This window comes from Gordonia oleivorans (assembly GCF_040044975.1).
In the GTDB taxonomy this organism is placed as follows: Bacteria; Actinomycetota; Actinomycetes; order Mycobacteriales; family Mycobacteriaceae; genus Gordonia; species Gordonia oleivorans.
Genome location: NZ_JBDZDI010000003.1, coordinates 1 through 230686, shown reverse-complemented (window position 1 = coordinate 230686; position 230686 = coordinate 1). Strand labels below are relative to the sequence as shown.

Genomic DNA, 230686 nt, shown 5'->3' with positions numbered 1-230686 from the left:
GCGGCCCACCCGCGGGCTGGGGCGAGCAGCCCTCGTAACACCCGCGCACACGCACCCTGCGGTCCGTGCTTCGGCCTTGCTCCGGGTGGGGTTTACCGAGCCGACGCGGTCACCCGCATCGCTGGTGCGCTCTTACCGCACCGTTTCACCCTTACCGACCTCGCGGTCGGCGGTCTGTTCTCTGTGGCACTGTCCCGCGGGTCACCCCGGGTTGCCGTTGACAACCACCCTGCTCTGTGGAGTCCGGACTTTCCTCGGCGCCTGGCGTTTCCAGTGACTGGTCGTCCCATGCGCCGCGGCCGCCCGGCCGACTCGTTCGCCCGTACAGGATACGCCGGGCGCAATCGGGGACTGATAGGTGCTGTCGCCGAACACGAGAGCGCCGGCAACGAGGGAGGCAGCGTCGTCAACGAGATGGCGTACGCCGGATTCCGTGGAACCGGCGCGGCGCCGCGGTTAGGGTCGGGGAGTGCAACGCAGATTCTCCGCGCCGGATATCGATTTCGACGCGATCCGCGGCGAACTGGGTGTCTCCGAGGATTACGGCGAGGCCGCACTCGACGAGGCGGAGAACGCGGTCGACCGGCACGCCGACGAACGCACCGACGACACGCATATCCCCTTCGTCACGATCGATCCTCCCGGCTCGATGGATCTCGATCAGGCGGTCCACATCGAGGCCGTCGGTGACGGCTTCGTCGTCCGCTACGCGATCGCCGACGTCGCGGCCCTGATCGAGCCGGAGGGGGCGCTCGATCAGGAAAGCCGCCGCCGCGGCTCCACGATCTACTTTCCGGACCGATCGGTGCCGCTGCACCCACGGGTGTTGTCGGAGGGCAGTGGTTCGCTGCTGCCGGAGGTGACGCGGCCGGCAGTGCTGTGGACCATCGCGGTGGCCGGAGCGGGTGAGGTCACCGATGTCGACGTCCGACGCGCGACCGTGCGGTCGGTGGCCCGACTCGACTACGAGCAGGTCACCGCCGACGCCGCCGCAGGGGCGCTGCATCCCTCCATCGTCGACCTGCCGCGATTCGGCGAGCTGCGCCGTCGGGTTGCGTTGTCGCGCGGTGCGATCGAACTCGACCTGCCCGATCAGGAAGTGGTGCGCGACGCCGCCGGGTGGAGTCTGCGGCTCGCTCCGCACACCGCGGCGGACATGTGGAACTCACAGGTCTCACTGTTGACGGGGATGAGCGCCGGACAGATCATGGCCGCCCACGGCGTGGGATTGCTGCGCACCCTGCCGCCCGCACCGGCCGAATCGGTCACCGACCTTCGTGCCACCGCCGCGGCCCTGCGTGTTCCGTGGCCGTCGGAGGCGACTCCGGGCGAATTCCTGGCGTCGCTGCCGCCCGACGAGCCGACGACCCTCGCGCTCATGTCCCACGCGGGCGGACTCATGCGCGGGTCGGGATACCTCGCCCTGACCGGATCCGAAACGACCGACGCGGCCCCGGAGTCCATGGTGCACGCGGCGATCGGCGGGGTCTACGCACACGTCACCGCTCCGCTCCGCCGCCTCGGGGACCGGTTTGCGACCGAGGTGTGCCTGGCGGTCACCGCCGGAAAACCGGTGCCCGACTGGGTGATCCGCGCGCTCCCCGCCCTGCCCAAGGTGCTGCGGTCGGCCGACGCCCTCGGCTCGGCCGCCGACCGGGAGAGCATCGACCTGGCCGAGGCGATGGTGCTCGCCGACCGCGTCGGTGACCGATTCGATGCGGTCGTGCTGTCCGCCGCGGAAGCGAAGAAGCCTGCGCGCATCTTCATCGACGACCCGGCCGTGATGGCGCGCTGCGACGGTACGCCGCCGCAGGCCACGCGCATCACGGTGCGGCTCACCACCGCCGATCCGACGCGCCGCACCGTCGGGTTCGCGCCGGTCGTCTGACGCGGAGTCGTTGCGCTACAGCGCTTTCGCGGCCGTGCGATACGCGGCCAGGGCACGTTCGCCCGCGGCCTCCTGGAGCGTGTCGATCCGGCCCAGGAGGAACATGTCCCGCCCGCTGAGCGTGGTGGTGGTGTCGACGATCTCGCTCAGCCGGGCGCGGTTGATGCGGGTGTCGTTGTAATCGCCGAGTGCCGACTGGATCTTCTTCGCGACAGCGGCAACCTTTTGATACTTCTTGATCTGCAGCGGTTCTCCGGCATCGGTGGCATAGCGCAGCTTCTTGGCCCGCTTGCGGATCACGTGCAGTTGCTCCTGCCATTCGTGCGAACCCTCGGTGAGCGAGGCCAACTCGGCCTGCGCCTTCCGAATCTTCTTGCGGTTCTTGGTAATCGCGGCACCGACTGCCGACGATGCGGGTATGTCGGCGTCCGGGCCGGCCGGCGGGTCGGTGATCAGGGCGTCGATGTCGTCGAGGAGTGTGAAGTACCGCTGGGAGTTCATCGCGGCGTGGGCGGCCCGGATCGCCCGATCGTGGATGGCCGATTCGGTGTCGGTGAGTGCGGCCGCCAGGGTTTCGGACGGTTCGAGCCCACGCAGCAGGTTCGTGTCGATCTCCAGTTGGACCTCGGAATCCCGGGCCTCGCCCAGAATCCGTGCGAGCAGCTGCAATTCGTCGTTGAGGTGGGCGGTGCGGTCCGGGTCGAGCACGGTGGGGAATCCGCTGAGGATGCTGCGGATGCGGCGGGTGGCCACCCGCATCTGGTGGACCGCGTCGTAGGCGTCGACGCGCACCTCGGGATCGTAGGCGATCAACGCGTTGCGATGAATCGCGAGGTCGGTGACGACCAGTTCCAGTGCGGTGGGGCGCTTTCCGAGCCGCGGCTCGGAGTGGACCGGGGTGGAGCCGATCGCCCGCGCGAGTTTCGACGCACTCGACGGCTCGTGTGCGCCCGCCGCGCGGAGGTGCTTGTGGGCGGCCTTCAACAGTCGTGGGGTGCCGCCGGCGAGGAGTTCGAACTCCCACTCCGACCACTGCTGGATGTCGCCGCCGGGGAGCAGTGACCGGGCGGTGACGTGATCCTCGGCGAACTCCGCGAGTTCGACGTCGTCGACGCCGAGCAGCGTGGTGATGGTGCGGGTGGTCGAGATGACCGCGACCGGGATGAGGCTGCGGTGGCGGGTGAGGGCGAGCACCGGGAGCATCAGTGCGTCGGGGATGTCACCGTCGGCGGGGGCCTCGTCGAATCCGATCCGCAGTTCCTTGCGGGCACCGGGAATGTTTGTGGGCCGCTTGAGATGCCACCCACTGTCGTGCCCGCCGGTGCGGCGGCGCATGGTGATCCGGTTGCCCGCCAGATCGAGGTTGTCGGTGTCGAAGTAGGTGGCGTCGAGGGTGAAGGTCTCGGGTGTGCGTGCACTGACCACTCCCGGCAGAGCCCGCAGATCGGGGGCGACGATGCCGGCCTCGACGTCGAACTTCAGCTCTACTTCGACCTGCTCAGCGGCCACGGGTCCTCCTGTCGAGAAAACGGATATATCCGAAGTCTATGCGGTGGATCGTGGTCGCCGTCGCAGGCTCAGCGATCGGCGAAGTCGTCCGTCGCCTCGATCAGATGATGGCGAATCCCCGGTTCAAAAGAGGCATGTCCGGCGTCGTCGACGATGTGCAGCGTCGCCGACGGCCACGCCCGGTGCAGATCCCACGCACTGCGCATGGGGCACACCACGTCGTAGCGACCCTGCACGATCACGGCCGGGATGTCGGCGATGCGACCGATGTCGCGCAGCAGTTGTCCGTCGTCGAGGAAACCGTGGTGCACGAAGTAGTGGTTCTCGATGGCGGCGAAGGCGATGTCGAACCGCGGGCCGGCGTCCTCCTTGGCCGCGGCCGCCTCCGCCGGCTTGGGTACCAGGTAACTCGTCGCCTGTTCCCATCCGGTCCAGGCCCGCGCGGCGGTCGCCGCAACGCTCCGATCCTCGGAGGTGAGCAGTCGGTGATATGCGGCGACGAGATCACCGTCGCGTTCGGCCTCCGGGATCGGGGCGAGGTAGGACTCCCACTCGTCGGGGTAGATGTGGGCGGCGCCGCCGTTGTAGTACCAGTCGATCTCGCTGCGGCGCAGCAGGAAGATGCCGCGCAGGACGAGTTCGGTGACGCGATCGGGATGGGTTTGGGCGTAGGCCAGGCCCAGTGTGGAGCCCCACGAGCCGCCGAAGATCTGCCAGCGGTCGATGCCCAGGTGCCCGCGCAACGCCTCCATGTCGGCGATGAGTCCGGGGGTGGTGTTGACGGCGAGGTCGGCACCGTCGGCGATGTGGGGTCGCGACTTTCCGCATCCACGCTGATCGAACAGCACGATCCGGTACCTGGCCGGGTCGAAGAACCGGCGTTGATCCGGCGCGGTCCCGCCACCCGGACCACCGTGGACGAACACCACCGGCTTGCCGTCCGGGTTACCGGAGGTCTCCCAATAGATTTGCTGACCGTCCGTGGTGCCCAGATGTCCCGACGCATAGGGCTCGATCTCCGGATAGAACTCGCGCATGTCTCGACCCTAGGGCATCGATGTGCGACTCATCGCGCGCCGACCGACGTCCTGGTCGTACGTCCGGTGCGGCGTGAGTTCGTCCGACCGGATGAAACCGGTCGGACGAACCGGGTGTGGGCGCCGGACTGCCGTAACGTGCGATGCGCTAACGGAAACGAGGCGCGGAAGGGATCACCAGTCGCCGATGATCGAACACATCCATCTGGCCGGACCGGCAGCGGTCGACGTCCTGGCCCGCCGCCGCGGCGGCGGTATCTCCATCTCCGGAAGCATCGGCTACATAGTCGCGATCATCGTCCTGATCGTGGCGATCGCGGCCGGGAAGTGGCTGTGGCAGAACCGGGAAATGGTGGCGCGCCAACTTCGGGCGCTGCAAGGACCCGGAAACCAGAACTCGATGCCGCCCAACGGGCTGCCCCCGAACGGGATGTCACCGAACGGGATGCCCCCGAACGGGATGTCACCGAACGGGATGCCCCCGAATGCGATGCCGCCCGGCTCGATGCAGCCGGGGATGATGCCGCCGGTGTCTCCGTACGGTCAGATGCCGCCCGCCCCGGCGCCGTCGGCGGGGCCGCCCATCGGAGCCGCGCCGCCACCGCCGCCGCCCCCGCCTCCCGCGTCGTCAGGTGCACCGGGCCCGGCTCCTGCTCCGGTCCCGCATGCGACGCCGGCACCGTCGGCTCCGGCCGCGTTGCCGGGCGATGTCCGGATGGCACGTGACCCGCAGACCCCTCGACACGTGCTGGTCCACATGGCCAACAACGCGCCGCAATTGCATCCGCATCTGCTGGAGAATCCTGCGCTCGAACCCGGCCTGCGTCAGTGGTTGTCCACCCGCTGAGTAATCCCCGAAGATCGCCCAACGCGACATGACGATGCCCGCCGATCACGGCGGGCATCGTCATGGTGGTATCGGGGAACTCAGTAGCTGTGCTCGGGGCCGGGGAAGACTCCGCGGCGCACCTCATCGGCGTATTCGGCTGCGGCCGAACGGAGTTCACCGCCGACGTCGGCGAAGCGCTTGACGAACCTGGCGGTGCGGCCGTGGGTGAACCCGGCCATGTCCTGCCAGACGAGGACCTGTGCGTCGGTCTCGTTGCCCGCGCCGATACCCACGGTGGGGATGGTGAGCTTGCGGGTGATCTGGCCGGCGAGGTCGGCCGGGACCATCTCCATGACGACGGCGAAGGCTCCGGCCTCCTGTACTGCGATGGCGTCGGCGATGGTCTGATCGGCGGCGTCGCCGCGGCCCTGGACGCGGAAACCGCCGAGTCCGTTGACGCTCTGCGGGGTGAACCCGATGTGGGCCATCACCGGGATGACGGCGGCGGTCAGGGTGGCGATCTGATCGGCGACGCGTTCGCCGCCCTCGAGTTTGACTGCGTGGCAGCCGGTCTCCTTGAAGAAGCGCACCGCGGTCTCGAGGGCCTGCTGCGGGCCGGCCTCGTAGCTGCCGAAGGGGAGGTCGGCGACGACGAGGGCATGCGGTGCGCCGCGGACCACGGCGCGGGCCAGCGGGATGAGTTCGTCGGTGCTGACCGGGATCGTGGTGTCGTAACCGAGGACGACGTTGGCCGCCGAGTCGCCGACGAGCAGGACCGGGATCTCGGCGTCGTCGAAGATGCGTGCGGTGGAGTAGTCGTAGGCGGTGAGCATCGACCATTTCTCACCCTCGGCCTTCATCTGGGCGAGGTGATGAACGCGGGTGACTCGACGGCGCGCGGGTGCGGCGCCGGAATCTGCGGGAGTGGCCGGTGCGGACGCACCGTAGATGGAAACGTCGGACATCGTTGTCTCTTTTCTTCCTCGAGTCCTGCGTCGGCAGGTACCCGGGCGGGTGGGACACCCCATTGTCCCATCGGATGTTCACCCACAGGGCGCCGTCGACTATGGGTTTGGTCACATCGGCGCGTCGGCGACCGACGCGAATCACGAGCTGATCGGCCGGGCGGATCGCCCCCCCGGCCGTGGTCCACGACGGCCAGGGCGGTGGTCCACGACCGCCAGGCCGTGTGTCCACGATGGGAGAGCAGTTGTCCGAATCGTGAGACGAGATGTCGAAAGTTGCAGGATGTTGCGTTCGACTTGTGAACGTAACACGGATTTAACAGGGGATCCCTAATGTCGGCGGTCATGGATCGCCAAAAGGAATTCGTGCTCCGGACCCTCGAAGAGCGCGACATCCGATTCGTGAGGCTATGGTTCACCGACGTTCTGGGATATCTCAAGTCCGTCGCCATTGCGCCGGCAGAGCTCGAGGGAGCGTTCTCCGAGGGAATCGGGTTCGACGGCTCGGCCATCGAAGGGTTCTCGCGGGTGTCGGAGGCCGACACCATCGCCAAGCCGGATCCGTCGACCTTCCAGATCCTGCCCTGGACCACCTCGGCCGGCCGGCATCACTCCGCACGCATGTTCTGTGACATCGCGATGCCCGACGGCACCCCGAGCTGGGCGGATTCCCGGCACGTGCTGCGCCGGCAGTTGAACAAGGCCGCCGATCTCGGATTCAGTTGCTACGTCCATCCCGAGATCGAGTTCTTCCTCCTCAAGGACGCGCCGCTGGACGGCAGCGTGCCCACCCCGGCGGATTCGGGCGGTTACTTCGATCAGGCCGTTCACGACGCGGCGCCCAACTTCCGTCGACATGCCATCGAGGCGCTCGAATCGATGGGCATCTCGGTGGAGTTCTCCCACCACGAGGGCGCACCCGGCCAACAGGAGATCGATCTGCGCTACGCCGACGCGCTCTCGATGGCCGATAACGTGATGACCTTCCGCTACGTCATCAAAGAGGTCGCCATCGATGAGGGCACCTGGGCGACGTTCATGCCCAAGCCGTTCAGCGATCACCCGGGCTCGGCGATGCACACCCACATGAGCCTGTTCGAGGGCGAGACCAACGCGTTCCACAACCCCGACGACCCGATGCAGCTCTCCGACACCGGCAAGAAGTTCATCGCCGGCATCCTGCATCACGCCGCCGAGATCAGCGCGGTCACCAATCAGTGGGTGAACAGCTACAAGCGCCTCATCCACGGCGGTGAGGCCCCCACCGCGGCCACCTGGGGCGGCGCCAACCGGTCAGCGCTGATCCGCCTGCCGCTCTACACCCCCAACAAGGCGTCGTCGCGGCGCGTCGAGGTGCGCAGCCCCGACTCGGCCTGCAACCCCTACCTCACCTTCGCGGTCCTGCTCGCCGCCGGACTCAAGGGCATCGCCGAGGATTACGAACTCCCCGACGAGGCCGAGGACGACGTCTGGGCGCTGACCCCGGCAGAGCGTCGCGCCATGGGATACAAGGAACTGCCCGGCAGCCTCGCCGACGCACTGCAGGCGATGGAATCCTCCGAACTGGTCGCCGAAGCCCTCGGCGAGCACGTCTTCGAGTACTTCCTGCGCAACAAGTGGACCGAATGGACCAACTACCGCAGCCTGGTCACCCCGTTCGAGCTGAAGAACTACCTGCCGCTGTAACTCCGGCGCACCCGACACATCGGGCATCCCGGCACGCGGTCCGGCAGACACGCTGAAGGGGGACCGGCGTCGGAGTCCGGCGTGCGGGGCGTTACTTTCGTGGGGTGACATCGCTCCACGGTCGAGGTGCCGTCCCCAGCGCCGGGCGGTTGGGTCTGCTCAACTCGTCCGCGCCCGCCGACCTGGCCGAGCTGGGATGGGATTCGGAGACGTCGATCGATCTGCTCTGGGCGCTGTCCCGCGCGCCCGACGCCGATCTGGCCCTGCGTGCGCTGACCCGGCTCCGTGCCGCCGCCGCGCCGGGCGACTGGGATGAGATCGACGCCTTGCTGCGGGCGGACAAGGGGTTTCGAGGGCGGCTCTTCGGGATTCTCGGTTCCTCCGACGCCCTCGGCGATCACCTCGTCGCCGAGCCGTCGTCGTGGCGCACACTCATCTCCGACACGCTGCCGAGCCTCGACGAGATCTACTCCTCGATGCTGGCGTCGGTCGACGCGGTGGCCGAACAGGGTGAGCTCGAGAAGGGCAACAAGGTCTTTCGGGCCGGGTTCAGTGGGCCCAAGGCGGTCGTGGCGATGCGGCTGGCCTACCGTGACCTGATCCTGCAGCTCGCCGCGCACGACGTCGCCTCCACCGTCGAGGACGAGCAGGTCATGTGGTTCCCCGAGGTCGGAGCGTTCCTGGCCGATCTCGCCGACGCGGCATTGACCACCGCACTGGCCGTGGCCATCCGGGAGGTGTGCGGTGACGCACCGTTGACCGTTCGGCTCGGGGTCATCGCGATGGGCAAATGCGGTGCGCGCGAACTGAATTACGTCAGCGACGTCGACGTGGTGTTCGTCAGCGAACCCGCCGACGGCCGCTCGGCCCGCATCGCCGGTGAGCTGATGCGGGTCGGATCGCTCGCGTTCTTCGAGGTCGACGCGGCACTGCGTCCCGAGGGCAAGGCCGGCGCACTGACCCGCACGCTCGAATCACACATCGCCTACTACGACCGGTGGGCCAAGACGTGGGAGTTCCAGGCCCAGCTCAAGGCCCGTCCGATGACCGGCGACATGGAACTGGCCAACGCGTACTTCGAGGCGATCAACCCCCTCGTCTGGCAGGCGGCCGAGCGTGACGACTTCGTCCACGAGGTGCAGGCAATGCGCCGGCGCGTCGAGGAACTCGTGCCCGAAGACGAACGCGAACGCAACCTGAAGCTCGGCAGCGGCAGCCTGCGCGACGTCGAGTTCGCCGTGCAGCTGCTGCAGATGGTGCACGGCCGGGTCAACGAGAAGCTCCGCGTCCGCGCCACCGTCGACGCTCTGGAGGCGCTGACCGCCGGTGGCTACGTGGGACGCGACGACGGGGCCAACCTCATCGCGTCGTACCAGTTCCTGCGGCTCCTCGAGCATCGGCTGCAGCTGCAGAAGATGACGCGGACCCATCTGCTGCCCGAGTTCGACGACGACGAGGGCATGCGGTGGCTCGCGCGAGCCGCCCACATCCGCCGCGAAGGTGACCTGGACGCCACGGCGGTGTTACGTCGCCAGATCAAACACCAGGCGCTGCGGGTGCGTCGCCTCCACCAGAAACTCTTCTACCGGCCGCTGTTGGAGGCCGCGACCCGCTTCAACCCCGAGGAACTGACGCTCAGCGACAAATCCGCCGAGCGGCGTCTGGCCGCGCTGGGATACGCCCAGCCCGAGCGGGCGCTCAGCCACATCCGGGCCCTCGCGTCGGCGCCGGGGCGACGCGGTCAGGTGCAGTTGCTGATCCTGCCGCAACTCCTCGAGCACATCGGCGACACCCCGGACCCCGACGCCGGACTGCTCAACTACCGCCGCCTCTGCGAGGAGATGGACAACGACTGGTTCCTGCGGTTGCTCCGCGACGACGGTGTGGTCGCCGAACGCCTGATGAAGGTGTTGGGGACCTCCGAGTTCATCGCGAATCTGCTGATGCGCTCGCCGGAGGTCATCCACCTCTACTCCGACGGGGCCAACGGGCCCAAACTCTGCGAGACCCGCCCCGAGGATGTGGCCAAGGGCCTCGTCGCCTCCGCGGTGCGGCAGACCGATCTGCAACGTGCGGTCGCCGCGGCGCGGTCGCACCGCCGCGCCGAACTCGCCCGCATCGCCTCGGCCGACGTCCTCGGGATGATGGATGTGCCGCAGGTCTGCCATGCCCTCTCGAGCATCTGGGCGGCGGTCCTCAACGCGGCGCTGACCGTGGCCACCAACGCCTCCGAGGCGGAGCGCGGCGAGGAGGCGCCGGCACTCATCGCCGTCATCGGGATGGGACGCCTGGGCGGGCTGGAGCTCGGCTACGGCTCCGATGCCGACGTGCTGTTCGTCTGCCAGCCCAAACCCGGCGCCGACGAGCAGGTCGCGGTGCGGTGGGCGCAGGGCATCGCCGAACGGGTCCGGTCGATGCTGGGTTCGCCCAGCCAGGATCCGCCTCTGGTGGTCGACACCGGTCTGCGTCCCGAGGGACGCAACGGGCCGGTGGTGCGCACCCTGACGGCGTACGAGGCGTACTACGAGCAGTGGGCCCAGCCGTGGGAGATCCAGGCATTGCTGCGGGCCCACCAGGTGGCCGGCGACAATCAACTCGGCATCGACTTTCTGCACATGGCCGACCGGATCCGGTACCCGGCCGGCGGGGTGTCGTCGGCGGCGGTGCGTGAGATCCGACGGATCAAGGCCCGCGTCGACTCCGAGCGGCTGCCGCGCGGCGCCGACCCGGCCACCCACACCAAACTCGGACGCGGGGGACTGGCCGACGTCGAGTGGACCGTGCAGCTCATGCAGCTGCGTTACGCCCACCGATACGCGTCGCTGCACAACACCTCGACGCTGCAGACCCTCGACGCGATCGGATCGGCGGAACTGTTGGGGGAGAACGACGTCGCGACGCTCAAACAGGCGTGGCTGACCGCGACCAAGGCCCGCAACGCACTGGTCCTGGTGCGTGGTAAACCGGTCGATCAACTGCCGGCCCCCGGAAAGCAGTTGCGGCAGATCGCCTTTGCGGCCGGCTGGCCGGAGGACCAGGCGGCGGAGTTCCTGGAGAACTACCTGCGGGTGACCCGCCGGGCAAAGAACGTGGTGCGCAAGGTCTTCGGGGCCTGAGGGTGCGCAGACTGCTCGCCTTCGTCGCGATCATTATCGGATGGGTGCTGCTCGCGGTCACCGCCGTCGGCGCATTCCTGCACTTCTTCACCTCGCGGGGCACCTACGCGATCTACGCCACCGCCCTGGTGCCGCTGACGATCGTGACCGGCGTGGCGGCGTTCGTGCTCTTCCTCGTGCTGCGACGGTGGATGGCGCTGGCGCTGACGGTCGTCGCGATCACGGTGCTGTGCTTCACCCAGGGGCCGCTCTGGGTGTCCCAGACCGCCCCGGCCGGTGACCGCTTCACCGTGGTCACCGCCAATCTCCAGTTCGGCGGTGGCAACGTCGACGATGTCGCCGCGGCGGCCGCCGACGCCGACCTCGTCTCCTTGCAGGAGGTCACCCCGGAGGCACTCGACCGGGTCCGCGCAAGTGCGCTGGCGGGGCGACTCCGGTATGAGTACGCGATCCCAGGACCGCAGGCCGCCGGCACCGTGCTGCTCAGCAGTCGGCCGCTCACCGACGAGGAGCGCATCCCCAACATGGTGCTCAACAATCTGTCTGTGCGTACGCCGGTCCCGGGGGCGGCGTCGACGAGGGTGCTGGCGGTGCACACGCCGGCGCCGTTGAGCGGGCATGCCGGCGACTGGGTGCAGGACATGGGTCTGCTCAAGGATCAGTTGCAGGCGTTGCCCGACGGCCCGGTGATCGTGGCCGGCGATGTCAACGCGACCTGGGATCACGTGCAGTATCGGGACCTGTTGACCGACGGGTTCGCCGACACCACCTCCCAGGCCGGGGCCGGATGGCGACCGACCTTCCCGACCGATCGATTCGGTGACCGCCCCCTCGCGGCGATCGATCACGTGATCGTGCGCGGGTTCATCGCGACCTCGGTGCGGACGTTCTCGGTGTCGGGGTCGGATCATCGAGGAGTGGTGGTCACTCTGGTGGCCTCCTGACCGCCCGCGCGGGGCTGGTGGGTGTGATCAGGTTTGCCACACCTTCCCTCCGTCGTGCCCAGGGTGGTATCAAAGGTGCATCATGACGTCGATTTCCGATCCCCCCGCCACGGTTCCCCCGGCCACGGTGTCCGCGCGGCTGCGTGCGGCCACCGCAGTGGCACATGAGCAGGCCGAGAGTTCCCCGTTCATCGACGACCTGATGTCGGGCCGCCTCGATGTCGATGCGTACGCCGGGCTGGCGCAGCAACTGCTGTTCGTCTATCGCGCTCTGGAGGACGTCGGGGATCGGCTGGCGGGTGACGCGGTGGCCGACGCGGTCCGCGACGAGAAACTCCGACGTGTGCCCCGGCTGACGGCCGACCTCACCGCCCTGGGCGTCGATGTCGACGCGATCACACCGACTCCCGCGGTGGCGGCCTACGTGTCGGCGATCGAGGCCACCGCGGCCGACCCGGCTCGCTACGTCGCCCACCACTACACGCGGTACCTCGGCGACCTCAGCGGGGGACAGGTCGTCGCGCACCGGATGCGTCAGCACTACGGCGTCGACGACGCCGCGCTGACCTTCTACGCCTTCGACATCGACAAGCTCAAGCGCTACAAGGATTCCTACCGGGACAGCCTTGACGCGCTGCCCCTCGATGCCGACGGCGTCGACCGTCTCGTCGACGAGGCGATCGGGGCGTTCGGCCACAATCAGGCGCTCTTCGCCGATCTGGCGGCCGATCGCGGCTGACCGTTTGGTGGATGGCTCACGCGCGCTCGATCGTGCGTGCCAGTCCGTCCAGAATGACCTCGAGCCCGAATTCGAGTTGCTCGGTCACGAAGTCGTCGTTGTCGTCGGTCAGTCGGGCGTCGCTCACCGCACCGAGCAGCGCGGGATAGTGGGTGCCGTCGATGAGGTGGATGACCATCTCCTCATAGCTCATCGCCGACGTGGACTCCGGACGGGCGCTGCCGAGCAGGCCCATCTGTGTCGCCTGCCGGAGGGTCTGACGTACGAAACCGTCGACGACCAGGAGCGCGTTCATCTTGTGCTGACCCGAGAGCGCTGTGCCGTCGAAGCAGCGGATGCCGGCCTCGGTCCAGGACAGGACGTTGGGGCCCACCGGTGGCCGCGACATCGGGATCTCGGTGAGCCAGGGCCGTCGTCGTAGGTCCGCCGCAGCCGTCATGGCCCACTCGCCGATGCGCTCGCGCCAGGTTCCGCGAGTGCCCAGGGCGTCGTCGGCGGGGCCGTATGCCTCGTCGACGAGCAGGTCGATGATGTCGGCCTTGCTGTCGACGTAGCGATACAACGCCATGGTGCTCAGCCCGACGGCGTCGGCGATGGCCTTCATCGACACCGCCTCCCATCCCCGATCGTCGGCGACCGACACCGCGGCGCGGGCGATGTCGCGGACGGTCAGCGCCGGTCTGGGGCCGCGTTTGGTCGTCGAAACCGAACGACCCCACAACGCTGCGATCGATCTCGGGAGGGATGCGGCGACGTCCGCGTCGTCGGGTGAGGGCATACGCCCATCGTACTAATTGCTTGTGCTGTACGCAGATAGCTCCTATCATCTGGATATGACATAAACAGTATGTGTCATACGCAGAAAGGAGTTGTTCTCATGTCCTCTCGTTCCCCGTGGCTGTCGGTGGTGATCCTCTGCCTGCCGATGCTGATCGTCTCGATGGATGTCTCGGTGCTGTTCTTCGCCGTGCCCTACATCGCGGCCGACCTCAATCCGTCTCCCGTGCAGCAACTCTGGATCTTCGATGTCTACGGCTTCGTTCTCGCCGGGCTTCTGCTGACCATGGGGTCGGTGGCCGATCGGATCGGGCACCGACGGCTGTTGATGTGGGGCGCAGCGGGATTCGGCGCCGCCTCCGTCCTCGCGGCGACAGCCTCCTCGCCGGCGATGCTCATCGGTGCGCGCGCCGTCCTGGCGGTGTCGGGTGCCACGCTCATGCCCACCACGCTGGCCCTCATCAAGTACGTCTTCGACGGCGACGACGCGCGCCGGGCCAAGGCCATCGCGACCTGGAATGCCGTGCTGGCGGGCGGAGTGGCGGTCGGACCCATCATCTCCGGACTGCTCCTCGAGCACTTCTGGTGGGGATCGGTGTTCCTGATCAACCTGCCGGTGATGGCGCTGCTGCTGATCGTGGCGCCGTTCGTGCTGCCCGGGGTGACGGCGGTGGCCGGGCGGCACGTCGACCTGCCCAGCGCGGTGCTGGCGCTGGCCGGTGTGCTGCCGACGGTGTACGCGCTCAAGGAGTTCGCCGCGAAAGGCTGGTCACCACAGCGTGGCCTGATGCTGGTCGTCGGTGTGATGGCATTGTGTGCCTTCGTTGTTCGCCAGCAGCGTCTGAGGGTACCGATGCTCGATCTCGGGCTTCTGGCGCAACGACGGTTCGCGGTGTCGGTCACGACGAATCTGGTGTGCATGTTCGCACTGCTCGGCAACTCGGTGATCGTCACCCAGTATCTGCAGTCGGTGCTCGGCTACAGTCCGCTGCGCGCCGCGATGTGGAGTGTGCTGCCGACGGTGGCGGTTGCCGTCGCCGCGCCGGTCGCGGTGAGCGCCGCCGCACGCACGGGAAGGCCCGTGGTGATGATCAGCGGATTACTCGTGGGGACTGGGGGATATGTGGTGCTCGCATTCTCCGGCACCCACACCTTGATCACGGCGCTCGTCGGATCGGCGTTGCTCGCCTCGGGGATCGTCGCAACGACGTCGGTGGTGGCCGATCACGTCGTCGGTCTCGCCCCGAAGGAACGCGCAGGTGCCACGGCCGGGCTCTTGGAGACCACCAGCGAACTCGGCGGCGCGCTCGGTATCGCGGTGCTCGGTAGTGTCGTCAGCGCGGTGTATCGGTCGGCGTTCCCCTCCGCGGACGGATCGGGGGCGGCGGCGGACAGTCTCGCCGGTGCCGTCGCCCAGTCTCATTCGCTGCTGCCCGGCGACGCCGCAACAGTGCTGGACGCGGCACGTGCCGCGTATGTGAGCGGGATGTCGGCGGCGGCGTGGACCGGCGCCGCGGTGCTGCTCGCCTGCGCGGCACTGGTCGCATGGGCAACCTGGATGCCCCGTCGACGGCTTCGGCGCGTCGAACCACTGGGGATCGTTGCGCCGATCGGAGGCCGCGGGTGAGTGGTGGTCAGTTCTTGGCGTCGGCCGCGTTCTCGCGGGCTTCGCGGATGCCGGCCTTCGCGAGCAGGAAGGGAACGAAGAGCGTCGCGAGCGCGGTCACCAGCCACACGATGACGGTGGCGGCGATCCAGGTGGGGATGCCGGTGATCGAGATGCCGTCACTGACGGGAAGCAACTGCGTCAACAGCAGCGCGACGAAGGTGGATACCAGCCCGACCCCACCGAGCAATGCCTCGGCGTTCTTGGCGACGAACTTGGTGATGAACGGTCCCAGAATCAGTTGTGCCGCAGCAAAAATAACCAGGGCGAGCAGAAATCCGGCCCAGTGGATCGTCATATCGTCGAGCACCGCGGTGGCGACCAACAATCCGATGGCCGCCGAGATCAGATACACGAGGGTGCGGATGAGTATGCGGATCATGGCCTCATCCTAAGACGGTCTCGTCATGTTCTGTGGGAGAACTCGGCGTGTGCGAAATGCCGGCGAATTCGTCAGAGAACTTCGACTTTCGAGCCGGTCTTGAGAACGAATTGCTCGCGATCATCGGAGCTGTGGACGAGTTCGACGAGGCGCTCGTCGGTTCCATGCGGGACCTGCTTGCGCACGACGGCGGTAACGCCGTCCACGCTGATGCGATCACCGGGAGCCAAGTCTTCAACAAAAAGCATACGGGACATGTGGGAAAGGTTACGGCCTGCGCTGTGATTGCGTGAGAGGAAAAGGTCCCGCGTGGGATCCTTCACACACAATTGACGTAACGGTCTGGATTTTGACGATTTTCTCGCACCCGGATGCCGAATGGCCCACCGGCAATGCCGGTGGGCCATTCGATTCCGTGCGTGCGGTCGGGGTCACCGACCAGCCGTGTCAGCAGTCGTAGTAGAGCGCGAACTCATACGGATGCGGACGGATCTGCACCGGCTCGATCTCGTTCTCGCGCTTGAGCGCGATCCAGGTCTCGATGAGGTCCTCGGTGAATACGCCACCGGCGGTGAGGTATTCGTGATCCTCTTCGAGCTTGTCGATGACCGCCGACAGCGAGGTCGGGGCCTGCGGGATGCCCTTGGCCTCCTCCGGCGGAAGCTCGTAGAGGTCCTTGTCGACGGGCTCGTGCGGCTCGATCTTGTTCTTGATGCCGTCGAGACCGGCCATCATCATCGCCGCGAAGGCCAGGTACGGGTTACCCGAGCTGTCCGGGCAACGGAACTCGAGGCGCTTGGCCTTCGGGTTGTTGCCGGTGATCGGGATACGCACGCAGGCGCTGCGGTTGCGCTGGCTGTAGACCAGGTTGATCGGGGCCTCGTAGCCGGGCACCAGACGCTTGTAGGAGTTCACCGTCGGGTTGGTGAAGGCCAGCAGCGACGGGGCGTGGTGCAGGATGCCGCCGATGTAGTACCGCGCCAGGTCCGACAGGCCCGCGTAGCCGGCCTCGTCGTGGAACAGCGGCTTGCCGTCCTTCCACAGCGACTGGTGGGCGTGCATGCCCGAGCCGTTGTCACCGAAGAGCGGCTTCGGCATGAAGGTGACCGTCTTGCCGTTGGCGTACGCGGTGTTCTTGATGATGTACTTGAACAGCAGCACATCGTCGGCCGCGTGCAGCAGCGTGTTGAACTTGTAGTTGATCTCGGCCTGGCCGCCGGTGCCGACCTCGTGGTGACCGCGCTCGAGCTCGAAGCCCGCGTTGGTCAGGTTGGTCGACATCTCGTCGCGCAGATCGACGTAATGGTCGTAGGGGGCCACCGGGAAGTACCCGCCCTTGGGGCGGACCTTGTAGCCGAGGTTCGGGCTGCCGTCCGGGTCGGTCGGCGAACCGGAGTTCCACCAGCCCGACTCGGACTCGACCTCGTAGAAGGTGCCGTTCATCTGCGAGTCGAAGGCCACCGAGTCGAAGATGTAGAACTCGGCCTCGGCACCGAAGAAGCAGGTGTCGGCGATGCCGGTGGAGGCGAGGTAGTCCTCGGCCTTGCGGGCGACGTTACGCGGGTCGCGGCTGTAGGCCTCGCGGGTGAACGGGTCGTGGACGAAGAAGCTGACGTTCATCGTCTTGGCCTTGCGGAACGGATCGATCCGCGCGGTGGCCGGGTCGGGCAGCAGCATCATGTCCGACTCGTCGATCGACTGGAAGCCGCGGACCGACGATCCGTCGAACGCCAGACCGTCCTCGAACACCGACTCGTCGAACGCCGAGGCGGGAATCGAGAAGTGCTGCATCACACCGGGCAGGTCGCAGAAGCGGATGTCGACGTACTCGACACCCGACGACTTGATGCCCTCGAGAAGTTCTTCGTTGCTGCTGTACACCGTGCGGTGACTCCTTCATGTTGTCGGGGTCAGGCCGCGTGAGCGTGACCTGACACGCCTGGTCCGCTTTCGAGAGGCGACAGCGGATCTCAGCCTGAACCGTATGGACGTGACGTTGCCCGTACGTCAAAGCCATGTTTCTCGTGTGTTACGCGGATCTGGCGGTCGGGGCGTCGTACCCAGTGCAACTATTCCGTATCGACCACACGGGGCGAAAGGGATCCCCCTCATTGCCCTCGCGGACCAACCCCGGGCGGGATCGGGCGCGGCGGCCGGGCCCACAATCAGGCCTCTACCATGGGACTCATGCACGACCCGGAGTTCTGTTCCCGCCCCATCACCTCGTCGACGCCACCGGCGGAGGTGATCTGCTGATGGGACGCGCCACCGGATCGTGGTTGTCGGGTCCTCAGTCCAGCCGGCCCGTCGATCTCGAGTACCGCGGTGCCGATCTCGGGCTGCCCGAGGCCGGGCCGGGTTCCCTGGTCGGGGGCTGGCCGCGCACCCTCGCACTGCTCATCGACTGGCTGATCGGCGGTGGACTGGCCCTGCTGTTCGTGAGTTTCGGCTCACCCAACCTCGGCCTGGCGGTCCTCGCGGTCTGGTTCGTCATCGGCGTGGTCTCGGTGACGCTCTTCGGATTCACCCCCGGCCAGTTCGCCGTGGGGATCCGGGTGGCCCGCGTCGATCACGGACCCGACCGGATGGCCGACGAGGTGGCCGGCACCGTGCCGGTCGCGTCGGTCGGGCCGATCCGGGCCCTGGCGCGTCAGGTGCTGATCGTGTTCCTGGTGCCCGCGCTCATGAACGACTACAACGGCCGCGCCCTGCACGACCGCGCCACCGGCACCGCGATGGTGCACACGCGTTGACGCGGGAGGTGCCGGATCGGTGCGCCGATCCGGTCATCTCTCACTGCGGGGCCCGCCGAGGGGTGGGTGAACGCTCAGGCGCCCCGGCGACGCGCGGTGCGCTGCATGCTGCGCACCTTGGCGTTGCCCGGGATCGGCCCCTTGGGCATACCCGGACCCGGCTGGCGGCTGCCGAGCGCCGACAGCCGGCCCTCGAGGGTTTCCATCCGCTTGCGATCGATGTTGCCGGGCAGCTTGTTCAGGTGACGTTCGAGCTTGGACAGCGGCACCTGACCGTCGTCGTTGCCGACCATGATCTCGTAGATCGGGGTGTCACCGACGACGCGGGCCACCTTCTTCTTCTCTTGTCCGAGAAGGGTCTTCACGCGGGCGGGGGAGCCCTCGCCGACCAGGATCACACCCGGCTTGCCGATCACCCGGTGCACGGCGTCGAGGTGTGAGGTGCCGGTGACGGCCTGCTGGACTCGCCACTGGCCGCGCATGTTGGACAGTGCCCATCCGGCCGCGCCGGGCTGGCCCTCGGCCTTGGTGTACACGGTCTTCTGGACGCGTCGTCCGAAGAGCAGGAAGGCGGCGAGGATGCCGAGCACGACGCCCAGCGGGATCAACAACCACGGTGACCCGATCAGCAGGCCGATGACCACGAAGATCGCCACGATCGCCACGAAGAGGCCGACCATGTACGGGATCAGCCGTTTGTCTTCCTTGCGCTGCATCTGGAAGGCCTGCCAGAGCTGCGTGATGCGCTCCTTGCTTGCCTGCCTACGGGCCTTCCTCGCGGCCTTCTTGTCCTCTTTGCTCGCCGCCTGCGCCTTTGCCATGCCCTCCAGGATACGTCCGAACCCGGCGTCACCGACACGTGGTCACGACTCGGGGTGAACAGTCGTCAGCGGGCCAGGCGGGTCATCAGCGACGAGGCCTCCTGGCTGGCCGAACCCTCGGCGGCGAGGTGCGTGAGCGAATCGGAGAGTTCCCGGCCGTGGTGGGCCATCGCCTGCGCGTAGAGCCGTCCGGCCCGGTAGGACGAGCGGACCAGCGGACCGGCCATCACCCCGGCGAACCCGACCTCCTCGGCGAACTCCGAGTGATCGACGAACTCCTCCGGCTTGACCCACCGCTCGACCGGATGATGCCGCGGCGAGGGACGCAGGTACTGGGTGATCGTCAGGATGTCGCAGCCCGCCTCGTGCAGGTCGACGATCGCCGACTGCACCTCCTCGGGGGTCTCGCCCATGCCGAGGATCAGATTGGACTTGGTGACCAGACCGAAGTCACGCGCCTGGGTGAGGACGTCGAGTGACCGCTCGTAGCGGAATGCCGGCCGGATCCGCTTGAAGATCCGCGGCACGGTCTCCAGGTTGTGTGCGAGCACCTCGGGACGGGCGTCGAAGACCTCGGCGAGCAGATCGGGCTTCGCATGGAAATCGGGGATCAGATTCTCCACGCCGGTACCCGGGTTCAGCCGGTGGATCGCTCGGACCGTCTCGGCGTAGAGCCACGCACCCTCGTCCGGCAGGTCGTCGCGCGCGACACCGGTGATCGTCGAATACCGCAGACCCATCGCCTGCACGCTCTCCGCGACGCGGCGCGGTTCGTCACGATCGAGTTCGGCGGGTTTACCCGTGTCGATCTGGCAGAAGTCGCAACGCCGGGTGCACTGCTCGCCGCCGATGAGGAAGGTGGCCTCGCGGTCCTCCCAGCATTCGAAGATGTTGGGGCAGCCCGCTTCCTCGCAGACCGTGTGCAGCCCTTCGCGTTTCACCAGCCCCTTGAGCTCGGTGTACTCCGGGCCCATCGTGGCCCGCGTCTTGATCCAGCTCGGCTTGCGTTCGATCGGGGTCTGCGCGTTGCGGACCTCGAGGCGCAACAGTTTGCGGCCTTCGGGCGGCGCGCCGGGGGAGGTGGACTGGGGGGTATCGGGTGCCACGGTCACTGCTCCGATCCTACGCGCGGCGTACGAGCGTCACCGGCTGCGGCCGATGGCGTGGGCCGGTCGATCGCGTCGATGACCGCGCTGATCACCTCGTCGGTGATCGCGGCGACGGTGACCGGGTGAGGAGATTCACGCGACAGCGAGGTGACCCCGGCGTCGGCGATGCCGCACGGGACGATCGCGTCGAAGGCGCTCAGATCGGGGTCGACGTTGAGGGCGAATCCGTGCAACGCGACACCGCGTGCGACGCGGATGCCGATCTGACCCAGTTTGCGTTCGGGGCTGCGGCCCGGCACCGGCGCGACGTCGGGACCGTCGATCACCCAGACGCCGGAACGTCCCTCGACCCGGGTGGTGGTGACGCCGCGGTCGGCGCAGACCGTCATCAACGCGGCCTCCAGCCGACGCACATACTCGACGACGTCGAGGGGTTCGGCGAGCTTCACGATCGGGTATCCGACGAGTTGTCCGGGACCGTGCCAGGTGATCCGGCCGCCGCGGTCGACGTCGATCACCTCGGCGCCGTTCGTCGGGCGATCGGAGTCCTCCGTGCGCTTGCCCGCGGTGTAGATCGAGGGGTGCTCCAGGACCAGCAGCAGATCGTGATCGAGGGTGCCCGCGGCGCGCTCGGCGGCCAGCCGGTGCTGCAGGTCGTAGGCCTCGCGGTAGCCGAGCACACCCAGGTGACGGACCTCGATCGGCGTCGACGCCGACCGCACCGACGCCCGCCGCGATGCCGGTGTGGGGGAGGTGGTCTGCGCGTGCACATCGGTGCCCAGCGACGTCGCGCGTGCGGCGGTGTCGGTCGGGTGGGTCAAGTCAGTGGCCATTGGCGTAGTCCAGGGCCGCGGCGATCGTCGGATGGGTGAATTCGAAGTCGTGATCGGTCAGCACAGCGGGTGCAACGCGTTGGGAGGCCAGAACCATTTCCTCGATCATCTCGCCACCGACCGCCCGCGCCGCGAACGCCGGGACCGCGAACAGGGTGGGACGGTGTACGGAGGAGCCCAGCGCGTCGACGAAGGTGGCGAAATGCACCGCCGACGGCGCGCACAGGTTGACCGGGCCGCTGATCTGCGACTCGAGCACGAAGGTGATGGCACGCACCTCGTCGAGCAGCGAGATCCACGAAAAGTACTGCCGCCCATTGCCTATCGTGCCGCCCAGCCCCAGCTTGAACAGCGGCCGCAGGCGCGACAGGATGCCGCCGTTGCGGGCGAGGACCGGCGCCGTACGCAACAGCGCCAGCCGGGTGTCGTCGCCGACGTTGTCGACGGCGGCCTTCTCCCAGTCCGTGGTCAACTCGGCGAGGAATCCGGAGCCGGCGCCGTCGGCCTCGGTGACCACCCGATCGCCGGTGTCACCGTAGAAACCGGTGGCGCTGGCGGAGATCAGGGTCGGCACGCCGGCGTCGCGGACGGCCTCGGCGATCACCTGGGTCGGGGTGATCCGGGAGTCGCGGAGCTCCTGTTTGAACCGCCCGCTCCACCGGCCGTTGCCGATCCCGACACCGCCGAGGCTGATCACCGCATCGACGCCGTCGAGGGCTTCGTCCGGCACCCCGAACGACTCCGGGTCCCAGCTGAACTCGCCGGGTTCGGACGCCTCGCGCCGGACCAGTCGCCGGACGGTGTGGCCGGCGGATTCCAGCGCCGGAGCCAGGGCCGAACCGATCAGGCCCGAGGCTCCGGCGAGGGCAATCCGCATCGTGGCCCTAGAGCCCGAGGTCGGCGGCGAACTCGCCGGCCTCGAGTCGCTTCTTGATGGTCGTCAGGAAGCGACCGGCGTCGGCACCGTCGATGAGGCGGTGATCGTAGGTCAGCGGCAGATACGACATCGACCGCACGGCGATCGACTCCGAGCCGTCGGTGGTGATGACGACCGGACGCTTGACGATCGCACCGGTGCCGAGCATCGCCGCCTGCGGCGGGACCAGGATCGGGGTGTCGAACAAGGCGCCCTGGCTGCCGATGTTGGTGATGGTGAACGTGCCGCCGGCCAACTCGTCGGGCTTGAGACCGTTACTGCGGGCACGCGAGGCGATGTCGGCGATGGCGCGGGCCAGCCCGGCGATCGAGAGATCGTCGGCGTTGTGGATCACCGGCGACAGGAGTCCCTGCGGGGTGTCCACGGCGATACCGAGATGCACCTTGTCGTAGTAGGTGATCTCCTTCTTGTCCTCGTCGATGGAGGCGTTGACGTTCGGATGCAGCTTGAGCGACTCGACGACGGCCTTCGCGATGAACGGCAGGAAGGTGAGGTTGACCCCCTCGGACGCCTTGAACGAATCCTTCGCGGCCTTGCGCAGCGTCACGATCTTGGTCATGTCGACCTCGAAGACCTGGGTGAGCTGCGCGCTCGTCTGCAGCGACTCGCGGGTCTTCTTCGCGGTGATCTGCCGAATCCGGTTGATCTTCTGCGTGGTGCCGCGCAGCGCCGCGAGGTCGGGGTTGACCTCCGGGGACGCCTTCGGCGCGGCGGCGGCGGGAGCGGCTGCCGGTGCCGGAGCGGCAGGCGCCTCGGGTTCGGGGGCCGGCGCCTTCTTGGCCTCGGCCGCGGCGAGCACATCCTGCTTGCGGATGCGACCACCGACACCAGTGCCCTTGAGGCTCGACAGGTCGATGTCGTTCTCGGCGGCCAGCTTGCGCACCAGCGGCGTCACATACGGCGTCGACTGCAGATCATTGGAATCATCTGCGGGAGGAGCAGATTCGACCTTGACCGGTTCGGCCTCCGTCTTGGCCGGGGCCGGCGCGGCCTCTTCCTTCGCGGGTTCCGGCTCGGGCTCGGGTTCCGGTTCGGGTTCCGGCTCGGGAGCGGAGGTGGCCGCGGAGGCATCGCCGATCACCGCGAGCTTGCCGCCGACCTCGACGACGTCATCCTCCTGCGCGAAGATCTCCAGCAGCGTGCCGGCCACCGGTGACGGGATCTCGGTGTCGACCTTGTCGGTCGAGACCTCCAGCAGCGGTTCGTCTTCGGCGACCTCGTCGCCGACGGCCTTGAGCCAGTTGGTCACGGTGCCCTCGGTGACCGACTCGCCCAGGGCGGGCATCACCACATCGGTTCCGGAGGCGCCGCTGCCGCCGGTGGCGGCGGGCTTCTCGGCGGGGGCGTCGGCCTCGGTCGACGGTGCTTCGGCAGCTTCTTCGGGTTCGCCGGCGTCGGTGGGCTCGTCGCCCCCGGCCGAATCCTCGGAGCCCGAATCGTCGGAGCCCGAGTCGTCGGAATCGCCCGCGGACTCGCCGGCCTCACCGATCAGCGCCAGTTCGCCGCCGATCTCGACGACGTCGTCCTCCTGGGCGATGATCTTGGTCAGCACGCCCGATGCGGGGGCGGGGATCTCCGTGTCGACCTTGTCGGTGGAGACCTCCAGCAAGGGCTCGTCGGCCTCGACCGTGTCGCCTTCCTCCTTCAGCCACCGGGTGACTGTCCCCTCGGTGACACTCTCACCAAGGGCGGGCATTTGGACGGAGAAGGCCATTGCTGTTGACTCCTGAACTCGACGCGGTGGGTCCGATGATCCGGTGGGCCGACGGTGTGTGCGCCATCGGTCCCGGGCGGCGTCTGGGTGGTCGGCCGCCCTCCGGCTAAACCCTACCCGGCGAGGGTCGGCCAGTCCTGACGTGTCCGAACATTCGGTGCCCGTGTGTTGACCGCCGCCACGGCCGGCCTGTTGTCGCCGCGCCCCGCGGCGACCCCGCCTCAGCCGTTCTCGGCGATGTCCTCGAGGACCCGTGCGATCGTCCGAACCGGTACGCCCGTACCACCCTTGGGGGTGTATCCCCAGGGGCCGCCGGTGTTGAAAGCGGGTCCGGCGATGTCGATGTGGGCCCACTGCACTCCCTCGGGCACGAACTCCTTGAGGAAGAGTCCGGCCGCGAGCATGCCGCCCCAGCGGGCCGGGGTGACGTTGGCGATGTCGGCGACACGGGACTTGAGATCGGCGCGCAGTTCCGCCGGAAGCGGCATCGGCCAGGCGTTCTCGCCGACCTCCTGGGACAGGGTCGCCACGCGATCGCGGAACTCGTCGGTCCCCATCACGCCGGGGGTGCGGGTGCCCAGGGCCACCATCTGCGCCCCGGTCAGGGTGGCGGTGTCGATCAGATAATCGGGGTCGTCCTCGCCGGCGCGGACCATCGCGTCGGCCAGCACCAGCCGGCCCTCGGCGTCGGTGTTGAGGACCTCCACGGTCATGCCGCCGTACTGGGTGAGCACGTCTCCGGGGCGCTGCGCGGTTCCCGACGGCATGTTCTCGGCCATCGGCACCGTCGCGGTCACCGACACCGGCAACTCCAGGCGCGCGGCCAGGATGGTCGCGGCGATCACCGCGGCCGCACCTCCCATGTCGGAGGTCATCTGATCCATGTTGGCGGCCGGTTTGATGGAGATGCCGCCGGTGTCGAAGGTGATGCCCTTGCCGACGAGGGCGACCTTCTTGGCCGACTTCTTGCCGGTGTGGCTGAGACGGACCAGGCGCGGCAGGCGCGACGAGCCCTTGCCGACACCCACGATGCCGCCGTAGCCGCCCTTCTCCAGGGAGTCGAAGTCGAGGATCTCCACCTTGAGGCCGGCCTTCGATCCGAGGGCGCGGGCGCGTTCGGCGAACTCCTCCGGATACAGGTGACTCGGCGGGGTGTTGACGAAGTCGCGGGCGATCGCCACCGAATCGGCCACCGCGAGCGCGTGCGCGAGATCGGCCTTCGCGGTCTTGGACGCGGAATCGACGAGCAGGTCGATGGTGGTGGGCGGCAGCTTCTTCGGTGCCGACTTCTCCGAGCGGAACTCGTCGAAGCGGTACGCGCCGAGGAACAGGCCCTCGGTCGCGGCCTGCAGGTCGGCGGCGGCCAAGGTGGTGGCGACCTGATCGAAACCGTCGAGGGCGCGGGCCACCACGCCGGCGGCCTGACGCACCTTCTCGGGATCGTCGGCCGACGCCTCGTCGCCGAGGCCGACGGCCACGACGACGGAGACCCCGAGTGATTCCGGCGCGGCGATCCGGGTGACCTCGCCGTGCGATCCGGTCGCGCCGAGCGCCGCGAGCCCGGCGCTGATCTGGGCGGCCTGCGCGTCGTCGAGGACGTCGGCGGCCAGCAGCAATGTGGGGGAGTCGTCGGTATCGCCGGCGGCCGACAACAGGCCCACGACGAGTGCCTCGTCCTTCTTGTCGAGCGACGTGGTCAGGGTGATCTGGGGGCCGCGCGTGCGGTCGACGTTCTCGTTCTTGCTCACCCGGTCCACATTGCCACAGCGACGTCGCCCGGGTGGCCCGTCATTCGCGCGTCGGAGGGTTGCGGCCGGGGTCACCGCGTCCTTCTATTCTCGGCACGGTGAGATCTGCGGTGAACTCGCCACGGTCGCGGACGCGATGGGCCCTCGGTATCGGCGTGCTGCTCGTCGTCGCCTGCGTGGCCGCGGTGATCGGGGTGCGGGCGGTGGGCGGTGACGGCGATCCGTTGTCGCGGGCGGTCGGGGGGCTGGTGCCGTCGGCCCGGCCCGCCTTCCCCGCCGTCGACACCGCCGCGCTCGACCCGCGGCGGCGCGCGATCATCGAGGCCGTTCACCGCGAATACGACGCGAACGCGCCCGCGACCACCTTCTCCGAGGGCGTCGACGAACCGTGGTGCGCCGACTTCGTCAGTGCCGTGATGCGCGAATCCGGTGTGCCGCTGCGCAATCCGAACTCCGGTTCCTGGCGTATCCCGGGTGTGGCGACGCTGACGGACTATCTGCGCGATTCCGGCCGCTGGCGTGGCGTGCAGTACCGTCCGCAACCCGGCGACATCGTCGTCTACGACCACCCGAGCCCGTGGGGGCAGCACACCAACATCGTCGTCGCGGTCGACGGCGATCGGGTGAGCACCGTCGGTGGCAATCAGCCGCCGGACGGCATCACCTTGCACACCGCCGATCTGGGCGACGACGAGGGAGTGCAGGGTTTCGGTGTGCCGGCCGCCGGATGAGGGACTCCCGCGCTGACGGACGCTGCGGCGGGTCCGGGTGGACGCGGTAGGTTCTAGGCCATGACTGAGCTTCTGGCCGGACCGATCGCAGACCGTCATCAGGCCCTCGGCGCCTCCTTCGCCGAGTTCGGTGGGTGGGACATGCCGGTGTCGTATTCGGGCACCGTCGCCGAGCACACCGCGGTGCGCGAGGCGGTCGGCATCTTCGATGTCAGTCACCTCGGCAAGGCGCTCGTGGCCGGGCCCGGAGCCGCCGACTTCGTCAACGCCACGCTCACCAACGACCTCGGCAAGATCGGCGTGGGCAAGGCTCAATATACGTTGTGCTGCAACGATTCCGGTGGCGTCGTCGACGATCTGATCGCCTATCTCGTCGGGCCCGACGAGGTTTTCCTGGTGCCGAATGCCGCCAACACCGCGTCGGTGGTGGCGGCGCTGACGGCCGTCGCCCCCGATGGGGTGACGGTGACCGACCAGCACCGCGACTTCGCGGTGTTCGCGGTGCAGGGACCGAAGAGTCCCGAGGTGCTCGCCGCCGTCGGTCTGCCCACCGACATGGAGTACATGGCCTTCGCCGATGCCGGCCTGTCCGCCGGCGACGCCACCTACCCGGTGCGGGTGTGCCGGACCGGGTACACCGGCGAACGCGGCTACGAGATCCTGCCGCGGTGGGACGACGCCGGCGCGGTGTTCGACGCCCTGCTGAGTCAGGTCAGCGCGGCCGGTGGCCTGCCCGCCGGCCTCGGCGCCCGCGACACGTTGCGCACCGAGATGGGGTATGCGCTGCACGGTCACGAACTGTCCGTGGACATCACCCCGATCCAGGCGCGGTGTAGTTGGGCGGTGGGCTGGGACAAACCCGAATTCTTCGGTCGCGCAGCACTATTGGCGGAGAAGGAAGCCGGACCGAAACGCCGGCTCTACGGTCTGCGCGCCACCGGTCGCGGCGTGCCCCGGGCCGGATGTGCGGTGCTCGGCGGACCCGGCGGCGAGGTGATCGGAGAATGCACGTCCGGCACCTTCTCCCCGACCCTGAAACAGGGCATCGCGCTCGCGCTGATCGACACCGCGTCCGGTGTCGGCAAGGGTGCGCAGATCGTCGTCGACGTGCGCGGGCGAGAGCTCCCCGTCGAGGTGCTCATCCCGCCGTTCGTGCCGTCGCACGTGTAGCGTCCGCTCACCGCACGCGACGGGCGGGGGAGAAACACGTTGCCCGGCGGCGGTACCATTGGCCAATGACCTTGCAGTTCACCCGTACCGAGCATCCCCATCCGGTGTCGGAGTCGCAGCGCGCGGACATTCTCGCCGCGCCCGGTTTCGGCAAGTACTTCACCGACAACATGGTGATGGTGGATTACGACGTGGACCGCGGGTGGCACAACGCGAAGGTGACGCCCTACGGTCCGATCGCGCTCGACCCGTCGGCGATGGTGCTGCATTACGGGCAGGAGGTCTTCGAGGGCCTCAAGGCCTACCGGCAGCCCGACGGCTCGATCGCCGCGTTCCGGCCGGAGGCCAACGGCCTGCGTCTGCAGCGGTCGGGAGAACGGCTGGCGATGCCGCCGCTGTCGGTCGAGGACTTCCTCGGCTCACTGCGCGCACTTCTCGACGCCGACAACGAGTGGGTGCCCGCCGCCGGCGGCGAAGAGGCGCTCTACCTCCGCCCGTTCATGTTCGCCTCGCAGGCCGGACTCGGCGTCAACGCGCCGTCGTCGGAATACCGGTACTGCGTCATCGCCTCACCGGCCGGCGCCTACTTCTCCGGCGGCATCCGGCCCGTCAGCGTGTGGCTGTCCACCGAGTACGTCCGCGCGGTGCCCGGCGGCACCGGCTTCGCCAAGTGCGGCGGAAACTACGCCGCGAGCTTCCTCGCCCAGCAGCAGGCCACCGCCAAGGGATGCGATCAGGTCGTGTGGCTCGACGCCATCGAGCGCCGCTTCATCGAGGAGATGGGCGGCATGAACCTGTTCTTCGTGTTCGGTTCCGGTGCCGATGCGCGCCTGGTCACCCCGGAGCTCACCGGATCGCTGCTGCCCGGTATCACCCGGGAATCGCTGCTGACCCTGGCGATCGATGCCGGATTCGCCGTCGAGGAACGCAAGATCTCAACCGAGGAACTGCGCAAGGGCGTGGCCTCCGGAGACATCACCGAGGTGTTCGCCTGCGGCACCGCCGCCGTGATCACCCCCGTCGGCCACGTCAAGAGCGAGACCGACGATTACGCCATCGGCGACGGTCAACCGGGTGAGGTGACCCTCGCACTGCGCGACACCCTCACCGGCATCCAGCGTGGAAAGTTCGCCGACACCCACGGCTGGATGACGGAGCTCTACCGGCGCTGAGCGCAGGGCCCCACCGGCACTGAGCCGGACGTTTCACCCCGGATTTCTCCCTCGCGCGCATTGCGGACGCACATTGTCCGCAATGCGCGCGATGCTGGTGGCAGCATCGCCCCGATCAGAGGAGAACATCATGGGTTTTCTCGCCCCGCCCGTCACCGACGAGCACGACGCCATCGCCCGGTTCCTGGTTCAGCAGATGGGTCAACTGCGGACCAGCGCTCACGGGCTCACCGACGAGCAGTCGCGACGGACACCGGTGCCCAGCGCGCTGTCGATCCTCGGGTTGCTCACCCACATCGCCCAGGGCGTCGAACAATGGATCAACGCCGTCGAGATCGCACCGCAACCACGGACCCGGGACGTGATCGTCTCGGTGTCCGAGCGGATGGGATTGGGTGACGGGTTCTTCGGCGGCGCCGAACTTCCCGAACTGACCCTGGACGAGGTCCTGACGATCTACGACCGGGTTCTCGACTCGGTGCCCGCGCGGGTCGCGGGGATCGACCTGGACACGCGGGTTCCGGTACCCGAGGCGCCGTGGTTCCCCGACGATCTCGACTCATGGAATGCCCGTTGGGTTTTCGACCATCTGATGACCGAGGTCGCGCGGCATGCCGGGCATGCCGACATCATCCGTGAGGCGCTCGACGGTGCGAACTCGTACGAACTGAACGCCCGCGCCGACGCCTGAGGTCGCCGACGGCCGAGGGGCGGGGTGCGGTCAGAGGAGTATGCCGACGAGCGTGACCGCGGTGCCGATCTCGATGACCGCACCGAGCACGTCGCCGGTGATGCCACCCATCCGCCGCGCACAGTGGGCGGAGAACACCCAGGTCACGGCGAGTGCGACGAGCGTGATGACGCCGAGTTGGGTGGCTCCCGTCATCGAAAATCCAGACAGGGAGAATCCCGACATCGAGAATCCCGACGCCTCGGTCGTGCACCCGCCGAGTATCACGCCTGCCCCGACGGCGATGATCGACCAGAGAGCGACTGACACTCGCTGAGTGCCCGCCACCATCGATCCGAAACCGTTCTCATGGGCCGGCGGCAACGACCGGCGGGTGGCGATCACCGCGGCGACCCGCCCCAGGGTGATCGCGAAAGCCAGCTCCCACCAACGGCCTTCGGCGGTGAGTGTGGCGAATCCGACGATCTCGGCGGCGATCACCACGATGAGCGTCACCACCCCGAACGGTCCCACCGAACCCGAGCGCATGACCTCGGCGACCCGCTCCGGCGGTCCGTAGCAGCCGAGGCCGTCGGCGGTGTCGGCCAGACCGTCGACGTGCATCCCTCGGGTCAGCAGGGCCAGTGCGGCCACCACGAGGATTCCGATGAGTGCGGGTGGTGCGTCGGTGTGCGACAGACCCCACGCGAGTGCGCTGACGAGCGCGCCGAGGGCCATGCCGACCACGGGTACTGCGGCCATCACCGCCCGCCCGGTCGCGCGGTCCGGATCGGAGGGTGTCCAACGATGCGGCACCGGCAGCACGGTCAGCCACGAGAAGGCGACGACGACGCCGCGCACGGTGAGCATCGGCGAGTCGCTCAGCTGGTCGGTATCGGCTGCGGCGCAGTCGAATCCGGGCTGGCGTCGCCGGCGTCGGTATCCGGACCCGCGGCGTCGGCGCCGGATACCCCGGCCTCGCCGAACGTCGACATGGAGCGCATGACGTCGACCGCCGAGATCACCGTGGGCAGTGCGGTCAACGCGCCGGTACCCTCGCCGAGTCGCATCGACAACTCCATCAGCGGTTCGAGGTCGAGGTACTCCAACGCGATCGAATGCGCCGGTTCGGCCGACCGGTGTCCGGCCAGCCACCACCGGGTGGCGCCCGGCGCCATCTCGATCGCGATCAGCGCCGCGGCGGTGACCACCACGCCGTCGAGGATCACCGGGGTGCGCCGTTTGGCGGCCTGCGCGAGGAAGCCGGCCATCGCGGCGATGTCGGCACCGCCGACCGCCGCGACCAGAGCCAGGGGATCGCTGCGGTGCCTGCGCCCGCGGCGCATCCCGTCGCGGATCGCGGCCGTCTTGCGCATCCAGCCCTCATCGTCGATGCCGGTGCCGCGGCCGACCACCTCGACCGGCTCGTGCCGGGTCAGCGTGCCGATGATGACCGCCGACGGCGTCGTGTTGCCGATACCCATGTCGCCGGCGATGAGCAGATCCGTGCCGGAGTCGACGAGGTCGTCGGCGATGGCGCGTCCGGCGGCGATCGCGGTCCGCGCCTCGGTGACCGTCAGGGCATCGGTGATACGGAGATCGTTGCTCGAACGGCGCACCTTGTAGGTCGAGACCTCGGGTGCGGTGTCGGCGTCCACCGCCATGTCGACCACGCGCACGTGGGCACCGCATCGGCGGGCGAGGACGTTGACGGCGGCGCCCCCGCCGGCGATGTTGGCGACCATCTGCGCGGTGACCTCCGGCGGGTAGGCCGACACCCCACCGGACCGGGCGACGCCGTGGTCGCCGGCGAACACGACCACCGACGGTGCCTCGATCGCCCGTGGCGGGCACACCCCCTGGCACGCCGAGATCCACACCCCGAGTTCCTCCATGCGGCCCAGCGATCCGACCGGTTTGGTGAGGTCCCGCTGACGGGCCCGGGCCGCCTCGGCGACATCCTCATCGGGCGGGGCGATCGCCGAGAAGACCTCGGCGTCGGTCGGATCGAGCGCTGTCAGTGGAATCGCGGGCGCTGTCAACGGGGTTTCGGGCGCTGTCAACGACGTTTCGGGCGCTGTCAACGACGATTCGGGCGCTGTCGGTGGGGTGGCTGTCGCCGGCACCGGGGCGGGAGCGGACACCGTCGGCGGAACGGCGAGCTCGACGACGCGGCCCGCGACCACCAGCACCACGCGGTCGCAGACCCGGGCCACCGCCTCGTTGAGAGCACCCAACTCGTCCTGGAACAGGCGCCCGGCCGGCGTCGGGGCCACCGGGGACATGCCGACCTCGGAGCTGATGAGCACCAGATCGCCACGATGCGCGGCGATCCCGGCGCACAGGTAGGCGGTCTCGGCCGCCCGGTCCGGGGCAACCGGTGCCGACCAGGCCTGCGTCGCATCCAGCCGAGCGGCGAGCCAGTTGCCGAGGTCGTCGACGAGGGTGGCGCCGTCGGGATTCGCGTGCAGGTGCTCGGCGAGCGAGGTGGTCTCGACGGTGGTGTAGCGCGCGTCGCGGCGGGCGCGGTGCCGTTCGACCCGAGCCGTCCACTCGGCGTCCGAGGTCAGGGTCGGACCCGTGGCGATGTAGCTGACCCGGTCGGCTGCGCGGAGCAGTGACTCGCCAAAGGTCGACTTGCCCGACCGCACGCCGCCCAGGACGAGGGTGCGTGTCCCCGATGTGGCCATCTGAGACCGTCAGACCTCGTCGCCGACGGACACCTGCGGCTTGGGTGCCCGCATCTGACGCAGCTGCATCGCGCGGGTGAACGCATACCAGCCGAGCTTGAGGCCGCCGTCGGTGCTGTCGGGGTAGCGTTCGCGCACCCGCTTGCTGACCAGCCGGCCCAGGATCACGCCGTCGATCGCCATCAGCACGACGAAGGCGACCAGCAGGAAGGTCGAGTACACCGCGATCGACGGCACGAACATGACGACGATCAGCACGATCGCGAAGGGCATGAACAACCCGGCGAAATTGCGCCGGGAATCGACGATGTTGCGGGTGTAGCGGCGCACGTCACCCTTGTCGCGCGGCATCAGATACCGCTCGTCGCCGGCCATCATCTTCTCGCGCTGCTCGAGACGCTGCGCCCGACGGTCGGCGGCCACCGCCTTCTTCTCTTCCTTGCTCATCGAGCTCTTGAGCTCTTTCTTGCGGGCGCGGGCCTCGGCGCGGGTCGTCGGCGGGGGCGCCACCGGTCCGCGTCGACGTCCCTGCGCCTGCTTGCGTGAGGGCGTCGGCCGCCCCTTACCCGGTGTGTACGCGCTGCCCCGCTCGGACTTGGCGAGATCCACCGAACCCGTCGCATCATCGACATCCGACGCCTCGTCGGCACCGGACGCCGGCGCGGAATCGTCCTTCTTCCATGGCAGCTTCACACTTCGAGCGTAGGTGATCCGCGCTGCCGCGATGCGCAGACCTCCCTATACTTGCCGCGCATGGCGGCATGGGCATTCCACATCGGCGGGCGGGGGGCGCGATGCGCATCCTGATCGCACCGGACTCCTTCGGAAACACCCTCACCGCGGTGGCCGCGGCCGACGCCATCGCCCGGGGATGGTCGGCGTCGCGCCCCGACGACGACCTCGTCCACGCACCCCAATCCGACGGTGGCCCCGGCTTCGTCGCGGTGCTCGCCGATCGCTTCGGAACCGTGCACACCGAGACCGTCCCCGGCCCGCTGGGTGCGGCGGTGAGCGCGCAGTGGCTGCTCGATGATCGTGACCCGCAGCGGCCGGTCGCCTACATCGAATGCGCCCAGGCATGCGGCCTGCATCAACTCGGTGGTGCGCCGACCCCCCGCACCGCATTGGCCGCCGACACCGTCGGGGTCGGACAACTCGTCGATGCCGCCTTGACCGCCGGTGCCACCTCGATCGTCGTCGGACTCGGCGGCAGCGCGAGCAGTGACGGCGGACGCGGACTCATCGACGCCCTCGGCGGTCCGGCGCAGGCGAAGGCCCGATGTGCCGACGTCGACATCGTCGCGGCCTCCGACGTGGAGAATCCCTTGCTCGGTCCGAGCGGTGCGGTCGCGGTGTTCGGCCCGCAGAAGGGCGCCGACGCCGACGCCCTGTCGCGACTCGAGGAACGCATGACCCAGTGGAACCGGGTGCTGGCGACCATGGCGGGTCGCGACATCAGCGCGCAGGAGGGTGCCGGCGCCGCCGGTGGGTTGGGTGCCGCGCTCCTGGCGCTGGGCGGTCGGCGGATCTCGGGTGCGTCGGTGGTCGCCGAGGCCACCGACCGTGATGGGGACATGGCGCGAGCCGATCTCCTGATCACCGGGGAAGGGAAGTTCGATTCGCAGACGCTGAAGGGCAAGGTCGTCTCGGCGCTGACCTCCTCGGCACAGGCCGCGGGGGTCCCGACCGTCGTCGTCGCGGGACAGGTGGCGCTGAGCGCCGAGGAGATCGCGGGTGCCGGGATCGCGGCCGCGTACGCCATCGTCGATCATGCCGGTTCGGTGCAGCTCGCGATGGACGATGCCGATCATCAACTCGAGTCGATGGTCACCACGATCGCCGAGGCATGGGATTGAGCTCAGGGCCGCGGTGTTGCCGGTGAACCACTCGCCTCCGGCGGGAATACCGGGCGACAAGGTACCGTTGATGGCGTAAGCGTGTAAACGTGCGTCCCGCGTACGTGCGCGGGGGTGTTCGGACGGACCAGCCCCGAAGGAACCGGCGACCGTGGTGGCCGGCCTCGAGAAATACATGAGAGCAAGTACTTCAGACGGGTACTGACAAGCACTGAGGAGCATCGATGACCGTGCAGAACGAATCCGGCGCCGTGACCGACACGGGGGTCATCCTGACCGACGCCGCCGCCTCGAAGGCCAAGGCACTGCTCGATCAGGAGGGTCGCGACGATCTGTCGCTGCGGATCGCCGTCCAGCCCGGCGGTTGCGCCGGCCTGCGGTACCAACTGTTCTTCGACGACCGCAGCCTCGACGGTGACCTCACCGCCGACTTCGCCGGCGTCACCCTCGCCGTCGACCGGATGAGCGCCCCCTACGTCCAGGGAGCGACCATCGACTTCGTCGACACCATCGAGAAGCAGGGTTTCACCATCGACAACCCGAACGCGACCGGCAGCTGCGCCTGCGGCGACTCCTTCAACTGAGTCCCGCCGACACGAGCGATCACGACCGCATCCCCACCCGACCGGATCGGGTGGGGATGCGGTCGTTTGCGTCGACGGTCCGGTCGGTAGCGTGAAGGGTCGTTGAACGTGGACCGAATGAAGGGCTGATCTGACCCGTGAGCATCTTTGTGTGTGGCTCGATCGCGACCGACCATCTGATGAAGTTTCCCGGCAAGTTCTCCGAGCAACTGCTCGGCGATCACCTCGATCACATCTCGTTGAGCTTCCTCGCCGAGGATCTCGTGGTTCGTCGCGGCGGTGTGGCGGGCAACATCTGCTATGCGATGGGAGAACTCGGTGGCGCACCGGTCCTCATCGGTGCGGTCGGCGCCGACTTCGCCGACTACCGCGAATGGCTCGAGAAGCGCGGCGTCGACTGCCAGGCCGTGCGCGTGTCCGATCAGCATCAGACGGCCCGATTCACCTGCACCACCGATGAGGCCATGGCGCAGCTCGCCTTCTTCTATGCGGGGGCGATGAGTGAGGCCCGCGAGATCGCGCTGGCCGACGTGATCGCGCAGACCGCGACACCCGACCTCGTCCTGATCGGCGCCGACGACCCCGAGGCGATGGTCGCCCACACCGCCGAATGCCGCGACCTGGGCATCCCGTTCGCCGCCGATCCGTCGCAGCAGCTCGCGCGTCTCGACGGCGAGGCCGCCCGCACCCTCATCGACGGCGCGACGTACCTGTTCACCAACGAGTACGAGTGGGGACTGCTGCGCGAGAAGACCGGACTCACCGAGGATCGGGTCGCGGAGATGGTCGGCACCCGCATCACCACCCTCGGCGCCGGCGGCGTCGAGATCATCGAGCGCGACGGCAGTCGCATTCACGTCCCCGTGGTCCCGGAGACCGCCAAGGTCGATCCGACCGGCGTCGGCGACGGCTTCCGCGCGGGCTTCCTCACCGCGGTGAGCAAGGGACTCGGCTTCGAACGCGCCGCGCAACTCGGTTCGATGGTCGCGGTGCTCGTCCTGGAGACGGTGTCCACGCAGGACTGGAACTGGGATCACGACGCGGCCATCGCGCGCATCGAAGGCGCCTACGGGGCTGAGGCGGCCAAAGAAATCGCTGCTGTTTTCTAGAGTCCGCGCCGCCAACACGCCAGGCTTTGGCGTCGGGTCTTCCTCCTCAGCGCATCATTTCGACGGAGCTCAACGCGGCGGCTTCGCCCGCTCTTCGTCGTGCAGACCCGACGCGACTGGCTCGTTGCCGGCGCGGACTCGCGAGGTGGGCCGATTGTGCGTGTCGCTCAAAGGTTTTCGTCGTGGTGAGTCCTCGCAAACCCGCTCACCACGCCCGCGGCGGGTGCCGAACTAGCCAGCGCCCACCCGGCACTCATCTGGACGACCACGCCCGGCGGGCGCGCCACGTCTGCACGACGAAGAGCGAGGAGCGAAGCGACGATGCGATGAGGAGGAAGACGTGGTGCTTTGGCCCGCCGGGCACGCGCCGGCGGAGCCGGCGCCAAATTACAATCTCACCGGGTACGTCCGATCGGTGATGTCGGGGACGAGGGTCTTTTCGACGAAGATCGCGTGCCACACCATGAACATCAGCAGGGTCCAGAGGCGTCGGCTGTTGTCGACGACGCCGTCGCGGTGCTCGTCGAGCATCGCCAGGATGGCGGGCTTGTTGAGCAGGTGCTCGGTCTGTGAGGTGGTGATGGTGTCGCGGGCCCAGTCGTACATCTGGCCACCGGCCAGCCAGTGGCGGATGGGCACGGGGAAGCCGAGTTTCTTGCGGTGCAGCACATGCGGCGGGACGATCTGTTCGAGCGCCTTGCGCAGTGCGTATTTGGTGGTGCCGTGGGAGATCTTCTCGTCGAAGGGCAGTGCCTCGGCGATCTTGAACACCTCGGGGTCGAGGAATGGTACGCGCAGTTCGAGCGAGTTGGCCATGGTCATCTTGTCGGCCTTGACCAGGATGTCGCCGCGCAGCCAGGTGAACAGGTCGATGTGCTGCATCCGGGCGACGGGGTCCCACCCCTGGCTGCGGGCGTAGATGGGTGCCGTGACGTCGGTGTGGGTCCATTCGGGACGGTACTCCTTGAGCACGGCACGCAGGCGCGCGTCGTCGAAGCTGCGGGCGTTGCCGTAGTAGCGGTCCTCGAGGGTCAGTGAACCGCGGTGCAGCAGACTCTTGCCGCGGGTGCCCTCGGGGATCCGGTCGGAGACCCGTCCGGCGAGTCGGCGCAGAGAGCCCGGGAGTTTGTCGAATGTCGCCAGCGACAGTGGTTCCTTGTAGATGGTGTAGCCGCCGAAGAGTTCGTCGGCGCCTTCGCCGGAGAGCACCACCTTGACGTGTTTGCGCGCCTCGGCGGCGACAAAGTACAGGGGCACCAGGGCGGGGTCGGCGACGGGATCGTCGAGGTACCAGACGATCTTGGGGAGGGCGGCGATGAATTCGTTCTCGTCGACGACCTTGACGATGTGGCGTGCGCCGATCGCCTCGGCCGATTCGACGGCGACGTCGACCTCGGAGTAGCCGTCGCGCTCGAATCCGGTGGTGAAGGTGATCAGGTCGGGATTGTGGCGGATCGCTAGGGCCGCGATGGCGGTGGAGTCGATGCCGCCGGACAGGAACGAGCCGACGGTGACGTCGGCGCGCATGTGCTTGGCCACCGAGTCGGCGAGGACGTCGGCGATCTCGTCGTAGCGCTTCTGGCGGTCGGCGTCGGTGAACGGGCGCAAGGTGAACTGCGGTGCGAAGTAGCGGGTGACCGAGGGTGGCTGCCCTGGCCGGAGGGTCGCATGACAGCCGGACTCGAGCCGGCGGATGCCGGCGTGCAGGGTTTCCGGTTCGGGAACGTATTGCAGCACGGTGTAGTGCTCGAGCGCGCGGGGGTCGAGATCGTGGGGGAGGGCGAGCCGGTCGAGGAGTTCGAGGACGCTCTTCTTCTCGCTGCCGAAGGCGGTGCCGCCGGGCCCGGTCGCGAGGAACATGGGTTTGATGCCGAACGGGTCGCGTGCGAGAAACAGGGTGCGGGTCTCGGTGTCCCAGATCGCGAACGCGAACATGCCGCGTAGGCGCCGGACGGCGTCGGGTCCCCAGTAATGGAATGCGGCGACGATGGCCTCGCCGTCACCTTCGGTGTGGAAGACGGCGTGCTCGTCGGCGGCCAGTTCGGCGCGGATCTCGAGGTAGTTGTAGATCTCCCCGTTGAACACGAGGGCGTAGCGCTCGGGATTCTCCGGCGGCCCCCACCGCAGCGGTTGATGGGAGTGCTCGATGTCGATGATCGACAGTCGATTGAACCCGAGGACGAGATCGTCGTCGTGCCAGGTGCCCGGCTCGTCGGGGCCGCGGTGGCGCATGCAGTGCGAGGCCGTTGCGATGAGGTCGACGGCGGTGGCCGCCGAACCGTCGGAGGTCAGCAGACCAAGCAAGCCACACACCAGATACGTCACCCTTTGTCACTCGATAGAACGGTTCCGGGCGCACGGCGTCCCGGCCGCGTCCGAGTATGCCGTATCGCTGCCGGAGGGGCCGGATCGCATGGCCCGGCCGGTGCGCAGAATCCCACGCGAACAGGCCTTCGGAGGTCGGGGTTGCGGAATTCGACGCGCTGATCCACCCCAACCGAAAAAGTTCCCGGGAGTTGGTCTACGCTGCGTAGTACATGGGCGCGGCCACGGTGGAAACCGTGGTGTCCGTGGGCGTTCGGCCGATCGGGCCGAGGGTCGGCGGATGTGGCGCGTCCAGGCAGGTCATGTGGCATGCGACTCGTCCGGCGTCTCGTCGCGACGAGCGAGCAGGAAGGCGTGAAATTGGCACACGGTGGACGGCCCCCGGCCCGACGTGTTTCGTCCGCGTCGCGGACGGTGAAGCGGCTCGGGATCGTCGCGATCCTCGCCGTCGGCGCGCTGTTGATGACGGGATGCAGCGGCGAGGAGATCGTGCGGTTTGGCTGGCCGGTCGGTGTGACCCCCGAGGCCGAGGTGATGCGCAAGCTGTGGACGTGGTCGGTCATCGCCGCGTTGCTGATGGGCATCCTGGTGTGGGCCCTGATCTTCTGGACCATCACCTTCCATCGCCACAAGGACGGTAAGGACGAGTTCCCGCGGCAGACGGCCTACAACGTGCCGCTGGAACTGACCTACACCGCCATTCCCTTCGTCATCATCGCGGTCCTGTTCTACTTCACCGTGATCGTGCAGAACCAGGTCGAGAAGAAGACCGACGATCCGAAGGTCGTCGTCGATGTAACCGCCTTCCAGTGGAATTGGAAGTTCGGTTACCGCGAAGCCGAGTTGGGTGGCCAACGCACCGAGTTCCCCAGTGCGCTGGGCAGTCCGTTTGATCTGCAGCTGCAGGAGAACACCCATCACGGCGAGCCCCTTCCGGGTCCGGCCGGCGGACGTGACGACGACATCCGTAACTACCTGCGGTTCGACAAGATCGAGACGCTCGGTACCTCGACCACGATCCCGGTGCTGGTGCTGCCGACCGATCAGCGTATCCAGTTCGAACTGGCCGCCGCGGACGTCGTGCACTCGTTCTGGGTCCCCGAGTTCCTGTTCAAGCGCGACGTGATGCCCTTCCCCGAGCAGAACCACACCGACAACGTCTTCCAGATCGAGAAGATCGAACGTGAGGGCGCCTTCGTCGGGCGTTGTGCGGAAATGTGCGGCACCTACCACTCGATGATGAACTTCGAGGTCCGCGCGGTCTCGCCGGCCGATTTCGAGCGGTACCTGCGCTACCGCGACACGAATCCGGACGCCACCAACGGTGAAGCGCTGCAGGCGATCTGCCAGCAGCCCGAGTCCGTGGTGACCGTCCCGTTCGACACCCGTCGCAAGAGTAATGGCACCGCCACCGCCACCGGCGACCCGAACAACACCCGTATCCCCGGCTGCACCCCTCAAGGAGCGTGACGTCCAATGAAGGTTGAAGCGAGGCTCTTCGAGCTGCTCACGGCGTTCTTCTTCCTCGCCGCCATCATCTACACGCTGTGCACAGTGTTCACCTCGCGTGGCGTCGAGTGGGTCGGTGTGGTCGCCATGTTCTTCAGTGGTGGTTTGACGCTGATCGCGGGCACGTACTTCCGGTTCGTCGCCCGTCGCGTCGAGATCCGTCCGGAAGACTACGAGGATGCCGAGATCGAGGACGGCGCAGGCGAACTCGGTTTCTTCAGTCCGCACTCGTGGTGGCCGATCCTCATCGCCGGTTCGGCCGCGATGTTTGCGATCGCCTTCGCCACCGGCAACATCTGGCTGGCCATTTTCGCGGCCGCCTGCATCATCGGCAGCGCCTGTGGCCTGGTGTTCGAGTACCACGTCGGCCCGGAAAAGCACTGACCGAGAAGCACTGAAAGCTGCTACATACAGCCGCATTCCCCGCGTGGGGATGCGGCTGTTGTGTTGTCTGGTGCACCCGCCATGAACGTTGAGCGCGTTCCACATCAACGGCGCTCTCACCTGACTTCCAAGACGGCGCTGTCAACGCATTCGAGAGCGCTGTCAACGTCGGACAGAGCGCTGTCAACGTCGGACAGAGCGCTGTCAGTGTCGGGGGTGGGCACTGTCAGCGCGGGGTGATGCTCGATCCGTAGATCTGCAGTGCGCGGTAGAAGACGGTGATCGTGGCCTCGTCGTACGACTCGCCGATTTCGCCGTCGTGCGCGATCACCACGGGCTCATCGGCGGTGAAGGTGAACTCGGGAACCTGCATCTCCCGGTAGGCCTGTGATCGCTGCAGACGTCCGGTCAGTAGACCGTAGACGACGCGCAGGAAGGCGAAGCGGGGCCCGGCGACGAGGAACCGGACATCGAGGAGACCGTCGTCGAGGCGTTCACGGCGGGCCGGTGCGAATCCCGACGACCCGTACATCGAGCTGCCCAGCAGGAAGAGGGTGACGTCGAGGTCCTCGTTGTTGACGCGGATACGTTGTGGGCGGGAATGCCGGAGCACGTGCACGGCGGCGATGACCGAGCCCATCGCCTTGCCGGTGCGGCTCTCGACGCGCTGGCGGGTGCGGACGAAATGCGGATAGGCCCCGATCGACGCGGTGTTGAGAATGACCCGGTCGTCGTTGAGGCGGGCGGCGTCCACGCGGCAGATGCGCCCGTCGCGCATCGCGGCGAGGGTGTCGTCGGCGGTGGGAGTGCCGATGTCGCGGGCGAAGTGGTTGAAGGTTCCCGCGGCGAACACCGCAAGCGGGATGTCGGCTGTCAGCGCCGCGGACGCGGCGGTGGCGACGGTACCGTCGCCACCCACGACAGCCAGGACCTGCGCGGACTCCGCCGCGCGATGGGCGGCCGCGGCGTAATCGTCGACCGTGGAGAGATCGACGATGGTGGCCCTCGGGAGTTCGTCGAGGATGCGGCGGCAGATCTGTTCGCCGGAACCCTGCCCGGAAGATGGGTTCACCAGCACGGTGACGCCGGTGCCGTCGCCGATCGAAGGTCCGTCGACGGTGGTCGGCGCCGGAATCGAGATGCGCCGGCGCACGATCGGTGGGGCGACCTGCGCTCCGGCGGTCGCCACCGCCGCGCCGATGCCGAGTCCGATCGCGACATCACCGGGGTAGTGCGCGCCGGTGGCCACCCGCGACAGTCCGACGAGCCCGGCCAACGCAGACAGGGCCAGACCCGCAACGGGGCTCTCGATGGCGACCCCGGTGGCGAAGGCCGCGGCACTCGCCGAGTGTCCCGAGGGCAGCGAATTCGACCGGGGTATCGACCGTCCTCGTCGTGGGACCGGAACCAGCGACGACGAGGGACGTGGGCGTCGCCGAACACGTTTGGCGAACTGGTTGGTCAACACGCTGGTCACCGCCAGCGAACCCACTCCGCGGACCGCGCCGCGTTGCAGGTTCGGTCGGCCGCTGAGACCCATGGCCACCGCGATCGCGAACCAGAGCTTGCTGTGGTCGGCGGCGTGGGTCAGCGGTGGCATCGTCGCATCGAGCAGCGGACTCGGCGATCCGGCGATCGAGTCGTAGATCGCGGAGTCGAGTGAACCCATGCCGCGGGTGACCTTGCGGATCTGGCGGCTCACCGCGCGGCTCTGCCGGCGACCGAGTGGAATGCGGGGCATGGGTTCACCGTATCGGCAGGTGTGCCGTCGTGGAGGTAGTGGGTGGGGGAGGGGAGGGGCGTGGCGAACGCCGACGAGAAGGTCCCCGCTCAGACGCCCGGATGTACCTGTAGCAGGTGGGCGTCCCAGCGGGGACCTCGGTATTCGATTGTGCGGGCGCGATTCTCGCCCTGGACTAGTCCTCGAGCGGATTGCCGCCCTTGGCCTGGAGTTCGCGCAGGGCCTTGGTCTCGGCGATTTCCTGCTCGTGCTCGTGGGCGATGTTGCGGCTCTGCTGCTCCGGCGGATCGGCCGTCAGGATCGAACCCGTGCCCGGTGCACCGGCGGAACCGAGCTTGTTCATCCGCTTCGGGACCGCGGCGCCCTCGTACGGCAACGGGATCGGGTGACCATGGCTGTCGACCGGGCCGAGCGGCTGATGCAGTTCGATGTACTCGCCCTGCGGCAGGCGCTTGATGATGCCGGTCTCGATGCCGTGGGCCAGCACCGCACGGTCGCTGCGTTGCAACGCCAGTGCCCACCGGTAGGCGATGAAGTAGGCGAGTGGCGGAATGACGATCATGCCGATACGCCCGAACCAGGTGACCGCGTTGACGGAGACATGGAACTTCAACGCGATGATGTCGTTCATACACATCAGCGTGAGCAGGATGTAGAAGGAGAACGCCATCGCTCCGATACCGGTGCGGACCGGGGTGTCACGCGGACGCTGCAACAGATTGTGGTGCGCATCGTCGCCGGTCAGGCGCTTCTCGATCCACGGGTAGGCGAACATCCCGACGAACATGAGCGTGATGACCACGACCGTCCAGAACACCGACGGAATTGTGTAGTGGCCCAGATAGAGTTCCCACGCGGGTATCAGACGTACCAGACCGTCGGTCCACATCATGTAGATGTCGGGCTGTGAACCTGCCGAGACCTGCGCCGGGTTGTACGGGCCGAGAACCCACACCGGATTGATCTGGAAGATACCGGCCATGATCGCCAGGATGCCGGTGACCATCGCGAACATCGCGCCACCCTTGGCGGCGAACACCGGCATGATGCGCACGCCGACGACGTTCTTCTCGGTGCGGCCGGGGCCGGGGAACTGAGTGTGCTTCTGGTACCAGACCAGCGCCAGGTGAGCACCGATCAGCGCCAGGATGATGCCCGGGAACAGCAGGATGTGCAGCACGTACAGGCGCGGGATGATGATCTCGCCGGGGAACTGACCACCGAACAACGCCCAGTGAATCCAGGTGCCCACCAACGGAAGACCGAGCACGATGCCACTCATGGCGGCGCGGACGCCGGTGCCGGAGAGCAGGTCGTCGGGCAGTGAGTAGCCGAAGAATCCCTCGAACATCGCCAGGATCAGCAGCAGGCAGCCGATGATCCAGTTGGCCTCACGGGGCCGACGGAACGCACCGGTGAAGAAGATGCGCGCCATGTGGATGATGATCGACGCGGCGAACAGCAGGGCCGCCCAGTGATGGATCTGCCGGACGAACAGGCCGCCACGCACCTCGAACGAGATGTTCAGCGTCGTCTCGTAGGCGCGCGTCATCATCACGCCCTTGAGGGGTTCGTAGTCGCCCTGGTAGATGACCTCACTCATCGACGGGTCGAAGAACAGGGTCAGGTACACACCCGACAGCAGCAGGATGATGAAGCTGTAGAGCGCGACCTCACCGAGCAGGAACGACCAGTGCGTCGGGAAGACCTTGTTGATCTGGCGACGCATGCCCGCGGCGAGGTGATACCGCGAGTCGACCTCTTCGGCCTGCGTTGCCATGCGGTCGGCGATGGTCATGAGTCACGCTCCCAGAATGCCGGTCCGACGGGTTCGATGTAGTTGCCGCGGTTGATGGCGGCGTTGGCGACCATATAGCCCTGATCATTCACCGTGATCGGCAGCTGCGCCAGCGCCCGGGCCGCGGGTCCGAAGACCGGCTTGGCGGAGTCGAGGGCATTGAACTGCGACTGGTGGCAGGGGCAGAGGATGCGGTTGGTGCGCTGCTCGTAGAGCGACGTCGGGCATCCGAGGTGGCTGCAGACCTTCGTATAGGCGAAGTAATCGCCGTAGTTGAAGCTCTCCTGCCCCTTGCGCTTGATCACGCTGACGGCGTCGGCGGGACGCAGACGGATCAACATGACCGGGTTGCTGACGTAACGCAGACCCCAGATCAGCTTGTGGCGGGACTCTTCGGTCTCACCGAGACCGTCGGACACGCGCCACGGGAAGACGGTCTCCATCGCGCCCGAGTCCAGATCCTCGGGACGCACCAGGGCGACCCGCAGCGGATCACCGACGTCGCGGCGCAGGAACACCGTCTCGTTCGGGTCGGTCTTGGAGTTGTAGATCGGCGACCAGCCGGAGTTCCACAGCGGTGCGTCGTCACGCTTGGCCCACGGATTCTTGATGAACCCGCCGAGCGCGGCGACGGTGCCGGTGAGTGCCAGAGCACCGAAGGCGAAGATGCCGCTGCCGATGATCATCTTGCGACGACCCAGGGTGGAGGTGGTCCCGGTGTCCTTGAGCTCGGCGACGATGGTCGCCTTGTCGACGTCACTGGAACCCGGACCGTCGTGACGGTCCTGCACCGAGATCTCCGACGGCAGGAACTTCTTGGTGATCAGCACCAGGGCGACGCCGATCGCGAGGATCGACAGGCCGAAGGTGATGCCCAGCAACGGCGTGTTGAGGGTGTACCACCAGTAATTCGGCTCGTTGGGCATGACGAACTGCCAGTGGTTGAAGCAGAAGATCACGAAGCAGGCCACGGCCGAGATCCCGGCGATGGTCAGCCAGATGGCGACCTGCCGCTCGGCGCGCTTCTCGACGCCGGTGCCCGGCTCGGGATAGCGCTCGCCGCGGTGGATGATCTCCACCCCGTCGAGGTTGGTGCCGAGCTTGACGAGATCGTCATTGCTCATCTGATCGAGTTCGTCCTTGGTGGGGACGTCCTTGCCGCTGGCGCTCATGCTCGAGATCCCATCCACATCGCGGCGGCGACAATTGCCACGACACCGACAAACCACATCACCATGCCCTCGCTGACCGGGCCGAATCCGCCGATGCCGAAGCCACCCTGCGGCTTGGACTCGGTGACGTACTTGATGAAGCCGATGATGTTCTCCTTCTCCTCCGTCGAGAGTTGGCGGTTGGAGAACTTCGGCATGTTCTGCGGGCCGGTCAGCATGGCCGTGTAGATCTGCTGTTCCTTCACGCCGTCGAGCGGGGGAGCGAACTTACCGCCGGACAACGCACCACCACGACCGGTGAAGTTGTGGCAGGAGGCGCAGTTGAGACGGAACAATTCGCCACCCTGGCCGAGGTTGTCACCACGCAGCGATTCCTGTGCGATGACGCGCACGCCGTTCTCGGTCTTGATCGAACCGTCCGGGTTGTGCTCGTACATCACGGTCGGGCCACCGCCCTGCGACTGCACGAATGCGCCGAGCTGGTCGATCTGCGCGGTGGTGAACTTCGGCGGCTTGCGCAGCGCCTGGGCCTCACCGCGAGCGGCGGGCATACGACCGGAGGACACCTGGAAGTACACGGCGGCGTCACCGACACCGAGCAGCGACGGACCGCGGTCGGGCACGCCCTGCAGGTTCGCGCCGTGGCAGGTCACACACGAGGTCTCGTACAGCTGCTTGCCGGCCGTGATCAGCGCGGCGTTGTCGACGTCGGCGGTGGCAACCTGCGGCTTCGGTGTCAGCAGCGACGCGATCATGCCGGCCATGAACAGGCCGGCGAGCAGCAGGAGCGTGCCGCTGGCACGCCGACGCAGCTTGCGTCGCGATTTCGCCTTGCGTGCCGCGGTCGGCGACGGAGTCGACGACGCGACCGTGTCGACGGCGTCTGCTGCGTCGCTATCCGACGATCGCGGTGGAGATGAACTCATCTTGGTCTCTCTACTAGCGGACGGACTCTGGGCTGTGCGGGGGTCATCCCGCGTGAAGATCGGAGTCTTCTCGACGACCGTCGACTCGGCGGATCATCGGATGAAGTAGATCGTGACGAACAGGGCGATCCACACGATGTCGACGAAGTGCCAGTAATACGACACGACGATCGCCGCGGTTGCCTGCGCGGGGGTGAACTTCGACAACTTGGTGCGGATCAGCAGGAAGATAAAGGCCACCAGACCGCCGATCACGTGGAGTCCGTGGAAGCCGGTCGCCATATAGAAGACGGAGCCGTACGCGCTCGAGGAGAGCGTCGTTCCCTCGTGCACCAGGTGGTAGTACTCGTAGCCCTGGCCGCAGACGAAGAAGGCGCCCATCAGGAAGGTGAGGACATACCAGCGCCGCAGGCCGAAGACGTCGCCACGCTCGGCGGCGAACACGCCCATCTGGCAGGTCACCGACGACAGGATCAGGACGGTGGTCACCGGGATCGCGAGCGCGAGGTTCAACTCGGTCGGTTCCGGCGGCCAGCCCTGCTCCGGATTGGCATTGGCTCGCGCGACGAAATACATCGCGAAGAGGCCAGCGAAGAACATCAGCTCACTGGACAGCCACACGATCGTGCCGACACTCACCATGTTGGGGCGGTTGAGTGAGTGCACGCGCGCGGTGATGGCCGTTCCCGAGGTACCTACAGCGCTAGTCACAGAGTGAAGTATGACGGTTCGTAGTACGCGGTGACCACTTGGGTCCGAGATTGGTCGGAACTTTTTCTCTTCTCGCTGGTCGGGGCATGTCGTCACCGACCCGTCGGCGTGTCCTTGGGGGTGCCCGGGACGTGGTTTGCTCGAGGGATGACCCCCTCATTCGACGACGACGCCGCGAGCGGCCCGCGAGACGTCAACGGGCGTCCGATCGAGCCGACCCGATTGCAGCGCATGGCAACACGATTCGGCCGCCGCGGCCCGGCGCCGGGCCTGCGGATCGACGACGCCGATCTGGTGGTGGTGGCCGTCTCGGTCGACGACGCCGCGTCGAGCTCGGCGGTGCTCGAGGCCTCGGCGTGGCGGCCGGAGGAACAGGCGGTGGTGCGACACCTCGTCGTGCTGCCCCATGACCGCGTGACGCAGGCCGTGGCGCTGGCCGCACAGGACGGCTACGCCCGAACCCGGCCGGACGCAGCCGATCTGGCGACGGTCACCGCCTCCGTCGTCATGCGGTCCGGGTCGGAGATCGTGGTCCTCGCGCGTGCGCAGTTGCTCGACGCGCTGCACCTGTCCCAGGAGCGATCCCGAATGGCGAGTCTCGGTGCGCGACACGGCGGCACGGTGGTCGGTTGGCAGGTGCTGCAACGGCAGTAGGCAATTCGGCAGTAGGTGATTCGGTCGACGGGGTAGGTCGGTCGGTGGGTGTGGTCCGATGGGGATCACCGGTCCGTCGCCGGAGACGCATTCGGGTTGCCGAGCGAGATGCGCTCACCCGCCGCGACCGGCTGAGGGCGTCCGAGCACATGCCATAGAGTGCTTGACGTGAAAAGCGCGCAAACCCACACGTGGCCGCAGATTCTCGGCCGGGTCACCGACGGCATCGATCTGAGCGCCGACGAGGCGGCATGGGCGATGAACGAGATCATGACCGACGGCGCGACCGGAGCACAGATCGCGGCGTTCGGTGTGGGCGTCAAGATGAAAGGCGCCGCGCCCGCGGAGTTGCGGGGGCTGGCCGCGGCGATGCTCGAGCACGCCGTGCCCGTGCACGTGACGCGACCGGCCATCGACGTGGTCGGCACGGGCGGCGATCGCTCCCACACCGTGAACATCTCGACGATGACCGCCATCGTCATCGCCGCAGCCGGGGTCGCGGTGGTCAAACACGGCAACCGCGCGGCGTCGTCGAAGAGTGGTGGTGCCGACGTCCTCGAGGCGCTCGGGGTGACCATCGGACTCGGAGCGGATCAGGTGGCCCGGTGTGTCGACGAGATCGGCATCGGGTTCTGTTTTGCGCCGGTGTTCCATCCGGCCTTCCGATTCACCGGTCCGCCGCGGCGCGAGATCGGCATCCCCACTGTCTTCAATGTGCTCGGGCCGCTCACCAACCCGGCCCGGCCGAGCCGCGGACTCATCGGATGCGCGTTCGCCGATCTCGCCGGTGTCCTCGCGCAGGCGTTCGCCGAACGCGATGCGACGGTGCTCGTGGTGCGTGGCGACGACGGGCTCGACGAACTGACCACGACCACCACGTCCACGGTGTGGCAGGTCGTCGGCGGACGCGTGATCCAACTGACCCTCGATCCGCGGGAGTGGGGAATCGACCTCGTCGAACTGTCGGCACTGCAGGGCGGCGACGCCACCGTCAACGCCGGCATCGCCCGCGAATTGTTCGCCGGTGAGCACGGACCGGTCCGCGACGCCGTCCTGCTGAACGCGGCGGGCGCGATCGTGTCGGCGGAGATGACCGAACCCTTCGACGATGCCGGGCTGCGGGCCGCGATGGCGCAGGCGATCGCGCGGGCGGCCCAGACGATCGATTCGGGTGCGGCGGCCGCGCTGCTGGATCGCTGGGCCACGCTGTCCGGCGAACTCGCGGAGAAGTAGTAGGGCGAGCCGGGGTCGGTGGGCTCACGCGCACCCGGAGACGTTCACTCCTCGCCGATGGAGAACCCGCCCTCGACCTCGGAACTGGAGTAACTGCGGAACGCGATGTGGGTGGCGGTGTGGGTGACCCCCGGCAGCCGATTGATCCGTCCCGTCACCACGTCGGCGATCTCGGCGTGGTCGCGCACCTTGATCTTGGCGATCAGATCCACATCGCCCGCGCACGAGTACACTTCGGCGACTCCGGCGATGTCCGCGACGGCCTGCGCCGTCTCCGGGATCTGATGGACATCGGCGTGGATCAGGACGATGGCGGTGATCATGGGATCAGCCTAGTGTTCCGGCCGGTCACTGTTTCCGCCCATCAGCATTTCTGGGGACCCGTCAGTGCTCCGGGGTCCATCGGTGTTCGGGTCCATCGGTGTTCGGGAGCGCCGGGCCGGTGGTGCCGGGATGGCGCCGGACGTCGGGGACGCCGTCCGGCGTACCGGCGGGGCCGGTACCGGGGTCCGGGCGGGCACGGGACGCGACCGCCGACGGCCACCGGATTCCGCGGCATGCCGGGCACACGCCGCCCACCTCGTGCGGCCCTGGGCGGAACCGGCGGGTAGCCACAGCGGCTCACTGGTGGTGACGATGCGCGCCCCCGGTTCGCTGATCCACCGGTAGAGCAGGGCGGCCTCCTCGGGCGAGGCCCCCGTCAGCGGACCGTCGGCGGGGATGACCGTCTCCGCCGACGCGGTCAGCACGTCGATCACCGGCATCGGGGCCACCCCGCGTCGGGCGATGCCGGCCGACGCGAGTCGACCGTGCCGGATCACCGCCAGCTCCCACCCGCGGGCATCGTCGGGTCGGGCGACGACGATCTCGGCGACGCGACACAGCGACGCCAGGCGTTGGGTGCGCGCCAGCACCTCGATGGTCGCGGCGACCCGATCACGGTGCCGCGCGGCGGTCTCGAACATCTGGGCGTCGGTGAGCCGGTCGAGTTCGGCCACCATCGAATCCAGCAAGGCCACGGTGCGGCCGGTCATCAGGTCGTGTGTGGCCTGCACCCGGGGCAGGTAGTCCGGCAGGGTCAGGGGGCCCTCGGATGCCGCCGCACACCCGCCGATGAGGTCGCCACCGTCGGCGGCGGTTCGGCACCAGTGATGGCCGGCGGACGCGGGCAGCCGCGTCCGACAGGTGCGCAGGCCCGATGCCCGGGACATCAGATCGGCGATCTCGGATGCGCGGGTGCGGTTGGGGATCGGACCGACCGCATCGTCGGTGGCGGTGCGGCTGATCTGTAACCGCGGAAAGCGCTCCGCCGTCAGCGTGATCCACCAGCCGCGGTGCGGCTGCGTCGAGCGCCGGTTGTAGGCCGGCGTGTGGGCGGCGATGAGCCGCAACTCTCGCACCCCCGCCTCGAGCGCGTGGGCGCACTCGACGTGATCGACCCGGGTGGCCAACGAGACCATCTCGCCGATCCGGGCCCGCGGGTCCGAACCGGTGAAGTACGACATCACCCGCCGGCGCAGATCGGTCGCGGTCCCGACATAGAGGACCTCGTCAGAGGGTCCGCGAAACAGGTACACCCCGGGTCGGGCGGGGAGGGCGTCGGCCAGATGCCGTTTGGCCCGCAGCCGGGGGTTCCCGCGCGGCAGGTAGGCCGTCAGGTCGCCGTAGGTTCGCACGCCCTGATTCCCGATTCGCTCGAGGAGGTGATGGAGCACCTCCACGGTGGCGCGCGCGTCGTCGAGTGCCCGGTGTGTGGGCCGGACCGACACGTCGAACAACTCCGCCAGCGCACCCAGCCCCACCGTCGGTGCCTCGTCGCGGGTGAGGACGCGACGTGCCAGTCGGACGGTGCACAGGCTGGTGACGAACGGCCACTCCCGCCCGAGGCGGGTGGCGTTGTGCCGGAGGAAGCCGGTGTCGAAGCGCGCGTTGTGCGCGACCAGGAGGCACCCGCGGGCGAATTCGATGAAGGACGACAGCACCTCGGGGATACGCGGGGCGTCGTAGACCATCGCCTCGGTGATCCCGGTCAGCGCGACGATCTTGGGTGGGATCGACCGCTCGGGATCGACCAGGGTGGCGAACTCCCCGATCACCTCACCGCCGCGGACCTTGACCGCGCCGATCTCGGTGATCGCGTCGCGGGCGGGATCACCGCCGGTCGTCTCGAGGTCCACGACCACGAACGTCGTGTCGAACAAGGACTCCTCGCCGAAGGTCGGGTCGGCGGCCACATCATCACCACCGCGGCCGGCCGCGGTCATCAGGTCGGCGAAGGACAACTGAACGGGATCTCCCACCACGGCGCGAACACTAGTTCGCACCACCGACAAGGACTCCTCTCCACGGGCCGACGTCGTCGTCGATCGCGGCATCGGCGAAAACTGTCGGTGGTCATCTCTAGCGTGTGTTCCCGATGGCGGATCGCACGGCGCAACGGCGTCACGCGAGACGTGGCCCCCGAGACATGACCCCCGAGGCATGACTCGGGGTGTCCGCGTGGGGAATCCGGCGTCGACACGGCCAGAGACCGCAAATGAGATGGAGATCACAGATGTACATCGACTGCAGTAGTTGTCCAGGTCGCCGCACCGCGTGTGACGGCTGCATGATGAACGTCCTCATCACCCCTGCGACCAGCGACGACGGGTCGGTTCTGGTGGCGGTGAACGGGGGCGGCGGGCACGCGATCGCCGACGCCGAGATCGGTTCGGCCATCGATGTGTTCATGGCTGCTTCGATGGCGAGCACCGAGGCTGCACGATCGGCAAGGGCGGGCATCGGCCCAGCGTGTGGGCCTGATTCGCGGCCGGGGTTGACGATTCTGCGCGCGGGGTGAATTTCCGGGCGGCAAGGGCACTTTGTCCCCTAGTGGACAGACACGCATCCGATTTCGTAACCTTTCCGAGACCTTCGCGGAGCGTCCTACTTCAACAGAAGTGGTCTGCGGAGATCACCGCTCAATCGCCCGACGGGCGAACCGGGGAACCACACGTTTTCGGAGCAATCCGGATTGGGGTGAATCGCGCCCTGGGCACGGCTGTGCCCGGGTGTGTAGGGCCATTCTCTCGGCCCGAACCCGACAGCTAACTCGGTAGGCGGTCAGGGGAGAACAAAAGGAGAACCTCTTTCGTGGCCAAACATCGTTTGGAACAGCCGAATCGCGGAGGCGTCGCCAAGAAGGCGATGATCGCGGGCTCGTTGACCGTCGGCTCGCTTGCTGTCGCCGCCGGTCCGGCCCTGGCCGCACCGGCTCCGGCGCCCAGCGCCACCATCGAGATCCCGAACCTGGGGAAGTTCACGCTGCCCGGCGTCGACCAGAACCAGGTTCCCAGCCAGTTCCGGCCCGGCGGCGGCGGAATCATCACCCCGCAGCTGACCGCGGGACAGAAGGCTGTCCAGGCCGCGGAAACCAAGATCGGTGCCCCGTACAGCTACGGCGCAGCCGGACCCAACGCCTTTGACTGCTCGGGTCTCGTCTACTGGTCCTACCAGCAGGCCGGGAAGACCCTCCCGCGTGACAGCTACGGCCAGCTCGGCGGTGGCCGTGCGGTGAACTACGCCGACGCCCAGCCCGGTGACGTCCTCATCTTCAACGGTGGCGGACACGCGGGTCTCTACATCGGCAACGGCCAGTTCATCCACGCCTCGACCTACGGCGTGCCGGTGCAGAAGGCATCGGTCAAGGAGTGGTCGCTGGTGGGAGTTCGGCGGTACTGAGTCCACGTACCGGTTGGACGTGTGAACATGTATCGGGCGGATCGCGCACAGCGCGATTCGCCCGAGCCTGTCGTCGGCGGGGGATGACGTCCACCTATCGGGATGTGGCCGAGCGACGGGGTAGCAAGGGAGTGTGGTGACAACCGTGAGAGCGGGATCGACGAGCGGCGTGATGGGATCGGCCCGATGGGTCCTCACGACCGTCCTCGCGGCGGTCGTGATCGCCATGGCGCAGCTCGGTGGGTTGGTCGGTGTGCCGGAGGCCGCCGCGCAACCGCAGACCGCCGATCAGTTGCTGACCCGGTACCGGGCGCTGAGCCAGGAGGCCGAGAAGTCGGCCGAGGCCATGCACAACGCACAGATCGAGTACGACAAGCAGCGACGCATCGTCGTGCAGTCCCGCCAGGCCGCCGCAGCAGCCCAGACGACCTTGGATCGGTCCGAGGCGACGTTGTCGTCGGTGCAGCAGCGCTTCGACTCGCTGATCCGGGTCAGTTATATGGGTGGCCGCTCCAATCGCCTCTACGCGGTGCTGACCAGCGATTCGCCGCAGTCCCTGCTCGATCAGATGTCGGGGCTGGAAATGGTCTCCAGGCAGACCGCGGCCCAACTCGCGACTCTGAAGAAGACCCGGGCGCAGACGGTGTCGGCCCGCGACGAGGCCAACGCCACCGCGGCGACGGCCACCCAGGCCGTCACCGAGGCCGAGCGGGTCCGTGGTGACCTGCAGAAGCGTCAGGCCGAACTGCAGTTGCAGGCGGCGCAGATCCGGGTCATCTATCAGTCGATGACCGGCAAGCAACTCGCCGCGTTGGCCGGCCCCCGATTCGACTTCGACCCGGCCGCGATCCCGCGGGGCACCTCCCCGGCGCTGGTGGCCGTACAGGCCGCGCTGACGCGTATCGGTGATCCGTATGTGTGGGGTGCGACCGGTCCCAACTCGTTCGACTGTTCGGGACTGATGGTCTGGGCGTACAAGCAGGCCGGCAAGACGCTGCCGCGTTCCAGTGAGGCGCAGATGGCCTCGGGGACGGCGGTGGCGCGGCAGGATCTGCAGCCCGGCGACCTCATCATCTATTACTCCGATGCCCACCACGTCGGGATGTACGTGGGCGACGGTTACGTGATTCACGCCTCGACCTTCGGGGTTCCGGTGAAGGTCGTGCCGATCGACGACGCCGGGCCGTTCAACGCCGGTCGTCGGTACTGAGCAGTTCCGAGGTGACCCGTCGCCGCGCCGATCGTCGTCGCGGAACGATCCGCCATCCCGCGTTGCCGTGCGTGATCGTCATCATCGTTGTCGCACTGGGGTTGTCGGCGTGCGGGGGCGAATCGTCGACCACGTCGCCGTCGAGTCCGGGAGCATCGCCGACGACGTCGGAGACCACGACGAACATCTATCTGGAACAGCGAACCGCCGGCGTGCGGGACATGCTCACCTCGCTGTCACGCGTCCTGACCGACGGCACCCCCGCCGATCTCGATGCGCTCGTCGACCCCTCGGCGACGGCCGCGTTCCGCGCCGGCCTGCACACCGTGCAGGCCAACCTCTCGGCGGCGGTGTTCCGCGCCGACCCGGCTCGTGTACCCCGCGGAACCCGGTTGGTGCTCAGGGACTTTCGATACGAGCCGGCACCCACCGAGGAAGCCGAGACGCAGGTGGGCGCCGATGTCCGGCAACGGCTCGACGAGCAGGGGAGTTCCGACGACTGGGTGGCCCCGGTGGAGATCCACAGTGCGCTCGGCGGTGCGGCGAATCCCGGGATCGACGAGGAGCCGGTGGTCGTCACCACCCAGCTCGTCGTCGCGCGCTACGGCGATGACTGGAAGGTGGTCGGCGACGCCACTCTGGTCGGCGAGCCCGCACCAACGGCCCAGCTGTGGAACGTGCCGGGGCTGGCGGCGTCCGACGTTCCCACACTCGGCGGCACCTCGGTGATCGGCTCCTACCCGGACACCGGCACCCTCATCGAGCGGATCGGCCGGTCGCTGCCGGGTGCGGTGCGCGCGGTGACCGCCTGGTGGGGACCGCGCTGGCCACGCCGCGCGGTGGTCGTCGCCACCGCCACCGACGACGAGTTCCGGACGTTGGCCGGTACCGCCTCGGACACCGGTGCCGCAGCGGCCACCATCTATGCACATCTCGATCTGTCCGCGGCCAGTGCCACCGGACAGCGGATCGTCCTCACCCCCGAGGTTGCCGACCTCCCCGATCCGGCGCTGGAGGTGGTGCTGCGCCACGAACTCACCCACGTCGCGACGCGGGCGCAGACCGCCCCCACCGCCCCGATGTGGATCACCGAAGGCGTCCCGGAGTACGTGGGGCGCAAGGGAACCTACACGCGCCTCGAAGACGCCGCCCCCGACCTCGCGGCCGCGGTACGGTCCGGCCGGACACCGGCCGGTCTGCCCGCCGATGAGCAGTTCGCGGTGGACAGCGACGCCTCACGCCTCGCGTATCAAACCGCGTGGTCGATGGCGGCGTTTGTCGCCGGCCGCTTCGGCGAGGAGAAACTCAGGTCGCTCTACGTCGGCGTCGCCGCGAGCGGGGAACAGGCCCGCCAGGATGCGGCGATCGCGGCGACACTGGGGATTCCGCGCGACACACTGGTCGGGCAGTGGCGCGCGTGGCTGACCCGTGAACTCCGGTGACCATCGTGATCTGATCACCGTATGGTGAGGTGGTGACGCACCGAACCCTGTTGGTGACCAATGACTTCCCGCCCCGTCAGGGGGGTATCCAGTCGTATCTGCAGAATCTCGTGGATCGGCTCGATCCGGAGAACGTGGTGGTGTATGCACCGCGGTGGCGGGGGAACAGTCACGTCGACTTCGACGCGTCGGTGCCGTATCGGGTGTACCGGCATCCCACCACCCTGATGTTGCCGACGCCGTTCGTGGCCCGTCGGGCGGCGAAGATCATTCGGGAGGAAGGGATCTCGACGGTGTGGTTCGGGGCCGCCGCGCCGCTCGCGATGCTCGCCGGACATCTTCGCAAGGCCGGGGCGAGCCGGGTGATCGCCTGCACACACGGCCACGAGGTCGGCTGGTCGATGCTGCCCGGAGCGCGAAGTGTATTGCGGTACATCGGGACTCACACCGACACCGTCACCTTCGTCAGTCGCTACACGCGTGGACGTTTCGCGTCGGCGTTCGGTCCGCAGGCCTGCCTGGAGTACCTCCCACCCGGTGTGGACATCGAGCGGTTCGCGCCGGATGCGGCGGCGCGGCAACGGATTCGGAGCGAGCTGGGTCTCGGTGACCGTCGCACCGTGCTCTGCCTGTCGCGTCTGGTACCCCGCAAGGGGCAGGACGTGCTGATCCGGGCGTTACCGCTGATCCGGTCGGAGATCGACGACGCGGTCCTCGTCATCGTCGGTGGTGGACCCTACGCCGATCGACTGCACGAGATCGCCCGCGAGGAGGGGGTGGCCGAGCATGTGATCTTCACCGGGTCGGTTCCCGCCGCCGATCTCGCCGCCTACCACACGATCGCCGACGTCTTCGCGATGCCGTCGAGGACCCGCGCCGGCGGACTCGACGTGGAGGGGTTGGGCATCGTCTACCTCGAGGCGTCGGCCACCGGAGTGCCCGTGGTCGCGGGGCTCTCCGGCGGCGCACCGGAAACCGTCCGGGAAGGCGTCACCGGCACCGTCGTCGACGGCACCGATGTGGCCGGTGTGGCGCTCGCGCTCATCGGTATCCTCTCCGATCCGGTTGCCGCTGCCGAGATGGGCAGGCAGGGAAGGATTTTCGTCGAAGAGAATTGGCAGTGGTCACAGCTGGCGGCGCGGTTGCGTCAACTCCTGTGACCTCGCCGGTGCACCACCGGGGTGCTACCGCTTGGTGTACAACGACTCGATGTCGTCGGAGAACTTGTCGACGACGACGTTGCGCTTGACCTTCAGCGTCGGCGTCATCTCGCCGGTCTCCTCGCTGAAGTCCTCGGGCAGAATCCGGAACTTCTTGATGGCCTCGGCGTGACTGACGGTCTTGTTGGCCTCGTCGATGGCGGCCTGGATGGCGGCACGCAGATCCGGGTCGTCGGACAGGTCGGACACACTCGCGTCGGCGGGCTTGTTGTTGCGTTCCTTCCATCCGGGGAAGGCCTCCGGATCGATGGTGATCAGGGCGGCGATGAACGGCTTGGCGTCCCCGACGACGACGGCCTGGGAGATCAGTGCGTCGGCGCGCATCACGTCCTCGAGCCCGGCCGGTGACACGTTCTTGCCGCCGGCGGTGACGATGAGTTCCTTCTTGCGGCCGGTGATCCGGAGGAATCCGTGTTCATCGAGCGAGCCGAGGTCGCCGGTGTGGAACCAGCCGTCCTCGACGGCGGCGGCGGTGGCCTCGGGATTACGCCAGTACTCGGCGAAGACGACGTCGCCGCGGAGCATGATCTCGCCGTCCTCGGCGATCCGGACGGAGTTGCCCGCCAACGGTTTCCCGACGGTGCCCACCTTGACCGCCCCGGGCGTGTTGACGGTGACCGCGGCGGTCGTCTCGGTCAGGCCGTAGCCCTCGTACACCGGGATGCCCACGCCACTGAAGAAGTAGCCGAGTCGCGCGCCGAGCGGTCCGCCGCCGGAGATGGCGAGCTCACACTGGCCGCCGAGGGCGGCGCGCAGCTTGGCGTAGACGAGTTTGTCGAAGACGGCATGCTTGGCGCGCAACAGGATTCCGACGTTCCCGCGTTCGGAGGCGGCGGCGAAGGCGACGGCGGTGTCGGCGGCGAGATCGAAGATCTTGCCCTTGCCGCCGTCGTGGGCGCCCTGACGGGCGGAGTTGTAGACCTTCTCGAAGACGCGGGGCACCGACAGGATCAGCGAGGGGCGGAAGGCCGCGAACTCCGGGACCAGCGCGGAGACGTCGTGGGTGAAACCGACCTCGACGCCGGCCTCCAGGGCGACCAGGGTGATGGCGTGCGCGAGCACGTGCGCCAGGGGCAGGAACATCAGCAGGCGCTTGCCGTCGCCGAGCAGCGTCGACAGGTCCCCTTCGAGGACCCCGCGGACCTCGGAGAGCATGTTCGCGTGGGTGAGTTCGCATCCCTTGGGGCGGCCGGTGGTGCCGGAGGTGTAGATCAGCGTCGCCGGGGTGGTGGCACCGACCGAGGCCCGTCGTTTGACGATCTCCTCGTCGTCGATGTCGGCGCCGGCGGTTCGGAGGTACTCGATGGCACCGGTCCCGTCGGCGACGTCGATCTGGAGTGCCCGGACCTGCTGCGGGACCCCGGTGACCTGATCGAACTGCACGCGATGCTCGGCGTCCTCGAGGATGATCGTGGTCGCCCCGGAATCCTGCAGGATCCACTCGATCTGACCGGCCGACGACGAGTCGTAGATCGGCACGGTGATCGCGCCGGCCGACCAGATGGCGAAGTCGAGGAGGATCCAGTCCAGGCGGGTCCGGCACAGCAGCGCGACCCGATCACCGGGATTGACGCCGACGGCGGCGAGACCCTTGGCCAGTTCGGTGATGCGCCGGGCCACGTCGTCGGCCCGCACCGGCTCCCACTGCCCGCCGCGCTTCTCGCGGAACACCGTCTTGGCCGGATTGCGCTCGGCGATACCGAAAATGATCGAGGTGGCGTTCTCGTCAGTCCCGATGGTGAATGAGGCGGGAACGCTGTACTCGCTCATGTGTGGACCCTTTCCGCATCGAAATCATGGGTTACTCCATGTTAACCAACGCGCTCACCGCGTTCGCCGGGCACGTCCCGGGGACCGGTGCCCTACCGATGCCGAGGCCGAGTATGTGAAGCTAAGACCGTGACGAGCATTCAGGTGGCGGACGACACCTTTGTCGCCGCGGCGCCGGAGCTGGTGGCCGGGGTGGTCGGGGATCGGGGCAGATGGCGGCGCTGGTGGCCGGATCTGCGTCTGGAGGTCGTCGAGGACCGTGGGCCCGCCGGCGTGCGGTGGCGGGTGTCCGGGCCGTTGTCGGGGACGATGGAGATCTGGTGTGAGCCGGTGCTCGACGGATTCGTGCTGCATTACTTTCTGCACGCCGAACCGACCGCCGCGCTGCCCACCGACGACCCGGCACGGATGCGCGCGGTGGCCGAGCTCAATCGGCGACGCCGGGTCGCGGGCAAGGTGATGGCGTTCGAGGTCAAGGCCGACCTCGAGGGGCTCCGCGGCGCGGGTGAACCGGCCGTCGACGCCGTGCAGGCTGGTCACTGATGGCCGACCACACCGAGCGGTCGGTGATCGTCAACGCCGATGCCGCCGACGTCATGGCGGTGATCGCGGATTTCGAGAACTATCCGCGATGGGTGAGTGCGGCCCGTGAGGTCGAGGTGACCGAACGTGATGGCGCCGGCCGTCCGCGGCAGGTGCGGTTCGTCCTCGATGCCGGTGTACTGCAGGACACCTACGAATTGCGCTACGAGTGGGACGACGACAACTCCGGGGTGTCGTGGAGACTGGTGTCCAGTGACCTCCAGCGTGATCAGCGGGGCCGCTACGAGGTCACCCAGCAGGTGCCTGGGTCGACGAAGGTGACCTACACCCTGATGGTCGACCTGGTGGTGCCGATGATCGGCCAGCTCAAACGGCGTGCGGAGAAGGCCATCACCGACACCGCGCTCAACGACCTGAAGAAGAGGGTCGAAGGCTGATCGATCTCACCCCCATCCACCTGGTGCTGGGTCCGGGCGGCTCCGGGATCTCGGTCGTCGCGGCAGCCGGAGCCATGCGTCGTGACCGCGGCACCCGACGCCGGTCTCCGACGCCGCTGACCCCACCGGACCGGCACACACTGCTGATCACGGTCGATCGATTGTCGGCGACGCCGGATCTTCTCGGCGTCTTCCGGGTGTCCGGTGAACCGGTCGCGGTCGCGTCCGGACTGCATCTGCTGACGCTGGACCGGCTGGATCTGCTGGAACACACATGGACGGCCTTCGGGTCGCTGCTGGGTATGAGCGTGCGCGAATCCAAGGTGGCACTGCCCATCGTGAGCACCATCGCCGGTATCGACGCGGCCGAGCTCGCATCGCTTCCCGGCGTCGAGGAGTTCTTGTTGCTCAAGCGGATTCGCGATGAGGCGACGAGCGGCGACTGGCAGCGTGTGGTGGTGGACCTGTCGGGTACGGGTGATCCGTTCGCGGTGCTGCGCGCGCCCGCGGTGCTCGGTCAGGCGCTCGAACGCCTCTGGCCCCGGCACCGGCGGCTGGCCGCGGCCGCGGAGAAGCCGCTCTGGGCGCAACTGACCGCGGCGATCGACGCGATCGCCCGCGACTGTGACGACATCACCGAGCTGCTGGCCGACGCCGACGTGGTGGCCGCCCACCTCGTCGTCTCGGCCGATCATCGCGGCGGACGGGTGCTGTCCCGCCACCTCGCCGTCGCCGACGTGATGGGGTTGCCGGTGCGTTCGGTCGTCGTCAACGAGGGCGTGTGCGCGGGGCCGGCGGCGGTGGTGACCCCCGAGGATCCGCAGCTGTCGCTGGTGACGGTGGCCGCGGCGGACGCGCCGGTGGACCGGCCGGCACGACTGCGCAGACTTGCTGTGGCACTGGCGAAACCGACAGGCCAGGCACGCGGGAGCGCGGACCCGACGGTCGTCACGATCTCGGGTGCCGGGGTGGATTCGGTGTTCGAGATGGCCTGGTCGCAACGGCTGCCGGACCCGCAGCGCTTCGACCTCGGGCGCAGCGGCGACGACCTGTTGGTCACCGTCGACGGGTTCCGGTACGGCGTTCGTCTGCCGTCGGTCCTGCGGCGCTGCGTCGTCCGAACCGCCCGGTGGGACGGGACGCACGTGCGGGTGCAGTTCACTCCCGACCCCGCCGTCTGGCCCCGCGATCGCGGGTCCTGAGCGGTCCCTTCGCTTCAGCGCCCCGCTGATGCAGGGGGGTGGGTTCACCGGGTACCGTGCCATTGCACGATCCGCCACCACCGGACACGATCCGCCACTGCACGAACATTGACGGCCGAGGCTGCCACCCCTTTGCCTCGCCGAGATGGAGCACACATGGGAACCGACGACAGCGGGCACACCGGCAACGGTGCGCCCGGGTCCCCCTCGGGTTCGCATCAGTCGGGTTCGTATCAGTCGGGTTCGCGCCGCCACGAGACGGTGGGCGATCCGCTGCGCGATCTGCTGTTGGCGCTGGCCGCCCAGATCGACACCGTGGCGTCGTGGTTCGGCACGGGCAACGCCGGTGCGCGCACCGCCGCGGCAGGTTCGGGGTCGGCAGGTTCGGTCCCCGGCATGGATTCTTTTGTGCGCGAAGGCTTCGGTGCCGACGCCATCGGCGAGATCGGTTCGCTGATCCGGGAGATCAGTGATCTGTTGGCCCGGCTGATCGCGGCCCTCATCACGGTGCTCGAGGCCGTCGTGGAGGCGCTGCGCAGCGTTCCGCCCGAGAACGCGCCGCCGCCGCGTCACTACCAGCCGATCACCGTGCAACTCGATGTTCCGCCGTCGCGCCCGGGTCCGGGTTCGCGTCCCGGTCCGGGTGCGGCCGACAGTTCTCGCGTCGATCCGTGGCCGCGGCCGGCCCCGGGGACGCCGGAAGGTGAGATGTGATGAGTGAGCTCACGATCGGAATCGACATCGGCGGCACCAGTGTTCGCGCCGCGGTCGTCGACGACGCCGGGGTCATGCTCGACACGCTGCGCGCGGCGACACCGCCGACGGCCCTCGCCCTCGAACACTGCCTGGACCGGCTGGTCGGTGAACTCACCTCGCGGTGGTCGGCCGGTGCCGTGGGGATGGCGATCGCCGGATTCCTCACGCCCGACCGGCAGATCGTGCGTTTCGCCCCGCACCTGCCGTGGCGGGAGGCGGCGGTGGCGCAGGAGATGACCGCCCGGATCGGGATTGCGGTGTTCACCGAACACGATGCGAACTCCGCCGCGGTCGCCGAACAACGATTCGGCGCCGCCGCACGCGGCCACAATGCCCTGGTGCTCGCGATCGGCACCGGCATCGGTGCCGGTCTGCTCATCGACGGGCGGATCTACCGCGGCAGTTTCGGTGTCGCTCCCGAACTCGGTCATCTCACGGTCGTCCCGGACGGCAGGCAATGCTCGTGCGGCAAGCGGGGTTGCTGGGAAAGGTATTGCAGCGGAACGGGTCTGGTGGACACCGTGGTGGAGCTGCTGGCCGACGGTGATTGGGGACGCAGTCAGCTGGCCGCCGATGTGGCCGCCGATCCGGGCTCGTTGACCGGACGCCGGGTGGCCGGTGCGGCCGCCGACGGCGACGCCGTGGCGGTGGCCGCGTTCGCCGCGTTCGCGGCCTCGCTGGGTCAGGGCCTGGCGATGATCGCCGACGTCTTCGACCCCGATCTGATCGTGATCGCCGGTGGTGTGGGGTCGGCGTCGGGGCTGTACCTGGACGAGGCGCGCGAACACTACGCGCGTCTGGTCACCGGGGCCGGGCACCGTCAACTCGCCCGTATCCGGGGCACGCAATTGGGGGAGAATGCCGGTGTCCTCGGCGCGGCCGAGGTGGCCCGTCAAGGTCTGGCGGCACTTCGGGGACAGACGGCCGATGCCGCACCGGCGGCAGCGGTGAATGAGTAATGTTCCAACCGGGCCGAGGCGCGCTCACGGCGTGATGGAAGGTACTGAAAAGACCGATGTGGTACTACGCGTTCAAGTATGTGTTCCTGGGGCCGATCCTGCGGGTGCTGGGGCGTCCGACGGTGGAGGGTCTGGAGAACATCCCGGCCCGCGGACCCGCCATCCTGGCGAGCAATCACCTTGCGGTGATGGACAGTTTCTTCCTTCCGCTGATGTGCCCGCGCCGGATCTACTTCCTCGCCAAGGCGGAGTACTTCACCGGCCGCGGCCTCAAGGGCGCGTTCCAGCGGTGGTTCTACACCGCCGTCGGCCAGATCCCCATCGACCGGTCCGGGGCCGAGGCCGCGGCCGGCGCGCTGACCGCGGCGAGCCGGCAGTTGGAGAAGGGTGAGCTGATGGGGATGTATCCGGAGGGCACCCGGTCACCGGACGGCCGTCTCTACAAGGGCAAGACGGGGCTGGCGCGTATCGCGCTGGAGACCGGTGTGCCGGTGATCCCGATCGCGATGATCGGCACCGACAAGTTCAATCCGCCGGGGACGGTGCTGCCGCGACCGACCCGGGTCATCGTGAAGGTCGGCAAGCCGCTGAACTTCGACCGCTACGAGGGCATGCAGGGCAATCGGTTCATCGAGCGTGCGGTCACCGACGAGATCATGTACGAGCTCATGCGTTTGACGGGTCAGCAGTACGTCGACGTGTACGCGGCGTCGCTGAAGGAACGCAAGCAGCCCGAACACCCGAAGGAGACCACGGCGGCCTGATCACCTCCTGTCCGGGCGGGGTGGCTGCCCGGACGGGGTGGCGTTCACCGAGGCTCGGTGAGCGCTTGTACGCCTCAGCGCGTGTGGCTGTCGGCCAGGGTGCGATCGGCCCCCGCGCGTCCGGCGGTGTCGGCCGAGGCGGTGGTGTACGGCAGGCGCCAGATCAGCACGAGCGCGGCGATACCCCAGATCGAGTACGAACTTCCGACGATGTGGCCCCATACCGACCACGTCGAGGAGTCCTGCGCCAGGAACTGGAACGGGCCCAGCGAGAACAGGATCAGCCCGGTCACTGCCAATGTCAGGTAGCCGATCCGGCCGGCCCGTGAGGTCGTGCGCGCCGCGACGGTCACCGCTGTGAGGATCAGCGGGATCGCCCACACCCAGTGATGCGCCCACGACGTGGGAGAGACGAGCAGTCCCCAGAGCGCGACCACGCAGGTCGCCAGGACCGCGTTGATGCGGGCGGTGGTGCCGGCCCGGGCGCGGAAGGACTCCACCGGGTGGCAGGCGTGCACGGCGCACACCGCCAACGCGGTGATGACCAGCGCGCTGATCACCCACGCGATCTGACCGTCGAGTCCGGGCAGGATGCGAATCCACGCGGCGTTGAGGTTCTGATTGATCCGGCCGGCCGGATCACCGATGCGGGTGGTGTGGAACAGCGTGTGCGTCCAGTACCCGTAGGAGTCGTGCGGCAACCACACCCACGCGAAGGCTCCGGCGAGCACGAAGGTGGCCGCGGCGGTCGCCACCGCACGCCACCGTCGGGCGACGATGAACACCCCGATGAACACCAGGGGCGTCAGTTTGATGGCCGACGCCAACCCGATGAGAATTCCCTGCCCGCGGGTCCACGGGCGGCGCAGCCGGGTGATCACGAAGATGTCGACGATGATCATCGCCATCAGGATCACGTTGACCTGGCCGAAACCGAGGGTCATCCACACCGGATTGAGCCACAAGGTCCCGGTGGCGATGAGAAGGGCCAACCACCAGCGGTTCCCGCGGTTACCGATCGACAGCAGTGTCGCCACGATGTGCAGGATCACCACCACCAGGGCGGTGGTCACCACCGACATGATCACCCCGGCCACCGGCAGCGGCATGGCACCCAGCGGCACGAATCCGAGGGCCGCGAACGGCGGATAGGTGAACGGCAACCAGATGCCATCGCTGGTGAAGGGCATCGATCCGTCGGCGTAGAGGCTCTGACCGTCCTGCCAGATCTGTGCGCCGATCCGGTAGACGTCGAGGTCGATGCGGGTGCGGGTACCGAAGTTGGAGGTGAACGGCACCCCGAACATCTGCATCCCCGCCGACACTGCGAAAGCCACGCCGATGAGCACGCGCACCGCACGCGAGGGCGACCAGCGGCGCAGTCGCTCGTCGAGTGCGGTCAGCGGAGCGTTCATGGCCTTCGTTTCTTCCGGTGATGTCCACTCGGATGGCGGGTGCGCATACTTACCAGTATGCGGTTCTTCTACGATTCGGAGTTTATCGAGGACGGCACCACGATCGAGCTCATCTCGATGGGTGTCGTCGCGGAGGACGGACGAGAATTCTACGCGGTGTCCACCGAGTTCGATCCGGCGCGTGCCGGTGGTTGGGTGCGGGCCAACGTCCTGCCCAAACTCCCGTCCCCGTCGGCGTCGGTGTGGCGGTCGCGCCGGCAGATCCGTGACGAACTCTTCGCCTTCCTCACCGAGACCGGCGACGACATCGAGTTGTGGGCCTGGGTCGGCGCCTACGACCACGTCGCGCTCTGCCAGTTGTGGGGTCCGATGACGGCGCTGCCACGTCAGATCCCCCGCTACACCCGCGAGTTGCGTCAGCACTGGGACGCGGCCGGCCGGCCGGCGCTGCCGTCGGCGCCTGCCGATGCCCACGATGCGCTGGCCGATGCCCGGCACAACTTTCGCAAGTGGCAGGCGATCGAACGGTCCCGGACCTCCATGCGCTGAACCGGCGCGCTGAACCGGCGTCCCGTCACCGGTCACGGCGTCGCGGACATCGTCGACGTCCGATATGACGGTCCCGGGATGATCGTCTCCGGCCGGTCGCTACGCTGGACGGGTGGTGAACTGGACCGTAGACGTTCCGATCGACGAATTGCCCGAACTCCCGCCGTTGCCGGGTGACCTGCAGGCGCGCTTTGCCGACGCCCTCGGCCGGCCCGCCCTGCAGCAGCCGAGCTGGCCCGCCGACGAGGCCCGCCGGATGCGTACGGTGCTGGAAAGCGTTCCGCCGATCTGCATGCCCGCCGAGGTGCGCACGCTCGGCGAGCAGCTCGCCGAGGTCGCGCAGGGCCGCGCCTTCCTGCTGCAGGGCGGTGACTGTGCCGAGACGTTCGCCGACAACACCGAGCCGCACATCAAGGGCAATATCCGCACGCTGCTGCAGATGGCGGTGGTGCTCACCTACGGCGCCAGCATGCCGGTGGTCAAGCTCGCCCGCATCGCCGGGCAGTACGCCAAGCCGCGCTCGTCGGACACCGACGCCCTCGGCCTGCCGTCCTATCGCGGTGACATGGTCAACGGGTTCCCGGCGGAACCGGGGGTGCGCATCCACGATCCCTCGCGCCTGGTCCGCGCCTACGCCAACGCCTCCGCGGCGATGAATCTCGTTCGGGCACTGACTCATTCGGAGGCGGACCTGCGCCGGGTGCACGACTGGAACCGCGAGTTCGTGCGCACCTCACCGGCCGGTGCGCGGTATGAGGCACTCGCCGCCGAGATCGATCGCGGGCTGCGATTCATGGACGCCTGTGGCGTCGACGACGCGTCGCTGGGCGCCGCCGACATCTTCGCCTCGCACGAGGCGCTGGTCATCGACTACGAGCGCGCGTTGCTGCGCCTGGCCGACGCACCCGAGGATCCGAGTGCCGGCCCGGATGGAAAGGTGCTCTACGACCTGTCCGCGCACTTCCTCTGGATCGGGGAACGCACCCGGCAACTCGACGGCGCCCACATCGCCTTCGCCGAGCTGATCCGCAATCCGATCGGCGTCAAGATCGGGCCGTCGACCACCCCGGAGCAGGCGGTCGAGTACGTCGAGCGCCTCGATCCGTACAACGAGCCCGGTCGGCTGACGCTGGTGGCGCGGATGGGCAACGGCAAGGTGCGTGATGTGCTGCCGGCCATCGTGACCGCCGTCGAGGCCAGCGGCCACAAGGTGATCTGGCAGAGCGATCCGATGCACGGCAACACCCACGAGTCGTCGACCGGCTACAAGACCCGGCACTTCGACCGGGTGGTCGACGAGGTGCAGGGCTTCTTCGAGGTCCATCACGCTCTCGGCACCCACCCGGGCGGCATCCACATCGAGTTGACCGGCGAGGATGTGACCGAGTGCCTCGGCGGGGCCCAGGACATCTCCGATCTCGACCTCGCCGGCCGGTACGAGACGGCCTGCGATCCGCGCCTGAACACCCAGCAGTCGCTGGAGTTGGCCTTCCTGGTCGCGGAGATGCTGCGCGGCTGAGGAACGCCCGGGCGTGGGCCGGGCGTTCCGGCGACGGTTCAGGTGACCGGCAGCATCGAGCCCACCCACCACCCGACGCCACCGGCGACGGCCGCGAGCATCAGCACCACGACGATCCAGATCAGCGCGCGGAGACGACCCGACGCGGTATCGGCCATCTCCTCGGCGAGGGGATGGGGAGGTGTCTCGACGCGTGGCGTGGCCGCACGTGACGGGCGCCGGGATGCCTCGCGTGCCTCGTCGTCGCCGGCCTCGGAGTCGGGGGCGGCCGGCTGTGGACGGGAGGCCACCCGGGTGTGATGGGCGGCGCCCGCTCGAGCGCGCAGACGTGCGACCGTGTCGCGTTCGGCCGAGCGGCGCGGGGCGGGCACGGTGAACGGCGGCAGGTCGAGGTCGTCGGCGACGTCGAGAAGCGCCTCCCGCATCGCGAAGCCGTCGGCGTAGCGGTCGGCGGGTCGTCGTTCGGTGGCCCGCAGCACGATCTCGTCGAGTTCGGTGGGCACGCCGGCGATCACGTCACCGGGTGCCGGCACATCGTAGGTGAGTCGCTGGTACGCCAGTGCCAGAGGTGTGTCACCGCGGAAAGGTGTTCGGCCGGTGAGCAGTTCGAACATCATCACGCCCATGGAGTACACGTCGCTGCGGGCGTCGGCGTGCGCCGCCTCCACCTGCTCGGGGGAGAGATAGGCGGCGGTGCCCAGGATGACGCTCGCCGAGGTGACCCCGGATTCGGCGACGGCGCGCACCAGCCCGAAGTCGGCGACCTTGACCTCCCCGGCATCGGAGATCAGGACGTTCTCCGGTTTGACGTCGCGGTGCACCAGTCCGGCGCGGTGGGCGGTGCCCAGGCCGCCCAGGACCGGGTCGGCGACCGCCACGACGGCATGCGGTGGCATCGGTCCACGTTCGCGCAGCAACTCGCGCAGGCTCCCGCCTTCGACGAGTTCCATCACCAGGAACGCCACCCCGTCGTCGATGCCCTGGTCGTAGACCGCCACCAGTCCGGGATGCTTCAGCCCGGCCACCGCGCGCGCCTCGAACTCGAAGCGGCGCAAGAACTGTGGATCGGCGGCGTACCGGGTGTCCATCACCTTGACCGCGACGTCGCGGCCGAGTCGCAGATCCACCCCGAGATACACCGCCGACATCCCGCCACGGGCGATCGGCGCATCGATGCGGTAGCGGTCCTCGAGGACCGATCCGATCACCTCGTCGACGCCAGCCTTCACGTCAATGCAATCTACCCGTGTCCCACCGCGCGAGTCGTGCACAACCGTGCGCCACGGCGCGCGGTGAGACGGTAGGCTCTGGGCGGTGAGTTCACTTCCGCTCTCGCCGGACACCATTCCCGCCGACGTCGAGACCTACTCCGTCGATCAGGTGGCAGCCCGACTCCGGGTGTCATCGACCAAGGTGCGCACCCTCATCCGGGACCATCGCCTGCTCGCCATCTCGCGAGACCGACAGCCGGCGATCCCGTGCCTGTTCTTCGACGACCTCGGGATCGCCAAGCATTTCACCGGTCTCGTCGACGTCCTCCTCGACGGTGGGTTCACCCGCGACGACGCGATGGCGTGGTTGTTCACCGTGCAGGACGATCTCGGCATGTGTCCGGCCGCGGCCCTGCACACGCATTCGGCGCGCGAGGTCATCCGCCGCGCGCAGGCCGAGGCCTTCTGAGGACACGCCCCAAAGGCCCGGTCACGCACCCCAGGCGCGCCGGGCGAGCGCCCGCAGCCGCAACGGATCCGGGCGGATCAGCGAGATCGCCGCGAGCGCGGACAGCGCGACGGCCAGCACCACCTCGGGGAGCTTGTAGAACACGATCGAGTCGTCGGGCTGGAACACGATCAGCATGAAGGCGGAGACGGCGACGACGAGGGCGCGGGTCCACTCGGGGAGCGTGAACGCGGCGGCGATCACCAGAACCCACGTGTAGTACCACGGCAGGGTGGACGGTTCGAGCACCAGCACCGCCAGCATCGCCCACGCCAGCGCTGTCATGGCGGAGCGTTCGTCGCGCCGACCGCGCCACCACAGGGCGACCAGGATGGGCGCCAGGCAGACGGCCCCGATCGCCCGGGTCACCGTCAGCACCGGCCACAGGCTCAACGAGGTGAAGGGTGCGGCCACCAGCGTGACCAGGTGGGCGGCCGCGGTGGGCAGGGTGAACCAGTTGATGATCCGATCGGCCCACCCCAGTCCGGTCAGCCAGCCCAGACCGAGTCCCAGCGCCGCTGTCCACGCGGCGAATACGGCCACCGGGACCGCCACCACCGCGGCGAGCGTCGACGTCACGTCCCGGGCGGTGAGTGTGCGCTGCGAGCGTATGTGCGCCAGCCAGATCCACAGCATGAACGGAATCGCCACGCCCGCGGTGATCTTGACCGAGACCGCGAGCCCCAGCACGGTGAGCCCCGCGACGTGGCGGCCGTCGACGACGAGGGCGACACCCGCGGCGAGCAGGCCCATCATCAGCAACTCCACGTGAGGTCCGCCGACGAGGTGGATCAGCACCATCGGGTTGAGCAGGGCCAGCCACAGCCCGGCCTGCGCGCCGGCGCCGAAGTGATCGGCCAGACGCCCGACCGCCCACAACGACAGGGCCAACCCGGGCAGCAACACCACGCGCGTCGCGATGACGCCGAGATACACGTGCTCACCGGTGATCTCGACGACGCCACGGGCGATGGCCATGAACATCGGGCCGTACGGCGCGGTGGTCGACGCCCAGACCTGCGCCATGCTGTCGACCAGCGGGCCGGGGTGATGTGCCGGGCCGTCGGCATACGGATCGAACCCGGCACCGAACACCGACGCCTGGCCGAGATAGGCGTAGACATCCCGGCTGAACAGCGGGACGGACACCAGAAGTGGTGCAGCCCAGCCGATCACGGCCCAGCGGATGGTCGTCGCCGACGGACGATCGGCGGGCGCGACCCGCGGGCCGACGCGGCGGCCGATCCGTACCCACGAGAAGATCATCAGCGCCACACCCAGCCAGAAGATGGTGCCGACCAACGTCTTACCGTGTCCGTAGGTCACCGCGTCGAGACCCAGACCGGCGAGTCCCGGATGATTGCGCGGGATGTCGGCGACCGCGAACCCGCCGAGACAGACGAGGATCGACCCGACGAGGCCGCGCCAGATGTCGGCACGAGTACCGTCACGGTGGGTGGTGAGCTCACCGTCGCCGGCGGCGATCACGCTGTGGCGCATCGACGATCAGGCCTCACGGTGCGCTATCGACTCGGCCAGGCCGCACAGTTCGGTCCGGACGCCGGCGGCGATGTCTGCCGCGTCCAGGCGTGCGATCGCCGACCCGAGCAGTCCGTCGACGCGGTCCTCGACCTCCGCACGGGCGCCGACGTCGACGAGGATCGAACGGGCACCGGCGAGTTCGTCGGAGTCCAGCGTCCGGCCGAGGTATCCGCGCAGACGGTCGGCCAGTGCCGGGTCGCGGTCGGTGGCCCGGCGCAACCCGGAGGCGAGGAGCACCGTGCGCTTGCCCTCGACGAGGTCGTCGCCGGACGGTTTGCCGGTGCGGTCGGGGTCGCCGAACACCCCGAGGATGTCGTCACGCAACTGGAAGGCGATGCCGAGGTCGTGGCCGACGGCGGCCAGGTCGTCGAGCAGTTGTGGTGGCGCCCCGGCCATCCGGGCGCCGAGTTCGAGAGGCCGGGCCACGGTGTAGGCGGCGGTCTTGTATCGCATCACCCGATAGGCCGCCTCGACGCTGTCGTCGCCGCTGGCCTCGTTGACGATGTCGAGATACTGGCCACCGAGGACCTCGGTGCGCATCGCCGCCCACGTCGAACCGACGCCGGCGGGCAGGGGGGTCGGTGCGGCGTCGGTGGGATCCGCGCCGGCGGGGGAGTGCCCGGCAACCATGTCGTCGGCCCAGGCCAGGGCGAAGTCACCGGCCAGGATCGCCGCCGCCACACCGTGATCGGCGGCATCGCCGGACCACCCTGACTCCCGGTGGTGCTGTTCGAAGAGTCGGTGCACGGTCGGGCGGCCGCGACGCGTGTCGGAGTGGTCGATGATGTCGTCGTGGATCAGGGCGCATGCCTGCACGAGTTCCAGTGCGGCACAGACGCGTAACGCATCCGTCGCGGTCTGCTCCGGTTGCGGTGGACGACGATCGGGGTGGCCGATCCCGCAGAGCCAGCCCGCGTAGCCGAAGGTGGGCCGGACCCGTTTGCCGCCGTACCGCACGAAGTCGGCGACGATCTCGGCGGCGTGGCCGACCACCGGCGAGATCTCGCCGGCCACCGGCACTGCGCGGGCGAAGAACTCCTCGAGCACGACGCCGGAGGCGGCGGGCACCTCCGACAACGAGGTCGGTGGGACTACGGTCGGCGTCACCCACTCAGGCTAGGGCATGGCGCGTGACGCTCCGGGGCTGCCGTCGCGCCCACGGAATCGGCGTCCGAGTCCGGGGCGGAGTGAGGGAAGGGCGCCCTACATCGGCGGCGTGCGCCGCGCGGAGGAGATCGCCCGTCATACGTACAATGGCGCGGTGACCACCTCCTCCCCGGCGACGTCCGTCGTCGAGCGCCTCGCCACGCCGCCGGCCAACGGCGTGGTGCATTTCTCGGTCGAGTTCTTCCCCCCACGCGACGCCGACGCCGAGGCCCGTCTGTGGCGGGCGGTGCGGGTCTTCGAGCGCCTCGATCCGGCCTTCGTGTCACTGACCTACGGTGCCGGTGGCTCGACCCGGGACCGCACCGTGCGCATCGCCGGTGAGCTCGCCGCCCAGACCACGCTGCTGCCCGTCGCCCACCTGACCGCGGTCAACCACAGCATCGCCGAACTGCGCGGACTCGTCGGCGCCTACGCCGATCAGGGCATCACCAACCTGCTCGCCCTGCGCGGCGACCCGCCCGGTGATCCCCTCGGCGAGTGGGTCCGCCACCCGCAGGGTCTGTCGTATGCGCAGGAACTCGTCGAACTGATCGAGAGTCTCGGCGACTTCCACGTGGGCGTCGCCTCCTTCCCCGAGGGCCACCATCGGGCCCGTGACCTCGCCCAGGACACCGAGGTGCTGGTCAACAAGCTGCGAGCGGGTGCGGAATACTCGGTGTCGCAGATGTTCTTCGATGTCGAGGACTTCCTGCGGCTGCGTGACCGGGTGGCCGCCGCCGATCCGGAACAGGCGCACAAGCCACTGATCCCGGGCCTCATGCCGATCACCTCGCTGGCCAGCGCGCGGCGGATGACCCAGCTGTCGGGGTCGGTGATCCCGCCGGCCGTGGAGCAGCGATTCGCCGCGGCCGCCGGCGACGGTCCCGAGGAGGACCGCGCCGCGGTGCGTCAGGTGGGCATCGATTTCGCCACCGAGACCGCCCAGCGGCTGATCGCCGAGGGCGTCGTGTGCCTGCACTTCTGCAGTCTCAACTTCGCCAAGGCCACCTGCGAGGTCCTCGAACGGCTCGGCGTCGACACCCGGGAGGCGTTGCCGAGCGCCGTCGGCTGATTCCCGGTCACCCGTTCGCCGGGCCGGCCGCCTGGGCAATCCCACCGGCAATCCCACCGGCAATCGCCCGGCGAGGCAGGCGATTACTCGCTCTCCGAGCGGGGTATCTCGTGTCGGCCCGCCGTCGGCGTCGATCCGACCGCCGCCGCATCCCGCGCGGGTTCGTCGCCGCGGGGACCCGACGGTCCGGGGGAAGCGGCATCGGCGCTCGTGTTCTTGCTTGTCGATCGCTTGCCGGTCTTCGTCTTCGAGGTCTTCGCCGTCTCGGCGGGCCGGCCCGGGCGCGGGCTGCGATCACGGGAGACGTAGGCCAGCCGGGCGACCACCAGGACCACCGCGAGGCAGATCAGCACCATCAGGATCGTCCACCCGCCGAACGCCGCGGTGGCCGGATCGGCATAGGTGGCCTCGGCGGTGAAGTCGGCGGGTTTGCCGGGTTCGGGAGTCCACGAGACCGACGTGTCGCTGCTCTGATCGCCGTTGGTCGCGGTCACCGGACCCGCGAAGGACATGGTGAGTTTCACGTAGTCGCGGTTGGCCACCAGGCCGGTGAGGTCGGCGGTGCCGCGGAACCGCACCACGTCGCCGCTGCGTTTGGCACTGAGCTCCATCGTCATCGTCGTGTCGCCGAAGCTGTCGGCCACGATGTCGCCGAGTTGGCCGAGTTGTCCGGCGGTGAGATTGCTGAATGTGGCCCGACTACCGACCCGGGTCGCGGTGTCGTCCCCCTCCGCGGTGCCACCGCCGGGTTGCGGTTGCGCCGAGGCGCTGGTCGACGGTCCTTCGCGATAGTCGGTGATCGCGATGTCGCGGCGCATCGATTCGGGGATGTCGAACTGCGGTGCGCCGCGCGGATTGTCCGGGCTCGTCGCGACGATCACGCTGCCCGCGAAGCGATCGCCGACCGTCGTCGAGCGTTCCAGACATCCCGACATCAGTGGCGCGGCCAGCATGAGCAGCACCGCGAGCAGGAAGGCGGGGCGGCGATGGTTGCGGGGACGCGGCATCGGTCGTGGAGTCGGCGGGCGCACGGTGCTCATCGTGCCAGAGACCCGTCGCCGCGGGGTGGGCGACACGTCCGTGGCGGCATCGGTGACCGACGTGGCGGGTCAGCGACGGCGACGACGGGTCCGCGCGACCGCGGCGAGTCCGGCGATGCGGCCGCTGGCCCCGGTGACGCCGCCGCCGGGATGGGTCGATGCGCCGGCGAGCAACACCCCGTCGGCGCCGGGCACCGTGTGGCCGGAGAGGTCCGGATGCGGCCGGAACATGAACATCTGATCGATCGACATCTCGACGTGCATGATGTTGCCGCCGACGAGACCCAACTCGGACTCGAGGAACTCCGGGGTCTGCCCGAAGCGGTGCTCGACGCTGTCGGTGATGCCGGGGGCGTGACGTTCGAGTTCGGCGATGATCGCGTCGGTGGCGAAGTGTTCGGCGGCCGACCAGGAGGTTCCGTCGGCGAGCCGGCGCGGATGCCACTGCGCCCACAGGGTGATCAGATGCCGGTCGGCCGGGGCGAGGGAGGGATCGATCGCCGAGTAGCTCATCGCCACACAGGCCGGTCGCGCCGGGAGTTCTCCGACGGCGGCCGCGGCCTCGGCGCGTCGCAGGTGCGCGCGATCCGACACCAGCAGTCCGAGCCCGGAGTGCACGCCATGGGCGGGCAGATCGCCGGGCAGATCCCGGTAGGTGGGCAGATCGCGCGTGCCCAGCCGCACCGCCATGCCGATCCCGGTGCCGACGACGATCTGCGAACGCCATCGGGTGAGGAGATCGGCGTCGAATCCGCCGGCCAGCAGCAACTCGAGGGTGGTCATGATGTGGCAGGCACTGATGACGGTTCGGCCGCAATGACCCTCACCGTCGGCGGTCCGCACCCGCCAGTGGTCGCCGCATCGGCCGATCTCGGTGGCGGTGGATGCCGTGCGCACCTCGCCGCCGTCGGAATCGATGCGGCGTAACAACGCCTCGGTGAGCGCGCCGCTGCCGCCGACCGCACGTCCCGGCGGTATCCGGTGCATGAGCGCGGCGAAACCGATCATCGGGGCGGTCGCCGGAGCGTTCATCGGCGGACCGGACTGCGCTCCGAACCAGGCCAGGGCCGCCTTGAGCTGTTCGGAGCGGAACCAGCGATCCAGCAGGGCATCACCGGAGGACATCAGCTCCTGGGTGAGCGAGAGCATCCGGCCCGAACGCGCGCCGATCGGCCCGCGACGCGCGGTGGTGGCGGTGGTTCCGAGGGTGCCGAACGCCTGCGCGAACCGGCCGGGGGTGGCCGGTTGGTAGAACGACCGCATGAGTGCCTCGGCGCGCGGGGTCCAGGTGGCCACGAAGTCGCGATAGGCCGCGGCGTCCTCGGGGCCGCATGCGCGTTCGATGGAAGCGCACGTCGCGTCGAGGTCGGTGCGGAACACGATCGGGCCGGTGGTGTCGGTGGCGGGGCAGAACGCCCACGGATCGCAGTCGAGGTAGGTCAGACCCACCGCGCTCAGCGACAGCTCGTCGGGCACCGGGGAATGCCGGATCATCAGGTGCGCCGACGATCCGCGGTCGACCCGATAACCGGGGAAGCGCTCGATGGTCGACACGGCGCCGCCCGGCACGGTATCGCGTTCCAGGACGCGCACCGACCGCCCGGCCCGGCCCAGGTAGGCGGCGGCGACCAGCCCGTTGTGACCACCGCCCACCACGACGGCGTCGGTGAGGCGATGGGGTGAGGTCATCGGTGGTGAGGTCATCGCGCGATCGTCGGCGGCAGGCGATGCGACCGGTCACGGGCAGGCATGGCGACCTGCCGGCATCGCGGGGGGATCGACGAGGGGCAGTCCGCGGCCGAGGAACGCGAAGGGACGCGGATCGCCGGTGAAGGTGAAGTTGCGCAGCACGTCGCAGAATCCCATCCGGCGGTAGAGCGACCATGCGCGGTTGCGTTCGTCGGGTATCTCGGGAGTCGAGAGCAACACGTGTCGTTCGGGCCGGTCGGCCAGGAGCTGACACAGCAACCACTGCCCGATCCCGTGTCCCTGGGCGGTCGGGTGGACGTGCAGTTCGGTCAGTTCGAAGTAGCTGTCGGTGAGGTCGTCGATGACGTGCGGATCGCGTCCGGACACGCGCAGACCGGCCCGCAGCTGCTGATTCCACCATTGGTCCCGGGCGCCGCGGTATCCGTAGGCGATGCCGACGAGGACCTCGTCGGCGTCCGGTGAGATCGGCAATCCGATGCGGCGCCGGGCGACGTCCATCGACGCGGTCGTCGCGGGGGGCAGCCGCTGCAGGGCGCCGAACGCGGTCCACCCGGTGCGTGCGATGTGTTCGCGCCAGAGTCCGGCCCGATGCAGTTCGGTACCGCGCGGATAGTTCATCGCCGTGACGTAGATGTCGAGCGCGGGCTCGAGCCAGACAGCGGAATCCTGTCCCTGCAGCCTGACGAGCCGGATCGTCACGAGGAGCCTCTCTGGTCGGATTGTCGGTGGCATCGGGCATCTTGATCTCTGGAGCGGATCTAGCTATATTGAATATGTCGAACGGGTGTTCGATGAATGTGCCTCCGCAAGCTGTTCGCCGATGCCCGACGACGACACGATCCGGTGGTGGACGAGGGAAGCGTCTGCCACCGGGCCGTGTTGAACGGTACGCGAACACACACTTGCCGATCGCGCTGCCGGGCTCGGGCGCTGCTGGGTTCGGGCGCTGCTGGGTTCGGGCGCGGAACGGGTGAGACGGGCACCACGAGGAAAGGGGATCACGATGGCACGTCGCGCACAGTCCGCAACGGTGGTGGACCCGATCGTCGTGGGTCGGGCACGTGACCTGCTGTCACGCGCGGATCTGCTCCTCGACAACGCCATCGCGGTCATCGATGACGCCGAACGCTTCCGGCAGCTCTACCTCGCCGCCCTGCGCGCCGCCGGAGCGGCGATCGCGATCGGGGAGTCCTCGCGCCGATCCACCCGCGGACTGCCGACGAACGCCTGGAGCAGGCTGGCGATCGTGATGCCGGAATTGGATTTCTACGCCGACTTCTTCGCCGCCCGATCCTCTCTTCGGATGAATATCGAGGCGGGGATCGAGCGCTCGGTGGATCCCGGCGTCGGCGCCGAGACCCATCGCCGGGTGCTGGAGTTTCTCGACGCCGTCGAGACGCTGGTCATGGCCTATGAACGCGGTGGACGCCCCTCCGCCGAGCCCTCCTTGGCGCATCCGGCCTGAGCGGATCGGTCGATCGATGGGGTCGGAAGACATGAATTCGATCCAACGGGGGCGGTTATGGTGGTCGCCGCCCGAATCACCTCGTATCATGAAAGAAACGCCGCGAGACACGTCATCGTCGAAGATCGCGGCAACGCACTCATCGATGACTCGTCGGTAACAGGTAAGGAGGGTCGGTGCCACTCTCAGAGCACGAGCAGCGGATGCTCGAAGAGATCGAAAGCGCTCTGTACGCGGAGGACCCGAAGTTCGCGTCCAGCGTCACACGTCGCCGTCTCGGGCGGTCGTCAGGTCGTCGTCGCATTCAAGCGGCGGTCGTTTTCGTCCTCGGACTGGTCCTGCTGGTGCTGGGACCGATCACCGGTCTCACGGTTGGTGGGTTCCCGATCCTGTCCCTCGTCGGATTCCTCGTGATGTTCGGCGCCGCACTCCTGGCGTTGTGGGGCGGCGGCAAGCCGGGCAAGTCGTCCGGCGGTTCGGACTCGGCCGGCCGCGGTGGCAAGCAGTCCGCGCCCAAGCGTAAGTTCACCGAGCGCATGGAGGAACGGTTCAACCGCCGCTTCGAGCACGGCGAGTGACACTCTGACCTGATCTCGGACCAGACGGTCCGCAGCTCTACCAGTCGACGGCGGCGCACACAATGTGCGCCGCCGTCGTCGTGTGTGCCATCGGCACGCCGCTACGGGTACACCGCCACCGGTACGCCAATGCCGGGTCCGCCCGTGATTCTCGACCGGTGGCCGCGCGGTTGCTCACCAGGATGTCCTTCGCAACGGTCCTGCCGTGACTGTGCGTCCCCAATCGGGCCCCATCACGCCCCGCCGGGTCCCCAGTTGGTTCCCCACCGCGCCCCACCGGGTTCTCCACCACGCCCCACCGCATTCCCCACCACGCCCCACCCGGTTCCCCACCACGCCCCACCGCGGGCCCGGGCCCGCCTCAACAGGCACTTTCTGTACCTCTGTTCACACGATCCGGGTGCTGGGCACTCGCGTGAACGACGCGCCGCGCCGCGTGTCGGTGTTCTCTGAATGGTGATTGACCTGCGGATATGGGGATCGGTGGGGAAGTGGTGGGGGCTATGGGGTGGAAAGTGGTGGAAAGTGGGGTACTGTGGGCGTCACTGGGTGAGGCGAACCGGAACGTCGGACCCGGTGGGCGGGAGGTGCCGACATGTCCGTGCGATTTGTCGGTACCTACACGCCCAAATTGGATGACAAGGGGCGACTCACGTTGCCCGCGAAGTTTCGCGACGCACTGGCAGGAGGGGTGATGGTCACACGAGGCCAGGACCACAGCCTGTCGGTGTATCGAGCCGAAGAGTTCGATGCGATCGCGGAGAGGACGATGGAGGCGTCGCGCAACGATCCCGAAGCGCGCGCCTTCCAGCGGTACTTCTTCGCCAGCACCGACGAGCAACGCCCCGACGGCCAGGGCCGGATCACCCTGGCGGCCGAGCATCGGCAGTACGCGGGACTGTCCAAGGAATGCGTGGTGATCGGCAGTTTCGATCATCTGGAGATCTGGGACGCGCAGGCATGGCGTGACTACCAGAACCAACACGAGGAGAACTTCTCGGCGGCGAACTCCTCATCGCTGAGCGCGGTGCTGTAGCCGAGAACATGGGTGCCGGACAGATGCACCGGGCTTCGGATGGTTCGAGGCCTCGCCCCGGTCCGACCCTGGCGTACTTCCCCAACGCCAGGTGCGCGACCGGGGCGAGACCCCGCACCATCGGTGGCCGCCGTAGCCGAGGAAACGATTCCGACCACATCGCCCTGCGCGGGTGGCGTGGCCGGCGCACGCGAAGGGGCACGACGGTGACATCGCAGGATGACGACGAGAGCGGCGCAACCGCCACGAATCGTCGCTCCGGCGAGCATGGTCACATCCCGGTGATGGCCCGGCGCATCATCGAACTGACGGCGCCGGCGCTCTCCGATGCCGCTGTGGCACAACCGATCTTCGTCGATGCCACACTCGGCGCCGGGGGTCACAGCGAACTCGTTCTCACCGAATTCCCCGATGCCCGGGTGATCGGCATCGATCGTGATTCCTCGGCGCTGGCCATCGCGGGCGATCGGCTGTCCGCATTCGGCGACCGGATCTCGTTGCATCAGGCCCGTTTCGACGAGATCCTCGCGGTCCTGTCCGCGGCGGGCGTCGACCGGATCGACGCCGCGTTGTTCGATCTCGGGGTGTCGTCGATGCAACTCGACCAGGCCGAACGGGGATTCGCCTACGCCGTCGACGCCCCGCTGGACATGCGGATGACCCTCGCCGACGGGCCCACCGCCGCCGACGTCCTCAACACCTATTCACATGGCGAACTCGCCAGGGTGCTCTCGGAATACGGTGAGGAACGCTTCGCCGGCAAGATCGCCTCGGCGGTGCTGCGCGAACGTGACCGCGAGCCGTTCACCACCAGCGGACGACTCGTCGAGTTGCTCTACGCCACCATCCCGGCCGCCACCCGGCGAACCGGTGGGCACCCGGCCAAACGCACCTTTCAGGCGTTGCGGATCGAGGTCAACCACGAACTCGACGCACTGCGCCACGCGCTGCCGGCGGCACTGGCCGCACTCCGGGTCGGTGGACGCGTGGTGGTGATGAGTTATCAGTCGCTCGAGGACAAGATCGTCAAGCGGGAGTTCGCACTTCGCACCACGTCCACCTCACCGCGCGGACTCCCGGTCGAATTGCCCGGAACCGCACCACGTTTCCGGCTCGTCACGCGCGGAGCAGAACGCGCCGACGATGCGGAACTCGAGAGCAATCCGCGTTCGGCCCCGGTACGGGTTCGAGCGATCGAGCGAATCGCCGAGGAGGTGACGTCATGACCCTGATCGACGACGTCGACGTCGACGCAGTGCGCGAGAGGTCGTCCGGCAACTCACGGCGGCGCCGGAGCGGTGCGGACGCGGACCGCCCGACGCGGTCACGGGCCGCCCAACGCGCGATCGATCGTCGCAGCAAACGACGCGCCGCCGACGACGCCGACGTGGCACGTGCGGCACGGCTGCGGGCCGCCGCAGGTGGCGTCAGGAATCGGCGAATCACGCTCTCGCAGCGGCTGTCCCGGGTTCCCTTCGTCGTTCCGGTGCTGCTGCTGCTCGCGCTGGGTCTGGGTACCAGCCTGTGGCTGTCGACGATGGCGGCGCAGGACTCCTACGAAATCGGCTTGGCGCGCAACGAGAATCAGGCGTTGGCCGACCACGCCGACGCGCTCAAGCGCACCTTCGAATCGGGCAACTCGGCACCGGAGTTGTCCGACAAGGCATCTGCGCTCGGTCTGGTACCCGCACAGAACCCGGCGCGCATGGTGCTCGGTCCGGACGGCAAGGTGCGGATCATCGGTGATCCGACCCCGGCCACCGGCACCCGCATGGGCACCATCAACCCGGATCCGCGACCGAACCCGACCGCACAGATCGATCCCAACAAGGTCGACGACTCGGTCGGTCTGTCCGGTTCGGCGGCGACCACCACGACCACGAGCGCCCCGGCGACCCCGACCGCATCCACCCCGACGACGTCCGCCCCGGCAACTCCGACACCGGCGCCGAACACCACACCCGTCCCGTCGTCGACGCCGAGTGGTTCGGTCGAATCGGGCCAAACGCCCACCACGCCTGCGCCGAACGTGCTGCCCACCTCCGCGCCGGCCTCCGCGGCGCCGTCGACCGGCAACCCGCCGGGCGGAAATTCCGGGGAGAACCGTTAGCGCGGTGGACAATTGACAACCATGACGACACGTGCGACCACGACCGCCGCACCCGGACGACCTGCCTCCGGCAGGGGCGGTACCGGCGTCACCCCACCGAAGCCGCCCCGCGGTTCCAAGCGTCCGGGTAAGCGTCCCGAGACGTTCGTGCTCCGCAGCCGGATCGCCGGCGTGGTGGTGCTGCTCGCGGTGATCGCCGTCGCGATCCGGATGGTGGTGGTGCACACCATCGAAGCGCCGGAACTGTCCGCGCAGGCCGCGCAGCAACGTGAGTACACCCAGGTGCTCACCGCCAAGCGAGGCGCGATCCTCGACCGCAACGGGCGGCCGCTGGCCTACACCGACGAGGCACGGTCACTGACGTTCCTGCCCAAGGCCGTTCGCGCGGCCATCAGCGCGGCCCATCACGACAACCCCGACCTGCCCGACGTCGACACGCGACTGAACGAGATCGCCACCGGCGTCTCCGAGGCGCTCGGCGGATCGATCAGCGTCGACGACCTGCGCAAGAAACTCACCGGCGACGAGACCTTCGTCTACCTCGCCCGCTCGGTGAGCCCCGAGGTCGCCTCCCGCATCATCGCCGACTATCCCGAGGTCGGTGCCGACCCGCAGAGCATCCGTCTCTATCCCGGTGGATCGTTGGCGGCCAACGTGATCGGCGACGTCAACTACGACGGCAACGGCCTCATCGGGCTGGAGGCCTCACTCGACTCCGTCCTCGCCGGCACCGACGGTTCACGAACCTATGACCGCGGTTCGGACGGGGCGATCATCCCCGGGTCCACCCGCAACGTGCACCCGGCGATCAACGGTGCGACGGTGCGACTGACGCTGGACTCCGACATCCAGTGGTTCGTACAGAGTGAGGTGTCCAAGGCCAAGCAACTCTCCGGCGCCAAGTCCGCGTCGGCGGTCGTGCTCGACTCCCGCACCGGCGAGGTGCTCGCGATGGCCAACGACGGGACGTTCAACGCCTCGACGCCGCTGTCCGAACAGCCCGACGCCGATCTCGGCAATCCGGCCGTCACCTCGCCGTTCGAGCCCGGCTCGGTGAACAAGATCATCACGGCGTCCGCGGCCCTCGAGTACGGTCTCACCACTCCCGATCAGGTCCATCAGGTTCCCGGCAGCATCCGGATGTCCGGGGTCACCGTCAACGATGCCTGGACCCATGGCGTGGCCCCCTACACGACCACCGGGATCTTCGGGAAGTCGTCCAACGTCGGCACCCTGATGCTCGCCCAGCAGGTCGGTGAGGAACGTTTCGCCGACATGGTCAACCGGTTCGGTCTCGGCAAGCTCACCGGGGTCGGACTGCCGGCCGAGAGCGGTGGCGAGGTGCCCGCCCTGAGCCAGTGGTCGGGTGGCTCGTTCGCCAACCTGCCGATCGGTCAGGGCCTGTCGATGACGCTGCTGCAGATGACCGGGATGTATCAGGCCATCGCCAACAACGGCTTGCGCATCCCGCCGCGGATACTGATGTCGGAGCAGCGGGAAGGGCAGGGCGCCCAGACCGAGCCGACGCCCGCGGGTGTGCAGGTGGTCCGGCCGGACACCGCGCGGACCGTGCGCGACATGTTCCGGGCCGTCTTCCAGGACGACCCGATGGGCGTGCAGAGCGGCACCGGGGCCAAGGGTGCCGTCGCCGGCTATCAGCTGTCCGGCAAGACCGGTACCGCCCAGCAGGTCGACCCGTCGTGCGGCTGCTACTCGAACTCCAGTTACAACATCACCTTCGCCGGCATCGCCCCGGCCGACAATCCGCGCTTCGTCGTCGGGATCATGCTGGACAACCCGCGGCGCAGTTCCGACGGCAGCGGGGGCCAGTCGGCGGCGCCGCTGTTCGGCACCATCGCCTCGTGGATCCTGCAGCACGACCGCGTTCCGCAGTCCGCGCAGCCCACCCCGAGGTTGGTTCTGCAGGCATCCTGACCGGCCGGGCGCGTCGTCGGCGGTTCACGCAAACAGTTCGAACGACGCCGCGCGACCCGCCCGGGACGCGGGGATGCCTGACGGTATCGTGAGTGCGTTCATCTCCCGCCGCGGCCGTCATCGGTCGGCCGGAGACATCCGCAGGGGGAGAGGAGAGGATCTATCGCCATGGCATCTCGTCGCGAGTCCGCCTCCCGTCGCCGGTCGGGTACCCGGGGCGCGGCCGATCTGAGTCGTCCACGGCACGTGGAACCCACCGAGGTGAGTGTGTTGTCGGCGTCCACCGGCGCCCGCCTGGACCTGGTGGGCGCGGCCACCGGATCGACCACCGTCACCGGGGTCTGTCTGCGCGCCCAGGACGTCGAGCCCGGCGATCTGTTCGCGGCGCTCCCCGGCGCGCGGGCGCACGGTGCGCAATTCGTCGCCGAGGCGATCGAGCGTGGCGCCACCGCGGTGCTCACCGACGCCGCCGGACGGGCCGAGATCGCCCGCTCGGCGCCCGCCGAGGCCACCTACGCGGTCCTGGTCGCCCACGATCCGCGCAGCGTGCTCGGCGCGGTGAGCTCACGGGTCTACGGGAACCCCTCGCAGCGGCTGAAGCTCATCGGCATCACCGGCACCTCGGGTAAGACGACCACCTCCTACATGGTCGAGGCGGCGTTGCTCGCCGCCGGACACTCCGTCGGGCTGATCGGCACCGTCGAGACGCGGGTCGACGGTGTCGCCGTTCCCAGCTCACTGACCACCCCCGAGGCGCCGAATCTGCAGGGTCTGCTGGCGGCGATGGTCGAACGTGGCGTCGACGCCGTCGTGATGGAGGTCTCGAGCCACGCCCTGGCACTCGGGCGCGTCGACGGGGCGCACTTCGCGGTCGGTGCCTTCACCAACCTCTCGCAGGACCACCTCGACTTCCATCCGACGATGCGCGCCTACTTCGAGGCGAAGGCACGACTGTTCTCCTCCGGTTCGTCGGTGCGCGCGGTGCGGTCGGTGATCTGCGTCGACGACGACTGGGGACGGCGGATGGCCGAGGTCGCCGCGGCCGGTGCGCCGAGCGCCCCGATCACCGTGGCCACCACCGACGTCCCGGCATCCTGGCATGCCGGTCCGTCGACGGTGGACGCCGACGGTTCCCAGCGCGTCGAACTACGCGGTCCCGGGCGGATCGCCACCGAGGTCACCGTGCCGCTGCCGGGTCGCTACAACGTCGCCAACGCCACCCTCGCGGTCGCGGTGGCCGTGGCCGCCGGGGTCAGCGCCTCGCAGGCCGCGAAGGCGATGCAGTCGGTGTCGGTGCCGGGGCGCCTCGAACGTGTCGACACCGGTCAGCCCTTCCTCGCGATCGTCGACTACGCCCACAAGCCCGGCGCCCTCGAGGCGGTGCTGTCGACGCTGCGTGGGCAGGCCACCGGCCGTATCGCGGTGGTCGTCGGCGCGGGCGGCGACCGCGATCACGGCAAACGCCCGGTGATGGGTGCCGTCGCCGCGCGTGGCGCCGATCTGGTGATCATCACCGACGACAATCCCCGGACCGAGGATCCGGCGACGATCCGGTCGGCGATGCTCGCGGGCCTGGCCGAGGTGCCCTCCGACGAGCGGCCCGCGGGGGCGCAGGAGCGGGAGATCGGCGACCGCCGGGCCGCGATCGAGGCGGCGATCGGCTGGGCCCGGCCCGGTGACATCGTGCTGGTGGCCGGCAAGGGCCACGAGGTGGGCCAGGAGATCAACGGGGTCAAGCACCCCTTCGATGACCGTGTGGTCGTCGCCGAGGTCCTGGCCGCCGCGGCGGCCGCAGCACCGGGGGTGCCCGGTGAGTGAGGCGATCACCATTCTCGCCGCGCCGACATCGGCGCGGACCCGCGACGTCGCCAGGTTGTTGCGTACCCTCGTCGAGTCGGCCGACGGTGCCCGACGCGTGTCGCGCGGTGCCCCGCCCGGGGTGCAACCGGATCGGGCCGACGCCGAACGCACGTGGGCGATCCTCGGCGAGCTGCGCACCGACGAGGCCGACGGTCCGGTGCGCTCGGCGAACGAGCACGTCGTCGAGCATGACCTGCTCGGGCGACTGGCCGTCCGGCTGGCGGTCGACAAGGTGCTGTGTGTCGGTGCCTCGTCCCGGGCGGTGCGGGGGATGCATCAGGGTGCGGTGATGGAAGGCTCGTGGGGTGACGAGGCGCGGTTGGCCGAGGACGTCGAGGATGCCCTCGACCTCGTCGTCGCCGAACAGGCGTGGACGCCACACGCCGGTGACACCGTGCTGCTGGCCGTCCCCGAGCTGTCCCCCGAGACCGTGGCGCAGCGCTGGCGAGATCTCGGCCACGAGGTCACCATCCTTGCGGCACAAGATGATTCGGACGAGTCCGATGAACGGTAACGATCAACGAATGAAGGCGAGGACCGTCAGGTGACCCAGATCCTCATCGCGGGTGCGATCGCGGTGGCGGTGTCGATCATGCTCACCCCGTTGCTGATCCGGCTCTTCTCGCGCCAGGGCTTCGGACAGGAGATCCGCGTCGAGGGCCCCAAGAGCCACCAGACCAAACGCGGCACCCCGTCGATGGGCGGTGTCGCGATCCTGATCGCGCTGTGGGCCGGCTACTTCGGCGCCCACCTCGCCGGGGTCTTCATGGACTCCGACGCCGGGCCCAGTGCCTCCGGTCTGCTCGTCCTGGGCTTGGCGACCGCCCTGGGCATCGTCGGATTCCTCGACGACTTCATCAAGATCCACAAGCACCGCAATCTCGGTCTCAACAAGACCGCCAAGTCGATCGGGCAGTTCATCGCGGCGATCCTGTTCGGCGTCCTCGTCCTGCAGTTCCGCAACGACGCCGGTCTGACGCCGGCGGGACCGTACCTGTCGTATGTGCGGGACATCGACGTCATCTCGATGGTCTCGGTGGCCTTCGTGATCTTCGTGTGGCTGGTGGTGGCCGCGTGGTCGAATGCGGTGAACTTCACCGACGGACTCGACGGGCTGGCCGCCGGATCGATGGCCATGGTGCTCGGCTCGTATGTGCTCGTCGCCTTCTTCCAGTTCGTCAACGCCTGCTCCGGCGGCGCCAAGCCGGCCAACGACATCCCCAAGGGCTGCTACAACGTGCGTGATCCGCTGGATCTGGCGTTGATCGCGGTCGCCGGGGGCGGCGCCTGCCTGGGATTCCTCTGGTGGAATGCCGCGCCCGCCAAGATCTTCATGGGTGACACCGGATCGCTGGCGCTCGGTGGCATGCTGGCCGGCCTGTCGATCACCACCCGCACCGAACTCCTCGCGGTGGTCATCGGAGCACTGTTCGTCGCCGAGATCGTCTCGGTCGTCATCCAGATCGCGTTCTTCCGCACCACCGGACGGCGGGTGTTCCGGATGGCGCCGTTCCACCATCATTTCGAACTCGGGGGGTGGGCCGAGACCACGGTCATCATCCGGTTCTGGCTGCTGACCGCGATCGCCTGCGCGTTGGGACTGTCGCTGTTCTACGGCGAGTTCCTCACGGTCAGTGGCTGAGGCGCACGCGATGAGTGCGGACGCGATGAGTGACCACGCAGACGCCGACGCGCCGCGCGCGGATGGCCTCGACGATCCGGCGACGTGGTTGCCGGGACGATCGGTGGTCGTCGCCGGTGGCGGAACCGCCGGGATGTCGGCGGCCGATCACCTTCTCGCCCTCGGCGCACGGGTGCGCATCGCCGACGACCGGGTACACGACGGTGTGGACACCCCGACCGCCGACACCCCGATTGCCGGGGCCGCGGCGATCGTCGAACGTGGCGCCACACTGATCTCGATCACCGCTCTGCTCGCCGACGCCGACTGGCCCGCACGAACCGATCTGGTCGTGGTCTCGCCCGGGTTCGCACCCACCCATGCGGTGCCCGCCGCCGCGCTGGCCGCCGGTGTTCCCGTGTGGGGTGAGGTCGAACTCGCGTGGCGTCTGGACGTCGCGCAGATCTACGGACCGTCGCGGACCTGGCTCGTGGTGACCGGCACCAACGGCAAGACCACCACCACCTCGATGCTCACCGAGATCGTGACCGCCGCGGGTCGTGGCGCGGCCGCCTGCGGCAACATCGGGCTGCCGGTGCTCGACGCCATGCGCGCCGAACCCCGCGTGGAGGTACTCTGCGCCGAGTTGTCGTCGTTTCAGCTGCACTGGGCGCCGTCGATCGCACCGGCGGCCGGGGTGGTGCTCAACGTCGCCGACGATCATCTCGATTGGCACGGATCGTTCGACGCCTACGCGCAGGCCAAGCAGATCGCCTTGCACGGAACGGTCGGCGTGGTCGGCCTCGACAACGCGGTCGCCGCGGGCATGCCGGTGTCCGGCCGACGGGTCGGATTCACGCTCGCCGAGCCGGGTCCCGGTGAGCTGGGCATCCGGGACGGGCACCTGATCGACCGGGCCTTCGCGCTCGAGGGGGATGTCCCCGGCGATGACGGGGTCGTGCTCGCCGACGTCGCGACCATCGCGCCGCCCGGGCCGTCCGGACAGTCCGATGCGTTGGCGGCGGCGGCGCTGGCGCGGGCCATCGGAGTCGACGCGGCGTCCATCGGCGCTGCTCTGGGCGCTTTCCGGCCCGCCGCGCATCGCGGCGAGGTCGTGGCGACCCGCGCGGGCATCGACTTCGTCGACGACTCCAAGGCGACCAATCCGCATGCCGCGCATGCCGCGGTCGCCGCGCACCGGCGCGTGGTCCTGATCGCCGGGGGACTGCTGAAGGGGGCCTCCCTGGCGGAGATGCTCACCGCGGTCGCCTCCCGCCTCGCCGGGGTCGTCGTGATCGGACAGGATCGGGATCTGATCGTCGAGGCTATCGCGCGACACGCCCCAGAAGTCCCAACAGTCACAGTGTTCACAGGGGACGATGGCTGCGTGACGGTACAGCGCGAGTTCTCCCTTCCCGCGGGATTCGATCTGCCCACAGGATCCGACCTTCCCGGGGCCCCGACCTCTCGACCGGCGACCTCCTCCGACGCCGCCGTCGCGGTGATGGACCGGGCCGTCGAGGTCGCCTGGGTCCTGGCCGATGGGCCGCGGGTCACCGCCGATGGGCCCCGGGACGCCGGTGAGCGACCCGACGCGATCCTGCTCGCCCCGGCCGCGGCATCGCTGGACATGTTCGCCGGCTACGGGCGGCGCGGTGACGCGTTCGCCGCGGCGGCCCGGTCGTTGGCCGGATCGTCACCGACAGCCGGTACCGACGAGCCGACGCGCCCATGACCCCGCGGACCGACACCGGCACAGATGCCGGCGCCGCGTCGAAGGCAGGACCCGCCGAGAAGTCGAAGGCAGGGCGCACCGAGAAGTCGAAGGCAGGGCGCACCGAGAAGTCGAAGGCAGGGCGCACCGAGAAGTCGAAGGCAGGACGCACCGAGAAGTCGAAGGCAGGACGCACCGAGAAGTCGAAGGCAGGACGCACCGAGAAGTCGAAGGCGCCGACATCGTCTCCGGGCGACACGGTGCCGGCGGACCCCGCGGCCGACGAGTCCACGCCGGGTACGCGTGACGGGGCCGACCGGGACACGACCGATCAGAAGCGGGATGCGCGGGCGGGTTCGGCGGGGGGCGCGGCGAAGAAGTCCGGCCGATCCGCGCGTGCCCGGAACGCGGAATCCGCGACGACGGTGACCGGGTCGCTGAGCTCGGTCGTCGGCACCATCGGCGAGGGTGTGCGGAGCCTGCTCGGTCGGCCGTTGGCGTCGTATCACCTGGTTCTCACGCTGGCGTTGCTGCTGACCGTGTTCGGCCTGGTGATGGTGCTCTCGGCGTCGTCGGTCGAGGGATACTCGCAGGACGGCTCGGCCTACGGGCTGTTCGCGACCCAGGTGGTGTTCGCGCTGCTGGGCCTGGTCGTCTTCTACTTCACGTTGCGCCTGCCGGTGCGGTTGCTGCGTCGTGTCGCGGCGCCGTTGATGATCGTCACGACCATCCTGCTGGCGCTCGTGCTGATCCCCGGGATCGGCACGCTGAGCCAGGGTGCTCGGCGTTGGTTCGTGATCTCGGGGTTGTCGGTTCAGCCGTCGGAGCTGGTCAAGGTGGCGCTGTGCGTGTGGGGGGCCCATCTGTTGGCTTCGCGCCGCCGGGAACATGCACCGCTGCGCGAACTGCTGATCCCGCTGTTGCCGGTCGGTGTGCTGATCTGTCTGCTGATCATCCTCGAACCCAACCTGTCGACCACCATCACGATCGCCATCATCGTCGGCACCCTGCTGTGGTTCGCCGGCCTGCCGATCAAGGTGTTCAGTGCCTTCGCGGTCACCGGTATCGCCATCGCCATCCTGCTGGCCCTGGTCGAGGGTTACCGATCGCAGCGCGTGATGAGCTTCCTCGGCGGCATCGACGATCCTCAGGGTGCCGGTTACCAGGCGCGCCAGGCCACCTATGCCCTGGCCAACGGCGGCGTCTTCGGGGTCGGTCTCGGTCAGAGCCGGGCCAAGTGGAACTACCTGCCGAACGCCCACAACGACTTCATCTTCGCGATCATCGGTGAGGAACTCGGCCTGATCGGCGGGCTGCTGGTGGTGATGCTGTTCGTGATCCTGGCGTTCGTCGGTTTCCGGATCGCGCATCGCTGCACCGACCCGTTCCTGCGTCTGATGACCGCCACCATCACCGTGCTGATCACCGCTCAGGCGTTGATCAACATCGGCTACGTCATCGGGCTGCTGCCGGTGACCGGTATCCAGTTGCCGCTGCTGTCGGCCGGTGGCACGTCGACGCTGACGGTGCTCGCGATGCTCGGGTTGTTGGCGAATGCGGCCCGCCACGAACCCGAGGCGGTCGTGGCGCTGTCCTCGCCGCCCACCCGTCGCTTCGGCCGGTTGTTCCGTCTGCCCACGCCGGTGGCCTACCAGCCGTCCCGGGCGGAGGTGCTGCGTGACCGCCTCGACGGCCGGCGATCCGGGGCCGCGCCGGCGCGCCGACAGCGACCGACGGCCGCCGGACCGGCCGAACCGGCCCGATCGGGCTGGCGACGTGTGTGGCCCGGCGGGCGCGGTGACGCGTCAGCGATGGTGCCGTCACCGGCTGCGCCGCCGGCGTCGCCCGGCAGGTATTCTCCTGCTCGGTATCGTGGCGCACCGACGCCCGGCGCCACCCGCGCCGGTGGTGGCCCGTCGAGAACTCGATATGCGGGTGCGCCGATGAGGTCGGAGCCGCGGGCGCACACCGGTCGCCCGGCCCGACGGTGACCGGACCCGATGACCGGGGCGAGGCCCGGGCCGGGTGTGCCCCGGCTTAAATCGGGCCGGGGTGAACCGTCCTCGGTGACCGGTGCCGCGGCGAACCCGTGGTGGGGCGAACCGTGGTGGGGCGCGGCCCGCATGACGCGCAGTGATGCACTCGGACGACGAGCCGGACCTCGGCTCACACGGAGAGGAAGCGATGGACTCGCCTGATCAGGCGGATGGCAGCGGTCGCCCGCTGTCGGTGGTGGTGGCCGGTGGCGGCACCGCCGGACACATCGAGCCGGCGCTGGCCGTGGCCGATGCCGTCCGGCGGCTCGACCCGCGGGCCCGGATCACCGCGCTCGGTACCCGCCGGGGCCTGGAGACCACCCTGGTTCCCGACCGCGGGTACGAGCTGGCCCTGATCCCGCCGGTGCCGTTGCCCCGCAAGCCCGGCCTGGAGTTGGCCAAGACGCCGGCGCGGCTGGCCCGGTCGGTGGCCGCGGCACGCAAGGTGCTCGCCTCGGTGCAGGCCGACGTCGTCGTCGGATTCGGTGGGTATGTGTCGATCCCGGCGTACCTCGCGGCGCAGACCCATCTCCGCGCCAAGAAGAGACTGCCGATCGTCATCCACGAGGCCAACGCGTCGGCCGGTATCGCGAACAAGGTCGGCGCCCGCTTCGCCGATGTGGTGCTCGCCGCGGTCGACGGGTCCGGGCTGGAGAATGCCCGCGTCGTCGGAATCCCGGTGCGGGGCCAGATCGCCGAACTCGACCGGTCCGCGTTGCGGGCCAAGGCCCGGCACTACTTCGGCCTCGACGAGGAGGCGCCGACACTTCTGGTGTTCGGTGGGTCGCAGGGGGCCCAACAGCTCAACAAGGCGGTCGAGGGTGCTGCCGGGGCGTTGGGCCGTGCCGGCATCGGCGTGCTGCACGCCTACGGGCCAAAGAATTCGATCGATCCGGCGACCCCGGCGGGCGCACCGCCGTATCAGGGTGTCGGCTATCTCAAGCGGATGGATCTGGCGTATGCCGCCGCCGACCTGGCGATCTGCCGGTCGGGGGCGATGACGGTGGCCGAGGTGTCGGCCACCGGGCTGCCCGCGGTGTATGTGCCGCTCCCGCACGGCAACGGCGAGCAGCGACTCAACGCTCTCCCGGTGGTCGAGGCCGGCGGGGGGATCCTGGTCGACAACGACGATCTCACCACCGAGTGGGTGGAACGGGAGATCCCGGCGTTGCTCGGTGATCGGGCGCGGTTGGCGTCGATGTCGGCGGCGGCCGCGGGCACCGGCCATCGGGATGCGGCGGTCGAGGTGGCGCGGGCGGCGCTGGAGTTGGCGGCGCAGTTCCGGGCCGGAGATCACCGCGGACACCTGGCACACGCGTTTCGCTCGCCGGGTTCGGCTCCGGAGCAGTGAACAATATGCATCGGAACGAGTGGGTGGAGGTGAGTCGATGACCGGCGAGACGACGCGATCGGGTGCCGGAACGCTGCCGGCCCACCTGCGGCGGGTGCACATGGTCGGTATCGGCGGTGCCGGCATGTCCGGGCTGGCGCGGATCCTGCTCGCGCGGGGTGCGGCGGTGTCCGGCTCGGACGCGAAGAGCAGTCGGGGTGTGCTCGCCCTGCGTGCGCGCGGCGCCCACATCCAGGTGGGACACGACCCGTCGGCGCTCGATCTGATCCCGGGCGGGCCGTCGGTGGTGGTGACCACCCATGCGGCCATCCCGAAGACCAATCTCGAACTCGTCGCGGCCCGGTCCCGGGGTATCCCGATCCTGCTGCGCCCGCATGTGCTGGCCGAGTTGATGGTCGGGTATCGCACGGTCCTCGTCGCGGGCACGCACGGGAAGACGTCGACGACGTCGATGGCCGTGGTGGCCCTGCAGCATTGCGGTGTCGATCCGTCCTTCGCGATCGGTGGTGAGCTGAACGAGTCGGGCACCAACGCCCATCACGGCAGTGGTGCGGTGTTCGTGGCTGAGGCCGACGAGAGCGATGGTTCGCTGCTCGAGTACACGCCCGACATCGTCGTGATCACCAACATCGAGTCCGATCACCTCGACTACTTCGGTACCGTCGAGCGCTACGTCGCGGTGTTCGACGCCTTCGTGGCCCGGATCGTCGACGGCGGCGTCCTGGTGGTGTGCCTCGACGATCCCGGCGCGCGGGCGCTGGCGCAGCGGTGCGCGGCGACGTTGGCCGCCCGGGGTGTGTCGGTGCTGGGATACGGCACCGACGGTGTGGCGGTGCCCGACGGTGTGTCGATGGTGGCGAGCGTGCGGTCGTGGACGCCGACGACCGCGGGCAGCGATGTCGAGGTCCGGTTCGCGCCGCCGGTCAACGACGTCGCCGAATCCCGCCGGATGTCGTTGACGCTGCCCGGTATTCACATGGCGCGGAACGCCATCGGGGCGACGATCGGTGCGGTGTGCGCCGGCGCCGATCTATCCGGGGTGATCGACGGCATCGAGGCCTTCTCCGGGGTGCGTCGGCGGTTCGAGTTCAAGGGCCGCGCCCGCGGGGTCGAGGTCTTCGACGACTACGCACACCATCCCACCGAGGTGGCCGCGGTGCTCACCGCCGCGCGCGCGATCGTCGACGCCGATCCCGGCGTCGAGCGACGCGTCATCGCCGTCTTCCAGCCTCATCTGTATTCGCGCACCGAGGAATTCGCCGATCAGTTCGCCGCGGCACTCGATCTGGCCGACGTGGTCGTCGTCGCCGACGTCTATGGGGCGCGCGAGGACCCGATCCCCGGTGTGAGCGGGCGGATGATCGTGGAGCGGATGTCGCGTCCGGCGACGTTCGTGGCGGACCTGTCCTCGCTGGCGCAGACGGTGGCCGCGGCGGTGGTGCCCGGGGACATCGTGCTGACGCTGGGTGCCGGGGACATCACCATGCAGGGCCCGGAAATCCTTGCCGTGCTGGCCGATCCGCATCCGGCGGGCCCAGAACAGGCGGGCCCAGAACAGGCAGGCCCAGCACCGGCGGGCCCAGCACCGGCGAGCCCCGAACCGGCGGAACCGTGAGGCCGCGGCTGCCACGGCGTCGCCGATCCCGGCTCCTGCTGGGCGGTGTGGTGGCGGCCGTCGTGATCGTCGGGTCGGTGCTCGTCGCGTATCTGACACCGCTGATGTCGGTGCGCGGCACCGAGATCAGCGGTACCCGGACGGTGCCGGGGGCTCAGGTGCTCGCCGCGGCCGCGGTGCCGTCGGGAACCCCGTTGCTGCAGGTCGACACCGGTGCCGCGGCACGGCGGATCGCCGCGATCCCGTCGGTGGAATCGGCACGCGTGCAACGCAGTTACCCGTCGACCCTGGAGATCACCATCACCGAGCGGGTCCCGGTCGCGGTGGTCACCGAGGGGGACAAGCTCCACGTCCTCGATCGGTCCGGGGTCGGCTACCTCACCTATCCCGCGGCCTCGGCGCCGCCGGACATCAAGAAGCTGCCCGTCTTCCACACCGCGACACCGGGTCCTGCCGATCCCACCACGCGGGCCGCGCTGGCGGTGGTGGCCGGGTTGCCGCCGTCGTTGTCCAAGCAGGTGGTCAGTGTCACGGCCTCCTCGCCGGTGGACATCCACCTGGAGCTGACCGGGAATCGGAATGTGGTGTGGGGTGACGATTCCCAGGGTGCGGAGAAGGCGCGCACGCTCAGTTATCTGTTGACCCGCGACGCCACGCAGTTCAACGTCTCCGCCCCCGCCTTTCCGACATACCGGTAGCGGCACGCCATCTCGGTAGGGGCGCACCATCTCAGGTGGAGGCGCGACAGCGCGCGGCGATTCGGGCGTCCGCGCCCCGCTTTCCGACATATCGGCGGGGATTTGGCGACACGCCGAGGCGCCTCCCGGGTCTGGGGCGCACCGGTGCCTAGCGTCGTCACCAACACCACTACTTGACATAACTCTAGATCTATGGTTGAGGTTTAGGGTTTTGACCCGAGAAGGAAGGCGAGCGTCATGACGCCACCGCACAACTACCTGGCCGTGATCAAGGTCGTCGGCATCGGCGGCGGCGGCGTCAACGCCGTCAACCGGATGATCGAGCAGGGCCTCAAGGGCGTTGAGTTCATCGCCATCAACACCGACGCGCAGGCGCTGTTGATGTCCGACGCCGACGTCAAGCTCGACGTCGGACGTGATTCCACGCGTGGTCTCGGCGCCGGTGCCGATCCCGAGGTGGGTCGTCGTGCGGCCGAGGATGCCCGCGACGAGATCGAGGAGCTCCTCAAGGGTGCCGACATGGTGTTCGTGACCGCGGGTGAGGGCGGCGGCACCGGAACCGGCGGCGCGCCGGTGGTGGCCGCGATCGCACGCAAGCTGGGCGCGCTGACCGTCGGCGTGGTGACCCGCCCGTTCGGCTTCGAGGGCAAGCGGCGTGGCAATCAGGCCGAGGCCGGCATCACCGCACTGCGCGAATCCTGCGACACCCTGATCGTCATCCCGAACGATCGTCTGCTGCAGCTCGGCGACGCCCAGGTCAGCCTGATGGACGCCTTCCGCAGCGCCGACGAGGTACTGCTCAACGGTGTGCAGGGCATCACCGACCTGATCACCACGCCCGGTCTGATCAACGTCGACTTCGCCGACGTCAAGGGCGTGATGAGTGACGCGGGCAGCGCGCTGATGGGTATCGGTTCGTCCCGCGGTGAGGATCGTGCCAAGAAGGCCGCGGAGTCGGCGATCAACTCGCCGCTGCTCGAGGCCTCGATGGAAGGCGCACGCGGCGTGCTCATCTCGATCGCCGGCGGCAGCGACCTGGGCCTGTTCGAGATCCACAACGCGGCGACCCAGGTGCAGGAGGCGGCCCACGAGGACGCCAACATCATCTTCGGCACCGTGATCGACGACAACCTCGGTGACGAGGTCCGGGTGACGGTGATCGCGGCCGGATTCGACGGCGGCGCACCGCGCAAGCGGACCGACGCACCCACGGCCGCCGCCGGGAAGTCGGCGGTCGGATCGGCCACCGCCGGTACCGTCTCGACGCCCACCAAGAGCGATCCGCTCTTCGGTGACCTCCCGGCCGGGCAGGGCGATCCCTTCGCCTCCAACGCCGCCCCCGAGCGGCCCCGCCGCAACAACGTGACCCTCGACGACGACGACGTCGATGTTCCGTCCTTCATGAAGCGGTGAGATGAACTCACCGGTTTCCGGTGGTGCGCGGGTCCGGCGCGTGGTGACCACCCGCGCCGGCGGCGTCTCGCGTGCGCCGTATGACAGCTTCAATCTCGGTGATCATGTCGGCGACGACCCCGCGGCCGTGGCGGTCAACCGGCGACGCCTCGCCGAGCAGATCGGTGTCGAGGAGTCGTCGGTGGTCTGGATGGAGCAGATCCACAGTCGCAACGTCACGGTCATCGACGAGCAGACGCTCGGATCCGCCGAGGGCGAGCGGGTCGGACCGTCGATCCGGGTGCCGGCGACCGACGCCCTCGTCACCACGGTCCCCGGCGTCGCGTTGGCGGTCCTGAGCGCCGACTGCGTGCCGGTCCTGCTCAGCGACGACGAGGCCGGTGTGATCGCCGGTGTGCACGCCGGGCGGGTGGGTGCGCGGATCGGGATCATCCCGGCGACGCTGCGCACGATGATCCGGCTCGGCGCGCGTCCCGAACGCATCGGGGCGTTCCTCGGGCCGGCCGCGAGCGGTGAGCGCTACGAGGTCCCCGCAGCGATGCAGCGCGACGTCGAGGAACACCTCCCGGGCAGTGCCTGCCGAACCCGTCAGGGAACCGCGGGCCTCGACCTGCGCGCCGGGATCCGTCGGCAACTCCTCGCCGTCGGGGTCGGTGCGGTGGCGCAGGATCCGCGCTGCACCATCTCCGACACCGAGTTGTTCAGCCATCGACGTGGCGCCCCCACCGGCCGGTTGGCGTCGGTGATCTGGATCGATCCCGACGGCGATCCCGACGAGGACGCTGCCGGCCCGGTGGCCGGGTCGTGAGCGATCCGCGCTCGGATGAACTCGCCGGGCGACTCGCGGCCGTGCGTGAGCGGCTCGACGCCGCGGTCGCCGCGGCCGGTCGCCCGGTGGGCGACGTCGAACTGCTGGTGGTCACCAAGTTCTTCCCGGCATCCGACGTGATGCGGCTGATCGAGCTGGGGGAGCGGGCCTTCGGCGAGTCGCGGGAGCCGGAGGCGAGCCGCAAGCTCGCCGAACTCGGCGACGCCGTACCGACCCATCGGGTGGTGTTCGACATGATCGGCAGTGTGCAGACCAAGAAGGCGAAAACCGTTGCGCGGTGGGCGCGTTCGGTGCATTCGGTCGACCGCGACAAGCTCGTCGGGCATCTGGGCCGGGCAGCCGAACAGGCACTCGACGAGCACGTGCGCGACGCGCCGCTGGGCGTGTTCGCCCAGGTGAGTCTCGACGGTGACCCGACGCGCGGTGGTGTCGAGATCGCGGACCTGCCGGCCCTGGCCGAGACCATCGCCGCGGAGTCGTCCCTGAGGCTGCGTGGGCTCATGGTGATCACTCCCGTCGACGGTTCTCACCGGCAGTGGATGGAGCGGATGTCCGAGGTCCGGGAGGGTTTTCTCGCCGATCACCCGCAGGCCGGTGAGTTGTCCGCCGGGATGAGCGGGGACATGGAGATCGCGATCGAATACGGCTCGACATGCGTGCGTGTCGGTACCGCGATCATGGGTTCTCGGCCGATACTCTCTCAGTAATCACATTGGTCACACGAGAACCAACGAGAACAACAACACCCACCGGCACCACCTGCAACACCGCTCTAAGCGTCGGACGACAGAGAGGCCCCCGCACATGACCACGATGCAGAAGTTCAAGGCATATTTCGGCATGGTGCCTCCGAGTGAGTACGAGGACGATTACCTCGACGAGCCGGGCCCCGGACCGGTGCGGGCGGTGCCGCGGGAGCGGTCCTACCGCGACGAGTACTACGGCGACGTCTCCTACCGTGACGAGGTCGCCGGAGAAGGCTACGGGGAGTTCCGCGAGGTCGGCTTCCGGGAGCGTGACGGGTATGGCGAGGAACGCCGCTACGCCGCGGCCGGATACGAATTCGAGGCCGGCTACGCCGCGGCACCGGAATACGCCTACGCGGGCAGTGTCCGGGCGGCCGTCGAACACGGTCCGGAGCGTGTGCGTCCGGCCCGGCTCGAGCCGCTGCAGCGGTCGAGCAGCGCGACGTTGCGCGCCGCGAGCGGTCCCCGCGGCGTGGAATCGCGTGGAGAACTCGAGCGGGTGTTCGCCGACGGACCCCTGCACAAGATCACCACGCTGCGCCCGTCCGACTATGGCGAGGCCCGCACCATCGGTGAGCGCTTCCGCGACGGCAACCCGGTGATCATGGATCTGGTCAACATGAGCAACGACGACGCAAAGCGACTCGTCGACTTCGCCGCCGGACTCGCGTTCGCGTTGCGCGGTTCGTTCGACAAGGTCGCCACCAAGGTGTTCTTGCTCTCGCCCGCCGACATCGACGTCTCGGCCGAGGATCGGCGCAAGATCGCCGAAACCGGCTTCTACAATCAGTCCTGAACTGCGCAAATCGGCCCAATCGCCCACCCTCCGGTGGGGTCGGGCCATCCCATCCGATCGTCGTCGTCGCGCCCGCGGAGACGTGCCGGGTCACACCGGTGCGACCGCGGGCGCGCGGCGTCAGGCACTCTTGAGAAGTGGCGATGCTGTTCGAAATCCTCTACTACGTCCTGTTCGTCTACTGGTTGCTGCTCCTGGCCCGGCTCATCGTGGAACTGGTCCGCAGTTTCGCGCGGGAATGGCGACCGACCGGAATCGTCGTGGTGGTCATCGAGGTGACCTTCACCCTCACCGATCCGCCGATCAAACTCCTGCGGCGCATCATTCCGCCGATTCCCCTCGGACCGGTGCGGCTGGATCTGTCCCTGATGATCGTGCTGATCGTTGTCGTCATCGCGATGCAATTCGTGGGCTCGTTCCGGACATCGGCGGCCCTGGCCGCGCTCGGCATGCCGGTCTGAAAGCAGGAGCGCCATCGGGTACGTGTCTGCCGGTAGTGGGCCATTTCGACGGGCATGGATGTCATAGTTAGATGACTGTTTGGTTGCGAGACGACATCGATGATCTACAACGAACGGTTCAGGTGTGACAGGATAAGACGCCAGTTACAGATTTTGACTGGTATGAATGATCAGTGACACTCTGTACTGGGCTCAGTTTTCGACCGTCAACAACACACAATCTCGAACGACATTGAGGGGACCGACATGCGGCTGACACCAGCTGATGTGCACAACGTCGCGTTCAGCAAACCGCCTATCGGTAAACGCGGCTACAACGAGGACGAGGTGGATCAATTCCTCGACTTCGTCGAGGCGGAACTCGCGCGTCTGATCGATGAGAACTCCGATCTGAAGCAGCGCGTCGAAGAACTCGAAGGCGAGCTCGCCGACGCCAAGTCGGGTGCGGTCGCCGCCGCTCCGGCACCGTCGGAGGACCACACGCAGGTCTTCTCGATGTCCAAGCCCGAACCCGAGCCCGCCCCGGCCCCGGTGGCCGCTGCCGCACCGGTCAGCGCACCCGTCGACGGCGACGCCCATGTCCGGGCCGCCAAGGTTCTGGCCCTGGCGCAGGAGACGGCCGACCGCCTGACCGGATCGTCGCGACAGGAGGCCGACGCCCTGCTGTCGGACGCCCGTCAGCGAGCCGACTCGATGGTCGCCGACGCGCAGAGCAAGTCCGAGGCCACCCTGACCGACGCCCGGCAGCGATCCGAGGCGATCCTCGCCGACGCTCAGACGCGTTCGGAGGCGCAGGTGCGTCAGGCCCAGGAGCGTGCCGACGCCCTGCAGTCCGATGCCGAGCGCAAGCACGCCGAGATCATGGGCACCATCAACCAGCAGCGTGGTGTGCTCGAGGGCCGCATCGAACAGCTCAAGGTGTTCGAGCGCGAGTACCGCACCCGCCTGAAGACCTACCTGGAATCGCAGCTCGAGGAGTTGCAGCAGCGCGGTAGCGCCGCACCGGTGGAGAGTGGACGCCCCGTCGACCAGTCGTTCTCCACGGATCCGGGCAATGGTGGGTTCAGCAACTACTCGCAGAGCTGATCGCCCGCGACGTGAGCACATGACATGCTGACCCTGGCCCTGGCGGCCACGCTCGTCGGTTTCGTCCTGCTCGTCGTCGGTTTGATCACGGGCACACTGTGGCTCGCGGTCGCGTGCATCGTGGTGTGTCTGGTCGGACTGATCTTCCTGGTCGCCGACATCGTGTGGTCGGGGCGCCGGACCAAGCCGGAGCCCGATCGGGGCGGCGGGTTCGGCTTCGGGACCGATGAGGACGCTGCCGCCCACGACGAACGCGACGCCGGCGACGATGCCGGCCCGACCGGGGACGAAGCCGGATCGGCTCAGACCGTGGCCGCCGGTGACGAACCGTCGAGTTCTCCGCCGCCGCATCCCGGCGGGCCCAGAGCGGTGCCGATGTCGGCAGAGGACGAGCGAGCGGCCCTCTGGCAAGGTGTGGTGACACCACGATCGCCGGCCGAGCCGCCGGCGTCCCATGCCGAGAAGGCCGATCGCACCCCGGTGCCCCCGGCGCAGCCGACCGGCGATTCACCCACCGTCGACTCACCGAACGTTGACTCGACGGTTGATTCTCCGACAACGGCCGAACGGGGTTACGCCGACTATCTGCGATCCGTGGGCGCCGCCGACATCGTCGATACGCCGAAGCCTGCTGATGTGCCGGCACCGCCGGCACCGGGTTCGGTTCCCACCTCATCGTCGTCCGGTGCGACGGACCCCGCGGTGACACGAGCGCAACCGCAGGCGACCTCCGACGCCGACGCTGATCGTGAGGATCCGCCCCCGCCCCGTACGATCGATCCGCTCGATCCGAATTGGCGTCCGCCACTGTCCTGAGCGACAGCGGGCGCTTGGCAGCGGGGCCCGAAAACGATTTGGTTGTCGGCCGCCCTCGGCGGCTACACTGAGTGCTGCGTTGATCCGGCCATCACCGGGGAGCACCTGGAAGAACGGGGTACGGCCGGGCCCACCCGGTCCGGCAATGTCCGCCCTCAGTAGAACCAGGCGGGTTGGCCCGTCACAGCCTTGTTGATCCGCGACGGTCGCCCATCGGCGGTCCCGCGGGTGCCGAGTGGCATCGGTGTCTGCCGATGCAAGCGGGGTGGTACCGCGCAGATGATGCGTCCCCGTGCCGAATGAGCAGTGATGGCACGAGGAGCCCTTCGTATGAGCGACGCCAGTTCGTCCCCCGACACCCACGTGTACCCCGTCGTCGACATGACCGACGGCGAGCGTGGAGCACCGTCGTTCCCCACGGTCGAAGAACGGGTCCTGGCCTACTGGGATGCCGACGACACCTTCCGTGCGTCGATCGCCAACCGCGCCGACGCCCCGGAGTTCGTCTTCTACGACGGTCCGCCGTTCGCCAACGGCCTGCCCCACTACGGGCATCTGCTGACCGGCTACGTCAAGGATGTGGTACCGCGGTACCAGACGATGCTCGGCAAGAAGGTGGAGCGCCGCTTCGGCTGGGACACCCACGGTCTACCCGCCGAACTCGAGGCCGAACGCCAACTCGGGATCACCGACAAGTCGGAGATCGAGACCATGGGCGTCGAGAAGTTCAACGACTACTGCCGCGATTCGGTGCTGCGCTACACCGGTGAATGGCGCGACTACGTGACCCGGCAGGCCCGCTGGGTGGACTTCGACAACGATTACAAGACCCTCGACATCGACTTCATGGAGTCGGTCATGTGGGCCTTCCGGCGGCTGTGGGACAAGGGCCTGATCTATCAGGGTCATCGCGTGCTGCCGTACTCCTGGTACGAGCAGACACCGCTGAGCAATCAGGAATCCAAGCTCGACGACGCCTACCGGATGCGTCAGGACCCGGCGGTCACCGTGCGCATGCCGCTGGTCGTCCCCGACGGTCCGCACACCGAACTCGACGGCGTGAACGCCCTCATCTGGACGACCACCCCGTGGACACTGCCGAGCAACCTCGCCATCGCCGTCAACCCGGATGTCACCTACGTCCACCTCAGGGCGGCCGACGGGCAGGAATACCTGCTCGCCGAGGCGCTGGTGGGTGCCTACGCCAAGGAGTTCGGTGATTCCGAGACCCTGGGCACCTACCGGGGCGCCGACCTCGCCGATCTGCACTACACGCCGCCGTTCGACTTCTTCGCCGGCCATCCGAATGCGCACCGGATCCTGTTGGGTGACTACGTCACCACCGACAGCGGCACCGGAATCGTGCATCTGGCACCGGCTTTCGGTGAAGAGGACATGGAACTGGCCACCGCCAACGGCATCGAGGTGGTGCAGCCACTGGATCCGGGTGGCCGATTCACCGCGCAGGTGCCACCGTACGAAGGCCTGATGGTCTTCGATGCGAATCCGGTGATCATCAAAGACCTCAAGGGTGTGGGCAAGATCCTGCGGCACGAGACGATCGAGCACTCCTATCCGCATTCGTGGCGATCGGGAAAGCCGTTGATCTACATGGCCGTTCCGTCGTGGTTCGTGGCCGTGGCGCCGATCAAGGAGCGGATGCTCGAGCTCAACAAGCAGATCACCTGGGCGCCCGAACACATCCGGGACGGTCAGTTCGGCAAGTGGCTCGAGGGTGCGCGGGACTGGAACATCAGCCGAAATCGCTTCTGGGGTGCGCCGATCCCGGTCTGGGTGTCGGACAATCCGGAGTATCCGCGGACCGATGTCTACGGCTCACTCGACGAGCTCGAGCGGGATTTCGGGGTGCGACCGGACAATCTGCATCGTCCCTACATCGACGAGCTGACCCGGCCCAATCCCGATGATCCGACCGGTACCTCGGTGATGCGCCGCGTCCCCGAGGTACTCGACTGCTGGTTCGAGTCCGGGTCGATGCCGTATGCGCAGGTGCACTACCCGTTCCAGAACGCCGACTGGTTCGACGGTGACGCCGATTCCGGTGTGCTGCCGCACAATCCGGGTGACTTCATCGTCGAGTACAACGGTCAGACCCGCGGCTGGTTCTACAACCTGCACGTACTGGCGACGGCCCTGTTCGACCGGCCCGCATTCAAGAGCGTGATCGCGCACGGCATCGTGCTCGGCGACGACGGCCAGAAGATGAGCAAGTCCAAGCGCAACTACCCCGACGTCAACGAGGTCTTCGACCGCGATGGCTCCGATGCGATGCGCTGGTTCCTGATGGCCTCGCCGGTGCTGCGGGGCGGCAACCTGGTGGTCACCGAGAAGGGAATCCGCGAGGGAGTCCGTCAGGCGCTGCTGCCGCTGTGGAATGCCTACAGTTTCCTGCAGCTCTACGCCGAGCGGCCGGCCACCTGGCGGACCGACTCGACCAACGTGCTCGACCGGTACATCCTGGCCAAGCTGGCGGTCACCCGCGACGACATGACCACGGCGCTCGACACCTATGACATCGCCGGGGCATGTGAGTCGTTCCGCGAGTTCGTCGAGTCGCTGACCAACTGGTACGTCCGTCGGTCCCGGGCGCGGTTCTGGGCGGGACAGGACGCCGATGCGGACGCCTTCGACACGCTGTACACGGTGCTCGAGGTGGCCTCCCGGCTGGCGGCGCCGCTGCTGCCGCTGGCCACCGAGGCGATCTGGCGCGGGCTGACCGGCGGACGGTCGGTGCACCTCACCGACTGGCCGAGTGCCGACGAACTGCCCGGCGACACCGCGTTGGTGTCGGCGATGGACGAGGTGCAGGCGGTGTGTTCGACGGCGTCGAGTATCCGCAAGGCCAACCAGCTCCGGGTGCGACTTCCGTTGCCGGGGTTGACGATCGCGTCGCCGACGGCCGAGCAACTCACCCCGTTCACCGACCTCATCGCCGACGAGATGAATGTGAAGTCGGTGCAGTTGTCCACCGACGCCGACGCCTATGGGCGCCACGAGCTGGTGGTGAACGCCCGCGCGGCCGGACCCCGTTTGGGCAAGGATGTGCAGCGGGTGATCAAGGCGGTCAAGGCGGGCAACTGGACCGTGTCGTCGGCCGCCGATGGCACCGAGGTGGTCTCGGCCGACGGGATCGATCTGCAGCCCGGTGAGTACACGCGCAAATTGGTTGCGGTGGAGCCGGATTCGACGGCCGAGCTGCCCGGCGGCGGTGGCCTGGTCGTCCTCGACACCGCGGTGACCGAGGAACTCGAATCCGAGGGCTGGGCCAAGGACCGCGTGCGGGAACTGCAGGATGCGCGAAAGACGTTGGGACTCGACGTCTCCGACCGCATCGAGATCCGTCTGGTGGTACCCGCCGGGCGCGCCGAATGGGCCCGGCGTCATGCCGAGCTGATCGCCGGTGAGGTTCTCGCGGTCCGCTTCGACGTCGACGTCGACGGTGCTGCCGGAGCGATCGCACTCGGCGACGGCGTCAGCGCCGATGTGGTGAAGGCGCCCGCCGGAAGCTGAGCGCCGGCACGGTCGTTGACAGCGCTCACGCACACGTTGACAGCGCTCACGCACACGTTGACAGCGCTCTGAATTTCACTGACAGCGCTTCGCCAAGCGCTGTCAACGTCGGGTAGAGCGCTGTCAACGTGGTGTCGAGCGCTGTCACCGTGGATGGGGTTGGACGTCGGGTTCGCGATCAGATGTCGATCGCCGCAAGCATGTGCTCCAAAGCCGTGATGCGCTGACGGCAGTATTCCTCGAGTGCCGGGTCGGCGACGGCATCGGGGGTGAGGCGTTCGACGGGGATGGAGGCGACTGCTGCCGCGAGGGCGAGTTGGATGCGGTGGGCGCGGGTGAGATCGGGCAGTGTGATCCGCACGCCGCCGTCGGCGAGTCCGGCTCGGTAGGCGGGCAGGCACAGATCCTGGAGTTCGCCGAGGCGCGCGCCGGGCATCCGTCCGAGGTCGATCTCGCTGATGACGAGTTGGGAGAGATCGAAGCCCACCCGATTGCGGCCGAAGAACGCCCAGTCGATGACGATGAACCCGGAGCCGTCCACGGAACGCAGGATGTTGTTGGGACATGCGTCGCCGTGTGCGACGAGGAGCGGGAGCGACTCGATCTCGGTCAGCAGGGTCGGCACCTGCTCGATGAACGCGTCGAGCCGACGGCGCAGAGCCGGCGTCACCGTTCGGAGCAGCGCCGGGTGTGACCACACCGATCCCTCGTCGAACGCCGCGAGATACATCCCGCACAGCTTGATCTGCCAGTACACCCGGGCCTGATGCGGACCGGTCGGGTGTCCGATGGCGTCGACGATGTGACCGATCGGGTCCGCACCGGCGAATCGTCCGAGCATCCGGGCGGCGTCGCGGTAGTCGGTTGCCGACCACGGACCCGGGACATGGTCGACCCGTTCCAGCCAGATGGCGGCGGATTCGTCGTCGAGATCGATGACGGCCGGGCATCGAGCCTGTCGCATGCCCTCGGGGAGCGACGACGACATGGGCGAGCGGTATACGTCGGGCTCGACACGCCAGGGCAATGCGTCCATCAGGACCGCCCGGTGTTCGGGCGGTATTGCCGCCAGCATCGGAGACCGTGCCACGGATCGGGCGACCTTGCGGACGAGGCGGTGGGTGCCGGCGTCGGTGCGCACGCGAACCTCGGCGCGTTCGCCGGTGGTCAGTGTCGACAGCGGGTAATCGACGTCGGCGACCGAGGTCTCACGGATCTCGCCGGGCACAACGGCGCGGATCTCCTCGAGCCAGGGCGCGGGGGAAGGCTCTTGTGGCGACGCGCTCATCGGCTACCCTTTGGTCAAGCTACTTTACTAGAAAGGTAAGTAGATTGACCAATTCTGTCAAGGGGATGTCCGCAGCCGGGCCGGGTCCGCACGTGGCGATGCTGCTGGGACTCGCCCTGGCGCGGGTACGCGCAGGGGTGGTCCCCGAGGAGTGGGACGGCCTGCGCGTCTCGCACTTTCGCGTCCTCGAGGCGGTCGCCGACGGAGCCGGGCGGACCGTCGACCTGGCGCAGGTTCTCGGAATGACCAAGCAGGGCGCCGGTCAGCACGTCGCCTTCCTGGTCGACGGCGGGTTCCTCGCGGTCGGCCACGATCCGGGCGATCGACGCGTGCGGCGGATCTCGGTGACCGCGCGAGGCGAGGACCTGATCGGGCGACTTCGGGTGTATCTGTCGGCGGTCGAACGCACGTGGGCCGCCGAGGTGGGACCCCACGACTACGAGGTGTTCCGTCGGGTCCTGGCCCGGATTGCACACGGCGAGGATCTCTACTCCGCGTGATCGGGTAACACGCGCGGGTCGGGAGTCGGTCGGTCCCGACGCAGGATCGCCGACAGGACGGCGTCGACCTGTGCGCCGAACAACTGCTCCGGCGCGGCGAAGGTGTCGGTGCCGTACTGGCCGATGACCTCCAGCGAGGTCGCGCCGATCACGGTGGACCACAACAGTGTTCCGGCCAGCAGGACGCCGTCGGGCAGGGTGCTGGCGAACTCGGTGCGGATGGCGTCGAGGTCGGTCGACAGTTCGGCGGGCAGCGAGGTCCGGCGATCGGTGGTCCGTCCGGCGGCATGTGCGTCGGCGAGTTCGGCGAGCAGGCGGGCGATCACCCTGGTGCCGGGCGCGACGGTGCGGTCGGCGGGGGCGGCGTAGCCGGGTACCGGGCTGCCGTACAGCAGTGCCCACCGGGCCGGGTCGTTGATCGCCCAGGAACGAATCGCGTTGGCGACGGCCAGGATTCGGACGTAGGAATCCGCCGGTTCGGCGGCATCGGCGGCGGCGTCGACCGCCTCGCCGAGGTCGGTGTACCCCTCGACGAGCAGCAGCGTCAGCAGTTCGTCGCGACTGGGCACATAGCGATAGACCGCCGAGGAGACCACGCCGAGTTCCCGGGCGATCGCACGCAGCGAGAGTCCCGCGGCTCCGTGGGTGCGCAGATGCTCACGCCCGAGCCGCAGGATCTCGGACTCCATGACCTGTCGATTCTGTGCACGGGAACGCGATGTGGTCGCGCGGGACGGGGGAGTGTCGGCAGGGGGCATGGCGACCATCGTGCCATGAATGAGAGCGGTGCTCTTGATTTTCTGGCCGGGATGGCGGATTCTGAATTAGAGAGCACCGCTCTCGATTCCGCCTCAACGAAAGGGCCGACATGTCCGACACCCACTACCGCGCACCGCAGGGCCTCGATGTCCGCTTCAACGCCATCGTCCGATGGCTCGCCGATCGCGGCGTGAATCTGGCCGGCGCGCAAACCCTGACCGTCCTCGGACGGAAGACCGGCACACCGCAGCGAATCCCGGTCAACCCGTTGACCATCGACGGCGCCCAGTACCTGGTCTCGGTGCGGGGTCAGACCCAGTGGGTGCGCAACGTGCGGGTCAACGGGGCGGTCGAGTTGCGTCGCGGTCGTCGCACTCGTGCCGCCCACCTCACCGAGGTGCCCGATTCCGCGCGCCCGGCGATCATCCGCCGCTACCTGGACAAGTGGGGCTGGGAAGTCGGCCGCTTCCTGCCCGACGGAGTCGGCGTCGACGCCACCGCCGATCAGATCCGCGCCCACGCCCACCAGATCCCGGTCTTCGTCGTCGGGTGACCCGCGCGGCGAGTGCCCCGTCCGGTACTGCCTACGCTGGTGAGGTGTCCGATCGATCCGCTCCCTCCGGAGAGGGGGAACGCAGTGCCCGCTGGGTGATGCACCTGGACATGGACGCCTTCTTCGCCTCGGTGGAACAACTCACCCGGCCCACCCTCGCCGGGCGACCCGTCCTCGTCGGCGGTACCGGCGGCCGCGGAGTCGTGGCCGGCGCGAGCTACGCCGCCCGTGCCTACGGCGCACGATCGGCGATGCCCATGCATCAGGCGCGGCGACTGGTCGGCGCGACCGCGGTGGTGTTGCCGCCACGCGGCAGCGTCTACCGCGCGGTGAGCGAACGCATCTTCGCGATCGTCCGCGAATCGGTGGGTGTGATCGAGATGCTGTCCTTCGACGAGGCGTTCGCCGAACCGTCCGAGCTCAGTGGCGAAAGTGGTGCCACCGCACAGGAGTTCGCGGAGTCCATCCGGCGCCGCATCCGGGATGAGGTGGGACTGGCGGCCTCGGTCGGCTTCGGGTCGGGCAAGCAGATCGCCAAGATCGCATCGGGGATGGCCAAACCCGACGGGGTGATGGTCATCGGACCATCCGGGGAACTCGACTTCCTGCACGCACTTCCGGTGCGCAAACTCTGGGGGATCGGCCCGGTATCCGGAGACCGATTGGCGCGCTTGGGGATTGCCACCATCGGTGACTTCGCGGCACTGTCCGAGGTGGAGGTGGCCTCGGTGCTCGGGTCGACCGTCGGGCCGGCGCTGCATCGCCTGGCCCAGGGCATCGACGACCGCCCCGTCACCGAACGTGCCGCGGCGAAACAGATCTCGGCGGAATCGACATTCGCCGACGACATCGTGACCCTGCCCGCCCTGCGGCCGGCGATCGCCCGCGCGGCCGCCGACGCCCATCGGCGGCTCGTCGCGGACGGTCGCGGGGCCCGCACTGTGGTCCTGAAACTCAAACGCTCCGACATGTCCGTCCTCACCCGCAGTTCCACCCTTCCCGCCGCCACCAGCGACCTCGACGCGCTGGTCGCCATCGCTCAGCGACTGGCCCTCGATCCGGAGGCAATCGGCCCGATCCGGCTCGTCGGCGTCGGGTACTCGGGACTGAGCGACATCGAGCAGTACGCACTCTTCGGCGACGCGGCGGTCACGGCCGGCGCAATCAGTTCTGCCCACCTCGATCCGGGCGACACCCCTGTGGTCGATCCCGATTCAGTCGAGCCCGACTCGGGTGACATCGATCCGGTGCACACCGATTCCCTCGACCTCGACGTCCCCGCCGGGAACCGCACGAGCGCGAATCCGTCCGGGGCGCACCACCATTGGGCTACCGGCCGCGACGTGGTGCACCCCGAGTACGGGCACGGGTGGGTGCAGGGTGCCGGTCACGGGGTGGTGACGGTGCGCTTCGAGACGCGGGCCACCGGACCCGGACCGGTCCGCACGTTCACCGAGTCGGACGCGAACCTGCAACCGGCCGATCCGCTCGACAGCCTCGCGTGGCCGTCGACGGCGACTCAGGCCGGCCAGTCACGCGGTTCGGATGCCGAGAAGAAGTCGGCCACCTCGTCCTGATCGCAGCCGGTGCCGAGCAGTGCCAACAGCGCCATCCGGGCCTGCGGCGGACGAAGCCACCGGGAGACGATCGCGCCCGCCCGCTCCAGATCGACGGCGCCGCCACCGCCGCCATAGGTGGGGACGACCGGGCCGAACGGAACCCGGGTGGACACGACGACGACCACGCCGCGTCGACGCGCCAGATCCACCTCGGCCGTGATGTCGGGATGGGTGTTGCCCGAACCGGTCCCGGCCAACACGATGCCGCCCGCATGCTGCGCGACGGCCGCGGCGATGATGCCGGGGGAGACACCCGGATACAGGCTGTAGGTGTCCACCCGCGCCAACCGGCCACTCGGCACCGGACCGGTCAGCAGCGGTCGTGGCAACCCGTCATGCACCGAGTCGAACGCATCGAGGTCGACCGTGGACGCCTTGAACGCACCACGCGCCGCGACGAGCTGCCCACCGAGGAGGATGGAGACCCCGTGACCGCGGCTCGCCGGGTCCGCCGCGTGGCCCAACGCCGCGGCAATGTTCTCCGGGCCGTCGGAATCCGGGGAATCGGCCGGATACTGGGCGCCGGTGAAGACCACCGGCCGCGGATCGGCCGCGAACAGGTCGGCGAGGAAGGCGGTTTCCTCCATCGTGTCGGTGCCGTGGGTGACCACCACGCCGTCCACCGCGTCGTCGGCGAGGGCATCGGCGATGGCCGAGACGATCCGGAACTGATCGGCCGGGGTCAGTGCCGAGGAGTCCTTCGCCATCAGGTCGACGGCGACCACGTCGACGGCACTCACCAGCGGTTCCGGGACCGCGTCGGCGTCATCGCCGACGGTGCCCGGCACCTCGGCGACACCCATCAGATCATCGGCCGACAACGTCGGCACGGCCCCGTCGGCCGTCGTCTGCGAGGCGACCGTGCCGCCGGTGGTGATCAGGACGATGCGGGCGCGGGCCTGCGAAGGTGCCATGGATCACAAGGTTCCCCGGAACCTCCGGGTGGCGTCAACCGTTGCGGGGTGGAGTCGAGGACCGACCTCGATGCGGGGCGGCGGTCGGTGACCGGTGACGCCGGATTGGGCCGGGGTTGGCGCTCATGCCCGATCTTGTTTGGCATAGTGGGGAGAACTCGTCGCGGCGCGCGGGGCGGGGAGTCCCGGCGCCGTGCATCCGAACCGATGCCCAGACCCGAAGACCAGTGAGGGAGTTCGTTGAAGTTTCCGAAGTTCGTAGGTGCGGTCATGATCGCCGCCGCGGTCACCGCCGGCCTCACCGCCTGTGGCGGCGATGACGGTTCCGATGACATCCCCACCATTCCCGCGACCAGCAGTTCGACGGCGTCCGACGGCAGCGACGTCACCAATCCGGATTCGCCGCCGTCGGTGGCGACGCTGAACCAGATGCTCGACACGGCACTCGACCCGCAGGTGCCGAACGCGCAGAAGGTCGTCCTCGTCCAGAATTCGGAGAAGGACCCGTCCGTCTTCGACAAGCTGGTCGAGGCCCGCCAGCAGAACCAGGACGTCACCTACACCCTCAAGGGCCCGGTCACCGTCGACGGACCCAACCGCGCGACGGTGCGCGCGACCGTGAAACTGCCCGACCAGGCACCCCAGGACATCGATGCCCAGATCGTCTACGACAACGGTCGCTGGAAGCTGGCGTCGAGCTTCGTCTGCCCGCTGATCACCAACAACGGTGTCACCAGCGCGATGTGCCCGTCGACGAGCACCCGCCGCACCACCACCAGCCGCGCACCCAACTGACAGGGCACCCAACTGACAGCGCGGCCCCGACCGACGACGATGGCCACCGATCCCTCCGGATCGGTGGCCATCGTCGTATGCCCGCCAGGCGTGGCCCAGGGGGCCGTGCCGACGTCGTCAGGGCGACTTCCAGCCCATGGTGAACCCGAAGGTCTGCAGCAGCGGCTGATTCACGTCGGCGCCGACCAGCTCGCGCGCCCCGCGATACTCGGCCGTTCCCGCGACGGGCAGCCCGCGGGTCAGATCGATCGTCACCTCGCCGGAACCGGTGTAGGAATACCGTTCGATGGTCAGCGTCGCATCGCCGCCGGGAATGGTGAACACCGAATTGACCGGTGACTCGTCGGCGGTGAAGGACACCGTCAGACGGTCACCCTCCCACCGCGTCAGCCGCGCCTCGACGGTCTGCACGACGGTCGCCGCCGAGGACAGGGTGCGTTCGGTGCGCCACGTGGCGCCGACACCGATGGGATCGGCGGGCAGTGTGATCGCGTTCTGCAACGACTGCACCAGCGACTGTTCGACGGCGCGTCGCGCCGATTCCGACGATGGATCGGTCGGGGCCAGACGCAACGACAGCGGGGCCAGACCGGGACCGACACCGATCTCGGCGACGCTGCCGGCGACCGGCGGCAACTGACCGCCGAGTTCCGGCTGCGCCGACGTCGGGGCGCCGAGCACCGCGGTCAGCCGATCGGGTGCGTCGCACCCGAAGCGCACCGTCAGCGGTGTGTCGAGGGACTGCGTCGTCTGTGCCGTCGTCGACGACTCGGTGGAGGTGGTCGAGAGGGTGACCTGCTGCGCCGAGGCGAGGTCGGGGGCCGCGCTCGCGGCGCGGAGGGGCCCGGTGCCCGGCGAGGTGAGTGTCACCGATGCCGACGGGATCGGGATCTGCGTCGCCATACTCGCCGCGGTGGCCGCCGACACGCATGGCCCGCTCGGCACCGCCGGGGTCGCCGACGCCGGGGTGTCGGTGTCGGAGCCACACGCGGCGAGGAGCAGACCGCACGTCGCGGCGCAGGCGGCGACCATCGACGAGCGCGTGCGGAGGGATACCGATCGATGGCGGGACACCGGCTGATGGCGCGTCGATGACGCGGTGGAATCGGACGTCAGGGACACGGCAGTCAGCGTATTGCACGCATCAGGGATGATGGTCGGGTGGATGAAGCAGCGCGTGAGGAGCCCTCGGCGAACAGACAGGAGGCGGGCGGACAGGAGATCGACGCACCCGAGGTCACCGCGTCGTCGGATGACGGCGCCGACGATCCGGGGAGCGGCACTCCTGCGGCGACCGGGCCGACCGAGCCGACACGTGGTGGCCGGGTCCTCGGCATTCTCGCCGTGATCGCCGGCTGCGTCATCGCCCTGGACATCCTGACCAAGACACTCGCGGTGTCGCTGCTCACCCCGGGTGACCCGGTGTCGATCATCGGTGACGTCGTCACCCTGCGCCTGGTCCGCAACAGCGGTGCGGCCTTCTCGATGGCGTCCGGCTACACCTGGGTGCTCACCGTCGTCGCGCTGGTGGTGGTCGTGGTGATCATCCGCTACAGCAGCCGACTCCGCTCGGGCTGGTGGATGCTCGGACTCGGGCTGGTCCTCGGGGGTGCGATGGGCAACCTGATCGACCGCATCTTCCGGGCCCCCGGACCGCTGCGCGGCCACGTCGTCGACTTCGTCTCGGTGGGCTGGTGGCCGGTGTTCAACGTCGCCGACTCCGCGGTCGTCTGCGGCGCGATCCTGCTGGTGGTCCTGTCGTTGCTGGGATTCGACTACGACGGCTCACGATCCGGCTGGGCGGCGCGCCATGGCGACACCGACGGCGACGGCACCGAGGGCGGCACCGAGGATCGGCGGGCCACCGATGCGTGAGTCACGGACCCTCCCGATTCCCGACGGCGTGGCCGGCATGCGCACCGACGCCGGGGTGGCCCGCATCCTCGGACTCTCGCGTACCGTCGCCGGGCGTCTCGCCGACGACGGTGACATCACCGTCGACGGTGTCGCGGTCGGCAAGTCGCACAAGCTGACCGCGGGCAGCCTGCTCGACGTGCTGTTGCCCGAACCCGCCGAACCGCTGCGGGTGGAGCCGACCCCCGTCGAGGATCTCGAGGTCATCTACCACGATTCCGACATCATCGTCGTCGACAAGCCGGTCGGGGTGGCCGCGCATCCCTCACTGGGCTGGAGCGGACCCACCGTCGTCGGTGCCCTCGAGGCCGCCGGATTCCGGATCTCCACCTCCGGTGCCGCCGAACGCCAGGGCATCGTGTCCCGGCTCGACGTCGGCACCTCCGGATTGATGGTCGTCGCCGTCTCCGAACGGGCCTATTCGCTGCTCAAACGGGCGTTCCGGGACCGGGAGGTGGACAAGGGGTATCACGCGCTGGTCCAGGGGCACCTCGATCCGCCGGAGGGCACCATCGACGCCCCGATCGGCCGCCACCGCGGCAACGACTGGAAGTTCGCCGTCACCGCGGCCGGCAAGCCCAGCATCACCCACTACGACACCATCGAGATGTTCGCGGCCGCATCGCTGCTCGACATCCATCTCGAGACCGGACGCACCCACCAGATCCGGGTGCACGTCTCGGCGCTGCACCATCCGTGCTGCGGCGACCTCACCTACGGCGCCGACCCGACCCTGGCCGCCCGGCTCGGGCTGGAGCGTCAGTGGTTGCATGCCCGGTCGCTGGGCTTCGCGCATCCCGCGGACGGTCGGTATGTCGAGTTCACCAGTCCGTATCCGGCCGACCTGCAGCACGCCCTGGACGTGCTGCGGGCCGGCTGAGGCCACGCTCCGGATTCGACGCTCCGGGTTCGACACTCGGGTACGACGCCCGGGTACGACACGCCGGGCACGACACACCGGGCCCGACACACGCGTGATCGCCTCACCAGCCACATGCGGCGTGCCCGGCGTCGGCTGTCGGTGGTTGCGCCTACAGTTGGTGACGCCCCATCCGACCAGTCGAGAAACACCGAGGTGAGAAGCGTCCCGTGGCCGACTCGTTTGTTCACCTGCACAACCACACCGAGTACTCCATGCTCGACGGTGCCGCGAAGGTGGCGCCGCTGTTCGCCGAGGCCAAACGCCTCGGGATGACCGCCATCGGCATGACCGACCACGGCAACATGTTCGGCGCCAGCGAGTTCTACAACACCGCCATCAAGAACGACATCACGCCGATCATCGGCATCGAGGCCTACATCGCGCCGGAGTCGCGGTTCACCACCAAGCGTGTGCAGTGGGGTACCCGCGACCAGAAGGACGACGACGTCTCCGGTTCGGGTGCCTACACCCACATGACGATGGTCGCCGCCAACGCCACCGGGCTGCGCAACCTGTTCAAGCTGTCGTCGCTGGCCTCCATCGAGGGACAACTGGGCAAGTGGGCCCGGATGGATGCGGAGCTGATCGCCGAGTACGCCGAGGGCATCATCGCCACCACCGGCTGCCCGTCCGGGGAGGTGCAGACCCGTCTGCGACTCGGGCAGGAACGGGAGGCACTCGAGGCCGCGGCCAAGTGGCAGGAGATCTTCGGCAAGGAGAACTTCTACCTCGAGTTGATGGAGCACGGCCTGGAGATCGAACGCCGGGTGCGTGACGGACTCCTCGAGGTGGGACGCAAGCTGGGCATCAAGCCCATCGTCACCAATGACTGCCACTACGTCACCAAGGCGCACGCCGCCAGCCACGAGGCGCTCCTGTGTGTGCAGACCGGCAAGACCCTCTCCGATCCCACCCGATTCAAGTTCGACGGCGACGGCTACTACCTCAAGTCCGCCGAAGAGATGCGCGCACAATGGGATTCGGTGGTCCCGGGTGCGTGTGACGCGACCGTCGAGATCGGTGAGCGGGTCGAGAGCTACGCCGACGTGTTCACCCACCGCGACCGCATGCCGATCTTCCCCGTCCCCGACGGCGAGTCACAGCAGACCTGGCTGCGCAAGGAAGTGGCCAAGGGACTGGCCGAACGGCGCTTCCCGGATCAGACGGTGCCGGAGGACTACCAGCGCCGCGCGAATTACGAACTCGACGTCATCATCCAGATGGGATTCCCCGCCTACTTCCTCGTCGTCGGCGACCTCATCAAACATGCGCACGAGGTCGGCATCCGCGTCGGTCCGGGTCGTGGATCGGCGGCCGGCTCGCTGGTGGCGTGGGCGTTGGGCATCACCAACATCGATCCGATCCCGCATGGACTGCTGTTCGAGCGATTCCTCAACCCCGAGCGCGTGTCGATGCCCGACATCGACATCGACTTCGACGACCGCCGCCGCGGTGAGATGGTGCGCTATGCCACCGACCGGTGGGGCAGTGACAAGGTGGCCCAGGTCATCACCTTCGGCACCATCAAGACCAAGGCCGCCATCAAGGACTCCGCCCGCGTCCAATTCGGCCAGCCCGGATTCGCCATCGCCGACCGCATCACCAAGGCGCTGCCGCCGCCCATCATGGCCAAGGACATCCCGGTCTGGGGTATCACCAATCCCGAACACGAGCGGTTCAACGAGGCCACCGAGGTCCGCACGCTCATCGAGACCGACCCGGACGTCAAGAAGATCTACGACACCGCACTGGGTCTGGAGGGTCTGATCCGCAACGCGGGCGTGCACGCCTGCGCGGTGATCATGTCCTCCGAACCGCTCACCGACGCGATCCCGGTGTGGAAACGTGCGCAGGACGGCGCCATCATCACCGGCTGGGATTACCCGTCGTGCGAGGCCATCGGCCTGCTGAAGATGGACTTCCTCGGGCTGCGCAACCTCACCGTCATCGGTGACGCGCTGGAGAACATCACCCTCAACCGCGGTATCGACCTCGACCTCGACACCCTGCCGCTCGAAGATCCCAAGACCTACGAACTGCTCGCCCGCGGCGACACCCTCGGCGTGTTCCAGCTCGACGGCGCGGCCATGCGGGAACTGCTGAAGATGATGCAGCCCACCGGGTTCGAGGACATCGTCGCGGTGCTCGCGCTCTACCGGCCCGGCCCGATGGGCGTCAACGCGCACACCGACTACGCCAAACGCAAGAACGGTCTGCAGGAGATCCGCCCGATCCATCCCGAGCTCGAGGAACCGCTCAAGGAGATCCTCGCCGAGACCTACGGCCTGATCGTCTACCAAGAGCAGATCATGCAGATCGCGCAGAAGGTGGCCGGCTACTCGCTCGGACAGGCCGACCTGCTGCGCCGCGCGATGGGCAAGAAGAAGAAGGAGATCCTCGACGAGGCCTACGACGGTTTCGCCGACGGGATGCGCGACAACGGGTTCTCCCAGGCCGCGATCACCGCGCTGTGGGACACGGTGTTGCCGTTCGCCGGGTACGCCTTCAACAAGTCGCACGCCGCCGGCTACGGTCTGGTGTCGTTCTGGACCGCCTACCTCAAGGCCAACTATCCCGCCGAGTACATGGCGGGTCTGCTCACCTCGGTCGGCGACGACAAGGACAAGGCGGCCATCTACCTCGCCGACTGCCGCAAACTCGGCATCACGGTGTTGCCGCCGGACGTCAACGAGTCGCAACGCAACTTCGCCGCCGTCGGCACCGACATCCGCTTCGGTCTGGCCGCCATCCGCAACGTCGGCTCCGGCGTCGTGTCGTCGATCCTGGCGGCCCGTGAGGAGAAGGGGAAGTTCACCAGCTTCTCCGACTACCTCAACAAGATCGACGTCACCGCTTGCAACAAGAAGGTCTCCGAGTCGCTGATCAAGGCCGGCGCCTTCGACTCGCTCGAGCATCCGCGCAAGGGTCTGTTCCTGATTCACGCCGAGGCCGTGGAATCGGTGATCGGCACCAAGAAGGCCGAGGCGATCGGGCAGTTCGATCTCTTCGGCGGAGGCGACGACGACGCGTCCGATTCTCTTGCCGAGGTGTTCGCGGTCAAGGTGCCCGATCAGGAGTGGGACACCAAACACAAACTCACCCTCGAGCGGGAGATGTTGGGGCTCTACGTCTCCGGGCATCCCCTCGCCGGCGTCGAACACGCGATCGCCGCGCAGACCGACACCTCGATCACGCAGTTGCTCGAGGGCAACGTCGGCGACGGCGCGCAGATCACGATCGGCGGCATCATCTCCGCGGTCACCCGCCGGGTGAACAAGAAGGGTGAGCCGTGGGCCGCGGTCACCCTCGAGGACATGGTCGGTGGTGTCGAGGTCTACTTCTTCCCGCGGGCGTTCGCGGCATACGGAATGGACATCGCACCGGACAACATCGTGCTCATCAGGGCGCGGGTCAACCAGCGTGACGATTCGACGATGATCAGCGCCAACGATCTCGCCGTTCCCGATCTCGCCGCCGCCGGGGCGTCGAAGCCGGTGGCGCTGACGTTGCCCGCCCGGATGTGTACGCCGGACCGGGTGGCCGCGCTCAAGCAGGTCCTGACCCGGCATCCCGGCACCGCGGATGTGCACGTCACCCTGGTCAGCGACGAGCGGTCCACGCTGCTGCGCCTCACCGAGTCGTTGCGGGTGACGCCGAGTTCGGCGCTGATGGGTGATCTGAAGGCACTGCTCGGTCCCAGCTGCCTGGGTCAGTAGCCGACCGGCGCGGTGGCCGCGCGCTGATTACCCTCATCAGATGCCCGGTCACATCATCGTGCACGGCGACGACGCGCTGAGTGTCCGCATCGCCGAGGAGATCTCGAGCAGCGGCGTACGCGTCGTCACCGTGGCGACCCCGGCGGATCTGTCCACCGCCGACGTCGCCACGGCCCTGGCGGTGGTGTGCGCCGGATCCGACGACGCGGTCAATCTGGAGTTCGCGCTGCTGGCCCGGCAGCACAGCACGACGGCGCGCGTCGTGGTGAACATGTCCAATCAGGTGTTGCGCGAGGCGGTGACGGCGGGCAACGGACCGGGCGCGGTGCTCGACGTGGCCGAACTCGCCGCGCCGTCGGTCGTCGAGGCATGCCTGTCGCGGACCACCCACTCCATCTCCGTCGCCGGCACCGAGTTCATCATGGCCGTCACCGACGCACCCTCCGCCGGTACGCTGCGTGACCTGTACGGCGACCTGGCCCCGGTGGCGGTGATCGCCGGCGGGGACGACGCCGCGGAGAGCGTGGTGTGTTGCCCGGGTCGCGATCTCGACGTCGGCGTCGGCGATCGTGTGGCCGTCATCGGAACCTCGGACGATCTCGCGGTCGCCGGGATCGCATGGGAAAGACCGAATCCGGCCCGTCGGCGGCGACCGCCGTTGCCGGTGCGCGGGGTCGGCGCGCTGCGCGGTTTCCTCGAGGATGTGAATCCGAACCTGTTCCGCGCACTCGGGGCGTCGTTCACACTGCTGCTGGGAGCCACCCTGCTCTTGCGTTTCACCTATCACAAACCGGGGATGAGCTTTGTCGACGCGCTGTACTTCTCCACCGAGACCATCGCGACCGTCGGCTACGGCGACTTCAGTTTCGTCGATCAGCCGGTCTGGCTGCGGCTGTTCTCCATCTGCCTGATGTTTGCCGGTGTGACCACGACCGCGGTCCTGATGGCCTTCGTCGCCGACGTCCTGCTGTCACGGCGCATCGGGCAATCCGCGGGCAAACGTCGCGCCCGGGAGATGCGCGAGCACGTCATCGTCGTGGGTCTGGGCTCCTTCGGCATCCGGGTGGCGACCGATCTGCGCGCGGCCGGCCACGATGTGGTCGCGATCGAGTCGAGCACCGACAATCGCTTCCTGGCGACCGCCGCGGCGGCCGACGTGCCGGTCATCTTCGGGGACGCCACCCTGCGTCAGACCCTCGAGGACGCCCGGATCGGCCGGGCGCGAGCGGTCGCGGTGCTCACCCACGACGACATGATCAACATCGAGACCGGGATCATCGCCCGCGAGTCGCTCGGCGAGCGGTGGGGCAACACGTCGGCCGAACGGGGTGTGCCCGTCGTGCTCAGGGTCTTCGACCACACCCTCGGTTCCGCCGTCGCCCACCGCTTCGGTTTCGAGAACGTCCGTTCCACCGTCGAACTCGCCGCACCCTGGTTCATCGGCGCGGCACTGGGGTTGCAGGTGATCTCGACGTTCTCGGTGGGGCAACGCTCCTTCATGGTCGGTGGGGTCTTCGTGCGGCGCGGCAGCACCCTCGACGGGATCTCGATGGCGGAGCTGCCCACCCTCACCCGGGTCATCGCGATCGATCGCCACACCGGCGCGATCCTGCATCCGCGCCGCGACGACCGGTTGCGCGCCGAGGACACCGCCTATCTCGTCGGCCCGTATCACGAACTGCTCGACACCCTTCGCCGTGGGCAGTGAAGGTCACACCCCGGCAAGGTTTCGGCTGACCGAAACTTTCTTGCCGACGATGCTAATATCGACTGCGACGGCAGCCGAAGTCTGATGTTCCGGGAGTATCGATGACAGCGATGATCGAGACCATGCAGCCCCGTTCGCGGCGCGCGGTGCCCACCGTCGACATCGCCGGGACCGACTGGCCGGTCTACAAGCTGCAGGCCGTCGCCGCCGCCGTGCTCGCCGCCGTGCTGAGCCTGGCCGTGTTCACCTCGATGCAGACCGCCGCCTGGGTGTCGGGCGTGGTCCTGATCTCCACGTGGTGGATCGGGCGTTACCGCGCTGCAAGTGGCATGGGTGCGGACGGATCGAACCCGGCCGGGATCTCATAGATCCGGCCGTCGAAGCCGGCGCGGAACAGGCGCCCTGCCGAGAAGCCGCGATTCCCGCCGCCGTAGCTGACCACGCTCGAGAGCGGAAGTCCTTGCGCCAGAACGCAATAGCTGCCGGGTGAGGTCACCCGCACGATCTGTCCGGCGGCGTTGAACGGCACGATCGGCCGTTCCTTGGAGTCGAGTGTGAGGCCGTCGGGCGCCGCCAGGGCATCGCCACCGCCCAGGGTGAGAAGGCTCTGCACCACGCGGGGATTGGCCGTCGAGATGCGGCTCACCCCCGGATTGGTGAACGTCCGCGAGACATACAACCACCGGTCGCCCCGGCCGAGGACCGCGCCGTTGGCGCTCGGCAGGGAACCCCACGTCGGGTTGACCGCCCCGGTGGGGGACACCCGCCCGATCAGATTCCCGAAGTCGTTGGTGGCGTAGACGACGCCGTTGCCCGCGACGGCCATGCCGTCGGCCGCCGACAGTCCGCCCACCCACGGCCGCAGCACGTTGGTGGAGGTGTTCAGACGTGCGATGGCACCCGGCCGCAGCGCGTCGCCGACGATGACCCGCGGATCCGCGCCGTACCCGACGAGAAGGGTGCCGTCGGGGGTCCAGGCGAGCGCACCGGCGCCGCCGGCCGGCACCCGCGCGATCGGTACCGCGCGCGATCCGGGGGCGTCGAGTCGGAACACCTGCCCGCTGATGAGGTCGGTGGTGTAGAGTCGGCCGCGCCCATCGACGGTCAGGCCCTCCAGCGCCGCCCCGGGCACCGTCCCGACCAACCGGGCGGGTGAGGCCCCCGGGCACAGCGGTGCCGCTTGTGCGGTGGTGCTGCCCGTCGCGACGATGGTGGTCAGTGCGGTGGCGCCGGCCGCGACGGCGATCGCGGTTCGGCGGAGAACTCGGTTCCGGTGACGCAGTCGCATGCGGGCTCCTCGCGGGTGTGATGGACGTTACCCATTGCGAGTGTAGGCACGCCGCGAGGTGAGACACCAGGGTCGGCGTGGGACCCGCCGCGCGCACGGGCGCGCCGGCCCAGTGAGACGATGGAACGCGTGAGTACGTCGCGTGACACCGGTTCCACATCCGGAACAGCCACATCCGGAGCAGCCCCGTCCGGAGCGGTCCCGTCCGGACCCGCCCTGTCGGTTGCGTCGATCGACGCGGCCGCCGAGCGGATCGCGCCGGCGGTGGCGCGCACCCCGCTCGAACCGGCTCCGCGGCTGAGTGATCTCGTCGGCGCCCAGGTCTTCCTGAAGCGCGAGGACCTGCAAACGGTGCGCTCGTACAAGATTCGCGGCGCCTACAACGTGATGGCGCAGCTGTCCGAGGATGAACGCGCGCGGGGAGTCGTGGCCGCCAGCGCCGGTAACCACGCCCAGGGCGTCGCCTTCGCGTGCCGGTCGATGCAGGTGCGTGGGCGGATCTACGTACCGACCACCACACCCAAGCAGAAGCGCGACCGAATCCTCTGGCACGGTGGGGAATTCGTGGAGCTGCATGCGGTGGGTGACACCTACGACGCGGCGGCGGCCGCCGCGCAGGGTGACGTGCTGAGCACCGGTGCGACCTGGATCCACGCCTTCGACGATCCGCGCACCGCCGCCGGACAGGGCACGATCGCCAAGGAGATCGTCGAGCAACTCGGCGGCGCGCCCGACGTCATGGTCACCCCGGTCGGCGGTGGCGGCTGCCTGGCCGGGATCGCCACCTACCTGCACACGATCTCGGAGTCGAGCACGATCGTCGGCGTCGAACCGACCGGTGCGGTATCGCTGGCGGCCGCGCTGGCCGACGGGGGACCGGTGACCCTCGACGAGATCGACCCGTTCGTCGACGGTGCATCGGTCAAGCGAATCGGCGCCCTCGGCTATCGGGTGATGGCGGATCTGGGGTCGTCGGTGACCGCGCATCCGTTGCTGGGCCCCGCGCCGAAGGTCCCGGTGCTCCCGGACGAGCCGGTGACGCTGCGGCCCGGTGCCGCGCACATCACCCACGTCGACGAGGGTGCGATCTGTTCGACGATGCTCGATCTCTACCAGAACGAGGGCATCATCGCCGAACCCGCCGGAGCACTGGCGGTCACCGGTCTGGCGAAGCTGGATCTGCCCGCCGGCGCGACAGTCGTCTGCCTGGTCTCCGGGGGCAACAACGACGTGTCGCGCTACGGCGAGATCATCGAACGGTCGCTGGTGCACCGCGGTCTCAAGCACTACTTCCTGGTCGATTTCCCCCAGGAACCCGGGGCGCTGCGCCGCTTCCTCGACGAGGTCCTCGGACCCGACGACGACATCACCCTGTTCGAGTACGTCAAACGCAACAACCGGGAAACCGGGGCCGCGCTGGTCGGCGTACAACTCGGCAGTCCCGACGGCCTCGCCGGCCTGATGGACCGGATGGACCGTTCGCGACTCAATTGTGAACGGCTCGAACCGGATTCACCGGCGTATCGTTACCTGACCTGATTCGGGCCGCCGGCGTCACTGCGACGGCGTACGCCGACCGACGATCACGTTGTGCCCGCTGCTGCCGATCCCCTCGTCGGTCACTGTCGGCGCCTCCCACGACAACACCGGATGCAGGGCGATCGGCACGGTGACCTCGTGGTCGGCGAGGACCGCCACCACCGACCAGTCGGGTTCCCGATGCATCGCGAACCAGCCGGCCTGTTCGTCGAATTCGATTCGCACCGAGGCGAAGTCGTCGCGGGCGAAGGTCGGTTCCTGCTTTCGCAGTGCGATCAGCGCCCGATAGAACCGCAACATCCGGGCGTGGGAATCCCGGTCGAGTTCGGACCAGTCGAGCTTCGACCGCAGAAAGGTCTGCGGGTCCTGCGGATCGGGGACGTCGTCGACATCCCACCCGTGTTCGGCGAACTCCGACCTGCGTCCGTTGCGGGTGGCCTCGCCGAGTTCGGGTTCGGGGTGCGAGGTGAAGAACTGAAACGGGGTGTCGGCCGCCCACTCCTCACCCATGAACAGCATGGGGGTGTACGGGGACAACAGCACCAGCGCCGCCTTGATGGCCAGTTGCCCGCCGTCGAGGTACGCGCTCGGCCGGTCACCGACCGCGCGATTGCCGATCTGATCGTGATCACAGGTGTAGGCGACCAGCGCGGTGGTCGGAACCTGGTCGGGGATCGGCCGGCCGTGGTGTCGGCGCCGGAACGATGAATAGGTGCCGTCATGAAAGAAGCCGCCACGCAGCACCTTCGCGAGCGCTGCGTAACTGCCGAAGTCGGCGTAGTAGCCCTGCCGCTCGCCGGAGACGGTCGTATGGATGGCGTGGTGGATGTCGTCGTCCCACTGCGCGGTCAATCCGTATCCGCCCGCCGAGCGCGGCAGGATCATCCGGGGATCGTTGAGATCGGACTCGGCGATCAGCGACAGCGGCCGGCCCAGTTCCTCGCTCAGCGCATCGGTGGAGATCGCCAGGGCCTCCAGGAGCGGAACGGCACGATGGTCGACGAGCGCGTGCACCGCGTCGAGTCGCAGCGCATCGACGTGGAACTCGCTGAACCAGCGCAGGGCATTGCCCAGGATGTAGCGTCGCACCTCGTCCGAATCCGGTCCGTCGAGATTGAGTGAGGCACCCCACCCGGTCGACCCGGCACCCAGATACGGACCGAGGTCCGGCAGGTAATTCCCGGACGGTCCCAGGTGGTTGTAGACGACGTCGAGGACCACCCCGAGGCCGCGGGTATGGCAGGCGTCGACGAATCGGGCGAAGGCGTCAGGGCCGCCGTAACTCTCCTGCACCGCATACCAGCCGACGCCGTCATAGCCCCAGTTGTGGGTGCCGTTGAAGGCATTCACCGGCAACGGCTCGACGAAGTCGACGCCCAGTTCCACCAGGTGATCGAGCCGGTCGATGGCCGAGTCCAGGGTGCCGTCCGGGGTGAACGTACCCACGTGCATCTCATAGATCACCGCCCCGCGGACGCTGCGCCCCGCCCACTGCGCGTCATGCCAGATCGACTCGTCGACGACGTGCAACGCCGAGCGGCCGTGCACCCCGTCGGGCAGCCGGGTCGAGCGCGGGTCGGGGATGGGCGTCGTCGCATCGTCGACGAGGAGGCCATACCGCAGTCCGGCCGTGTCGAGTCCCCCCGTGTCGAGTCCGGCCGTGTCGAGTCCGGCCACCGACGCCGCGTCCATCCGGAACCACCCGTGCCCGTCGGGCACCATCGGCACCTCCACGCGCGGCGGTGAGCCGGCATCCGTACCGGCCCCCGGCCCGGTGAACACTGCGGTCAGCCGGTCGGCGGCCGGTGCCCAGACCCGGATGTCGGCCGGGACGCGCGGGGGAGCGAACGGCGACGCGACGAACCCTGACACAAAACTGTCGGGCCGTTTCGTGTGTTTCGGATGACTTTGGTCGTCCGTCCCAGTTATTGTGACGTCGTCCACATGAGGGTGACAGCTCGCCGGGCGATCGGACCGTTGTTCGTTCACCCGCTTCAAGGTATTGGGTTCGGCGGATCACCGCAGGCCAGGCGTGCTGTGACCAACTGCATAAGCGGTGGCGCGGGGTGCTGTATATTACTGCGGGCCACGCCTGCCATGGGGGGCGCGATGGTATTCGGACGATGCAGGGACGGGTATTGAGCACAGAGACGCAGGCCTCGCCGCACGGTGAGGAGGCGCCGCCGAAACGGCGGGGGATGGTGTCCTCGTGGTTTCATGACCACGTCGTCGCCAGCTTCGATACCTTCGGTCGTCAGCTCGCCATGTTCGTCGAGGTCTTCAAGGTGCTCGTCGAGGACATCGTCAAACGACGGTTCCCCTTCGGCGAGTTCATCCGCCAGTGCGCGTTCATGTCCAGCACCTCGGTCTTCCCGACGTTCCTGGTGGCCATACCCATCGGCGTCATCGTCTCGATCCAGGTGAGCAACATCGCCGGACAGATCGGTGCGACGTCGTTCTCCGGTGCGGCCACCGGCCTGGGCGTCATCCGGCAGGGTGCCCCACTGGTGACCTCGCTGCTGCTCGCCGGTGCGGTCGGGTCGGCGATCGCCGCCGACCTCGGCTCCCGGACCATCCGCGACGAGATCGACGCGATGCGCGTGATGGGTGTCAATCCCGTACAACGCCTCATCTCCCCGCGACTGCTCGCGACCATGGTGGTCAGCTTCCTGCTCTGCGGCTTCGTCTGCTTCGTCGGATTCATCACCGGTTACGTCTTCAACGTGTACTTCCAGGGCGGCACCCCGGGCAGCTACACCGGCACCTTCGCGTCCTTCGCCGGGGTTTCGGATCTGTCGTTCGCGCTGGCCAAGTCGGTGATCTTCGGTGCGATCGTGGCGGTGGTCGCCTGCGACCGCGGCCTCAACACCAAGGGTGGTCCGGCGGGCGTGGCGAACTCGGTGAACGCTGCCGTCGTCAACTCGGTGCTGCTGCTGTTCACCGTCAACGTCGTGCTCACCCAGCTGTTCGCCATCCTCGTCCCGGCGAAGGTGGTGTGACATGGCCGCCTCCCGGTACGTACCCCCCGTTCTGCGGCCGCTCGCGGCCACCAAGGTCGTCTACGAGGGTCCGCGCGACGCGCTGGTCCAGATGGGTCACCTCATCACCTTCCTGGTGCGCTCGATCGGCGCGGTGCCGATCGCGTTCACCCACTACCGCAAGGAGGTGTGGCGGCTGCTGGCCGACGTCGCCTGGGGCAACGGTGCGATCGTGGTCGGCGGCGGCACCGTCGGCGTGATGGTGATCCTCGGCGTGATGGGCGGCGCGACCGTCGGCATCGAGGGCTACACGGCGCTGAACCTGCTGGGTATCTCCCCGGTGACGGGTGGCCTCTCGGCCTTCGCCACCACCCGTGAGATCGCCCCGCTGCTCGCCGCGACCGCCTTCACCGCCCAGTCGGGATGCCGCTTCACCGCCCAGCTGGGATCGATGCGGATCAGTGAGGAGATCGACGCGCTCGAATCGATCGCGATCCGTCCGCTGCCGTATCTGGTGACCACCCGGATGTCGGCGGCGGTACTCGCGATCGTCCCGCTCTACTCGGTCTCGCTGGCCGCCAACTACCTTGCCTGCCAGGTGATGTACCAGCTGCAGAGCGGTAAGGGCGCCGGCGACTATCTCGCCTATTTCGACTCGTTCATCCTGTCCACCGACATGCTGTACTCCTTCATCAAGGTCGTGGTCTTCGTGCTGCTGACGACCTTCATGCAGTGCTATTACGGGTACTTCGCCTCGGGCGGACCCGAGGGGGTGGGCGTCGCCGCGGGACACGCGATCCGGTTGGCGATCATCGTCATCGTCTTCGCGAATCTGGTCATGACGCTGGTGTTCTGGGGAACATCACCCGGCATCAAGATCTCGGGATGAGGGGGAACCGATGCTGATCGCCACCGACGGCCGCAACCCCTCGCTCGTGCAGTACTTCCTGCGTGGGCTGGCGTTTCTGATCGTGCTCGTCATCGTCTTCGTGCTGCTGTTCATGCGGTATCAGGGCGTGTTCACCTCGACGGTGTCGGTCTCGGCCAAGCTCACCGACGTCGGCGACGGGCTGACCACCGGCGCCGACGTCCGCTACAACGGATTCATCGTCGGCCAGGTGAAAGGTGTGCAGGCCTCCGACGAGACGGGCGCCAAGGGCATCGCGCTTCGCCAGGTCGACATCGACGTGCTGCCCGAGCAGGCCGAGGGCATCCCGGCCAATGTCACCGCCCGCACCGTCCCGTCGAATCTGTTCGGCGTGAACTCGGTGGAACTCGTGCCGCCGGCCAATGCGTCGTCGGATCACCTGTCCTCCGGTGCGTCGATCCCCGCCGACGCGTCGCTGCCCACCATCAAACTGCAGGACGCCCAGAATCAGCTGCGCACCTTGCTGCAGGCGGTCCCGCCCGAACAACTCGCCGGTGTCCTCGGCACCATCGCCGACGCCCTCAACGGCGGCGGCCAGACATTCGGGCTGTTCGTCGGCGTTCTCGACAACTACTTCAAGACCCTCAACGCGCAGTTCCCACCCGGGGCGCCGTCGGGATTCGAGAACTTCGACAACTCCGTGCGCGGCCTGTCGGAATCGGCGCCGGAGCTGCTCGACGCCCTGGGCCGCAGCGTGATCCCGGCGATGACGGTCACCGAGAACCGGGACAATCTGACGGCGATCCTGTCGGCCGGGCAGGGATTGACCGACGAGATCCAGGCGCTGTTCGCCGCCAACGGTGATGCCGGCAAGGCGGTCGTCGCCGACGCGAACCGGATGCTCGGTGCGGCCGTGTACGAGCCGAATTCGCTGCCGTATGCCCTGACCGCGTTGAACAATCTGGCGGCCCGGGTGCTGACCGTGTTCACCGGTGTGAACGGGCACCCACAGCTCAACATCGGGGTGAGTTTCTCGGCCTTCCAACGCTATACGCGACAGAACTGCCCGGTGTACAACGGTGGACCGTACGGCCAGACCCGCGGTCCGGGGTGCGTCGGTCCGGGTACCGGTACCGGCCCGACCAGTTCGGGTCCGTTGATGGTGTACCCGCAGGGTGGGATGCGTCAGATGACCTTCCCGGCCTCGGTCACCACCGCCGCCGACAACCGGACCCTGAGTGCCGCACTGAATCGCACGCCGACCGCCGCCGACACCCTGATGCTCGGGCCGCTGGTGCAGACGGTGTCCACCGAGACCGGAGGCGGGCGATGAGCGCGGGCGCCACCACCATCCGTAAGCCGTTGATCGGCTTCTCGCTGTTCGCGGTCATCGCGTTGTTGCTGACCTACATCATCTACTCGACGCTGGAGCGGTCGGTACCCGGTGAGACCCACGGGTACACCACCTACTTCCGCGATGCGTCCGGCCTCGCCAGCGGTGACGACGTGCGCATGGCCGGCGTGCGGGTGGGCCGGGTCAGTTCGATCGACCTCGACGACGGCCGCGCCAAGGTGACCTTCGAGGTCCAGACCAATCAGCCGATGTACACCACCACCAAGGCGGCCATTCGCTACCAGAACCTGATCGGCCAGCGCTACCTCGCGCTCAGTCTCGCCGACGGGGACGCACAACCGCTACCGGTGGGATCGGCACTCGAGCAGCCGTCGGAGGACTCCTTCGACGTCACCAAATTGCTCGCCGGATTCCAGCCGGTATTCGAGACGCTGACGCCCGAGCAGATCAACGACCTGTCCAACGGTCTGGTCCAGGCCTTCCAGGGCGACACGGTGTCGCTGTCCTACACCGTCGCCCAGGTCGGCAAGTTCGCCTCCGACATGTCCAACCGTGATGTGGTCATCGGCGCGATCATCGACAATCTCAGCGGAGTACTGCGTGACCTCGCCCGCCAGGGAGATCAGGTCAGCACGCTGATCGACAGCCTCAAGGCCGTGATCGAGAACCTCAACTCGAACTCGGCGGCCCTGGGCACCGCGGTCACCCAGATCGGTCAGACCGCATCCGGATTCGCCGACGTGCTCACGCAGACCAGTGGCAACCTCGCCGCGGCGGCGACCTCGGCCAATCAGGCGACCGCCACCCTCATCGGGGAGGGCGCCAAACTCGACGGACTGGCCACCAACCTGCCGATCTTCCTCGGACACTTCCCGCTGGTTCTCGGAGAGGGCGCCTACCTGAACATCTACGCGTGTGACCTCGACATCGCGATCGGCGACGTGCTGTTCCCGCCCGGGATCATCAACAAGATCGGCGGCACCCAACACTCGGTGGTGTGCCGATGAGAAGCCGCATGCGCCGCAGCTTCGACCGCAACCGCCGACTCTGGTACGGCCTCGGCGGTGCGATCGTCATCGTCGTGCTGATCCTCGCGATCACCGGGATCGGTGAGGCCGACCTCGGGAAGAAGACCTACACCGCGGATTTCGCCCAGGCCGGCGGAATCCGGCCCGGTGACAAGATCCGCGTCGCCGGCATCGACAAGGGTGAGGTGGCCAGCACCGAACTCGCCGGCAATCACGTCCACATCGTGATGAAGGTCGACAACGACGTCGTGGTGACCTCCAACGGCTCCGCCGAGATCAAGATGTCGACGCTCCTCGGGCAGCGCTACATCGATGTGTCCCTGGGCAATTCGCCGGACCTCGCACAGGACGGGGTGATCACGGAAACGCGCGTGCCCTATGACCTGAACAAGACCATCGAGGAGGGACCCCGATCCTGCAGGGTGTCAACGACGAGGACTTCGCGCAGAGCATCAAGACGCTCAACACCCAACTCGCGGGCGCTCCGGCGGTCACCAAACCCACCCTCGATGCGCTCACCCAGATGTCGGAGATCATCACCAACCGCAAGGACCAGATCAATCAGCTGGTCGCCGACACCAAGTCGGTCACCTCGATCGTCGAGGACTCCCAGACCCAACTCGCGGTGATCGTCGGGCAGGGGGCGCAGTTGGCGCAGAAGATCGTGGCCCGGCAGGCGCTGGTCACCCAACTGCTCGACGGCATCGCCCAGATCACCGAGCAGGCCCAACTCGTCGCCGCCGACAACGCCAACCAGTTCGCGCCCATCATGGCCAACCTCAACACCATCTCGCAGGGTCTGGAAAAGAACCGCGACAACCTGCGCAAGATGCTCGAGGTGTTGCCGGTGACCGCGCGCCTGACCAACAACGTGATCGGTGACGGCCCCTACGCCAACGGCTACCTGCCCTGGGGCATCTTCCCGGACAACTGGCTCTGCCTGGCACGGGTGGTGGACGGATGCTGACCGACACAGTTCAGACGGGTGTGAGCGCGGACGGCGCCGCACGTCGGCGCACCGGTCAGCGCCCGGCGACCCTGATCGCGATGATCCTCGTCGCCGTCGGCGCGCTGTCGGGATGCTCGCTGATCCCGGCGAGCTGGACCGTCGCGGCCGATCAGGCCATCGAGATCAGCACCTACTTTCCCAACACGGCGGGTCTCTACACCAGCAATGACGTTGCGGTGCTGGGCATGCCGGTCGGCCAGATCACCAAGATCGAACAGCAGGGCAGCCGCGTCAAGGTGACCTTCACCGTCGACAAGGACGTGCCGATCCCGGCCGATGCGCAGGCCGCGATCGTCAACACCTCGATCGTGACGACCCGCCACATCGAACTCACCCCCGCCTACACCGGTGGCCCGAAACTCGCCGACGGCGCGGTGATGCGCAAGGAGGGCCTGAGCCCCGTCTCGGCCGGTGATCTGTTCGACGCCGTCGACAAGCTGGTCACCTCGCTGTCCGGCGATGCCCCCGGCGAAGGCCCGGTGGCCGACCTGATGGACATCACCACCGGCATCACCGAGGGCAACGGGCAACGCCTCCAGGAGGCCATCGACCAGTTGGGGAGTGCCTCGCAGATCGTCTCCGGCAACGGTGACGGCCTCGTCGACATCATCAAGTCGGTGCAGACACTCACCGCCGCATTGGTCGCGAACTATCCCAAGATGAAGGCGTTCTCGAGTTCCATCAACGACGTGAGCGAGATGCTGGGTCGGCAGTCGCCGGGTCTGGTGGCCACCCTCGGCGACCTCAACCAGGCGCTGCTCAACACCTCGGAGTTCCTGCGCAACAACAGCGGGACCATCAGTGCGTCCTCGGCGCGGTTGGCCGCACTCGCCGAGAACCTCAGCGACTTCTCCCGACAGGTCGTCGAGACCATCGACCTCGGGCCGCTGCTGTTCCAGAACCTGAGCAACTCGGTGTCGGCGGAGCAGGGGGCGTGGCGCGCGCAGGTGCTGTTGGACAAGTCGCTGATCGACACCCAGTTGCTGTCCCAGTTCTGCCGGGCCATCAATCTGCAGAAGAACGGATGTCAGACCGGCCAGCTCCAGGACTTCGGTCCGGACCTGGGGATCTTCAACGGGCTACTGGAGTTGAGCAAATGAGCCGCCGCCTCTGGTCGCCCGACGTCGCCCGGCGCCGCCGCTGGGCCCGCAAGTCCCTGCTCACCGGCATCGTCGCGGCGATGCTGGCGGTGTCGGGTTGCGGTGTGCTTCCCGGCCTCACCGTCGAACAGATCCCGCTGCCCGCACCGGGCAACCTCGGCGAGACCATCGAATTGACCGCGAGTTTCGACAACGCGCTCAATCTGCCGACCCGGGCCAAGGTGAAGCTCTACGGCAGTGACGTCGGTCAGGTCACCGGGATCCGCGCCGACAACTACCAGGCCATCGTGACGATGGACGTGAGCACCAGCGCCAAGGTCCCGGTCGGCACCGGAGCCGAACTGCGCCAGGCGACTCCGCTCGGTGACGTCTTCGTCGCGTTGCTGCCGCCCGCGGCGGCGCAGGGCCGCTACATGGCCGACGGGGACACCCTCACCGGCCCACGGTCGGCGGCCGCCACGGTGGAGGACCTCTTGATCAGCATCAGTGGACTCGTCGACAGCGGATCGCTCGGGTCGACCCAACAGATCCTCACCGAGCTCAGTGCGGCCGTCTCGACGAGTCCCGATGACCCGCAGGAGCTCAACGGCGCCATCGAGGGGATGACCACCGCGATCGTGAAGCTGAACCAGAACGCCGCGGCCGTCGACCGGTCGATGGCCAACACGCGGGTCCTCACCACCGAGTTGTCCGACGGCCGCGCCCAGATCATGGCGTCGATCAACAAGTTGGCACCGGCCTTCAACGTCATCAACGATCAGATGCAGCTCATCCTGACGACGCTGGACAAGACCAACACCGTCACGGCGGCGACCAACGACTTCCTCACCAACGATCGTCAGAACCTGATCGAGCTGGTGGATCATCTCGCCAACGTCCTGGCCCAGTTGAACACCGCGGCACCCACGCTCGGCGGTCTCGCCGACAATCTCGCGGTGCTGACCCCGAAGTGGGTCAAGGCGACCAGTTCCAGTGCTGCGGCGCTGTCGGCGAAGGTGTACTACCTCAATCCGGGGGCCGGATTCGATTCGGCCAGTAGACTTCCCGAACTCGGCGATCTCGACTCGGCCGGTCAGTCGCTGCAGCAGACGCTGCAACGTCTGATCGCCCGCCTCACCGCCACACAGGGGTGCTGCGGATGAGCGGGATCTTCGGTTTTCTCCGTAAGCACTCGGTGCTGCTGGGCAACCTCGCCCTCATCGGGGTGATGCTGCTGGGGCTGTCCTACCTGGCCTTCGGTGCCCTGCGGTGGCAGCCCTTCCAGGGGCACTACGGCCTGACGATCAACTTCCCGGTCTCCGGCGGTCTGCAGGACACCTCGCGGGTCACCCTGCGCGGAGTGGAGATCGGTGACATCGAATCCATTCACGTGCAACCGGATTCGGTGCAGGTGAAGGTGTCCATCGACGACGACGTGAAGATCAACCGCAACACGATCGTTGCGGCGCTGGGACTCTCGGCGGCCGGTGAGCAGTACGTCGACTTCCAGCCCGCCACCGCCGACGGCCCGTATCTGGCCGACGGGGACACCATCAACGTCAACCAGACGCAGACGACGGTGCCGTTCCCGCAGTTGCTGGAGACCTCGCTGGGGGTGATCGACCAGATCGACCCGACACAGTTGACCGTCGTCGTCGACAACCTCGACGTCGCCCTCAACCCCGACAGCGAGACCAATGACCTGCGGGTGCTCTTCGACGCGGGCGGCACCATCTTCGCCGACCTGTACCGGGTGCTGCCCCAGACCACCAAGCTGATCCAGCAGACCGGCACCATCTTGCAGACGACGGCACAGATCCAGCCGGACCTCGCCGGCACCGTCAACGCCACCAGCGAGATCGTCAACGCCGCGGTGGCCTCCGACCGGGAGATCCGCACCCTGCTGGGCAAGGGCCCGCAGCAGCTGACCAGCCTCACCGGGTCATTCAACGAGATGCAGGACCCGCTCACCGATCTGCTCGGCCAGTTCCGCGACATCGCCCATCAGGGTGCGCTGCGGGCGCCGGCGATCGTCAATCTGCTGCCCTCGATCCGGGACGCATCGATCAAGAGCCTGAGCATGTTCCACGACGGCGCCTGGTGGGCATTCGGGTCGATCTATCCGCGGCCCTACTGCGACTACCCGATCACGCCGACGCGGCCGACCAAGATCCTCGAACTCACCGTTCCGACGAATCTGTACTGTGTCACCGAGGATCCCAACCAGCAGATCCGTGGCTCGGCGAACGCACCGCGACCGCCGGGTGACGACACCGCCGGGCCGCCACCGAACTACGACCCGAATGCGCGCACGGTTCCGCTGGACAAGTGATCCCCGAGAACAAGTGACATCCATCGTGCGGACGGAAAGCTGTGCATGACAGGCGAGAAGAACGACGGCGAGAACAACGACGGGGACCCCACCATCGACACCACCACCAGTGACGCCGACACCACAGACCCCGACACCACAGATGCCGACACCGGTGACGCCGACGGCTCGCCGACACAGCAGGTCTCGAAGGCGACGGCATCCCTGACGAAGGCGCAGGGTAAACCCGTTCCGCGGTCCAAGACCGCCAAGGCCAAGCGCACGTCGCCGGCCGCCGAGGGCGTCGCCGCCGCCGATTCCGACGCTGCCGCCGATGACCTCGAGACGTCGACTGCCGACACGGTCCCGTCGTCGGCGCCCGCCGACCGGGACACGAGCAAGGGCACGGGCAAGGGCAAGGAGTTCTCGATCACCTTGTCCTCGCGCTCGCTGCTGCGCGTGCTCGGGGCGATCGTGGTGGTCGCCCTGATCGCCGGAGTGGCGGTACTCGGATGGCTGTACTACTCGGATCAACAGCGACTCAAGGCTTTTGACGCGTCCAAGCAGGTGTCCGAGCAGTTCGTGACGCAGCTGGTGACGACGATCAACCCGGGCAACACCGACAAATACAAGGAGATCCTGGGTCCGCTGTCGACCGGGGCTCTGCGGTCCCGGCTGGAACAGGATCGCGCCGCCACCGAGCAGAACAGTCAGGCGCTCGCCATCGAGGCGACCTCGAAGATCGTGTCGTCGTCGGTGGCATCCTTCGACACCGACACCGCCAAGACCACGGTGATGGCCGAGGTGACCGCACGATCGGCGCAGATCCCCAACGGCGAGACCCGCCTGATGATCTTCATCCTCGACCTCCAGAAGGTCGACGGCAATTGGCTGGTGTCGGACTTCAGCGGGCCGCCCGGAAGTGAGAAGAGCGGCGTCGTCGATCCGTCGCAGTCCCTGCCGGGGCAATCCACGCCGAGCTCGAGCGCACCGGCACCGGCCCCGACCCAGACCGAGACGCCTGCCCCGACCCCGGCCGGGTAGCGGGCGCGCCGCGGCCGGCGAGCAACGGGTCAGGGACGATCAGCGGGTCAGGATCGCCACCGGCGCGACGGCACGGAGATCCGCGATGCTGACCGAGCCGGAGTGGGTGGCGCCCGACACCGCATCGACCCAGTCGCCCGGCGGCAGCGTCAGCATCGTCTTCGCGCCGTCGGGTGGCAGCAGACTGTGGGTGAATCGACTCGTCGCGACGATCACGCGAGGGTCGGCGTCCCCGGCGACACCGCGGCCGAACGCGATCACGTGATCCGATGCCGGGCCCTCGGCCAGGATCGGCCGGTAGTCGCCATCCGGTCCGAACGCGGCGGCATGGGTCGACCGGACACCGAGCGCGGCCTGTACGAGTCGGACCTTGGGATGGTCGGTCGAGCGGCGGTAGTCCACCGGTCGTCGATTGTCGGGATCGACCAGCGAGTCCTCGAACCACTCGGTGCCCTGATAGATGTCCGGCACCCCGGGGCCGAGAAGGGCGATGGCCTTGCGCGCCAAGGACTCCTGTTCCCACGCCGACGCCAGCCGGGAGACCAGCCCGGTGATCACCTCGGCGGGCTCGCCGGTGGTGATCGTGTCGATCCAGGTGGACAGTGCCGACTCGAACTGCTCGTCGACCTCGGTCCAGGTGGTTTTCAGAGCGGCCTCGCGTGACGCCTTGCGGGCGTAGTCGACGAGTCGGGTCCGCAGTTCGTCGGTCACCGCGCCATCGGTCGGCCAGACGCCGATGATGTTCTGCAGCAGGAAGTATCCGGTGAAGTCGTCGGGTGGCGGGGTCGCCGCCCAGATCCGGCGGATGGTCATCGACCATCGCTCCGGGACCTGCGCCAGCAGCGCGATGCGTGCGCGGACATCCTCGCCGCGCTTGGTGTCATGGGTGGAGCTCGCGGTCATGGCACGGGACCACTGCTGCGCACGGGTCACGTTGTGCCGGTGGAAATCGTGCAGGGACAACGCCGGATCGGCCGGATCGGCACCCACCTCCTGCGCGGACACCAGCCGTGCGGTGCGATAGAACAGGCTGTCCTCGACGCTCTTGGCGGTGACCGCACCACAGGTCTGGGCCAACCTCGACGTCGCCGCACCCGGGGTCTCGGTGGTGCGGATGATCAGCGCCATCGAGTCGGCGAGGTCCGGGCGTCGGGCGACGATCGCGTCGGCCGCGGTGACCAGGCGGGACCGCAACGACGGGTAGTCGGCGCGATACACGCCGAGGTCGGCGATGAGTTCGCCGACCGCATCGGCCACCGACGCCGCATCGACACTCGGATCGGAATGGGTGATGGCACGGACGAGACGTCGGTGCTCGGCGGGAAACATGGTCGCCAAGGTGGTGATCTTGCGACTGCGTTCGGTCGCATGCAGCCACCGGGCATCACCGGCCACCCCGGTGACGTGTTCGTGGATCTCGCTGAGTTCGACGATGCCCGACGGGGCGGTGAACAGCGCCTCGATGACCCGTAACTGGTCGTAACCGGTGGTGCCGTCGACGGGCAGCGTCGGCTCGAGCGCCTCGTCGGCGGCGAGGATCTTCTCGATGTAGAGCAGTCGATCGGCGCCGATGTCGCCGCGGAGGCGTTCGAGGTAACCCATCGGATCCCAGAGGCCATCGGGATGATCGACGCGGACACCGTCGATCAGATCGGCCTCGAGGAGATCCCGGAGCCACGCATGCGTGGCGTCGTACACCGCGGGGTCCTCCTGGCGGAGACCGGCGAGTTCGTTGACGGTGAAGAACCGTCGGTACCCGATGAGGCCCGAGTCCCACGGAACGAGCCGATAGTGTTGGCGCGCATGCACTTGCGCGGGTGTTCCGCCCAGGGTGCCCGGGGCGGTGGGGAAGGCGTGGTCGTGATACCGGAGGATGCCGTGCGCGTCGACGGTCAGCGGCGTCAGGTCGCCGTCGGAGGCGAGCACCGGAAGTGCGAGTGCCCCGTCGGCGCCGTTGTCGGAGGAGAAATCGGCGTCGAAGTACGTCGCATAGCGTGATCCCGCACCGTGGCGCAGCAGATCGGCGAACCACGGATTCCGCAGGGCCACCGCCACTCCGGTGTGATTGGGGACGATATCGATGACGATTCCGAGCCCGAGTACCGACGCGGCCGCCCGTAGTGCCCGAAGTCCCTCGCGCCCACCGAGTTCCGGTGCCACCTGGGGTGGTGGAACCCAGTCGTAGCCGTGCGTCGAGCCGGGCATGGCCGTGCCGATCGGTGACAGGTACACGTGACTGACGCCGAGGTCGGCGATGTGCTCGAGGATTCCGATGACGTCGGCGAATCCGAAATCGGGCGTCAGTTGGACACGGTAGGTGGCGATCGGTTCCGGGCGCGTGACCATCGATCAGCGTTTGTTTCGCAGGACGACGAGTGATCGGGCACGCACCGCGAACGTGCTTCCGCCGCCGACCGACTCCAGATCCGACACGCCGGTCGGGCTGGCGGTGTTGAGTACGCCGTGCCAGCCGGGGCGCAGGATCGAAGGCAGGGTGAACTCGATGTCCTCGTAGTGGGCGTTCAGGCAGATCACGAAGTGGTCATCGAGGATGCGCTCACCCCGCTCGTCCTTCTCGGCAATCCCGTTGCCGTTGAGGAAGACTGCGAGACTCTTGCCGAATCCGCTGTCCCAGTCGGCGGTGGTCATCTCCTGACCCGACGGGGTCAGCCACGCGATGTCGAGCGACTGATGACCCCAGCGGATGGGTTTGCCGGCGAAGAACCGGCGGCGCCGGAACACCGGATGGGCCGTGCGCAACGCGATCGCCCGCCGGGTGAACTCGAGCAGATCCGCGTTCTCCTCCGCGAGAGTCCAGTCCATCCACGACAATTCACTGTCCTGGCAGTAGACGTTGTTGTTACCCATCTGGGTTCGGCCGATCTCGTCGCCGTGGGCGAGCATCGGGGTGCCCTGCGACAGGAACAGCGTGGCCAGGATGTTGCGTTGCTGCCGGGCGCGCAACTCGAGGATCTCCGGGTCGTCGGTGGGGCCCTCCACGCCACAGTTCCAGGAACGGTTGTGACTCTCCCCGTCGCGATTGCCCTCACCGTTGGCCTCATTGTGTTTCTCGTTGTAGGACACCAGGTCCCGCAGCGTGAAGCCGTCGTGTGCGATGACGAAGTTGATGCTGGCCAGTGGTCGGCGTCCGGTGGCCTCGTACAGATCCGACGATCCGGTCAGGCGGGAGGCGAACTCGCCCAGGGTGGCCGGCTCACCCCGCCAGTAGTCGCGGACGGTGTCACGGTACTTGCCGTTCCACTCGGTCCACAGCGGTGGGAAGTTGCCGACCTGGTAGCCGCCCTCCCCGACGTCCCACGGCTCGGCGATGAGCTTGACCTGACTGACCACCGGATCCTGCTGCACGAGATCGAAGAACGCCGACAGGCGGTCGACGTCGTGCAGTTCTCGCGCCAACGTCGACGCCAGGTCGAAGCGGAAACCGTCGACGTGCATCTCCAGCACCCAGTACCGCAGCGAGTCCATGATCAGCTGCAGCGTATGCGGATGACGTCCGTTGAGGCTGTTGCCGGTTCCGGTGTAGTCCATGTACATCTCGGCGTTGCCGTCGACGAGGCGGTAGTAGGCGGCGTTGTCGATCCCGCGAAATGCGACGGTGGGGCCGAGGTGGTTGCCCTCGGCGGTGTGGTTGTACACCACGTCGAGGATCACCTCGATACCCGCCTTGTGGAACGCCCGTACCATCGCCTTGAACTCGGTCACCGCGCTGCCCGGCTGTGCGTGATTCGAGGCGTAGTCGGCATGCGGGGCGAAGAACCCGAAGGTGTTGTACCCCCAGTAGTTTCGCAGCCCCTGATCGAGCAGCACGAAGTCCTGCATGAACTGATGGACCGGCATCAGTTCGATGGCGGTGACACCCAGCGATTTGAGGTGATCGATGATCACCGGATGTGACAGTCCCGCGTAGGTGCCGCGGAGGTTCTCCGGGATGCCCGGATGGGTCGCCGTCATCCCCTTGACGTGGGCTTCGTAGATGACGGTCTGGTGGTAGGGCAGGCGCGGTGCGCGATCGTTCTGCCAGTCGAAGAACGGGTTGATGACCACCGACAGCATCGTGTGACCGAGCGAATCGAGTTGGGGCATCGACGGACTCGGCTCGGGGTCGTGGTATTCCGGCGTCGGCGGGATGGCGGGCTCGGGTTCGACGATCTCCTCGTGTGCCACCGGTGGATCCGCCGTCTCGATCACCACGTCGGGCGCGGTCGCCTCGTCGTCGGTGGTGGTGTCGTCGTCGTCCGTCGCGTCATCGGTGTTGCCGTCGACCGCCGGGTCGTCGACTTCCGTTGCAGCCGAATCGGTGTCGTCGGCAGTGGTGCTCAGCGTCTCGGCCGGGGCGTCGCCCGCGTCGTCACCTGCGGAAGTCGTGACGTCCGCCTCGTCGCCCACGCTCAACGGTCCCCCGACCTCCGCGGCCTCGTCGGAGGCGGGAGGCTGATCGGCATCCACCGACACCGGTGTTCCGGGGTCGTAGACGGGGATCTCCTCGGTCGCCGAGGGGTCGGTGCCGGGCAACGGATAGGAGAACAGCGATGCGTCACCGTCGAACTCGCCGTGAAAAGCCTTGCCGTACGGGTCGAGCAGCAATTTGCTCGGGTCGCACCGCATACCGTTGGCCGGATCGTAGGGGCCGTGTACGCGGTATCCGTAGAACTGGCCGGGGCCGACGTTGGGCAGGTAGCAGTGCCAGCAGTACCCGTCGACCTCCTCGAGTCGGATGCGGCGCTCGTTGCCGTCGCGGTCGATGAGACACAGGTCGACCGCCGTCGCGATCTCGGAGAACAACGAGAAATTGGTGCCCACCCCGTCGTAGGTGGCGCCGAGCGGGTAGGCCTGCCCCGGCCAGACGTCGATCGGATCGGGTTCGGGGGCGACCAGCGGCTCGGCCTGCTCCGGTGCCTTGACCGGACTCTCGGTCGGGTGGGGTGCGGTGCTGGTGCTCAGCGGTGCGGCAGTCGTCGGGGTGTCCGTGATGACGGCGGCGGGTTCGGGGGATGGTGCGGGAGTGGGTTCGGCGTCCGGGACCGCGGTTTCTTCTGGGGCCGCGGCTTCTGCCGGGGCGGATTCCGGCTCGGGCCGGGTCGATTCGCTCGCGGTCTCGTCCTCGGTCGGCGGGGTGACCTGCTCGGCGTCGAGCGCGTCGCCGCTGGGATCCTCGGCTGCGGCGGCCTGCCCGGTCATCGCTGCCTGGTCATCGCCGGTGGATGGTGCGGACGTCTCCACCTTCGGTGAGTTCATTCCACGACAGTAGTCGCGATGGTGTCGGCGTTCATCTCGGAACGGTCTGCGTCCGGGCGTACGTGATACCCGTCCCAATCGGGACTCCCGAGTTGCGCGATCAGGGATCGTGATCGGTCGTCCAGGGCAGGGCGCGGCCCAGCCGGCGGCCCAGACCGTCGGTGAGGCTGCGGACGTAGGTGGCGCTCAGATGATGCCAGTCCTTGTAGACGATGATGTTGCCGACGATCGCGGGACACCGGTTCGCGTCGCACAGGCCGTCGGAGAGGTCGAGGGCGTGAAAACGGCGGTTGCGCTGGGCGTATCCCGCCGCCGGGTCGATCCGGTCGAGTGCCTCGGCACGGTCGGTCCCACACGTGTCGGCGGTCCCGCCGTCGGCCAGGCAGGTCGGGGTGTCGATCGCACCGTCGGGGCCGTGCGGCCACGGGGTGTCGCGGAGTCCGATCACCTCGATGCCGGCGTCGGTGAAACGTTCGAACACCGGTGGGTAGGTGGACGGCATGACGTCGCCGGGGGCACCCACACGCGGCCTGGTCGAGGTGGTGACCACGGCGTCCGGGCGGTCGGCGACGATCCGGTCGACCACGCGCCGCGACCAGTCGCGGCACTGCGGGTAGGGCACCCCGTTCTGCAGTCGGGGTGTCCGCTCCGTTGACAGGGGACATCCCATCTTGAGGTACGTCGTGACCTTGAAGTGGTGCCGTGACCCCAGCAGATCCAGGGCGGTGATCCACATCTCCGCGTGCGATCCACCGGCCAGTGCGATGGTCCGTGGGGCGGTGGGGTCGCCGTATACCCCGGCGTGGATACGTGGATCCTCGAAATCGCTCATGACGCCGTCGGTCGAGGTCGCCGGAAAGTCCTCGATGACCTCCAGCGGGCTGGGTTGCGGCTCGACGGCCGGCACCGGAACGCCGTCGAGCAGGGCCCGGGCTCCCGGATACAGCCGCGGGTCGAGATCGGCGGTGTCGACGTGGACGGCGGCGACGTGCTGCGACCACAGGCGCACGCCGACTCCGCCGGCGACGGTGAGGATCACCAGTACCGTCGCCAGCACCGGGGCGTAGCCGAGATGGCGACGTCGCGCTGAGGTGGCGCGACGCGACGGGTCACCGTGCACCCGTCGTTCGTGCACCGGTCGTTCGTGCACCGGTCGTTCGTTCCGCAGTAAACCTTCACGCAGTGGATCCTCGATGTATCGCTTGGTCAGCCACGCCAGCATCACCGAGGCGGTCAGCACCGCGGCGCCGGCGAGGATCGACGCGTGATCGGTGCCGCGCCACGAGAGATAGAAGATCAGCAGCGGCCAGTGCCACAGGTACAGCGAGTAGGCGATGGCGCCCAGCCACACCGGCCAGGGTGAGGCGAGCGCCCGGCTGAGGAGGGGCGGTGAGTCGTCGACGCGGGCGTGCCGTCCGCGTGGTGGGCGCTGCGCGGCTCCCGCCCAGATGATCACCAGTGTCGAGCCGACCGGAACGAGTGCCCACGGGCCGGGGTAGGAGGCGACGCCGTCGATCCACCACCCGCAGGTCAGGATCAGTGTGAGCGCGATGGCAGCGGCGACGGTCCGCAGCCATCGTGAGACCCGCCAGGTCGGCATCCACACCGCCAGCAGTCCGCCGGCCAGCGGTTCCCACAGTCGCGACAGGGTGTCGAAGTAGTTCCACTGCTGATTGACGTCCATCCGCATCGTCGCCCACCAGAACGACACGACCGCCACCGTGAGTACCGCGACGCCGACGATCGTCCGGATCGTCGCCGGCCGTGCGAGCGGCGCGAACAAGCGCGCACCGACAACGATCGCGCCGGTGCCTGCCAGCGCGGCCAGCAGGGTCGCCAGGAAGAACTGGCCCTGCACCGACATCGACCAGATGTGTTGCAGCGGACTGTTCGCCGAGCTCGCCGCGAGGTAGTCCTGGGAGTTCAGGGCGAGGTACCAGTTCTGGTAATACAGCGCACTCGCGGTCAGTTCCTGTCCGATCGCGTTCCACCGGGTCTGCGGCAGGATCACGATCGTCAGGACGAGGACGGCGAGGAGCACCGTCGCCAACGCCGGGAGCAGCCGCCGGCCCAGGCGCGCCAGCCGGGGCCATGGGTTGACCGCGGCACCGAGGGTGATGTGGGGCTGCTGTTGGGCGTCGATGGCGTGGCGTAGCAGGGAGCCGACGAAGAAGTAGCCCGACAGGGTCAGGAAGACGTCGACACCGCCGGACACCCGGCCGAACCAGACGTGGAACACCGCGACAAGGGCGATCGCGATGCCCCGGAGGCCATCGAGATCGGTGCGGTGAGCAGAGGTGGTGCGAGCCACGGTGGGCGGAACGGCTTTCGTCGAGACGGTGGTCGCCTCTCGACGCTAGCGGTCCGCGGGCACCTGCGCTCCGGATCGGCGGCGCGCGCCGTCGAGTATCACCTCGAGGCCGTCGCCGAACTCGGTGTCGAAATCGCGGCCGGACGGGCCGGTGACGCCGAGCCGTTCCATCTGGGCGCGGGTCTGTTCCTCGATGGTCAGGCCGATGACGAGCTGGCAGATGGCGGTGGCGACCGCGCGTGCATCCCGTTCGTGCAGGTCGCCGCCGGCGGCCGCGGCCGCGATGTCGTCGGCGACCGCGCGGTCGGACAGGCCGCTGGCCCAGCTCGAGGAGACGACCTCGGCGCTGTCGGGCACGCGCAGCAGGGCCGCGCGCATTCCGACGGCCAGGGCCCGTAGGCGCTGGTCCCACGGCTGCGCCGGATCGGGGCGGGCGACCTCCGACAGCAGGTCGTCGGCCAGTGCGGCCAGGAGTGTCTGTTTGTTGGGGAAGTGCCAGTACAGGGCGTTGGGTCGGACGCCGACCTCCGAGGCGAGGCGGCGCATCGTCAGATCCGCCAGGCTGTGGTGGATGAGCACGTCACGGGCGGCGGCGAGGATGTCGGCGCGGGAGTTGCTCACAGGCACAGGGTAGAGGGCGCGTCGAAGCGGGCCCACGGCGGCCTGTACACCGTCCAGGAAAAGTCCTGTACAGTGTTCAGGCAGTCGAGCGGTGTCGCCCATCACACCGCGTCCAGCACCCGTCACCAGAGGAACTCCACCGTGGACCAGGCAAGCATCAGTCGCATCGATGCGCAGCACATCTGGCATCCCTACGGGGCCATCCCGGCCGCCTCGGAGCCGCTCGTGGTGCGTGCCGCCGACGGCGTTCACCTCCATCTCGCCGACGGTCGCAGCGTCGTCGACGGCATGAGCTCCTGGTGGGCCGCGATCCACGGGTACCGCCATCCGGTCCTCGACGACGCCGCGCGCCGACAACTCGACTCGATGTCGCACGTGATGTTCGGTGGTCTCACCCACGAGCCCGCCGCTCGTCTGGCACAACTGCTCGTCGACATCACCCCCCGTGGGCTGCAGAAGGTCTTCTTCTGCGATTCCGGCTCGGTGTCGGTGGAGGTCGCCATCAAGATGGCCCTGCAGTATTGGCGTGGCCGCGGTGAACCGGGGCGCACGAAACTGCTCACCTGGCGCGGCGGATATCACGGTGACACCTTCGCGCCGATGAGCGTCTGCGATCCCGACGGCGGCATGCACTCGATGTGGACCGACGTTCTCGCACAACAACTTTTCGTTCCCGCGCCACCGGCCGACCATGATGCCGCGTACGTGGCCGCCGTCGCGGAGACGGTACGCGCCCACCGTGACGAGCTCGCCGCGATCATCGTCGAACCGGTCGTGCAGGGCGCCGGCGGAATGCGTTTCCACGACCCCGCATACCTCGCCGACCTGCGCCGCATCTGTGACGACCACGACGTTCTGCTGATCTTCGACGAGATCGCCACCGGTTTCGGGCGCACCGGGGAGCTGTTCGCCGCCGACCATGCCGGGATCGCACCCGACATCATGTGCGTCGGCAAGGCGCTGACCGGTGGATACCTCACCCTGGCGGCGACCCTGTGCACCGACGAACTCGCCGCGGTCATCAGTGCCGGTGAGGCCGGGGGACTGGCCCACGGCCCGACCTTCATGGCCAATCCGCTCGCCTGCGCCGTCGCGGTGGCCTCCACCGAACTGCTGCTCGCCGGCGCGTGGCGCGCCGACGTCGCGCGCATCGGCGAGGGCCTGCGTACCGGCCTGGAACCGCTGCGTGGAATCACCGGCGTCGCCGACGTGCGCGTGCGCGGTGCGATCGGCGTTGTCGAACTCGACCACCCCGTCGACCTGGCCGCGGCGACGACGGCGGCCGTCAACGCCGGGGCCTGGCTACGGCCGTTCCGCAACCTCATCTACGCGATGCCGCCCTTCATCTGCACCGCCGACGACGTCGAGGTGATCACCCGCGGCATGCGGGCCGCCGTCGACGCCAGTCTCGCCGTACCCGCCGGAGGTCACCCGTGACGACGCTGAACCCCACCACACCCGCCGCCACCGGCGAATCGGTCGCCCTGTCCTGGCTGCACAACGCCGCCCGTGCCACGAAAGAGGCCGGGCTGCACCGCGAACCGATCGTGCGGACCACCGGCGCGGGCCTGCTCAACCTCGCCTCCAACGACTATCTCGGGCTCTCGACGCATCCGCACGTGATCGACGCCGCACGGTCCGCGGTGACGCAATGGGGCGCCGGCTCGACCGCATCGCGACTGGTCGTCGGCACCACCGCGGCGCACGTCGACTTCGAGCACGAGATCGCCGACTTCCTCGGATTCCCTGCCGCGCTGATGTTCTCGTCCGGCTACCTCGCCAACGTCGGGGCGATCACCGCGCTCGTCGGACGCGGTGATCTCATCGTCTCCGACACCGGGACCCACGCCTCGCTCATCGACGGCTGCCGGCTGTCGCGGGCACGGGTCGTGGTGGTCGACCGCGGCGACGTCGCGGCGGTGCGCGCGGCACTGGCCGACCGTGCCGAAGAGCGTGCCCTCGTCGTCACCGACTCGATCTACAGCGTCGACGGTGCCGCTGCCCCGGTGGCCGAGTTGTACACCGCTGCACGTGAATTCGGTGCCGCACTGCTCGTCGACGAGGCTCACGGCCTCGGTGTGCGCGGCCCGGGCGGTCGGGGAGTGATCGCCGAGGTCGGCCTGTCCGGCGCACCCGACCTCGTCGCCACCACCGTCGCGTCGAAGTCCCTGGGCGCGCAGGGCGGTGTGGTGCTCGGGCCGGCGGTGTTGCGTGATCACCTGACCGACCGCGCCCGCACCTTCATCTTCGACACCGGTCTCAATCCGGCCGCCGTCGGCGCGGCCCACGCCGCCCTGCGCATCCTGCGGGAGCAACCGGATATGCCACAGCGACTGCGCCACAACATGATTCGCATGGCCGATCTTCTCGACGTGGCATTGCCCGTCGGTCCGGACGGCGCGGTGGAGACCTCGGCGGTGCTCTCGATCATCATCGGTGACCCGCAGCCCGCGGTCGCCGCGGCCGCCGCCTGCCGGAACGCCGGGGTGCTGGTGGGGTGCTTCCGCCCGCCGTCGGTGCCACCGGGCACCTCCCGGCTGCGGCTGACCCTGCGCGCCGATCTCGACGACGCCGACATCGACCACGCCGCCGACGTGGTGCGCGCGGCGCTGCACGAGGTGGGTGCGCGATGACCCTCGATCCGTGGTGGAAGCCCACCCGGCCGGTCGCCGACCGGAGCCTGGTGATCACCGGCACCTCCACCGACGTCGGCAAGACCATCGTCACCGCGGCACTCGCCGCGACGCTCGCCGCTGCCGGCACCGACGTCGCCGTCTGCAAGCCCGCGCAGACCGGTGTCGGACCCGACGAGCCGGGCGATCTGGCGACCGTCACCGCCCTCGCGGGCGACCTGCCGACGTGGGAGGGGGCGCGGTTTCCGGATCCGCTCGCCCCGGAAACCGCCGCGCACCGCGCCGGATCACCGCAACTCGACATCAACGACGTGGTGCCCCGGGTCGCCGACATCGTCGGCGACCATCGGCTCACCCTCATCGAGGGCGCCGGCGGTGTACTGGTGCGACTCGCCCCCGAGTTCACGATCCTCGACGTGGCACGCGCTCTCGGTTCGGCGGTCCTCGTCGTCACCCAACCGGGACTCGGAGCGCTCAACCACGCCGAGCTCACCGTGGCGGCCATCCGCGCGGCCGGCGTCGACGTCGCCGGCCTCGTCATCGGATCCTGGCCCGCCGCTCCGGATCTCGCGATGCGCTGCAATCGACACGACCTCCCGCGCCTGACCGGTGTACCGGTCGTCGGAGTCCTGCCCGAAGGTGCCGGTGCGATGTCGGGTGAGACATTCCGCTCCGCGGCACCCACCTGGTTCGACGCCGACTGGATCACCGCGATCCGCACCCACGCCGACGCCCCGCAGACCGTTGCTCACGCCGACTCCCCGCAGACCACCCCGACCGACAACAGCCACCTCGAAGGAATCTTCTGATGACCCAGGCCCCGATAGCCCCCGCCACCGTCGACGCCGACACCGCCGACATCCTCACCATCGCCCGCGAACAGGTCCTCGAACGCGGTGAGGGCCTGACCCAGGAGCAGGTGCTCACCGTGCTCCGGTTGGGCGACGACCGCCTCACCGAACTGCTGCAGCTCGCGCACGATGTGCGGATGCGCTGGTGCGGCCCCGAGGTCGAGGTCGAGGGCATCATCTCGCTGAAAACCGGTGGCTGCCCTGAGGATTGCCACTTCTGCTCACAGTCGGGATTGTTCGCCTCGCCGGTGCGCAGCGCCTGGATCGACATCCCGTCGCTGGTCGAGGCGGCCAAGCAGACCGCCAAGACCGGCGCCACCGAGTTCTGCATCGTCGCCGCGGTCCGCGGTCCGGACAAGCGGCTGCTGAGCCAGGTCGCCGCGGGTATCGAGGCGATCCGCAACGAGGTCGACATCCAGATCGCCTGCAGCCTGGGCATGTTGACCCAGGAGCAGGTCGACCAACTCCGCGACATGGGCGTGCACCGCTACAACCACAACCTGGAGACCGCGCGCAGCCACTTCCCGAACGTCGTCACCACCCACACCTGGGAGGAGCGTTGGGACACCCTGCGGATGGTGCGTGACGCCGGCATGGAGGTCTGCTGCGGCGGCATCCTCGGCATGGGGGAAACCCTCGAGCAGCGCGCCGAGTTCGCCGCCGACCTCGCCTCGCTCGATCCCGACGAGGTGCCGCTGAACTTCCTCAACCCGCGGCCGGGTACCCCGTTCGGTGACCTCGACGTGTTGCCGGCCTCCGAGGCACTCAAGTCGGTCGCGGCGTTCCGTCTGGCATTGCCGCGCACCATCCTGCGTTTCGCCGGCGGTCGCGAGATCACCCTCGGCGACCTCGGCGCCAAGCAGGGCATCCTCGGCGGTATCAACGCCGTGATCGTCGGCAACTACCTGACCACGCTCGGTCGTCCCGCCGAGGACGATCTGGACCTGCTCAGCGATTTGTCGATGCCGATCAAGGCACTCAACGACAGCATCTGATTACCTGGTGAGATGAGAGCAACCACGATGAGCGCCGCCGCGGCGGCGACCGACATTCCCGGTCCGCTCGACGAGCCGCATCGCTACGGCGTCTACACCGGCATCGAACTGGAGATCCAGGCGCCCGACGCGGTGCCGACCGCGGCACGCCTCGGCCTGGAACCGCCACGGTTCTGCGGCCAGTGCGGCCGGCGGATGGTGGTGCAGGTCCGTCCCGACGGCTGGGATGCGCGGTGTTCGCGCCACGGCACGGTCGACTCCAGCGAGTTGGGGCGCCGGTGAGCGAGGTGGCCGGTGCTGCAACCGCGCTCGAGATGCGTCCGCGCGTCCGGCACCGCACACCCGCCACGCTGCTGGCCGCCGTCGGGGTCGTTGTGCTGTTCGGTGTGATCGCCGGCGCAGTGTGGGCGGTCGCCACACCCGCGGCCTCCGCGGTCAAGGGCCGCACCCAGGTGTACATGGTCGACAGCTTCGCCGGCGTCGCGACGTTCGCGTTCGTGATGTTCGGCTTCGGTGTCGTCGCCGCGGTGGTGACGTGGTTCGTCGCGCCCGGCTGGCGTGGCCTGCCCGGTTACGCCGCGATGCTGGCGTCGACGGTGATCGGTGGCGCGCTCGCCGGTGTCGTCGGTTCGGGATTCGCCGCTCGACGCTTCCCCGACCCGGATTCGATCGGCGTCGGGGACGTGTTCACCGCCGTCCCGCAACTCTGGCTCGACGGCGTGACCCGCGGATCGCCCAGTGGCCCTTGGATTCTGCTGATCTGTGCGCCGCTCACCGCGACGGTGGTGTACCTGTTGGCGGCCATCGTGAGCCGACGCGGCGACCTCGGGGTGGGTGACGGCCGCATCGAGCAGTCCGACGTTGTGGTCACATCGGCGGTTTGAGGGTCGCGAATTCGTCGGTGACGCGCAATTGCGTGTCGGCGAACGCGTAGAGCGCCGGCGGGCGACCTCCGGAGCGGCCGGTGCGGCCCAACGTTCCGGTTGCCACCACCACACCGCGGCGGCTCAGGATGCGCAGCAGGTTCGTGGTGTCGACGCGATATCCGAGTGCGGCGCCGTAGATCTCGGAGAGTTCCGACATCGGAAACCGCTTGGGCGCCAACGCGAATGCGATGTTGGTGTAGGACAGTTTGGCCGCCAGGCGGTGCCGGCCCGCGTCGATGATGGCGGCGTGGTCGTAGGCCAGGGACTGCTCGGCAAGAGCGTCGACCCGGTGCCACGTGGCCGTCGGCGGGAGCCGGGTCGCTGCGTCGGTCGGCACCAGACCCAGATAGGTCGACGCGATCGTCCGCACCTCGGGTACCCGCTCGGGATCGGAGAACACCGACAACTGCTCGAGGTGCGCGACCGTGGTGACATCGAGATTCTCGGTGAGAAAGCGACGGGCGCTGGCCGACAGGGTTTCGGCGGCGCCGGCCACGTCACCGCCCGGCAGTGACCACGGTGAACTCTCGTCGGTCCGCCACAGCAGGACGAACAGGTCGGGCTGGCCGCCGGGGGAGATCGGGCGCACCTGGAAGACGACAGAGAGCACCTCGACCCGCAGCGACATGCGCTCGATAGTAGGTCAGAGGTCGTCGAGGACCACGAGTCCGTCCTGGATGGCCCGCGCGACGAGCGACGCCTTGGTGCGTGCGGTACGGCCCGCCTCGGCGTACTTCACGCGGATGCGGGCGAGGTGGGTGTTGACGGTGCCCACCGAGATCATCAGTTGGGTGGCGGCCTCCGACTTCGAGTCGACGAGCAGCCAGGTGCGCAGCACCTCGACCTCGCGGGTGGTCAACGGGACCGGGGTGTACTGCGGGGACGGCGGCTCGCTGGGGACCGCCCGGAGTGCCGTCGGTGGTGCCATCGGATCGGCGGCTGACCCAGGCCGACGGGCGGCGAGGCGGTCGAGAGCCTCCTGACGACGACGCATCGCCTGCAACGGCGTGGAGTAGGCGCGGCGGACACCGAGGACCGGACGCGGCCCAACCGCGGTCGGGATCTGTCGATGACTCGGGCCGTCGGAGGTGTTGGCATTGCGCGAAGCGGTCATGATGATCATGTCTCCTGGGGCAGATGAACGGGGTTTCTGCTGCTGCGTTGCGTTATGAACGCTACGGAGTGAAACGATCCCGCAAACGCGTAGTGGACTACTTGGAATGCGCTTGGAACTACTCGGAGCACGTGTCCAGATCGCGCAATCTCTTGCGTTACTCCAGCTCAGGCCGATCGGGCAGGGCTCCGCCATCGCGTTGCCGCGTCTCCGCTGACAGCGCTCTCGCTGACACTGACAGCGCTCGCCACGGCGTTGACAGCGCTCTCGCCGGCACTGACAGCGCTCTCGCCGACGTTGACAGCGCTCTGCTCCGCACTGACAGCGCTCTCGCTGACACTGACAGCGCTCGCCGAGGAACACTGTGTTGCCGCAGTTCAGGCGTGCTTGGTCAGCGATGACGCGGCCCGGCGGCATCCGGCCGGAATGTCCGCGCGCTTGCCGGTGTTACGATCATCACCAGGTTTTCGACCACTAGTCGAAAACCGGCTCGAGGCGCAGACCGCGCCGAGACCACGCCGCCGCCCGGCGGCAGGGAGATGGAGTGGCAGATGAGCATCACCAGCGACCGCGCCGCGGTGACTGACGCGACCCTGATAGACGCACCGGGTCTCATCGATGCGCAATGGGTCGACGGCCCCGGCGGCTACTCGGGTGTCGAGCCGACCCCGGAGTGGGCCGAGGAGATCCGCCGCCTCGCACGCGCGCGCAACGCGACCCTGCTGGCGCACAACTACGAACTGCCGGCCATCCAGGACGTCGCCGATCACGTCGGTGACTCCCTCGCTCTCTCACGCATCGCGGCCGAGGTCGACTCCGACGAGATCGTCTTCTGCGGCGTGCACTTCATGGCCGAGACCGCCAAGATCCTCAGCCCCGACAAGCGGGTGCTGATCCCCGACGCCCGCGCCGGATGCTCGCTCGCCGACTCGATCACCGCCGACGAACTGCGCGAGTGGAAGGACGAGTTCCCCGACGCCGTCGTGGTGTCCTATGTGAACACCACCGCGGAGGTCAAGGGACTCACCGACATCTGCTGCACCTCGTCCAACGCCGTCGACGTCGTCGCGTCCATCGACCCCGACCGCGACGTCCTGTTCCTGCCGGATCAGTTCCTCGGTGCACACGTCAAGCGCGAGACCGGCCGCGACAACATCCACATCTGGGCCGGCGAATGCCACGTCCACGCCGGCATCAACGGCGACGAGCTCACCGAGCAGGCCGCCGCGCACCCCGATGCTGATCTGTTCATCCACCCCGAATGTGGTTGTGCGACATCGGCTCTCTATCTGGCCGGTGAGGGTGCGGTTCCGGATGACCGGGTCAAGATTCTCTCCACCGGTGGAATGATCGATGCCGCCCGCGAGACCGGCGCCAAGCAGGTTCTCGTCGCGACCGAGATCGGCATGCTGCACCAGTTGCGCAAGGCGGCTCCGGGTATCGACTTCCAGGCGGTCAACGATCGCGCATCGTGCCCGTACATGAAGATGATCACGCCGGCCGCGCTGCTGCGTGCGCTGCGCGAGGGTCGCGACGAGGTGTTCGTCGCCGATGATGTCGCCGAACGCGCTCGTCGCAGCGTCGAGCGGATGATCGCCATCGGTAATCCCGGTTCGGGTGAGTAGCGCTGTGTCGCAGAATATTTCATCGTCGCAGGGATTCGTCGGCCAACTCGTCGCCGACGCTGACCTCGACCTCGCCGTCACCGACGAGGTCCGTGCACTGATCCGCACGGCGCTCGACGAGGACCTGCGCTACGGCCCCGACGTCACGACCGCGGCGACAGTCCCCGCCGATGCGGTGACCGACGCCGCGATCGTCAGTCGCGCTCATGGCGTGGTGGCCGGCCTACCGGTGGTGGTGGCGGTCCTCGACGAGGTCATCGGGTTCGGTGCCTACGAGATCACCGCGCAGGTGGCCGACGGCACCCGGGTCGCGCCCGGCGACACCGTCCTTGCCGTCCGTGCGCCCACCGCACCGTTGCTGACCGCAGAGCGCACGGCACTGAATCTGGCGTGTCATCTGTCCGGTATCGCCACCGCGACCGCACAGTGGGTCGACGCCATCGCCGGAACCGCCGCCAGGGTTCGCGACTCGCGAAAGACGCTGCCCGGCTTGCGTTATCTGCAGAAGTACGCGGTGCGCGCAGGTGGGGGAGTCAACCATCGGATGGGTCTGGGCGACGCCGCCCTCATCAAGGACAATCACGTCGCCGCCGCGGGATCGGTGAGTGCGGCGCTGGCCGCCGTCCGAGCGGCCGCCCCGGATCTTCCGGTGGAGGTCGAGGTCGACTCGCTCGACCAACTCGACGAGGTTCTCGCCCTCGAACCGCAACTGGTGCTGCTGGACAACTTCGAGTTGTGGGCCACCCAGATGGCGGTGTCCCGCCGCAACAACCGGTCGCCGCAGACGAAGCTGGAGTCCTCGGGCGGACTGACGCTGGACCAGGCCGCCGACTACGCCCGGACCGGCGTCGACTATCTCGCGGTCGGCGGGCTCACCCACTCGGTGATCGCACTCGACCTCGGCCTCGACATCCCGAGCTGACGCCGACGCGCGTCGATCAACGGCAATGGCGCGGAACATCGGCGGTGTCGTGGCCGACTTCGACGACGTGTGGCGTTCGAGGAGAGGAGACCTGGAGCCGATCGGGCATCTGCTTCGGTACCGGGCTGGGGACACCTGGGTGCGGTTCCACACGCTGCCGGGCGCCAAACGGTTCCCGCGCAACGACGCCGAGCGTCGCACGGTGTTCTCCCGGCACCGGGCAGTGCTGTCCGAATTGTGTTCGGTGACAGCAACATCGCCGCAGGATCTCCGTGTCATGACAAGCGGATGGTCGTCGTCGCCGGAACCCGCCGGCCGTTCCACCCGGCTTGTCGCGGCATTCGGTGAATCCGCGTACTGGCGCTCACTGCTCGTGGACGACGACACGGATCACCAATGGTGGCAGCACATCTACATCGGAACGTCCACGCTGGGGTCCCCGCGGTTGCGTGCGCTGTTGAGGTTGGTTGCCGACGACCGTGCCGGAGACGTCGTCATCACCTCGACGGGTGCGGAGTGGCTCTATCACCCCTATGACGGTGGCGGCGACGTGATAGCACCGACGCAAGCCATTCGGGACGGGCTGCGCGACAAGTTCTTTCGATGGCTGCCACCGAATGCCGAGGGTTTGTAGTCGTCTCTCACTCCGACACTGTCGTCAGCGCGACCACCGGGCCGTTGATGTTGTAGGTGTGTACCTGGCTGCTCAGTGCGCGAACGGTCGTCACGTCGACTGCGTACAGGTGCCGACCGTCGGGACGGTCGAGAGCCGATCCCGCCAGTCGAGAGCCGATCCCGCCGGTCGAGAGCCGATCCCGCCGGTCGAGCACCCCTCATTCCGGCCCGGTCGAGCAGCCCCATTCCGCCGGTCGAGCACCCCTTTTCGTTGGTCGAGCCGGTCCGGAGCGCTAGCGGAGGACTGTGTCGAGACCTCGCAAGCCGACGCTGAAAACCCAACCACCCCAAACACACTCACCTTTGCACAACCTGTGTATAGAAAACACTTGCGATTCGTGTTTAAGTGGGGTTATAATAGAACAGATACGCTACACGGCATTCTCGGGGGAGGTGACATCAGCATGACAGACACCACCGACAGTCCCATGTCACGACCACTGCAACTGATGCACCAACTCTCCGAGATCTTGGACGAGTTGGCCCAGACTCCGATGACCGCCTGCTCGGACACCGAAGTCATCGAGGCGGCGAAACTGTCCGAACAGATCGCGACCCGCACCCACTTCCAAGGTGATCGGGCGATCCTGGAAATCTCGGATCGCAGTGTGCACCGCAAGGTCGGCAAAGTCAGCCTGTCGAACTTTCTGAACTTCGATCTGCGGATCGCGCAACCCACCATGCGCATCGCGCACATGAAAGCCACCGCCCGATTCCACGGGCTGACCGGACAACCGGAGGAACCGAAGTTCCCCACCCTGTCCAAAGCATATGAGCAGGGCCTGATCGGCCACACCCACCTCTCGGCGGCGTTGGAAGCCCTGGACAAGATCCCGGGCGCCGTTCCGCATGACAAGAAGGTCGCCGCCGAAGAAACCCTGGGTGAGAAAGCCACCGAACACATTCCAGCCGACATCACCAAGATGGGTGCCCGGATCCTGGCGCACCTCGATCCCGATGGACAGTTGGTGGAGGAGAAAGAACGCCAACAGCGTCGCAACCTGTGGATCAACCAGTCCCGGGTCGATGGGATGGCGAAACTCAACGGGCATCTCCCGCCGGTCACCCGGGCTCTGTGGGACACCATGCTCGACGCCTGGGCCAAACCCGGGATGAATAGTCTCAGCGATCCGGAATCGCCGACCGGTGCGATCGGTGACGCCGACCCCGACGTGTTGGCTGCGGCGGTCAAACGTGACGACCGTTCTCAGGCGCAACGCAATCTTGATGCGATGCACATGTTGTTGGTGTCGGCGATGAAAGAAGGCGTCCTCGGCAAAACGCATCGAGGCCTGCCCGTGGCGTTGATCGCGAAAGCGTCCGTGACGGATCTGCTGGCCGGGGCCGGATATGCCACCACGGCATCTGGTTCGACGATTCCCATTCCTGATTTGCTGAGTGCGTTGGGAGACATCGAAGATCCCACCGATGTGCAGCAGTTCCTGGCGGTGTTCTCCGACGCCATCGACCTGCCCCTGTATCTCGGGCGGTCCCGACGCCTGGCGTCGACCGAGCAGCGGATCGCGTCGTTCTCCCGCACCGGCGGTGAAGTGTGCTCGTTCCCCGGGTGTGGGCAACCCGCGTCGCGTTCGGAAATGCATCACGCCAAAGAGGACTGGGCTGATGGCGGGAAAACCGACATCAGCGATTTGGCGCCGGCGTGCGGGCCGCACAACCGGATGGTCGGCCCGAAACCCGGCCAGTACACCACCGGCATCTACGAAGACGGGCCGCTCGCCGGACGGTGCTGGTGGCAACTCAACGCCGAACCCGGCATGCCGGCAAACCCGAAGATCGTCAACGACCACCCCGACATCACCGCCCTGTACGAGGAGAAACTCGACCAGATCCGCGAACAGATCCACGGCGACATCGTCGCCGATTGTGGTGCCGGCGCAACCGAACCCGCAGACACCGACGCGGTTGACGCCGACACCGTCGATGCCGAAACTGCTGACATCGAAGCCGACGTCGCTGACGCGGAGGATGAGGCCGAGTCGGTCCATACCGACATCGACGAACCGGCCGATCCCGACGACGAGGACACCGCGTCGCCGTTCGTGGACGCCGAAATCTCGTCCGATCGTGGTGTCTCGAGTGACTATCCGGCTCCGGCTGCCGACTCCTCGAGCATCGACGACAGCATCGACATCGCAGACAGCGTCGACCAGGACGCCGATCATGAGTCCGGCGTCACTGACCGGCCCGACCCAGCCGTCGACGAATATGGTTCGGGCGCAGACCAATTCGATCCGGTCGAGCCTCAACCACCCGACCAGCAGGACAGGCCCGGCGCCATAGGCGACGAGCACTCTGACGAACCTGGTGTCACCGACACCGGGGAGATCGACCTGGTCATCTTCGACGGGGACGGTGTTCCGATCACCGACGATCCCGACGACCCTGCTGCCGCTGCCGGGATGGATCGTGCCTCGCGTACCCGGATTCGTGTCCGCGACACGACCAGCGAAGGACAGCCCCGCGAGCGCCGCATCCGTGATGGCGGCATCCGTACCAGCGACGCCGACCGTGAACGTGAGCTTGAGGAACTGGCCGCCATCGGCATGAACCCTCGTAACAGCCGGATCGAACGTGTCCTGGCAGCCCGGCTTCACTACCGGCTCGACACCTCCTGAAGCAGCCCGCCCACCGGTACTGGCCGGGCCGCACTGCCACAGAAACGTTGTGGCGGTGGGAAGTTCCGGCCTTTCCTTGCGAGGTCTCGACACGGGCTTCGCTAGCGCTCCGCCCGGCTCGACCAACGTGTGGTGCGGCTCGACCGACGGGTTGGGCCTCGACCTCGATCTCGACAACCTCGGCCCGGCGGACACGGCTCGTAGCTTCGACGGAGCTCACGCAAGGCCATCGCTCCGGTCGGCTCGACCAGCCGGGAAGGCGGTTCGTCCTTGTCACGTCCGGCGGTCGGCAAAGATGCTTCGGAGGAGTGGCACTCGGTTGGCGATCTCCGGATCGGGATCGTTCTCCAACTCGGCGAGGGAGTCGAGAAAGCGTTGTCGTCCGGCATCGTCGAGCGGTGCGTACAACAAGGTGAAGGCGGCATGCCGTCGGATGATCGCCCAAGGAGAGCGTAGACCGTCAAATAGGGCGGCGACATCGCCCACCGGCACCTCGTGATGTCTGGTCACGCCAGTGCCCATCACGCTCACGAGCGCCCGCTCGATCTCCGGATGCGCAGTGAGGGCCGCCTCGAGCGGCCGATAGTCCAGCGGATGATCGGGATCGAGGGCGCGGTAAGGCCCATCGAAGACGTTGTATGCGCCGGGATTGAGCGAGTCGAATTGCGCCACAACGATGTCCGCGTGACCCAGCGTCACGAGCGGGCCCGCCGACCACCGTGATGCGGACTCATCGTCACGGGCAGCGCGCATCCTCGACGTCAGATACTCGACAACGTCGGGGCGGCTGACGCGTATGCGGTCGATGACGAACATCCACTGCCACTCCGGGACATCCGTCGTCTCGCGAATGCAGCGCATGATCGCGTCGAGAACGAGGTCGGGTTCGGCGCGACCGAGAGCGATCAACGCCTCGTGCGACTCCTCCCAACCCAACGGGGCATCACTGCTCGTCGCATCCGCGATCAACAGATCGCACCACTCACGGACCTGTTCACTCACCGGGAGTCCGGCGATACGATCGCGTTCGGCCTGCGCGGCGTCGAGATGCGGGAAGTGGCGTCGGAGTTGAGCCTTGCTGATGCACTTGGCGACAAGTTCCTCGGCCTCATCGACCGCGACCACGAGACACGTCTTGTCGACCACACCGTCGGCCAACAGTTGCTTGCGCGCCGACTTACATGCCGCGATCACAGACCGATAAAAGCGGGCCTCGACCCTGTCGAAGTGATCGTCATCGCCGGCTCGGGCCATTTCCGACAACGTCTCGCTCCACTGTTCGTCCTCATCGGAGGGTTCGCGAGACCAGTCCCAGTCGTAGGGATGCCACCGCACGTCGGGGTCGGTGGCCTGCGCAGACTCCTCGCTCGCCACCCCGAGCAACGGCCAGGCGATTGTCTCGCCGTCGGCATAGAACCCGAAGACCGCAACTCCATAGATCGCTTCGCCGGGACGTTCATCCCGAAACTCGGACACCGCTCGCACGATCGCGAGTCGGATGTGATCGGTCAGCCCCACCCAATCGAATGTCACGCGACGAGCGTAGCGGCGCGCACGGTGGGTCCGTGTCGGTGAAAGAGATGATGAAGGGCGAGCCACGTTGAGGCCGGTGGTTCGGATGTGACGAGAGGCATGAAAGTTATCCGCCATCCGTCATGAATCCGAGCCGCAGGTGTGGCGTGAAACCCGCTGGCCTGCGACCCGTATCCTGGATGGGTAAATCCACCAGCCGACCAGGAGTGACCCATGCTCGCCCGAACCGACCTGCGCGGAAGCGCGCCGACGCTCGCCGAACTGCGTCGCGCGCTGCCTCGCGGGGGCACCGACGTCAATGCCGTACTCGACACGGTGGCGCCGGTGGTGCATGCGGTCGCCGACCTCGGAGCCGATGGCGCGCTGGACTACGGGCACAAGTTCGACGGGGTCCGCCCGGCATCGGTGCGCGTACCCGCGCAGGTGATCGCCGACGCACTCGATCGTCTCGATCCGACGGTCGCCGACGCGCTGCGGGAATCCATCACCCGGGCGCGGCTCGTCCACGCCGATCAGCGTCGCGAGACCACCCGCACCGAGGTCGTCGACGGTGGGATCGTCAGCGAAAAGTGGATTCCGGTCCGTCGCGTCGGCCTCTATGTTCCCGGCGGCAACGCCGTGTATCCGTCTTCGGTGATCATGAACGTCGTGCCGGCGCAGGAGGCGGGAGTCGGATCACTCGTGGTCGCCTCGCCGCCGCAGAAGGACTTCGGTGGATGGCCGCACCCCACGATTCTCGCCGCCTGCGCCCTGCTCGGCGTCGACGAGGTGTGGGCGGTCGGCGGCGCGCAGGGCATCGCGTTGCTGGCCTACGGCGGCACCGACACCGACGCGGCCGACGAACCGGGTGGTGTCCTCGACCCGGTCGACCTCATCACCGGGCCCGGCAACATCTACGTGACCGCGGCCAAGCGACTGTGCCGCGGCGTCGTCGGGATCGACGCCGAGGCCGGTCCCACCGAGATCGCGATCCTCGCCGATGCGACCGCGGTCCCGGAACTGGTGGCCGCCGACCTGATCAGCCAGGCCGAACATGACGTCCTGGCCGCCTCGGTGCTCGTCACCGACAGCGTCGAGCTCGCCGACGCCGTCGACGAGGCGCTGGAAATTCAAGTGGCGCAGACCAAGCACCGCGAGCGTGTGACAACGGCGTTGTCCGGCAAGCAATCCGGGATCGTCCTCGTCGACGACGTCGAGGCCGGACTCGCGGTGGTCGACGCGTACGCCGCCGAACACCTGGAGATCCAGACGGCCGACGCCGCCGCCGTCGCCGACCGCGTTCACAACGCGGGTGCCATCTTCGTCGGGAACTACGCGCCGGTGAGCCTCGGGGACTACTGCGCCGGCTCCAATCACGTTCTGCCGACCTCGGGTTCGGCCCGATTCGCCTCCGGATTGTCCGTGCAGACCTTCCTGCGCGGCGTGCACGTCATCGACTACGACGAGGCCGCACTGCGCGACGTCGCCGGCAAGGTGGTCACCCTCGCCCAGGCCGAAGATCTTCCGGCGCACGGGGATGCCATCACACGCAGGTTCGCCACGGATGGGGCGACGCGGTGACGGCGGTCAGCGATCCGCAGACCCCGGGCGCATCGATCACCGTCGCCGATCTGCCGCTCCGCGACAATCTGCGGGGCAAGAGTGCTTATGGCGCACCGCAATTGAAGGTGCCGGTCATTCTCAACACCAACGAGAATCCGCACCCGCCGTCGCCGGCCCTGATCGACGATCTCGCCGAGTCGGTACGTGCCGCAGCCAGCGACCTGCACCGCTACCCCGACCGCGACGCGATCGCCCTGCGCACCGAACTGGCCGACTACCTCAGTGCCGCCACCGGTGTTCGGCTGAACGTGAACAACCTCTGGGCCGCCAACGGTTCCAACGAGATCCTGCAGCAACTGCTGCAGGCCTTCGGCGGGCCCGGGCGCAGCGCGGTCGGCTTCGTGCCGAGTTACTCCATGCACCCGATCATCTCCGACGGCACCGATACCACGTGGCTCGAGGCCAAGCGCAACGCCGACTTCTCCCTCGACATCGACTACGCGGTCGCCGAGATCACCGCTCGCCGCCCCGACGTCGTGTTCGTGACCTCACCCAACAACCCGACCGGGGCATCCATCCCGAACGAGGGACTGCGGGCGATCGTGGAGGCCGCGCCCGGCATCGTCATCGTCGACGAGGCCTACGGAGAGTTCTCCGAACAGCCCAGCGCCACCGAACTCATCGACGAATTCCCGGCCAAGGTGGTGGTCAGCCGCACCATGAGCAAGGCGTTCGCCTTCGCCGGTGGGCGCCTCGGCTATCTCGCGGCCTCGCCGGCCATCGTGGAGGCCCTGCAGTTGGTGCGCCTGCCGTATCACCTGTCGGTCCTCACCCAGGCCGCCGCCCGAGCCGCGCTGCGTCACAGCGACGACACCCTGGCCGGCGTCGAGAAGATCATCGCCGAACGCAAGCGGGTCGTCGACGACCTCGAGGCGGCCGGCTTCGACGTCATCGACTCCGATGCCAACTTCGTGCTGTTCGGCCGGTTCGCCGACGCCCCCGCGTCGTGGCAGCGTTACCTCGACGACGGAGTGTTGATCCGCGATGTGTCGATTCCGGGCTACTTGCGTGTCACCATCGGACTGCGCGACGAGAACGACGCCTTCCTCGACGTCAGTCGCCGTCTGGCCGCCACCGATCTGGAGAATGGGTAAGTGACAGTGCAGGATTCGACCACCTCGTCGGCGACGCAGCCGACGCCGCGCATCGCACGTGTCGAGCGGGCCACCAAGGAGTCCTCGATCACCGTCGAACTCAACCTCGACGGCACCGGCAAGACCGACATCTCCACCGGGATCGCCTTCTTCGACCACATGCTGAACGCCTTCGGCCAGCACGGCAGTTTCGACCTGACCGTGGCGGCCCAGGGCGACGTCGACGTCGAGGGCCACCACACCATCGAGGACACCGCGATCGTGCTCGGTCAGGCCCTCGGCCAGGCACTCGGTGACAAGAAGGGCATCCGCCGGTTCGGTGACTGCTTCATCCCGATGGACGAGACCCTCGCCCACGCTGTCGTCGACGTATCCGGCCGGCCGTATTGCGTGCACACCGGCGAACCAGATCACCTGCTGACCGCGGTGATCGGCGGCTACCCGGGTGTGCCGTACTCGACGGTCATCAATCGGCACATCTTCGAGTCGATCGCCCTCAACGCCCGGATCGCCCTGCACGTGCGGGTGCTCTATGGCCGCGATCAGCACCACATCACCGAGGCCGAGTTCAAGGCCGTCGCCCGCGCGCTCCGTGAAGCCACCGAGTACGACCCGCGCACCTCGGGTGTGCCGTCGACCAAGGGAGCCCTATGAGCACGACCGGCCCGGACGTCGTCGTCCTCGACTACGGCTCCGGCAACCTCCGGTCGGCGCACCGGGCCCTCGAACGTGTCGGCGGTCAGGTCACCGTGACCAGCGACTTCGATGCTGCACTCAACGCCACCGGACTCGTCGTCCCCGGCGTGGGTGCATTCGCGGCCTGCATGGAGGGTCTGCGGGCGGTCAAGGGCGATCGGATCGTGGGCCGACGCCTCGCCGGTGGCCGCCCGGTGCTGGGGATCTGCGTGGGCATGCAGATCCTCTTCGAGCAGGGTGTGGAGTTCGGCGTCGAGGCGGACGGGTGCGGCGAGTGGCCGGGCGCGGTCACCCGGTTGCCGGCGCCGGTGTTGCCGCACATGGGCTGGAACACCGTCGACGCCCCCGACGACTCCGTACTGTTCCACGGCCTCGACGCCGATACCCGTTTCTACTTCGTGCACTCCTACGCCGCGCAGACCTGGGAGATGGACAACGACGGCACCGCACTGCGGGCACCGAAGCTGACCTGGGGGGACTACGGCGGCAAGTTCCTTGCCGCCGTCGAGAACGGACCACTGAGCGCCACCCAGTTCCATCCGGAGAAGTCCGGTGACGCCGGGGCCCAGCTGCTCCGCAACTGGATCGAGAGTCTGTCATGACCGAATCTCCCAAGACCCCCGACACTCCGGCGGAGGAGTACCGCTTCTCCTACGGGCGGTTCGTCGTCTACGTGCTCGGTGCCGGCGCCATCGTCCTGGTGCTGTTCATTCCGATCATCCTCGGCATGGCCAAATGGAATCCGACCGCCGGACTCGTCTCCGCACTGGTCGCGGTGCTGGCCATGATCGCCGCGATCGGATTCACCTCCCGCTATCAGATCGGCAAGGCGGAGAAGGCGATTCGCGCTTCACGCGGCGAAGGTCCACCGGACTAGGCGACGTCGCACCAGACAACGGTCGGATTCTCGACCCGCTCCGGATACTCAACACAAAGGACTCACCAACTTCCATGGGAACCACTCTCGAACTGCTGCCCGCCGTCGACGTCGCCGACGGGCAGGCCGTACGCCTGGTGCAGGGCGCCGCCGGCACCGAAACCTCCTACGGCTCACCGCGTGAGGCCGCACTCGCCTGGCAGCGGGACGGCGCCGAGTGGATCCACCTCGTCGATCTGGATGCCGCGTTCGGTCGCGGCAACAATCGCGACCTGCTCGCCGAGGTCGTCGGCGAACTCGACGTGAAGGTCGAACTGTCCGGCGGTATCCGTGACGACGAGTCCCTCGACGCCGCGCTGGCGACCGGCTGCACCCGGGTCAACCTCGGAACCGCAGCCCTCGAGAATCCGCAGTGGTGTGCCCGCGCGATCGACAAGTACGGCGATCGCATTGCCGTGGGCCTCGACGTGATCCGAGAGGGCAACTCCTACCGGCTCCGTGGACGCGGCTGGGTCACCGACGGTGGTGACCTGTGGGAGGTCCTGGAACGTCTCAACGGCGACGGATGCGCTCGCTACGTCGTCACCGACGTGTCCAAGGACGGCACCCTCGCCGGCCCCAACCTCGAACTGCTCGCCGAGGTGGCCGCCGCGACCGACGCGCCGATCGTCGCCTCCGGTGGCGTGTCCGCGCTCGACGACCTCGTCGCGATCTCCGGGCTGGTCGATCAGGGCGTCGAAGGCGCCATCGTCGGCAAGGCCCTCTACGCCGGGCGGTTCACCCTGCCCGAGGCGCTGACGGCGGTCGGCGGCCGGTGACCGGAGGCGCCGACCTGGATCTGCCGCGACTGCTCGACGTCGCCGGCACGATCCTCGACGGAGTCGGTGATCAGTTCGTCGCGGGTCTGGGTGCCCCGAGCGCGGTCCGCAAGGGCGACACCGATTTCGCCACCCAGGTGGATCTCGATCTGGAACGCCGGATCTCCGGCGAACTGGCGCAGCGCACCGGAATCGGCGTCCACGGTGAGGAATTCGGTGGTCCTCCGGTCGACGAGGGCGCCGTCTGGGTTCTCGACCCGGTGGATGGCACCTACAACTACTCGTCGGGGATTCCGCTGACCGGGATTCTGCTGGCCCTGCTCGTCGACGGCCAGAGCGTCCTTGGGCTGACCTGGTTGCCGCTGACCGGTCAGCGGTTCGCCGGGTACGCCGGCGGCCGGCTCCTGTGTGACGGCGAACCGGTCGACGCGCGACCGCCGGAGTCGTTGTCGCAGTCGGCGATCGGCTTCGGACCGTTCAACGTGGGGCACGGTGGGCGTTATCCCGGGGCACGCCGCGCCGAATTGATCCGCGCGCTGTCCGGGCGGGTGGCGCGGCTGCGGATGACCGGAAGCACCGGAATCGACATGGCGTATGCCGCGACGGGTGCGTTCGGTGCATCCATCGCCTTCGGGCGACACCCGTGGGACAACGCCGCCGGGGCGGCGCTGGTGCGCTGCGCCGGGGGAGTGGCCACCGATCTGTCCGGGGCGGACTGGACGGTCGCCTCGCCGTCGCTGGTGGCCGGCGCCCCCGGAATTCACCGGGAGGTGATGGCCGTTGTGAACGAGGTGTTCGGCGTGGACCGGCTCGACACCGCCGGCTCGGCGCAGGCGCAGTCGCACGAGAAGGCGCCGACGCAAACGAAGGAGCAGAGCTCATGACCTTGGCGGTTCGTGTCATTCCCTGCCTGGACGTCGACGACGGTCGGGTGGTCAAGGGCGTCAACTTCCAGAACCTGCGTGATGCCGGTGACCCGGTCGAACTGGCGGCGCGCTACGACGCCGAGGGTGCCGACGAACTCACCTTCCTCGACGTCACCGCATCGAGTTCGGGACGGTCGACGATGATCGAGGTGGTCGGGCGCACCGCCGAGCAGATCTTCATCCCGCTCACCGTCGGCGGCGGAATCCGGACCGTCGACGATGTCGACACCATGTTGCGTGCCGGCGCCGACAAGGTCAGCGTCAACACCGCCGCGATCGCACGCCCGGAGGTGCTCGCCGAGATGAGCCGCCGCTTCGGGTCGCAGTGCATCGTGCTGTCGGTGGATGCCCGGACCGTGCCCGCCGACGGCGCACCCACCCCGTCCGGCTGGGAGGTCACCACCCACGGTGGCCGGAAGGGCACCGGCATCGACGCCGTCGAATGGGCCCGGCGCGGACAAGAATTGGGCGTCGGGGAGATCCTGCTCAACTCGATGGACGCCGACGGCACCAAGCAGGGATTCGACCTGCGGATGCTGCGCGCGGTGCGCGCCGCGGTCGACGTCCCGGTCATCGCCAGCGGGGGCGCGGGAAAGGTCGGCGATTTCGCCCCGGCCGTCGAGGCCGGCGCCGACGCGGTTCTGGCCGCCTCGGTGTTCCACTTCGGCGAACTGACGATCGGCGAGGTGAAGGATGCGATGGCCGCGGAGGGCATCACCATTCGCACCGCACGAGACACCCCGATGGAGGTCTGAGACATGGCGTTACCACCGGAACTGGCGGGCAGGCTCAAGCACAACGCCGACGGTCTCTTCGCGGCCGTCGCCCAGGAACGCGAGACCGGCATCGTGCTGATGGTGGCGTGGATGGACGACGTCGCTCTGGAACGCACCCTGCAGACGCGGCGGGCCACCTACTACTCGCGGTCCCGTCAGGAGTACTGGGTCAAGGGGGAGACCAGCGGGCACACCCAGTCGGTGCACGACGTCCGCCTCGACTGCGACGGTGACACCGTCCTGCTCGTCGTCGACCAGGTCGGCGCGGCCTGCCACACCGGCAATCACAGCTGCTTCGACACCGACTCGCTGCTGTCGGAGTTCGCGGCTGCCGAGGCCGTCGGGCCTGAGACAATCGAGGCAGCACACGAAACCACGAAAGGCGGAGGTTAGTCATGCCACTGATCCAGATCTCGCAAACCCCCGGATTGTCAGACCGGGTCAAGCGCGAGACGATCGCCGCGGTCACCGACGCCTACGCCCGTGCCACCGGCAAGAATCCCGACTCGGTGTGGGTCACGATCAACGAGATCCCGCGGGGCCAGTGGGGCGTGGGCGGAGAGCCCCTCGGATGAGCGACACTGCCGCCGACGAGCACGCCGGCTCCCACCGAGCCGCGGCCGATCACGCCACGACCACGACCCTCGCGGAGTTCCTCGACCTCGCCGCCGATCACCGGGTGGTGCCGGTGACCCGCAAGGTGCTGGCCGATTCGGAGACCCCGCTGTCGGCATACCGCAAGCTCGCCGGAGACCGCGAGGGCACCTTCCTGCTGGAGTCCGCGGAGAACGGACGCAGCTGGTCGCGGTGGTCGTTCATCGGTGCCGGCGCACCGTCGGCGCTGACCGTCGTCGACGGCAAGGCGAGCTGGTGGGGTGCGGTTCCGGCCGGAGCCCCGGTCGACGGCGATCCGCTGACCGTGCTGGCCGAATCGTTGCGTCTGCTGGCCACCGATCCGCTGCCCGACATGCCGCCGCTGACCGGCGGATTCGTCGGGTTCATGGCCTACGACATGGTGCGCCGGTTGGAGCGTCTGCCCGAGACCACCGTCGACGATCTGCATCTGCCCGACCTGATGATGCTGTTGGCCACCGATCTCGCCGCCGTCGATCACCACGAGGGGACGATCACCCTGATCGCCAACGCGGTGAACTGGGACGGTTCCGACGACCGCGTCGAACAGGCCTACGCCGACGCCCTTCAACGTCTCGACCGGATGACCGAGGCCCTCGCCGCCCCTGCCCCCTCGACGGTGTCGTTGTTCGACCACCCGACACCCGACTACCGGGTCCAGCGCAGCCGCGAGGAGTATCACGAGATCGTGCGTGACCTGGTCGGCGAGATCGAGGCCGGTGAGGCGTTCCAGGTGGTGCCGTCGATGCGTTTCGAAATCGACAGCGACGCCGACCCCCTCGACGTGTACCGCGTGCTGCGAGCATCCAATCCCAGCCCGTACATGTATCTGCTGCGCATCCCCGGCATCAACGGCGACCCGTTCACCGTGGTCGGATCGAGCCCGGAGGCCCTGGTGACGGTGCACGACCGGGTCGCCACCACGCACCCGATCGCCGGTACCCGATGGCGTGGCGCGACCGAGGAGGAAGACCAGCTCCTCGGGAAGGGTCTGATCGAGGACGAGAAGGAGAACGCCGAACACCTGATGCTCGTCGACCTCGGCCGCAACGACCTCGGCCGGGTGTGCCGACCGGGCACGGTGAAGGTCAGCGACTACCGGCACATCGAGCGATACAGCCACGTGATGCACCTGGTGTCGACGGTGTCGGGGACCCTGCGCGACGACAAGAACGCACTCGACGCCGTCACCGCCTGCTTCCCCGCGGGAACTCTCACCGGCGCGCCCAAGGTGCGGGCGATGGAACTGATCGACGAACACGAACTCACCCGTCGCGGTCTGTACGGCGGCATCGTCGGCTACCTCGACTTCGCCGGCAACGCCGACACCGCCATCGCCATCCGCACGGCCCTGATGTCGCGGGGACGGGCATACGTGCAGGCCGGCGGTGGCGTGGTGGCCGACTCCGACCCGGACTACGAATACAACGAGGCACGAAACAAGGCGACCGCCGTCCTGAACGCGGTGGCGGCGGCGTCGACGATGCGACGCGTCGGCACCGCCACCGGCGGCGGCGTCGCGGAGATCTCCGACGATGACTGACGACTCCACACCCACCGATCCGGACGGCACCAGCGAACCGGCAGGCGCCGCCGGCACGGACACGACCGACACCGCCGACACGACCACCACCCGGGCCGCCCGCGTGCGGCGCACCAAGATCATCGCGGCGATTCTGCTGGGACTGGGCGCCCTGTTGTTCTGGGTGTCGTCGCGGCTGACGTGGGCGACGGTGTTCGCCGGCGACGGCATGTCCCCGGACCGTTACATGACCGTCAAAGGTGCCGACTGGAGTCCGTGGCTGACCCCGCTGGCACTGGTGTTGCTGGCGGCGATCCTCGCGGCGTTCTCGTTGCGCGGCTGGGGGTTGCGGGTGCTCGCCGTGCTGGTGGCCGTGGGCGGCCTGCTGGCGGCGTTCCCGGCGTTGTCGATGGTGACCAGTTCGTCGGATTCACTGTATGCGGCGCGGGCCATCGACCTGGCCGACAAGTACGTGGTGCGACTGACCACGACCAACGGCTGGGTTGCCGCGGTCGTCATCGCCGGTACCGTCTGCTGCGTGCTGGCGGGCATTCTGCTGCTGCGCGCCGCCTCCGGTGCGGCGATGTCGTCGAAGTACACCACGCCGGCGGCACGGCGGGAGGAACTCGAACGGGAGATCTTCGCCGAGCACAAACGACGCAAGGCCGCCGCCGATAACGCGGAGGACGCCGACAACTCGGCGACCGACGGCACCGCCGCCACCGGAAAGCAGGCCAACGAACGCATGATGTGGGACGCGCTCGACACCGGCATCGATCCCACCGATCAGCGGTGATGGGCCCGTCCCGCGGCCGATCCGCCTGATGTTCGCCCCGGTCACGATGGCTCCGAGGCGTCCGTCTACCCTGGTGGAGGCAAGATCGTCGAAAGGTAACCAGCTGTCGTGAGCATGCCGAACGTCCTCGAGTCGATCATCGAGGGAGTCAAGGCCGACGTCGCCGCGCGTGAAGCGGTCGTCGATTACGCCGCCGTCAAAGCGGCCTCCGAGCAGGCCGCCGACCCCAAAGACGTGATGGCCGCGCTCCGACAGCCCGGTATCGGGGTGATCGCCGAGGTGAAGCGCGCCAGCCCGTCGAAGGGTGATCTGGCGACCATCGCCGATCCGGCCGAATTGGCCACCGCCTACGAGGCCGGTGGCGCGCGCATCATCAGCGTGCTGACCGAGGAGCGACGATTCCGCGGCTCTCTCGCCGACCTCGACGCGGTGCGTGCCGCGGTGAACATTCCGGTGCTGCGCAAGGACTTCATCGTCGGGCCGTACCAGATCCACGAGGCCCGCGCCCACGGTGCGGACATGATCCTGCTGATCGTCGCCGCGCTGGAACAGAATGTGTTGGCGTCGCTGCTCGACCGCACCGAGAGTCTGGGCATGACGGCACTCGTCGAGGTGCACACCGAGGACGAGGCGAATCGCGCACTCGAAGCGGGTGCGTCGGTGGTGGGCGTCAACAATCGCAATCTCAAGACCCTCGAGGTCGACCGTGACAATTTCTCGCGGATCGCCCCGGGGCTACCCACCAAGGTCATCCGCGTCGCCGAATCCGGCGTTCGTGGTACCGCCGACCTGCTGGCGTTCGCGGGTGCCGGCGCCGACGCGGTACTCGTGGGCGAAGGGTTGGTGACCAGCGGTGACCCGCGCACCGCGGTGTCCGAGCTGGTGACCGCCGGAACCCATCCATCTTGTCCGAAACCTGTTCGCTGACAGCCTCATTCGGCGTACGCCGGATGCGGCCGTGGTGACGTGACTGCAGTGAGGTCTCCTGTGACGACCGAATTTCCTACGGCCAGTAAGGGTGTGGCAACCCGCACGTCGATCGAACCCGACGAGGGCGGGCATTTCGGGGAGTACGGTGGCCGGCACGTCCCCGAGGCGTTGATGGCCGTCATCGATGATGTCACCACCTCGTATGAGAAGCTGCCCAGCGACGATGGCTTCCTCACCGAACTCGATCGGCTGCAACGCGATTACGTCGGGCGCCCGTCACCGCTGTACGAGGCGACCCGGCTGAGCTCGGAGGCCGGCGGAGCGCGGATCTTCCTCAAGCGAGAAGACCTCAACCACACCGGATCTCACAAGATCAACAACGTGCTCGGGCAGTTGCTGCTGGCGCGCCGGATGGGCAAGTCACGCATCATCGCCGAGACGGGCGCGGGTCAGCACGGCGTCGCCACCGCCACCGGATGTGCCCTCTTCGGCATGGAATGCATCATCTACATGGGCCGCGTCGACACCGAACGACAGGCCCTCAACGTCGCCCGGATGCGGCTGCTCGGCGCGTCGGTCATCGCCGTCGACACCGGCTCGGCCACGCTGAAGGACGCCATCAACGAGGCGCTGCGTGACTGGGTCACCAATGCGCACAACACCTATTACTGCTTCGGTACCGCGGCGGGCCCACATCCGTTCCCGATGCTGGTCCGCGATCTGCAACGCATCGTCGGACTCGAGGCGCGTGCTCAGATCCTCGAGCAGGCCGGACGCCTGCCCGACGCGGTGACCGCGTGTATCGGCGGCGGCTCCAACGCCATCGGCATCTTCCATCCGTTCATCGACGACACCGGTGTGCGATTGGTCGGCTACGAGGCGGCCGGCGACGGCGTCGAGACCGGCCGGCATGCGGCCACATTCACCGGCGGTACTCCCGGTGCGTTCCAGGGCGCCTTCTCCTACCTGCTGCAGGACGAGGACGGTCAGACCATCGAATCGCATTCGATCTCGGCCGGATTAGACTATCCGGGGGTCGGACCCGAGCATGCCTACCTCAAGGACATCGGGCGGGCGGAGTATCAGCCGATCACCGACACCGAGGCGATGGAGGCGTTGGCACTGCTGAGCCGGACCGAGGGCATCATCCCGGCGATCGAATCGGCGCATGCGGTGGCCGGCTCCCTCAAGCTCGGCCGTGAGTTGGGTGAGGGCGCGATCATCGTCGTCAGTCTCTCGGGTCGCGGTGACAAGGATGTCGACACCGCCGCGCGATGGTTCCACCTGTTCGACGAGCCGACCGACACCGACACATCCGAAGGAGCGCACGCCCGATGACCCCGAGCACCATCGCCCACGTCGGTCCGTCCCGGCTGTCGCCGGTCTTCGAGAAGTGCCGCGAGCAGGGTCGCGCGGCGCTCATCGGCTACCTGCCCGTCGGGTACCCGACTGTCGCCGCGTCGATCGATTCGTTCACCACGATGGTCGAGGCGGGCTGCGACATCATCGAGGTCGGCGTTCCCTATTCGGATCCGGTGATGGACGGCCCGACCATTCAGGAGGCCGCCGATCTGGCATTGACCAACGGGGTGCGGGTCCGGGACGTGTTCACCGCGGTGCGCGCCATCACCGATGCGGGTGGGCAGGCCGTGGTGATGAGCTACTGGAATCCGATCCTGCAGTACGGCGTCGAACGCTTCGCCCACGATCTCGCCGATGCCGGCGGAGCCGGACTGATCACCCCCAACCTGATTCCGGAGGAGGGCCAGGCCTGGCACGCCGCCTCCGACGAGTACGGCCTGGACCGCATCTACCTGGTCGCGCCGTCCTCGACGCCGGAACGGCTCGCCCTGACCATCGACTCGTGCCGCGGATTCGTCTACGCGGCATCGACGATGGGTGTCACCGGTGCCCGCACCACCGTGTCGAACGCGGCGCCCGAACTGTGTGCGCGGGTGCGCGAGTACTCCGACATCCCGATCGGTGTCGGCCTCGGTGTGCGCAGCGGTGAGCAGGCCGCCGAGATCGCCTCCTACGCCGACGGCGTCATCGTCGGATCGGCGCTGGTCAGCGCTGCCGCGCAGAGTCCCGGTGCCCTGCATGCGCTGGTTTCCGAGCTCGCCGACGGTGTGGCTCATCCGACCCCACCGCGGTGAGCAGGCCGTCAGCGGTCGGCTAGGGTGTCAGGCGTGATCGCGCCGACAACGACGTTGCTCGCCTACATCCCGAGTCCACCGCAGGGTGTGTGGCATCTGGGCCCGGTCCCGGTACGTGCCTATGCGCTGTGCATCATCGTCGGCATCATCCTGGCCGTCTGGTGGGGGGACCGCCGGTGGATCGCGCGTGGGGGCCAGCCCGGTGAGGTCCTCGACGTCGCCATCTGGGCCGTCCCGTTCGGACTGATCGGCGGCCGGATCTATCACGTCCTCACCGATTGGCAGATCTATTTCGGCGACGGTGGGAAGTCTCCCATCGACACCCTGCGGATCTGGGACGGTGGTCTCGGAATCTGGGGTGCGGTGATCTTCGGTGCCCTGGGTGCCTGGATCGGGTGTCGCCGACACGGGATCAAGTTGCCGGCGTTCGGCGATGCGATCGCCCCGCCGATCCTGCTCGCGCAGGCCATCGGTCGCCTCGGGAACTACTTCAATCAGGAGCTGTACGGACGCGACACGACCGTGCCGTGGGGCCTGGAGATCTTCGAGCGCTCCGACGGCTACCAGACCGGTCCCGGACTCATCAACGGCACCTCGACCGGTCAAGTGTACGCGATCGTCCATCCCACCTTCCTGTACGAGATGGTGTGGAATCTGCTGATCGTGCTGGCCCTGGTACTGATCGATCGCCAGTTCCGCATCGGCCACGGGCGTCTGTTCGCCCTGTACGTCGCCGGCTACTGCGCCGGCCGGTTCATCGTCGAGCTGCTGCGCTCGGACACCGTCTACACCTTCATCGCGGGAATCCGTATCAACGTCTTCACCTCGGCACTGCTGTTCGTGGCGGCCGCCATCTACTTCGTGGTGGCGACCAAGGGCCGTGAGCGCGGGCTGGAGATGTACCATGCGGACCGCGCCGAAGAACTCGAGGCGCTCGGCGCCGTCGGATACGTCGACGAGGACGAGGACGACGAGGTTCAGGACGGCGAGGTTCAGGAAGACGCCGAAGAGTTCGACGACGACGCCGAAGAGTTCGACGACGACGCCCAGACGACCGATGCCGGCGACGACGCGACGGATACCCAGGTGATCGCCAAGGGCCTGGAAGAGGCCGACGAGGACCGTGCCGTCGAGTCCGACACCGACAGCGCTCCCGAGGACGCCGACAGCGCTCAGTCCGACACTGACAGCGCTCCCGACACCACTGACAGCGCTCAGCCTGACACTGACAGCGCTCAGTCTGACGTTGACAGCGCTCGCGAGGACGTTGACGGCGCTCAGTCTGACGTTGACAGCGCTCAGTCTGACGCTGACAGCGCTCCCGACACCACTGACAGCGCTCCCGACACCACTGACAGCGCTCCGGAGGACGTTGACAGCGCTCGCGAGGACGTTGACGGCGCTCAGTCTGACACTGACAGCGCTCCCGACGACGTTGACGGCGCTCAGTCTGACACTGACAGCGCTCCCGACGACGTTGACGGCGCTCAGTCCGACACTGACGGCGCTTCCGATGCCACCGAATCCGAGGCCGACGTGATCCACGTCGATGACCCGGTCGACGACTCGCAGATCATCGAGGGCACCGGTGAGGTCGCCGACGCCACTGCGTGGACCCCGGTAGCGGACGATTCCGAGAGTTCGAGCTCCGACGCCAATGTCGTCATCGTCGACGATCCCGTCGACGACTCCGAGATCATCGAGGGCACTGCCGAGGTCGCCGACGCGACGGCCTGGACACCGCCGGAATCGGATACCACCGGGCAGACGGAGACCGCCGCGGAGTCAGACGACGCGGGGGAGACAGAGACCGACGACCAGCCCACGGACGACGCGGACGACACGCCCGCCGCCTCGGCAGACGAGGTGGCCCCCGCCGAATCCGCGGACCGGCGCTCCTCCGACTCCTGACGACACTCGACTTCATCTGACGACGCTCGACTTCGCCTGACGACGCCCGACTTCGGATGGCGTCCGACTTCACTGTCGGACAACGCCTGCCGCGCCGACTGCAACGAGCGCACCATCGCCGCGCGTCAGATAAGGTGGAGTCTCACCGTCTGCGGCAGCCCCATGTCCGCGAACGGCCACATTGCTCCACGGGCCAGCGCTGTCCCAAAGGACATCATGCATGCGATTCGACTCGAATCCAGTGGAGGTAGTGATGTTGTTTTCGGCGCTTCCGGCGAAGCAGGGACTGTACGACCCCGAGGCAGAGGTCGATTCATGCGGCGTGGCGATGGTCACCAACGTCCACGGACGTCGCTCTCACTCGATCGTCGCCGACGGCCTGCTGGCCCTGGAGAACCTGGAACACCGTGGAGCGGCGGGCGCCGAGGCGAACAGCGGTGACGGCGCGGGCATCCTGATTCAGCTACCCGACGAATTGTTGCGTGGCTCGGTCGATTTCGATCTGCCACCGGCCAACCCGGACGGTTCCAACACCTATGCGGCCGGCAACTGCTTCCTCCCCGCGGACCCGGCACTGCGCGAGATCGCGATGGCACGGGTCACCGATCTCGCCGCCGACGAGGGCATCACCGTGCTCGGATGGCGTGAACTGCCCGTCGATGTCGAAGGCGCGGACATCGGCGAGACCGCTGTCGGCTGCATGCCGTACATGGCGCAACTGTTCGTGACCGTGGAGCCGGCCATCGGGAGCCCCCGCCTGGGTGGCATCGACCTCGACCGCGCGATCTACCCGTTCCGCAAGCAGGCCGAACGCGTCACCGCCGACATCGAGGAAGCCGGCACCGGGCTATATTTCCCGTCGCTGTCGAGCCGGACGATGGTCTACAAGGGCATGCTTACGACGATGCAGCTGCCGCTGTACTACCCCGATCTGCGCGACGAGCGGTGCATGAGCGCCATCGCCATCGTCCACTCGCGGTTCTCCACCAACACGTTCCCGTCGTGGCCACTCGCGCATCCGTTCCGCTTCGTCGCCCACAACGGTGAGATCAACACCGTCCGCGGCAACCGCAACCGCATGCGTGCCCGCGAAGCCCTGTTGGAAACCGATCTGATCCCCGGCGATCTCAAACGCGCCTTCCCGATCTGCACCCCCGAGGCGTCGGACTCGGCCTCCCTCGACGAGGTCCTCGAACTGCTGCATCTCGGTGGTCGCAGCGTGCCGCACGCGGTGATGCTGATGGTCCCCGAGGCGTGGGAGAACGTGCCGGTGATGGACCCCAAACGTCGCGCGTTCCTCCAGTTCAACGGGTCCCTGATGGAGGCGTGGGACGGACCGGCATGTGTCACCTTCACCGACGGCACGGTGGTCGGCGCGGTCCTCGACCGCAACGGCCTGCGCCCCGGCCGGTGGTGGCAGACCCGCGACGGCCGCGTGATCCTGGCCTCGGAGGCCGGGGTACTCGACGTGCCGGTCGACGACGTCGTCTCCAAGGGTCGCCTGGAGCCCGGCAAGATGTTCCTCGTCGACACCGCGCAGGGACGCATCATCCCCGACGAGGAGGTGAAGGGTGATCTGATCCACGCAGAGCCGTATGACGAGTGGCTGCACTCCGGCCTTCTCGACATCGCGACACTGCCGAGCCGGCCGGTGTACAAGCCCAACCACGACACCGTCGTGCGGCGTCAGGTCACCTTCGGCTACACCGAGGAGGACCTGCGGGTCCTGCTCACCCCGATGGCGGCCTCCGGCTACGAACCGCTCGGTTCGATGGGCACCGACACCCCGGTCGCGGTCATGTCGCAGCGGTCGCGGTTGCTCTACGACTACTTCGTCGAACTGTTCGCCCAGGTCACCAACCCGCCGTTGGACGCGATCCGCGAGGAGATCGTCACCTCGATGGCTCGCGTGATGGGACCCGAGCAGAATCTGCTCGATCCGACCGCCGCGTCGTGCCGGCAGATTCAGCTGCACTGGCCGGTCATCGACAACGACGACCTGGCCAAGCTCGTGCACATCAACGACGACGGCGACAATCCGGGCCTGTCGGCCAAGGTGCTGCACGGTCTCTACGAGGTGGCCGACGGCGGTCCGGGTCTGGCGGCCGCGTTGGAGGATCTGCGGACCCGGTCCTCGCAGGCGATCGCCGAGGGGCACCGCACGCTGGTCATCTCCGACCGTCACTCCGACCGTGAACACGCACCGATCCCGTCGCTGCTCGCGGTCTCGGCGGTGCACCACCACCTGGTCCGCACCAAGGAACGCACCAAGGTGGCGTTGGTCGTCGAGTCCGGTGACGCCCGCGAGGTCCACCACATCGCTCTGCTCATCGGTTTCGGTGCCGCCGCGGTCAATCCGTATCTGGCGCTGGAATCGATCGAGGATCTCATCACCGAGGGTGAACTCACCGGCGTCGCACCGCGCAAGGCGATCCGCAACTACATCGAGGCGCTCGGCAAGGGCGTGCTCAAGGTGATGAGCAAGATGGGGATCTCCACCATCAGCTCCTACACCGCATCCCAGGCATTCGAAGCGGTGGGCCTGTCCTCGGCCGTGGTCAAGGAATACTTCACCCGCACCGTGTCGCGCCTCGAGGGTGTCGGCCTCGACGAACTCGCCGAGGAGGTCCGCCTTCGACACCATCGCGCCTTCCCGGAGAACGCCACCGAGCAGGTCTATCGGCGTCTCGAGGTCGGCGGCGAGTATCAGTACCGGCGCGAGGGCGAACTGCACATGTTCACCCCCGAGACGGTGTTCCTGCTGCAGCACGCCACCAAGACCGGACGTGACGAGGTCTTCCAGGAATACTCCGACAAGGTCGACGCGCAGTCCCGCAAGGGCGGCACCCTGCGCGGCCTCTTCGAGTTCGATCTCGGCGCAAAGGATCCGATTCCGCTCGACGAGGTCGAACCGGTCGAAGAGATCATGAAGCGCTTCAACACCGGTGCCATGAGCTACGGATCGATCTCCGCCGAGGCGCACGAGACGATCGCGATCGCGATGAATCGCATTGGCGGACGGTCGAATTCCGGCGAGGGCGGCGAGGATGTGGACCGTCTCTACGATCCGGAACGACGCAGTGCCGTCAAGCAGGTCGCCTCCGGCCGGTTCGGAGTCACCAGCGATTACCTGATCAACGCCACCGACATCCAGATCAAGATGGCCCAGGGTGCGAAACCCGGTGAGGGTGGCCAGCTTCCGGCCTACAAGGTGTACCCGTGGATCGCCAAGACCCGGCACTCCACCCCCGGGGTCGCCCTGATCTCGCCGCCGCCGCATCACGACATCTACTCCATCGAGGATCTCGCCCAGCTGATCCACGACCTGAAGAACGCCAACTCCGATGCCCGCATCCACGTCAAGCTGGTGTCGGCCGTCGGTGTCGGCACCGTCGCGACCGGTGTGTCCAAGGCGCATGCCGACGTGGTGCTCATCTCCGGATACGACGGCGGCACCGGAGCGTCGCCGCTGACCTCGCTCAAGCACGCCGGTACGCCGTGGGAGATCGGTCTTGCCGACGCCCAGCAGACGTTGATGCTCAACGGATTACGTGACCGCATCACCGTGCAGTGCGACGGTGCGCTGCGCACCGGACGCGACGTCATCATGGCGGCGCTGCTCGGTGCCGAGGAGTACGGATTCTCCACCGCGCCGCTGATCGTCACCGGCTGCATCATGATGCGGGTCTGTCACCTCGACACCTGCCCGGTCGGAGTCGCGACGCAGAACCCCCAACTGCGTTCGCGTTTCACCGGTCAGGCCGAACACCTGGTCAACTTCTTCCGGTTCATCGCCGAGGACGTGCGCAAGTATCTGGCCCAGCTCGGCTACCGCACCCTCGACGAGGCCATCGGTCAGTCGCAGCGCCTGCACACCGATTCGGCTGTGGCGCACTGGAAGAGCAAGGGACTCGACCTGAGTCCGATCTTCCGTCGCATCGAGGACAAGGGCCCCACCCGTCGCGTCCGCGGTCAGGACCACGGCCTCGACAAGGCGCTCGACCAGACCATGATCCAGCTCGCCGAAGGTGCACTCGAGGACGCCCACCCGGTCACCCTCGAACTGCCGGTCCGCAACGTCAACCGCACCGTCGGCACCCTTCTCGGTGCGGAGGTCACCCGCCGTTATGGGGCCGAAGGTCTCTCCGAGGACACCATCACCGTCAAACTGACCGGCTCGGCGGGCCAGTCGCTCGGCGCCTTCCTGCCGCCGGGCGTCACCATCTCCCTCAGCGGCGACACCAATGACTACGTCGGAAAGGGACTGTGCGGCGGCAAGATCGTCGTCGCACCCGACCCCGAGGCGTGGTTCATCGCCGAGGATCAGGTGATCGCAGGCAACACCATCCTCTACGGCGCCACGTCGGGCGAGGTGTACCTGCGCGGCAAGGTCGGGGAGCGGTTCTCGGTGCGCAACTCGGGTGCAACCGCGGTCGTCGAAGGCGTCGGCGACCACGCCTGTGAGTACATGACCGGCGGACGGGTGGTCATTCTCGGCGCGACCGGACGCAACATGGCCGCCGGAATGTCGGGCGGTATCGCCTTCGTCTACGACCTCGATCCGTCGAAGGTCAACATGGCGATGGTCGAGTTGATGCGGCCCGACCCCGACGACCTGCAGTGGTTGCACGAACACATCGCCAAACACACCGAACTCACCGGTTCGGCGATCGGTGCCTCGATGCTGGCGGACTGGCCGCGCCGATGCCTGGCCTTCACCAAGGTCATGCCGACCGATTACAAACGTGTCCTCGACGCGGCCCGCATGGCCGAAGCCGAAGGGCGCGACGTTGATTCAGCGATCATGGAGGCGGCTCGTGGCTGACCCACGCGGATTCCTGGAAATCTCGAAGAAGGAAGCGAAGTATCGGCCCGTCGCCGAACGCGTACAGGACTGGGGCGATGTCTACGAACACGCCGACAACCCGCTGAAGGTGCTCGCCGAGGTGAGTGATCAGGCGCGGCGTTGCATGGACTGCGGAATCCCGTTCTGCCACTCGGGAACCGCGGGCTGCCCCCTGGGCAATCTCATCCCGGAATGGAACGACCTGGTTCGTCGTGGTCGCTGGGACGCGGCCAGCGCACGCCTGCACGCCACCAACAACTTCCCCGAGTTCACCGGCATGGTGTGCCCGGCGCCGTGCGAGGCGGCCTGCGTGCTGTCCATCTCGGAGCCGACCACCGGCGGCAGTGTCACCATCAAGCGAGTCGAGAAGACCATCGCCCACGAGTCCTGGGCCGAAGGCATCATCGGGCCAGAGCCGCCGGCGATCAAGACCGGCAAGTCCGTGGCCGTCGTCGGTTCCGGACCCGCCGGACTCGCCGCCGCCCAGCAGCTGACCCGCGCCGGTCACGACGTCACCGTGTACGAACGTGACGACCGGATCGGCGGCCTGCTGCGTTACGGCATCCCGGAGTACAAGCTGCAGAAGTCCGACATCGACCGACGCGTCGCCCAGATGCGCGCGGAGGGAACCGAATTCGTCACCAGCTGCGGCGTCGGGACCGACCTGAGCGTCGCCGACCTCCGTGCCAGGCACGACGCGGTGGTCCTCGCCATCGGTGCGATGGCCGCGCGCGACAACCCGGTACCCGGTCGCGAACTCAACGGCGTCCACCTGGCGATGGAGCACCTCGTGCCCGCCAACCGCGAATGCGAGGGCGACGGACCGTCGCCGATCACCGCCAAGGGCAAGCACGTGGTGATCATCGGTGGCGGCGACACCGGTGCCGACTGCCTCGGCACCGCGCACCGCCAGGGCGCGGCCTCGGTGGTGCAGTTGGACTACAACCCCGAACTGCCCTCCGATCGCGACGACACCCGCTCGCCGTGGCCCACCTGGCCGCTCATCATGCGCACCTCCAGTGCCCACGCCGAAGGCGGCGACCGCAAGTATCAGGTTGCGGTGCAACGCTTCCTGGGTGACGCCGACGGTAACGTGACCACCATGGTCCTCGCCGAGGTCGAGGTCGTCCGCGAGGCCGACGGCCGGCGCGTCATCACCCCGGTCAGCGAGGAGTTCGAAATCCCCTGTGAATTGGCGCTTTTCGCCATCGGATTCGCCGGAGTCGAGCGAGGACCACTGCTCGACGACCTGCAGATCGAACCCAACCGCCGTGGTGCCCTGTCCTGCGGAAGTGACTGGCAGACCGACGCACCCGGCGTCTTCGTGTGCGGAGACGCCCACCGCGGCGCATCCCTGGTCGTGTGGGCCATCGCCGAAGGACGCTCGGTGGCACGATCGGTGGACGAATTCCTCATGGGCGCCTCCGACCTGCCGTCGCCGGTTCGGCCGGCCGCACTACCCCTGTCGGTGCGCTGACCGGGGAGCTGCTCAGACCTCACACTGCGGCACGCCCGGCCGCGGTGTGAGGTCATGAACACAATGAACCGTTGCCACCGGCGATGACCTCGGGCCCCGCCCGAACGCCGAGTGGCGGGGTGATGACGAGTCGTCACTTCCCATAGAGAAGCCACCACGACGGGACTAAGGTGATCACCGTGACACGCCGTACCAAGATCGTTTGCACCCTGGGCCCCGCGACCAACAGCGAGGAGCGTCTCAAAGAACTCGTCGAAGCGGGAATGGACGTGGCGCGACTGAACTTCAGTCACGGCAGCCACGACGATCACCGGGTGGTCTACGACCGCGTCCGCCGCGCCAGCGACTCCGTCGAGAAGGCCGTCGGCATCCTCGCCGACCTCCAGGGCCCGAAGATCCGCCTCGGGAAATTCGTCGACGACGGAGCCCTCAACGGCGAGGTGATGTGGGCGACCGGTGAAGAAGTCCGGATCACCGTCGACGACATCCTCGGCACCCACGACCGCGTATCCACGACCTACAAAGAACTCGCCCTCGACGCCCAGGTCGGCGACCGACTCCTCGTCGACGACGGCAAGGTCGGACTGTCGGTCACCGCGATCGACGGCAACGACGTCGTCTGCACCGTCACCGAAGGCGGGCCCGTCAGCAACAACAAGGGCCTCAACCTCCCCGGCGTCAAGACATCGATCCCCGCGCTCAGCGACAAAGACATCAGCGACCTCGAATTCGCACTCACCCTCGGCGTCGACCTCGTCGCACTGTCCTTCGTCCGCGGACCCGCCGACATCGAACTCGTCCACGAAGTGATGGACCGCGTCGGCCGACGCGTCCCCGTGATCGCCAAACTCGAAAAGCCGGAAGCCGTCGACAATCTCGAAGCCATCGTCCTGGCCTTCGACGGCGTCATGGTCGCCCGCGGTGACCTCGGCGTCGAACTTCCCCTCGAACAAGTGCCACTCGTCCAGAAACGCGCCATCCAGATGGCACGCGAGAACGCCAAACCGGTCATCGTCGCAACCCAGATGCTCGACTCGATGATCGAGAACTCACGCCCCACCCGCGCCGAGGCCTCCGACGTCGCCAACGCCGTCCTCGACGGCGCCGACGCCGTCATGCTCTCCGGCGAGACCTCGGTCGGCAAATGGCCCATCGAAACCGTGCAGACGATGACCCGCATCTGCAAGGCCGTCGAAGGCGGATCCCGAGACGTACCACCCCTCTCACACGTCCCCCGCACCAAACGCGGCATCATCTCCTACGCCGCCCGCGACATCGGCGAACGCCTCGAAGTCAAGGCCATGGTCGCCTTCACCCAATCCGGCGACACCGTCAAACGCCTCGCCCGCCTCCACTCCCGCCTACCCCTCCTGGCCTTCACCCCGACCCAAGCGGTGCGATCCCAACTCGCCCTCAGCTGGGGAACCGAAACATTCATCGTCGACCACGTCGACACCACCGACCACATGATCGACCAAGTCGACCACCAACTGCTCCGCATCGGACGCCTCAACGTCGGCGACGTCGTCGTCATCGTCGCCGGCGCCCCACCCGGAACCGTCGGATCGACCAACATGATCCACGTCCACCGAATCGGCGAACAGGACCACTGAGTTGTTGGCGCCGGCTCCGCCGGCGCGTGCCCGGCGGGCTGGCAGCACCGCGTCTTCCTCCTCATCGCGGTGCTGGTTGGCGCCGGCTCCGCCGTCGCGTGCTCACCGGGCCAAAGCACCCTGCCTTCCTCCTCATCGCATTGTCGCTTCGCTCCTCGCTCTTCGTCGTGCAGGCAGGGCGCGCCCGGTGAGCGTGGTGGTTCAGCGGTGGGCGAGTAGCGCTCCTCGCTCTTCGTCGTGCAGGCAGGGCGCGCCCGGTGAGTGTGGTGGGTGCGGTGCCCATTTCTGGCCATTTCCGAAGTATCCACTTCGCGTGACCTGCGGTTTTCCCGACGGATCGGCGTTCTAGGTGCCAGAAATGGGCAAGGTCGGGGCGGCCTGGGGTCGGTGGCCCCGTCTTCACGTCCTAGGCTTGAGGTCATGACTGCGGAAGTGGCCGGTGACCTCGGCAAGCTGCTCCAACTGCTCGATGTCGAGCAACGCGACGAGAACCTCTTCATCGGCCAGCACCCGGAACAGAAGACCGCGCGTACCTTCGGTGGGCAGATGCTCGGGCAAGGCGTGGTCGCGTCGGCGCGCACCCTCACCCGCGGCAACCCGCCCGTGCACGCCCTGCACGCGCACTTCATCCGCGGTGGTGACGTCAACCAGCCGATGGAGTATCACGTCGACCGTTTCCGCGACGGCAAGTCCTTCGCCAACCGGCAGGTGACCGCAAAGCAGAACGACGAAGAGATCTTCACGATGCTGGTGGCCTTCCAGGACAACACTGCCGGACTCGAACACGCCGTGGAGATCCCGCAGGTGCCCTACCCGGAGGAATTGCCCACTCTCGGTGAGCATTTCAAGGGTTTCGAGGATCGAATCGCGACCTTCGTCGACGCTCTGCACCCCATCGACATCCGCTTCGCCAACGACCCGTCCTGGAAGATGCGCGAAGCCGGGGAGACCCTGCGCGACAACCGCGTCTGGATGAAGACCGACGGCGTGATGCCCGACGACCCGATCATGCACGTCGCCGCGATGTGCTACGCCTCCGACACCACCGTGCTCGACTCCATTATCACCACCCACGGACTGTCCTGGGGCATCGACCGCCTGTTCGCGGCGACCGTCAACCATTCGATGTGGTTCCACCGCGACTTCCGCTTCGACGAATGGATGCTCTACGCCACTCGCTCACCGGTGGCCACAGGATCCCGTGGCATGGGTTCCGGACGGTTCTGGATGCGCGACGGCACCCTGGCCACGTCGGTCGTGCAGGAGGCCCTGATCAAGTACTTCCCGCCCAAGAAGTAAGCACCCCACCAGCGGAACCCGCCAGGTGGCACAGTTCCACCTGCGGTTTTTACCTTTGCATTACCAGATCGGCCGAAGCCTCCAGAAACCGCGCGCGGCTGGTTAGTGTGATGGGCAACACTGCCGGCCTGCCTTCTGGGGGAACACCATGTCCGAGTACGAAACGATCACCTTTCCGCACGAGAGCGGCACCGACGTGGCGACCCTGCCCGCGGCGTTCCAGGCCTCGATCGCGCTGCACCCCACCAAGGTTGCACTGCGCACGGTCGGCGGGATCACCGAGATCAGCTGGGCCGAATACGGACGACGGGTCGAGGCCATCGCACGCGGTCTCGCCGCCGTGGGTGTGGCCCGCGGCGACACCGTCGGCATCATGCTCACCAACCGGCCCGAGTTCCACCTCGTCGACACCGCGGCCCTGCACCTGGGGGCCATCCCGTTCTCGATCTACAACACGAGTTCGCCCGACCAGATCGAGTACCTCTTCGGCAACGCCGAGAACCGCATCGTCATCACCGAGCAGGTGTTCCTGCCGGCGATCAAGGCGGCCAGCACCTCCGTGGACACCATCGTCGTGGTCGACGGTCCGGCCGGCGGTGCGATCACCCTCGACGACCTGGAGGGGTCGGGTTCGGCGGACTTCGATTTCACCGCGGCGTGGCAGGCGGTACAACCCGAGGACCTCGCGACACTCATCTACACCTCGGGAACAACCGGTCCGCCCAAGGGCGTGGAGATCACCCATCGCAACATCATCGCCGAACTCGCTTCTCTCGCAGAGGTTGTCGACGTCGGATTCGACGATCGGGTGATCTCGTATCTGCCGGCAGCACACATCGCCGACAGGGTGTCCTCGCACGCGGCCAACATGGCCCGCGGAATCCAGGTGACCACCGTCGCAGATCCCCGCGAGATCGCCGCGGCGCTACCCGAGGTGCGTCCGACCTTCTTCTTCGGTGTCCCGCGCGTCTGGCAGAAGATCCGCGCCGGGATCGAGGCCAAGCTGGCCGAGGAGACGAGCCCGATCAAGAAGAACCTCGGCGCCTGGGCGGTCGCGCGGGGAGCGGCCGCGGCCCAGGCACAACTGGACGGCACCTCCCAGGGGGTCGTCGCCGGACTGCAACACGGGCTCGCCGACAAACTGGTGCTTCAGAAGGTCCGCGCGGCATCGGCATGGATCAGATCACCTTCGCCGGGTCGGGTGCGGCGGCCATCCCGGCCGAGGTGTTGCAGTTCTTCCTGGGGCTGGGTATCCCGGTGCTCGAGGTGTGGGGCATGTCGGAGACCACCGGTGTCTCCACGATGACCACCCCCGACGACATGGCGATCGGTACCGTCGGCAAGCCGGTGTCGGGTGTCGAGGTGAAACTCGCCGACGACGGGGAACTGCTCATCCGCGGTCCCGTGGTGATGCGGGGCTATCGTAAACAGCCCGACAAGACCGCCGAGAGCATCGACGCCGACGGTTGGCTCGCCACCGGCGACATCGCCGAGATCGACGGCGCCGGCCACGTCAGGATCGTCGACCGCAAGAAGGAACTGATCATCAACGAGGCCGGAAAGAACATGTCGCCGACCAACATCGAGAATGCGATGAAGGCGGCGTCGTCACTGATCGGTCAGGTGGTCGCCATCGGCGACGCCAAACCGTTCGTCTCCGCGCTCGTCGTTCTCGATCCCGACGCCGCCGCGGCCCGTGCGAAGGCGCTGAACATGCCCGACGCCGACATCGCCGCGTTGTCGTCGCACCCGAGGGTGGTCGAGGAGGTGGTGACCGCCGTCCGGACCGGGAACGGAAAACTGTCCCGCGTCGAGCAGGTGAAGCGACTCACCATCGTCCCGGCCGCGTGGGAGCCGGGTGGCGCCGAACTGACCCCGACGATGAAGCTGCGACGCAAGCCGATCGCCGACAAGTACGCCGAGCACATCGAGTTGCTCTACGCCACCGACTCCGATCCGAGCGTCATCGACCTACGGTGACCGCTGTCCCGAGACCAGCGGCGCTGACCAGCCACGGCGACACCCCACAGCACCAGGAACAGTGACATCCCACCGACCTGGATGCGCTGTGCCAGGCCGAGCCGAAAATCCCCGTGGGCGTCGTCGGCGGCGAGCATCCACACCGTCGCGACGGAAATCGTCACCAGCACCGCGAGTCCCCACACGCGCAGCACCGGCCAGTGGCCCTCGCGCCACGCCGAGACCACCGCCAGGATCATCGCGGCGAAGATCGCGAACACCGCCACGGTGCTGGTCAAGGCGTGGACGTGGTGAAGCTGCGGGAGCAGACCACTGGGCTCGGACGGGCAGTTGGGGTCGACATTCGGGATGCACTCGATCGGTGAGAGCGCGTCGGTGATGGTCGCGACACCGAAGACGGCGAGGGCGGCCACCGCGCCGCGTCCGTAGCGTCCGGTGACCGCCGGACGCGGTATCCACAGCAAACCCGCGGCGAGCAGCGCACAGCAACTGGTGGTGATGTCGCCGGCGATGTAGACGTTCCGGTGCGGTCGATGGGCGGCGTCGAGTTCGCTGAGGAAGCTGCGCAGCGGATCCAGCGGTGAGGCCCAGAAGAACTCCAGAACCCACGACGAGTAGCAGATGCCCGCCGCGGCGATGAGGACTCCCGCAATGACCAGTCGCATCGTGGAAGGCACCCGAGAGATCGGCATTCGGCCAGATTAGGCGATCGCGCCGATCGGGTGGCCACGGCGGGGTTCCGCGCGGTCAGCGCACCTCAGGCCACCCGGCGATCGGCGGCCTCGACGTCGCGGAGTTGGCCCGCGGGGTCGACGACCATGATGACCGGCCCCATCCGGTCGGTGGCGCGTTCGATGAGCGAGTCGATCTGGGTGGGATCCGACGGATCGCAGACGACCGTCCAGACCCGATCGTGGACGCCGGCGTCGATGTAGGGGACGAGGTCGTGCGCGTTGCGGCCGGTGACGACCAGGTTGCGGTGTGATCGCAGGACCTGATCGATGATCGTGTTCGCACGGAGGGAGCCGTCGGTGACGACGAGGACGGTGTCGGTGTGGTGGCGTGTGCTGTGCATGTCTCTCAGTTCACGGCGTGGTGCTGGGCCGTGGCCGTGACGACCCTGGCAGTTGGCTGCAGGTTGTCCGCGCTCCCGTGTGGCCCGGTGTGGCGGGGGACTGGTACTCAGACGTCGAACGCGGCCAACAACATTCGTGACGTTGTGGCGATCAGTCGGTCCCGGTCCGCGGTGGGTGGGCGCAGCAGCGCGACACGCAAGCACAGACTTGCCGTTGCGCCCATCGTGATGAACACCAACTCGTCGATCTCCTCGGTGGACAGGTCGGGGCGCAGGCGCATCGGCAGGATGCGTGCCAGTGGTATCAGCGGTGCCTCGATCTCCGACCAGGCCGACCCAAACTCGGAGTCGTCGCCGGTCACCGAGGCGCGCACTACCGGTGCGTGACGCTCGAACGAAGAAGTGAGGCTTTTCACCACGGCGGTGATCGCCGCCCGGGGTTCCTCGTTCATCGCGACCGCGATCGCGGTTGCGAGGTCGGTTCCGATCTGTTGGATCGCCTCGTGTCGGAGGTCGAAGAGGATGTCGTTGAAATCGGCGAAATACCGGTACACCGTGCCGATGCTGACGTCGCATCGATCGGCGATGTCCTGCGTCGATGGCAATCCCTCGGGACGATCGCGCAGCAGTGCGGTGGTGGCGTCGAGGAGTCGTCGGCGCATCTGCACCGCTCGCTGCTGACGCGGGGCGATGCGCTTGCGTTCCGGACGTCGATTGCCGGTGCCTGCGACGGTCATAACATGAATAGTAAGTGAGGAATCCTCGTGTTTGGATGATGGCATGACATCTGTGCCACCCACCGACCTGGTGAACGCCTCCCGCGCGCGTCTGCAGTACGGCGTCGCGGGCGACACCTGGATCGACGCCATGTGGCGTGCCGATGACCGCGCCGATGCGGTGGCCGGCATGCAGGATCCGGCCGGCCGGTCAGGTTTCGCGCTGCTGGCGACCGCGCTTGCCGACGGCATCGACGCGGTCACCGAACCGCCCACCGAACTCATCGACCTGTTCACCTCGCTCGACACCGAACCGGACTGGCTCGAGCACGACCGGTGCGACCGGGCCGCCGACAGTCTGGTCCGGCACTTCCCTGCGATGGCCATCGTGCTCGCGGCCGCATCTCTGCTGCGCGGGGCGGGCAACGGCATCGCCGGAAAACCGTTGGCGCTCACCGGGCGATACGGCACGATGCCCGGTGTGCGGTCGGTGGAGGTGGGTGAGTGGCTCCGACGTGTACTCACCCCCGGTGGAATGCGCCGTGACGGTGAGGGATTCGCCTACACGGTGCGCGTGCGGATGATTCACGCGCACGTCCGCAAACACCTGCTGCGCACCGGGGGGTGGGATCACGACGCGTGGGGTGTGCCGATCCCGCAGCCGTATATGGCCTTCACCCTCGCCGAGTTCGGCCACATCGCGATCGAGGCGATGGAATCGCTCGGCGTGCGGTTCACCGACACCGAACTCAACGACATCTATCACCTCTGGCGCTACGTCGGTCACGTGATCGGCATGGACGACGATCTGAATCCGACGTGCGCGGCCGATCATCGCCGCATCGAGGAGCTGTACCGACTGACCTCGCCGGGCCCCGACGAGTACGACCGCGAGTTCGTCGCCGCCCTCAACGCCGACTACCTGGTCCCGGAGTTCGCGAACACGTTGAAGCTCCCTGAACGCCTTCGTCTTCCGGTCGCCACCGCTCTCATCGAAGGATATGAGCGGGTATTCCTCGGCGATCACGACGCCGACGCCCTCCAGATCGCCGACCGCCGGGTCAAACACCTCCTGCCCCGGCTCTCGCCACTGCTCCGATTGGTCGGGCGCGCGCAGGTCCGCCGGGCCGGCGGCCTCGAGGCCTTCACCGCGCAGGCCTACGCCGAGCGCGATGTCGAGATGTCGCGTATGCGTGCGGCCTACGGGATGACCCACGACATGGTCGACACCGCTCCCCAGGAGCAACCGGCCTAGCCGGTGACCCTACATCCGGCGGTATCGGCCGGGTTCGGCCTCGTCGACCGCGCCGACTCCGATGAGCCGCTCCAGATGCAGTGTGGCCGTGCGGCGTTCGACGGCGTTGACCCATGGTGCGTCGACGTGGGGGCGATACACGAGTCGGTGGGCGACGATCTCGTCGAAGGTGCGGGGTTCGGCGAGGAACTCCACGAGTCGCGCCTCACGTTCGAGGATGCGGGAGCGGTACGCGGCCAGCCGGGTGGCGAACTCCGCGCGACCGGTGACCACGCCCTTGTGGTGAAACGTCCCGTACCAGCGGGCATCGATCTCGCCGACGCGGTCGATCGAGGTCAGGAAATCGTCGACGCTCGACCCCACGTCGCCGTACATGGGACCGAACGACGTGAGATCGATGTCGGCGAGGTAGAGAAACCCGTCGGGTTCGATGAGCACCCCGCAGTGCCCGGCGGTGTGGCCGGGAAGGTGGATGACGGTCGCGATGTGATCGCCGAGGTCGAAGGTGTGACCGGCATCGATGCCGATCACCCCGGGACGCTCGGCGGGCAGACCATAATCGGTGACCAGCGCATCCGACATGGCGTCGAGTTCGTCGGGTTCGAGCCCGTAGCCGGCGATGAGCACCTCCAGCGACCCGACGGCGGGCGCGTCGAGATCGTGGGCGTAGGTGTCCGCGTCGAAGTGACGCAACCCCGCGATGTGGTCCTCGTGGGCGTGACTGATCAAGACGGCGTCCGCGCCGACCGGATCGCGATCGAGCGCCAGCGACGGGTCGATGACGAGGGTGCCCTCCGACCCGCGGACGACGACGCTGTTGCCGTACGGCACCACGCCACCGTTGGCCGCGGTGAGAACCGTGACGGTGCCGTAGTGCTGCTCGGCGAACGGTACGTCGGTGGGCGCTGTGTCGGTGGGCGGTGTCGGGGTGGGCACGGTTCAGCCCTGGGTTCCGATCGTGGCGACGACGCCGCCATCGACCAGCAGGTCGGTCCCGGTGACGAACGACGAGTCCGGGCCGAGCAGAAACGCCGCCGCGGCGGCGATGTCGTCGGCGGTGCCGACACGCCCGGTCCCTGATGAGGCGATCATCGCGCGCATCGCTTCGCCGCTGGGGCCGGCGAGTTCTTCCTGACCCATGGCGGTGGCGATCACGCCGGGGGAGATGCTGTTGATTCGGGCGCCGCGCGCACCCCAGGTCCGGGCGGCCGCGCGCACTCGAATATGATTGGCCTGCTTGGCAATCCCGTAGGCCAGGGCAGGGTTGGTGCGCACCTCACCGCCGAGGGCGGGCAGCTCCAGCAGGTCGGCGACGGCGGTGGTCGCCAGTGCAGTGACCTGATCCGCGGGGAGCGGCGGGAACATGTGCCCGGCCATGCTCGCGATCACCACGCCGGTACCGCCGGGCGCGATCACCCGTCCGAATGCCTCGAGTGACACCGCGACACCGAGCAGGTCGACATGCAGAATCGCCTCCGCGGAGGCCTGCACCGGCGAGAGACCCGCGGTGTGCACCACCTGTGTGACCGGACCGAGTCCGGTCGCCTGCTCGACCAGGGCCGACACCGAATCGGTCGACGACACGTCGACCGGATGGCCGCTGACGTCGAATCCCTCCGCTTTCAGCGTCGCCACGTGCGCGTCGAGGGCGGTCTCGTTGAAGTCCGAGAGCAGCACGCGTCGGCCGCCACCCTGTCGTCGGGCGATCGCCATGCCCATCCCGCCGGTTCCGACAATGACGACGACATCTCGTTGCATGACAGCCCTTCATTTCGATGATTCTCGATGACGAGAAATCTTCCCGGCGACGGCGACGATGTCAAGGACGTGACGTCCGGTGCCGCCCACCTGCGCCGAGTCGGCACGTAGGCTGTCGGGGTGCGAACCGTCGATCGAGATGCCAGGTGTCCGTGCACATCTGGGCTCACCTTCGAGGAGTGCTGCGGTCCGGTCCTCGCCGGGCGGCGTCGGGCTCCGACCGCCGAGGCGCTGATGCGTTCCCGATTCACCGCGTTCGCGGTGGGCGATGCCGAACACCTGCTGGCAAGCTGGCATCGGTCCACCCGTCCCGCCGACCTCGACCTCGACGACACCATCGACTGGTACCGCCTTGATGTCCTCGACACCGTCGGTGGCGGACCGTTCGACACGACCGGGCAGGTCCGATTCACCGCGTTCTACCGGGGCCCGGGCGGACGGGCGAGCATGACCGAGCACAGCCGATTCGAGCGGGTGGACGGCTCGTGGTTCTACCTCGACGGAGACCAGCTGTAGCCGCGGATCACTTGCGGTCAGCTCGGCAACAGGTCGGCAAGTGCGTCGTCGAGCGTCGGATGGGTGAACCGGAAACCGGCGTCGTCGAGGACCTGTGACCGGGCGCGGCGCCCGGTCAGTCCGAGTGCGGGATCGGTGCGCAGCGCGATGGCGCCGATCTTGAGTACGGCCGCCGGGGTCGGCGGTGACGGCGGACGGTGAACGGCGCGGCGCAGGGATGCCATCAGATCGGAGTTGCGGACCGGGTGGGGACTCGCACCGATCACGATGCCGTCGGGAATCGTGAGGTGTGGGTCGAGTCCGAGTGCGGCCCGCGCCACGGCGAGCCAGTCGTCGACGTGAATCCAGCTGAACCACTGCCGGCCGGAACCGACCCGACCGCCGAGACCGAGCCTGGCCAGATCGGTCAGCCGCTTCATGGCCGGGGCTTGGCCGTCGAGGACGATGGAGGTCCGCAGGATCACCAGGTGGTCGGTGTTGGCGCCGGCCACGGCGTCCTCCCACGGCTGCGCGACACCGGTCATCTGCGGGAGTCCGGCGGGCACCGGAGTGGTCTCGGTGCACCAGGTCTCGCCCATATCGCTCCAGATGGCCGTGGTACTCGCCTGCAGCCACCGCTGCACCGGCGTGCTCCGCTGCTTGGCGGCCTCGACCAGCACCCGGGTGGCGTCGACGCGAGAGTCACGCAGCGCCGCCACATTTCGTTCGGTCGGACGACAGTCGACGAGTTTGCCCGCCAGGTTCACCACGGCCACCCGATCCGGTGCGCTCACCTGCGACGCCCACGCACCCAGTGTGCGTGCATCCCACCGTTCCTGCCGGAACGGGGACGTGTCGTCGATGGTGCGGGTCAGCACCACGGGGCGGTGTCCACGGCAGACGAGATCGGCGGCGAGATGGCGGCCGAGCGCTCCGCTTCCTCCGGCCAGCACCACGGTGAGAGAGTCCGCGCCGGGCGCAACACCCGCCAGCTGTGCGAGCCGGGCGAGGTCGGCACGATCGGTCAGTTGCGGTTGGCCGGACAGCTCGGTCCGCGCAATGGGTCCGAAAGACGCTGTGGTGGAGATGGTTTCGGAAAGCACACACCCGCCGTCGGCGGGCTCCAGGAGAAAGTCGATGACCGCAGTCCCGACCGGTTCGGGCTGAGTGAGTTGCAGATGTCGGGCCGGTTCGACCGCGGTGATCGTGAACGGCGGTGCGAGTCGCCGATGGGCCGCCGCCACGATCGGACGCGTGGAGGTGAAGTCTCCGGTGGTGCCGACCGCGACCGGTCCGTCAAGGGTGATCGTGCGATATCCGCTGTGCCATTCCGGAAGTCGCGTCGGGTCGGACAAGGCCGACCAGACGTCGTCGGGCGGGCAGGCGAGGAACTGGGAGTACGACCGGGTGCTGGGCATGACCCACGTTAGGCCGACGATCCCGTCTGCGTCGCCGTCGGCCATCTCACAGGTGAGGTTGTCCACACGGGGCGTGGTGTGTTCACAGTTCTTCGGCGAGAACCTGACCCGCGATCCGGAATGCGGTATTGGCATCCGGTACGCCGCAATAGATGGCGCTCTGCAGGATCACTTCCTTGATCTCATCGACCGACAGCCCGTTGCGCCGGGCGGCTCGGATGTGCATGGCGAGTTCCTCATGGTGGCCGCGCGCGATGAGGGCGGTCAGCGTGATCATCGACCGACTCCGGCGATCGAGTCCGGGCCGGGTCCAGATGGTGCCCCAGGCGTAGCGGGTGATGAACTCCTGGAACTCGCGTGTGAGGTCGGTGATCCCGGCACTCGCGCGATCCACATGGGCGTCGCCGAGAACCTGACGGCGCACGGTCATTCCGGACTCGTAGGGGTCGGTGTACGCCTCGGCGTCGGTCACGATGTCACTCCTCGGAGGTGGTTGCGGGCTCGGTCCAGGGTCTGATCGACCAGGGCGTCGGTGGCCCCGAGATACTCGGCCGACGCCGGCCGGCCGGTGAGGCCGGACATCGTCTGCTGCTCGGCGAGAATGCCGTGGGCGGCAGCAAGATTGGCGGCCGCCCTGTCGGGATCAAAGCGCAGGCCGGAGAACAGGTCGGCGGCCTGGGAGGCGGCGGTCACCGTGTGGCGCGTCAGCGTACGCAGGGTGGCCCACTCGGCGTGCCAGCCTCCGTCGGAACGCTCGTCGAGACTCGCCGCGGACGCGGTGTGCAGCGTCGCCCCCAACCCGGGAGCGACGACGGCGACACGGCGCAGCAAGATGGTGAGCACCGGATTGTTCTTGTGCGGCATCGTCGACGAGCCGCCGCCGGATCCTTCGGAGAATTCCCCGATCTCGGGTCGACCGGCGACAGACAGGTCACCGGCCACATGACCCCAGGCGTCGCAGCATGTCACCAGGGCGTCACCGATGCGGGTCACGCGGCTCCGGGTCGTGTGCCACGGCGGAGCGATCGCCAATCCCAACGACACGGCCGTCGTCGAGATCAGATTCTCGGCGCCCCGCGTCGAGCCGGACAACTCCACCGGAGCGGCGAGCGTGCCGGCCGCACCGCCGATCTGGACAACCGGACCGGGGAGCGCGGCAACCACGTCGGCGGCGTCGAGAATCGCGTTGAGCCACAACGCGATCCGCCGTCCCGCGGTGCCCGGCAACGCCGGCTGGGTCAGTGTCCGGGTGAGCAGGGGAGCGTCGCGATACGCCTCGATCAGCGCGACGAGCGCCCGGATCTGCGCGGCGAGGTGCTCGCCGAGCGTCTCGACTGCCTCGCGCAGGCACAGCATCAGCGCGGTGTCGAGGGTGTCCTGACTGGTGAGGCCGCGGTGCAGCCACCGTGCGGTGTCGGCACCGGCGCGTGAGCGCAACACCGACACCAGTCCGCTGACCGGATTGCCGTCACCCTCGGCGCCGACCGCGATGGCGTCGAGGTCGTCGGTGCCGACGAGATCATGCAGATCCGCCGCCGCCGTGGCGGGTGCGACGCCGGTCCCCACAAGTGCTGCCAGCCAGGCATTCTCGACGTCGACGAGAGCATGGAAGAACGCCTGGTCGGTCATCACGGTGCCGGCGCGATGATCACCCGGCCAGAACAGGTCGCCCAATGCCTACTGCCCCGGGTAGTGCAGGAACACGGTCTCGTCCTCGCCCTGCAGGTGGATGTCGAATCGGTAGCCATCCCGATCGCGTTCGGCGATCAGGGTGTGGCGGCGCTCGGCGGGGACACCGGCGAGGAACGTGTCCTCGTCGGTGAGCGGCCCCGGCAGATATGCCCGGGTGAACAAGCGATGCAGCAGCCCCCGGCCGAACACGGTCAACAGAAAGTACGGCGCCGCACCGCCGATCGGGCCGGGTGGCACGGTGCTGAACGAATAATCGCCGGCATCGTCGGTGGCGCACCGTCCCCAACCGCTGAACGTCCACCCGTCCCGTTTGAGCGAGCCCGCGGTCCGGGGGATGGTGCCGTCGGCGTTGGCCTGCCAGATCTCGAGCAGGACATCGGGAACGGGTTGTCCGTCGCCGTCGACGACCTGCCCGTGGAAGCGGACGGCGTCGGGGCTGCGCGGCGGGACGAGTTCGTTGTCGCCGCCGAAGGGCAACGCGTAGCCGTAGAACGGTCCGATGGTCTGGGCCGGGGTGGGTGGCAGCAGGGTGGTCATCAGTTGTCCTCATCGTCGTCGAGTGGGGTGCGGTTGCTGCCGGTGAGCACGATGTCCCAACGGTATCCGGTGGACCACTCGTGGCTGGTCACATCGTGGTCATAGGTGGCGACGAGCCGTTCGCGCGCCTTGGCGTCGACGATCGACTGATAGATCGGGTCGAACGGGAACAGCGGATCGCCCGGGAAGTACATCTGGGTGATCATCCGCTGGGTGAAATCCGTTCCGAACAACGAGAAGTGGATGTGCGCGGGGCGCCAGGCATTGTGGTGGTTCTTCCACGGGTACGGCCCGGGCTTGATCGTGGTGAACGAATAGTTGCCCTCGTCGTCGGTCAGGCATCGTCCGACGCCGGTGAAGTTCGGGTCGATCGGTGCATGGTGCTGATCCCGCTTGTGGATGTAACGCCCGGCGGAGTTCGCCTGCCAGATCTCCACCAACTGGCGACGCACCGGCCGACCCTGCCCGTCGACGACACGCCCGGTGACCACGATCCGCTCACCGATCGGCTCCCCGCGATGCTGGATCGTCAGATCCGATTCGAGCTTGTGGACGTCACGCTCACCGAAAACGGGTGACCAGAGTTCGAGGGTCTCCGGGTCGGCGTGATGCGGGTCCTTGGTGGGGTGACGCAGCAGGCTGCTGCGGTAGGGCGGGTAGTCCAGGCGTGGCTGGGTCTCTTCCACCCCGGCGTGCTGATAAGCGGTCTCGATCGCAGCGATCTCGCCACTGATCTCCCGCTGGCTCGCCGACGCGCTGTCGGGATTGGTGTTGATGGCTGTCATGGAGCTCACAGTAGGTGCGCCGATGTGACCCAGGAAAGGGTAGTCTTCCACTCAGCGGAAAGGATGGGCGAATGGCGGGTAACACCTCGACAGCGGGGGCGACCGTGACCTCGCGGGTGCTCGCGATCATCGGCGCCTTCGATGAGCGACATCGGGTGCTGACGCTCTCCGAACTCGCACGCCGCGCCGACCTGCCGGTGGCCACCGTTCATCGTCTGACCGCCGAGTTGGTGGCGGGGCAGGCCCTGGCCCGACGCCCCGACGGACGTTTCGTGGTGGGACGACTGTTGTGGGAGGCGGGATTGCGGGCGCCGATCGAGGGGCGACTCAAGCAGGCAGCGGAACCGTTCCTGCACGATGTGTACGCCGCGACCCTGGCCACGGTGCATCTGGCCGTGCGCGACGAGGCCAAGGTCCTCTACGTCGAGCGCATGGCGGGACGGGCATCGGTGCCCATCGTCAGCACGGTGGGCAGCCGATTGCCGTTGCACTGCACCGGAGTCGGCAAGGTGCTGCTGGCCCATGCCCCGGCCGATGTCATCGACACCGCGATGGGCGACCTGATCCGCATCACCCCGCACACCATCACCTCCGCCGATGTGTTGCGGCGTCAACTCGAGACGATCCGGCGGGACGGATACGCGACCACCAGCGAGGAGATGTCGCCCGGGGCGTGCTCGCTGGCGGTCCCGGTGATGCCGTCGAGTGACCCCGATTCCGTCGTCGCCGCGATCGGCGTGGTGGTCCCCACCCTGAAACGCGATCGGCAACGCCTCCTGGCCGCACTGTCGGTGGCGGCGCGGGGAATCGGGCGGCAACTCTGAGCGCGTCGAGTGTGCGCCGTATCGCATCGAGTGGGCGCCGTATCGCATCGAGTGGGCGCCGCGTCTCTTGTCGCGGCCACCCGACCCAATCAGGCGTTGGCGTGTCGCAGAATCCAGTCGATGAGCGGCGTCGTCTCGCGCCAGTCGGCACGGACCACGTCGACGAGTGCGGACGTGTGGATGACCGGTTCGAATCCGTGATCGCGCGTCACGGTGAGGGTCTTGTGACGGAGGAGTTCGATGCGGGGATGGTCCTTGGGATAGCCGCGGGGCGCGGTCTTGAGCCGGTCGCCACCCACCTCCCAGCCGGCCTCGGCCAGCGCCGTCAGCATCCGCTCCAGTTCCCGCCCCGACCGCTCGTTGTCGATCGCGGATCTCAGCGCCGACAATCGTTCGGACCCGAGGTCGTAGACGCCACCGCCCACCCGCACACCGGGCGCGCCGATCTGGACGTAGTACCCGGTGGCCGGCGCGACCGGCACGTAGGCGCCCTGATGAGTCTTGTACGGCGACTTGTCCTTTGAGAATCGGACATCGCGGTACGGCCGAAACATCTTGGCCTGACCGAACTCGGCGGCGAGCGCATCGGTGAGCGCTGTCATCGGTTGCGCCACCGCGGTCCGGTACACCTCCTTGTGCGACTCCCAGAAGGCCTTGGTGTTGTCGATCTCGAGGTCGTCGTAGAAATCGAGTGCGGCCTCGGGGAATCCGTCGAATGTCATGTCGCCCTTGCGTGCGCTGGGGATGGTCGACAGGTGATCGACCTCTGCTCCCTACCGTACTGTCGGCACGATCGACGCGGGAGTTCGATGCACATCACCTCGCGGCCGGCGCCGAACTCGCCGCGGGTGATCGTGAGGTGCGGTCCACCGGGAGGACCTGAATCGGCACCCCGGTCATGTTGGCCATCCCGGCAAGCCGTTCGAGGTCCACCGGGTCCGAGGAGATCAGGGCATTGACGTTGACGCCACCGGACCCGAGATCGGTCTCGGCCGCCGCATTGGCCTTGCGCCACCCGCCGGAACCGTTGTGGCCCCAACCGTGCGGGATGGCCACCACGCCGCGTTTGATCTGGTCGGTCAGGGTCACCGGCAGCGAGATACTACCGTGCCGCGACGTCACGGTCACCAGCTCACCGTCACCGATACCACGGTCCAACGCATCCCGGGTGTGCATCCGCGCGGAGTGTGTCCGCCCACCCCGAAGCAGCAGGGGAGCATTGTGCTGCCAACTGTTCTCCGAGCGGATCTCACGCATTCCGATGAGACGCAACGGGAATCGTTCGTCTCCGACGTCGTCGAGGCGATCGAGTTCGGCGAGGATCTCCGGGGCGTCGAGGCGCACCTTGCGGTCGCGGTGGGTGACGGTCGTGCGGAGCCGGCCGGGGCTGAGGCCGTCGGCGACCACGGTGCCGTGCGGGAAGTCGTCGATGAGCCTGCGGTAGGTCAGACCGCCGCGTCGCAGGCCGAAACGGTCACCACCCAGGCCGAGGCGAATCACCAGATCCGAGACGTGACGTGGGGTGAGCAGGCCACCGACCGCTCGAGACACCGTGTTACCCAGGTGCATCAGTGCGAGGAGGGGACTGCGCCGGGCCAACGCCGCGACCAGGTCGTTGATCACCGTCCATTCCTCCCGTGCCTCGCCCATCGGTGCGATGACCGCCTCGGTGGCCTGTTTGAACGGGGTGGTGAACAACGCCTGAAAGGGGAGCAGGAAGTCGGCGCGCTCGTACATGGTGGTCGCCGGAAGGATGTAGTCGGCGTGCGCATTCGTCTCGTTGCGGTAGATGTCGAGGGACACCATCAGATCGAGTTCGCCGAGCGCGCTGCGCAATTCGTCCCCGTTGGGGACCGACAACACGGGATTGCCCGCCGACACGAACAGCGCACGCAGCTGGCCGCGCCCCGGCGTCGTGATCTCCTTGGCCATCACCGACGCCGGGGCGGTACCGAGGACCTGGGGTAGGTTGCCGATCCGGCTGCGTCGACCTGCCCAGGTGAAACCCGGGACGTGCGCCAAGGCGCCGATCGCCAGTCGCTGCCCGGGAATCCCCAAGTCGCCGAACATACTTCCGCCGACCACATCCAGATTGCCCGCGACCAGGTTCACCATGTCCAGCAGCGCGGTCGTCAGTGTTCCGGTCCGGCCCAGCGAGGTCCCGATGCGTCCGTAGACCGCGGCGCGTTCGGTGCGCACGAGTCGCCGGGCGATCTCGCGCACGGTTTCGGCATCGATGTCGGTGCGTGCGGCGGTGTCCTCGGGCGCGAAGCCCGCTGCGGTGCGCGTGAGGGCGTCGACACCACGGGCACGTGTGCGCAGTTCGTCCACGTCGACGAGTCCCTCGGTGAACATCACGTTCAGCAGTGACAGCAGGAACAGGGCGTCGGTGTCCGGGGTGATCGGCAACCAGTCGAACTCGCGCGCGGTCTCGGTGCGTCGCGGATCGATCACGAGCACATCCCCGCCGCGTTTCACGATGGCGTGCAACCCGTCGCGGATGCGAGGTGAACTCATCACGCTGCCGTGCGACACGATCGGGTTGGCGCCGATGATGATCAGGAAGTCGGTGCGATTGATGTCGGGAATCGGTGCGGCGACCGGGTTTCCGTAGAGGAAGTGACTCGCCACAAAACGATTGTTCACGTCCTGCGAGCCCGCCGAGTACACGTGCGGCGAGCCGAGCAGACTCATCAGCGCCGCCGTCCACAGGGTGTGTCCGGTGGAGAAGGTCGCCGGATTGCCGAAGTACCACCCGATCGACGAGTTGCCGTGCGCACGCTGCACCGCGCCGAGACGGGCACCGATGTCGGCGAGCGCGCTGTCCCACGACACCTGCTCAAAGTCGCCGTCGGGGGTTCGCCGCAGCGGATGAAGCACCCGGTCGGGATCATTGACGATCTCGGTGAAGGCGATGCCCTTGGGACAGGCGAAGCCGCGCGAGAGCGGATGCTCCTTGTCCGGGCGCAGCGCGATCAGCCGACCGTCCTCGACGGTGGCGATCATGCCGCACAACGGTTCGCAGATTCGGCAGTAGGTGGGCTGGTCCGTCCGCATGCCGGGGCTCCTCGTGAGACGACAATTCTGGCAACGAGTGTTGCACGATTTGCCGCCGATGGTGGCCGATCGGTCAGGCGGAGGGATCCGGTAGACGCCCGGAGAGTCGCTCGACACCGCGGAACAGCGCCGAATGGTCGAGCCCGCCGTCGCCGTTGGCGCGCGCCGACGCCATCAGCGAAGCCACCAACGAACCGACGGGAAGCACCACACCGGCATCGCGTGCCGCCGCGGCCATGTTGCCGAGGTCCTTGTGGTGCAGATCGATTCGACCGCCCGGTGTGAAGTCGCGGTCGAGCATGCGCCGTGCCTTGGTGTCGAGCACCGCCGACCCGGCCAGCCCTCCGCCCAGCACCCGAACGGCGGCCGCGGTGTCGACGTCCTGCGCTTCGAGCAAGACCAGTGCCTCGGCGAGGGCTTCGATGTTGGCGGCCACGATGAGCTGGTTGGCGGCCTTCACCATCTGCCCGCTGCCACTCGGTCCGACATGGGCGATCGTCGCGCCGACCGCCTCGAACACCGGCGCCGCCCGGTCGAATGCGTCCTCGGCACCGCCGACCATGATCGACAGCGTGCCCGCGATGGCGCCCTCCTCACCGCCGGATACCGGAGCGTCGAGGAAGGCGTGACCGACTGACGCGGCCCGCTCGGCCATCCGGATGGCGGCGTCCGGAGCGATGCTGGAGAAGTCGATGATGACGGTGTCCGGTGCGGCGTGCGCGAGCACCCCGTCGTCGGCGGTGAGCACCTGCTCGACGTCGGCGGCATCGGACACCATGAGCGCGACGATGTCGGCGCCGGACACGGCCTCGGCGATCGAGGCGGCCGTCGCTCCGCCGGCATCGGTGAGCGCCCGGGCGCGCGAGGGTGTGCGGTTGTAGCCGGTCACGGTGTGCCCGGCGCGGACCATGTTGATCGCCATCGGGCTGCCCATGATGCCCAGGCCGATGAATGTGATTGTCGCCATGGGTGATTCCTCCCTGGTGTCGGTGGTCATGCCGGGAAGTCCGATAGCCAGTCGAACCGATCGGCGCGGGTGGCCCGGTACTCCAGGCTGATCCACCCCCGATAGGACTGCGTGTCGAGGATGCGCACATACCGTGCCAGATCGAGGTTTCCGGTGCCCGGTTCGCCGCGTCCGGGTGCATCGGCGAGTTGGACGTGGCCGACGTGATCGGAATGGACCGAGAGCACCTCGTCGAGGTCGTCACCGTTGACCGCGAGGTGATAGAGGTCGGCGAGCAGCATCACGTTGTCGACGCCGTGCTCCCGGCGAACCCGATGGCAGACGGCGAGCGCGTCGACGGCGTGCAGCAGGGGATAGGCCGGTATGGCGCTGAGGGGTTCGACGAGGATCGTCGCACCGATCGCGGCCGCGGCGCGTGCGGCGATCGCGAGGTTCTCCGTCGCGAGCTCATTCTGCGTGGCCGCCTCGAGGCCGTCGATGCGATTGCCGTACAGGGCGTTGAAACCGACTGTGCCCAGCCGTTTCCCGATCTCCATGGCCACGTCGACGCTGTCGCGGAACTCACCGGAGCGCGTGGGGGAGGACAGTAGGCCTCGTTCACCGGCGGCGAGATCGCCGGCGGCGAGGTTCAGATGGGTCAGCCGGACGCCGGCATCCTCGACGGCTGTCACGAACGCCTCGACGTCGCGATCGGCGGGCACCGCGACGTCGAACGGCCACCAGAATTCGACGGCGTCGAAGCCGGCGTCGCGGGCGTGCCGTGGCCGGTGCAGCAGTGATGCCGCGGTGAACAGGATGGAGCAGTTGACCGTCAGGCGGCGCCGGTCCACGTGGTCAACCCGCCGTCGGCGACGCTGCGGGCAGCGGCCAATCCCGATGCGAAATATCTTGTGCCTCTGCACTATCGACATCCACTGTGCCGGGAGTGCGCGGTGCGGACCGTGCGTTCATGTGATCAGCGTACGGAGGTGCCGACTGTCGGTGCAGCAGGCAGGCGGACCCGCCCGACATCGCTCGCCCCGGGCGGGCACTGGATCTGCCATTCGGAGGATGGGCATCCGGGCGTCCGCAGCGGATAATCGTGCCCATGCCCGCCCGTCCCGCAGTTGTCGCGCCGCCGGACCCGATCCCGGCCGTCACCACCATCGACGAGGTGGTGGTGGCCCTCGACGGCATCATCGCCTGGGCCGGTCCGGCCGCGAGTCGGCTCGGCTACTTCGCGGCGCTGTACAAGCGCATCACCCTCGCCGTCGGCGTCGCGGTCGAGAACGGAATGTTCGACGACGGTCCGCGGATGGACCGCCTCGACGCCGCGTTCGCGTCCCGCTACCTCGACGCCCTCAACGGGCATTTTCACCCGCACCTGTTCCCCAAACCGAGCCGGTCGTGGCGCACCACCTTCGCGCACGCCACCGATCCCGAGCCGATCATCGTGCAGCACATGCTGTCCGGTATCGCCGCCCACATCGTGCTGGACCTGGGGATCGCGTCGGTGGAGGTCGCCGGTCGTGGTGGCCTGACCGATCTCGACCACGACTTCACGACGATCAACGCGGTCCTCGCCGGCCAGGTGAGCAGCATCGTGACCGACATCAACGAGCTCTCGCCGGCACTGGCCGAGATCTACGCGGTCCTGCAGCAGAACCAGATCTTCGCGATCAACGCTGCGATCAGGGAACTTCGGGACAGCGCATGGCGATTCGCGCATGTTCTCGCGTTCACCCCGGGATTCGCCCGCGCTCCGGTCATCCTTGCACGAGATTTCCAGGTGTCGGGAGAATGCGGGCTGGTCTTCGACCCTCCCGGGCTGGTGGGTGTCCTCGACATCGCCGTCACGCAGATCGCCGAGCGGGAAAGCCGCGACGTCGCACACAACATCGCGGTGCTCGACGAGTTGGCCGCCACGCCCGCGCCGATCACCACCGAACTCTGACCGGGGTGGCCGCTCGCCGTGGCGTAGAAGCGGCATAAGAGTCGTGGGCACTTGGGGATTCGGACATCGATGAGCGAGTCAGGCTCGGGGTTCCCGGCTGTCGCGACGTGGATTCCGTGGACGACACATAGGACCTTGTACCCTTCTGACGTGCAGTTATGCGCTCACGGTCGTACCGTTGACGTAAGCGAAACCAGCGCCGAGTTCGCCCCGCGGGTGATCCCTGCGGACGGATGACCCCGGTCGAGAGGGCGAGATCATGAGCACTGAGCGAGTCACCGATCCGACAATCCGCGACGGTCACACCGATCCCCGCCTGAGTGCATGGCATGGATTCCGGCTGGGGGATTGGTGCGACCGCATCGACGTCCGCGGCTTCATCCAGGACAACTACACACCGTACGACGGCGACTCCGCATTCCTGAGCGGGCCCACGGACCGCACCACCGCGATCTGGTCGCGGCTGTCGCAGATGTTCCCCGAGGAACGCCGCAAGGGCGTCTACGACGTCGACTTCGAGACACCCGCGGCGATCACCGCGCACGGACCGGGATACATCGACGAACCCAACGAGATCATCGTCGGATTGCAGACCGACGCACCACTGAAACGGGCGATCATGCCGTTCGGTGGCTGGCGGATGGTCGTCAAGGAACTCGACACCTACGGATACCCGGTCCCACCGGAGCTCGCCGAGATCTTCACGAAGTACCGAAAGACCCACAACGAGGCCGTCTTCGACGTCTATCCCCCCAATGTGCGGGCGGCACGCAGCTCCCACATCGTGACCGGCCTACCCGACGCCTACGGCCGCGGCCGGATCATCGGCGACTATCGACGGGTGGCGCTGTACGGGGTGGACGCGCTGATCGACGCCAAGAAGGTCGACCGCATCGACCTCGACATGGAGCCCTCGACCGAGGACGTGATCCGCGACCGTGAGGAGAACGCCGAGCAGATCAGGGCGCTCGGTGAGCTCAAGGAGATGGCGGCGTCCTACGGGTACGACATCTCCGGTCCGGCGACCACGGCCCGAGAGGCCGTGCAGTGGCTGTATTTTGGCTACCTCGCGGCGGTGAAGGAGCAGAACGGCGCCGCGATGTCGCTGGGCCGCACGTCGACGTTCGTCGACATCTACCTCGAACGTGACATCGCCGATGGCATCCTGACCGAGGAGTCGGCGCAGGAGATCATCGACGACTTCGTGATCAAGCTGCGGATCGTCCGGTTCCTCCGGACGCCGGACTACGACGCGTTGTTCTCCGGCGATCCGACCTGGGTCACCGAGAGCATCGGCGGTATCGGTGAGGACGGTCGCCCATTGGTCACCCGGACCTCGTTCCGTTACCTGCAGACCCTCTACAACCTCGGACCCGCGCCCGAACCGAATCTCACCGTGCTGTGGTCTCCGCGACTTCCTCAGGGATTCAAGGACTTCTGCGCCGAGGTATCCATCGACACCTCCGCCATCCAATATGAGTCCGACGAACTCCTCCGCGAATCGTGGGGTGACGACACCGCGATCGCGTGTTGCGTGTCGGCGATGGCGGTCGGTAAGCAGATGCAGTTCTTCGGTGCCCGCGTCAACCTCGCCAAGGCGCTGTTGTATGCGATCAATGGCGGTCGCGACGAGATCTCCGGCGCTCAGATCGCGCCGGCGAGTTCCCCGGCGGCCGGTGACGTCCTGGAATTCGACGCGGTGCTCGCCGCGTACGACCGCTTGCTGGACTGGCTTGCCGAGACTTACGTCGATGCGCTCAACTGCATTCACTACATGCATGACAAGTACGCCTACGAGCGCATCGAGATGGCCCTGCATGATCGGGTTGTGCTGCGCACCATGGCATGTGGGATCGCCGGCCTGTCGGTGGCGGCGGACTCGTTGTCGGCGATCAAGTATGCGACGGTCCGTCCGGTCCGTGACGAGACCGGCCTCGTCGTCGACTATCGCGTCAGTGGCGAGTTCCCCTGCTTCGGCAACGACGACGACCGCGTCGATGACATCGCGGTCGACCTGGTGCACCGGTTCATGACCAAGATCCGCGCCCAGCAGACCTATCGGCATGCCCGGCACACCCAGTCGGTGCTGACGATCACCTCGAATGTGGTGTACGGCAAGCACACCGGCAACACCCCCGACGGACGACGGCTCGGCGAACCATTCGCTCCCGGGGCCAACCCGATGAACGGACGGGATGTGCACGGGGTGATGGCGTCGGCGTTGTCGGTCGCCAAGATTCCGTATGCCGATGCGCAGGACGGTATCTCGCTCACCACATCGGTCGTCCCGTCGGGGCTGGGGCGTACCCGCGACGAGCAGGTGCACAATCTCGTCGGCATCCTCGACGCCTACAACGTGTCCCACGGATTCCACGTCAACATCAACGTGCTGAACCGCGAAACCCTCGAGGACGCGATGGAACACCCGGAGCGCTACCCGCAGTTGACGATCCGCGTATCCGGATATGCGGTCAACTTCGTGCGATTGAGCCGGGAACAGCAACTCGACGTGCTGTCGCGGACCTTCCACGCAGGTCTGTGACGGTGTCCGAGAGATTCGGTGGCGTCGGCATGCCGACCGTACCGCCGATGGAGATCGCCGATCTGGAGGTGGCGGCCAGCGAACGTCTCGTCGATCATGGGTCCGGAGCCGTGCACTCGTGGGACCTGGTGACCGCCGCGGACGGCCCGGGTACCCGTATGACGCTGTTCCTGTCGGGGTGTGGGATGCGGTGCCAGTACTGCCAGAACCCCGACACCTGGCGGATGAGGGACGGCGTTCGCCACACCGTCGACGAGGTGATGGAGCGGGTGATGCGCTATCGCACCGTCATGGACGTGACCGGCGGCGGCCTGACGATCTCCGGCGGTGAACCGCTGCTCCAGGCCCGATTCGTGGTGAACATCTTCTCCCGCTGCCACGAGGCCGGAATCCACACCGCCCTCGACACCAACGGCATGCTCGGGTCGCGCCTGGGCGACGACGACCTCGACACCGTCGACCTGTACCTGCTTGACATCAAATCCGGTCTCCCGGACACGTATCGGCGCGTCACCGGTCGGGAACTGGCCCCCACACTGACGTTCGCCCGACGGCTCTCCGACCGAGGAAAGCGCATGTGGATCCGCTTCGTCCTGGTACCCGGACTGACCGATGCCGTCGAGAACGTCGAGGCCGTCGCCGACATCGTCGCCGGTCTCGATGGTGTGGAGCGCGTCGAGGTGCTGCCGTTTCATCAGCTGGGCCGCGAGAAGTGGGCCGCGACCGGTGAGCCCTACCTGCTGGCCGACACACCCGTCCCGGATGCCGATCTCATCGCCCGGGTGCAGGGCCAGTTCGCCGCACGGGGACTCGTCGTCCGGTAGCGGGATTCAGCCGGTTGGGCCGGGTCACCTCCCGCCGCTGGTCGAGCCCGACGAAGCGAAGCTGAGGAGGTGTCGAGACCCGGTGCGGTGACGCTACAACCCACCCACCTCGTCGCGGCGATCCACCGCCCGCAGGTCGGAACGCGCTACCACCCGCAGGTCGGAACGCGCCTCCACCCGTTGGTCGAGCCCGACGAAGCGAAGCTGAGGAGGTGTCGAGACCCGGTGCGGTGACGCTGCAACCCACCCACCTCGTCGCGGCGATCCACCGCCCGCAGGTCGGAACGCGCTACCACCCGCTGGTCGGAACGCGCGCCTGCTCCCGTTGGTCGAGCCCGACGAAGCGAAGCTGAGGAGGTGTCGAGACCCGGTGAGATGACGCTGCAACCCACGCACCGCCACGGCCGATCCGCAGACGGTCCGCACGGGCGGGATGCGCGGCCGCACAGGTAGAGTGGGAAGGTCCGCGTTGATCGGAGCGCGTCGGACGAGGTCATCGGAGCTCCGGCAGCGAGAGCCATGTCCACGACCGCGCCGTACCTTCTTCTGTCCATCCGCGCGGAACCCGACGCGGCGGCCGACGAGTACAGTTCGGTGCTCCGGCTCGGCGAACTCGCCCCGTCCGAGTTACACGGAATCAATCTGACACAACGCCCTTTGGGGACAATCGATCTCGACGAATGGTCGGGGATCATCCTGGGCGGCGGCCCATACAACGTCAGCGATACGGTGGGGGACAAGACCACCACCCAACGACGCGTCGAGAGTGAACTCGTCGACCTTCTCGGGCGCATCGTCGACTCCGACTTCCCCTTTCTCGGTTGTTGTTACGGCGTGGGCGCCTTGGGTTCGGTGATCGGCGCGACGATCGATCGCAGCCACGGTGAACCGGTGGGGGCGACAACGGTGAGCCTGACCGCGGCCGGCCACGATGATCCGCTGTTCGCCGGGCTGCCCGACACTTTCGACGCCTACGGCGGACACAAGGAGGCGGCCTCGGCATTGCCCGAGTTCGCCGTCCACCTCGCCACGTCACCGGCCTGCCCGGTGCAGGCATTCCGGGTGGGCGCGAATGTGTATGCCACACAGTTTCATCCGGAGCTCGACGCGGACAGCCTGGCGACCCGCATCGACGTCTACCGCGACTTCGGGTACTTCGATCCGGAGTCGGCCGAGTCCTTGAAGGCCTCGGCGCGTGAGCATGATGCCCGGCATCCGGCGATGATCCTGCGCCGTTTTGTGCATCGTTACCGTCGTATGACGTCCGGGTGAGCACGATCCACGGAGAGCCGGGGACGTTGGCCTCTTCTCCGTCGGGACGTCGTGCGCGATCATAGGGTGATGACGTCATCGGTACTCGTCGCGTACGCCAGCGCGGACGGGTCGACCGCCGAAGTGGCCGAACGTCTCGGTGAGCACCTGAGCGAGTCGGCCATGTCGGTGAGCGTCGCATCGGTCGCCGATCGCCCCGACACGTCGTCGTTCGATGTCGTGGTCGCGGGTAGCGCCATTCACAATGGTGACTTCTTACCGGAGTTCGCCGCCTTCGTCGATGAGAACGAGCAGGACCTGCGTCAACGACCGGTGTGGCTCTTCTCGCTGGGGATGGGACCGACGTTGCGCGGACCGATCGGCGCGATCTTCCGTACCAAGGTGCCACCGGCGATCGCAGCTCTGCGGGACCGGATCGACGCGGTCGAGTACCACCCGTTCGCGGGAAGTTTCGGCCGCCCACCCGAACGTCGGTTCCGAATGGTGATGTGGGCCATGGGTGCTCGTCCGGGGGATCACCGCGACTGGGATGACGTCGAGAAGTGGGCCGCCACGATCGCGGCACATCCGGTGTCGCCGACTCGGCGGTGACCCGAACTCCCTGGGCGACTCGTCGGATCAGAGGTTCGTCCGGTTTACGTCGTTTTTACTGTTCGGGAATCATCGCGAGACGAACACTGCCCTAAGGTCAGATCTGCGTACACCGTCGGTACGCCTTGAACACTGATGTGAAACCTTATCGTTCAGCGGAGGTCTGCCTTGCCACCGGAAGTCGATGATGCTTTGACGACGATGACGTCGGTCAACAATGAATTTTTCTACTGGGTCTCGATCGCGTTGATGATGTTCATCCACGCAGGATTTCTCGCCTATGAGGTCGGCGCGTCGCGCTCGAAGAACGTACTGGCCACCGCCATGAAGAACCTGCTGGCCTTCGCGACGATCGTCGCATCGTTCTTCTTCGTCGGTTGGTTCCTCTACAACGCCATGCCCAGCGGCTTCATCGAGTTCAACGATGCCGCCAAGGCCGCGTTGCCGTGGAGCGACAACATGGGCCCCAACGTGCAGGACTCGTCGAGCGGCATCTTCTGGGGAGCGTTCGCACTGTTCGCCGCCACCACCGGATCGATCATGTCCGGTGCCGTCCTCGAACGCATCCGCACCAGCGGTTTCCTGATCCTGACCGTCATGGTCGGTTCGGTCGTGTGGATCATCGGTGCTGCCTGGGGTTGGCACGGTGCGGGATGGATGCTCACCAAGATGGGTTTCCACGACGTGGGTGCCGCGGGATGCGTGCACACCATCGCCGGTTTCGCCGCGCTGGGTATCCTCATCAACCTCGGGCCACGCGTGGGCCGTTTCCGGGAGGACGGCACCGCCGTCACCATCCGGCCCCACAACCTACCGCTCACCATGGTCGGGTTGATGCTGATCTTCGCCGGCTTCTTCGGCTTCCTGATGGGCTGCGTGATCTACGGTCCCGGTGGCTACGCGACGATCTACGGCAGCCCGACCACGTTGTCCGCCTTCGCTTTCAACACGCTGATGGGATTGGCGGGCGGAATCATCGGCGCCTATATCGCCTCCCGCGGTGAACCGTTCTGGACCATCTCCGGTGGACTGGCCGGCGTGATCGGAGTGGCCTCGGGAATGGACCTCTATCACCCGGCACTGGCCTTCATCCTCGCGCTCGCTGCCGGAGCGCTGGTGCCCTACATCGGAAAGTTGCTGGAGCGCTTCAAGATCGACGACGTCGTCGGTGCTGTCGCCGTGCACGGTGGTATCGGTCTCTACTCGGTGGTCATGGCCGGCGTCTTCCTGGCCGGCTACCCGAACACGGATGGGAATCCGAGTATTTCGCTGTGGGGGCAGCTGGTCGGCGGTCTCGTGTTCGTGGCGATGGGATTCATTCCGGCATATCTGGTGTCTCTCGGACTCAAGAAGGTCGGTCTGCTGCGCATCCCGCCGGAGGTCGAGGAGCACGGACTGGACTTGGCAGAGGTCCCGGCAACGCCCTATCCGGAAGGCATACCGGTGACCGCGATGCGCACGGAGACAACGGTACTGGTGATCGAGGAGGCGAACTGACATGTTCAATCCGATTGATTCCTACGACGACGCCGATGTGGTGTACACCTTCGGTGGCAACTCGGTGGGCGTCTGGGTGGTGTTCATCCTCGCGGTGGTGCTGTTCGTCGCCTTCTTCGTCAAGATGATCCGGCACGAGAACCACGCCTACAAGTCGATGATCGAGCACACGCCGATTGAGAAAGGCCCGGCCGCCGAGGGAGAACCGCCGGTGTACTAAAGCGCTGTCAACGCAAGCGAGGGCGCTGTGAACGCAAGCGAGGGCGCTGTCAACGTAGCCGAGGGCGCTGTCAACTCCGATCGGGTTGACAGCGCCCTCAATGTCGTTGACAGCGCCCGGAATTACGTTGGCAGCGCTCAGGCGATACCGCCGACGACGAGATACTCGGCGGTGGCGGTGCCGCCGGCAGTGGTCGCGACCGCCATCACGATGGCTCCGTAGGGGTCGCGCCACTGGGAGTGGCGACGTTCGAGTTCGGTTGTCGGTATCTCGGCGGTCGCCGTGAAGTCGCGCCCGCCGCGGTACGGTGACACGGCCTCACCGTCGACGAATACCTGGAGCAATGCGGCGTCGGTGGTCCCGGACACCTCGATCGTGGTGACGTCGCCCGCGATACGTGCGTCCGCGTGCACCGACAGGGTCGGCGTCGGGCCGCCGGTGGAAGGGGCGGGCCGACGAAGTCCCGGCAGTTCCGGCGTCGACGACGGTGCTACGCGTCGGCGCGACACCTGTTCATAGGCCCAGCCGTACGCCAGCAGGGTGTTGTCGCTGTAGGCCCGACCCGCGAAGGTCAGGTTGACCGGCATGCCGATGTCGGCCATCGTCCCCATCGTGACGTTCACCGTCGGGATGCCGTAGTGCCGAATCATGGTGTTGCCGGTGGACACCCACACACCGTTGGCCATCGCCCGCGCGTGCGAGTCCGGGTTGGTGTCCGCGTCGGCCGCGCCCACATCGAGCGCCGACGGAAACACCAGCGCGTCGAGACCGAGGTCATCGAGCCACTCCTCGAGGTCGATGCGGCGCAACTCCTCGAGACCGCGCACGCCGTCGGCGAGGCCGGGGATCTCCTCGAGTGGGGTGATGCCACGGGCCGCGCGGGCCGGGTACTCGCCGATGTCCAGGTTGTAGCGGGCGTAATAGCCGCCGAGTTCGTCGGGGATGGCGCCGTCGGGGAGAGGGAAGATCAGGTCCCCGTCCACCTCGGCCAGCCGATCGAGGGAGTCGTCGCCGGTGGCCTGCAGAAAGTCGTTCCACGACCAGGTGGTCAGATCCCACATCTCCGCGTCGAAGAAACCGTCCGGCAGAATGCCGCGGGCGTATCCGTCGCGGGCACTCGGCCGGTCGAGTTCGTAGTTGGTCAGAGCCGGGAAGTCGACCTCGATCACCGTTGCGCCGGCCGCCTCCAGATCGGCCCGCGCCCGCTCCCATAGCGCGATGACCGATGGCCGCGGCGTGATCGGCCAACCGGCCTCATCGTCATCGCCCAGCAGGATGCGTGGAACACCGAACTGCCTGCCCCGCAGGGACTCTGGATCGCGGAGGTCGAGATAGGAGGGTGGCCGCACCTCGGATGCGGCCGGCAACGTCACCCATGGTTGGGTGCGCCAGAAGTCGCCGCGGGTCTGCGGATCGTCGACCACCAGGACATCGAGGAGCGCCAGAAGGTCGTCCATGGTGCGGGTCTGGGGGACCACGACGTCCATGGTGGGTGTCAGTGGCCAGTTGCCGCGCACCGAGATCACGCCACGTGACGGGGTATAGGCGACGAGCGCATTGTTCGACGCCGGTGAGCGCCCACTCGACCAGGTTTCCTCACCCAACCCGAATGCCGCCATGCTCGCCGCCGTCGACACCCCGGACCCGTTGGACGAACCGGACAGATACGCGGCCGCGAGAAAGCCTGGGTTGTAAGGGCTTTCGGCACGACCGTAGACCCCCCGCTGCATGCCGCCATTGGCCATCGGGGGCATGTTGGTCAACCCCATACAGATCGCGCCGGCACGGCGGAGCTGTTCGACGGCAAAGGCATCCGATCCGGCGAGAAGATGCTCGAATGCGGGTGAGCCGGACGCGACGGGTAGCCCGGTCACCCGGTAGCTGTCCTTGGCGGTGTAGGGAATCCCGTCGAGGGGGCCGCGGGACTCGCCGCGCGCCCGGCGCTCATCGCTCGCGCGTGCCTCGGCGAACATCTCGGGGTTGAGGACGGGTACGGCGTTCAGGGTCGGTCCGTGCCGGTCATACCGTGCGATTCGATTGAGGTATCCGGCGACGAGTTCGACGCTGGTCACGGTACCGTCGGCCAGGGCCGCGCCCAGTTCGGCGACCGTCGCCTCGACCAGCGGTGGTGTCGAGATGTCGCCGGCGGTCGGGATGGCCGTGCTCATCGGGTGGTCCCGACGGCCGGTTGCTGCTGGGTGATGCAGTGGATGCCACCGCCCCTGGCGAGGATCTCGCGGGCGTCGATGGTGACGACGCGGCGACCGGGATACGCCGAGGCGAGGATCTCGACGGCATGCGCGTCGGCCGCCGGTTCGCCGTAGCCGCATGCGATCACGCCGTCGTTGACCACGAGGTGGTTGATGTAGCTGTAGTCGACGAAGCCGTCCGCGTCCCGAATGACCTCCGGTGCGGGCAGATCGACGATGGTCCACGGGCGTCCGGCGGCGTCGGTCGTGCCCGCCAGGAACTCACGCAGATCGAGCATCACCTGATGGTCGGGGTGCTCGGGGTTGTTCTGCTGGTGCAGGAGCAGCGTGCCGGGGGAGGCGATGGTGGCGACCATGTCGATGTGTCCGCGGGTACCGAACCGCTCGTAGTCGCGAGTCAGTCCCCGCGGCAGCCAGATGACCTTTCGCGCCCCGATGGTGCGCTCGAGTTCGGCCTCGATCGTTTCTTTTGTGGCATAAGGGTTTCGGTGCGGATCGAGCTGGACGGTCTCGGTGACGAGTACGGTGCCCTCACCGTCGACGTGAATGGCGCCGCCCTCCTGGACGAGCATCGAGCTGATCACCGGTACGTCTGCCGCCGCGGCGACGAGCCGACCGATCCGACGATCGTTGTCCCACTGGGCCCAGTCCTGCGCGCCCCAGCCGTTGAAGGTCCAGTCCACGGCGGCGAGCCGGCCGGTGACGTCGTCGGTGACGAACGTCGGGCCGATGTCGCGCATCCAGGCATCGTCGAGAGGTGCTTCGATGATCTCGACGGTGTTGCTGAGCATCGCGCGGGCGCGGGTCATCTCGGTCGGGTCGACGACCATGCTCACCGGCTCGAAATCGGCAACGGTGTTGGCAACGAGACTCCAAGCCGCATAGGCGGTCTCGGCCTCTGATGCGCTCTCGGTCAGGGTGGTGTTGGTTCTCGGGAACGCCATCCACACGCGCTCGTGCCGAGCAGTCTCGGCGGGCATGGTCCACGACATCGGTGAAGCCTCTCAGTATTGATCGAGTGGTCAATAACTACGAGGGTAGGTCGCCGGGAGGTGGGCGTCAAGGGGTCCGACGAAATTATTGGCCAGGAGGTCAATAGCTGTTGACTCGGCGACCAACAGCGTCGATGATCGCTGCATGGTTCAGGTATCACGTGGTGTGCGTCCCCGGGCCGCGCGCAAGTCGCCGGCCGAGCGAGCGGCCGAGATACGTTCTTCCGCAGGAGATCTGGCCCGGACATCGGGCCTGTCCGCGCTGACGTTGCGTTCGGTTGCCGCGCGCGTCGGTGTTGCACCGGCTCTGGTCGCGCATTACGAGCCGAACATGGACGAACTCGTGGCGTCCACCTTCACGGCGATCACCACCGCCGAGGTCGGCGAGATCGTGGAGATCATCGGGGAGGGCGCGACCGCCACCGAGAAACTGCGGCTGCTCATCGCAACGTTGCTGGAACCCTCGCGCGACGAGGTCACCGCGGTCTGGGCCGACGCCTTCAGTCTCGGGCGGATCAACGAGGCTTTGGCGGCGGCGGTGCGTGCGGTGATGGACTCCTGGCAGGCGCTGGTGGTGGGCATCATTGAGGAAGGAACCGCCGCCGGTGAATTCACCACCGACGAACCCGGCGATGTCGCCTGGCAGTTCCTGGGAATGATCGACGGCGTCAATGCGCACGCCCTCGTGCACTACGCCGGTGCACCCGACCGGGGCAGGCTGGTTCGTCGTGCCATGGAGCACGAACTCGGACTGGGGCGCGGCGCTCTGGGCGGCGACGAACCGACGCACCCCACCGACATCGTGTGACACGGCACGGATCTGCACCCGCCGGGTGGATAATCGTCGTGGCGGCCTTGGTTCGCGCAACGGTGGTACGTGGGGCGTCACGCACCTGAGGAGGTCGATGATGACCCGACGGCGATATCGGGATCGGGAGCAGGCCGGGCGTGCGCTCGCCGATCACTGTGGCTCACTTCGTGATCGATCGGTCGTGGTCCTGGCGCTACCGCGCGGCGGGGTTCCGGTGGCCGTGCCGGTGGCGAAGTATCTTCATGCTCCGCTGGATGTGTACATCGTGCGGAAGCTCGGGGTGCCCGGTCAGCCGGAACTGGCCGCGGGTGCGATCAGCAGTGATGGGGTGGTGGTCACCAACGACGACATCATCCGGGCCACCGGCACGTCGTCGGAGGATCTGCAGCGCGTCATCGATACCGAACGCGCCGAACTGCAACGGCGTGCCACCGCCTACCGCGGCAGCCGACCCGCCGTCGACGTCCGCGGGAGGACCGTGGTGGTGGTCGACGACGGCATCGCCACCGGAGCGACGGCGCGGGCGGCCGTCGGTGCGCTCCGAAGATCCGGCGCAGCGGATGTGGTGATCGCAGTGCCCGTGGCCCCGCCCGACGCGGTGGCCCGCCTCACCGAGGTGGCCGAGGTCATCTGCCCGCTGCTGCCGCGGGACTTCCACGGCGTCGGGGGTGCCTACGATCATTTCGAGCAGCTCTCCGACCAACAGGTGCGGACGTCCTTGGCTCAGGCCGCGCAGGCCTGAGCGACCGCCCGAGGATCCCGGTGACGACCGCGCGCGGCTCGTGTCGAAAGTGATCAGATCAGATTCGGACATGACGGTTGTCCTCGTCTTCGCGCGGGTATCGGTCGGATGTGACGGGGCTACCGTACGTGCGCAGACGGCCACAATCGACGATTGTCGGGAATGGTCATCGAATCGTAAAAAATGAAGGTAGAGAGTCGCTTTTGCGAACAAGAAGGAACGGCGCCGATGGCTCGACGAGGAGTGAGAGAACCGCGGATCTCCGGGGCACTGTGGCAGACGGGCGTGGCCGGGTAGGCTAAGTGGAGTCCACACCTCCGGTAGCCGCGGCGGATGGCCGCAATCGACGGAATCCGACGTGGCACCGAGCCACCTCGACGCAAGCGAGTCGTGAATGTCCTCTCCCACATCGCCGCAGAACCCAGCACCTGAGAACTCGCCATACCAGAACTCCGTGCCCCCGGCCGAACCCGACCCCCGGCGCTGGAAAGCGTTGGTCTTCATCTGCATCGCGCAGTTGATGGTCGTGCTCGACGGCACCGTCGTCCAGATCGCGTTGCCCGATGCCAAGGTCGATCTCGGTATCAGCACGGCCAATCAACAGTGGGTGATCACCGCCTACGCCCTGGCATTCGGAGGTTTGTTGCTCTTCGGTGGTCGCATCGCCGATCTGTGGGGGCGCCGCCGGGCGCTGATGGTCGGCCTGGTCGGATTCGCCGCCGCCTCCGCACTCGGAGGGGCCGCGGTGAACGAGGCCATGCTGTTCGGTGCGCGGGCGTTGCAGGGCGCGTTCGGCGCGCTGCTGGCCCCCGCTGCACTGTCGTTGCTGACGGTGATGTTCACGTCGCCGAAGGAGCGGGCGCGAGCGTTCGGCATTTTCGGCGCCATCGCCGGCGGCGGCGCCGCCATCGGGCTGTTGCTTGGTGGGCTGCTGACCCAGGTCTTCGATTGGCGCTGGACCATGTACATCAACGTGGTGTTCGCCGCGATCGCGCTGTTCGGTGCCATCGTGGAAATCAAGGAACCGGCCCGTGCCCACGACCACGCCCCGGGACTCGACATTCTCGGTGTGATTCTCGGCGGAACCGGTCTCGCACTGGTGGTGTACGGATTCAGCCGAGCCGCCGAAGAGGGCTGGGGCGACACCGGCACGATCATCTGCCTGGTCGCGGCCGTCGTCCTGCTGGTGGCCTTTGTGGCCTGGCAGGCACGCAGTCCGCATCCGCTCCTGCCGTTGCGGGTTGTCGCCGACCGCGCCCGCGGTGGCGCCTACCTCAGCGTTGGACTGGCGACGATCGCGATGTTCGGCTCATTCCTGTTTCTCACGCTCTATATGCAAGTGGTGCACCACTATTCACCACTGAGCGCGGGCGTGGCCTTCCTCCCGATGGTATTCGGGATGCTGCTGGGCTCCACCCAGATCGCGGCCCGGCTGATCACCCGGGTACCCCCGCGATTCCTCATCGTCCCCGGTGCACTCCTCGCCTCCTGCGGCATGCTGCTGCTCAGTCAGATCTCGGCCGAGTCGACGCGCTACTGGACCGTGGTGTTCCCGGCGTTGTTGGTCCTCGGCATGGGGATGGGCACGGTCTTCATGACGTCGATCAACCTCGCCACCTACGGCGTCGAACCGCGTGACGCGGGCGTGGCTTCGGCGATGGTCAACACCTCGCAGCAGGTCGGCGGTGCCATCGGTACCGCACTGTTGAACACCATCGCCGCCACCGCCGCCGCCTCGTACGTGACCGGCCACCTGTCGTCGATTCACGGTCCCGCAGACATGGCGACCGTGCAAGCACAGGCAATGGTCCACGGGCAGAGTACGGGCTTCTACGTGGCCGCGGCGATCCTGGCCTCCGTCGCGGTGGTCGCGGGTGTGCTCATCAACGTGCGGTGGCCGATCGGAGAAGCGCACGGGCCTGCGACCGAGGTCGCCCTCGACGGCGCCGCGGGTATGTAGTGCACCGTGAGTGGCGTCAGCCGGGGTCCCGGACGACGAGAGGTGACGAGGCGCCCCGGGGCGGTGCGACTGCGCTTCTGCGACGCGGCGTGATCGACCCGGGTCGGCGTCGAATGTCCGGCCCGCCCAGGTGACTTGCGGTTGGGCTCTGCCCCGAACCGGTCATCACTGACATTCAGCAACGGCTCCGAGACGGCGTGTCTTCTCGCGAAAGATCCGGCGCACCATCGCGAAGCCGGCACCCCAGCTGGATCGACAGCATGACAAAGAGCAGCCCGGGCCGACGGTGACGGTGAGCGAGCTGACAGATCGCCTTAGCCGGCTCGGGAGGGGGTTTGTGCGCCGGCGGTGTCGGCCGGGATAGTTGTCGAATGCGATTCTCCGTCCACCATGTGGCGATCAGTGTGGCGTCGATCGAGAGGTCGACTCGGTTCTACGCACAGTTCGGCTTCCGGGAGGTGCTGCGGTACGACGCTCCCGACGCATCCATGTCGGTCTCCCACCTGCGCCTCGACGGGGTGATTCTCGAGTTGTTCACCTTCGCCGCATCGCAACCGCTGCCGCAAGCGGCCCGCGAACTGATCACCGATCTCCCCGAGATCGGAGTGAAGCACTTTGGTCTGCAAGTGGATTCCGTCGACGAATGCCTACGCGACTTCACCGAGCGCGGTCTGTGTCCGGCCTCGACCACCATCACCGAGGGGCGCACCGGCGTGCGGTACTTCTTCATCACCGACCCAGACGGGATACTCGTGGAGTTCCTTCAAGACGACCGCGTCCTCGACTGAACTGTTGCCGCACTGGGTGATCGATGGTCCGGCGGGTGATTCACGATCGCCAGGGCGCACGCTGGATTTGTAGGAACGGAATTCGTCCTCACATCGCGGCGAAGGTGACGAACTCCGAGGTACAGACCGGAGTGAAGCCGGCTGGATGGGAGGGCGGGTGACGGTACCGGGGGCGTCGGGGTCGGTGGTGGTCATGATGGCGTCCTCTCGGCTTGGCGATCCCGTTACGACACCCGGTGCCCCAACACCACCCGCAGGGGTATTCGCCGAGGTGGCCCCGAGTGATCGGTAGGCCGAGCCGGCAACGATCACATCGGATTCGGTTGCCGAAGCCCGCGTACCGAAAGGTCCCGGTGGCGACGTAGTCGGAGAACGAATGACTCAGTAGGTCAGCCAGTCGTTGCCGCCGAGTCCGAGTCGCCTGACGTCCAGTGTCGGCGTGATCCGGGACTGCGGAGCGAGGTCGTGGGCCTCGAAGACCTTACGCAGGATTTCCGCGGAATCGATGTTCAGGGGACTCGACACCCACATGGCGTAGGGGAGATTGATGAAGCGGTTTTCCTTGACGGCGCGGAGGTTTCGGCTTGCCGGGTTGCTGCGCAGCGCCGCGATCTTCTCCTCGACGGACTGTCCGGGATAATCGACGAACGCGATCACATCGGGGTCGGCGGTCGCCACACGCTCCCAGCTGACGGTGGTCCAGGTGTCCTGCACATCCTCGGTGGCGTTGCGCGCACCGGCGGCGTCGATGATTCCCTGAGGGCCACCGAAGGACCCGGACGAGAAGACCGTGTCGGTGCCGCTGTCGAACAGGAAGACGGTGGGCTTGTCAGTGGGCTGCGGGGCCGCGCGAAGCGCCTGAAGGCGGGTCTGGACATCGTCGGCAGCCTGTGCGCCGACATCGGCGTTGGCGGTGATGGTCCCGATGTTGCGGAGGTCGGTATCGAGTGCGACCCAGGGATCCATTGTGCCGCGTGCACTCTCGCCGTTGACCTGACGGCATGCCTCGGACAGTTGATAGACATCGATGCCGTGCTGGGCGAGGATCTCGGGCGTGATGCCACGGGATTCACTCATGCCGTAGTTGTATCCGGCGTAGAGCACCTGCGGCCTCGCTCCGACGATGTTCTCCAATGTCGGTTGCTCGGGCGCCACCTGCTTGAGTTCGTCGACCTGAGCGCCGTACTCGAGTCGCAGCACGTCGGCGTCGCGTGCCATCGAACTCACTGCCACGATCTGGTCCGCAGCGCCCGCGGCCAGGGAGATGGCGATCATGCCACCGTCATTGACGAAGAGACGATCGAGCGGCTGGTCGTAGGTGACATCCTCACCGCAGTTGGTGACGGTGACCGTGTCGGCAGATGCGCTGGTCTCGTTGTCGGAGCCACACGCGGTGAGCCCCAATATCAGTGCGGTGACGGCGAGTCCTACTGCGGGAACACGGCGGTGGGTGGTGATCATCTGAGTTGTCATCCTTGATCGGTGTCGTCGGCGGTTACTGCATCGGTGAGCAGCAGGTGAGGTTGTCCGGTTCGGGGGTGGTGCACAACGTCGCCGCGTACCGAGAACACGGTGCGCAGGAGTTCGGAGTCGAGGACCTCGATCGGCGTACCGGCGGCGACGATGCCGCCGTCGGCGATGACCGCGACCTGATCGAAATGCCGCAGCACCAGGTCGAGGTCATGCATCGCGGCGACGATGGTGGCGTCGAGTTCGTCGAGAATCCGCATCAGACGAAGTCGCCACGCGGCGTCGAGGTGATTGGTCGGCTCATCGAGGACAAGAATCGGTGTGTCCTGCGCGAGCGCGCGTGCGAGCACCACACGATGGCGTTCACCGCCGGATAGCTGTGTGCACGATCGTTGTTCAGCGCCTGCGAGCCCAACCGTTTGCAGTGCGCGAGTGATGATCTCACGCTCGGCGTCTCCGGCGGGGGCCCACGGGCTGCGGTGCGGCGTCCGTCCCAGTCCCACGGCTTCGGTCAGTGTGAGTTCGGCCGAGGGCTGCTCCTCCTGGCCGACGACGGCGACCATCCGCGCTCGCTGCCGTGGACGCATCGCGTGCAGGTCGTCGGCACCGAGACGGACGGTCCCGGCCGCCGGTGCCTCGAGTCCGGCGAGTACCCGCAGCAGGGTGGTCTTGCCGGCGCCGTTCGGACCGATGAGGGCCAGGCGCGTCGCCGCCGGAACCGACACATGGACGCCAGAGACGATGACTCGGCCGCCGCGTCGGCATTCGACACCGCACGCGGTCAGCGACACCTCAGGGGCTGCGATGGCCGCCGGGACGCTCATCCGCCACTACCGAAGGAGTACCGACGACGACCCATGAGGTAGAGGAATACCGGGGCACCGATGAGTCCGGTGACGATGCCCAACGGCATCTCCCGCGGTGCGGCCGCCACCCGGGAGATGACGTCCACCCACACCAGGAACAGCGCTCCGCCGCACACGGCGACCGGCAGCATCGCGCGATGCGTGGCCCCCACCAGCATGCGGGCCGCGTGGGGAATGATCAGGCCCACGAACCCGATTCCACCCGACACGGCCACGAGTACGCCGACCAGCACGCCCTGGACCACGAACAAGCCGGTGCGCAGCGCGGCGACGGGTACGCCCAGAGAGGAAGCGGTGTCATTGCCCGTCGCGTAGGCATCAAGCCAGGAATGGATCAGGAGCATGCCGAGCAATGTGGTCAGCACGACCACTCCGGCCAGCGGGACCTTTGCCCAGGTCGCCCCGGCGACACTGCCCAGCATCCAGAACATCACCCCCTCTGCGGCCTGCGGGTCGCCGGCGGAGAAGACCATCAGCGACGACAACGACATGAACGCCGACGACAACACGACTCCGGACAGGATCAGCCGGATCGGAGTCAGCCCGCCCTGGGCCAACGCAACGGAGTACACGGTCACGGTGGCGACCAGCGCTCCGATGAGTGCGCCGCCGGTCAGCGCCCAGATCCCCAGTCCGGCAAGGGCTCCCATCGTCAGTACCGCGGTTGCGCCGACGGCGGCTCCGGCGGAGACACCCAGCAGGTACGGCTCCGCGAGCGGATTGCGCACCAGCACCTGCATCACGGCGCCGGCCAGGGCGAGTCCGGCCCCGACGATCGCGGCCAGGATCGAGCGGGGCAGACGCAGATCCCACACGATCACCGAGTAGGCGGCGTCGACCTCGTTGCCGGTGAACCTGCCGATGACGGTCTGCCACACCTCGGAGATCGGGATGTGTTCGGCCCCGAATGCCACCGACGTCACGAGGCTGAGGCAGGTCAGTGCTGCGAGGACTCCGGTGAGCGCGAGCGGCGGTAGGCGCCGGGCGGCTGGGCCAACCGGAGTGCGGGCGGTGAAGCGGGTCCTGATCCTCGGCGCCGTCACGAGTGAAAATCGTTCCGGCAGCGATGGTGTGAGATGCCGGGAAGGTACACGTCTACCTCGGTGTGTCGGGGTACCTGTGCGCGAGGTACGCGATGGACTCATCGGTGGAACGGCAGGTATCGGACTCGGGAACACCCTCGCGGTCACTCGTGTGATGCCGTGAGGTGAAACCCACACCGTTGCGCGCCAGTCCCGGAGTCGCACCGGGTTCCCTGGCATCCAGCTCTCGGGATGCGAACCGTTCTCGCTGACAGAGCGTAGCAAGTCGGTTTTGTCTCATTGTTCGGGTGGGTTGCTGAGGGCGACGCTGACGTGGCGACCGATGCCGGGGTGAGGTTGCCAGGGTGGGGTGGAACCGGAGTGGACATCAGCACGATGTTCACCGAGCAGGCACTGTCACGCGCCGTCGAGCTCGGCGTCGTCGATCTGCACTGTCACGCTGTGCGTGTCACGTCCGAGAGCGCGCGGCGCGGGGATGGCTCGGCCGCGCGCTCCGGGTATCCGATCCGGAGCGACACCAGACCTTCGTCCTGGGGAATGCCGATCACGTGGCTCCATTGCGGGCCGTATTCGTCCGGCTGTCGCAAGGCCGCGTCACGGGCGATGCGTTCGGTGATCTGGTTCATGTGCTGCATCGCGATTCCCTGTGCGGTCGCGGCGAGATGGATGTGTTGGATCAATCGGCCGCCGGCCAGGCGTGATTGTGGGTTGGCAACGTCGGGAACGCGAAGGATGCCGTAAGCGGTGGCGGTGGCGGTGTGTACGTCGCGAGTGCTCTTGAGCCAGAACGCATCCCCGCTGCTCCGTGATTGTGCGGGAAGGACCTTGGCCGCAGCCAGCATGGCGGGAGCCATCCCCTGGCCGTCAAGAGTCAGTCCGTCACGGTGGCGGTCGATGTCGCTGCGGTCGTTGCGAAACCACGCGAACGACTCTTCGGACATCGGAGTGTCGTCGATGATCGACTGCGTCGCGCGGACATACATTTCGCCGAGGGCACGTCTGCGGTCGGTGTCGGTGATCCATACGACATCGGGCGTCGGTTCACCGAGTCCCGGGGAGTCCGAGGTCAGTGTGGACAGCGCGGTCTCCGACACCGATCGGGAGGCGTACGGGCCGCGATTCGAATGGCGCAGACCGATTGCTTCGGCAAGCGCCCTGTCCTGCGTGCTGGGCACGACCCCCGGCTGCAGTGCGAGATGGGCGATGTGGCCGGCGTTGGCGTCGGGGAGTGGGGTGACCTCGGCGACGAGTCCGCGGGCACGTGCCGCGATTGCCATGTTCTCGATCGCGCAACCGAATCCGACCATACGTTCGCGGCCGTCGGAATCCATGATCGGCATCGCGCGAGTGGGATCGGCGTACAGGTCGATGCTGTCGGTGCCGACGACAAACGTCCACGGCTGGATGTTGTGGGGATTGGCGGCGAGGACTCCGGCGGCGACGATTCCGCCGACCCCTCGCTCGGATTGCCACTGCGTCCACAGGTCATACGGTGTGCCCTCGCCGGAGTCGAAGACACCGTTGGTCGCCGCGCGGATACCCACCGCCCCGCTGCCCACCACGACGAGGGCAAGTGCCCCCAGCCCGACGCCTTTCAGCACTGATCGACGGTTCAGGTGCGTTGTGGGCGGTGTTGACGCCTCTGGTTCGCCATCTTCGCCATCTTCGCCGGAACGCGAATCCGGGGGATCCTCGGGGGTAGATTCAGCACCGACCGATTCGGTGTCGTCTGCGTGTGATTCGTTGTCGCTCATGTCCATTCTCCTTGAGGTGGCAGTCCGAGTGCGAGACGACCGCGCTCGGTGAGTAGGGGTTCGATGATGGCAGTGTGCGCGCGGTGCGGATCGAAGAGATCTCGGCCGACGGCGTCGGCGAAGGGAACTGCAGTCTCCGCGACGAGCCACAACTGTGTGATGACGTCGCGAACAGAGGATGGTGGATCGGGCCGACGTATCAGCCCGTCGCCGATCACCGATTCCCCGATCGCTTCGAACAGGGCCAGTCGTCGCTCGAAGTTCGCGCGGTACATGGACCGCAACGTGGGGTCGGCGTGGAGCAGCGTGAACAGTTCGCGCGAGAAGAAGACGAATTCGGTGGTGACCGTGGCCTGCCGTCGCCCGGCCCACCAGAGGGTCTGCAGGATCTCGTCCGCCGTGCGGTTCTGATCGATGGGAGGCTCGGATCGCACGCTCCACTGCTCGTAGAGTGCCCGGACGATGTCTGCCTTGTCGGGGAACCAGTAGTAGAGGTTGCCTGGGCTGATGCCCGCCTCCCGGGCAATCCGTGCGGTGCTGACCGCTGCGGTGCCATCGGCGTCGAACAACCGTCGTGCGGTGTCCAGTATCTGCTCACGACGCGCTGCCACCCGTTGTGGTGTCCGACGAACTCTCATATTTGAATTATCACTCTAATAGAGAGATTGATCTAGTAGATCTCGGTGTGATCTATGGTCCACTTCCTCGGCGCGTGGGGTGGGGCATGAGCTGAGCCCGGTGGCAGGTCCGCTCACACAGAATGTGCAGAGCGCACTCGTGGCGGATCTCAGTCGGGATCTTCCTGGTGTCGCTGCGGAGTCGCCGACGGAGGGGCCGCGACTTGCCGGGTCACCATGTCGCCGGGTCACCATGTCGCCGGGTCACCATGTCGTGGACGAGCGCCGTCACGTAGTCGACCAGTTGTTGATGGGTGACGTCCTCGAGCCGCCCGTCGCTCCAGTCGACGAACAGTGTCGACAGTGCGCCGGTGAGTGCGCTGATGACGGACTCGCGTACCGCCGAGTGCCCGATCGAAGATCGCCATCAGCAGTTCGGTGCGGTCGGCGAAGCTCTCGTGGAAGTAGCGGGGGCTCAATCCGGCGTTGCGGGTGACCGCGCATCGTGACCGCGCGGCCCCCTCGGTGCCCATGAGGTCGAGCCCGGCGTCGACCCCCGATCACCGGATGGTGTGTGCGCGAGGGTCTACGCGTCGGCGGGATACCCGGAACCAATCAGTACACGGTGCCCGCCAAGCAGATCACGGTCGGTCCGGTGCTCAACTTCGGCTCCCTAAGCCTCGATCCACCGATCAGCTTTCTGGCGTGCCGTGAAAGGTGTTGAGCGCGTTCGGCCCGGCAGTGGGCGTGTGAGAGTCGCCGATCTCTGATGTCGGCGTGTTTCACTGGGTTTCGTGTCGGGGCCGCTGTCTGGCCGCTGGTTAGGGGTCAGGCTGGGTGTTGTGGTCCGATCGTGTTGCTGAACAGCAGGTTCCACTCGTGTTCCCATGGCCAGCGAGCGGGTAGGTGCATGGTGATGCGTCGGGCTGAGGACGCGATACGGGCCGGTATGCAGATCAGGGTGCGGCGGATCGTGGGGGTGGTGGCTTTGACCAGGCGTTTCCCGCCGAGACTGGCGGCGGCTCGGGTGAGGTTGAATGCGATGACCGCGCACACCAGCCAGGCGGCGTTCGCGCAGAACTTCCCCGACGGCAGATGCGCCAACGCGGACGCCTTGAGGTCGGCGTGGACCTGCTCGATGATCGCGTGACCGCGATGCGTCTTGTCGGCGGTGACGGTGTCGAGAGTGCTGGTGGTGAAGAACGCATGGAACCGCCACACCTCGAACAACCCGTCCCCGTCGGGCTGGAAGTCGGGAATGCGGCGCACCACCAGCCGCCCGGGAATCTGCAGGCGCTTGGCTTTGGAGGTGAACGCGGTGAACTCGATCTCGGCGACCTCGGCGCGCGACACCCACGTGCCGGTGTCCTCGTCGAAGACGGCATCGGTGTACTCGATCGCCGTCCAGGCATCGTCGGCGATCTCGCTGATCGCCGCCCGCACGTGCGAGTCCTGACGGACGGTGACCGACACCTGGCGCCGGCACGGATCGCGGTGGAAGATGGCACGGTGACCGTAGAACGCCGAGTCCGCGCGCAGCAGCACCTGGCCGGCAGCCTGTTTCGAGCGCAGACGTTTGAGCGTCGCCAGCGTGTCGGCGATCAATCGATGTGCGCCGCGTGCGGAGTTGCACGCCCCTTTGCGCAGACGCTGCGCGGCGATCACCGGTGCACCCTGCGCGGTGGTGAGGGTGGTGATCGCCGAGTTCAACCCGCGCACGCGGGTGTAGCCGAACCCGGCGCCCTGTTTGGCCGGGCCATGCACTTCGATGATCGAGTCGTCGATGTCGACCATCACCGGCCCGTCGATCCCGGCCAGCACCGGTGTCCGGGCATGCAACCCGGACAACAGGCGAGCGGCGATCGCATCGAGCTGGCGGACATGCCCGAAGGAGAACTCGCGCAGAAACGACCCCAACGTCGACGGGGCATACGGGTGATCGAACACCCGGCCCATCGCCCCGTGCCGCAACATGGTCATGTCATCGATGCTGTCAGCACCGGCGACCATCCCCGCGACCAGCGAGAACACCTTCCGATCAGGGTTGGCGCCTTTGTCGGTCGGCACCGTCAGATGCTCGCGGGCCAACCCTGACAGGCCCGCGCGTTCGGCCAGCGACATCACCGGAACCAACCCTGCCGCTGCGAGGAGATTCGGGTCATCACATGCTGCAGACCTGACCGGATGACTGTGAGACAATCGCATCTACGAGATGCCCTTCTGAGCGCGTGCATGGAACCCTAGACAAGTCCCATCCTCTCACTCAGACAGGGCATTTCGTCTCTCCCGCACCGCCCGCTTCCACACAAATCGGTGGATCGAGGCCAAGAGCACGGCTTAGCTTATCGGGTCATCGTCGGGTTCGGGTTGCATGCTGGCCAGGATCGGCAGGAACCAGGCGATGAGGGGACCGGGCACGCTGTCGAGAGCTTGCACAGCTGACTGGTAGCCCGTGCGGAACCGTCCTGTTCGGCTCTCAGTGGGGACGGGTGCTATCTCGGCGTGCTCACGGGCGTAAGAGTCAGCGCGATCCTTAGCCGCATAGGCAAGGTCACGGCACATGTCGAACAGGGCGGTTCCTCGGGTGTCCTGCATGCGCTGCCATGCCCGGTCTGCGGTTGCGTCCAGCCGTTGTTGGGTGGCGGTGATGGCGTCGTTCATGGGGCACCCCGGCGTAGAGGCCGAAGTGGATGCACACGGTCCACGCCAGGATCGGCAGGGCGTAGAAGCTGATGACCGTGAGGACGGTCAGGGCACCGCCGGCTAGCGCGCGACGGCTGAGGTGGGTGCGATTTGGCACCTTTGATGGGCTGGACATGAGGCTTGTTCCTTCCGGCTTGACCGATTGCCGAAGAGGTCACAAAAGCCCCGGTGAGGACACCCAACTGTTGACGGTCTGCTACACAACACGGGCCGTGTAGCAAGTCCAGAAACAACAAAACCCCTGCTGAACAGGGGTTCCATGGTGCCCTCGGTGAGACTCGAACTCACACTGGACGGGTTTTGAATCCGTTGCCTCTGCCAATTGGGCTACGAGGGCATGCTGCCGTGCGGGGGCTGCAGCAGACAAGTCTAGATGATCAGCCGGAGACGGTGACAGCCGGTACGCTTCGGTGCATCACCCGCCGAGTGCGGGGGGTGCGACCTGGTGTTTTCGGGTGTTGAACTCAATGCGGAGGAGGGGATGGTGACGGTGGTTGACAGTGCGTCGGTGACGCCGGCCGAACAGCAGACAACACATAAGGTGCTTGTCGCGGAGGATGACTCTCTCATCCGGATGGACCTCATCGAGATGTTGCGCGAGGAGGGATACGAGGTCGTCGGCGAGGCGCCGAACGGTCAGACCGCGGTCGACCTCACCGAGAAGCTGTCCCCGGATCTGGTGATCATGGACATCAAGATGCCGGTCCGCGACGGGATCGACGCGGCCGCCGAGATCGCGAGCAAACGTCTGGCACCGGTGGTGATGCTGACCGCGTTCAGTCAGCGTGACTTCATCGAGAAGGCCCGAGAGGCCGGGGCGATGGCCTATCTGGTCAAGCCCTTCACGAAGGCCGATCTGGTCCCGGCGATCGAGGTGGCGGTCAGTCGCTACCAGGAACTGCGGGAGCTGGAGAAGGAAGTCGCGTCGATGGCCGACCGACTGGAGACCCGCAAACTCGTCGAACGGGCCAAGGGCCTCCTGATGGAGAAGCAGTCTCTCTCGGAACCCGAGGCATTCAAGTGGATTCAGCGGGCTGCGATGGATCGTCGTACCACGATGAAGGCTGTCGCGCAGGTCGTGGTGGAGACGTTGGGTCCGCAGGAGTGAGCCAGACCGGTTGATGAATCGGGTTGCGATCACACGAGTTTCACGATCTTTACGTCGTGGCAATACGATCGCGTTAGCTTGACCTCAGCGATTCGCGGTTCCTGCGTCGTTGCGACGCACTGCATCGCAGACAACAGAATCACAAGGAGAGCATTGATGTCTTTTCGCTTTGTGAGAAGCGGTGCGGTGGTGTTCACCGCGGCTGCGGCACTTGCGGTGGCCGGCTGTAGTAGCTCCAGCTCGGATTCATCGGAGGGTGCCACGTCCTCGAGCACCACGGCCCAGTGCGACAACCCGCCGCAGGCCACACCCGGTCCGGTGAGTACGAGCGCGCTCAAGATCGGCACGCTTCTGCCCGAGACCGGCAGCCTCGCCTTCCTCGGGCCACCCATGATCGCCGGCACCAAACTCGCCGTCAAGGACGTCAATGCCGCGGGCGGTGTCCTGGACAAACCGGTACAGCTGGTGACCGGCGACTCGGGTGACACCACCACAGACACCGCCAACGCGACCGTCGACCGCGAGTTGGCAGCCGGAACGCAGGTCATCGTTGGTGCGGCATCATCCTCGGTGTCGTTGAAGGTCATCGACAAGATCGCCAACGCCGGTGTGGTGATGTTCTCTCCGGCCAACACCTCCGATCAGTTCACCTGCTACGCGGACAAGGGCATGTACTTCCGCACCGCACCGCCGGACGTCCTTCAGGCGCAGGCGCTCTCGCAGACGATGGCAGGCGACGGTGTGCAGCGCGTGTCGATTCTGGCCCTCAACGATCCGTACGGAACCGGTCTGGCCGATAACACCGTGAAGGACCTCGAGGCCGCGGGCATTCCGTCCGATCAGATTCAGAAGATCATCTACGATCCCAACGCCCAGTCGTTCAACGCCGAGGTCGACCAGGTCAAGAACTTCGATCCGGACGGCATCGCGGTGATCGGTTTCGACGAGTCGTCGAAGATCCTCACCCGTATGCACGAGGTGGGCATCGGGCCGACGGACGGCAAGAAGGTCTACGGCGTCGACGGAAACATGGGCAACGCGCTCGGCGAGGCCGTCGGTACGGGCCTGCTCGCCGGCATGAAGGGTACGACCCCGCTGACCAAGACCTCCAACGAGTTCCAGGCGGAATTGAAGGTTGTCGATCCTTCGTTGATCGATTTCAACTACGCGGGTGAAAGCTACGACGCGGTCATCATGTCGGCCTTGGCGGCAGCCAAGGCGAAGTCGACCGACGGCAAGGCGATCGCGGCGAACATCAACTCGATCTCCAACGGTACCGACAAGTGCACCACATACCAGCAGTGCCTCGATATGTTGGGGCAGGGCAAGGACATTCGCTACGAGGGTCCGACGGGCAACCTCGCGTTCAGTGCGTCGGGTGAGCCGACCAACGGGTCGTACGGCATTCTGGAGTTCAACGCCCAGAACAAGCTGGTCGAACCGGTCGGCAAATACATCACGGTGTCCGCGAACTGATGTGATCAAAGCCGAGGGCCGGAAGTGCGTTCAGCGCTTCCGGCCCCTCGGACGTTCGCGGTGCGTCTACGTGTCCTGCGCCGCGTGTCGCCCTTGCTGTTTCATCGTTGGCGCAGCGTCCGCCGACGTCTCGGAACTGCCCGCCAGCGTTCCCAAGTAGAGTTCGATGACCTTCGGATCGGACGCCAGGTTCTTTCCGGTGTCGGTGTATGCGTTGCGGCCTTGATCAAGGACATAGCCCCGGTCGCAGATCTGCAGACACCTACGCGCGTTCTGTTCGACCATGATGATCGACACCCCGGTGGCATTGATCGCCTTGCATCGGATGAAGACCTCGTCCTGGAACATCGGTGACAATCCGGCGGACGGCTCGTCGAGGAGCAGCACCGACGGTTCCATCATCAGTGCGCGTCCCATGGCGACCATCTGTCGTTCACCGCCGGAGAGGGCGCCCGCCTTGACCTTCCGACGCTCCGACAGCAGCGGGAACAGTTCGGAGACGACGTCGAACCGCTTACGAAATGTCTTGGGCCGCAGGTACACACCCATTTCGAGGTTCTCTTCGATGGTCAATGCCGAGAAGACGTTCTGGGTTTGCGGAACGTAGCCCACGCCTTTGTTGACCAGGATGTGTGCCTTCGCCGAGGTGATGTCCTCGCCACGCAGTGTGACCGAACCTCGACGGACGGGGATCAACCCGAACAGGGTCTTCAGCAAGGTCGACTTACCGGCGCCGTTGGGGCCGATGATGCCGACGATCTCACCGTCGTCGAGATAGAAATTGCAGCCCTCGAGAATGTTGATTCCCGGCAGGTATCCGGCGGTGATGTCGTCGGCGCGCAGCAGCGCGTTGACCGCGAGCCGCCTGTGTTCCTCGGGTGTCGCCGCGAGTTGGGCCGGCGTCAACGATCCGGTGTCCGGCGCGGGACCGGGGTCAGTGCTCACGAGTTGCCCTTCGTGTCGGTGGCCGGTGTGTCGGTCACGGGGCCCGGCTCGGACAGATCCCCGCCCTCCTCCAAGGTGGTTTCGATCGCGGCCTCGACCTGTTCGGCGATCACCGCGGTTGCGCCGATCGGTCGGCCCCGATCGTCGAACTCCAGCGGTTGATCGTGGTGGCCACCGAGATATGCGTCGACGACCGCCTCGTTGGCCCCGAGCTGGTCGGGAAGGGATTCGGCGATGATCTCGCCTTGCGCCATCACGACCACCCAGTCGCTGATGTCGCGGATGACGTCCATGTCGTGCTCGACGAAGACCACGGTCACACCGTCGTCGCGCAACGACTTGATGTGGCCCAGCAGGCTTTGTGTGAGCGCCGGGTTCACCCCTGCCATCGGCTCGTCGAGCATGACGATCTTCGGGTCGGTCATCAAAGCCCGCGCCATCTCCAGGAGCTTTCGCTGTCCGCCGGACAGGGAGCCAGCCAGATCGTCGGCCTTGGCGTCGAGCTTGAACCGGGCCAGGACCTCGTGGGCGCGTTCGGTGATCTCGCGTTCCTGGGCGCGCCACGTCCACGGCGCCAGCGCGGCCAGGAAGTGCTCTCCGCGTTGGCCGCCGGCCCCGAGTTTCACGTTGTCGAGGACGCTGAGCTTCGACAACGCCTTGGTGAGCTGGAAGGTGCGGACCATGCCGCGTCGTGCGACCTGATGCGGCACCATCCGACCAAGCGATTCACCGTCCAGCGACCACGTTCCGGTATCGGGTTTGTCGAAACCGGTGATGAGATTGAAGAACGTGGTCTTGCCGGCGCCGTTGGGGCCGATCAGACCAGTGATGGCTCCGCGTTGGATCTCAAGGTGATCGACCTGCACGGCCTTCAGCCCGCCGAAGGTCCGCGTGATGTGGTCGACGACGATGATCGGGTCGGGCTTGGCGCAACCCGGAGCCGGGTCGACGCTGCCGAAGATGTGCGCGCGTTGGTCGGCCGAGAGGGACTTGAGGTTGCTGCGTGCAGCCGCGGTGCGGTCGTGGGTGTCAGGCATCGAGTTGCACCTCCCGCTTGTTTCCGAGAATGCCCTGTGGTCGGAAGACCATCATCAGCATGATGGCGAGGCCGAGGATGACGTAGCGTACGGCGCCCACCTGTTGTTCCGACATCGACAACAGCGGGTGATCACCCGCGGTGGCCTGCCGGAGGAGAACGTCGGGGACGGCGAGCAGGAACCAGAACAGCATGGCGCCCAGCACCGGGCCGAACACTGTCGCGGCACCGCCGAGGATCAGCGCGCCGTAGGCGAAGAACGTCTGTGCCGTCGAGTAGAAATCAGGGTTGATCGACTGCGTGGCCAGCGAGTTGAAGACACCGGCAAGTGCGCCGATACAACCACCGAGAATCAGTGCCTGCATCTTGAAGAAATACGCGTTCTTCCCCAATGCGCGTGCGGCGTCTTCGTCCTCGCGTACCGCCTTGAGGACCCTGCCCCAGGGGCTGTGGGCCAGCAGGTAGACAACGAGGCAGAGTAGGGCGACGACGGTCCACCCGATCACCATGGCCCACAGATCGCCGCCGATGAACTTCACACCGAGGAACGAATACTGCTTGCCGTTGTCGAACGGGCTGGCGGCAAAGAAGGGGCCGCCATACCCGTAGATCCCGTTGGTCGAATGCGTGAAGTCGTCGGTAGAGGTCGATCGAAAGATCAGCCGGAGGATCTCCGAGGCCGCGATGGTGACGATGGCGAGGTAGTCGGCGCGCAGTCGCAGTGTCGGGAACCCGAGTAGCACGGCCAACAGTGCGGCAGCGGCGATGCCGACGATCGCACCGAGCCACAAGGGCTGGTCGTAGTTGACCGCCATGATCCCGACGCCGTAGCCGCCGAGAAGCGCGAACCCGATCTGACCGAAGTTGAGCAGGCCTGCGTACCCGAAGTGCAGGTTCAACCCGATCGCCAGGAGTGCGTAGAAGATCGCCGACGGCCCGATGAGCTGCGCGAAGGAAATCTGAAATGCGGAGATGATGTCCATGTCAGCCGATCCTCGCTCGCGATCCGAGAATGCCCTGAGGCCTGATGGTCAAAATGATGATCAGGATGAGCAGGCCACCGACGTACTTCAGGTCGGGGCTGAGCCAGTACGTCGACAATTGCACGACGAGGCCGACGATCACGCAACCGAGAAGTGCGCCATAGGCGGTTCCCAGACCGCCCAACGTGATGCCTGCGAACATCAGCAGCAGGAGTTTGAAACCCATCTCCCATTGCACTCGTCCGCCGAGTTCGGAGAGCCCGAGTAGGACGCCACCCAGGGTGGCCAACCCCCCCGCAAGCGCCCAGACGAACAGGATCACCCGGTCGACGTTGATTCCCGACGATGCGGCGAGATCGCGGTTGTCGGCGACTGCCCGCATCGCCTTGCCGATCCGTGTTTTCTGCAGCATCAGCGCCACCGCCAACAAGGTGACCAGACTGATGATGATGCATGCCAGGTTGATCGGGGTGATGGCGAAGGCCCCAGAACCGATCTGCGTCTGGACCTGATAGTCGACGAATGCCTCGGAGCGGTCGGAGAAGAAGATCAGGATCAGATAGCGCATCACCAATGCGAGCCCGATCGAGACGACGAGCATTGCCACGAGGCCAGTTCGCCGCCTTCGCAGCGGACGCCAGATCCCCAGCTCGTTGACGACGCCGACACCGATCCCGATGACGACCGCGATGACGGTCGCGGCGATCAGCTGAATCCCGAACTTGACGTTGAGCACCCACGCGATCACCGCTCCGAGAGTGACCAGCTCACCGTGGGCGAAGTTCGTCAGTCCCGTGGTGCCGAAGATGAGACTCAGGCCGACCCCGCTGATGGCGATGATGAGACCGAAACGCAGGCCGTCGATGGTCAGACGGGTGAACTTGGCCAGCGGCGATACCTCGGCACTCGATCGTTTGGCGCCGAAGGAGAAGATCACCGGGCGAGCGGTGCCGGAGCTGACGTCGACGGGCAGCTCCTCCTTCTGCACCTCGATTCCTTCCGGCAGGCTGCTCTTCTCGATTGCGATCGTGTAGTTACCGGGTGGCACCATGAGTTGCCACGTTCCGGTCGCCGACGAGGTGGCGGTGGCCACGACCTTGCCGCCGGAGTCGGTCGCCGTGACCTTCACGCCGGCGATCTTCTCCGAACCGTTGCGCAACGTACCGAACACCTGGACGTCGTTGGGTGCGGCTGTGGCGGTGCTGGCACCGATCACTCCGCCCAGCAGCGACGCCGCGAGCGCGAGGAAGAGGATGATCGTGACTCTGCGGATGCGGGGCGGTGTGGACGCCGCGTGCCTTTCGGGTCTGGCGCCGACAAGAATCCCACCCGGCCCACCACCCTCAAAAGACATCTGCCGATCGGGCTCGGACATCGACTGGTTTACCTCCCAGGTGGATCGGATGGTGCCGGCGCGTAGGCCGACCGCACGCGCACCTGCCGGAGAGTAGCCTCACCGCCTTCGCGAGATGACGACATCGAGGTTTCCCAGATGTAACATCTGCATACCGCGAGTTCAGGACGTTGCGTGCGACCGCACAGGTTGGTGTCCGAGCCCATCACTAGACTCGCAGGGGTGAGTCCCGCGACCAACGTTTCCCGCATTCCGGACAAGTCCGCCTCGGAAAAGACCGCCCCCCAGACGAAGACGCGCGCCAAGGCCGACACACAACCGGTGTTGATGTTGCTCGACGGGCATTCGTTGGCCTACCGTGCCTTCTTCGCGCTGCCCGCGGAGAACTTCCGGACCGAGACCGGCCAGCACACCAACGCGGTGTACGGCTTCACCTCGATGTTGATCAACCTGCTGCGCGACGAGGAACCGACGCACATCGCGGCCGCGTTCGATGTGTCCCGCAAGACCTTCCGCTCCGACATGTACCCCGAGTACAAGGCGCAGCGGTCGAAGTCGCCGGACGAGTTCAACGGTCAGGTCGACGTGACCAAGGAGGTCCTCGACGCGCTGGGTATCCAGGTCATGGCCATCGAGGGCTACGAGGCCGACGACATCATCGCCACCCTGGCCACCGAGGCCGAGGCGCAGGGTTTCAAGGTTCTCGTCGTCACCGGTGACCGTGACTCGCTGCAACTCGTCGACGACTCGGTCACCGTGCTCTACCCCAAGAAGGGTGTGTCCGAGCTGACCCGCTTCACTCCCGAAGAGGTGGAGAAGAAGTACGGTCTGACGCCTGCGCAATACCCCGACTATGCGGCGCTGCGCGGTGACCCCAGTGACAACCTGCCGGGTATTCCCGGCGTGGGGGAGAAGACCGCCTCCAAGTGGATTCGCCAGTATGGTTCGCTGGCCTCCCTCGTCGATCACGTCGACGAGGTGAAGGGCAAGGTCGGAGACGCGCTGCGGGCCAACCTGGCATCGGTGCAGACCAATCGACAGCTCACCGAACTGATTCGTGACATGCAGCTGCCGGCCGGGCCGCAGGATCTGGCCCGGGTCGGCTGGGACCGCGATCGCATCCACCAGCTCTTCGACGATCTGGAATTCCGCGTCCTGCGCGATCGGCTGTTCTCGACCCTGAGCTCGGTGGTGCCCGAGGCCGAGTCCGGGTTCGATCTCGACGGTTCGGTCCTCGGCGCCGGTGAGGTCGGTGGATGGCTGAGCGAGCATGCCCGCACCGGGCGGGCCGGACTGACCATCACCGCCCCGCACACCGTCGTCGGTACCGACGTCAACGGCATCGCGATCGCCGCGGCCGACGGTGTCTCGGCATATGTGGACATCACCCAGCTCGACCCGGCCGACGAGAAGGCCCTCGGTGAGTGGCTCGGTGACACCGGCATCGCCAAGGCTCTCCACGAGACCAAATGGGCCATCCACGCATTGCGATCCCGGGGGTGGGTGCTGCGTGGGGTCACCAGCGACACCGCGCTCGCGGCCTATCTCGTCCGTCCCGGACAGCGCACCTTCAACCTCGACGACCTCGCACTGCGGTACCTGCGGCGCGAATTGCGTGCCGACGACGGTTCCGGGGATGCGCAACTGTCGCTGCTCGATGACGACGGCGGGCTGGGCGAGCAGGCCGAACATCACATGCTCGAGGCACGAGCGGTCGCCGAACTCGCCGACGTCCTCGACACCGAACTCGACCGCATCGACTCTCGCGCACTGCTCACCGAGATGGAACTGCCGCTGTTGTTCGTCCTCGCCGATCTCGAGGCCGCCGGGATCGCCGTCGACGTCGAGCATTTCGGTGACCTCGAGGAAGAGTTCGCCGAGCGGATCCGCACCGCCGCCGAGGCCGCCTACGAGGTGATCGGGGAGCAGATCAATCTCGGCTCACCCAAGCAACTGCAGACGGTGCTGTTCGACAAGCTCGACATGCCGAAGACCAAGAAGACCAAGACCGGCTACACCACCGATGCCGACGCCCTGCAGACCCTGTACGAGAAGACCGAGCATCCGTTCCTGGCGCATCTGCTCGAACACCGTGATGCGACCCGGCTCAAGGTGACCGTCGACGGGCTGCTGAAGTCGGTGGCCGACGACGGTCGCATTCACACCACCTTCAATCAGACGGTGGCCGCGACCGGGCGGCTCTCGTCGACCGAACCGAATCTGCAGAACATCCCCGTTCGCACCGATGCCGGGCGCCAGATCCGGCGCGGTTTTGTGGTCGGTGCCGGGAGCGGAGCGAGCGGGCCGGGTGGAAGCGGTGAGGGTTTCGACGATCTGATGACGGCCGACTACAGCCAGATCGAGATGCGCATCATGGCGCATCTGTCGGAGGACGCCGGTCTGATCGAGGCGTTCAACACCGGTGAGGATCTGCACAACTTCGTCGGGTCCCGTGCGTTCGGGGTGCCCATCGACGAGGTGACCACCGAGATGCGGCATCGTGTCAAAGCGATGTCGTACGGACTTGCCTACGGGCTCAGCGCCTTTGGGCTCGCCGCCCAACTACGGATCAGTCGTGACGAGGCCAAGGAACAGATGGAGGCCTACTTCGCCCGGTTCGGCGGAGTGCGTGACTACCTCCGCGACGTCGTCTCCGAGGCACGTCGCAACGAGTACACCGCAACGCTGTTCGGGCGTCGCCGCTACCTGCCCGACCTCAACAGCGACAATTGGCAGCGCCGCCAATCGGCCGAACGGATGGCCCTCAACGCGCCCATCCAGGGCACCGCCGCCGACATCATCAAGGTGGCCATGATCAACGTGCACAAGCGGCTTGCGGCCGAAGGGCTGCGGTCGCGCATGCTGCTGCAGGTGCACGACGAACTCGTCGTCGAGGTCGTCGACGCCGAACGTGAGCAGGTCGAGGCGGCGGTCCGCGAGGAGATGGGGTCGGCGATCACCCTGTCGGTGCCACTGGAGGTGTCCGTCGGGTACGGCCGGTCCTGGGACGATGCCGCGCACTGAGGGCTGATTCTTGAGAATGGACGGCTACGACGAACCGCCGCGGCAACGATCACCCTGGGTGATCCCCGTCATCGTGGGAGTGGTGGTCGGGGTGATCGTCGTCGGCGCGGTCATTGTCGGCGTGAAATTATCACGGGGACAATGGAACTCGGTGGAAGCCGAGTCCGATTCGGGATCGACCACGAGCACCGTCGTGATCACCGAGACCGCCCCCGCGACCACGCCGACCACCGCCGAGACCAGCCGACCCTCGTCGACTGAGGACTTGGACGATTCCGGTGGTGGGGCCGATTCCGGTGGTCCGGACGGCGATGACACAGGCACCCCCGACCTGCCCGTGCCGCCGATTGCCGACACCGAGTGGTACGCACAGTTCGGCGCGTTCGATGACTACGGCGGCGCGGAGGCCGTACGCGACGAACACTACGGTTCGCTGATCCTGCCGGGTGAGATGGTGGGCTCGTCAAGCCGTTACGTGGTGGCCCGGCCGACCCGGTCGCGCGGTGACGCGGAGGACGTGTGCGCGCAGTTCTCCGACGGTGCGTGCATCGTCAAACACAGGAGCTGACACGACGTGACGGTACGTATCGGAGTCCTCAACGGCGACGGCATCGGCCCGGAGATCGTGCCGGTCGCGGTGGCCGTCGCCGATGCCGCGGCGGCGCATGAGGGATTCGAATTCGATTGGCTGTCCTTGCCTTTGGGGCGAGGGGCGATCGAGTCCCACGGCACGCCGATACCCCAACAGACCCTGGAGGCGCTCGATGCGCTCGACATCTGGGTACTCGGCCCACACGATTCGGCGGGCTACCCCGAACGCTTCGCCGGCGATCTGACACCCGGCGCGGTGATCCGGAAACGCTACGGCCTCTACGCCAACCTGCGCCCGTGCCGCGGCCTTCCGGGCGTGGGCGCGCTCGCACCCGAGATCGACGTCGTCATCGCCCGGGAGAACTCCGAAGGGCTCTACGCCGACCGCAACATGGCGGTCGGGTCGGGGGAATTCATGCCGACCCCGGACATCGCGTTGGCGGTCGGGGTGATCACACGGGCCGCAACCGAACGCATCGCACGGCAGGCGTGTGAGTTGGCCACGGAGAGATCGGGCCGGTTGACGATCGTGCACAAGGCCAACGTGCTGACGATGACCACCGGACTGTTCCGCGACGTGTGCCGGGAGGTCGCCGCCGGATACCCCGACCTGACGGTGACCGACGCGCACGTCGACGCCATGGCCGCCCTGCTGGTGCGCCGGCCCGGCGACTTCGACGTGATCGTCACCGAGAACCTCTTCGGCGACATCCTGTCCGACCTCGCCGGTGAACTCGCCGGGTCGCTCGGCATGGCCGGCTCGATCAACTGCTCGGACACCGTCGTTATGGCGCAGGCATCGCACGGCGCGGCGCCCGACATCGCAGGGCGCGGCGTCGCCAACCCGATCGCGATCATCTCGTCCACCTCGAAGGCGTTGCGGTGGTACGGCAGGCGCACCACCGACGAGAGATTGACACGCGCCGCCGACGCGATCGATGCGGCGGTCACAGCGGCACTTGCCGACGGTGCGCTCACTCCCGATCTGGGTGGTTCGGCGACGACGGTGCAGGTGGGCGAGCGGGTGATCGCTCACCTGGACGGTCAGATCGGCTCAGCCGGTTAATCTTTCGTAACCAACCGGTGAAGTGGCCGTTCAGGCAGTAAGTTCAGACGCCGGACACGGCAGTTTCGATTGGTTCAAACCTGCTCCGATGTCGGGGCGTGAAGGGGATGTGTGATGCGCGAGCGTTCAATCCGATCAGCAGCGATGCGGCTGCCGGGGATTCTCACGTTGTTGCTGGCGGTGATCGCGCTGGTGGTGGCGGGTTGCTCGAACGACGAGTCGACCGAGGGGAGCGGCGGTACCACCGCAATCCAACCCATCACCGTCGACGTCGCGAAGCAAGCCGACATCGCATCGCTGCTGCCCGCCGAGCGGTGAGTGTCAAGCTGTGGTGAGTCAGTTCCCGATTTTGTTGTGTTATGCGGTGGGTTGGTGGTGCAGGTTGATGGCGACGCGTTGCTGCGGTCGTTTGACTGTGGGTGGTTGGTGGAAACGTTCGGGGTGGTCTCGGTGGTAGGTGTTGATGGCCCCGACACGGCGGTCGTGGGCTTGGGTCCAGGTGCCGTTGTACACCGATTGCGGTGTGTGCAGGGCGATTCCGGAGTGGTGGTGGCGGGTGTTGAACCAGACGACGTAGTAGTCGATCCAGTCGCGCGCGGCCTCGAGGGTGTCGAAGACTCCGGGGTAGCCAGGCCGGTATTTCATGGTCCTGAACTCGGACTCCTTGAAGGGGTTGTCGTTGGAGGTGCGGGGACGGTTGAACGACAGCTCGATGTCCATCTCCTCGCAGAGTTCGGCGAGTGCCGTTGATCGCATCGGTGCCCCGTTGTCGGAATGGATGACTCTGGGGGCGCCATGACGGTCGATTGCTTCGGCGAACATCGCCGCAGCGATGTCGTCATTCTCATTTAGTGCCACGCAGTGGCCAATAATGTTGCGGGAGTACAGATCCTGAATCACGTATGCCTTGAATGCCTGCCCCATGTAGGTGGCTTTGAGGTCAGTGATATCCCACATCCAGACCTGCCCGGGACCATCAGCAACCACCACCGGCGCGGCCCGTTTCGGGCGGTGACGGCGCAGCGGACTGCGCGGGCGTTGGTCTTGATCAATGGTGTTGGCGACCCGGTACCACTGACGCAACGACCCCAGGTAGATCCCGTCGTCCCAGGTCGAGGCGAACGCGTTGAGCA

Annotated in this window: 198 protein-coding genes, 1 tRNA gene, 1 other RNA gene, 2 pseudogenes and 2 riboswitches (1 of these 204 cut by a window edge); of the genes and pseudogenes, 126 read left to right on the top strand and 76 right to left on the bottom strand. The window is 67.6% G+C overall.

Features of this window, described 5'->3' with window-relative positions; translation table 11 throughout:
• An RNA gene (gene rnpB, locus ABLE92_RS07600) (RNase P RNA component class A) lies at positions 1-315 on the bottom strand (it extends 89 nt beyond the left edge of the window).
• 154 nt (positions 316-469) lie between these two features.
• Between rnpB and ABLE92_RS07595 the strand changes: the two genes are divergently transcribed.
• Positions 470-1888 carry an RNB domain-containing ribonuclease gene (locus tag ABLE92_RS07595; protein ID WP_348804158.1) on the top strand — a complete coding sequence of 473 codons (1419 nt, stop codon included), beginning with the start codon at positions 470-472 and terminating at the stop codon, positions 1886-1888.
• Between the two features lie 15 nt (positions 1889-1903).
• On the opposite strand, the gene ABLE92_RS07590 is transcribed toward ABLE92_RS07595, so the two are convergent.
• Together ABLE92_RS07590 and pip are read right to left on the bottom strand one after the other, a co-directional pair.
• A complete protein-coding gene (locus ABLE92_RS07590) occupies positions 1904-3397 on the bottom strand; it encodes a CYTH and CHAD domain-containing protein (protein WP_348804157.1) in 1494 nt (497 codons plus the stop codon).
• Positions 3398-3465: 68 nt separating this feature from the next.
• Positions 3466-4434, bottom strand: coding sequence for a prolyl aminopeptidase (gene pip / locus ABLE92_RS07585; protein ID WP_348804156.1), 969 nt, complete (start codon positions 4432-4434; stop codon positions 3466-3468).
• Between the two features lie 187 nt (positions 4435-4621).
• Between pip and ABLE92_RS07580 the strand changes: the two genes are divergently transcribed.
• A complete protein-coding gene (locus tag ABLE92_RS07580) occupies positions 4622-5281 on the top strand; it encodes a variant leucine-rich repeat-containing protein (RefSeq protein WP_348804155.1) in 660 nt (219 codons plus the stop codon).
• An 80-nt stretch (positions 5282-5361) separates the two neighbouring features.
• On the opposite strand, the gene panB is transcribed toward ABLE92_RS07580, so the two are convergent.
• The gene (gene panB, locus ABLE92_RS07575) at positions 5362-6228 is read right to left on the bottom strand and encodes a 3-methyl-2-oxobutanoate hydroxymethyltransferase (protein WP_348804154.1); all 867 of its coding nucleotides are present in this window, start codon (positions 6226-6228) and stop codon (positions 5362-5364) included.
• A 345-nt stretch (positions 6229-6573) separates the two neighbouring features.
• Between panB and glnA (ABLE92_RS07570) the strand changes: the two genes are divergently transcribed.
• The 4 genes from glnA (ABLE92_RS07570) (at position 6574) to ABLE92_RS07555 (ending at position 12713) form a co-directional block, all read left to right on the top strand.
• Positions 6574-7914: a type I glutamate--ammonia ligase gene (gene glnA, locus ABLE92_RS07570; protein ID WP_348804153.1), complete on the top strand. Its 1341-nt coding sequence runs from the start codon at positions 6574-6576 to the stop codon at positions 7912-7914.
• 104 nt (positions 7915-8018) lie between these two features.
• A complete protein-coding gene (locus ABLE92_RS07565; RefSeq protein WP_348804152.1) occupies positions 8019-11030 on the top strand; it encodes a bifunctional [glutamine synthetase] adenylyltransferase/[glutamine synthetase]-adenylyl-L-tyrosine phosphorylase in 3012 nt (1003 codons plus the stop codon).
• 2 nt (positions 11031-11032) lie between these two features.
• Positions 11033-11974, top strand: a complete 942-nt coding sequence (locus ABLE92_RS07560) for an endonuclease/exonuclease/phosphatase family protein (RefSeq protein ID WP_348804151.1) — start codon at positions 11033-11035, stop codon at positions 11972-11974.
• Between the two features lie 82 nt (positions 11975-12056).
• A complete protein-coding gene (locus ABLE92_RS07555) occupies positions 12057-12713 on the top strand; it encodes a biliverdin-producing heme oxygenase (protein ID WP_348804150.1) in 657 nt (218 codons plus the stop codon).
• Positions 12714-12729: 16 nt separating this feature from the next.
• Here the strand turns inward: ABLE92_RS07555 and ABLE92_RS07550 are convergent, their stop codons facing one another.
• Entirely contained in the window at positions 12730-13491 is a 762-nt protein-coding gene (locus ABLE92_RS07550; RefSeq protein WP_348804149.1) for a TetR/AcrR family transcriptional regulator, read from the bottom strand.
• Positions 13492-13590: 99 nt separating this feature from the next.
• Between ABLE92_RS07550 and ABLE92_RS07545 the strand changes: the two genes are divergently transcribed.
• Entirely contained in the window at positions 13591-15117 is a 1527-nt protein-coding gene (locus ABLE92_RS07545) for an MFS transporter (RefSeq protein ID WP_348804148.1), read from the top strand.
• A gap of 7 nt (positions 15118-15124) precedes the next feature.
• Here ABLE92_RS07545 and ABLE92_RS07540 read toward each other — a convergent pair whose 3' ends face one another.
• The 3 genes from ABLE92_RS07540 to glnA (ABLE92_RS07530) form a co-directional block, all read right to left on the bottom strand.
• Complete coding sequence (locus ABLE92_RS07540) at positions 15125-15538, bottom strand: hypothetical protein (protein ID WP_348804147.1); 414 nt, start codon at positions 15536-15538, stop codon at positions 15125-15127.
• A gap of 71 nt (positions 15539-15609) precedes the next feature.
• Positions 15610-15795: a hypothetical protein gene (locus ABLE92_RS07535; RefSeq protein ID WP_348804146.1), complete on the bottom strand. Its 186-nt coding sequence runs from the start codon at positions 15793-15795 to the stop codon at positions 15610-15612.
• Positions 15796-15985: 190 nt separating this feature from the next.
• Positions 15986-17419: a type I glutamate--ammonia ligase gene (gene glnA / locus ABLE92_RS07530; protein WP_348804145.1), complete on the bottom strand. Its 1434-nt coding sequence runs from the start codon at positions 17417-17419 to the stop codon at positions 15986-15988.
• 374 nt (positions 17420-17793) lie between these two features.
• Here glnA (ABLE92_RS07530) and ABLE92_RS07525 point away from each other — a divergent pair, with 374 nt between their 5' ends.
• The gene (locus tag ABLE92_RS07525; protein WP_348804144.1) at positions 17794-18291 is read left to right on the top strand and encodes an RDD family protein; all 498 of its coding nucleotides are present in this window, start codon (positions 17794-17796) and stop codon (positions 18289-18291) included.
• Between the two features lie 74 nt (positions 18292-18365).
• Here ABLE92_RS07525 and ABLE92_RS07520 read toward each other — a convergent pair whose 3' ends face one another.
• The 6 genes from ABLE92_RS07520 to ABLE92_RS07495 form a co-directional block, all read right to left on the bottom strand.
• Positions 18366-19112 (bottom strand): DUF4191 domain-containing protein, encoded by a 747-nt coding sequence (locus ABLE92_RS07520; RefSeq protein WP_348804143.1) that lies wholly within the window; start codon positions 19110-19112, stop codon positions 18366-18368.
• A gap of 65 nt (positions 19113-19177) precedes the next feature.
• On the bottom strand, positions 19178-20224 hold the full coding sequence (gene lipA, locus ABLE92_RS07515) for a lipoyl synthase (RefSeq protein ID WP_348804142.1): 1047 nt from the start codon (positions 20222-20224) through the stop codon (positions 19178-19180).
• The gene (gene lipB / locus ABLE92_RS07510; protein WP_348804141.1) at positions 20221-21054 is read right to left on the bottom strand and encodes a lipoyl(octanoyl) transferase LipB; all 834 of its coding nucleotides are present in this window, start codon (positions 21052-21054) and stop codon (positions 20221-20223) included. The genes lipA and lipB overlap by 4 nt, the downstream gene beginning before the upstream one ends.
• On the bottom strand, positions 21044-21931 hold the full coding sequence (locus ABLE92_RS07505; protein WP_348804140.1) for a TIGR01777 family oxidoreductase: 888 nt from the start codon (positions 21929-21931) through the stop codon (positions 21044-21046). Before ABLE92_RS07505 ends, lipB begins: the two co-directional genes overlap by 11 nt.
• A 7-nt stretch (positions 21932-21938) precedes the next feature.
• A complete protein-coding gene (gene sucB / locus ABLE92_RS07500; RefSeq protein ID WP_348804139.1) occupies positions 21939-23705 on the bottom strand; it encodes a 2-oxoglutarate dehydrogenase, E2 component, dihydrolipoamide succinyltransferase in 1767 nt (588 codons plus the stop codon).
• A gap of 221 nt (positions 23706-23926) precedes the next feature.
• Positions 23927-25453: a leucyl aminopeptidase gene (locus ABLE92_RS07495; RefSeq protein ID WP_348804138.1), complete on the bottom strand. Its 1527-nt coding sequence runs from the start codon at positions 25451-25453 to the stop codon at positions 23927-23929.
• Positions 25454-25611: 158 nt separating this feature from the next.
• On the opposite strand from ABLE92_RS07495, the gene ABLE92_RS07490 reads away from it, so the two are divergent.
• The 4 genes from ABLE92_RS07490 (at position 25612) to ABLE92_RS07475 (ending at position 29217) form a co-directional block, all read left to right on the top strand.
• Positions 25612-26184, top strand: coding sequence for a CHAP domain-containing protein (locus ABLE92_RS07490; protein WP_425476132.1), 573 nt, complete (start codon positions 25612-25614; stop codon positions 26182-26184).
• 60 nt (positions 26185-26244) lie between these two features.
• Positions 26245-27354, top strand: coding sequence for a glycine cleavage system aminomethyltransferase GcvT (gcvT, locus tag ABLE92_RS07485; RefSeq protein ID WP_348804136.1), 1110 nt, complete (start codon positions 26245-26247; stop codon positions 27352-27354).
• A gap of 65 nt (positions 27355-27419) precedes the next feature.
• Positions 27420-28526, top strand: coding sequence for a branched-chain amino acid aminotransferase (locus ABLE92_RS07480; RefSeq protein WP_348804135.1), 1107 nt, complete (start codon positions 27420-27422; stop codon positions 28524-28526).
• 130 nt (positions 28527-28656) lie between these two features.
• Positions 28657-29217: a mycothiol transferase gene (locus tag ABLE92_RS07475; protein WP_348804134.1), complete on the top strand. Its 561-nt coding sequence runs from the start codon at positions 28657-28659 to the stop codon at positions 29215-29217.
• Positions 29218-29247: 30 nt separating this feature from the next.
• Here ABLE92_RS07475 and ABLE92_RS07470 read toward each other — a convergent pair whose 3' ends face one another.
• From ABLE92_RS07470 to ABLE92_RS07460, 3 genes are read right to left on the bottom strand one after another with little or no spacing between them, the layout of a single operon-like run.
• A complete protein-coding gene (locus ABLE92_RS07470) occupies positions 29248-30066 on the bottom strand; it encodes an adenosylcobinamide-GDP ribazoletransferase (RefSeq protein ID WP_348804133.1) in 819 nt (272 codons plus the stop codon).
• 11 nt (positions 30067-30077) lie between these two features.
• Positions 30078-31886, bottom strand: a complete 1809-nt coding sequence (gene cobT / locus ABLE92_RS07465) for a nicotinate-nucleotide--dimethylbenzimidazole phosphoribosyltransferase (protein ID WP_348804132.1) — start codon at positions 31884-31886, stop codon at positions 30078-30080.
• Between the two features lie 9 nt (positions 31887-31895).
• A complete protein-coding gene (locus ABLE92_RS07460; RefSeq protein WP_348804131.1) occupies positions 31896-32579 on the bottom strand; it encodes a DUF3043 domain-containing protein in 684 nt (227 codons plus the stop codon).
• Positions 32580-32680: 101 nt separating this feature from the next.
• Here ABLE92_RS07460 and ABLE92_RS07455 point away from each other — a divergent pair, with 101 nt between their 5' ends.
• The 3 genes from ABLE92_RS07455 (at position 32681) to ABLE92_RS07445 (ending at position 35435) form a co-directional block, all read left to right on the top strand.
• The gene (locus tag ABLE92_RS07455; RefSeq protein WP_348804130.1) at positions 32681-33742 is read left to right on the top strand and encodes a glycerate kinase family protein; all 1062 of its coding nucleotides are present in this window, start codon (positions 32681-32683) and stop codon (positions 33740-33742) included.
• Positions 33743-33966: 224 nt separating this feature from the next.
• Positions 33967-34326, top strand: a complete 360-nt coding sequence (locus ABLE92_RS07450; RefSeq protein WP_348804129.1) for a HesB/IscA family protein — start codon at positions 33967-33969, stop codon at positions 34324-34326.
• Positions 34327-34463: 137 nt separating this feature from the next.
• The gene (locus ABLE92_RS07445; RefSeq protein WP_348804128.1) at positions 34464-35435 is read left to right on the top strand and encodes a carbohydrate kinase family protein; all 972 of its coding nucleotides are present in this window, start codon (positions 34464-34466) and stop codon (positions 35433-35435) included.
• A 387-nt stretch (positions 35436-35822) separates the two neighbouring features.
• On the opposite strand, the gene asnB is transcribed toward ABLE92_RS07445, so the two are convergent.
• Positions 35823-37748, bottom strand: a complete 1926-nt coding sequence (gene asnB, locus ABLE92_RS07440) for an asparagine synthase (glutamine-hydrolyzing) (RefSeq protein WP_348804127.1) — start codon at positions 37746-37748, stop codon at positions 35823-35825.
• A gap of 426 nt (positions 37749-38174) precedes the next feature.
• Here asnB and ctaC point away from each other — a divergent pair, with 426 nt between their 5' ends.
• Together ctaC and ABLE92_RS07430 are read left to right on the top strand one after the other, a co-directional pair.
• Entirely contained in the window at positions 38175-39230 is a 1056-nt protein-coding gene (gene ctaC, locus ABLE92_RS07435) for an aa3-type cytochrome oxidase subunit II (RefSeq protein WP_348804261.1), read from the top strand.
• Positions 39231-39236: 6 nt separating this feature from the next.
• On the top strand, positions 39237-39653 hold the full coding sequence (locus ABLE92_RS07430) for a cytochrome c oxidase subunit 4 (protein WP_348804126.1): 417 nt from the start codon (positions 39237-39239) through the stop codon (positions 39651-39653).
• 226 nt (positions 39654-39879) lie between these two features.
• On the opposite strand, the gene ABLE92_RS07425 is transcribed toward ABLE92_RS07430, so the two are convergent.
• From ABLE92_RS07425 to ctaE, 5 genes are all read right to left on the bottom strand, one after another.
• Positions 39880-41394 (bottom strand): bifunctional phosphatase PAP2/diacylglycerol kinase family protein, encoded by a 1515-nt coding sequence (locus ABLE92_RS07425; RefSeq protein WP_348804125.1) that lies wholly within the window; start codon positions 41392-41394, stop codon positions 39880-39882.
• A 175-nt stretch (positions 41395-41569) separates the two neighbouring features.
• Positions 41570-43192: a cytochrome bc1 complex cytochrome b subunit gene (gene qcrB, locus ABLE92_RS07420; protein WP_348804124.1), complete on the bottom strand. Its 1623-nt coding sequence runs from the start codon at positions 43190-43192 to the stop codon at positions 41570-41572.
• A complete protein-coding gene (qcrA, locus tag ABLE92_RS07415) occupies positions 43189-44364 on the bottom strand; it encodes a cytochrome bc1 complex Rieske iron-sulfur subunit (RefSeq protein WP_348804123.1) in 1176 nt (391 codons plus the stop codon). The genes qcrB and qcrA overlap by 4 nt, the downstream gene beginning before the upstream one ends.
• Positions 44361-45290 carry a cytochrome bc1 complex diheme cytochrome c subunit gene (gene qcrC, locus ABLE92_RS07410; RefSeq protein WP_348804122.1) on the bottom strand — a complete coding sequence of 310 codons (930 nt, stop codon included), beginning with the start codon at positions 45288-45290 and terminating at the stop codon, positions 44361-44363. Before qcrC ends, qcrA begins: the two co-directional genes overlap by 4 nt.
• 93 nt (positions 45291-45383) lie before the next feature.
• Positions 45384-46001 carry an aa3-type cytochrome oxidase subunit III gene (gene ctaE / locus ABLE92_RS07405; protein WP_348804121.1) on the bottom strand — a complete coding sequence of 206 codons (618 nt, stop codon included), beginning with the start codon at positions 45999-46001 and terminating at the stop codon, positions 45384-45386.
• A gap of 147 nt (positions 46002-46148) precedes the next feature.
• On the opposite strand from ctaE, the gene ABLE92_RS07400 reads away from it, so the two are divergent.
• Complete coding sequence (locus ABLE92_RS07400; protein WP_348804120.1) at positions 46149-46655, top strand: hypothetical protein; 507 nt, start codon at positions 46149-46151, stop codon at positions 46653-46655.
• 168 nt (positions 46656-46823) lie between these two features.
• The gene (gene trpD, locus ABLE92_RS07395; RefSeq protein WP_348804119.1) at positions 46824-47888 is read left to right on the top strand and encodes an anthranilate phosphoribosyltransferase; all 1065 of its coding nucleotides are present in this window, start codon (positions 46824-46826) and stop codon (positions 47886-47888) included.
• A 44-nt stretch (positions 47889-47932) separates the two neighbouring features.
• Here the strand turns inward: trpD and ABLE92_RS07390 are convergent, their stop codons facing one another.
• Positions 47933-48211: an Lrp/AsnC family transcriptional regulator gene (locus tag ABLE92_RS07390; RefSeq protein ID WP_348804118.1), complete on the bottom strand. Its 279-nt coding sequence runs from the start codon at positions 48209-48211 to the stop codon at positions 47933-47935.
• Between the two features lie 9 nt (positions 48212-48220).
• Positions 48221-50191: a DEDD exonuclease domain-containing protein gene (locus ABLE92_RS07385; RefSeq protein ID WP_425476123.1), complete on the bottom strand. Its 1971-nt coding sequence runs from the start codon at positions 50189-50191 to the stop codon at positions 48221-48223.
• 305 nt (positions 50192-50496) lie between these two features.
• On the opposite strand from ABLE92_RS07385, the gene ABLE92_RS07380 reads away from it, so the two are divergent.
• The 5 genes from ABLE92_RS07380 (at position 50497) to ABLE92_RS07360 (ending at position 55420) form a co-directional block, all read left to right on the top strand.
• Positions 50497-50727 (top strand): hypothetical protein, encoded by a 231-nt coding sequence (locus ABLE92_RS07380; protein ID WP_348804116.1) that lies wholly within the window; start codon positions 50497-50499, stop codon positions 50725-50727.
• 108 nt (positions 50728-50835) lie between these two features.
• Positions 50836-51004: riboswitch (cyclic di-AMP (ydaO/yuaA leader) on the top strand.
• 16 nt (positions 51005-51020) lie between these two features.
• Positions 51021-51608 carry a C40 family peptidase gene (locus ABLE92_RS07375; protein ID WP_348804115.1) on the top strand — a complete coding sequence of 196 codons (588 nt, stop codon included), beginning with the start codon at positions 51021-51023 and terminating at the stop codon, positions 51606-51608.
• A gap of 172 nt (positions 51609-51780) precedes the next feature.
• Entirely contained in the window at positions 51781-52818 is a 1038-nt protein-coding gene (locus ABLE92_RS07370) for a C40 family peptidase (RefSeq protein WP_348804260.1), read from the top strand.
• An 11-nt stretch (positions 52819-52829) separates the two neighbouring features.
• Positions 52830-54260: a peptidase MA family metallohydrolase gene (locus ABLE92_RS07365; RefSeq protein ID WP_348804114.1), complete on the top strand. Its 1431-nt coding sequence runs from the start codon at positions 52830-52832 to the stop codon at positions 54258-54260.
• Between the two features lie 32 nt (positions 54261-54292).
• Positions 54293-55420, top strand: a complete 1128-nt coding sequence (locus ABLE92_RS07360) for a glycosyltransferase family 4 protein (protein WP_348804113.1) — start codon at positions 54293-54295, stop codon at positions 55418-55420.
• 24 nt (positions 55421-55444) lie between these two features.
• Here the strand turns inward: ABLE92_RS07360 and ABLE92_RS07355 are convergent, their stop codons facing one another.
• On the bottom strand, positions 55445-57250 hold the full coding sequence (locus ABLE92_RS07355) for an AMP-dependent synthetase/ligase (protein WP_348804112.1): 1806 nt from the start codon (positions 57248-57250) through the stop codon (positions 55445-55447).
• A 129-nt stretch (positions 57251-57379) separates the two neighbouring features.
• On the opposite strand from ABLE92_RS07355, the gene ABLE92_RS07350 reads away from it, so the two are divergent.
• The 6 genes from ABLE92_RS07350 to ABLE92_RS07325 all read left to right on the top strand — a co-directional run bounded on the left by ABLE92_RS07350 (position 57380) and on the right by ABLE92_RS07325 (position 61911).
• Complete coding sequence (locus ABLE92_RS07350; RefSeq protein ID WP_348804111.1) at positions 57380-57793, top strand: hypothetical protein; 414 nt, start codon at positions 57380-57382, stop codon at positions 57791-57793.
• Positions 57793-58230: an SRPBCC family protein gene (locus tag ABLE92_RS07345; RefSeq protein ID WP_348804110.1), complete on the top strand. Its 438-nt coding sequence runs from the start codon at positions 57793-57795 to the stop codon at positions 58228-58230. Before ABLE92_RS07350 ends, ABLE92_RS07345 begins: the two co-directional genes overlap by 1 nt.
• 20 nt (positions 58231-58250) lie before the next feature.
• The gene (locus ABLE92_RS07340; RefSeq protein ID WP_348804259.1) at positions 58251-59432 is read left to right on the top strand and encodes an ArsA-related P-loop ATPase; all 1182 of its coding nucleotides are present in this window, start codon (positions 58251-58253) and stop codon (positions 59430-59432) included.
• Between the two features lie 156 nt (positions 59433-59588).
• The gene (locus ABLE92_RS07335; RefSeq protein WP_348804109.1) at positions 59589-60146 is read left to right on the top strand and encodes a hypothetical protein; all 558 of its coding nucleotides are present in this window, start codon (positions 59589-59591) and stop codon (positions 60144-60146) included.
• Positions 60146-61147, top strand: a complete 1002-nt coding sequence (locus ABLE92_RS07330) for an ROK family protein (RefSeq protein ID WP_348804108.1) — start codon at positions 60146-60148, stop codon at positions 61145-61147. The genes ABLE92_RS07335 and ABLE92_RS07330 overlap by 1 nt, the downstream gene beginning before the upstream one ends.
• Before the next feature lie 56 nt (positions 61148-61203).
• Positions 61204-61911 carry a lysophospholipid acyltransferase family protein gene (locus ABLE92_RS07325; protein ID WP_348804107.1) on the top strand — a complete coding sequence of 236 codons (708 nt, stop codon included), beginning with the start codon at positions 61204-61206 and terminating at the stop codon, positions 61909-61911.
• Between the two features lie 74 nt (positions 61912-61985).
• Here the strand turns inward: ABLE92_RS07325 and ABLE92_RS07320 are convergent, their stop codons facing one another.
• Positions 61986-63326 (bottom strand): glycosyltransferase 87 family protein, encoded by a 1341-nt coding sequence (locus ABLE92_RS07320; RefSeq protein WP_348804106.1) that lies wholly within the window; start codon positions 63324-63326, stop codon positions 61986-61988.
• Positions 63327-63383: 57 nt separating this feature from the next.
• Between ABLE92_RS07320 and ABLE92_RS07315 the strand changes: the two genes are divergently transcribed.
• A complete protein-coding gene (locus ABLE92_RS07315; RefSeq protein ID WP_348804105.1) occupies positions 63384-63875 on the top strand; it encodes a polyadenylate-specific 3'-exoribonuclease AS in 492 nt (163 codons plus the stop codon).
• A gap of 112 nt (positions 63876-63987) precedes the next feature.
• Entirely contained in the window at positions 63988-65394 is a 1407-nt protein-coding gene (locus ABLE92_RS07310; RefSeq protein ID WP_348804104.1) for a class II 3-deoxy-7-phosphoheptulonate synthase, read from the top strand.
• A 38-nt stretch (positions 65395-65432) separates the two neighbouring features.
• Here the strand turns inward: ABLE92_RS07310 and ABLE92_RS07305 are convergent, their stop codons facing one another.
• Positions 65433-66623 carry a protein kinase domain-containing protein gene (locus tag ABLE92_RS07305; RefSeq protein ID WP_348804103.1) on the bottom strand — a complete coding sequence of 397 codons (1191 nt, stop codon included), beginning with the start codon at positions 66621-66623 and terminating at the stop codon, positions 65433-65435.
• Positions 66624-66708: 85 nt separating this feature from the next.
• On the opposite strand from ABLE92_RS07305, the gene ABLE92_RS07300 reads away from it, so the two are divergent.
• On the top strand, positions 66709-67074 hold the full coding sequence (locus ABLE92_RS07300; RefSeq protein WP_348804102.1) for an Rv2175c family DNA-binding protein: 366 nt from the start codon (positions 66709-66711) through the stop codon (positions 67072-67074).
• A 21-nt stretch (positions 67075-67095) separates the two neighbouring features.
• Here the strand turns inward: ABLE92_RS07300 and mptB are convergent, their stop codons facing one another.
• Both mptB and ABLE92_RS07290 read right to left on the bottom strand, forming a co-directional pair.
• Positions 67096-68613: a polyprenol phosphomannose-dependent alpha 1,6 mannosyltransferase MptB gene (gene mptB, locus ABLE92_RS07295; protein ID WP_348804101.1), complete on the bottom strand. Its 1518-nt coding sequence runs from the start codon at positions 68611-68613 to the stop codon at positions 67096-67098.
• A 6-nt stretch (positions 68614-68619) separates the two neighbouring features.
• Complete coding sequence (locus tag ABLE92_RS07290; protein ID WP_348804100.1) at positions 68620-69762, bottom strand: polyprenyl synthetase family protein; 1143 nt, start codon at positions 69760-69762, stop codon at positions 68620-68622.
• A gap of 154 nt (positions 69763-69916) precedes the next feature.
• Between ABLE92_RS07290 and ABLE92_RS07285 the strand changes: the two genes are divergently transcribed.
• Positions 69917-70873: a methylenetetrahydrofolate reductase gene (locus ABLE92_RS07285; protein ID WP_348804099.1), complete on the top strand. Its 957-nt coding sequence runs from the start codon at positions 69917-69919 to the stop codon at positions 70871-70873.
• Between the two features lie 83 nt (positions 70874-70956).
• On the opposite strand, the gene ABLE92_RS07280 is transcribed toward ABLE92_RS07285, so the two are convergent.
• The 3 genes from ABLE92_RS07280 to ABLE92_RS07270 form a co-directional block, all read right to left on the bottom strand.
• A complete protein-coding gene (locus tag ABLE92_RS07280) occupies positions 70957-71913 on the bottom strand; it encodes an LppM family (lipo)protein (protein WP_348804098.1) in 957 nt (318 codons plus the stop codon).
• Positions 71914-71982: 69 nt separating this feature from the next.
• On the bottom strand, positions 71983-73617 hold the full coding sequence (locus tag ABLE92_RS07275) for a phytoene desaturase family protein (protein WP_348804097.1): 1635 nt from the start codon (positions 73615-73617) through the stop codon (positions 71983-71985).
• Positions 73618-73650: 33 nt separating this feature from the next.
• Positions 73651-74322 carry a GNAT family N-acetyltransferase gene (locus tag ABLE92_RS07270; RefSeq protein WP_348804096.1) on the bottom strand — a complete coding sequence of 224 codons (672 nt, stop codon included), beginning with the start codon at positions 74320-74322 and terminating at the stop codon, positions 73651-73653.
• Positions 74323-74626: 304 nt separating this feature from the next.
• Here ABLE92_RS07270 and ABLE92_RS07265 point away from each other — a divergent pair, with 304 nt between their 5' ends.
• From ABLE92_RS07265 to ileS, 22 genes are all read left to right on the top strand, one after another.
• A complete protein-coding gene (locus ABLE92_RS07265; protein WP_348804095.1) occupies positions 74627-75088 on the top strand; it encodes an SAV_6107 family HEPN domain-containing protein in 462 nt (153 codons plus the stop codon).
• 176 nt (positions 75089-75264) lie between these two features.
• Positions 75265-75666, top strand: coding sequence for an SCO2097 family morphological protein (locus ABLE92_RS07260; RefSeq protein ID WP_348804094.1), 402 nt, complete (start codon positions 75265-75267; stop codon positions 75664-75666).
• 595 nt (positions 75667-76261) lie between these two features.
• A complete protein-coding gene (gene mraZ / locus ABLE92_RS07255; protein ID WP_348804093.1) occupies positions 76262-76702 on the top strand; it encodes a division/cell wall cluster transcriptional repressor MraZ in 441 nt (146 codons plus the stop codon).
• A gap of 284 nt (positions 76703-76986) precedes the next feature.
• Positions 76987-77928 (top strand): 16S rRNA (cytosine(1402)-N(4))-methyltransferase RsmH, encoded by a 942-nt coding sequence (rsmH, locus tag ABLE92_RS07250; protein ID WP_496560778.1) that lies wholly within the window; start codon positions 76987-76989, stop codon positions 77926-77928.
• The gene (gene ftsL, locus ABLE92_RS07245) at positions 77925-78812 is read left to right on the top strand and encodes a cell division protein FtsL (protein WP_348804091.1); all 888 of its coding nucleotides are present in this window, start codon (positions 77925-77927) and stop codon (positions 78810-78812) included. Before rsmH ends, ftsL begins: the two co-directional genes overlap by 4 nt.
• Positions 78813-78833: 21 nt before the next feature.
• Positions 78834-80747 (top strand): peptidoglycan D,D-transpeptidase FtsI family protein, encoded by a 1914-nt coding sequence (locus ABLE92_RS07240; RefSeq protein WP_348804090.1) that lies wholly within the window; start codon positions 78834-78836, stop codon positions 80745-80747.
• A gap of 168 nt (positions 80748-80915) precedes the next feature.
• Positions 80916-82565 carry a UDP-N-acetylmuramoyl-L-alanyl-D-glutamate--2,6-diaminopimelate ligase gene (locus tag ABLE92_RS07235; RefSeq protein ID WP_348804089.1) on the top strand — a complete coding sequence of 550 codons (1650 nt, stop codon included), beginning with the start codon at positions 80916-80918 and terminating at the stop codon, positions 82563-82565.
• The gene (locus ABLE92_RS07230) at positions 82558-83121 is read left to right on the top strand and encodes a UDP-N-acetylmuramoyl-tripeptide--D-alanyl-D-alanine ligase (RefSeq protein ID WP_348804088.1); all 564 of its coding nucleotides are present in this window, start codon (positions 82558-82560) and stop codon (positions 83119-83121) included. Before ABLE92_RS07235 ends, ABLE92_RS07230 begins: the two co-directional genes overlap by 8 nt.
• A 30-nt stretch (positions 83122-83151) precedes the next feature.
• A complete protein-coding gene (gene mraY / locus ABLE92_RS07225) occupies positions 83152-84249 on the top strand; it encodes a phospho-N-acetylmuramoyl-pentapeptide-transferase (RefSeq protein WP_348804087.1) in 1098 nt (365 codons plus the stop codon).
• A 25-nt stretch (positions 84250-84274) separates the two neighbouring features.
• Positions 84275-85963, top strand: coding sequence for a UDP-N-acetylmuramoyl-L-alanine--D-glutamate ligase (murD, locus tag ABLE92_RS07220; protein ID WP_348804085.1), 1689 nt, complete (start codon positions 84275-84277; stop codon positions 85961-85963).
• Positions 85960-87933, top strand: coding sequence for a putative lipid II flippase FtsW (gene ftsW / locus ABLE92_RS07215; RefSeq protein WP_348804084.1), 1974 nt, complete (start codon positions 85960-85962; stop codon positions 87931-87933). Before murD ends, ftsW begins: the two co-directional genes overlap by 4 nt.
• A 193-nt stretch (positions 87934-88126) precedes the next feature.
• The gene (gene murG / locus ABLE92_RS07210; RefSeq protein WP_348804083.1) at positions 88127-89329 is read left to right on the top strand and encodes an undecaprenyldiphospho-muramoylpentapeptide beta-N-acetylglucosaminyltransferase; all 1203 of its coding nucleotides are present in this window, start codon (positions 88127-88129) and stop codon (positions 89327-89329) included.
• A 37-nt stretch (positions 89330-89366) separates the two neighbouring features.
• On the top strand, positions 89367-90944 hold the full coding sequence (gene murC, locus ABLE92_RS07205; protein ID WP_348804082.1) for a UDP-N-acetylmuramate--L-alanine ligase: 1578 nt from the start codon (positions 89367-89369) through the stop codon (positions 90942-90944).
• A complete protein-coding gene (locus ABLE92_RS07200; RefSeq protein ID WP_348804081.1) occupies positions 90941-91642 on the top strand; it encodes a cell division protein FtsQ/DivIB in 702 nt (233 codons plus the stop codon). The genes murC and ABLE92_RS07200 overlap by 4 nt, the downstream gene beginning before the upstream one ends.
• A 237-nt stretch (positions 91643-91879) precedes the next feature.
• On the top strand, positions 91880-93055 hold the full coding sequence (ftsZ, locus tag ABLE92_RS07195; RefSeq protein ID WP_348804079.1) for a cell division protein FtsZ: 1176 nt from the start codon (positions 91880-91882) through the stop codon (positions 93053-93055).
• A 1-nt stretch (position 93056) separates the two neighbouring features.
• Positions 93057-93863, top strand: a complete 807-nt coding sequence (gene pgeF / locus ABLE92_RS07190; protein WP_348804078.1) for a peptidoglycan editing factor PgeF — start codon at positions 93057-93059, stop codon at positions 93861-93863.
• The gene (locus tag ABLE92_RS07185) at positions 93860-94591 is read left to right on the top strand and encodes a YggS family pyridoxal phosphate-dependent enzyme (protein ID WP_348804077.1); all 732 of its coding nucleotides are present in this window, start codon (positions 93860-93862) and stop codon (positions 94589-94591) included. Before pgeF ends, ABLE92_RS07185 begins: the two co-directional genes overlap by 4 nt.
• Positions 94592-94688: 97 nt before the next feature.
• A complete protein-coding gene (locus ABLE92_RS07180) occupies positions 94689-95426 on the top strand; it encodes a cell division protein SepF (RefSeq protein ID WP_348804076.1) in 738 nt (245 codons plus the stop codon).
• Positions 95427-95569: 143 nt separating this feature from the next.
• Positions 95570-95887: a YggT family protein gene (locus tag ABLE92_RS07175; RefSeq protein ID WP_425476124.1), complete on the top strand. Its 318-nt coding sequence runs from the start codon at positions 95570-95572 to the stop codon at positions 95885-95887.
• Positions 95888-96133: 246 nt separating this feature from the next.
• A complete protein-coding gene (gene wag31 / locus ABLE92_RS07170) occupies positions 96134-96973 on the top strand; it encodes a DivIVA-like cell division protein Wag31 (RefSeq protein ID WP_348804074.1) in 840 nt (279 codons plus the stop codon).
• A 24-nt stretch (positions 96974-96997) separates the two neighbouring features.
• Entirely contained in the window at positions 96998-97789 is a 792-nt protein-coding gene (locus ABLE92_RS07165; protein ID WP_348804073.1) for a hypothetical protein, read from the top strand.
• 330 nt (positions 97790-98119) lie between these two features.
• The gene (gene ileS / locus ABLE92_RS07160; protein WP_348804072.1) at positions 98120-101320 is read left to right on the top strand and encodes an isoleucine--tRNA ligase; all 3201 of its coding nucleotides are present in this window, start codon (positions 98120-98122) and stop codon (positions 101318-101320) included.
• 178 nt (positions 101321-101498) lie between these two features.
• On the opposite strand, the gene ABLE92_RS07155 is transcribed toward ileS, so the two are convergent.
• The gene (locus ABLE92_RS07155; RefSeq protein ID WP_348804071.1) at positions 101499-102608 is read right to left on the bottom strand and encodes a phosphotransferase; all 1110 of its coding nucleotides are present in this window, start codon (positions 102606-102608) and stop codon (positions 101499-101501) included.
• A gap of 44 nt (positions 102609-102652) precedes the next feature.
• Between ABLE92_RS07155 and ABLE92_RS07150 the strand changes: the two genes are divergently transcribed.
• Positions 102653-103108 (top strand): MarR family winged helix-turn-helix transcriptional regulator, encoded by a 456-nt coding sequence (locus ABLE92_RS07150; RefSeq protein WP_348804070.1) that lies wholly within the window; start codon positions 102653-102655, stop codon positions 103106-103108.
• On the opposite strand, the gene ABLE92_RS07145 is transcribed toward ABLE92_RS07150, so the two are convergent.
• Positions 103096-103866: a TetR/AcrR family transcriptional regulator gene (locus ABLE92_RS07145; protein WP_496560776.1), complete on the bottom strand. Its 771-nt coding sequence runs from the start codon at positions 103864-103866 to the stop codon at positions 103096-103098. The two genes, ABLE92_RS07150 and ABLE92_RS07145, sit on opposite strands and share 13 nt — an antisense overlap.
• 110 nt (positions 103867-103976) lie before the next feature.
• Between ABLE92_RS07145 and ABLE92_RS07140 the strand changes: the two genes are divergently transcribed.
• On the top strand, positions 103977-104420 hold the full coding sequence (locus tag ABLE92_RS07140) for a nitroreductase family deazaflavin-dependent oxidoreductase (protein ID WP_348804067.1): 444 nt from the start codon (positions 103977-103979) through the stop codon (positions 104418-104420).
• A 98-nt stretch (positions 104421-104518) separates the two neighbouring features.
• Positions 104519-105997 carry a DNA polymerase IV gene (locus tag ABLE92_RS07135; RefSeq protein WP_425476134.1) on the top strand — a complete coding sequence of 493 codons (1479 nt, stop codon included), beginning with the start codon at positions 104519-104521 and terminating at the stop codon, positions 105995-105997.
• On the opposite strand, the gene ABLE92_RS07130 is transcribed toward ABLE92_RS07135, so the two are convergent.
• A complete protein-coding gene (locus ABLE92_RS07130; RefSeq protein WP_348804065.1) occupies positions 105940-106953 on the bottom strand; it encodes an asparaginase in 1014 nt (337 codons plus the stop codon). The genes ABLE92_RS07135 and ABLE92_RS07130 overlap by 58 nt on opposite strands.
• 240 nt (positions 106954-107193) lie before the next feature.
• Between ABLE92_RS07130 and ABLE92_RS07125 the strand changes: the two genes are divergently transcribed.
• Positions 107194-107748 (top strand): WKL family lipoprotein, encoded by a 555-nt coding sequence (locus ABLE92_RS07125; protein WP_348804064.1) that lies wholly within the window; start codon positions 107194-107196, stop codon positions 107746-107748.
• Positions 107749-107865: 117 nt separating this feature from the next.
• Here the strand turns inward: ABLE92_RS07125 and ABLE92_RS07120 are convergent, their stop codons facing one another.
• Positions 107866-108780: a hypothetical protein gene (locus tag ABLE92_RS07120; protein WP_348804258.1), complete on the bottom strand. Its 915-nt coding sequence runs from the start codon at positions 108778-108780 to the stop codon at positions 107866-107868.
• A gap of 189 nt (positions 108781-108969) precedes the next feature.
• Here ABLE92_RS07120 and lspA point away from each other — a divergent pair, with 189 nt between their 5' ends.
• The 5 genes from lspA to ABLE92_RS07095 all read left to right on the top strand — a co-directional run bounded on the left by lspA (position 108970) and on the right by ABLE92_RS07095 (position 116376).
• A complete protein-coding gene (gene lspA / locus ABLE92_RS07115) occupies positions 108970-109623 on the top strand; it encodes a signal peptidase II (RefSeq protein ID WP_425476135.1) in 654 nt (217 codons plus the stop codon).
• The gene (locus tag ABLE92_RS07110) at positions 109616-110542 is read left to right on the top strand and encodes an RluA family pseudouridine synthase (protein ID WP_348804062.1); all 927 of its coding nucleotides are present in this window, start codon (positions 109616-109618) and stop codon (positions 110540-110542) included. The genes lspA and ABLE92_RS07110 overlap by 8 nt, the downstream gene beginning before the upstream one ends.
• A 209-nt stretch (positions 110543-110751) precedes the next feature.
• Positions 110752-114300 carry a DNA polymerase III subunit alpha gene (gene dnaE, locus ABLE92_RS07105; RefSeq protein WP_348804061.1) on the top strand — a complete coding sequence of 1183 codons (3549 nt, stop codon included), beginning with the start codon at positions 110752-110754 and terminating at the stop codon, positions 114298-114300.
• Between the two features lie 40 nt (positions 114301-114340).
• The gene (locus tag ABLE92_RS07100) at positions 114341-116008 is read left to right on the top strand and encodes a potassium channel family protein (RefSeq protein WP_348804060.1); all 1668 of its coding nucleotides are present in this window, start codon (positions 114341-114343) and stop codon (positions 116006-116008) included.
• Positions 116009-116109: 101 nt separating this feature from the next.
• Positions 116110-116376 (top strand): hypothetical protein, encoded by a 267-nt coding sequence (locus ABLE92_RS07095; RefSeq protein WP_348804058.1) that lies wholly within the window; start codon positions 116110-116112, stop codon positions 116374-116376.
• On the opposite strand, the gene ABLE92_RS07090 is transcribed toward ABLE92_RS07095, so the two are convergent.
• Positions 116319-117296 (bottom strand): SMP-30/gluconolactonase/LRE family protein, encoded by a 978-nt coding sequence (locus ABLE92_RS07090; protein ID WP_348804057.1) that lies wholly within the window; start codon positions 117294-117296, stop codon positions 116319-116321. The two genes, ABLE92_RS07095 and ABLE92_RS07090, sit on opposite strands and share 58 nt — an antisense overlap.
• Positions 117297-117416: 120 nt before the next feature.
• Here ABLE92_RS07090 and ilvA point away from each other — a divergent pair, with 120 nt between their 5' ends.
• A complete protein-coding gene (gene ilvA / locus ABLE92_RS07085) occupies positions 117417-118835 on the top strand; it encodes a threonine ammonia-lyase IlvA (RefSeq protein WP_348804056.1) in 1419 nt (472 codons plus the stop codon).
• Between the two features lie 15 nt (positions 118836-118850).
• Here the strand turns inward: ilvA and treZ are convergent, their stop codons facing one another.
• Positions 118851-120707: a malto-oligosyltrehalose trehalohydrolase gene (gene treZ / locus ABLE92_RS07080; protein ID WP_348804054.1), complete on the bottom strand. Its 1857-nt coding sequence runs from the start codon at positions 120705-120707 to the stop codon at positions 118851-118853.
• A 326-nt stretch (positions 120708-121033) separates the two neighbouring features.
• Here treZ and ABLE92_RS07075 point away from each other — a divergent pair, with 326 nt between their 5' ends.
• From ABLE92_RS07075 to ABLE92_RS07035, 9 genes and pseudogenes are all read left to right on the top strand, one after another.
• Positions 121034-121834 carry an MlaE family ABC transporter permease gene (locus ABLE92_RS07075; protein ID WP_348804257.1) on the top strand — a complete coding sequence of 267 codons (801 nt, stop codon included), beginning with the start codon at positions 121034-121036 and terminating at the stop codon, positions 121832-121834.
• Between the two features lies 1 nt (position 121835).
• Positions 121836-122702, top strand: a complete 867-nt coding sequence (locus ABLE92_RS07070) for an ABC transporter permease (protein WP_348804053.1) — start codon at positions 121836-121838, stop codon at positions 122700-122702.
• Between the two features lie 10 nt (positions 122703-122712).
• Positions 122713-124014, top strand: coding sequence for an MlaD family protein (locus ABLE92_RS07065; RefSeq protein WP_348804051.1), 1302 nt, complete (start codon positions 122713-122715; stop codon positions 124012-124014).
• Positions 124011-125042, top strand: coding sequence for an MlaD family protein (locus ABLE92_RS07060; RefSeq protein ID WP_348804050.1), 1032 nt, complete (start codon positions 124011-124013; stop codon positions 125040-125042). The genes ABLE92_RS07065 and ABLE92_RS07060 overlap by 4 nt, the downstream gene beginning before the upstream one ends.
• An 8-nt stretch (positions 125043-125050) precedes the next feature.
• A pseudogene (locus ABLE92_RS07055) lies at positions 125051-126030 on the top strand (MCE family protein).
• Positions 126031-126110: 80 nt separating this feature from the next.
• Positions 126111-127172 carry an MCE family protein gene (locus ABLE92_RS07050; protein WP_348804256.1) on the top strand — a complete coding sequence of 354 codons (1062 nt, stop codon included), beginning with the start codon at positions 126111-126113 and terminating at the stop codon, positions 127170-127172.
• A complete protein-coding gene (locus ABLE92_RS07045) occupies positions 127169-128314 on the top strand; it encodes an MlaD family protein (RefSeq protein WP_496560775.1) in 1146 nt (381 codons plus the stop codon). The genes ABLE92_RS07050 and ABLE92_RS07045 overlap by 4 nt, the downstream gene beginning before the upstream one ends.
• Complete coding sequence (locus ABLE92_RS07040; protein ID WP_348804049.1) at positions 128311-129483, top strand: MlaD family protein; 1173 nt, start codon at positions 128311-128313, stop codon at positions 129481-129483. The genes ABLE92_RS07045 and ABLE92_RS07040 overlap by 4 nt, the downstream gene beginning before the upstream one ends.
• Before the next feature lie 45 nt (positions 129484-129528).
• Complete coding sequence (locus tag ABLE92_RS07035; RefSeq protein WP_348804048.1) at positions 129529-130506, top strand: YfgM family protein; 978 nt, start codon at positions 129529-129531, stop codon at positions 130504-130506.
• Between the two features lie 39 nt (positions 130507-130545).
• Here ABLE92_RS07035 and treY read toward each other — a convergent pair whose 3' ends face one another.
• The 4 genes from treY to ABLE92_RS07015 all read right to left on the bottom strand — a co-directional run bounded on the left by treY (position 130546) and on the right by ABLE92_RS07015 (position 138694).
• A complete protein-coding gene (treY, locus tag ABLE92_RS07030) occupies positions 130546-132852 on the bottom strand; it encodes a malto-oligosyltrehalose synthase (protein ID WP_348804047.1) in 2307 nt (768 codons plus the stop codon).
• A 3-nt stretch (positions 132853-132855) separates the two neighbouring features.
• Positions 132856-135762, bottom strand: coding sequence for a glycogen debranching protein GlgX (glgX, locus tag ABLE92_RS07025; protein WP_348804046.1), 2907 nt, complete (start codon positions 135760-135762; stop codon positions 132856-132858).
• Between the two features lie 100 nt (positions 135763-135862).
• Positions 135863-138073, bottom strand: coding sequence for an acyltransferase family protein (locus ABLE92_RS07020; RefSeq protein ID WP_348804045.1), 2211 nt, complete (start codon positions 138071-138073; stop codon positions 135863-135865).
• Positions 138074-138118: 45 nt separating this feature from the next.
• Positions 138119-138694: a TetR/AcrR family transcriptional regulator gene (locus ABLE92_RS07015; protein WP_348804044.1), complete on the bottom strand. Its 576-nt coding sequence runs from the start codon at positions 138692-138694 to the stop codon at positions 138119-138121.
• A 141-nt stretch (positions 138695-138835) separates the two neighbouring features.
• Here ABLE92_RS07015 and ABLE92_RS07010 point away from each other — a divergent pair, with 141 nt between their 5' ends.
• From ABLE92_RS07010 to ABLE92_RS06985, 6 genes are read left to right on the top strand one after another with little or no spacing between them, the layout of a single operon-like run.
• The gene (locus ABLE92_RS07010) at positions 138836-140131 is read left to right on the top strand and encodes an adenosylmethionine--8-amino-7-oxononanoate transaminase (RefSeq protein ID WP_348804043.1); all 1296 of its coding nucleotides are present in this window, start codon (positions 138836-138838) and stop codon (positions 140129-140131) included.
• Positions 140128-141327 (top strand): 8-amino-7-oxononanoate synthase, encoded by a 1200-nt coding sequence (locus ABLE92_RS07005; protein WP_348804042.1) that lies wholly within the window; start codon positions 140128-140130, stop codon positions 141325-141327. The genes ABLE92_RS07010 and ABLE92_RS07005 overlap by 4 nt, the downstream gene beginning before the upstream one ends.
• Entirely contained in the window at positions 141324-142136 is an 813-nt protein-coding gene (gene bioD / locus ABLE92_RS07000) for a dethiobiotin synthase (RefSeq protein WP_348804041.1), read from the top strand. The genes ABLE92_RS07005 and bioD overlap by 4 nt, the downstream gene beginning before the upstream one ends.
• Entirely contained in the window at positions 142136-143173 is a 1038-nt protein-coding gene (gene bioB, locus ABLE92_RS06995; protein ID WP_348804040.1) for a biotin synthase BioB, read from the top strand. The genes bioD and bioB overlap by 1 nt, the downstream gene beginning before the upstream one ends.
• Positions 143174-143200: 27 nt before the next feature.
• Entirely contained in the window at positions 143201-143455 is a 255-nt protein-coding gene (gene bsaP, locus ABLE92_RS06990; protein ID WP_348804039.1) for a biotin synthase auxiliary protein BsaP, read from the top strand.
• 5 nt (positions 143456-143460) lie between these two features.
• Positions 143461-144057, top strand: coding sequence for a DUF2567 domain-containing protein (locus ABLE92_RS06985; RefSeq protein ID WP_348804038.1), 597 nt, complete (start codon positions 143461-143463; stop codon positions 144055-144057).
• On the opposite strand, the gene ABLE92_RS06980 is transcribed toward ABLE92_RS06985, so the two are convergent.
• Positions 144041-144727, bottom strand: coding sequence for an NrtR DNA-binding winged helix domain-containing protein (locus tag ABLE92_RS06980; protein ID WP_348804037.1), 687 nt, complete (start codon positions 144725-144727; stop codon positions 144041-144043). The two genes, ABLE92_RS06985 and ABLE92_RS06980, sit on opposite strands and share 17 nt — an antisense overlap.
• 15 nt (positions 144728-144742) lie before the next feature.
• The gene (locus tag ABLE92_RS06975; protein ID WP_348804035.1) at positions 144743-145213 is read right to left on the bottom strand and encodes a LuxR C-terminal-related transcriptional regulator; all 471 of its coding nucleotides are present in this window, start codon (positions 145211-145213) and stop codon (positions 144743-144745) included.
• Between the two features lie 551 nt (positions 145214-145764).
• Here ABLE92_RS06975 and nadA point away from each other — a divergent pair.
• From nadA to ABLE92_RS06960, 3 genes are read left to right on the top strand one after another with little or no spacing between them, the layout of a single operon-like run.
• Positions 145765-146838, top strand: a complete 1074-nt coding sequence (gene nadA / locus ABLE92_RS06970; protein ID WP_348804034.1) for a quinolinate synthase NadA — start codon at positions 145765-145767, stop codon at positions 146836-146838.
• Positions 146831-147760, top strand: a complete 930-nt coding sequence (nadC, locus tag ABLE92_RS06965) for a carboxylating nicotinate-nucleotide diphosphorylase (RefSeq protein WP_496560774.1) — start codon at positions 146831-146833, stop codon at positions 147758-147760. The genes nadA and nadC overlap by 8 nt, the downstream gene beginning before the upstream one ends.
• A 25-nt stretch (positions 147761-147785) precedes the next feature.
• The gene (locus ABLE92_RS06960) at positions 147786-148394 is read left to right on the top strand and encodes a DUF3885 domain-containing protein (RefSeq protein ID WP_348804033.1); all 609 of its coding nucleotides are present in this window, start codon (positions 147786-147788) and stop codon (positions 148392-148394) included.
• A gap of 7 nt (positions 148395-148401) precedes the next feature.
• On the opposite strand, the gene ABLE92_RS06955 is transcribed toward ABLE92_RS06960, so the two are convergent.
• Complete coding sequence (locus ABLE92_RS06955; protein WP_348804032.1) at positions 148402-148590, bottom strand: hypothetical protein; 189 nt, start codon at positions 148588-148590, stop codon at positions 148402-148404.
• Between the two features lie 249 nt (positions 148591-148839).
• Between ABLE92_RS06955 and ABLE92_RS06950 the strand changes: the two genes are divergently transcribed.
• A complete protein-coding gene (locus tag ABLE92_RS06950; RefSeq protein ID WP_348804031.1) occupies positions 148840-151071 on the top strand; it encodes an HNH endonuclease signature motif containing protein in 2232 nt (743 codons plus the stop codon).
• A 273-nt stretch (positions 151072-151344) separates the two neighbouring features.
• On the opposite strand, the gene ABLE92_RS06945 is transcribed toward ABLE92_RS06950, so the two are convergent.
• Positions 151345-152604, bottom strand: a complete 1260-nt coding sequence (locus ABLE92_RS06945; RefSeq protein WP_348804030.1) for a DUF4303 domain-containing protein — start codon at positions 152602-152604, stop codon at positions 151345-151347.
• Positions 152605-152817: 213 nt separating this feature from the next.
• Between ABLE92_RS06945 and hisD the strand changes: the two genes are divergently transcribed.
• The 21 genes and pseudogenes from hisD to ABLE92_RS06840 all read left to right on the top strand — a co-directional run bounded on the left by hisD (position 152818) and on the right by ABLE92_RS06840 (position 178556).
• Complete coding sequence (gene hisD, locus ABLE92_RS06940; protein ID WP_348804029.1) at positions 152818-154164, top strand: histidinol dehydrogenase; 1347 nt, start codon at positions 152818-152820, stop codon at positions 154162-154164.
• The gene (locus ABLE92_RS06935; protein ID WP_348804028.1) at positions 154161-155300 is read left to right on the top strand and encodes a histidinol-phosphate transaminase; all 1140 of its coding nucleotides are present in this window, start codon (positions 154161-154163) and stop codon (positions 155298-155300) included. Before hisD ends, ABLE92_RS06935 begins: the two co-directional genes overlap by 4 nt.
• A 6-nt stretch (positions 155301-155306) precedes the next feature.
• A complete protein-coding gene (gene hisB, locus ABLE92_RS06930) occupies positions 155307-155954 on the top strand; it encodes an imidazoleglycerol-phosphate dehydratase HisB (protein WP_425476136.1) in 648 nt (215 codons plus the stop codon).
• Entirely contained in the window at positions 155951-156598 is a 648-nt protein-coding gene (gene hisH / locus ABLE92_RS06925; RefSeq protein ID WP_348804026.1) for an imidazole glycerol phosphate synthase subunit HisH, read from the top strand. Before hisB ends, hisH begins: the two co-directional genes overlap by 4 nt.
• The gene (locus ABLE92_RS06920) at positions 156595-156873 is read left to right on the top strand and encodes a hypothetical protein (RefSeq protein WP_348804025.1); all 279 of its coding nucleotides are present in this window, start codon (positions 156595-156597) and stop codon (positions 156871-156873) included. Before hisH ends, ABLE92_RS06920 begins: the two co-directional genes overlap by 4 nt.
• A gap of 74 nt (positions 156874-156947) precedes the next feature.
• Positions 156948-157691 (top strand): bifunctional 1-(5-phosphoribosyl)-5-((5-phosphoribosylamino)methylideneamino)imidazole-4-carboxamide isomerase/phosphoribosylanthranilate isomerase PriA, encoded by a 744-nt coding sequence (priA, locus tag ABLE92_RS06915; RefSeq protein WP_348804024.1) that lies wholly within the window; start codon positions 156948-156950, stop codon positions 157689-157691.
• Positions 157688-158575 carry an inositol monophosphatase family protein gene (locus tag ABLE92_RS06910; protein WP_348804023.1) on the top strand — a complete coding sequence of 296 codons (888 nt, stop codon included), beginning with the start codon at positions 157688-157690 and terminating at the stop codon, positions 158573-158575. The genes priA and ABLE92_RS06910 overlap by 4 nt, the downstream gene beginning before the upstream one ends.
• Positions 158572-159372 (top strand): imidazole glycerol phosphate synthase subunit HisF, encoded by an 801-nt coding sequence (gene hisF, locus ABLE92_RS06905; RefSeq protein ID WP_348804021.1) that lies wholly within the window; start codon positions 158572-158574, stop codon positions 159370-159372. The genes ABLE92_RS06910 and hisF overlap by 4 nt, the downstream gene beginning before the upstream one ends.
• Before the next feature lie 3 nt (positions 159373-159375).
• Complete coding sequence (hisI, locus tag ABLE92_RS06900; RefSeq protein ID WP_348804020.1) at positions 159376-159786, top strand: phosphoribosyl-AMP cyclohydrolase; 411 nt, start codon at positions 159376-159378, stop codon at positions 159784-159786.
• 2 nt (positions 159787-159788) lie between these two features.
• On the top strand, positions 159789-159968 hold the full coding sequence (locus ABLE92_RS06895; protein ID WP_348804019.1) for a tautomerase family protein: 180 nt from the start codon (positions 159789-159791) through the stop codon (positions 159966-159968).
• On the top strand, positions 159965-161569 hold the full coding sequence (locus ABLE92_RS06890) for an anthranilate synthase component I (protein ID WP_348804017.1): 1605 nt from the start codon (positions 159965-159967) through the stop codon (positions 161567-161569). The genes ABLE92_RS06895 and ABLE92_RS06890 overlap by 4 nt, the downstream gene beginning before the upstream one ends.
• Complete coding sequence (locus ABLE92_RS06885; protein ID WP_348804016.1) at positions 161562-162344, top strand: TIGR02234 family membrane protein; 783 nt, start codon at positions 161562-161564, stop codon at positions 162342-162344. The genes ABLE92_RS06890 and ABLE92_RS06885 overlap by 8 nt, the downstream gene beginning before the upstream one ends.
• A 108-nt stretch (positions 162345-162452) precedes the next feature.
• Positions 162453-163271, top strand: coding sequence for an indole-3-glycerol phosphate synthase TrpC (gene trpC / locus ABLE92_RS06880; protein ID WP_348804014.1), 819 nt, complete (start codon positions 162453-162455; stop codon positions 163269-163271).
• A 60-nt stretch (positions 163272-163331) separates the two neighbouring features.
• Positions 163332-164612, top strand: a complete 1281-nt coding sequence (trpB, locus tag ABLE92_RS06875; RefSeq protein WP_348804012.1) for a tryptophan synthase subunit beta — start codon at positions 163332-163334, stop codon at positions 164610-164612.
• On the top strand, positions 164609-165430 hold the full coding sequence (gene trpA / locus ABLE92_RS06870) for a tryptophan synthase subunit alpha (RefSeq protein ID WP_348804011.1): 822 nt from the start codon (positions 164609-164611) through the stop codon (positions 165428-165430). Before trpB ends, trpA begins: the two co-directional genes overlap by 4 nt.
• A gap of 33 nt (positions 165431-165463) precedes the next feature.
• Entirely contained in the window at positions 165464-167341 is a 1878-nt protein-coding gene (lgt, locus tag ABLE92_RS06865; protein WP_348804010.1) for a prolipoprotein diacylglyceryl transferase, read from the top strand.
• Between the two features lie 253 nt (positions 167342-167594).
• Positions 167595-172166 (top strand): glutamate synthase large subunit, encoded by a 4572-nt coding sequence (gene gltB / locus ABLE92_RS06860; protein ID WP_348804009.1) that lies wholly within the window; start codon positions 167595-167597, stop codon positions 172164-172166.
• Entirely contained in the window at positions 172159-173664 is a 1506-nt protein-coding gene (locus tag ABLE92_RS06855; protein WP_348804008.1) for a glutamate synthase subunit beta, read from the top strand. The genes gltB and ABLE92_RS06855 overlap by 8 nt, the downstream gene beginning before the upstream one ends.
• Before the next feature lie 179 nt (positions 173665-173843).
• Complete coding sequence (gene pyk, locus ABLE92_RS06850) at positions 173844-175277, top strand: pyruvate kinase (RefSeq protein ID WP_348804006.1); 1434 nt, start codon at positions 173844-173846, stop codon at positions 175275-175277.
• Positions 175278-175697: 420 nt separating this feature from the next.
• On the top strand, positions 175698-176576 hold the full coding sequence (locus ABLE92_RS06845) for an acyl-CoA thioesterase (protein ID WP_348804004.1): 879 nt from the start codon (positions 175698-175700) through the stop codon (positions 176574-176576).
• Between the two features lie 148 nt (positions 176577-176724).
• Positions 176725-178556, top strand: a pseudogene (locus ABLE92_RS06840) (AMP-dependent synthetase/ligase).
• On the opposite strand, the gene ABLE92_RS06835 reads toward ABLE92_RS06840, so the two are convergent.
• The 3 genes from ABLE92_RS06835 to ABLE92_RS06825 all read right to left on the bottom strand — a co-directional run bounded on the left by ABLE92_RS06835 (position 178514) and on the right by ABLE92_RS06825 (position 180368).
• A complete protein-coding gene (locus ABLE92_RS06835) occupies positions 178514-179248 on the bottom strand; it encodes a DUF998 domain-containing protein (RefSeq protein WP_348804003.1) in 735 nt (244 codons plus the stop codon). The pseudogene ABLE92_RS06840 and the gene ABLE92_RS06835 overlap by 43 nt on opposite strands.
• A 65-nt stretch (positions 179249-179313) precedes the next feature.
• Positions 179314-179631: a Rossmann-fold NAD(P)-binding domain-containing protein gene (locus ABLE92_RS06830; RefSeq protein ID WP_348804002.1), complete on the bottom strand. Its 318-nt coding sequence runs from the start codon at positions 179629-179631 to the stop codon at positions 179314-179316.
• Positions 179632-179738: 107 nt separating this feature from the next.
• Positions 179739-180368, bottom strand: a complete 630-nt coding sequence (locus ABLE92_RS06825) for a TetR/AcrR family transcriptional regulator (RefSeq protein ID WP_348804001.1) — start codon at positions 180366-180368, stop codon at positions 179739-179741.
• Positions 180369-180411: 43 nt separating this feature from the next.
• Here ABLE92_RS06825 and ABLE92_RS06820 point away from each other — a divergent pair, with 43 nt between their 5' ends.
• A complete protein-coding gene (locus ABLE92_RS06820; protein ID WP_348804000.1) occupies positions 180412-181602 on the top strand; it encodes an oxygenase MpaB family protein in 1191 nt (396 codons plus the stop codon).
• Positions 181603-181611: 9 nt separating this feature from the next.
• Here ABLE92_RS06820 and ABLE92_RS06815 read toward each other — a convergent pair whose 3' ends face one another.
• Together ABLE92_RS06815 and ABLE92_RS06810 are read right to left on the bottom strand one after the other, a co-directional pair.
• Positions 181612-182538 (bottom strand): MBL fold metallo-hydrolase, encoded by a 927-nt coding sequence (locus tag ABLE92_RS06815; RefSeq protein WP_425476128.1) that lies wholly within the window; start codon positions 182536-182538, stop codon positions 181612-181614.
• A gap of 3 nt (positions 182539-182541) precedes the next feature.
• A complete protein-coding gene (locus ABLE92_RS06810) occupies positions 182542-183360 on the bottom strand; it encodes an SDR family oxidoreductase (RefSeq protein ID WP_348803999.1) in 819 nt (272 codons plus the stop codon).
• A 120-nt stretch (positions 183361-183480) separates the two neighbouring features.
• Here ABLE92_RS06810 and ABLE92_RS06805 point away from each other — a divergent pair, with 120 nt between their 5' ends.
• On the top strand, positions 183481-183876 hold the full coding sequence (locus tag ABLE92_RS06805) for a YchJ family protein (protein ID WP_348803998.1): 396 nt from the start codon (positions 183481-183483) through the stop codon (positions 183874-183876).
• Between the two features lie 17 nt (positions 183877-183893).
• On the opposite strand, the gene ABLE92_RS06800 is transcribed toward ABLE92_RS06805, so the two are convergent.
• The 5 genes from ABLE92_RS06800 to pcaH form a co-directional block, all read right to left on the bottom strand.
• Entirely contained in the window at positions 183894-185273 is a 1380-nt protein-coding gene (locus ABLE92_RS06800) for a DUF1731 domain-containing protein (protein ID WP_348803997.1), read from the bottom strand.
• 82 nt (positions 185274-185355) lie between these two features.
• Positions 185356-185745 (bottom strand): 4-carboxymuconolactone decarboxylase, encoded by a 390-nt coding sequence (pcaC, locus tag ABLE92_RS06795; RefSeq protein ID WP_348803996.1) that lies wholly within the window; start codon positions 185743-185745, stop codon positions 185356-185358.
• Positions 185742-186947, bottom strand: a complete 1206-nt coding sequence (locus ABLE92_RS06790; RefSeq protein WP_348803995.1) for a lyase family protein — start codon at positions 186945-186947, stop codon at positions 185742-185744. The genes pcaC and ABLE92_RS06790 overlap by 4 nt, the downstream gene beginning before the upstream one ends.
• Positions 186948-186950: 3 nt before the next feature.
• Complete coding sequence (pcaG, locus tag ABLE92_RS06785; protein ID WP_348803994.1) at positions 186951-187502, bottom strand: protocatechuate 3,4-dioxygenase subunit alpha; 552 nt, start codon at positions 187500-187502, stop codon at positions 186951-186953.
• The gene (pcaH, locus tag ABLE92_RS06780; RefSeq protein WP_348803993.1) at positions 187502-188287 is read right to left on the bottom strand and encodes a protocatechuate 3,4-dioxygenase subunit beta; all 786 of its coding nucleotides are present in this window, start codon (positions 188285-188287) and stop codon (positions 187502-187504) included. The genes pcaG and pcaH overlap by 1 nt, the downstream gene beginning before the upstream one ends.
• Positions 188288-188358: 71 nt before the next feature.
• Here pcaH and ABLE92_RS06775 point away from each other — a divergent pair, with 71 nt between their 5' ends.
• Positions 188359-189111 (top strand): IclR family transcriptional regulator, encoded by a 753-nt coding sequence (locus ABLE92_RS06775; RefSeq protein ID WP_348803992.1) that lies wholly within the window; start codon positions 188359-188361, stop codon positions 189109-189111.
• Positions 189112-189200: 89 nt separating this feature from the next.
• Here ABLE92_RS06775 and ABLE92_RS06770 read toward each other — a convergent pair whose 3' ends face one another.
• From ABLE92_RS06770 to ABLE92_RS06755, 4 genes are all read right to left on the bottom strand, one after another.
• Positions 189201-189833 (bottom strand): DUF2461 domain-containing protein, encoded by a 633-nt coding sequence (locus ABLE92_RS06770; protein WP_348803991.1) that lies wholly within the window; start codon positions 189831-189833, stop codon positions 189201-189203.
• Between the two features lie 94 nt (positions 189834-189927).
• A complete protein-coding gene (locus ABLE92_RS06765; RefSeq protein ID WP_348803990.1) occupies positions 189928-192168 on the bottom strand; it encodes a molybdopterin-containing oxidoreductase family protein in 2241 nt (746 codons plus the stop codon).
• Positions 192169-192241: 73 nt separating this feature from the next.
• Complete coding sequence (locus ABLE92_RS06760) at positions 192242-193135, bottom strand: NAD(P)-dependent oxidoreductase (RefSeq protein ID WP_348803989.1); 894 nt, start codon at positions 193133-193135, stop codon at positions 192242-192244.
• A gap of 26 nt (positions 193136-193161) precedes the next feature.
• Positions 193162-193965 carry a hydroxypyruvate isomerase family protein gene (locus tag ABLE92_RS06755; protein WP_348803988.1) on the bottom strand — a complete coding sequence of 268 codons (804 nt, stop codon included), beginning with the start codon at positions 193963-193965 and terminating at the stop codon, positions 193162-193164.
• Positions 193966-194222: 257 nt separating this feature from the next.
• Here ABLE92_RS06755 and ABLE92_RS06750 point away from each other — a divergent pair, with 257 nt between their 5' ends.
• The 7 genes from ABLE92_RS06750 to ABLE92_RS06720 all read left to right on the top strand — a co-directional run bounded on the left by ABLE92_RS06750 (position 194223) and on the right by ABLE92_RS06720 (position 202014).
• Entirely contained in the window at positions 194223-195068 is an 846-nt protein-coding gene (locus ABLE92_RS06750) for a DUF5995 family protein (RefSeq protein WP_348803987.1), read from the top strand.
• A gap of 259 nt (positions 195069-195327) precedes the next feature.
• On the top strand, positions 195328-197610 hold the full coding sequence (gene pflB / locus ABLE92_RS06745) for a formate C-acetyltransferase (protein WP_348803986.1): 2283 nt from the start codon (positions 195328-195330) through the stop codon (positions 197608-197610).
• Positions 197611-197639: 29 nt separating this feature from the next.
• Positions 197640-198434, top strand: a complete 795-nt coding sequence (gene pflA / locus ABLE92_RS06740) for a pyruvate formate-lyase-activating protein (RefSeq protein ID WP_425476137.1) — start codon at positions 197640-197642, stop codon at positions 198432-198434.
• Positions 198435-198953: 519 nt separating this feature from the next.
• Positions 198954-199706, top strand: a complete 753-nt coding sequence (locus ABLE92_RS06735) for a glutamine amidotransferase (RefSeq protein WP_348803985.1) — start codon at positions 198954-198956, stop codon at positions 199704-199706.
• A gap of 69 nt (positions 199707-199775) precedes the next feature.
• The gene (locus ABLE92_RS06730; RefSeq protein ID WP_348803984.1) at positions 199776-200297 is read left to right on the top strand and encodes a flavodoxin domain-containing protein; all 522 of its coding nucleotides are present in this window, start codon (positions 199776-199778) and stop codon (positions 200295-200297) included.
• 168 nt (positions 200298-200465) lie between these two features.
• On the top strand, positions 200466-201794 hold the full coding sequence (locus ABLE92_RS06725) for an ammonium transporter (protein ID WP_348803983.1): 1329 nt from the start codon (positions 200466-200468) through the stop codon (positions 201792-201794).
• A gap of 1 nt (position 201795) precedes the next feature.
• The gene (locus ABLE92_RS06720; RefSeq protein WP_348803982.1) at positions 201796-202014 is read left to right on the top strand and encodes a hypothetical protein; all 219 of its coding nucleotides are present in this window, start codon (positions 201796-201798) and stop codon (positions 202012-202014) included.
• 137 nt (positions 202015-202151) lie between these two features.
• On the opposite strand, the gene ABLE92_RS06715 is transcribed toward ABLE92_RS06720, so the two are convergent.
• Positions 202152-204182, bottom strand: coding sequence for an amidase (locus ABLE92_RS06715; RefSeq protein WP_348803981.1), 2031 nt, complete (start codon positions 204180-204182; stop codon positions 202152-202154).
• Positions 204179-205216, bottom strand: a complete 1038-nt coding sequence (locus tag ABLE92_RS06710) for an agmatine deiminase family protein (protein WP_348803980.1) — start codon at positions 205214-205216, stop codon at positions 204179-204181. The genes ABLE92_RS06715 and ABLE92_RS06710 overlap by 4 nt, the downstream gene beginning before the upstream one ends.
• A gap of 145 nt (positions 205217-205361) precedes the next feature.
• Here ABLE92_RS06710 and ABLE92_RS06705 point away from each other — a divergent pair, with 145 nt between their 5' ends.
• The 4 genes from ABLE92_RS06705 (at position 205362) to ABLE92_RS06690 (ending at position 209517) form a co-directional block, all read left to right on the top strand.
• Positions 205362-206024: a TetR/AcrR family transcriptional regulator gene (locus ABLE92_RS06705; RefSeq protein ID WP_348803979.1), complete on the top strand. Its 663-nt coding sequence runs from the start codon at positions 205362-205364 to the stop codon at positions 206022-206024.
• A gap of 100 nt (positions 206025-206124) precedes the next feature.
• On the top strand, positions 206125-206769 hold the full coding sequence (locus tag ABLE92_RS06700; RefSeq protein WP_449744020.1) for a phosphoribosyltransferase: 645 nt from the start codon (positions 206125-206127) through the stop codon (positions 206767-206769).
• 394 nt (positions 206770-207163) lie between these two features.
• Positions 207164-208729: an MFS transporter gene (locus tag ABLE92_RS06695; protein ID WP_348803976.1), complete on the top strand. Its 1566-nt coding sequence runs from the start codon at positions 207164-207166 to the stop codon at positions 208727-208729.
• A gap of 371 nt (positions 208730-209100) precedes the next feature.
• Entirely contained in the window at positions 209101-209517 is a 417-nt protein-coding gene (locus ABLE92_RS06690; protein WP_348803975.1) for a VOC family protein, read from the top strand.
• 381 nt (positions 209518-209898) lie between these two features.
• Here ABLE92_RS06690 and ABLE92_RS06685 read toward each other — a convergent pair whose 3' ends face one another.
• The 8 genes from ABLE92_RS06685 to ABLE92_RS06650 all read right to left on the bottom strand — a co-directional run bounded on the left by ABLE92_RS06685 (position 209899) and on the right by ABLE92_RS06650 (position 218307).
• Positions 209899-210978 (bottom strand): ABC transporter substrate-binding protein, encoded by a 1080-nt coding sequence (locus ABLE92_RS06685; protein WP_348803974.1) that lies wholly within the window; start codon positions 210976-210978, stop codon positions 209899-209901.
• Between the two features lie 8 nt (positions 210979-210986).
• Positions 210987-211811 (bottom strand): ABC transporter ATP-binding protein, encoded by an 825-nt coding sequence (locus tag ABLE92_RS06680; RefSeq protein WP_348803973.1) that lies wholly within the window; start codon positions 211809-211811, stop codon positions 210987-210989.
• On the bottom strand, positions 211808-212881 hold the full coding sequence (locus ABLE92_RS06675) for a FecCD family ABC transporter permease (protein ID WP_348804251.1): 1074 nt from the start codon (positions 212879-212881) through the stop codon (positions 211808-211810). The genes ABLE92_RS06680 and ABLE92_RS06675 overlap by 4 nt, the downstream gene beginning before the upstream one ends.
• A gap of 109 nt (positions 212882-212990) precedes the next feature.
• Positions 212991-213154, bottom strand: a riboswitch (cobalamin riboswitch).
• A 176-nt stretch (positions 213155-213330) separates the two neighbouring features.
• Positions 213331-214497 (bottom strand): Acg family FMN-binding oxidoreductase, encoded by a 1167-nt coding sequence (locus ABLE92_RS06670; RefSeq protein WP_348803972.1) that lies wholly within the window; start codon positions 214495-214497, stop codon positions 213331-213333.
• Between the two features lie 149 nt (positions 214498-214646).
• The gene (locus ABLE92_RS06665) at positions 214647-215288 is read right to left on the bottom strand and encodes a TetR/AcrR family transcriptional regulator (RefSeq protein ID WP_348803971.1); all 642 of its coding nucleotides are present in this window, start codon (positions 215286-215288) and stop codon (positions 214647-214649) included.
• A gap of 807 nt (positions 215289-216095) precedes the next feature.
• Positions 216096-217472 carry an IS1380 family transposase gene (locus ABLE92_RS06660; protein ID WP_348803970.1) on the bottom strand — a complete coding sequence of 459 codons (1377 nt, stop codon included), beginning with the start codon at positions 217470-217472 and terminating at the stop codon, positions 216096-216098.
• 132 nt (positions 217473-217604) lie between these two features.
• Complete coding sequence (locus ABLE92_RS06655) at positions 217605-217928, bottom strand: hypothetical protein (RefSeq protein WP_348803969.1); 324 nt, start codon at positions 217926-217928, stop codon at positions 217605-217607.
• Positions 217929-218230: 302 nt separating this feature from the next.
• Positions 218231-218307, bottom strand: a tRNA-Leu gene (locus tag ABLE92_RS06650).
• Positions 218308-218451: 144 nt separating this feature from the next.
• Between ABLE92_RS06650 and ABLE92_RS06645 the strand changes: the two genes are divergently transcribed.
• Together ABLE92_RS06645 and ABLE92_RS06640 are read left to right on the top strand one after the other, a co-directional pair.
• On the top strand, positions 218452-219078 hold the full coding sequence (locus ABLE92_RS06645) for an ANTAR domain-containing response regulator (RefSeq protein WP_348803968.1): 627 nt from the start codon (positions 218452-218454) through the stop codon (positions 219076-219078).
• Between the two features lie 156 nt (positions 219079-219234).
• On the top strand, positions 219235-220554 hold the full coding sequence (locus ABLE92_RS06640) for an ABC transporter substrate-binding protein (RefSeq protein WP_348803967.1): 1320 nt from the start codon (positions 219235-219237) through the stop codon (positions 220552-220554).
• A 66-nt stretch (positions 220555-220620) separates the two neighbouring features.
• Here ABLE92_RS06640 and ABLE92_RS06635 read toward each other — a convergent pair whose 3' ends face one another.
• Genes ABLE92_RS06635 through ABLE92_RS06620 form a run of 4 tightly spaced genes read right to left on the bottom strand, consistent with a single transcriptional unit; the run spans position 220621 to position 224872 of the window.
• Complete coding sequence (locus ABLE92_RS06635) at positions 220621-221499, bottom strand: ABC transporter ATP-binding protein (protein ID WP_348803966.1); 879 nt, start codon at positions 221497-221499, stop codon at positions 220621-220623.
• Positions 221496-222536 (bottom strand): ABC transporter ATP-binding protein, encoded by a 1041-nt coding sequence (locus tag ABLE92_RS06630; RefSeq protein WP_348803964.1) that lies wholly within the window; start codon positions 222534-222536, stop codon positions 221496-221498. The genes ABLE92_RS06635 and ABLE92_RS06630 overlap by 4 nt, the downstream gene beginning before the upstream one ends.
• Positions 222529-223518, bottom strand: a complete 990-nt coding sequence (locus ABLE92_RS06625; RefSeq protein WP_348803963.1) for a branched-chain amino acid ABC transporter permease — start codon at positions 223516-223518, stop codon at positions 222529-222531. Before ABLE92_RS06625 ends, ABLE92_RS06630 begins: the two co-directional genes overlap by 8 nt.
• A gap of 1 nt (position 223519) precedes the next feature.
• Positions 223520-224872: an ABC transporter permease subunit gene (locus ABLE92_RS06620; protein WP_449744023.1), complete on the bottom strand. Its 1353-nt coding sequence runs from the start codon at positions 224870-224872 to the stop codon at positions 223520-223522.
• 327 nt (positions 224873-225199) lie between these two features.
• On the opposite strand from ABLE92_RS06620, the gene polA reads away from it, so the two are divergent.
• The 4 genes from polA (at position 225200) to ABLE92_RS06600 (ending at position 229871) form a co-directional block, all read left to right on the top strand.
• Positions 225200-227896 (top strand): DNA polymerase I, encoded by a 2697-nt coding sequence (gene polA, locus ABLE92_RS06615; protein WP_348804250.1) that lies wholly within the window; start codon positions 225200-225202, stop codon positions 227894-227896.
• A gap of 16 nt (positions 227897-227912) precedes the next feature.
• Positions 227913-228464, top strand: coding sequence for a hypothetical protein (locus tag ABLE92_RS06610; protein ID WP_348803960.1), 552 nt, complete (start codon positions 227913-227915; stop codon positions 228462-228464).
• A gap of 6 nt (positions 228465-228470) precedes the next feature.
• The gene (locus tag ABLE92_RS06605) at positions 228471-229553 is read left to right on the top strand and encodes an isocitrate/isopropylmalate dehydrogenase family protein (protein ID WP_348803959.1); all 1083 of its coding nucleotides are present in this window, start codon (positions 228471-228473) and stop codon (positions 229551-229553) included.
• Between the two features lie 111 nt (positions 229554-229664).
• Positions 229665-229871, top strand: coding sequence for a hypothetical protein (locus tag ABLE92_RS06600; protein ID WP_348803957.1), 207 nt, complete (start codon positions 229665-229667; stop codon positions 229869-229871).
• A 39-nt stretch (positions 229872-229910) separates the two neighbouring features.
• Here ABLE92_RS06600 and ABLE92_RS06595 read toward each other — a convergent pair.
• The coding region (locus ABLE92_RS06595) for a DDE-type integrase/transposase/recombinase (protein ID WP_348803956.1) at positions 229911-230686 on the bottom strand (776 nt) is incomplete at its 5' end.

Excerpts from the sequence above, each read along its gene's own strand:
- ABLE92_RS06720 (WP_348803982.1), top strand. The coding sequence starts at position 201,796 with ATGTTCAATCCGATTGATTCCTACGACGACGCCGATGTGGTGTACACC.
- ABLE92_RS06770 (WP_348803991.1), bottom strand. The coding sequence starts at position 189,833 with ATGACATTCGACGGATTCCCCGAGGCCGCACTCGATTTCTACGACGAC.
- priA (WP_348804024.1), top strand. The coding sequence starts at position 156,948 with ATGGGAACCACTCTCGAACTGCTGCCCGCCGTCGACGTCGCCGACGGG.
- glgX (WP_348804046.1), bottom strand. The coding sequence starts at position 135,762 with ATGAACTCACCGAAGGTGGAGACGTCCGCACCATCCACCGGCGATGAC.
- ABLE92_RS07075 (WP_348804257.1), top strand. The coding sequence starts at position 121,034 with ATGGTGTCCTCGTGGTTTCATGACCACGTCGTCGCCAGCTTCGATACC.
- ABLE92_RS06715 (WP_348803981.1), bottom strand. The coding sequence starts at position 204,182 with ATGAGCACGGCCATCCCGACCGCCGGCGACATCTCGACACCACCGCTG.
- ABLE92_RS07325 (WP_348804107.1), top strand. The coding sequence starts at position 61,204 with ATGTGGTACTACGCGTTCAAGTATGTGTTCCTGGGGCCGATCCTGCGG.
- hisF (WP_348804021.1), top strand. The coding sequence starts at position 158,572 with ATGACCTTGGCGGTTCGTGTCATTCCCTGCCTGGACGTCGACGACGGT.
- pflA (WP_425476137.1), top strand. The coding sequence starts at position 197,640 with ATGCCGACCGTACCGCCGATGGAGATCGCCGATCTGGAGGTGGCGGCC.
- ABLE92_RS07050 (WP_348804256.1), top strand. The coding sequence starts at position 126,111 with ATGATCCTCGTCGCCGTCGGCGCGCTGTCGGGATGCTCGCTGATCCCG.
- gltB (WP_348804009.1), top strand. The coding sequence starts at position 167,595 with ATGTTGTTTTCGGCGCTTCCGGCGAAGCAGGGACTGTACGACCCCGAG.
- ABLE92_RS07525 (WP_348804144.1), top strand. The coding sequence starts at position 17,794 with ATGGGACGCGCCACCGGATCGTGGTTGTCGGGTCCTCAGTCCAGCCGG.
- ABLE92_RS07265 (WP_348804095.1), top strand. The coding sequence starts at position 74,627 with ATGGCACGTCGCGCACAGTCCGCAACGGTGGTGGACCCGATCGTCGTG.
- ABLE92_RS06620 (WP_449744023.1), bottom strand. The coding sequence starts at position 224,872 with ATGTCTTTTGAGGGTGGTGGGCCGGGTGGGATTCTTGTCGGCGCCAGA.
- ABLE92_RS07090 (WP_348804057.1), bottom strand. The coding sequence starts at position 117,296 with ATGCGACTGCGTCACCGGAACCGAGTTCTCCGCCGAACCGCGATCGCC.
- ABLE92_RS06960 (WP_348804033.1), top strand. The coding sequence starts at position 147,786 with ATGGCGCGGAACATCGGCGGTGTCGTGGCCGACTTCGACGACGTGTGG.
- ABLE92_RS07100 (WP_348804060.1), top strand. The coding sequence starts at position 114,341 with ATGCCCGGTCACATCATCGTGCACGGCGACGACGCGCTGAGTGTCCGC.
- ABLE92_RS06680 (WP_348803973.1), bottom strand. The coding sequence starts at position 211,811 with ATGAGCGTCCCGGCGGCCATCGCAGCCCCTGAGGTGTCGCTGACCGCG.
- pgeF (WP_348804078.1), top strand. The coding sequence starts at position 93,057 with ATGAACTCACCGGTTTCCGGTGGTGCGCGGGTCCGGCGCGTGGTGACC.
- mptB (WP_348804101.1), bottom strand. The coding sequence starts at position 68,613 with ATGCGCCACAGCGTGATCGCCGCCGGCGACGGTGAGCTCACCACCCAC.
- ABLE92_RS07165 (WP_348804073.1), top strand. The coding sequence starts at position 96,998 with ATGCTGACCCTGGCCCTGGCGGCCACGCTCGTCGGTTTCGTCCTGCTC.
- bioB (WP_348804040.1), top strand. The coding sequence starts at position 142,136 with ATGACCCAGGCCCCGATAGCCCCCGCCACCGTCGACGCCGACACCGCC.
- ABLE92_RS06825 (WP_348804001.1), bottom strand. The coding sequence starts at position 180,368 with ATGACCGTCGCAGGCACCGGCAATCGACGTCCGGAACGCAAGCGCATC.
- ABLE92_RS06835 (WP_348804003.1), bottom strand. The coding sequence starts at position 179,248 with ATGCCGATCTCTCGGGTGCCTTCCACGATGCGACTGGTCATTGCGGGA.
- murD (WP_348804085.1), top strand. The coding sequence starts at position 84,275 with ATGAGTGACCACGCAGACGCCGACGCGCCGCGCGCGGATGGCCTCGAC.
- ABLE92_RS07275 (WP_348804097.1), bottom strand. The coding sequence starts at position 73,617 with ATGACCTCACCACCGATGACCTCACCCCATCGCCTCACCGACGCCGTC.
- ABLE92_RS06665 (WP_348803971.1), bottom strand. The coding sequence starts at position 215,288 with ATGAGAGTTCGTCGGACACCACAACGGGTGGCAGCGCGTCGTGAGCAG.
- ABLE92_RS07280 (WP_348804098.1), bottom strand. The coding sequence starts at position 71,913 with ATGAGCACCGTGCGCCCGCCGACTCCACGACCGATGCCGCGTCCCCGC.
- ABLE92_RS07175 (WP_425476124.1), top strand. The coding sequence starts at position 95,570 with ATGCTGTTCGAAATCCTCTACTACGTCCTGTTCGTCTACTGGTTGCTG.
- wag31 (WP_348804074.1), top strand. The coding sequence starts at position 96,134 with ATGCGGCTGACACCAGCTGATGTGCACAACGTCGCGTTCAGCAAACCG.
- ABLE92_RS07335 (WP_348804109.1), top strand. The coding sequence starts at position 59,589 with ATGGGAACCGACGACAGCGGGCACACCGGCAACGGTGCGCCCGGGTCC.
- ABLE92_RS07455 (WP_348804130.1), top strand. The coding sequence starts at position 32,681 with ATGCGCATCCTGATCGCACCGGACTCCTTCGGAAACACCCTCACCGCG.
- cobT (WP_348804132.1), bottom strand. The coding sequence starts at position 31,886 with ATGGCCACATCGGGGACACGCACCCTCGTCCTGGGCGGCGTGCGGTCG.
- ABLE92_RS07145 (WP_496560776.1), bottom strand. The coding sequence starts at position 103,866 with ATGCCCCCTGCCGACACTCCCCCGTCCCGCGCGACCACATCGCGTTCC.
- ABLE92_RS07475 (WP_348804134.1), top strand. The coding sequence starts at position 28,657 with ATGGGTTTTCTCGCCCCGCCCGTCACCGACGAGCACGACGCCATCGCC.
- murC (WP_348804082.1), top strand. The coding sequence starts at position 89,367 with ATGACCGGCGAGACGACGCGATCGGGTGCCGGAACGCTGCCGGCCCAC.
- polA (WP_348804250.1), top strand. The coding sequence starts at position 225,200 with ATGTTGCTCGACGGGCATTCGTTGGCCTACCGTGCCTTCTTCGCGCTG.
- ABLE92_RS07110 (WP_348804062.1), top strand. The coding sequence starts at position 109,616 with ATGCGTGAGTCACGGACCCTCCCGATTCCCGACGGCGTGGCCGGCATG.
- ABLE92_RS07430 (WP_348804126.1), top strand. The coding sequence starts at position 39,237 with ATGAAGGTTGAAGCGAGGCTCTTCGAGCTGCTCACGGCGTTCTTCTTC.
- ABLE92_RS07540 (WP_348804147.1), bottom strand. The coding sequence starts at position 15,538 with ATGATCCGCATACTCATCCGCACCCTCGTGTATCTGATCTCGGCGGCC.
- treY (WP_348804047.1), bottom strand. The coding sequence starts at position 132,852 with ATGGTCACGCGCCCGGAACCGATCGCCACCTACCGTGTCCAACTGACG.
- pflB (WP_348803986.1), top strand. The coding sequence starts at position 195,328 with ATGAGCACTGAGCGAGTCACCGATCCGACAATCCGCGACGGTCACACC.
- ftsZ (WP_348804079.1), top strand. The coding sequence starts at position 91,880 with ATGACGCCACCGCACAACTACCTGGCCGTGATCAAGGTCGTCGGCATC.
- ABLE92_RS07120 (WP_348804258.1), bottom strand. The coding sequence starts at position 108,780 with ATGGTCGCCGCCTGCGCCGCGACGTGCGGTCTGCTCCTCGCCGCGTGT.
- hisD (WP_348804029.1), top strand. The coding sequence starts at position 152,818 with ATGCTCGCCCGAACCGACCTGCGCGGAAGCGCGCCGACGCTCGCCGAA.
- ABLE92_RS07380 (WP_348804116.1), top strand. The coding sequence starts at position 50,497 with ATGATGAACGTCCTCATCACCCCTGCGACCAGCGACGACGGGTCGGTT.
- ABLE92_RS07505 (WP_348804140.1), bottom strand. The coding sequence starts at position 21,931 with ATGCGGATTGCCCTCGCCGGAGCCTCGGGCCTGATCGGTTCGGCCCTG.
- ABLE92_RS07400 (WP_348804120.1), top strand. The coding sequence starts at position 46,149 with ATGACCCCCTCATTCGACGACGACGCCGCGAGCGGCCCGCGAGACGTC.
- ABLE92_RS06800 (WP_348803997.1), bottom strand. The coding sequence starts at position 185,273 with ATGCCCAGCACCCGGTCGTACTCCCAGTTCCTCGCCTGCCCGCCCGAC.
- ABLE92_RS07070 (WP_348804053.1), top strand. The coding sequence starts at position 121,836 with ATGGCCGCCTCCCGGTACGTACCCCCCGTTCTGCGGCCGCTCGCGGCC.
- ABLE92_RS06690 (WP_348803975.1), top strand. The coding sequence starts at position 209,101 with ATGCGATTCTCCGTCCACCATGTGGCGATCAGTGTGGCGTCGATCGAG.
- ABLE92_RS07155 (WP_348804071.1), bottom strand. The coding sequence starts at position 102,608 with ATGAGCGCGTCGCCACAAGAGCCTTCCCCCGCGCCCTGGCTCGAGGAG.
- sucB (WP_348804139.1), bottom strand. The coding sequence starts at position 23,705 with ATGGCCTTCTCCGTCCAAATGCCCGCCCTTGGTGAGAGTGTCACCGAG.
- rsmH (WP_496560778.1), top strand. The coding sequence starts at position 76,987 with ATGGCCCGGCGCATCATCGAACTGACGGCGCCGGCGCTCTCCGATGCC.
- ABLE92_RS07315 (WP_348804105.1), top strand. The coding sequence starts at position 63,384 with ATGCGGTTCTTCTACGATTCGGAGTTTATCGAGGACGGCACCACGATC.
- ABLE92_RS07045 (WP_496560775.1), top strand. The coding sequence starts at position 127,169 with ATGAGCCGCCGCCTCTGGTCGCCCGACGTCGCCCGGCGCCGCCGCTGG.
- ABLE92_RS06710 (WP_348803980.1), bottom strand. The coding sequence starts at position 205,216 with ATGTCGTGGACCATGCCCGCCGAGACTGCTCGGCACGAGCGCGTGTGG.
- ABLE92_RS06885 (WP_348804016.1), top strand. The coding sequence starts at position 161,562 with ATGACTGACGACTCCACACCCACCGATCCGGACGGCACCAGCGAACCG.
- ABLE92_RS07330 (WP_348804108.1), top strand. The coding sequence starts at position 60,146 with ATGAGTGAGCTCACGATCGGAATCGACATCGGCGGCACCAGTGTTCGC.
- ABLE92_RS07555 (WP_348804150.1), top strand. The coding sequence starts at position 12,057 with ATGACGTCGATTTCCGATCCCCCCGCCACGGTTCCCCCGGCCACGGTG.
- ABLE92_RS06920 (WP_348804025.1), top strand. The coding sequence starts at position 156,595 with ATGACCGAATCTCCCAAGACCCCCGACACTCCGGCGGAGGAGTACCGC.
- trpA (WP_348804011.1), top strand. The coding sequence starts at position 164,609 with ATGACCCCGAGCACCATCGCCCACGTCGGTCCGTCCCGGCTGTCGCCG.
- qcrB (WP_348804124.1), bottom strand. The coding sequence starts at position 43,192 with ATGACCATCGCCGACCGCATGGCAACGCAGGCCGAAGAGGTCGACTCG.
- pip (WP_348804156.1), bottom strand. The coding sequence starts at position 4,434 with ATGCGCGAGTTCTATCCGGAGATCGAGCCCTATGCGTCGGGACATCTG.
- ABLE92_RS06610 (WP_348803960.1), top strand. The coding sequence starts at position 227,913 with ATGGACGGCTACGACGAACCGCCGCGGCAACGATCACCCTGGGTGATC.
- ABLE92_RS06760 (WP_348803989.1), bottom strand. The coding sequence starts at position 193,135 with ATGGCGACAATCACATTCATCGGCCTGGGCATCATGGGCAGCCCGATG.
- hisH (WP_348804026.1), top strand. The coding sequence starts at position 155,951 with ATGAGCACGACCGGCCCGGACGTCGTCGTCCTCGACTACGGCTCCGGC.
- murG (WP_348804083.1), top strand. The coding sequence starts at position 88,127 with ATGGACTCGCCTGATCAGGCGGATGGCAGCGGTCGCCCGCTGTCGGTG.
- ABLE92_RS07450 (WP_348804129.1), top strand. The coding sequence starts at position 33,967 with ATGACCGTGCAGAACGAATCCGGCGCCGTGACCGACACGGGGGTCATC.
- ABLE92_RS07390 (WP_348804118.1), bottom strand. The coding sequence starts at position 48,211 with ATGATCACCGCCATCGTCCTGATCCACGCCGATGTCCATCAGATCCCG.
- ABLE92_RS06660 (WP_348803970.1), bottom strand. The coding sequence starts at position 217,472 with ATGCGATTGTCTCACAGTCATCCGGTCAGGTCTGCAGCATGTGATGAC.
- ABLE92_RS06705 (WP_348803979.1), top strand. The coding sequence starts at position 205,362 with ATGGTTCAGGTATCACGTGGTGTGCGTCCCCGGGCCGCGCGCAAGTCG.
- ABLE92_RS07140 (WP_348804067.1), top strand. The coding sequence starts at position 103,977 with ATGTCCGACACCCACTACCGCGCACCGCAGGGCCTCGATGTCCGCTTC.
- pcaG (WP_348803994.1), bottom strand. The coding sequence starts at position 187,502 with ATGACCACCCTGCTGCCACCCACCCCGGCCCAGACCATCGGACCGTTC.
- ABLE92_RS06765 (WP_348803990.1), bottom strand. The coding sequence starts at position 192,168 with ATGCGGACGGACCAGCCCACCTACTGCCGAATCTGCGAACCGTTGTGC.
- ABLE92_RS07065 (WP_348804051.1), top strand. The coding sequence starts at position 122,713 with ATGCTGATCGCCACCGACGGCCGCAACCCCTCGCTCGTGCAGTACTTC.
- ABLE92_RS07235 (WP_348804089.1), top strand. The coding sequence starts at position 80,916 with ATGGCATCTCGTCGCGAGTCCGCCTCCCGTCGCCGGTCGGGTACCCGG.
- bioD (WP_348804041.1), top strand. The coding sequence starts at position 141,324 with ATGACCCTCGATCCGTGGTGGAAGCCCACCCGGCCGGTCGCCGACCGG.
- ABLE92_RS07130 (WP_348804065.1), bottom strand. The coding sequence starts at position 106,953 with ATGGCACCTTCGCAGGCCCGCGCCCGCATCGTCCTGATCACCACCGGC.
- ABLE92_RS07345 (WP_348804110.1), top strand. The coding sequence starts at position 57,793 with ATGGCCGACCACACCGAGCGGTCGGTGATCGTCAACGCCGATGCCGCC.
- ABLE92_RS07480 (WP_348804135.1), top strand. The coding sequence starts at position 27,420 with ATGACCTTGCAGTTCACCCGTACCGAGCATCCCCATCCGGTGTCGGAG.
- qcrC (WP_348804122.1), bottom strand. The coding sequence starts at position 45,290 with ATGAGTTCATCTCCACCGCGATCGTCGGATAGCGACGCAGCAGACGCC.
- ABLE92_RS07470 (WP_348804133.1), bottom strand. The coding sequence starts at position 30,066 with ATGCTCACCGTGCGCGGCGTCGTCGTCGCCTTCTCGTGGCTGACCGTG.
- ABLE92_RS07520 (WP_348804143.1), bottom strand. The coding sequence starts at position 19,112 with ATGGCAAAGGCGCAGGCGGCGAGCAAAGAGGACAAGAAGGCCGCGAGG.
- ABLE92_RS07060 (WP_348804050.1), top strand. The coding sequence starts at position 124,011 with ATGAGCGCGGGCGCCACCACCATCCGTAAGCCGTTGATCGGCTTCTCG.
- ABLE92_RS07580 (WP_348804155.1), top strand. The coding sequence starts at position 4,622 with ATGATCGAACACATCCATCTGGCCGGACCGGCAGCGGTCGACGTCCTG.
- ABLE92_RS06655 (WP_348803969.1), bottom strand. The coding sequence starts at position 217,928 with ATGAACGACGCCATCACCGCCACCCAACAACGGCTGGACGCAACCGCA.
- ABLE92_RS07095 (WP_348804058.1), top strand. The coding sequence starts at position 116,110 with ATGACAGCGATGATCGAGACCATGCAGCCCCGTTCGCGGCGCGCGGTG.
- ABLE92_RS06830 (WP_348804002.1), bottom strand. The coding sequence starts at position 179,631 with ATGCACAGCACACGCCACCACACCGACACCGTCCTCGTCGTCACCGAC.
- glnA (WP_348804153.1), top strand. The coding sequence starts at position 6,574 with ATGGATCGCCAAAAGGAATTCGTGCTCCGGACCCTCGAAGAGCGCGAC.
- ABLE92_RS07320 (WP_348804106.1), bottom strand. The coding sequence starts at position 63,326 with ATGAACGCTCCGCTGACCGCACTCGACGAGCGACTGCGCCGCTGGTCG.
- ABLE92_RS06730 (WP_348803984.1), top strand. The coding sequence starts at position 199,776 with ATGACGTCATCGGTACTCGTCGCGTACGCCAGCGCGGACGGGTCGACC.
- panB (WP_348804154.1), bottom strand. The coding sequence starts at position 6,228 with ATGTCCGACGTTTCCATCTACGGTGCGTCCGCACCGGCCACTCCCGCA.
- ABLE92_RS06895 (WP_348804019.1), top strand. The coding sequence starts at position 159,789 with ATGCCACTGATCCAGATCTCGCAAACCCCCGGATTGTCAGACCGGGTC.
- ABLE92_RS06950 (WP_348804031.1), top strand. The coding sequence starts at position 148,840 with ATGACAGACACCACCGACAGTCCCATGTCACGACCACTGCAACTGATG.
- ABLE92_RS06890 (WP_348804017.1), top strand. The coding sequence starts at position 159,965 with ATGAGCGACACTGCCGCCGACGAGCACGCCGGCTCCCACCGAGCCGCG.
- qcrA (WP_348804123.1), bottom strand. The coding sequence starts at position 44,364 with ATGAGCGCCAGCGGCAAGGACGTCCCCACCAAGGACGAACTCGATCAG.
- ABLE92_RS06685 (WP_348803974.1), bottom strand. The coding sequence starts at position 210,978 with ATGATCACCACCCACCGCCGTGTTCCCGCAGTAGGACTCGCCGTCACC.
- ABLE92_RS06750 (WP_348803987.1), top strand. The coding sequence starts at position 194,223 with ATGCCCGCCCGTCCCGCAGTTGTCGCGCCGCCGGACCCGATCCCGGCC.
- ABLE92_RS06640 (WP_348803967.1), top strand. The coding sequence starts at position 219,235 with ATGTCTTTTCGCTTTGTGAGAAGCGGTGCGGTGGTGTTCACCGCGGCT.
- ABLE92_RS06820 (WP_348804000.1), top strand. The coding sequence starts at position 180,412 with ATGACATCTGTGCCACCCACCGACCTGGTGAACGCCTCCCGCGCGCGT.
- ABLE92_RS07370 (WP_348804260.1), top strand. The coding sequence starts at position 51,781 with ATGGGATCGGCCCGATGGGTCCTCACGACCGTCCTCGCGGCGGTCGTG.
- ABLE92_RS07550 (WP_348804149.1), bottom strand. The coding sequence starts at position 13,491 with ATGCCCTCACCCGACGACGCGGACGTCGCCGCATCCCTCCCGAGATCG.
- ABLE92_RS07180 (WP_348804076.1), top strand. The coding sequence starts at position 94,689 with ATGACCACGATGCAGAAGTTCAAGGCATATTTCGGCATGGTGCCTCCG.
- ABLE92_RS07240 (WP_348804090.1), top strand. The coding sequence starts at position 78,834 with ATGACGACACGTGCGACCACGACCGCCGCACCCGGACGACCTGCCTCC.
- ABLE92_RS06630 (WP_348803964.1), bottom strand. The coding sequence starts at position 222,536 with ATGCCTGACACCCACGACCGCACCGCGGCTGCACGCAGCAACCTCAAG.
- ABLE92_RS06810 (WP_348803999.1), bottom strand. The coding sequence starts at position 183,360 with ATGCAACGAGATGTCGTCGTCATTGTCGGAACCGGCGGGATGGGCATG.
- ilvA (WP_348804056.1), top strand. The coding sequence starts at position 117,417 with ATGGAACGCGTGAGTACGTCGCGTGACACCGGTTCCACATCCGGAACA.
- ABLE92_RS06625 (WP_348803963.1), bottom strand. The coding sequence starts at position 223,518 with ATGGACATCATCTCCGCATTTCAGATTTCCTTCGCGCAGCTCATCGGG.
- lipB (WP_348804141.1), bottom strand. The coding sequence starts at position 21,054 with ATGGCCACTGACTTGACCCACCCGACCGACACCGCCGCACGCGCGACG.
- nadA (WP_348804034.1), top strand. The coding sequence starts at position 145,765 with ATGAGCATCACCAGCGACCGCGCCGCGGTGACTGACGCGACCCTGATA.
- ABLE92_RS06775 (WP_348803992.1), top strand. The coding sequence starts at position 188,359 with ATGGCGGGTAACACCTCGACAGCGGGGGCGACCGTGACCTCGCGGGTG.
- ABLE92_RS06695 (WP_348803976.1), top strand. The coding sequence starts at position 207,164 with ATGTCCTCTCCCACATCGCCGCAGAACCCAGCACCTGAGAACTCGCCA.
- ABLE92_RS06980 (WP_348804037.1), bottom strand. The coding sequence starts at position 144,727 with ATGTCGCTGCGGGTCGAGGTGCTCTCTGTCGTCTTCCAGGTGCGCCCG.
- ABLE92_RS07135 (WP_425476134.1), top strand. The coding sequence starts at position 104,519 with ATGCACCTGGACATGGACGCCTTCTTCGCCTCGGTGGAACAACTCACC.
- ABLE92_RS06845 (WP_348804004.1), top strand. The coding sequence starts at position 175,698 with ATGACTGCGGAAGTGGCCGGTGACCTCGGCAAGCTGCTCCAACTGCTC.
- ABLE92_RS06975 (WP_348804035.1), bottom strand. The coding sequence starts at position 145,213 with ATGACCGCTTCGCGCAATGCCAACACCTCCGACGGCCCGAGTCATCGA.
- bsaP (WP_348804039.1), top strand. The coding sequence starts at position 143,201 with ATGAGCGCCGCCGCGGCGGCGACCGACATTCCCGGTCCGCTCGACGAG.
- ABLE92_RS07035 (WP_348804048.1), top strand. The coding sequence starts at position 129,529 with ATGACAGGCGAGAAGAACGACGGCGAGAACAACGACGGGGACCCCACC.
- ftsW (WP_348804084.1), top strand. The coding sequence starts at position 85,960 with ATGACCCCGCGGACCGACACCGGCACAGATGCCGGCGCCGCGTCGAAG.
- ABLE92_RS07425 (WP_348804125.1), bottom strand. The coding sequence starts at position 41,394 with ATGCCCCGCATTCCACTCGGTCGCCGGCAGAGCCGCGCGGTGAGCCGC.
- ftsL (WP_348804091.1), top strand. The coding sequence starts at position 77,925 with ATGACCCTGATCGACGACGTCGACGTCGACGCAGTGCGCGAGAGGTCG.
- ABLE92_RS06735 (WP_348803985.1), top strand. The coding sequence starts at position 198,954 with ATGTCCACGACCGCGCCGTACCTTCTTCTGTCCATCCGCGCGGAACCC.
- pcaH (WP_348803993.1), bottom strand. The coding sequence starts at position 188,287 with ATGACAGCCATCAACACCAATCCCGACAGCGCGTCGGCGAGCCAGCGG.
- ABLE92_RS06645 (WP_348803968.1), top strand. The coding sequence starts at position 218,452 with ATGGTGACGGTGGTTGACAGTGCGTCGGTGACGCCGGCCGAACAGCAG.
- ileS (WP_348804072.1), top strand. The coding sequence starts at position 98,120 with ATGAGCGACGCCAGTTCGTCCCCCGACACCCACGTGTACCCCGTCGTC.
- ABLE92_RS07545 (WP_348804148.1), top strand. The coding sequence starts at position 13,591 with ATGTCCTCTCGTTCCCCGTGGCTGTCGGTGGTGATCCTCTGCCTGCCG.
- hisI (WP_348804020.1), top strand. The coding sequence starts at position 159,376 with ATGGCGTTACCACCGGAACTGGCGGGCAGGCTCAAGCACAACGCCGAC.
- ABLE92_RS07355 (WP_348804112.1), bottom strand. The coding sequence starts at position 57,250 with ATGAGCGAGTACAGCGTTCCCGCCTCATTCACCATCGGGACTGACGAG.
- ABLE92_RS07040 (WP_348804049.1), top strand. The coding sequence starts at position 128,311 with ATGAGCGGGATCTTCGGTTTTCTCCGTAAGCACTCGGTGCTGCTGGGC.
- ABLE92_RS07535 (WP_348804146.1), bottom strand. The coding sequence starts at position 15,795 with ATGTCCCGTATGCTTTTTGTTGAAGACTTGGCTCCCGGTGATCGCATC.
- mraZ (WP_348804093.1), top strand. The coding sequence starts at position 76,262 with ATGTCCGTGCGATTTGTCGGTACCTACACGCCCAAATTGGATGACAAG.
- gcvT (WP_348804136.1), top strand. The coding sequence starts at position 26,245 with ATGACTGAGCTTCTGGCCGGACCGATCGCAGACCGTCATCAGGCCCTC.
- ABLE92_RS06700 (WP_449744020.1), top strand. The coding sequence starts at position 206,125 with ATGACCCGACGGCGATATCGGGATCGGGAGCAGGCCGGGCGTGCGCTC.